The organism is Rhizobium sp. SRI_017, assembly GCF_057586295.1.
In genome coordinates this window covers 1-221,517 of record NZ_JBYCZP010000009.1, presented here as the reverse complement: position 1 = coordinate 221,517, position 221,517 = coordinate 1, and the positions used below count along the sequence as shown (strand labels likewise).

Annotated in this window: 218 protein-coding genes, 2 tRNA genes and 1 pseudogene; 128 read left to right on the top strand and 93 right to left on the bottom strand. The window is 61.6% G+C overall.

What is annotated here, in order from left to right:
- Positions 1-89 precede the first annotated feature (89 nt).
- Both cysD and cysN read left to right on the top strand, forming a co-directional pair.
- Entirely contained in the window at positions 90-1,040 is a 951-nt protein-coding gene (gene cysD / locus AC2YI2_RS20750) for a sulfate adenylyltransferase subunit CysD (protein WP_487388391.1), read from the top strand.
- Positions 1,040-2,515: a sulfate adenylyltransferase subunit CysN gene (gene cysN / locus AC2YI2_RS20745; protein ID WP_487388390.1), complete on the top strand. Its 1,476-nt coding sequence runs from the start codon at positions 1,040-1,042 to the stop codon at positions 2,513-2,515. Before cysD ends, cysN begins: the two co-directional genes overlap by 1 nt.
- Positions 2,516-2,593: 78 nt before the next feature.
- Here the strand turns inward: cysN and AC2YI2_RS20740 are convergent, their stop codons facing one another.
- The 4 genes from AC2YI2_RS20740 to AC2YI2_RS20725 all read right to left on the bottom strand — a co-directional run bounded on the left by AC2YI2_RS20740 (position 2,594) and on the right by AC2YI2_RS20725 (position 7,362).
- On the bottom strand, positions 2,594-3,919 hold the full coding sequence (locus tag AC2YI2_RS20740) for an HlyD family type I secretion periplasmic adaptor subunit (protein ID WP_487388389.1): 1,326 nt from the start codon (positions 3,917-3,919) through the stop codon (positions 2,594-2,596).
- Entirely contained in the window at positions 3,916-6,030 is a 2,115-nt protein-coding gene (locus tag AC2YI2_RS20735) for a type I secretion system permease/ATPase (RefSeq protein WP_487388388.1), read from the bottom strand. The genes AC2YI2_RS20740 and AC2YI2_RS20735 overlap by 4 nt, the downstream gene beginning before the upstream one ends.
- 270 nt (positions 6,031-6,300) lie before the next feature.
- Positions 6,301-6,702 (bottom strand): DUF1236 domain-containing protein, encoded by a 402-nt coding sequence (locus tag AC2YI2_RS20730; RefSeq protein ID WP_487388387.1) that lies wholly within the window; start codon positions 6,700-6,702, stop codon positions 6,301-6,303.
- A gap of 147 nt (positions 6,703-6,849) precedes the next feature.
- Complete coding sequence (locus AC2YI2_RS20725; protein WP_487388386.1) at positions 6,850-7,362, bottom strand: hypothetical protein; 513 nt, start codon at positions 7,360-7,362, stop codon at positions 6,850-6,852.
- Between the two features lie 269 nt (positions 7,363-7,631).
- Here AC2YI2_RS20725 and AC2YI2_RS20720 point away from each other — a divergent pair, with 269 nt between their 5' ends.
- A complete protein-coding gene (locus AC2YI2_RS20720) occupies positions 7,632-8,093 on the top strand; it encodes a DUF4126 family protein (RefSeq protein ID WP_487388385.1) in 462 nt (153 codons plus the stop codon).
- Positions 8,090-9,463 carry an FAD-containing oxidoreductase gene (locus AC2YI2_RS20715; RefSeq protein WP_487388384.1) on the top strand — a complete coding sequence of 458 codons (1,374 nt, stop codon included), beginning with the start codon at positions 8,090-8,092 and terminating at the stop codon, positions 9,461-9,463. Before AC2YI2_RS20720 ends, AC2YI2_RS20715 begins: the two co-directional genes overlap by 4 nt.
- Positions 9,464-9,481: 18 nt before the next feature.
- Here AC2YI2_RS20715 and AC2YI2_RS20710 read toward each other — a convergent pair whose 3' ends face one another.
- A complete protein-coding gene (locus AC2YI2_RS20710; RefSeq protein WP_487388383.1) occupies positions 9,482-10,201 on the bottom strand; it encodes a sulfotransferase family 2 domain-containing protein in 720 nt (239 codons plus the stop codon).
- 222 nt (positions 10,202-10,423) lie between these two features.
- On the opposite strand from AC2YI2_RS20710, the gene AC2YI2_RS20705 reads away from it, so the two are divergent.
- Together AC2YI2_RS20705 and AC2YI2_RS20700 are read left to right on the top strand one after the other, a co-directional pair.
- Positions 10,424-10,807, top strand: coding sequence for a DUF3307 domain-containing protein (locus tag AC2YI2_RS20705; RefSeq protein ID WP_487388382.1), 384 nt, complete (start codon positions 10,424-10,426; stop codon positions 10,805-10,807).
- A 117-nt stretch (positions 10,808-10,924) separates the two neighbouring features.
- A complete protein-coding gene (locus tag AC2YI2_RS20700) occupies positions 10,925-11,368 on the top strand; it encodes an SRPBCC family protein (protein WP_487388381.1) in 444 nt (147 codons plus the stop codon).
- 148 nt (positions 11,369-11,516) lie between these two features.
- On the opposite strand, the gene AC2YI2_RS20695 is transcribed toward AC2YI2_RS20700, so the two are convergent.
- The 4 genes from AC2YI2_RS20695 to AC2YI2_RS20680 all read right to left on the bottom strand — a co-directional run bounded on the left by AC2YI2_RS20695 (position 11,517) and on the right by AC2YI2_RS20680 (position 15,212).
- Positions 11,517-11,593, bottom strand: a tRNA-Pro gene (locus AC2YI2_RS20695).
- Between the two features lie 132 nt (positions 11,594-11,725).
- On the bottom strand, positions 11,726-12,400 hold the full coding sequence (locus AC2YI2_RS20690; protein ID WP_487388380.1) for an ABC transporter ATP-binding protein: 675 nt from the start codon (positions 12,398-12,400) through the stop codon (positions 11,726-11,728).
- Positions 12,397-13,236 carry an ABC transporter permease gene (locus tag AC2YI2_RS20685; RefSeq protein WP_487388379.1) on the bottom strand — a complete coding sequence of 280 codons (840 nt, stop codon included), beginning with the start codon at positions 13,234-13,236 and terminating at the stop codon, positions 12,397-12,399. Before AC2YI2_RS20685 ends, AC2YI2_RS20690 begins: the two co-directional genes overlap by 4 nt.
- Positions 13,237-13,250: 14 nt before the next feature.
- A complete protein-coding gene (locus AC2YI2_RS20680) occupies positions 13,251-15,212 on the bottom strand; it encodes a KpsE/RkpR family capsule polysaccharide export protein (protein WP_487388378.1) in 1,962 nt (653 codons plus the stop codon).
- Between the two features lie 280 nt (positions 15,213-15,492).
- On the opposite strand from AC2YI2_RS20680, the gene AC2YI2_RS20675 reads away from it, so the two are divergent.
- Positions 15,493-16,941 (top strand): hypothetical protein, encoded by a 1,449-nt coding sequence (locus AC2YI2_RS20675; RefSeq protein ID WP_487388377.1) that lies wholly within the window; start codon positions 15,493-15,495, stop codon positions 16,939-16,941.
- A 79-nt stretch (positions 16,942-17,020) separates the two neighbouring features.
- Entirely contained in the window at positions 17,021-17,872 is an 852-nt protein-coding gene (locus AC2YI2_RS20670) for a hypothetical protein (RefSeq protein ID WP_487388376.1), read from the top strand.
- Between the two features lie 15 nt (positions 17,873-17,887).
- On the opposite strand, the gene AC2YI2_RS20665 is transcribed toward AC2YI2_RS20670, so the two are convergent.
- The 6 genes from AC2YI2_RS20665 to AC2YI2_RS20640 all read right to left on the bottom strand — a co-directional run bounded on the left by AC2YI2_RS20665 (position 17,888) and on the right by AC2YI2_RS20640 (position 24,050).
- The gene (locus tag AC2YI2_RS20665; protein ID WP_487388375.1) at positions 17,888-18,589 is read right to left on the bottom strand and encodes a sulfotransferase family protein; all 702 of its coding nucleotides are present in this window, start codon (positions 18,587-18,589) and stop codon (positions 17,888-17,890) included.
- Positions 18,586-19,302: a sulfotransferase family 2 domain-containing protein gene (locus AC2YI2_RS20660; protein ID WP_487388374.1), complete on the bottom strand. Its 717-nt coding sequence runs from the start codon at positions 19,300-19,302 to the stop codon at positions 18,586-18,588. The genes AC2YI2_RS20665 and AC2YI2_RS20660 overlap by 4 nt, the downstream gene beginning before the upstream one ends.
- 30 nt (positions 19,303-19,332) lie before the next feature.
- Positions 19,333-20,169, bottom strand: a complete 837-nt coding sequence (locus AC2YI2_RS20655) for a sulfotransferase (RefSeq protein WP_487388373.1) — start codon at positions 20,167-20,169, stop codon at positions 19,333-19,335.
- A 65-nt stretch (positions 20,170-20,234) separates the two neighbouring features.
- The gene (locus AC2YI2_RS20650; RefSeq protein ID WP_487388372.1) at positions 20,235-21,203 is read right to left on the bottom strand and encodes a hypothetical protein; all 969 of its coding nucleotides are present in this window, start codon (positions 21,201-21,203) and stop codon (positions 20,235-20,237) included.
- A 1-nt stretch (position 21,204) separates the two neighbouring features.
- Positions 21,205-22,206, bottom strand: a complete 1,002-nt coding sequence (locus AC2YI2_RS20645) for a glycosyltransferase family 2 protein (RefSeq protein WP_487388371.1) — start codon at positions 22,204-22,206, stop codon at positions 21,205-21,207.
- Positions 22,203-24,050: a beta-1,6-N-acetylglucosaminyltransferase gene (locus tag AC2YI2_RS20640; protein ID WP_487388370.1), complete on the bottom strand. Its 1,848-nt coding sequence runs from the start codon at positions 24,048-24,050 to the stop codon at positions 22,203-22,205. Before AC2YI2_RS20640 ends, AC2YI2_RS20645 begins: the two co-directional genes overlap by 4 nt.
- Between AC2YI2_RS20640 and AC2YI2_RS20635 the strand changes: the two genes are divergently transcribed.
- From AC2YI2_RS20635 to AC2YI2_RS20570, 14 genes are all read left to right on the top strand, one after another.
- A complete protein-coding gene (locus tag AC2YI2_RS20635; RefSeq protein ID WP_487388369.1) occupies positions 24,037-24,615 on the top strand; it encodes a hypothetical protein in 579 nt (192 codons plus the stop codon). The genes AC2YI2_RS20640 and AC2YI2_RS20635 overlap by 14 nt on opposite strands.
- A gap of 117 nt (positions 24,616-24,732) precedes the next feature.
- Positions 24,733-25,617, top strand: a complete 885-nt coding sequence (locus AC2YI2_RS20630; protein ID WP_487388368.1) for a hypothetical protein — start codon at positions 24,733-24,735, stop codon at positions 25,615-25,617.
- A 66-nt stretch (positions 25,618-25,683) separates the two neighbouring features.
- Positions 25,684-26,094 (top strand): universal stress protein, encoded by a 411-nt coding sequence (locus tag AC2YI2_RS20625; protein WP_487388367.1) that lies wholly within the window; start codon positions 25,684-25,686, stop codon positions 26,092-26,094.
- Positions 26,095-26,248: 154 nt separating this feature from the next.
- Positions 26,249-26,911, top strand: coding sequence for a PAQR family membrane homeostasis protein TrhA (trhA, locus tag AC2YI2_RS20620; RefSeq protein WP_487388366.1), 663 nt, complete (start codon positions 26,249-26,251; stop codon positions 26,909-26,911).
- 153 nt (positions 26,912-27,064) lie between these two features.
- Positions 27,065-29,539: a hydrogen gas-evolving membrane-bound hydrogenase subunit E gene (gene mbhE / locus AC2YI2_RS20615; protein WP_487388365.1), complete on the top strand. Its 2,475-nt coding sequence runs from the start codon at positions 27,065-27,067 to the stop codon at positions 29,537-29,539.
- Positions 29,536-29,940, top strand: a complete 405-nt coding sequence (locus AC2YI2_RS20610; RefSeq protein ID WP_487388364.1) for an MnhB domain-containing protein — start codon at positions 29,536-29,538, stop codon at positions 29,938-29,940. The genes mbhE and AC2YI2_RS20610 overlap by 4 nt, the downstream gene beginning before the upstream one ends.
- Positions 29,937-30,314: a Na+/H+ antiporter subunit C gene (locus tag AC2YI2_RS20605; RefSeq protein ID WP_487388363.1), complete on the top strand. Its 378-nt coding sequence runs from the start codon at positions 29,937-29,939 to the stop codon at positions 30,312-30,314. Before AC2YI2_RS20610 ends, AC2YI2_RS20605 begins: the two co-directional genes overlap by 4 nt.
- A gap of 304 nt (positions 30,315-30,618) precedes the next feature.
- Positions 30,619-32,178 (top strand): Na+/H+ antiporter subunit D, encoded by a 1,560-nt coding sequence (locus AC2YI2_RS20600; protein WP_487388431.1) that lies wholly within the window; start codon positions 30,619-30,621, stop codon positions 32,176-32,178.
- Complete coding sequence (locus AC2YI2_RS20595; protein ID WP_487388362.1) at positions 32,175-32,501, top strand: Na+/H+ antiporter subunit E; 327 nt, start codon at positions 32,175-32,177, stop codon at positions 32,499-32,501. The genes AC2YI2_RS20600 and AC2YI2_RS20595 overlap by 4 nt, the downstream gene beginning before the upstream one ends.
- A complete protein-coding gene (locus AC2YI2_RS20590) occupies positions 32,498-32,782 on the top strand; it encodes a cation:proton antiporter (protein ID WP_487388361.1) in 285 nt (94 codons plus the stop codon). The genes AC2YI2_RS20595 and AC2YI2_RS20590 overlap by 4 nt, the downstream gene beginning before the upstream one ends.
- Complete coding sequence (gene mnhG, locus AC2YI2_RS20585) at positions 32,779-33,141, top strand: monovalent cation/H(+) antiporter subunit G (RefSeq protein WP_487388360.1); 363 nt, start codon at positions 32,779-32,781, stop codon at positions 33,139-33,141. Before AC2YI2_RS20590 ends, mnhG begins: the two co-directional genes overlap by 4 nt.
- Positions 33,142-33,685: 544 nt before the next feature.
- Entirely contained in the window at positions 33,686-34,114 is a 429-nt protein-coding gene (locus tag AC2YI2_RS20580) for a Ros/MucR family transcriptional regulator (RefSeq protein ID WP_487388359.1), read from the top strand.
- 190 nt (positions 34,115-34,304) lie between these two features.
- A complete protein-coding gene (locus tag AC2YI2_RS20575) occupies positions 34,305-34,832 on the top strand; it encodes a helix-turn-helix domain-containing protein (protein WP_487388358.1) in 528 nt (175 codons plus the stop codon).
- A gap of 10 nt (positions 34,833-34,842) precedes the next feature.
- A complete protein-coding gene (locus AC2YI2_RS20570; RefSeq protein ID WP_487388357.1) occupies positions 34,843-35,628 on the top strand; it encodes a DUF6456 domain-containing protein in 786 nt (261 codons plus the stop codon).
- Between the two features lie 21 nt (positions 35,629-35,649).
- Here AC2YI2_RS20570 and AC2YI2_RS20565 read toward each other — a convergent pair whose 3' ends face one another.
- Both AC2YI2_RS20565 and AC2YI2_RS20560 read right to left on the bottom strand, forming a co-directional pair.
- Positions 35,650-36,072 (bottom strand): SufE family protein, encoded by a 423-nt coding sequence (locus tag AC2YI2_RS20565; RefSeq protein ID WP_487388356.1) that lies wholly within the window; start codon positions 36,070-36,072, stop codon positions 35,650-35,652.
- A 134-nt stretch (positions 36,073-36,206) separates the two neighbouring features.
- Positions 36,207-36,599, bottom strand: coding sequence for a DUF5330 domain-containing protein (locus AC2YI2_RS20560; RefSeq protein ID WP_487388355.1), 393 nt, complete (start codon positions 36,597-36,599; stop codon positions 36,207-36,209).
- A 436-nt stretch (positions 36,600-37,035) separates the two neighbouring features.
- Between AC2YI2_RS20560 and AC2YI2_RS20555 the strand changes: the two genes are divergently transcribed.
- The 3 genes from AC2YI2_RS20555 (at position 37,036) to AC2YI2_RS20545 (ending at position 39,831) form a co-directional block, all read left to right on the top strand.
- Positions 37,036-38,517 carry a sensor histidine kinase gene (locus tag AC2YI2_RS20555; RefSeq protein ID WP_487388354.1) on the top strand — a complete coding sequence of 494 codons (1,482 nt, stop codon included), beginning with the start codon at positions 37,036-37,038 and terminating at the stop codon, positions 38,515-38,517.
- Positions 38,486-39,352: a peptidoglycan-binding domain-containing protein gene (locus AC2YI2_RS20550; RefSeq protein ID WP_487388353.1), complete on the top strand. Its 867-nt coding sequence runs from the start codon at positions 38,486-38,488 to the stop codon at positions 39,350-39,352. Before AC2YI2_RS20555 ends, AC2YI2_RS20550 begins: the two co-directional genes overlap by 32 nt.
- A gap of 140 nt (positions 39,353-39,492) precedes the next feature.
- Positions 39,493-39,831 (top strand): DUF1491 family protein, encoded by a 339-nt coding sequence (locus AC2YI2_RS20545; RefSeq protein WP_487388352.1) that lies wholly within the window; start codon positions 39,493-39,495, stop codon positions 39,829-39,831.
- Positions 39,832-39,899: 68 nt separating this feature from the next.
- Here AC2YI2_RS20545 and AC2YI2_RS20540 read toward each other — a convergent pair whose 3' ends face one another.
- A complete protein-coding gene (locus AC2YI2_RS20540; protein WP_487388351.1) occupies positions 39,900-40,337 on the bottom strand; it encodes a globin family protein in 438 nt (145 codons plus the stop codon).
- Between the two features lie 165 nt (positions 40,338-40,502).
- On the opposite strand from AC2YI2_RS20540, the gene AC2YI2_RS20535 reads away from it, so the two are divergent.
- Together AC2YI2_RS20535 and AC2YI2_RS20530 are read left to right on the top strand one after the other, a co-directional pair.
- Entirely contained in the window at positions 40,503-40,772 is a 270-nt protein-coding gene (locus AC2YI2_RS20535) for an antitoxin (protein ID WP_487388350.1), read from the top strand.
- 8 nt (positions 40,773-40,780) lie between these two features.
- A complete protein-coding gene (locus AC2YI2_RS20530) occupies positions 40,781-41,164 on the top strand; it encodes a PIN domain-containing protein (protein ID WP_487388349.1) in 384 nt (127 codons plus the stop codon).
- A 4-nt stretch (positions 41,165-41,168) separates the two neighbouring features.
- Here AC2YI2_RS20530 and AC2YI2_RS20525 read toward each other — a convergent pair whose 3' ends face one another.
- Together AC2YI2_RS20525 and AC2YI2_RS20520 are read right to left on the bottom strand one after the other, a co-directional pair.
- Positions 41,169-42,761: a two-component system sensor histidine kinase NtrB gene (locus AC2YI2_RS20525; RefSeq protein WP_487388348.1), complete on the bottom strand. Its 1,593-nt coding sequence runs from the start codon at positions 42,759-42,761 to the stop codon at positions 41,169-41,171.
- Positions 42,758-43,486 (bottom strand): response regulator, encoded by a 729-nt coding sequence (locus AC2YI2_RS20520; RefSeq protein WP_487388347.1) that lies wholly within the window; start codon positions 43,484-43,486, stop codon positions 42,758-42,760. The genes AC2YI2_RS20525 and AC2YI2_RS20520 overlap by 4 nt, the downstream gene beginning before the upstream one ends.
- Positions 43,487-43,714: 228 nt before the next feature.
- Here AC2YI2_RS20520 and AC2YI2_RS20515 point away from each other — a divergent pair, with 228 nt between their 5' ends.
- Positions 43,715-43,885, top strand: a complete 171-nt coding sequence (locus AC2YI2_RS20515) for a hypothetical protein (RefSeq protein ID WP_487388346.1) — start codon at positions 43,715-43,717, stop codon at positions 43,883-43,885.
- Here AC2YI2_RS20515 and mnmC2 read toward each other — a convergent pair.
- Positions 43,879-44,595, bottom strand: coding sequence for a tRNA (5-methylaminomethyl-2-thiouridine)(34)-methyltransferase MnmC2 (gene mnmC2 / locus AC2YI2_RS20510; protein WP_487388345.1), 717 nt, complete (start codon positions 44,593-44,595; stop codon positions 43,879-43,881). The two genes, AC2YI2_RS20515 and mnmC2, sit on opposite strands and share 7 nt — an antisense overlap.
- Before the next feature lie 53 nt (positions 44,596-44,648).
- On the opposite strand from mnmC2, the gene AC2YI2_RS20505 reads away from it, so the two are divergent.
- The gene (locus AC2YI2_RS20505) at positions 44,649-45,818 is read left to right on the top strand and encodes an NAD(P)/FAD-dependent oxidoreductase (RefSeq protein ID WP_487388344.1); all 1,170 of its coding nucleotides are present in this window, start codon (positions 44,649-44,651) and stop codon (positions 45,816-45,818) included.
- Here AC2YI2_RS20505 and AC2YI2_RS20500 read toward each other — a convergent pair.
- Positions 45,815-48,766, bottom strand: a complete 2,952-nt coding sequence (locus AC2YI2_RS20500; protein ID WP_487388343.1) for a type VI secretion system tube protein Hcp — start codon at positions 48,764-48,766, stop codon at positions 45,815-45,817. The genes AC2YI2_RS20505 and AC2YI2_RS20500 overlap by 4 nt on opposite strands.
- A gap of 146 nt (positions 48,767-48,912) precedes the next feature.
- Here AC2YI2_RS20500 and puuE point away from each other — a divergent pair, with 146 nt between their 5' ends.
- Together puuE and AC2YI2_RS20490 are read left to right on the top strand one after the other, a co-directional pair.
- Positions 48,913-49,830, top strand: a complete 918-nt coding sequence (gene puuE / locus AC2YI2_RS20495; RefSeq protein WP_487388342.1) for an allantoinase PuuE — start codon at positions 48,913-48,915, stop codon at positions 49,828-49,830.
- Between the two features lie 243 nt (positions 49,831-50,073).
- Positions 50,074-50,775: a hypothetical protein gene (locus AC2YI2_RS20490; RefSeq protein ID WP_487388341.1), complete on the top strand. Its 702-nt coding sequence runs from the start codon at positions 50,074-50,076 to the stop codon at positions 50,773-50,775.
- A 9-nt stretch (positions 50,776-50,784) separates the two neighbouring features.
- Here AC2YI2_RS20490 and AC2YI2_RS20485 read toward each other — a convergent pair whose 3' ends face one another.
- Positions 50,785-52,320, bottom strand: coding sequence for a methyltransferase regulatory domain-containing protein (locus tag AC2YI2_RS20485; protein WP_487388340.1), 1,536 nt, complete (start codon positions 52,318-52,320; stop codon positions 50,785-50,787).
- Positions 52,321-52,528: 208 nt separating this feature from the next.
- Positions 52,529-55,516 carry a beta strand repeat-containing protein gene (locus tag AC2YI2_RS20480; RefSeq protein WP_487388339.1) on the bottom strand — a complete coding sequence of 996 codons (2,988 nt, stop codon included), beginning with the start codon at positions 55,514-55,516 and terminating at the stop codon, positions 52,529-52,531.
- A gap of 947 nt (positions 55,517-56,463) precedes the next feature.
- Here AC2YI2_RS20480 and uraD point away from each other — a divergent pair.
- On the top strand, positions 56,464-56,961 hold the full coding sequence (uraD, locus tag AC2YI2_RS20475) for a 2-oxo-4-hydroxy-4-carboxy-5-ureidoimidazoline decarboxylase (RefSeq protein ID WP_487388338.1): 498 nt from the start codon (positions 56,464-56,466) through the stop codon (positions 56,959-56,961).
- Positions 56,962-56,980: 19 nt separating this feature from the next.
- Here the strand turns inward: uraD and AC2YI2_RS20470 are convergent, their stop codons facing one another.
- Positions 56,981-57,679, bottom strand: coding sequence for an RES family NAD+ phosphorylase (locus AC2YI2_RS20470; protein ID WP_487388337.1), 699 nt, complete (start codon positions 57,677-57,679; stop codon positions 56,981-56,983).
- A complete protein-coding gene (locus tag AC2YI2_RS20465) occupies positions 57,676-58,068 on the bottom strand; it encodes an antitoxin Xre-like helix-turn-helix domain-containing protein (protein ID WP_487388336.1) in 393 nt (130 codons plus the stop codon). Before AC2YI2_RS20465 ends, AC2YI2_RS20470 begins: the two co-directional genes overlap by 4 nt.
- 119 nt (positions 58,069-58,187) lie before the next feature.
- On the opposite strand from AC2YI2_RS20465, the gene AC2YI2_RS20460 reads away from it, so the two are divergent.
- From AC2YI2_RS20460 to AC2YI2_RS20420, 9 genes are all read left to right on the top strand, one after another.
- A complete protein-coding gene (locus AC2YI2_RS20460; RefSeq protein ID WP_487388335.1) occupies positions 58,188-58,691 on the top strand; it encodes an ureidoglycolate lyase in 504 nt (167 codons plus the stop codon).
- Entirely contained in the window at positions 58,688-59,044 is a 357-nt protein-coding gene (uraH, locus tag AC2YI2_RS20455; protein WP_487388334.1) for a hydroxyisourate hydrolase, read from the top strand. Before AC2YI2_RS20460 ends, uraH begins: the two co-directional genes overlap by 4 nt.
- Positions 59,044-59,781 carry a metallophosphoesterase family protein gene (locus tag AC2YI2_RS20450; RefSeq protein WP_487388333.1) on the top strand — a complete coding sequence of 246 codons (738 nt, stop codon included), beginning with the start codon at positions 59,044-59,046 and terminating at the stop codon, positions 59,779-59,781. The genes uraH and AC2YI2_RS20450 overlap by 1 nt, the downstream gene beginning before the upstream one ends.
- A 339-nt stretch (positions 59,782-60,120) precedes the next feature.
- Positions 60,121-61,293 (top strand): calcium-binding protein, encoded by a 1,173-nt coding sequence (locus AC2YI2_RS20445; RefSeq protein WP_487388332.1) that lies wholly within the window; start codon positions 60,121-60,123, stop codon positions 61,291-61,293.
- A gap of 181 nt (positions 61,294-61,474) precedes the next feature.
- A complete protein-coding gene (locus AC2YI2_RS20440; protein WP_487388331.1) occupies positions 61,475-62,587 on the top strand; it encodes a calcium-binding protein in 1,113 nt (370 codons plus the stop codon).
- A gap of 193 nt (positions 62,588-62,780) precedes the next feature.
- Complete coding sequence (locus tag AC2YI2_RS20435) at positions 62,781-63,842, top strand: calcium-binding protein (protein ID WP_487388330.1); 1,062 nt, start codon at positions 62,781-62,783, stop codon at positions 63,840-63,842.
- Between the two features lie 548 nt (positions 63,843-64,390).
- Positions 64,391-65,623, top strand: coding sequence for a calcium-binding protein (locus AC2YI2_RS20430; RefSeq protein ID WP_487388329.1), 1,233 nt, complete (start codon positions 64,391-64,393; stop codon positions 65,621-65,623).
- Between the two features lie 254 nt (positions 65,624-65,877).
- Positions 65,878-66,009, top strand: a complete 132-nt coding sequence (locus AC2YI2_RS20425) for a hypothetical protein (RefSeq protein ID WP_487388328.1) — start codon at positions 65,878-65,880, stop codon at positions 66,007-66,009.
- A 369-nt stretch (positions 66,010-66,378) separates the two neighbouring features.
- A complete protein-coding gene (locus AC2YI2_RS20420) occupies positions 66,379-67,122 on the top strand; it encodes a prephenate dehydrogenase/arogenate dehydrogenase family protein (RefSeq protein ID WP_487388327.1) in 744 nt (247 codons plus the stop codon).
- An 83-nt stretch (positions 67,123-67,205) separates the two neighbouring features.
- Here AC2YI2_RS20420 and AC2YI2_RS20415 read toward each other — a convergent pair whose 3' ends face one another.
- Positions 67,206-68,183 (bottom strand): DUF2336 domain-containing protein, encoded by a 978-nt coding sequence (locus tag AC2YI2_RS20415; RefSeq protein WP_487388326.1) that lies wholly within the window; start codon positions 68,181-68,183, stop codon positions 67,206-67,208.
- 345 nt (positions 68,184-68,528) lie between these two features.
- Here AC2YI2_RS20415 and AC2YI2_RS20410 point away from each other — a divergent pair, with 345 nt between their 5' ends.
- The 6 genes from AC2YI2_RS20410 (at position 68,529) to AC2YI2_RS20385 (ending at position 73,357) form a co-directional block, all read left to right on the top strand.
- Positions 68,529-68,699: a hypothetical protein gene (locus tag AC2YI2_RS20410; RefSeq protein WP_487388325.1), complete on the top strand. Its 171-nt coding sequence runs from the start codon at positions 68,529-68,531 to the stop codon at positions 68,697-68,699.
- Positions 68,700-68,861: 162 nt separating this feature from the next.
- Positions 68,862-69,926 carry a M14 family metallopeptidase gene (locus AC2YI2_RS20405; RefSeq protein ID WP_487388324.1) on the top strand — a complete coding sequence of 355 codons (1,065 nt, stop codon included), beginning with the start codon at positions 68,862-68,864 and terminating at the stop codon, positions 69,924-69,926.
- 427 nt (positions 69,927-70,353) lie between these two features.
- Positions 70,354-70,602 carry a DUF982 domain-containing protein gene (locus AC2YI2_RS20400; RefSeq protein WP_487388323.1) on the top strand — a complete coding sequence of 83 codons (249 nt, stop codon included), beginning with the start codon at positions 70,354-70,356 and terminating at the stop codon, positions 70,600-70,602.
- A gap of 252 nt (positions 70,603-70,854) precedes the next feature.
- Complete coding sequence (locus tag AC2YI2_RS20395) at positions 70,855-71,628, top strand: amino acid ABC transporter substrate-binding protein (protein ID WP_487388322.1); 774 nt, start codon at positions 70,855-70,857, stop codon at positions 71,626-71,628.
- 290 nt (positions 71,629-71,918) lie between these two features.
- Positions 71,919-72,599: an amino acid ABC transporter permease gene (locus tag AC2YI2_RS20390; RefSeq protein ID WP_487388321.1), complete on the top strand. Its 681-nt coding sequence runs from the start codon at positions 71,919-71,921 to the stop codon at positions 72,597-72,599.
- Positions 72,596-73,357 carry an amino acid ABC transporter ATP-binding protein gene (locus AC2YI2_RS20385; RefSeq protein ID WP_487388320.1) on the top strand — a complete coding sequence of 254 codons (762 nt, stop codon included), beginning with the start codon at positions 72,596-72,598 and terminating at the stop codon, positions 73,355-73,357. The genes AC2YI2_RS20390 and AC2YI2_RS20385 overlap by 4 nt, the downstream gene beginning before the upstream one ends.
- A gap of 3 nt (positions 73,358-73,360) precedes the next feature.
- On the opposite strand, the gene AC2YI2_RS20380 is transcribed toward AC2YI2_RS20385, so the two are convergent.
- Both AC2YI2_RS20380 and AC2YI2_RS20375 read right to left on the bottom strand, forming a co-directional pair.
- Entirely contained in the window at positions 73,361-73,909 is a 549-nt protein-coding gene (locus tag AC2YI2_RS20380) for a DUF1254 domain-containing protein (RefSeq protein ID WP_487388319.1), read from the bottom strand.
- Positions 73,906-74,487: a DUF1214 domain-containing protein gene (locus AC2YI2_RS20375; protein ID WP_487388318.1), complete on the bottom strand. Its 582-nt coding sequence runs from the start codon at positions 74,485-74,487 to the stop codon at positions 73,906-73,908. Before AC2YI2_RS20375 ends, AC2YI2_RS20380 begins: the two co-directional genes overlap by 4 nt.
- Before the next feature lie 245 nt (positions 74,488-74,732).
- Here AC2YI2_RS20375 and AC2YI2_RS20370 point away from each other — a divergent pair, with 245 nt between their 5' ends.
- The gene (locus AC2YI2_RS20370; protein ID WP_487388317.1) at positions 74,733-76,553 is read left to right on the top strand and encodes a calcium-binding protein; all 1,821 of its coding nucleotides are present in this window, start codon (positions 74,733-74,735) and stop codon (positions 76,551-76,553) included.
- A gap of 15 nt (positions 76,554-76,568) precedes the next feature.
- Here the strand turns inward: AC2YI2_RS20370 and AC2YI2_RS20365 are convergent, their stop codons facing one another.
- Positions 76,569-77,243 carry a spermidine synthase gene (locus AC2YI2_RS20365; protein ID WP_487388316.1) on the bottom strand — a complete coding sequence of 225 codons (675 nt, stop codon included), beginning with the start codon at positions 77,241-77,243 and terminating at the stop codon, positions 76,569-76,571.
- A 70-nt stretch (positions 77,244-77,313) separates the two neighbouring features.
- The gene (locus AC2YI2_RS20360; protein ID WP_487388315.1) at positions 77,314-78,030 is read right to left on the bottom strand and encodes a ParA family protein; all 717 of its coding nucleotides are present in this window, start codon (positions 78,028-78,030) and stop codon (positions 77,314-77,316) included.
- Positions 78,031-78,415: 385 nt separating this feature from the next.
- On the opposite strand from AC2YI2_RS20360, the gene AC2YI2_RS20355 reads away from it, so the two are divergent.
- From AC2YI2_RS20355 to AC2YI2_RS20345, 3 genes are all read left to right on the top strand, one after another.
- Entirely contained in the window at positions 78,416-79,552 is a 1,137-nt protein-coding gene (locus AC2YI2_RS20355; RefSeq protein ID WP_487388314.1) for an HWE histidine kinase domain-containing protein, read from the top strand.
- Positions 79,545-79,910 carry a response regulator gene (locus tag AC2YI2_RS20350; RefSeq protein WP_487388313.1) on the top strand — a complete coding sequence of 122 codons (366 nt, stop codon included), beginning with the start codon at positions 79,545-79,547 and terminating at the stop codon, positions 79,908-79,910. The genes AC2YI2_RS20355 and AC2YI2_RS20350 overlap by 8 nt, the downstream gene beginning before the upstream one ends.
- Positions 79,911-80,238: 328 nt before the next feature.
- The gene (locus AC2YI2_RS20345) at positions 80,239-81,357 is read left to right on the top strand and encodes an acyltransferase family protein (protein ID WP_487388312.1); all 1,119 of its coding nucleotides are present in this window, start codon (positions 80,239-80,241) and stop codon (positions 81,355-81,357) included.
- A gap of 95 nt (positions 81,358-81,452) precedes the next feature.
- On the opposite strand, the gene AC2YI2_RS20340 is transcribed toward AC2YI2_RS20345, so the two are convergent.
- Positions 81,453-83,618, bottom strand: coding sequence for a transglycosylase domain-containing protein (locus tag AC2YI2_RS20340; RefSeq protein WP_487388311.1), 2,166 nt, complete (start codon positions 83,616-83,618; stop codon positions 81,453-81,455).
- Between the two features lie 128 nt (positions 83,619-83,746).
- On the opposite strand from AC2YI2_RS20340, the gene AC2YI2_RS20335 reads away from it, so the two are divergent.
- The 3 genes from AC2YI2_RS20335 (at position 83,747) to AC2YI2_RS20325 (ending at position 86,481) form a co-directional block, all read left to right on the top strand.
- A complete protein-coding gene (locus AC2YI2_RS20335) occupies positions 83,747-84,250 on the top strand; it encodes a YcgN family cysteine cluster protein (RefSeq protein WP_487388430.1) in 504 nt (167 codons plus the stop codon).
- Between the two features lie 50 nt (positions 84,251-84,300).
- Positions 84,301-85,401, top strand: coding sequence for a hypothetical protein (locus AC2YI2_RS20330; RefSeq protein WP_487388310.1), 1,101 nt, complete (start codon positions 84,301-84,303; stop codon positions 85,399-85,401).
- Positions 85,402-85,494: 93 nt separating this feature from the next.
- On the top strand, positions 85,495-86,481 hold the full coding sequence (locus tag AC2YI2_RS20325; RefSeq protein ID WP_487388309.1) for a hypothetical protein: 987 nt from the start codon (positions 85,495-85,497) through the stop codon (positions 86,479-86,481).
- A gap of 52 nt (positions 86,482-86,533) precedes the next feature.
- Here AC2YI2_RS20325 and AC2YI2_RS20320 read toward each other — a convergent pair whose 3' ends face one another.
- Entirely contained in the window at positions 86,534-86,860 is a 327-nt protein-coding gene (locus tag AC2YI2_RS20320; RefSeq protein ID WP_487388308.1) for an MmcQ/YjbR family DNA-binding protein, read from the bottom strand.
- 114 nt (positions 86,861-86,974) lie between these two features.
- Between AC2YI2_RS20320 and AC2YI2_RS20315 the strand changes: the two genes are divergently transcribed.
- The 6 genes from AC2YI2_RS20315 (at position 86,975) to AC2YI2_RS20290 (ending at position 91,156) form a co-directional block, all read left to right on the top strand.
- Positions 86,975-87,223: a plasmid stabilization protein gene (locus AC2YI2_RS20315; RefSeq protein ID WP_487388307.1), complete on the top strand. Its 249-nt coding sequence runs from the start codon at positions 86,975-86,977 to the stop codon at positions 87,221-87,223.
- Complete coding sequence (locus AC2YI2_RS20310) at positions 87,220-87,633, top strand: PIN domain-containing protein (protein WP_487388306.1); 414 nt, start codon at positions 87,220-87,222, stop codon at positions 87,631-87,633. The genes AC2YI2_RS20315 and AC2YI2_RS20310 overlap by 4 nt, the downstream gene beginning before the upstream one ends.
- Before the next feature lie 122 nt (positions 87,634-87,755).
- On the top strand, positions 87,756-88,313 hold the full coding sequence (locus AC2YI2_RS20305) for a hypothetical protein (protein WP_487388305.1): 558 nt from the start codon (positions 87,756-87,758) through the stop codon (positions 88,311-88,313).
- 373 nt (positions 88,314-88,686) lie between these two features.
- The gene (locus tag AC2YI2_RS20300; protein ID WP_487388304.1) at positions 88,687-89,928 is read left to right on the top strand and encodes a DNA-packaging protein; all 1,242 of its coding nucleotides are present in this window, start codon (positions 88,687-88,689) and stop codon (positions 89,926-89,928) included.
- Between the two features lie 224 nt (positions 89,929-90,152).
- Complete coding sequence (locus AC2YI2_RS20295; protein ID WP_487388303.1) at positions 90,153-90,773, top strand: hypothetical protein; 621 nt, start codon at positions 90,153-90,155, stop codon at positions 90,771-90,773.
- A 68-nt stretch (positions 90,774-90,841) separates the two neighbouring features.
- Entirely contained in the window at positions 90,842-91,156 is a 315-nt protein-coding gene (locus AC2YI2_RS20290) for a Dabb family protein (protein WP_487388302.1), read from the top strand.
- A 3-nt stretch (positions 91,157-91,159) separates the two neighbouring features.
- On the opposite strand, the gene AC2YI2_RS20285 is transcribed toward AC2YI2_RS20290, so the two are convergent.
- Entirely contained in the window at positions 91,160-91,468 is a 309-nt protein-coding gene (locus tag AC2YI2_RS20285) for a DUF1883 domain-containing protein (RefSeq protein WP_487388301.1), read from the bottom strand.
- 408 nt (positions 91,469-91,876) lie between these two features.
- On the opposite strand from AC2YI2_RS20285, the gene AC2YI2_RS20280 reads away from it, so the two are divergent.
- On the top strand, positions 91,877-93,043 hold the full coding sequence (locus AC2YI2_RS20280) for a phage portal protein (RefSeq protein WP_487388300.1): 1,167 nt from the start codon (positions 91,877-91,879) through the stop codon (positions 93,041-93,043).
- A 77-nt stretch (positions 93,044-93,120) separates the two neighbouring features.
- Here the strand turns inward: AC2YI2_RS20280 and AC2YI2_RS20275 are convergent, their stop codons facing one another.
- On the bottom strand, positions 93,121-93,705 hold the full coding sequence (locus tag AC2YI2_RS20275) for a hypothetical protein (RefSeq protein ID WP_487388299.1): 585 nt from the start codon (positions 93,703-93,705) through the stop codon (positions 93,121-93,123).
- A 128-nt stretch (positions 93,706-93,833) separates the two neighbouring features.
- Positions 93,834-94,808, bottom strand: a complete 975-nt coding sequence (locus AC2YI2_RS20270) for an isopenicillin N synthase family dioxygenase (RefSeq protein ID WP_487388298.1) — start codon at positions 94,806-94,808, stop codon at positions 93,834-93,836.
- 325 nt (positions 94,809-95,133) lie between these two features.
- Between AC2YI2_RS20270 and AC2YI2_RS20265 the strand changes: the two genes are divergently transcribed.
- Entirely contained in the window at positions 95,134-95,448 is a 315-nt protein-coding gene (locus AC2YI2_RS20265; protein ID WP_487388297.1) for a DUF6107 family protein, read from the top strand.
- 272 nt (positions 95,449-95,720) lie between these two features.
- The gene (locus tag AC2YI2_RS20260; protein ID WP_487388296.1) at positions 95,721-95,942 is read left to right on the top strand and encodes a type II toxin-antitoxin system HicB family antitoxin; all 222 of its coding nucleotides are present in this window, start codon (positions 95,721-95,723) and stop codon (positions 95,940-95,942) included.
- Positions 95,943-96,003: 61 nt separating this feature from the next.
- Here the strand turns inward: AC2YI2_RS20260 and AC2YI2_RS20255 are convergent, their stop codons facing one another.
- Positions 96,004-96,843 carry an AraC family transcriptional regulator gene (locus tag AC2YI2_RS20255; RefSeq protein WP_487388295.1) on the bottom strand — a complete coding sequence of 280 codons (840 nt, stop codon included), beginning with the start codon at positions 96,841-96,843 and terminating at the stop codon, positions 96,004-96,006.
- Positions 96,844-96,955: 112 nt separating this feature from the next.
- Here AC2YI2_RS20255 and AC2YI2_RS20250 point away from each other — a divergent pair, with 112 nt between their 5' ends.
- From AC2YI2_RS20250 to AC2YI2_RS20235, 4 genes are all read left to right on the top strand, one after another.
- Positions 96,956-97,519, top strand: a complete 564-nt coding sequence (locus tag AC2YI2_RS20250; protein WP_487388294.1) for an HK97 family phage prohead protease — start codon at positions 96,956-96,958, stop codon at positions 97,517-97,519.
- A 75-nt stretch (positions 97,520-97,594) separates the two neighbouring features.
- On the top strand, positions 97,595-97,954 hold the full coding sequence (locus AC2YI2_RS20245) for a type II toxin-antitoxin system RelE/ParE family toxin (protein WP_487388293.1): 360 nt from the start codon (positions 97,595-97,597) through the stop codon (positions 97,952-97,954).
- Positions 97,935-98,276 (top strand): helix-turn-helix domain-containing protein, encoded by a 342-nt coding sequence (locus AC2YI2_RS20240; protein ID WP_487388292.1) that lies wholly within the window; start codon positions 97,935-97,937, stop codon positions 98,274-98,276. The genes AC2YI2_RS20245 and AC2YI2_RS20240 overlap by 20 nt, the downstream gene beginning before the upstream one ends.
- 84 nt (positions 98,277-98,360) lie before the next feature.
- Positions 98,361-99,614, top strand: a complete 1,254-nt coding sequence (locus AC2YI2_RS20235) for a phage major capsid protein (RefSeq protein ID WP_487388291.1) — start codon at positions 98,361-98,363, stop codon at positions 99,612-99,614.
- A gap of 48 nt (positions 99,615-99,662) precedes the next feature.
- Here the strand turns inward: AC2YI2_RS20235 and AC2YI2_RS20230 are convergent, their stop codons facing one another.
- Positions 99,663-99,896: a DUF4189 domain-containing protein gene (locus AC2YI2_RS20230; protein ID WP_487388290.1), complete on the bottom strand. Its 234-nt coding sequence runs from the start codon at positions 99,894-99,896 to the stop codon at positions 99,663-99,665.
- A gap of 183 nt (positions 99,897-100,079) precedes the next feature.
- Between AC2YI2_RS20230 and AC2YI2_RS20225 the strand changes: the two genes are divergently transcribed.
- From AC2YI2_RS20225 to AC2YI2_RS20200, 6 genes are all read left to right on the top strand, one after another.
- On the top strand, positions 100,080-100,649 hold the full coding sequence (locus tag AC2YI2_RS20225) for a head-tail connector protein (RefSeq protein WP_487388289.1): 570 nt from the start codon (positions 100,080-100,082) through the stop codon (positions 100,647-100,649).
- Positions 100,649-100,978 (top strand): phage head closure protein, encoded by a 330-nt coding sequence (locus AC2YI2_RS20220; RefSeq protein ID WP_487388288.1) that lies wholly within the window; start codon positions 100,649-100,651, stop codon positions 100,976-100,978. The genes AC2YI2_RS20225 and AC2YI2_RS20220 overlap by 1 nt, the downstream gene beginning before the upstream one ends.
- Position 100,979: 1 nt before the next feature.
- Positions 100,980-101,375, top strand: a complete 396-nt coding sequence (locus AC2YI2_RS20215) for a DUF3168 domain-containing protein (protein WP_487388287.1) — start codon at positions 100,980-100,982, stop codon at positions 101,373-101,375.
- A 65-nt stretch (positions 101,376-101,440) separates the two neighbouring features.
- Positions 101,441-101,848 (top strand): phage major tail protein, TP901-1 family, encoded by a 408-nt coding sequence (locus tag AC2YI2_RS20210; RefSeq protein ID WP_487388286.1) that lies wholly within the window; start codon positions 101,441-101,443, stop codon positions 101,846-101,848.
- Positions 101,848-102,189, top strand: coding sequence for a gene transfer agent family protein (locus AC2YI2_RS20205; RefSeq protein WP_487388285.1), 342 nt, complete (start codon positions 101,848-101,850; stop codon positions 102,187-102,189). The genes AC2YI2_RS20210 and AC2YI2_RS20205 overlap by 1 nt, the downstream gene beginning before the upstream one ends.
- Positions 102,093-102,413: a phage tail assembly chaperone gene (locus AC2YI2_RS20200; RefSeq protein WP_487388284.1), complete on the top strand. Its 321-nt coding sequence runs from the start codon at positions 102,093-102,095 to the stop codon at positions 102,411-102,413. Before AC2YI2_RS20205 ends, AC2YI2_RS20200 begins: the two co-directional genes overlap by 97 nt.
- On the opposite strand, the gene AC2YI2_RS20195 is transcribed toward AC2YI2_RS20200, so the two are convergent.
- Positions 102,414-102,587 carry a glycine zipper domain-containing protein gene (locus tag AC2YI2_RS20195; protein ID WP_487388283.1) on the bottom strand — a complete coding sequence of 58 codons (174 nt, stop codon included), beginning with the start codon at positions 102,585-102,587 and terminating at the stop codon, positions 102,414-102,416.
- Between the two features lie 53 nt (positions 102,588-102,640).
- Here AC2YI2_RS20195 and AC2YI2_RS20190 point away from each other — a divergent pair, with 53 nt between their 5' ends.
- From AC2YI2_RS20190 to AC2YI2_RS20135, 12 genes and pseudogenes are all read left to right on the top strand, one after another.
- A complete protein-coding gene (locus AC2YI2_RS20190; RefSeq protein WP_487388282.1) occupies positions 102,641-103,216 on the top strand; it encodes a phage tail tape measure protein in 576 nt (191 codons plus the stop codon).
- Between the two features lie 3 nt (positions 103,217-103,219).
- Positions 103,220-103,846, top strand: coding sequence for a phage distal tail protein, Rcc01695 family (locus AC2YI2_RS20185; protein ID WP_487388281.1), 627 nt, complete (start codon positions 103,220-103,222; stop codon positions 103,844-103,846).
- A pseudogene (locus AC2YI2_RS20180) lies at positions 103,843-104,742 on the top strand (DUF2163 domain-containing protein). Before AC2YI2_RS20185 ends, AC2YI2_RS20180 begins: the two are co-directional and overlap by 4 nt.
- Complete coding sequence (locus AC2YI2_RS20175; RefSeq protein ID WP_487388280.1) at positions 104,735-105,184, top strand: NlpC/P60 family protein; 450 nt, start codon at positions 104,735-104,737, stop codon at positions 105,182-105,184. The pseudogene AC2YI2_RS20180 and the gene AC2YI2_RS20175 overlap by 8 nt, the downstream one beginning before the upstream one ends.
- 32 nt (positions 105,185-105,216) lie before the next feature.
- Positions 105,217-105,465, top strand: coding sequence for a FitA-like ribbon-helix-helix domain-containing protein (locus tag AC2YI2_RS20170; protein ID WP_487388279.1), 249 nt, complete (start codon positions 105,217-105,219; stop codon positions 105,463-105,465).
- Positions 105,462-105,887 carry a PIN domain-containing protein gene (locus AC2YI2_RS20165; protein WP_487388278.1) on the top strand — a complete coding sequence of 142 codons (426 nt, stop codon included), beginning with the start codon at positions 105,462-105,464 and terminating at the stop codon, positions 105,885-105,887. Before AC2YI2_RS20170 ends, AC2YI2_RS20165 begins: the two co-directional genes overlap by 4 nt.
- Positions 105,888-105,926: 39 nt before the next feature.
- Positions 105,927-109,766: a baseplate multidomain protein megatron gene (locus tag AC2YI2_RS20160; protein ID WP_487388277.1), complete on the top strand. Its 3,840-nt coding sequence runs from the start codon at positions 105,927-105,929 to the stop codon at positions 109,764-109,766.
- 18 nt (positions 109,767-109,784) lie between these two features.
- A complete protein-coding gene (locus tag AC2YI2_RS20155; protein WP_487388276.1) occupies positions 109,785-109,991 on the top strand; it encodes a hypothetical protein in 207 nt (68 codons plus the stop codon).
- A gap of 127 nt (positions 109,992-110,118) precedes the next feature.
- Entirely contained in the window at positions 110,119-110,400 is a 282-nt protein-coding gene (locus tag AC2YI2_RS20150; protein WP_487388275.1) for a hypothetical protein, read from the top strand.
- Between the two features lie 121 nt (positions 110,401-110,521).
- Positions 110,522-111,208 carry a response regulator transcription factor gene (locus AC2YI2_RS20145; RefSeq protein ID WP_487388274.1) on the top strand — a complete coding sequence of 229 codons (687 nt, stop codon included), beginning with the start codon at positions 110,522-110,524 and terminating at the stop codon, positions 111,206-111,208.
- Entirely contained in the window at positions 111,208-112,743 is a 1,536-nt protein-coding gene (locus tag AC2YI2_RS20140) for a sensor histidine kinase (protein WP_487388273.1), read from the top strand. Before AC2YI2_RS20145 ends, AC2YI2_RS20140 begins: the two co-directional genes overlap by 1 nt.
- 126 nt (positions 112,744-112,869) lie before the next feature.
- Positions 112,870-113,352 carry an RT0821/Lpp0805 family surface protein gene (locus AC2YI2_RS20135; protein WP_487388272.1) on the top strand — a complete coding sequence of 161 codons (483 nt, stop codon included), beginning with the start codon at positions 112,870-112,872 and terminating at the stop codon, positions 113,350-113,352.
- Positions 113,353-113,421: 69 nt separating this feature from the next.
- On the opposite strand, the gene AC2YI2_RS20130 is transcribed toward AC2YI2_RS20135, so the two are convergent.
- The gene (locus tag AC2YI2_RS20130) at positions 113,422-114,366 is read right to left on the bottom strand and encodes a homocysteine S-methyltransferase family protein (RefSeq protein WP_487388271.1); all 945 of its coding nucleotides are present in this window, start codon (positions 114,364-114,366) and stop codon (positions 113,422-113,424) included.
- A 336-nt stretch (positions 114,367-114,702) separates the two neighbouring features.
- Here AC2YI2_RS20130 and ccmI point away from each other — a divergent pair, with 336 nt between their 5' ends.
- From ccmI to AC2YI2_RS20090, 8 genes are all read left to right on the top strand, one after another.
- Positions 114,703-115,839, top strand: coding sequence for a c-type cytochrome biogenesis protein CcmI (gene ccmI / locus AC2YI2_RS20125; RefSeq protein ID WP_487388270.1), 1,137 nt, complete (start codon positions 114,703-114,705; stop codon positions 115,837-115,839).
- Entirely contained in the window at positions 115,836-116,288 is a 453-nt protein-coding gene (gene ccmE, locus AC2YI2_RS20120) for a cytochrome c maturation protein CcmE (protein ID WP_487388269.1), read from the top strand. The genes ccmI and ccmE overlap by 4 nt, the downstream gene beginning before the upstream one ends.
- Positions 116,285-118,288, top strand: a complete 2,004-nt coding sequence (locus tag AC2YI2_RS20115; protein WP_487388268.1) for a heme lyase CcmF/NrfE family subunit — start codon at positions 116,285-116,287, stop codon at positions 118,286-118,288. The genes ccmE and AC2YI2_RS20115 overlap by 4 nt, the downstream gene beginning before the upstream one ends.
- Entirely contained in the window at positions 118,285-118,752 is a 468-nt protein-coding gene (locus AC2YI2_RS20110; protein WP_487388267.1) for a cytochrome c-type biogenesis protein, read from the top strand. The genes AC2YI2_RS20115 and AC2YI2_RS20110 overlap by 4 nt, the downstream gene beginning before the upstream one ends.
- A gap of 145 nt (positions 118,753-118,897) precedes the next feature.
- Entirely contained in the window at positions 118,898-120,466 is a 1,569-nt protein-coding gene (locus tag AC2YI2_RS20105; RefSeq protein WP_487388266.1) for a Do family serine endopeptidase, read from the top strand.
- A gap of 81 nt (positions 120,467-120,547) precedes the next feature.
- Positions 120,548-121,237 (top strand): response regulator transcription factor, encoded by a 690-nt coding sequence (locus AC2YI2_RS20100; RefSeq protein WP_487388265.1) that lies wholly within the window; start codon positions 120,548-120,550, stop codon positions 121,235-121,237.
- Entirely contained in the window at positions 121,237-122,670 is a 1,434-nt protein-coding gene (locus tag AC2YI2_RS20095) for a sensor histidine kinase (RefSeq protein WP_487388264.1), read from the top strand. The genes AC2YI2_RS20100 and AC2YI2_RS20095 overlap by 1 nt, the downstream gene beginning before the upstream one ends.
- Before the next feature lie 23 nt (positions 122,671-122,693).
- Complete coding sequence (locus AC2YI2_RS20090; RefSeq protein WP_487388263.1) at positions 122,694-125,630, top strand: bifunctional [glutamine synthetase] adenylyltransferase/[glutamine synthetase]-adenylyl-L-tyrosine phosphorylase; 2,937 nt, start codon at positions 122,694-122,696, stop codon at positions 125,628-125,630.
- On the opposite strand, the gene AC2YI2_RS20085 is transcribed toward AC2YI2_RS20090, so the two are convergent.
- The 3 genes from AC2YI2_RS20085 to pepN form a co-directional block, all read right to left on the bottom strand.
- On the bottom strand, positions 125,631-126,650 hold the full coding sequence (locus tag AC2YI2_RS20085) for a hypothetical protein (protein WP_487388262.1): 1,020 nt from the start codon (positions 126,648-126,650) through the stop codon (positions 125,631-125,633).
- A gap of 81 nt (positions 126,651-126,731) precedes the next feature.
- Positions 126,732-129,032, bottom strand: coding sequence for a PAS domain-containing sensor histidine kinase (locus tag AC2YI2_RS20080; RefSeq protein ID WP_487388261.1), 2,301 nt, complete (start codon positions 129,030-129,032; stop codon positions 126,732-126,734).
- A gap of 169 nt (positions 129,033-129,201) precedes the next feature.
- Positions 129,202-131,844, bottom strand: coding sequence for an aminopeptidase N (gene pepN, locus AC2YI2_RS20075; RefSeq protein ID WP_487388260.1), 2,643 nt, complete (start codon positions 131,842-131,844; stop codon positions 129,202-129,204).
- A gap of 290 nt (positions 131,845-132,134) precedes the next feature.
- On the opposite strand from pepN, the gene AC2YI2_RS20070 reads away from it, so the two are divergent.
- Together AC2YI2_RS20070 and AC2YI2_RS20065 are read left to right on the top strand one after the other, a co-directional pair.
- A complete protein-coding gene (locus AC2YI2_RS20070; RefSeq protein WP_487388259.1) occupies positions 132,135-134,438 on the top strand; it encodes a xanthine dehydrogenase family protein molybdopterin-binding subunit in 2,304 nt (767 codons plus the stop codon).
- A 50-nt stretch (positions 134,439-134,488) separates the two neighbouring features.
- Positions 134,489-135,421 carry a DMT family transporter gene (locus AC2YI2_RS20065; RefSeq protein WP_487388258.1) on the top strand — a complete coding sequence of 311 codons (933 nt, stop codon included), beginning with the start codon at positions 134,489-134,491 and terminating at the stop codon, positions 135,419-135,421.
- Here the strand turns inward: AC2YI2_RS20065 and AC2YI2_RS20060 are convergent.
- Positions 135,411-136,580: an MFS transporter gene (locus AC2YI2_RS20060; RefSeq protein WP_487388257.1), complete on the bottom strand. Its 1,170-nt coding sequence runs from the start codon at positions 136,578-136,580 to the stop codon at positions 135,411-135,413. The genes AC2YI2_RS20065 and AC2YI2_RS20060 overlap by 11 nt on opposite strands.
- Before the next feature lie 298 nt (positions 136,581-136,878).
- Between AC2YI2_RS20060 and AC2YI2_RS20055 the strand changes: the two genes are divergently transcribed.
- From AC2YI2_RS20055 to AC2YI2_RS20045, 3 genes are read left to right on the top strand one after another with little or no spacing between them, the layout of a single operon-like run.
- Positions 136,879-137,571, top strand: coding sequence for an MliC family protein (locus AC2YI2_RS20055; RefSeq protein ID WP_487388256.1), 693 nt, complete (start codon positions 136,879-136,881; stop codon positions 137,569-137,571).
- A gap of 39 nt (positions 137,572-137,610) precedes the next feature.
- Positions 137,611-138,747: an amidoligase family protein gene (locus AC2YI2_RS20050; protein WP_487388255.1), complete on the top strand. Its 1,137-nt coding sequence runs from the start codon at positions 137,611-137,613 to the stop codon at positions 138,745-138,747.
- A complete protein-coding gene (locus tag AC2YI2_RS20045) occupies positions 138,744-139,091 on the top strand; it encodes a hypothetical protein (protein ID WP_487388254.1) in 348 nt (115 codons plus the stop codon). The genes AC2YI2_RS20050 and AC2YI2_RS20045 overlap by 4 nt, the downstream gene beginning before the upstream one ends.
- A gap of 63 nt (positions 139,092-139,154) precedes the next feature.
- Here AC2YI2_RS20045 and AC2YI2_RS20040 read toward each other — a convergent pair whose 3' ends face one another.
- From AC2YI2_RS20040 to AC2YI2_RS20030, 3 genes are all read right to left on the bottom strand, one after another.
- Positions 139,155-139,862, bottom strand: a complete 708-nt coding sequence (locus AC2YI2_RS20040; protein WP_487388253.1) for a hypothetical protein — start codon at positions 139,860-139,862, stop codon at positions 139,155-139,157.
- A gap of 2 nt (positions 139,863-139,864) precedes the next feature.
- Positions 139,865-141,196, bottom strand: coding sequence for an Hsp70 family protein (locus AC2YI2_RS20035; RefSeq protein WP_487388252.1), 1,332 nt, complete (start codon positions 141,194-141,196; stop codon positions 139,865-139,867).
- 124 nt (positions 141,197-141,320) lie between these two features.
- Complete coding sequence (locus AC2YI2_RS20030; protein ID WP_487388251.1) at positions 141,321-141,518, bottom strand: hypothetical protein; 198 nt, start codon at positions 141,516-141,518, stop codon at positions 141,321-141,323.
- A 218-nt stretch (positions 141,519-141,736) separates the two neighbouring features.
- On the opposite strand from AC2YI2_RS20030, the gene AC2YI2_RS20025 reads away from it, so the two are divergent.
- Positions 141,737-143,398: an electron transfer flavoprotein-ubiquinone oxidoreductase gene (locus AC2YI2_RS20025; protein ID WP_487388250.1), complete on the top strand. Its 1,662-nt coding sequence runs from the start codon at positions 141,737-141,739 to the stop codon at positions 143,396-143,398.
- Between the two features lie 37 nt (positions 143,399-143,435).
- Here AC2YI2_RS20025 and AC2YI2_RS20020 read toward each other — a convergent pair whose 3' ends face one another.
- On the bottom strand, positions 143,436-143,804 hold the full coding sequence (locus AC2YI2_RS20020) for a type II toxin-antitoxin system VapC family toxin (protein WP_487388249.1): 369 nt from the start codon (positions 143,802-143,804) through the stop codon (positions 143,436-143,438).
- Positions 143,791-144,003: a type II toxin-antitoxin system VapB family antitoxin gene (locus tag AC2YI2_RS20015; protein WP_487388248.1), complete on the bottom strand. Its 213-nt coding sequence runs from the start codon at positions 144,001-144,003 to the stop codon at positions 143,791-143,793. Before AC2YI2_RS20015 ends, AC2YI2_RS20020 begins: the two co-directional genes overlap by 14 nt.
- Positions 144,004-144,127: 124 nt before the next feature.
- On the opposite strand from AC2YI2_RS20015, the gene AC2YI2_RS20010 reads away from it, so the two are divergent.
- From AC2YI2_RS20010 to AC2YI2_RS20000, 3 genes are all read left to right on the top strand, one after another.
- The gene (locus AC2YI2_RS20010) at positions 144,128-145,660 is read left to right on the top strand and encodes a winged helix-turn-helix domain-containing tetratricopeptide repeat protein (RefSeq protein WP_487388247.1); all 1,533 of its coding nucleotides are present in this window, start codon (positions 144,128-144,130) and stop codon (positions 145,658-145,660) included.
- 104 nt (positions 145,661-145,764) lie between these two features.
- Complete coding sequence (locus tag AC2YI2_RS20005) at positions 145,765-145,998, top strand: hypothetical protein (RefSeq protein ID WP_487388246.1); 234 nt, start codon at positions 145,765-145,767, stop codon at positions 145,996-145,998.
- Between the two features lie 102 nt (positions 145,999-146,100).
- Positions 146,101-146,718 carry a L,D-transpeptidase gene (locus AC2YI2_RS20000; protein WP_487388245.1) on the top strand — a complete coding sequence of 206 codons (618 nt, stop codon included), beginning with the start codon at positions 146,101-146,103 and terminating at the stop codon, positions 146,716-146,718.
- A 2-nt stretch (positions 146,719-146,720) separates the two neighbouring features.
- Here AC2YI2_RS20000 and AC2YI2_RS19995 read toward each other — a convergent pair whose 3' ends face one another.
- Positions 146,721-147,632, bottom strand: coding sequence for a DMT family transporter (locus tag AC2YI2_RS19995; protein WP_487388244.1), 912 nt, complete (start codon positions 147,630-147,632; stop codon positions 146,721-146,723).
- A 127-nt stretch (positions 147,633-147,759) separates the two neighbouring features.
- Between AC2YI2_RS19995 and AC2YI2_RS19990 the strand changes: the two genes are divergently transcribed.
- Positions 147,760-148,233 (top strand): Lrp/AsnC family transcriptional regulator, encoded by a 474-nt coding sequence (locus AC2YI2_RS19990; RefSeq protein ID WP_487388243.1) that lies wholly within the window; start codon positions 147,760-147,762, stop codon positions 148,231-148,233.
- Here the strand turns inward: AC2YI2_RS19990 and AC2YI2_RS19985 are convergent, their stop codons facing one another.
- Positions 148,234-149,247: a zinc-binding alcohol dehydrogenase family protein gene (locus AC2YI2_RS19985; RefSeq protein WP_487388242.1), complete on the bottom strand. Its 1,014-nt coding sequence runs from the start codon at positions 149,245-149,247 to the stop codon at positions 148,234-148,236. It lies immediately after the preceding gene.
- Positions 149,248-149,381: 134 nt separating this feature from the next.
- Here AC2YI2_RS19985 and AC2YI2_RS19980 point away from each other — a divergent pair, with 134 nt between their 5' ends.
- Entirely contained in the window at positions 149,382-149,765 is a 384-nt protein-coding gene (locus AC2YI2_RS19980) for a winged helix-turn-helix transcriptional regulator (protein WP_487388241.1), read from the top strand.
- Here AC2YI2_RS19980 and AC2YI2_RS19975 read toward each other — a convergent pair.
- A complete protein-coding gene (locus AC2YI2_RS19975; protein WP_487388240.1) occupies positions 149,734-150,987 on the bottom strand; it encodes an MFS transporter in 1,254 nt (417 codons plus the stop codon). The genes AC2YI2_RS19980 and AC2YI2_RS19975 overlap by 32 nt on opposite strands.
- Positions 150,988-151,208: 221 nt before the next feature.
- Between AC2YI2_RS19975 and AC2YI2_RS19970 the strand changes: the two genes are divergently transcribed.
- Positions 151,209-152,123, top strand: a complete 915-nt coding sequence (locus AC2YI2_RS19970) for a diacylglycerol/lipid kinase family protein (protein ID WP_487388239.1) — start codon at positions 151,209-151,211, stop codon at positions 152,121-152,123.
- Between the two features lie 17 nt (positions 152,124-152,140).
- Here the strand turns inward: AC2YI2_RS19970 and AC2YI2_RS19965 are convergent, their stop codons facing one another.
- The gene (locus AC2YI2_RS19965) at positions 152,141-153,643 is read right to left on the bottom strand and encodes an AMP nucleosidase (protein ID WP_487388238.1); all 1,503 of its coding nucleotides are present in this window, start codon (positions 153,641-153,643) and stop codon (positions 152,141-152,143) included.
- A gap of 89 nt (positions 153,644-153,732) precedes the next feature.
- Positions 153,733-153,903 carry a hypothetical protein gene (locus AC2YI2_RS19960; RefSeq protein ID WP_487388237.1) on the bottom strand — a complete coding sequence of 57 codons (171 nt, stop codon included), beginning with the start codon at positions 153,901-153,903 and terminating at the stop codon, positions 153,733-153,735.
- A 221-nt stretch (positions 153,904-154,124) separates the two neighbouring features.
- On the opposite strand from AC2YI2_RS19960, the gene AC2YI2_RS19955 reads away from it, so the two are divergent.
- Positions 154,125-154,595, top strand: coding sequence for a group III truncated hemoglobin (locus tag AC2YI2_RS19955; RefSeq protein WP_487388236.1), 471 nt, complete (start codon positions 154,125-154,127; stop codon positions 154,593-154,595).
- Between the two features lie 57 nt (positions 154,596-154,652).
- On the opposite strand, the gene AC2YI2_RS19950 is transcribed toward AC2YI2_RS19955, so the two are convergent.
- The gene (locus tag AC2YI2_RS19950; protein ID WP_487388235.1) at positions 154,653-154,988 is read right to left on the bottom strand and encodes a DUF2147 domain-containing protein; all 336 of its coding nucleotides are present in this window, start codon (positions 154,986-154,988) and stop codon (positions 154,653-154,655) included.
- Positions 154,989-155,471: 483 nt separating this feature from the next.
- Here AC2YI2_RS19950 and AC2YI2_RS19945 point away from each other — a divergent pair, with 483 nt between their 5' ends.
- Positions 155,472-155,735, top strand: a complete 264-nt coding sequence (locus AC2YI2_RS19945) for an SEL1-like repeat protein (protein ID WP_487388234.1) — start codon at positions 155,472-155,474, stop codon at positions 155,733-155,735.
- A gap of 121 nt (positions 155,736-155,856) precedes the next feature.
- On the opposite strand, the gene AC2YI2_RS19940 is transcribed toward AC2YI2_RS19945, so the two are convergent.
- The 3 genes from AC2YI2_RS19940 to AC2YI2_RS19930 all read right to left on the bottom strand — a co-directional run bounded on the left by AC2YI2_RS19940 (position 155,857) and on the right by AC2YI2_RS19930 (position 157,978).
- Entirely contained in the window at positions 155,857-156,975 is a 1,119-nt protein-coding gene (locus AC2YI2_RS19940; RefSeq protein ID WP_487388233.1) for a pyridoxal phosphate-dependent aminotransferase, read from the bottom strand.
- Positions 156,976-157,051: 76 nt separating this feature from the next.
- Positions 157,052-157,411 carry a PilZ domain-containing protein gene (locus AC2YI2_RS19935; protein WP_487388232.1) on the bottom strand — a complete coding sequence of 120 codons (360 nt, stop codon included), beginning with the start codon at positions 157,409-157,411 and terminating at the stop codon, positions 157,052-157,054.
- A gap of 198 nt (positions 157,412-157,609) precedes the next feature.
- Entirely contained in the window at positions 157,610-157,978 is a 369-nt protein-coding gene (locus AC2YI2_RS19930; RefSeq protein ID WP_487388231.1) for a hypothetical protein, read from the bottom strand.
- A 317-nt stretch (positions 157,979-158,295) separates the two neighbouring features.
- Here AC2YI2_RS19930 and AC2YI2_RS19925 point away from each other — a divergent pair, with 317 nt between their 5' ends.
- Entirely contained in the window at positions 158,296-159,666 is a 1,371-nt protein-coding gene (locus AC2YI2_RS19925) for an MATE family efflux transporter (protein ID WP_487388230.1), read from the top strand.
- Here AC2YI2_RS19925 and AC2YI2_RS19920 read toward each other — a convergent pair whose 3' ends face one another.
- The 6 genes from AC2YI2_RS19920 to AC2YI2_RS19895 form a co-directional block, all read right to left on the bottom strand.
- Entirely contained in the window at positions 159,667-160,476 is an 810-nt protein-coding gene (locus tag AC2YI2_RS19920; RefSeq protein ID WP_487388229.1) for an alpha/beta hydrolase, read from the bottom strand. It abuts the gene before it with no gap.
- A gap of 217 nt (positions 160,477-160,693) precedes the next feature.
- Positions 160,694-161,491 (bottom strand): 5-deoxy-glucuronate isomerase, encoded by a 798-nt coding sequence (gene iolB, locus AC2YI2_RS19915; RefSeq protein WP_487388228.1) that lies wholly within the window; start codon positions 161,489-161,491, stop codon positions 160,694-160,696.
- 256 nt (positions 161,492-161,747) lie between these two features.
- Positions 161,748-162,665, bottom strand: a complete 918-nt coding sequence (gene iolE, locus AC2YI2_RS19910) for a myo-inosose-2 dehydratase (RefSeq protein ID WP_487388227.1) — start codon at positions 162,663-162,665, stop codon at positions 161,748-161,750.
- 85 nt (positions 162,666-162,750) lie between these two features.
- Positions 162,751-164,601 (bottom strand): 3D-(3,5/4)-trihydroxycyclohexane-1,2-dione acylhydrolase (decyclizing), encoded by a 1,851-nt coding sequence (iolD, locus tag AC2YI2_RS19905; RefSeq protein WP_487388226.1) that lies wholly within the window; start codon positions 164,599-164,601, stop codon positions 162,751-162,753.
- 262 nt (positions 164,602-164,863) lie between these two features.
- Positions 164,864-166,786: a bifunctional 5-dehydro-2-deoxygluconokinase/5-dehydro-2-deoxyphosphogluconate aldolase gene (locus tag AC2YI2_RS19900; protein ID WP_487388225.1), complete on the bottom strand. Its 1,923-nt coding sequence runs from the start codon at positions 166,784-166,786 to the stop codon at positions 164,864-164,866.
- 81 nt (positions 166,787-166,867) lie between these two features.
- Positions 166,868-167,731 (bottom strand): MurR/RpiR family transcriptional regulator, encoded by an 864-nt coding sequence (locus AC2YI2_RS19895; RefSeq protein WP_487388224.1) that lies wholly within the window; start codon positions 167,729-167,731, stop codon positions 166,868-166,870.
- 155 nt (positions 167,732-167,886) lie between these two features.
- On the opposite strand from AC2YI2_RS19895, the gene AC2YI2_RS19890 reads away from it, so the two are divergent.
- Positions 167,887-169,002, top strand: coding sequence for a Gfo/Idh/MocA family protein (locus AC2YI2_RS19890; RefSeq protein ID WP_487388223.1), 1,116 nt, complete (start codon positions 167,887-167,889; stop codon positions 169,000-169,002).
- Between the two features lie 98 nt (positions 169,003-169,100).
- Positions 169,101-173,003, top strand: coding sequence for a caspase family protein (locus tag AC2YI2_RS19885; protein ID WP_487388222.1), 3,903 nt, complete (start codon positions 169,101-169,103; stop codon positions 173,001-173,003).
- An 84-nt stretch (positions 173,004-173,087) separates the two neighbouring features.
- Here AC2YI2_RS19885 and AC2YI2_RS19880 read toward each other — a convergent pair whose 3' ends face one another.
- The 13 genes from AC2YI2_RS19880 to AC2YI2_RS19820 form a co-directional block, all read right to left on the bottom strand.
- Entirely contained in the window at positions 173,088-174,077 is a 990-nt protein-coding gene (locus AC2YI2_RS19880; RefSeq protein WP_487388221.1) for a calcium-binding protein, read from the bottom strand.
- A gap of 272 nt (positions 174,078-174,349) precedes the next feature.
- Positions 174,350-175,339 (bottom strand): dihydroxyacetone kinase subunit DhaK, encoded by a 990-nt coding sequence (gene dhaK, locus AC2YI2_RS19875; RefSeq protein WP_487388220.1) that lies wholly within the window; start codon positions 175,337-175,339, stop codon positions 174,350-174,352.
- Between the two features lie 31 nt (positions 175,340-175,370).
- Positions 175,371-175,781 (bottom strand): hypothetical protein, encoded by a 411-nt coding sequence (locus tag AC2YI2_RS19870; protein WP_487388219.1) that lies wholly within the window; start codon positions 175,779-175,781, stop codon positions 175,371-175,373.
- Complete coding sequence (ptsP, locus tag AC2YI2_RS19865; protein WP_487388218.1) at positions 175,778-177,382, bottom strand: phosphoenolpyruvate--protein phosphotransferase; 1,605 nt, start codon at positions 177,380-177,382, stop codon at positions 175,778-175,780. Before ptsP ends, AC2YI2_RS19870 begins: the two co-directional genes overlap by 4 nt.
- A complete protein-coding gene (locus tag AC2YI2_RS19860) occupies positions 177,369-177,671 on the bottom strand; it encodes an HPr family phosphocarrier protein (RefSeq protein ID WP_487388217.1) in 303 nt (100 codons plus the stop codon). The genes ptsP and AC2YI2_RS19860 overlap by 14 nt, the downstream gene beginning before the upstream one ends.
- 49 nt (positions 177,672-177,720) lie before the next feature.
- The gene (gene dhaM, locus AC2YI2_RS19855) at positions 177,721-178,125 is read right to left on the bottom strand and encodes a dihydroxyacetone kinase phosphoryl donor subunit DhaM (protein ID WP_487388216.1); all 405 of its coding nucleotides are present in this window, start codon (positions 178,123-178,125) and stop codon (positions 177,721-177,723) included.
- Entirely contained in the window at positions 178,122-178,736 is a 615-nt protein-coding gene (gene dhaL, locus AC2YI2_RS19850; RefSeq protein WP_487388215.1) for a dihydroxyacetone kinase subunit DhaL, read from the bottom strand. The genes dhaM and dhaL overlap by 4 nt, the downstream gene beginning before the upstream one ends.
- 12 nt (positions 178,737-178,748) lie before the next feature.
- Positions 178,749-179,762, bottom strand: a complete 1,014-nt coding sequence (locus AC2YI2_RS19845; protein ID WP_487388214.1) for an ABC transporter ATP-binding protein — start codon at positions 179,760-179,762, stop codon at positions 178,749-178,751.
- Positions 179,755-180,852 carry an ABC transporter ATP-binding protein gene (locus tag AC2YI2_RS19840; protein WP_487388213.1) on the bottom strand — a complete coding sequence of 366 codons (1,098 nt, stop codon included), beginning with the start codon at positions 180,850-180,852 and terminating at the stop codon, positions 179,755-179,757. Before AC2YI2_RS19840 ends, AC2YI2_RS19845 begins: the two co-directional genes overlap by 8 nt.
- A 5-nt stretch (positions 180,853-180,857) precedes the next feature.
- Positions 180,858-181,061 carry a hypothetical protein gene (locus AC2YI2_RS19835; RefSeq protein WP_487388212.1) on the bottom strand — a complete coding sequence of 68 codons (204 nt, stop codon included), beginning with the start codon at positions 181,059-181,061 and terminating at the stop codon, positions 180,858-180,860.
- Entirely contained in the window at positions 181,058-182,008 is a 951-nt protein-coding gene (locus AC2YI2_RS19830; RefSeq protein WP_487388211.1) for a carbohydrate ABC transporter permease, read from the bottom strand. Before AC2YI2_RS19830 ends, AC2YI2_RS19835 begins: the two co-directional genes overlap by 4 nt.
- Positions 182,005-182,949 (bottom strand): carbohydrate ABC transporter permease, encoded by a 945-nt coding sequence (locus AC2YI2_RS19825; protein ID WP_487388429.1) that lies wholly within the window; start codon positions 182,947-182,949, stop codon positions 182,005-182,007. The genes AC2YI2_RS19830 and AC2YI2_RS19825 overlap by 4 nt, the downstream gene beginning before the upstream one ends.
- A gap of 126 nt (positions 182,950-183,075) precedes the next feature.
- On the bottom strand, positions 183,076-184,407 hold the full coding sequence (locus AC2YI2_RS19820) for an ABC transporter substrate-binding protein (protein ID WP_487388210.1): 1,332 nt from the start codon (positions 184,405-184,407) through the stop codon (positions 183,076-183,078).
- A 325-nt stretch (positions 184,408-184,732) separates the two neighbouring features.
- On the opposite strand from AC2YI2_RS19820, the gene argE reads away from it, so the two are divergent.
- The 3 genes from argE to AC2YI2_RS19805 all read left to right on the top strand — a co-directional run bounded on the left by argE (position 184,733) and on the right by AC2YI2_RS19805 (position 187,760).
- Positions 184,733-185,884: an acetylornithine deacetylase gene (gene argE, locus AC2YI2_RS19815; RefSeq protein ID WP_487388209.1), complete on the top strand. Its 1,152-nt coding sequence runs from the start codon at positions 184,733-184,735 to the stop codon at positions 185,882-185,884.
- Between the two features lie 125 nt (positions 185,885-186,009).
- Positions 186,010-186,453 carry a methyltransferase family protein gene (locus AC2YI2_RS19810; RefSeq protein ID WP_487388208.1) on the top strand — a complete coding sequence of 148 codons (444 nt, stop codon included), beginning with the start codon at positions 186,010-186,012 and terminating at the stop codon, positions 186,451-186,453.
- A 104-nt stretch (positions 186,454-186,557) separates the two neighbouring features.
- Positions 186,558-187,760, top strand: coding sequence for an adenylate/guanylate cyclase domain-containing protein (locus tag AC2YI2_RS19805; RefSeq protein ID WP_487388207.1), 1,203 nt, complete (start codon positions 186,558-186,560; stop codon positions 187,758-187,760).
- A gap of 186 nt (positions 187,761-187,946) precedes the next feature.
- Here the strand turns inward: AC2YI2_RS19805 and AC2YI2_RS19800 are convergent, their stop codons facing one another.
- The 8 genes from AC2YI2_RS19800 to AC2YI2_RS19765 all read right to left on the bottom strand — a co-directional run bounded on the left by AC2YI2_RS19800 (position 187,947) and on the right by AC2YI2_RS19765 (position 196,888).
- On the bottom strand, positions 187,947-189,581 hold the full coding sequence (locus AC2YI2_RS19800) for an amidohydrolase (RefSeq protein ID WP_487388206.1): 1,635 nt from the start codon (positions 189,579-189,581) through the stop codon (positions 187,947-187,949).
- Between the two features lie 16 nt (positions 189,582-189,597).
- Positions 189,598-190,260, bottom strand: coding sequence for a dimethylsulfonioproprionate lyase family protein (locus AC2YI2_RS19795; protein ID WP_487388205.1), 663 nt, complete (start codon positions 190,258-190,260; stop codon positions 189,598-189,600).
- A complete protein-coding gene (locus tag AC2YI2_RS19790) occupies positions 190,257-191,096 on the bottom strand; it encodes an ABC transporter permease subunit (protein WP_487388204.1) in 840 nt (279 codons plus the stop codon). The genes AC2YI2_RS19795 and AC2YI2_RS19790 overlap by 4 nt, the downstream gene beginning before the upstream one ends.
- The gene (locus AC2YI2_RS19785) at positions 191,096-192,031 is read right to left on the bottom strand and encodes an ABC transporter permease (protein ID WP_487388203.1); all 936 of its coding nucleotides are present in this window, start codon (positions 192,029-192,031) and stop codon (positions 191,096-191,098) included. The genes AC2YI2_RS19790 and AC2YI2_RS19785 overlap by 1 nt, the downstream gene beginning before the upstream one ends.
- A 237-nt stretch (positions 192,032-192,268) precedes the next feature.
- Entirely contained in the window at positions 192,269-193,414 is a 1,146-nt protein-coding gene (locus AC2YI2_RS19780; RefSeq protein ID WP_487388202.1) for an ABC transporter ATP-binding protein, read from the bottom strand.
- A gap of 43 nt (positions 193,415-193,457) precedes the next feature.
- Positions 193,458-194,561 carry a polyamine ABC transporter substrate-binding protein gene (locus AC2YI2_RS19775; protein WP_487388201.1) on the bottom strand — a complete coding sequence of 368 codons (1,104 nt, stop codon included), beginning with the start codon at positions 194,559-194,561 and terminating at the stop codon, positions 193,458-193,460.
- A 53-nt stretch (positions 194,562-194,614) separates the two neighbouring features.
- Entirely contained in the window at positions 194,615-195,724 is a 1,110-nt protein-coding gene (locus AC2YI2_RS19770) for a polyamine ABC transporter substrate-binding protein (RefSeq protein WP_487388200.1), read from the bottom strand.
- Between the two features lie 12 nt (positions 195,725-195,736).
- A complete protein-coding gene (locus AC2YI2_RS19765) occupies positions 195,737-196,888 on the bottom strand; it encodes an aromatic ring-hydroxylating oxygenase subunit alpha (protein WP_487388199.1) in 1,152 nt (383 codons plus the stop codon).
- A gap of 308 nt (positions 196,889-197,196) precedes the next feature.
- Between AC2YI2_RS19765 and AC2YI2_RS19760 the strand changes: the two genes are divergently transcribed.
- Positions 197,197-197,877, top strand: a complete 681-nt coding sequence (locus AC2YI2_RS19760; protein WP_487388198.1) for a TetR family transcriptional regulator — start codon at positions 197,197-197,199, stop codon at positions 197,875-197,877.
- On the opposite strand, the gene AC2YI2_RS19755 is transcribed toward AC2YI2_RS19760, so the two are convergent.
- Entirely contained in the window at positions 197,864-198,193 is a 330-nt protein-coding gene (locus tag AC2YI2_RS19755) for a hypothetical protein (RefSeq protein WP_487388197.1), read from the bottom strand. The two genes, AC2YI2_RS19760 and AC2YI2_RS19755, sit on opposite strands and share 14 nt — an antisense overlap.
- A 100-nt stretch (positions 198,194-198,293) precedes the next feature.
- Complete coding sequence (locus tag AC2YI2_RS19750; protein WP_487388196.1) at positions 198,294-198,479, bottom strand: DUF3008 family protein; 186 nt, start codon at positions 198,477-198,479, stop codon at positions 198,294-198,296.
- Between the two features lie 145 nt (positions 198,480-198,624).
- Between AC2YI2_RS19750 and AC2YI2_RS19745 the strand changes: the two genes are divergently transcribed.
- The gene (locus tag AC2YI2_RS19745; protein ID WP_487388195.1) at positions 198,625-198,894 is read left to right on the top strand and encodes a hypothetical protein; all 270 of its coding nucleotides are present in this window, start codon (positions 198,625-198,627) and stop codon (positions 198,892-198,894) included.
- A gap of 3 nt (positions 198,895-198,897) precedes the next feature.
- On the opposite strand, the gene AC2YI2_RS19740 is transcribed toward AC2YI2_RS19745, so the two are convergent.
- On the bottom strand, positions 198,898-200,361 hold the full coding sequence (locus tag AC2YI2_RS19740) for a protein adenylyltransferase SelO (protein ID WP_487388194.1): 1,464 nt from the start codon (positions 200,359-200,361) through the stop codon (positions 198,898-198,900).
- 73 nt (positions 200,362-200,434) lie between these two features.
- Entirely contained in the window at positions 200,435-200,599 is a 165-nt protein-coding gene (locus AC2YI2_RS19735; RefSeq protein ID WP_487388193.1) for a hypothetical protein, read from the bottom strand.
- A 113-nt stretch (positions 200,600-200,712) separates the two neighbouring features.
- Between AC2YI2_RS19735 and AC2YI2_RS19730 the strand changes: the two genes are divergently transcribed.
- The 3 genes from AC2YI2_RS19730 to AC2YI2_RS19720 all read left to right on the top strand — a co-directional run bounded on the left by AC2YI2_RS19730 (position 200,713) and on the right by AC2YI2_RS19720 (position 203,041).
- Positions 200,713-201,018 carry a hypothetical protein gene (locus AC2YI2_RS19730; RefSeq protein ID WP_487388192.1) on the top strand — a complete coding sequence of 102 codons (306 nt, stop codon included), beginning with the start codon at positions 200,713-200,715 and terminating at the stop codon, positions 201,016-201,018.
- A 38-nt stretch (positions 201,019-201,056) separates the two neighbouring features.
- A complete protein-coding gene (locus AC2YI2_RS19725; protein WP_487388191.1) occupies positions 201,057-201,386 on the top strand; it encodes a hypothetical protein in 330 nt (109 codons plus the stop codon).
- Positions 201,387-201,709: 323 nt separating this feature from the next.
- Positions 201,710-203,041, top strand: a complete 1,332-nt coding sequence (locus tag AC2YI2_RS19720) for a tyrosine-type recombinase/integrase (RefSeq protein ID WP_487388190.1) — start codon at positions 201,710-201,712, stop codon at positions 203,039-203,041.
- A 34-nt stretch (positions 203,042-203,075) separates the two neighbouring features.
- On the opposite strand, the gene AC2YI2_RS19715 is transcribed toward AC2YI2_RS19720, so the two are convergent.
- On the bottom strand, positions 203,076-204,743 hold the full coding sequence (locus tag AC2YI2_RS19715) for an ATP-dependent nuclease (protein ID WP_487388189.1): 1,668 nt from the start codon (positions 204,741-204,743) through the stop codon (positions 203,076-203,078).
- A 962-nt stretch (positions 204,744-205,705) separates the two neighbouring features.
- Here AC2YI2_RS19715 and AC2YI2_RS19710 point away from each other — a divergent pair.
- From AC2YI2_RS19710 to AC2YI2_RS19690, 5 genes are all read left to right on the top strand, one after another.
- The gene (locus tag AC2YI2_RS19710; protein WP_487388188.1) at positions 205,706-206,341 is read left to right on the top strand and encodes a recombinase family protein; all 636 of its coding nucleotides are present in this window, start codon (positions 205,706-205,708) and stop codon (positions 206,339-206,341) included.
- 241 nt (positions 206,342-206,582) lie between these two features.
- Complete coding sequence (locus tag AC2YI2_RS19705) at positions 206,583-206,774, top strand: hypothetical protein (protein WP_487388187.1); 192 nt, start codon at positions 206,583-206,585, stop codon at positions 206,772-206,774.
- A 198-nt stretch (positions 206,775-206,972) separates the two neighbouring features.
- Positions 206,973-207,551, top strand: a complete 579-nt coding sequence (locus tag AC2YI2_RS19700; protein WP_487388186.1) for a hypothetical protein — start codon at positions 206,973-206,975, stop codon at positions 207,549-207,551.
- The gene (locus AC2YI2_RS19695; RefSeq protein ID WP_487388185.1) at positions 207,541-207,792 is read left to right on the top strand and encodes a hypothetical protein; all 252 of its coding nucleotides are present in this window, start codon (positions 207,541-207,543) and stop codon (positions 207,790-207,792) included. Before AC2YI2_RS19700 ends, AC2YI2_RS19695 begins: the two co-directional genes overlap by 11 nt.
- 386 nt (positions 207,793-208,178) lie before the next feature.
- Positions 208,179-208,730: a hypothetical protein gene (locus tag AC2YI2_RS19690; RefSeq protein ID WP_487388184.1), complete on the top strand. Its 552-nt coding sequence runs from the start codon at positions 208,179-208,181 to the stop codon at positions 208,728-208,730.
- Between the two features lie 332 nt (positions 208,731-209,062).
- Here AC2YI2_RS19690 and AC2YI2_RS19685 read toward each other — a convergent pair whose 3' ends face one another.
- Positions 209,063-210,310 (bottom strand): hypothetical protein, encoded by a 1,248-nt coding sequence (locus tag AC2YI2_RS19685; protein ID WP_487388183.1) that lies wholly within the window; start codon positions 210,308-210,310, stop codon positions 209,063-209,065.
- Positions 210,311-210,462: 152 nt separating this feature from the next.
- Between AC2YI2_RS19685 and AC2YI2_RS19680 the strand changes: the two genes are divergently transcribed.
- Positions 210,463-213,864, top strand: a complete 3,402-nt coding sequence (locus AC2YI2_RS19680) for a hypothetical protein (RefSeq protein ID WP_487388182.1) — start codon at positions 210,463-210,465, stop codon at positions 213,862-213,864.
- A gap of 70 nt (positions 213,865-213,934) precedes the next feature.
- Here AC2YI2_RS19680 and AC2YI2_RS19675 read toward each other — a convergent pair whose 3' ends face one another.
- Entirely contained in the window at positions 213,935-214,762 is an 828-nt protein-coding gene (locus AC2YI2_RS19675; RefSeq protein WP_487388181.1) for a hypothetical protein, read from the bottom strand.
- Positions 214,763-214,876: 114 nt separating this feature from the next.
- On the opposite strand from AC2YI2_RS19675, the gene AC2YI2_RS19670 reads away from it, so the two are divergent.
- The 4 genes from AC2YI2_RS19670 to AC2YI2_RS19655 all read left to right on the top strand — a co-directional run bounded on the left by AC2YI2_RS19670 (position 214,877) and on the right by AC2YI2_RS19655 (position 220,832).
- Positions 214,877-217,255, top strand: a complete 2,379-nt coding sequence (locus AC2YI2_RS19670; RefSeq protein WP_487388180.1) for a phage nozzle protein — start codon at positions 214,877-214,879, stop codon at positions 217,253-217,255.
- 47 nt (positions 217,256-217,302) lie between these two features.
- Positions 217,303-218,616, top strand: coding sequence for a hypothetical protein (locus AC2YI2_RS19665; protein WP_487388179.1), 1,314 nt, complete (start codon positions 217,303-217,305; stop codon positions 218,614-218,616).
- Positions 218,617-218,947: 331 nt separating this feature from the next.
- Positions 218,948-219,181: a hypothetical protein gene (locus AC2YI2_RS19660; protein ID WP_487388178.1), complete on the top strand. Its 234-nt coding sequence runs from the start codon at positions 218,948-218,950 to the stop codon at positions 219,179-219,181.
- Positions 219,182-219,698: 517 nt separating this feature from the next.
- Positions 219,699-220,832 (top strand): hypothetical protein, encoded by a 1,134-nt coding sequence (locus AC2YI2_RS19655; protein ID WP_487388177.1) that lies wholly within the window; start codon positions 219,699-219,701, stop codon positions 220,830-220,832.
- A gap of 101 nt (positions 220,833-220,933) precedes the next feature.
- On the opposite strand, the gene AC2YI2_RS19650 is transcribed toward AC2YI2_RS19655, so the two are convergent.
- A tRNA-Ser gene (locus AC2YI2_RS19650) sits at positions 220,934-221,023 on the bottom strand.
- Positions 221,024-221,517 lie beyond the last annotated feature (494 nt).

The window sequence follows — 221,517 nt, the reverse complement described above, 5'->3', positions numbered from 1 at the left end:
CAGCGGCGGCGGCACACTCCCTCTTCTCCCCAGCGGGGAGAAGGTGGCCCGAAGGGTCGGATGAGGGGGCGCCACAGGAAAGACCAAAAATGTCACATTCAGAATTCGATCCCCATAGCCGCGACGCCGCGGCCCGTCCGCCTCTCGACCCACATCTCAAGGCGCTGGAAAACGAAGCCATTCACATCTTCCGCGAGGTCGCCGGCGAGTTCGAGCGTCCGGTGATGCTCTATTCCATCGGCAAGGACTCCTCCGTCCTGCTGCACCTCGCCCGCAAGGCCTTCTATCCCGGCCGCGTGCCGTTCCCGCTGCTCCACATCGACACGGGCTGGAAGTTCAAGGAGATGATCGCCTTCCGCGACAAGACCGTGGCCGACTACGATCTCGACCTCGTCGCCTATACCAACCCGCGCGGCAAGTCCGAAGGCGTCACGCCGTTCAGCCATGGCTCGGCGCTCTATACGGACATCATGAAGACCGAGGCGCTGCGCCAGGCGCTCGACATGGGCAAATATGACGCGGCCTTCGGCGGCGCCCGCCGCGACGAGGAAGCCTCGCGCGCCAAGGAGCGCATCTATTCCTTCCGCACGCCGGACCATAAATGGGACCCGCGCAATCAGCGCCCGGAACTCTGGAACGTCTATAACGGCCAGATCCGCCAGGGAGAGAGCGTCCGCGCCTTTCCGCTGTCGAATTGGACCGAAGTCGATATCTGGCGCTATATCCAGGCCGAGAACATTCCGATCGTGCCGCTCTATTTCTCCGCCGAACGCCCGGTCGTCGAGCGCGACGGCATGATGATCCTTGCCGAGGACGAGCGCCTGGAATTGTTGCCGGGTGAGGTCAAGCGGAATGAAATCATCCGCTTCCGCACGCTGGGTTGCTTCCCGCTCACCGGTGCGATCCGCTCGACCGCATCGACGCTCGACGAAATCATCGACGAACTCGAAACCGCCACCGTCTCCGAACGTCAGGGCCGCGCGATCGACCGCGACCAGGCCGGATCGATGGAAAAGAAGAAGCGCGAAGGATATTTCTGATGACTGCTCCGTCCAATCTCGCCGAGGCGACATCCGTCGCCCTCGATGCCGTCCGAGCGGCCCGTGACTCTCGCCCGCTCCGCCTCATCACTTGCGGCTCGGTCGATGACGGCAAGTCGACGCTGATCGGAAGACTGCTCTGGGACACCAAGGCGGTCAAGGAAGACCAGGCTGCGTCGCTCCGCCGCGATTCCGGCAAGCAGAACGATCTCGGCCTGCCCGACTTCGCGCTGCTGCTTGACGGTCTGCAGGCCGAGCGCGAGCAGGGCATCACTATCGACGTCGCCTATCGCTACTTCGCCACCGATCGCCGCGCCTTCATCGTTGCCGACACCCCCGGCCACGAGCAATATACCCGCAACATGGCGACCGGTGCCTCCACGGCCGACCTCGCCGTGCTGTTGGTCGATGCCCGCGCGGGTCTGCTGGAGCAGACCCGCCGGCACGCGACCATCGCCTCACTGATGGGCATCCGCCAGTTCGTGCTGGCCGTCAACAAGATCGATCTGGTCGACTATTCAAAGGCCCGCTTCGACGAGATCACCCATGATTTCAAGGAACTGGCGCTTTCGCTCGGCGTCAGCAAGATCACGGCGATCCCGGTCTCCGCCCTCAAGGGCGAGAACATCGTCTATGACGGCCGCGCCAACATGCCCTGGTATGAAGGCCCGACCATCGTCGAGACGCTGGAAAAGGCGCTTGTCCGCTCGGCGCAGACATCTGGTTTCCGCATGAGCGTCCAGCGCGTCTCGCGCCCCGGCGAGAGTTTTCGCGGCTATCAGGGCACCATTTCCGGCGGCGCCGTGAAGCCGGGCGATTCCGTGCTGATCCTTCCGTCCGGCATGGTGGCGAACGTCTCCAAGATCGTCACCTTCGACCTCGTGCGCAACGCCGCCGTCGCAGGCGACGCTGTGACGCTGGTACTCGACCGCCAGGTCGACGTCTCGCGCGGCGACATGATCGTCTCGATCGACGGCCAGCCGATGACGGGCCTCGCCTTCGACGCCCAGCTCGTCGCGCTGCAGCCCGATGGCATCGAGCCCGGCAAGCGCTACTGGCTGAAGTCCGGCTCGCGCCGCCAACGGGTCGTGGTCGAACCGAAGCTGCAGCTCGATCTCAAGTCGGGCAGCTGGAACGGCACCGAAAGCCTGCCGATGAACGCCATCGGCAAGGTCAGCCTTGCCTTCGACGAACAGGCGGTCTTCGATACCTACGAGCAGAACCGCTCGACCGGTGCCTTCATACTCATCGACCCCGACACCAACAACACGGTGGCCGGCGGCATGATCACCGGCCGTCGCAGCGCCGTCTCCTCGATCCACGGCGAAGACGCCCGTGTGGTCCTCTCGCTCCCGGCAGACCTCGCCGACCAGATCATGGCAAGCCCGCTCTTCTCGGCACGCCGCGATGAGGTCGAGATCCGTCGCTCGACGGCAGGCCGGGTGCAGAAGCTGATCGACGGCCTCGACGGCTAGGCGGACGACTTCATCGTCCAGGAATCAAAAGGGGCTCCCGCGCGGAGCCCCTTTTTCTCGTGATGGGCGTGGCCGGTCTTACCGCTCCAACATCGACTTGCCGAAATAGGTTGTCAGCGGCCGTACGAGATAATCGAACGGCGTGCGCTCGGTCGTCTGGATGAAGGCCTCGACCGGCATGCCGGGCAGGATCTCGGCGGTCGGGCCCAGGAACTTCTCTTCACCCGGATTGATGGTGACCTGGACGGTGTAATAGCTCTGGCCGGTACGCTCATTGGTGATGATGTCGGCCGACAGGCGCTTAACAGTGCCTTGGAGGTCAGGCGTATGGCGGCGGTCGAAGGTCTCGAACCTGAGCACGGCTTTCTGCCCGACATGGATCTGGTCGATCTGCCCCGGCGGCACCTGCACCGAGACGACGAGCTTCACGTCACCAGGCACGATTTCCATGATCGGTTCGGCTGCGCGCACCACCTGGCGAACGGCGTGGACCATCGAGTTGAACACCCTGCCGCTCATCGGGGCTTTCACCTCGATGCGCGACAGCGTTTCGAGGATCGAATTGCGGCGTTCACGGAGTTCGGCGACGCGGGCCTCGGTCTCGTTGAGTTCCTTGATCGCTTCCTCGCGCATCTGCGAGCTGACATTGATCAGCGCGAGCTGGATCTCGGCGATTTTCGCCTTGCTCTCGGCGATGGAAGCGTTGGCCTCTTCCTTGTTGCCCTTGGCCTGGGACAGGTCACGCTCGAGCGACGTCACGCGGGTACGCTGGGTCAGACCCTTCTTCAGAAGTTCGCGTTGACCCTCAAGATCGCCCTCGATGAGCGCGACCTGCTCGTCGAGGCCCACGATGCGCGACCTAAGACCCTCGATCTGCTTGTTGACCTGCGTCTGCCGTTCCTTGAGCTGGTTGATCTGCTGATCACGGGTGAGGCGTCGCGCCTTGAGCAACTCGGTCTGCGTCTTGACGATCGCGGCTTCGGTCGCATTTGTCTTCGCCCGTTCCAGGAGTTCGGGGTCGAATTGCGGTTCCGGCGAGTCGTCCTGTTCGGCGAGAAGGCGTCCGCGGGAACCGAGCATTGGAAACAGCTGGCTTTCGATCACGCTCAGCTCGGCACGGTCGAAGGTGTCGTCGAACACGACCAGCGTATCGCCGGCCTCCACCTCCTGGCCTTCCTTGGCGAGGATCTTGCCGACCACGCCGCCGACGGCATGCTGCACGACCTGTCGCTTGGTCTCGACCTCGACCACGCCGATGCCGACCACTGCGCCGGCCATCTGGGTGAAGACCGACCAGGCGCCGAAGCCGAAGACGAGAATGAAAACAGTCAGGAAGCCGGTAATGACATACCGGCGCATGCTCCAGAGATTCTTGGAGTTCGGGGCAGGAAGTTCGGCAGTCAAGTCTTGCTCCCGTCATCGGAACGGGCGACATCGTCCCGGGGCTTTTCGGTCGTTTCCGTACCGTCCTGTTGGTCAGCGCCGGACGTCTCGGCTGTCGCATCCGTCGGCGCGTCACCGGTGGTCTCTGTCGGGCCGTCGGTCGGCTTCTTGGGTGTGCCGCCCGACGGGGGTGTGAAACCACCCGTGAGGAGGCCGGTCCCGAGAAGGCCCGGCAGGGCGCCGGGCAAGGCCTTGGGCGGGGCAGGGGTCGGGTTAGTGGGGGTGCGGGTGGCAGGCGGCGGGCCGGAAATCGCGGCCGGCGGCCCGGGAATGGCAGTCGTACCGCCGCCGCCCTGACCCGGAGGAGTCGGAGGGGGCGTGAGATGCGCGCCCGCGGCCGGCGACTGCGGACCCTGTCCGCCGGTATTGCCGATCTGCTGGAAGTTTCGCAGATGCTGCTTGAGCACCTCGTCACGCGGACCGAAAGCCACGCGGTTGCCGCCTTCGAGGATCAGGATCAGGTCGCATTCCTCGATCGCTGCCGGCCTGTGCGCCATGATGACGACCGAGCGGCCCTCCTTCTTGGCGTTGCGAATGGCGACATTGAGCGCCATCGAGCCTTCAGCGTCGAGATTGGCATTGGGCTCGTCCAGCACCAGCAGGACCGGGTCGCCATAGAGCGCGCGCGCGAGGCCGATACGCTGCTTCTGACCGCCCGAGAGACGCTGGCCTTGTGCCGGAAGCTTGGTGTCGTAACCGTTGGGCAGCTTGAGCACGAGGTCGTGTGCCGCAGCTTTCTGTGCGGCGGCGACGACGCGTTCGGAGTCCGGCTCCAGTGCCAGCCTTGAGATGTTTTCGGCGATCGTGCCTTCGAACAGCGCCACGTCCTGCGGCAGATAACCGACATAGTTGGCAAGGTCGTCGACGCCATACTGTTCGATCGAGGCGCCGTCGAGACGGACGCGGCCGGCCTGGATCGGCCAGACACCTGTCAGCACGCGGGCGAGGGTGGACTTGCCAGAACCAGACTGACCGATGACGCCGAGAGCCTGGCCGGGCTTCAGTTCGAAGGAAAGATTGCGCAGAGTCGGCATGCGCTCGCCGGGCGGCACGACCGAGATATTCTGCACTTCGAGTATCGCGCGCGGCTTGGGCAGCGTCGTGCGCGCCGGCTCCGGCGGGATGCGGTCGAGAATGGCCGCAAGACCCTTCCAGCCCTGCATGGCGCGCTGGATCAGCGACCACTGCGCGATCAGCTGCTCGATCGGCGCCAGTGCGCGGCCGATGATGATCGAGCTCGCCAGCATCGCACCGGCGCTGATGTGCCCCTGGATCGCGAGCCAGGCGCCAACGCCGAGAATGGCTGACTGGAGGAAGATGCGGAATTGCCTTGATGTCGTGGAATAGAAGCCGTTCTGGTCGCTGTAATGGATATTGCTGAGAAGCGAGCCCTCGCGCAGGCTTTTCCAGCGCTCGGCCGTCGACCCGCGCATGCCGAGCGCGCGCACGGTATCGGCCTCGCGCTGCAGCGTGGTCGTCATTTCCTCGGACAACCGGGTCGAATTGAGCGCCTTTTCCTGATCCGCCTTGGTGCCGTTCTGGTTGAGCCAGGTCAGCGATACCAGGATCAGTCCCCCGACGACACCGACCACGCCCAAGAGCGGGTGGAAGATGAAAATAATGACGATGAAGACCGGGGTCCAGGGAATATCGAAAATCGAGAACACCGCCGGAGACGCCAGCGTGCGCTGAACAGAATCGAGATCGCGCAGTGCCGTCGAAGCGTTGATGCCCTGCGAGGCCAGCATCGTCCGGTCGATGGCAATGCGGAACACACGCATTTCCAACTTGGCTTGGAAACGCGCACCGATGCGCGCTGAGATACGACCACGCATGTGGTCGAGTACGCCCATGATAATAAACAACGCAATCAAGAGGCCCGTCAGCACGACAAGGGTCGGCTCCGACCGGCTGGTCAACACGCGGTCATAGATCTGCAACGAATAGATCGAGCCGGTCAGCACGAGCAGGTTGACGAAAAATGAGAAAATGCCGATCGCGATGAAGGCCGCACGGCTCTCATTTAGGGCCGCGCGCAGCTCGTCCGCGCCACTACTTCTGGGGGCCGCCAAAATCAGCCTCTTTGAACTCGATGTTACCTGACAACACAGTGACGAACCGGCGACGTCGGATATTCCGACGCATTGCCAAATCGACGCAATGGTTGCTGCGCATTAACTCTGATTGCTGTCATTAATCAATAGCACAGGCGAAACCGTCGCGGCAATTCTTGGTAAGAGCGGCTGCGATTTTTCAACGCAGCCGCACTATCGGAGCGTCAGGGCCTGTCCGTGCGAGGACAGGAAACGGCGAACGGACTCGGTGCCCGTCCGCCGTTGCTGTTATTGAATGATCTTGATCACCTTGCGGCTGCGAGGCTCGATGATCACACGCTGGTCGTTGACGAAGGCGTAGGCGTATTTTTCGTTGTCCGGCACGCGTTCGATGATGACAGTCTCCGGCAGCGTGGTGCCGACCTTGACGCGCTCCCGGACCACGATCCTCGTCTGCGGAACAGGCTGTTCCTCGACATAGGTCACGACCTCACGCGGGGGCGGGTTGATCGCAGCGCCGGCGGTGACGCCAAGCACGGCACCGACGACAGCGCCGACAGGACCGCCAATGAATGCGCCGGTCACGGCGCCGCCCACGCCAGTGGTGATGGCAGCGTCGTCATCAGCATAGGCATTGGCAGTAAGAGCGGTGAAGGCCACGCAGGTGGCCGCGAGGATTGTCTTCTTCATCTCGAAGCTCCTTTTTCTGTTGTTTCATCTTAGTCACGTCGGCCAAACGTCACCTTTTCGGGATAGTTCCTACACTCCCGGTGAAAGTTGAAACGATTCGTGAGGCGGAGAGACGGGGCCGCCTGCCAGTGCGACGGGGCGCTTCCTTCAATTCGGCGGATTGCCGGAGAGCGTCAGCTCATCCTTCTCACGGCATCCTGACAGTTTGTAGATGTTCGAAGCCTGGATCCGGTCCGACGGATCTTCCCGCTTGAAACCGTTGAACCATTCCACCTCGAGACCCTCGCTGTACCAGAGCGCCTGGCTCAGTCCGGCGAAGATCACCCAGTCGGCGATGCTGTCCTGGTTCTCGTCGATCTGTTCGAGCACGACATCAGTCGTGGTTTCGTCCCCGGCGTGATCGCGGATCAGTCCGTAGCAGGTACTGGCACCGTTGGAGCAGGTCACTTCGCCGCCGCCGCGCCAGGCGAGTTTGCCGGCGCGCCACTCCTCGAAATAGATCTTGCTGCCATAATTGACGCCTTCGGTGCCGAAGACGACATGCTTTATGTCACCCATCTCGTGCGTCCAGATCGCCCGCTTGTCGCTGCATTGCGCCACGGCCTGGGGCGCGGTGATGATGGCGGCTGCCAGCACGGCGGCTTGCATATATCGAAGCATGGAGAACTCCTGATGTCCCGTTTCGCAGTCTTCGACGTTCGAGGGCGGCCTGTTCATCGAAATGCCGCGTGGCCGGCGGCGATGAATTGACAAAAGTCAGGCGGCAAGGGATGTTGATCCCGCAACCGCCCAACCCTTTGCCGGGATGTTGCAACCATATTGTTGCATTATTCTATTGCCTGCCGGCTTCGTCGGTAAGCCGGGAACGTTTTCCGTTTTACTAGCGCGTCAGGTCGCGAACGCTGGCGCCATCGCGAATTGGGGGCACCATGTCTATTCTCGCAGCACTTCTCATCGGCGTCATTGCCGGTCTCCGCGCCATGAGCGCGCCCGCAGCCGTGAGCTGGGGCGCCTATCTCGGCTGGATCGATCTCTCCCAGACGCCGCTCGCCTTCATGGGCTACAGCTGGACGCCTTGGATTTTCACCGTGCTCGCCCTGGCCGAACTGATCAATGACAAGCTGCCGAACACGCCAAGCCGCAAGGTTCCGCCGCAGTTCGCGGCCCGCGTCATCATGGGCGCCCTGGCTGGCGCTTCGCTCGGTGCGGCCGGCGGCATGCTCATCGTCGGTCTTGTCGCCGGCGTTGTCGGCGCCGTCATCGGCACCTATGGCGGCGCGGCCGTACGTGGCCGGCTCGGCGCGATGTTCGGACGGGATCTACCGGCAGCGCTCACCGAAGATGTCGTGGCGGTCATCGGCGCTCTGCTTATCGTCTGGGGCGTGGCATGAAGAGTTATGACGCCATCATAATCGGCGCCGGCCAGGCTGGCGCACCGCTCGCCGGGCGGCTCGCTGCCGAGGGCAGGGAGGTCGCACTGGTCGAGCGAAAATTCCTCGGCGGCACCTGCGTCAATGCCGGCTGCAAGCCGACCAAGACGCTCGTCGCCTCCGCGCGTGCCGGCCACATGGCCTTCCGCGCCTATGACTTCGGGGTGGTGATCGACGCCCAGCCGCGCATGGATATGCCGCGCGTCAAGGCGCGAGCCAAGAAGGTCATCCACGATTCCCGCCAGGGCATCGAGGACTGGCTTGGCAGCTTCCCGAACCTCCACATCTACCGCAGCGCCGCGCACTTCACCGCGCCGCGCGTTCTGACGGTCCACGGGGAGGAGATCACCGCGCCGCAGATCTTCATCAATGTCGGCGGACGCCCCTCACGGCCCGACCTGCCGGGCATTGACGACATCCATTATCTCACCTCCACGACGATCCTCGATGTTGATTTCGTGCCCAGGCATCTCGTCATCGTCGGCGGCTCCTATATCGGGCTGGAATTCGCCCAGATGTATCGCCGCTTCGGTTCCGAGGTGACGGTCGTCGAGCGCAAGCCGCATCTGCTGCCGCGCGAGGACGAGGCGATTTCCCAGGCGATCGAGCAGATCTTGACGGACGAGGGCATAGCCATCCGCACCAATGCGAGTTGCATTGCCTTCGCGCGCCATGGAGACGACCTCGCCGTTTCCGTCGACTGCACCGCCGGTGCGCCTGAAGTGATCGGCAGCCATGTCCTCATCGCCATGGGCCGCACGCCGAACACCGACGACCTCGGCCTCGATGCTGCCGGCATCGAAGCGGACTCCCACGGCTTCATCAAGGTCGACGACCAGCTTCAGACCAATGTGGAAGGTATCTGGGCGCTCGGTGACTGCAATGGCCGCGGCGCGTTCACCCACACATCGTATAACGACTTTGAAATCCTGGCTGCAAACCTCCTCGAGGGTGGCGACCGGAAGGTGTCGAGCCGCATCCCGGGCTATGCGCTCTACATCGATCCGCCGCTCGGCCGGGTTGGTATGACGGAGCGGGAAGCGCGAGCGAGCGGCCGCAAGATCATGGTGTCGCAGCGCCCGATGGACCGCGTCGGCCGGGCTGTCGAGCGCGACGAGACCAAGGGCCTTATGACCATGGTCGCGGATGCCGAGACGCGGGAAATCCTCGGCGCGGCGATCCTCGGCATTGAGGGGGACGAGGCGATCCATGGTATTCTCGATGTCATGAACGGCAAGAACGACTATCGGCTCCTGCAATGGGCGGTGCCGATCCACCCGACCGTCTCCGAGCTGATCCCGACGCTGGTCGGCGATCTCAAGCCAGTCTGATTGACGACAAGGTTCGGCTTAGCTCAAGCTGTAGCTGAACTTGTCGATTTCCCACTTGTTGAGCTTCTCGATCTGGGCATTCACCTCGGGGTGACGCTTGAAGATCTGCGCGGTCGTGACCTCGCGGTCGCGGGTCTCGCTCTTGGCATTGATGCCCTTGAACGTATCCCATAGTGTCGCCATGCCCGGCACTTCGGCTTCGAGCTTCAGGATATCCTCTTCGAAATGCTCGTAGCGGATATAGGTATCGACGATATCCTGACCGTCGATCATGTAGTTGGGATAATTGATTTCAAGGAGAAAGGGCTTCTCCTTGAAGTAGCTCGTGAAGTTCTTGAGTTTCGGCTTCTTGTCCTTCTTCGTGTTCTTCCAGAAGAAGATCGAGACGGCGCGGTCCCAAGGATTGCGCACGAGTGAAACCTTGCGATAGTCGCGCCAGACATTCGCCGGCAGCCGCGCGCGGGCGCGCTTGGCCGGAATATGATTGTAGAATTTGAGCGGCAGCGGTCGCTTGAAGACCTCGGCCTCCTTGTCCTTGGAAAACAGGTCGACCAGCCCGAAATTGAAGTTGCGCGGCCCGATGAAGCCCAGCTTCTGACGGATCTCCTCGTCATTGCGTGAGATCGGCGTGATGATATCGCCTTCCGAGCAGAACTTCGCCAGTGCGATCTCGAAGGATGTGCCGGCCACCTTGCGGGGCTTGATGAAGATGAGCTTATGCTGGTGGGATACGATCATTGCGTCCGATACTGCGTGAGACAACGGGCGGCTATGTTGCCGGAGCCGCTATTTGCGATGAAAAGCCGGGGAATTCAAGTGCGGCGGTCAAGTTACAGATGCACGCCCTCCGAGCGACCCTCGTTATACATGCGTATGATCGTCTGACGCGACGTCGGGTGGACTTGCGGCCTCGCGAGCCGCGTTCCATATTGCTTTGAGCGCATCGGATGAAAGGCGATCATGGAAGGTCTACTCATTGGCTTGCTGGTATGGCTGCAGATCAAGCATTTTGCGGCCGATTACCTGCTCCAGACGCCATGGATCATTTCCGGCAAAGGTCACTTCGACCAGCCCGGCGGCTATATCCATGCCGGCATCCATGTGCTCGGCACGGCACCCGCACTGATCTATGTCGGGCTGAGCGGCGGCCTCGTTGTGCTTCTGCTCGCGGCCGAGTTCGCAATCCATTTTACCGTGGACCATCTGAAAGCGCTGCAGGCCCGGATGCGCCCGCAATCGCCGAGCTCCGCGCGCTTCTGGGCCCTGCATGGCGCCGACCAGCTCGTGCATCATCTGACCTATTCGGCCATCCTCTTCATCGCCATGCGATCGCTGATGCCGTAGCGCCTTCACGCGCTCTGCGAAAATTCACTCGACAAAAAAGGTCAGCCGGCTGTCGGATCGACGACAGGCCGCTCGTCGTGTCTTTGTCCAACCACTTCCTTCAAGAGGATCAAGACAATGCCCAGCACCATCAAACTGCATCGCGTTATCCCGACCAGCCCCGAGAAGATCTATCGCGCATTCCTGGAGGCCGACGCCCTGGCCAAATGGCTTCCGCCCAACGGCTTCACCTGCACCGTGCACCAGTTCGAACCGACTGTCGGCGGCAAGTTCAGGATGTCGTTCCGGAATTTCACGACCGGCAGCAGCCATTCCTTCGGCGGCGAATATCACGAACTCGTCCCCGGCCAGCGCCTTCGCTACACCGATACATTCGACGACCCGAACCTGCCGGGCGAAATGGAAGTCGTCGTGAGCCTTATGAAGGTCTCCGTCGGCACCGAGGTCGAGATCAGCCAGTCGGGCATACCGGACCTCATCCCGCGCGAGGCCTGCTATCTCGGCTGGCAGGAATCGCTGCGAAACCTGCAAAAGCTGGTCGAACCGGATATCCAAGAATAGTGCAAGTGCAGCCCAATCGCGGGGCGCTTGGCAACGGCCTGGCGGCCTGCCTGATCTCCCGCGACCGCGTGAGTGGTCGTATCACGCGGCATGATTTTCAGAGCATGTGATGAGCGGGAACTTGTCCAATTTTTGCAATTGGATCGGCTGGTCGGAGTGAGATGATTCGAACATCCGACCCCCTCGTCCCGAACGAGGTGCGCTACCAGGCTGCGCTACACTCCGATTTGCCGACGGGGGGTTCTATAGACCAGGCCTCCGCATTCCACAAGCGGTTTTCGGAGAAAAAATTCTGATGCGGCGGCCGAACGGGAAAAGCGAAAATGACACGGAAATCCGGGGCTTGGGCGCCGGTGTTCAGTATTCCTCATCCGTCTTCATGCGACGGAAGACGTCGACACCCTCTTCCATGGAATCGTAGAAGGTCACGGCGCCGTCGGCCAGGATGCCGACGCGCTTGCAATAGCGCTCCGCCAGGCGCGCGCTGCTGGTAGCCATGAAAAACGTAATCCTGTCGGAATTGTCTTCGACGAATTCATGGATACGCCGGCGGAAATGGCCATCGCCGGCTTCGAACGTATCATCGACCAGGATGAAATCGAAGTTCATGGCAAACAGCACCGCGATCGCCAGACGGTGACGCTGTTCGTTGCTGCATTGCTTGACGATCAGATCCATGTAGCGGCCGAGCTCGGCAAATTCCTGCACGAAGTCATGAGCCGCACGAAAGTCGTGTCCGTAGGTATCGCAGAGGAATCGAAGATTCTGCCGCGCGGTCATGCGCATGTTGATCATGCCGCGAAAACTGGCCGGCCAGGAGATATGCCCGGAGCGGATGATCTCTCCCTCTGTCGGGTTTTCCGTCCCGGCGACGAGACCGATCAGCGTGCTCTTGCCGGCGCCTTCTATCGCCAGGATCGCCGTGCTCTCGCCACGCTCGATCGTCGCGGTGAGGTTTCGGATCGGCCAGGTGAGTTGTTCTCTGTTGCGACGGCTCCGAAATGCCTTCCCGGCATTGTTGAAGCGGATCATATCTCGTCCTCGTCGTCGTCATCGCCCTTGGCGCGGATGATTTCCTTGCGGAACAGACGCTCGACCGCGAGGGACAACAGCAGGACGATCGTCGCGAAAGTGTGCAGATAGACCGGATCGTAGAGCGACATGTAATCCAGATAGGACGTGGAACGCAGCGCCTCCACGCAGTGCAGGAACGGGTTCCAGACGATAATCGCCTGCACTTCGGGCGGCATTGAGGAGGGCATATAGAGCACGCCAGACGCAAACAGCAGAGGCAAGGTCGCGATCTTCCAGAGCGTGCGGTAGATCGACACCAGCGCACCGACCGTCGCATTGAACATGCTCATGGCCACGCAGAAATAGAAGATCGAGCACAGCGCCAGCACGAAATCCTGGAAATTTGTAACCACCTCGATCTGCAGGATACGGGCGACGGCGGTGAAGAAGATCGTCAGCACGATCATCCAGATCGTGAATTCCACGATCACGCGCGCGATCACCACATCAGGCGGCTTTACGGCGCCGAAGCCGAAAAGCGAGCTGTTGCCGGAGATCGCCTTGCCCGACTTGTTGATCGTATTTCGCGTCATTCGGAAGGTGATCAGCCCCGTCAGAAGGAAGAGCGTCGAGCTGTCGCCGAAGGCCGGGCTATAGTGCTTCACGTAGACGCGCAGCAGCAGCATGATGCCGACGAGCAGGGTCGGCTCGACGAGTGTCCAGACATAGGCATAGGGGCTCGCGCCAAAGCGGACTGCGGCCTCACGGAAGATGAGAGCGATGAGGACGCGGCCGTTCATGACGGCACCGCGCCATATCGTATCGCTTGCGCTGATCGTCTGGGCGTTCGCCATCGTCTTCCCGTCGATTAGATTGCGTGGTCGCGGAAGGATCGATAGAGGAACTGCGTCGCCATCCAGGCCGCGAGCAGCACGAGGAATGCGATGAAGCTGTCGAGATAGCGCAATGGGTAGAGCGCAATCTCCGGCCGTGTCGGTGCCACGAAAGTCGCGAAGTAGCGTTCTTGCCGCTGCGCCTCGACAATGGCCGTTTCAAAAGCGGCGAGCGCTGTCGTATAGGCCTGCGTGCCGAAATTCTGCTCGATCGTCAGTTCTTCGAACTTGTTGAGGACTTCCGCCAGATTGGCCTTTTCTTCCGGCGACAAGTCCTTTGGGTTCTTTCCGCTGGCATTGCCGAGCTTTGCCTCATGCTCGGAAAGGGTCGCTTTCGCAGCTTCAATCTGCTTCCGCAATGTCTTGGCCTGGGGTGCATCCGGACTGACCGACTTCAGCAGCGCGCTAAGGCGGGTTTCGAGCGCGCTCAGATTGCCCTGCAGGGTCCGTGTCATTTCGGTCTGCAGCGTGACCAATGCGGTGGGATCGGTTATCTGCTCATCGATGCGCAGCTTACGCATCTCCGCCTGAACCTTCCGAAGCCGCTCTTCGGCGCGGTCGACCTGCTTGGAGGCAACCTGCATGACCTGCTGCCGGTTGGACTCGGACAGCTGATTCACCAGCCGCTCGGATACTTTGAGCACGGCATCCGCGATCGCCTTGGAATCCTCGGCGGTGAAGCCGTAGACATAGAGCGTGGTGTTCCCGGTCGTGGCATTGAAGCTCACGTCGGTCATGTCGCGCCAGTATTCGGTGAACTTTTCGAGCGGCATGTCCGGCTCGATGCGGTAGAGCCAGTCAATGTGATCCCGGGTGTAGAACTGCCGGAGATCGATGCCGAGTTCCTGCTGGACATCCCGAATCAGCTGCAGCGATTCGACATAGCTGGCGACGATGTAGGAATCGCCGGTCTGCGTCGTCGTACCGCCCAGAATGCTTGGAAGGCCCATCGTCGACATCGACGATTGGCTGGAGCCGCGCACGGCGAACTGGGTTTCGACCTGATATTGCGGGCTGGCGAGGAACACGTAGTAGAAAGTGGCGATCGCCGCCGGGATCAGCACCATCAGCAGGAAGGAGATGGCCGTCCAGGGAATGCCCCATTCGCGCGGGGCAGCGGTACTGGTCTTGGCACCCTTGTCGCGCTTGCGCATGGGTTTTTCGGATCGCGCTTCGACCACGCGTCCGGTTGTCGTTGCCGGCAGCGAGGCGCCATCATTGCTCTTGCCCTTGGCTTCCTGGCGCTTCAGTCTTTCGGCGCGCTTTTCCTGGCGGTCGCTCTTGGTGAGTTCGCCCTTGCTGGCCTTGTTGTTGGCGCCCTCGGCTTTCTCGCCCTTGTTCTGCCGGCCCTGGCGTCGTTCCCTGGCCGGCGGCGCATCGTCACTATCGGGCGTCTGTCGGGGGAGTTCCGCGCCGATGTCGCGGAGTGCCGCGGCCTCGAGGCCCGCAAAAATGTCGTCATTGGCGACCGGCTGCTGTGGCGCGGCGCGATTGGCTTGCGGTTGTTCGACGGCCGGCTGGGACGTCTGCGGCTGATAGGTCGCAGCGCGCGCTTCGGCGAGTTGCTGGAAGGACTGTCGCGGCTCCTGCGGCTGGTAGGATCCTGTAACCCGTGCCTCCTGCGGCTGATAGCCGGGTCGCACGTCCTGTGGCTGGTATCCGACTGGCCGGGTGAGTTGCGGCTGCTGTGCGACCGGCCTGACGTCCTGCGGCTGGCGCACCGTCGGCGACGCCTCGAGGGCTGCACGTGCGGCCGCATCGGGATCCTGAATACTCCGGGTCAGTGGCCGCTCGTCCGGGAAGGGGCGCAACACTGCCTGATTGTCGAAGGGGCGCGCATTCGCATCGCCGCCTTCGGCCGGCGTCTCGCGCCGGCTCTCATCATTGTCAGGGGCCGCCGGACCGGGGCGGAGAATAGAAGAAAGTGGGGTGTCCAATTTGAATTTCCGTTACAAGGGCATTCATTTGGGGCCAGTCGCCCGCGACCCGCCAGCAGGATTTTTAGAGCTGGGGCACCATGCGTGAAACGATAGCATTTCGCAGATTGCGCCCCTCTACCGCGTCGCAATCTATTATAAATGCAATGTGCCAACAATATGAATTTAATTACAGAAACGGTCGGAGCGTGAACGGTGGCACATTCCGGCTTACGCCAACACGGATTTCGTGTAGAGGGAATTTCGACAGCATGCCCCCGACCGGAACGGCCCCGAACGCATGGAAATCACCGAGAAGATCGCGCTGATCATACCGATCCGGCTGACCGGCGCCACCTACGAAGGGGAGCTGCGACTGTCTCGCATCTGCGAAGCAGTGCCGCAGGACCTGTTCGAGATCCTGATCTCCGACTACGGCACGCCGCCGGAGCACCGCGGCCCGCTGGATGCGGCAGAGGCGAAGGGCATCCGTGTCGTCCGCCATCCATCGCCGCATCCGCTCTTCTCGATCGGTCAGGCGCGCGATTTCGGCGTACAGATGGCAACATCGCCGGTCGTGATCTTCAACGACATCGATTTTTTCGGCACCGAAGCGATGTACCGCGCGATCCACGCTGAGGCCATGCGGCGCAGGATGCCGGAGAATCTCTTCGATTTCTTCTGCGTACCGGTGCTGTTCCTCACGGAGGAGGGGACCAGCGAATGGCTCGCCGCGTCTGATGAAGCAAAACCCTTTGCCGGCGGCCTCACGGTCGAGGCGCTGGAAGCTGATCGCTTCCGCATCCAGTCGGTCGCCTATGGCAGTTCGGCGATGGTGGTGAACCGCCACCATTATCTCTCGGTCGGCGGCCACGATCCGCGCTTCACCGGCCATGGTGCCGAGGATTACGACCTGCTCCACCGGCTGGCGACGCTCGCGCCGAAAGGCCCGCGGCCGCACGACTACTTCACCGACTACAAGGACAACAACGTTAGGCAGTTCTGGGGTTTCCGCCCGTTCTTTGCGCTCTATGGCCTCGACCTCCTGCCGTCGGGTGTCCACCTCGTCCATCTCTGGCACCCGCGGCGCATGGAAAAGGGCTATTTCCGACCCGGTCGAAATTTCCGCCTGCTCAAGCGGGTGATGAAGCGATTCGACAGGTCGGGCGACCAACCCATGCCGCTCGCCCATCTTGCCGGCGACGGCGGAAAATGGCTGGTCGTCTATCGCAGCGAGCGCGATCTCGCGCTGCTGCGCCAGCTTCTGCCGATGAGTGCGGGTTACCGCGCGATCCGCGCGCGCAGCTACCTCCAGGCCGGCAAACGGCTCTGGAAGCTTCAGCTTGCCGGGATCAATCGCGTGCTGATCGCGCCATCCCTTACGGGAAATGCCGGCGATCTCACGCCGCATCTTCCGCCGGCCGCGCACATATTCTGGCTGCAGGAACCGGACGAAGCCGCGGGCGTTGCTTTTCGCGGTAAGGACGGCGATGTTGTCGCCTCCGGCACGGTACACATCATCGCCAATCCAGCGGGGCGCGCCCTCATGACCTATTGGCAGGAGGTCAAGCTTCCCGGCCTGCCGCGCCTTGCCTCCGGCATCATTCCCCCGGCACAGGACGCTGGCGCTCCGCTCTTCGCCAGTTTCGGCCGCGAGCAGGTGCTGGTGAAGGACAAGAAGACCCGGCCGGTCCGGAAGAAGAAATCACCGATTCTCGTCCGCATCCGCCGCTGGATCACCGGTTATTGAGCGTCCGGCTTGCTATCGGCCCGAGGCCGTATTAATCGAAACGCCTCATTCGCCCGCCGGGCTCAACACGGGTTCATCCATGCCGCGCATGATCATGCACATCGGTGCACACAAGACCGCCACTTCCTACATGCAGAAGAAGCTGGCGCTCAATGTCGACCTCCTGAACCGGCGCAACATCCACTACGATCCCCTCGACATCTTCCGCAAGGAATTCACGCCGTTGCTCAACGAAGGCGTGACGCGCGAGAGCGAATGGATCCGTGAACTCCGCGGCACCGCCAGGGGCATGAATGTCCTCGTCTCGGAGGAGAATATCATGGGCGTACCGGGTGATCTCGTGCGCGAGGGACAATATTACATCCGCGCTCGCGACCGGCTTGCACGCGCCTGCCAGCTGCTCGGCAATTCGAGGCCTGAGATTTATCTCGCACTGCGAGAATATTCCGGCTTCACCGTCTCGATGTACAGTGAATACATCAGGCACCGCGAGTTCCTCAAATTCGAGAACTATCTCGAGATCTACGAGAAATCCGGCTTCAGCTGGGTCAGGATCATCGAAGACATCGTCGCCGCCGTTCCGGAGGCCAAGCTCAGCGTCTGGGACTTCGCCAATTTCCGCAAGACCGAGAAAGACGTGTTTCAGGCCATGCTCGGCTTCGATCCCGATATCTTCCACAATCCGGAAGGCCCAGTGCGCGAATCCTTCTCAGAAGTCGCCGTCCGCGCCTTTGGGGCGCTCAGCGGCGCGCTCAGCCATGCCGAAATGAAGAAACTGATCAACCCGATCGCGCGCAACCTGCCGAAGGGCGATCAATATCCCGCCTTCGATCCGCACCAACAGGACACCAAGGAGAAGATGCGGGCGCAATTCAAGGCCGATCTGGCAACCATCGCCGCGCGGTTTCCGCAAGTTGCCTTTATCGGTTGATATGGGGTGGTGGCCCTACGCCACCACGGCGTCCTCGTCGTCCTCGCCGCCTTCGCCTGCGATCTTGAAGCGGGGATCGAGGCTGCCATCGCGCTTCAGGCTCGAATGCAGGTCGAACGCAAAGGCCCATTCTGCCATCAGCTTGGCCCGGGTTTCGGGCAAAAGCGTCATGTCGCCCTCGGGCGAAACATTCATCTTGGCGAGCTCGATCGGCTTCTTGGTGCGCTCCTCGATGAGCTGATAGAGTCCGGAGAGATCTTCATAGGGATAGATCCTGTCACAGCCGATGCCGCCATCACCGCGGAGCGCGACGCCGCAGGGGCTACCGAGACTGGCAAAGCTTTGCCGCTCTGCCTTGGGCTTGAGCACCTCACCGACGAATTCCTCGAAGCTCACATTGCCGGTATAGTTGCCGCGCTGCTTCTTGTTGCTGGCATCCTTTAGCGCATCGCGAGTCCGGTAGCGATACCAGCTGCCGAGCCAGTCGACCGGCTCGCGCATCACGGAAACAACCTCATAATCCGCGCGGTCGAGTCCGGCCTGGCCCTTGATCCACGGCGCCACGAACCGCATGAATTTGCGGTACTGCATGTGCTTGAGCTGCGGCGGATTGTTGACCGTAATCGAGGCGCGCGGCGCCAGCGCATTGTCGAGCGCCGTCGTTCCGGTCTTCGGCTGGCTGAGGATCACCAGCCGCGCGTGATAAAGAAAGATCATTGGGCGGTCGCCGTCCTTGCTTCAAGCTCGGCACGGCGGATGGGAAGAAGTTCTTCGCGCCTTTTGACGCACCAATTGTAGATCTCGTAGTCGGTCTTGTAGAATTCCTGGACATTCTTGCGGCCGAGTTCGGAAACGGTCTTCTCGAAGCCATCAGGGGTGCGGTGCGCGCCGTAGTCGTCCGTCGGCAGTTCGATTTCAGGGGAGACGCCGAGCAGCGATCTGAGCAAGCCGAAATCGCCGTCGAAGGATTCGGTGGAGGCGATGAAGTAGATCCGGTCCTTCTCTTTTTCCAGCAGCTCGACCGAACCCAGATAGTGTTGATAGGCCTTGCGGAGGTGCCGGATGGCAATCATCGCGTCGAGAGCCTGCTGGCGGCGTTCCTGATCCGGATCGCTGAGCGCTTCGGCCAATTGATTTGGGGTCTTGAAATGGCCGAAGGCGACGACCTCGCCCGGCCCCCATTCACCGTGGTGACGTGGCCAACCCTGGCGCAGGCGGCTGTTGAAGGCAGAAATGTAACGTTGCACCGGCTCGCGGATGAAGAACATCACATGCTCGCAGAGTTTCTCCGCGACGACGTCCTTCAAGCCGGTCCTGTGCTTGTAGCACTTGACGAATTCGCCCACGCCCAACTTGTTGTTCGCCTTGAGCACGGCATTGGCGGCAGTGCCACCTGTCTTGCCGATATGGAGCATTCCGTACTTATCCATCTGATACCTGCCTGTGTTTTTGCCGGGCGCTCAACGCGTCTTGTTGTAGAACTCTTCGCCGAACGCCTCAATCAAGTAGTCCGCCTGCGGTTTCGTCATTTCCCTGATGGCATCGGCCACCCAATCGGGCACCTCGATCTCCCGCGTCTTGTGGACCTGTTCGGTCACAGCCTGATAGTCGTCGAACCGCTTGGCGCCAACAAAATCTTCGACCTGGTGCAGCAGGCCAACCGGATCGGTCTTGAGCATGCCGAACGGCAGGAAAAGCAGTCGGTCCGCACTGAAGCGGGATTGCCAGATGGGAATCGAGGAGCTGTAGGCGCCACGCAGCTGGCGCGTTATCGAGTCGATGAACTTCTGCCATTCTGCCTCTTTCCGGGGCACCGTCTTGGATCGGGAGACGAGCATCTTGAACTGCGACATGCTGCGCGCGAATGGTTCGCGGATGATCGCGATGAACTTGGTTGTCGGCAGCACCCTGACGACCTTCTCCATCTCTTCGGGCGAGAGCTCGAGATAGGACGGCGTGATTTCTCCAGTCACCCTTTCCCTTGCATCCGGATGATCGAAGATCGACTTGTACCAGGCGTCCGAGAACATGTGGTCTCCGACCAGCGTGCGCAGGAACGCGATCTTGTCGGCGCCGGGGGACCCTTTCTGCGGCTTGCCGCGTTCGAACCGCTCGATAAGGCCCTCGACATGCTCGCTGCGCCGCGCGCGCTGCTTGGCGGTCGAGTTCTGCCGGTCGAAATAGTGCAGTTCCTTGAGCGGCGGCAACCAGATTGACGGATTCTGCGCCAGCATGTCGTAGAGCCAGGTCGTGCCGGCCTTCTGTGCACCGATCCCGATGAAGTCAGGCATTGCCATATGTCGTCCTCAAACCTCACTGCCGGCGCCGTCGCGCCATCTGTGTCCCGCGCGGGTAGCCCGCGTTATTTGTGTTCTCTGCCAAGCGCACCGACGGCGAGCCGCATCAGGTCGCCATAATTGCCCCGCGCCGCAAGTGTGCCCTCGACATAAAGCCCGCCATCGTCGGGCGGGCTTTCGAGAAAGAGTGCCTCGCGGCCGAACCAGTGCCTGGCCGCCGAGGCGTTGGACACCGCGAAACGGTCGAGGATCGCCTGCCGTTCGGCCGCAGTATAAAGCGTCTTGGCGTTGCATCCTGCCGATTTTGCGGCAGCCTGCAGAAATTCGATGATCGCAACCCGCTCCGGGTTCTTGATCTCGTACATCCCGACCGCCCGAACATACTCCAGCATCTCGGTCGGCAGGCTGTCATTCTGCAGCGCATCGGTCATTTCGAGCTTCGAACCGTCAATGCCAACAAGCGCAAAGAAATCGCCGATCGCATCCGTTACCTGGCCCTTCTCGATGACGCGAACATGGACCTTTTCGCGTCCGAGCGCACCGCCCCACAGCCCGAGCATCTTGTCGAAGTCGAGCCAATAGAACTCATCGAGACATCCCATGAATTCTTGCGGCGTCATCACCGAATGGCGCTTCGAGAACGGCCATTTGACATGCTGGTTGTACCAGCTCATCAGCCAATGGTCCTGCCGCCTCAGATAGACGATCGCCTCGACGTCGTAGATCTCCTTGAGCGGCGCGAGCCATTCGAGATCGCGGTGGATGCAGAAGTCCTCGCCGCTCAGGATGATATGGCTTTCGCCCATATAGGGCTCGAGCTGTTTCACCAACCCCTTGCCGCTCATCTTGCCGCGATGAAGCCCCCAGGCGATGTCCTGATGGTTCGTTCCCTTGAAGGGATAGCACTTGCCCTGTGCCTTCAGCCGGTCGCGGTTGGCGGCGAGCCCGCGCTGCAGCCCTGTCGTCCCCGTACGGTGGATACCGACATGGAGCGTCAGCCGGCCACCCTGTGTCGCGCGCTTCTTCCAGAACATGCTAGAGCCAGTTCCCACGGCACATTAGGCCGAGATGGATAAGCTGTTCAGGCGACTCGTAGCGCGTGCTCACGCCGTCCTCGTAGAGCACTTCCCGGTTCTCACGCACATAGCGCTCATATTCAGCACCGCCGGAGAAATGCTCCTTGCGGTTCATCTCCTCCGACGCCTTGTCCTTGAGGCTCGCGAAGAACTTGAAATGGAAAAGCGCACCCGTCGGTGTCGGATTGAACCGGTCCTGCACCCGCATCAGTCGCATCGGCTTGATGTCGTGCATGGAGCTGACATAGCGGAAATGAAAGCGCCACCAGACAACAGGGATCTTGTTGAGCGCCGGCGACTTGGCCGGATCGCGGCGATTGTGCACCCGCATGCGCGGGCCGCCGCGGGTAAAGGTCGGCATCGCCCGCGTGCCCACCTGCACATAGCCGTCGCGGTCGAAGAACGGCGCGACGTCCCAAGGGTTATCGCCCGACTTGTAGACCGTCTCGTTGAGTGGCTTGTCGGAATAGGCATCCAGCATCACGGCATGGAAGGCCTCGCGCTTCTCCATTCGCATATACTCGCCGAGTTCCTTGAGATTGCGGCTTTCCATGCAGGGATAGACGAGGAATTCGTCGGGATCGACAGTGACGCAGAGATGGCCGGTTCCATATTTCCTGAGAAGGAAATTGCACCATTCCATGCCGAAATTCGACGCCTTGTAGCCGGCCTTCGTATGCCAGACGCTCACATCAGGCTGCTGTTTCGCCCAGTCCTGGAAGCCGTCGGTGGAATCATTGTCGATAACAAGGAAGTGGTTGACGCCGAGCTTGCGGTAATAGTCGACGAAATAGGGCAGGCGGAACAGTTCGTTCCTGAGGCACATGAAGAGCAGCACGTCGCTCTTCTTGATTTCCTTGGTGCGGTCGACCGTCAGCTTTAATTGCTTGCCGAAGCGCCTGAGACGCATCTGATAGCTGAACTGGTTGGTAACGATCGAGAGGATCTGGTTCGCGTTCACTGTCCCACCCCCCGCGAGGCTTCGGTCAGCTCGGAATTGCCGATGTGACGCGCATTGGACTGCAGTTCGAGCCCGGAGGTGAAGAGCTCCGGGAGCGCCACGGGAAAGTTCAGTTTCAGCAGCCGCCAGCGGGCATGCAGGTCCGACAGCGTGCTGACCGAACGGCGCCAGTCATCGGGCAGATCGGCGATCATTTCATCGACGCTGATCGCATTGACGGACTGTTCCATCGCACCGAGCTTTTCGGTCAGCGGCCGCACGGCATCGCCATGACGGAAACGCAGCGCCGTCTGCCAGTCATCCGCAGAGGTCTCGGCCGTCATGTTGGCCGTCTTGAGATAGGCCTCGGTGCGGAGCCGGTAGTCGGCCGGCACGATCGCCTCGATCGCGGCTTCCATTGCGCGGAAGCTCTGCACCGGCGCTGCTGCGGCCTTGCTGGCGCCAACGCCGCCGATCGTCAGCGTCCAGTAAAGCTGGCGCATGATGTCGCTGTCGTGCTCGGGCATGACGGGCAGCACGATCGCGTTGCGGCTCAGCATCAGCGCCATCTCGCCGGCGGGATCGTCGCCCGGGCAGATTTCGATAACCGGCAGGTCATCGATGCGATCAAGGATGCGCGTAAAGTAGGACGGTCGGTCGAAATCGCGGATCAGGTCGTCATCTGCGTGCAGACCGCGGAACACCTTCACGCCGGGGCCGAAATCCACCTTGGCCGGATGCAGCACGCGACCGAGCACCGTCAGCCCAGGCACATTGCGGATGGCATCGGATGCCCGGCGAACCAGCTTCGGTGGCCCGTAGAGAATTGCGAAGCTCTTGGGGCAGTTTTCCAGGACGTCGGACCAAAGACCGGCATTGCGATGCTGGAAGAGCGCCGGCGTCAGTGGCGAGGCCTTGGGCAGCTCGGCGATCATTTCCTTGTAGGGGAAGACGAAGCGCTTGGAAAAATCGATCTTCACCGGTTCTGCCGGGGCGGGTTGCTTGGCGACGTCGATCAGATGCGCGCGCAGCTTCTTCGCCGACGATGAAACCTTGCGGGCGAAGAAGAAGGGCAGGTCCTTGATCATCTCGATATGGTCATCGAGAAGCACGATCGGTTTGCCCCAGTCGTTGAAGTGGAAGAAGGTCAGGTTCCGCCGCGCCAGATTGTCGATATGCGTGAACTTGAACGCCATGGTCTGGAAGTAGAGCTCGTCCGGAATCCAGGTCGTCGAGAAGAAGAAATAGGTCAGCGGATGCTTCTGGATATAGTCCAGGATCTTCTCACAAAGGTTCCATGACAGGCACCACCACTGCGACCCGAAACGCGGCTCGAGCGCGCGCGGAAAACGGCGCTTCGGCCAGAACATCCGCTGCAGCTGGAAGTGCCAGTTGAACAGCTTCTGGTGGGTCTGATGGTTGAAGAAATGCCAGTACTGATAACGTTCCTTGCGAAGACCGCCGATCATCCAGTTGGAATCATAGGCTTCGATGAATTCAGTCTTTGGATGAGCATCGAGGAACTGCGACAATTCCCTGAGCGGCCGGATCGGCATGCAGGCGCCCGAGATCAGCATCACGCGATCGCAATCGAGTTTCTCCCGGCGAATGACGCGGAGCGCGCGCACGACCGCATCGACAAGCGCGAAGTTGCCCCAGCCGCATTTCAGCCGGTCCTTGACGAGGAAGATCTTCTTGGAATCCGCAACCCGCGACTTCAACCGCTCATACTGCTTGGCCGGCGCATTGAGGTCGTAGTGGATCACCGCATTGGCATGCGGATCCCATTCAGTCAGCAGGTTGGCAAGGTCGGCGACATGGTCGGCATTTTCATGCGCCAGGATTATGAACGTGATTTTCGCCATCAGGACCGATCGACTTCGACAAGCGGCCCGGTTGATCCGCCCCGCGGGACTTTCCGGGTTCTCATGGGGGCAAGCGTTTAGCCATGACGGCGGGAGAAAGCAATATGAGGTGGCGATTTCGCTGGGCGTTGCCGCCCACGAACGCGGTCGCAAGATTATATTGCGGCTCCGGGACGTTAGAGGGGTACATATGCTGCTCGCAAAAATGCGATGGGAAGGAGGCAACGTGACCTGCTTTGTCATTAGGACACCAGATGACGATGACATCGGCTTTCTGCTATTTGCCGGGCACGAGGGCGACTGGCCGCCGCCGGGTAGGATTGATTGCGTCTTCACGGGTTTCCCGCACGATTCCACACTGGGCGACGATCCGCATGGACGCTTCGTCCTGGAGCACAAGCACATGGAATGGGTTGCGGAGGTAAGCTACACGGAGGAGGAAATGACTGTGATCGTTGACTTGAGCACAGGTTGGACATTTGAGTTGAAGAGCAATGAAGTCGGAAACAATTGGCGCGCCAGACATGGCGACGAAAGCATTTGTGGTACCGGAGAGTTTCTCTGACGTCGAATCCAGTCAGTTCCCCCAGGGAAGCAATTCGCCGGCGAACAGGGACTATCGCGCCCGCCAACCGCTCGCTATAGAGTCGCATCCGCCGAACCAGCCCGAAATCCCGCCCGCATGAAAGTTCTCGTCCATCTGGGCGTCCACAAGACGGCCACCACCTTCATCCAGAGTCAGCTTGCCAATAACCGGCAGGCGCTGGCCGAGAAGGGATTCGGCATCGCGGGCATCTGGGCCGTGAGGAAGCGCTTCACCAATCTCTTCGACCGGCTCGCCTGGTTCGATCCTGTTTGGCGATCCCTCACCCGGCCGACCTTGCGCCGCAAGCTCGGCAAGCTGATGGGCGAAAGCGAGGGCATCCACACCTTCCTGCTCTCCGACGAAAATCTCACGGGCACGATCTCCGCCAACTACTTCTTCGGCCGCCTCTATCGCTGGGCCGGGATGCGCACGAAGATCTTGGAAAGCGTGCTCGCCGGTCACGACACGCATTATTTCCTCTGCATCCGCCGCTATCCGGACTATCTGGTCTCGTCCTGGCTGCAGCTCGCCTCGAAGGGCAAGCCACCGGCCTTCGAGAAATATGTCGAGAAATTCTCACCCGATCGCCGCGGCTGGGCCGAGCTCGTATCCGATCTTGCGGCTGCGGTCGGCAAGGACCGGCTGACCGTCTGGACCTATGACTGGTTCGCGGAGGACCCGCGCCGCGTCTTCGACATGCTGGCGCCCGGAACCGATTTCGTGCTCGCCGAGGAGGAACTCAAGCGCGAGATCCTGCCGTCGCTGACGATCAAGGGTTTGAACGTGATCAGCCTGCTCGAGGAGCACCTGACGAAGAGTGAGCTCAAGCGCATGAGCCGCTTCGTGCGCAATTTCACGTTCGACGAGCCCAATCCGAGGCTGGAAATCACCGATCCCGCGCTGCTGGCAGCCTATGACGCGAAGTTCCGCAATGACCTGGAGCGCATCCGTGCCCTCGGCGTCGAACTCCACGCGACTTGATTCAGGACAAGGCGCACCACAGATTTCCGGACGATATCGCTATCAGGATGAATTCAGGAGAACGTGATGTACAAGAAGATCGTCGTACCGGTGGATATGGGCCAGATGGACAAGGGCGAGAAGATCCTCGCCAAGGCCCAGGCGCTGCTCGACCAGGGCGGCAGCATCGTCCTCGTCAGCATCGTCGAGGCGGTCCCCACCTACCTGACCATCGACCTGCCCGTCGATTTCATCAATGTGTCGGTCAAGGATGCGGAAGCGAAGCTTGCCGCGCTGGACGCGAAATTCTCGGCGAATGCCAAGCAGATCGTCCGCGTTGGCTCTCCGGCCCGCGAGATCATGGACGTCGCCGAAAAGGAAGCCGCCGACCTCGTCATCATTGCCTCGCACCAGCCCGATTTCAGCAACTACCTGATCGGCGCGACCGCCGACCGCGTGGTGCGTCACGCCAAGTGCTCGGTGCTCGTGGATCGGTGAGGCGGGGGATCGGGGGTATTCCAGTCACGGCGGCGGGATTCCATGCTCGACATTGGTCCTGCCACTAAGGTAACTCCGCTTTTGCTTCTTATGTCCTATTGTCGTCATATCGGAATGATCCGATACTGGTGACGAAGCAGATGAGAGGCTCAGGATGACGCCGATTCACGATCTGGTCCGGCGGTACGATGTCAGCGAGATCATCGCCGACGGTGTTGTGCATGGCATCGGCGTCGTGGCCGCGTTGATTGCGGTGACGGCGTTGATCTTCTACGCCACCGTCTGGGGAACGCCCGGCGCGCTTGCAGCCTCGTGGATTTACGGCATTGGTCTTGTGACCTCCCTTGGGGTCTCGTTCGCCTATAACATCTGGCCGCGCTCGCCGGTGAAGTGGGTGCTGCGGCGGTTGGACCATTCGGCGATCTTTATCCTGATATCCGCGACCTACACGCCCTTTCTCGTCGCTGCGCTGCCCGATCCGGTGGTGCTCGGCAATCTGATCGGTCTCTGGTGCGTGGCGTTGTTCGGCATCGTGCTGAAATGCGTCTGGCCCGGACGCTTCGACAAGCTCACCATCCTGCTCTATCTGGCGATGGGCTGGAGCGGCGTTGCGCTTTATTCGCGCCTCTACGATGTCCTTTCACTCGCCACGCTCATGCTGATCATCATCGGCGGCGTCATCTACACGACCGGCGTCGTCTTCCATCTGTGGGAACGCCTGCGCTTCCAGAATGCCATCTGGCATGGCTTCGTCGTCACCGCCGCCGGCGTCCACTATGCCGCAGTACTGACCTGTGTCGTCGGCTTCTCGGCGTGAGGCTTGCTGAGATCTCCGCTTCTCCCCTTGGGCAGAAGCGGAGGTGAACTTGGCCTTCCTGGCCCCAATTCCTGCGCAAAACGCAAATACCGGATGGCCATGGCGGGATTTGCCCTTTATCCCAGTATTCGAACCGACCGAGGGTAGGGGAATTTGGAATTAGCCACGACAGCCAGCCTGTTCGCGCCGCTGCTGGGTGCAGCACTTTCGCCCCTGCTCGTCCGCGTGTTCGGCCATAACGCGGCCTGGCTTCTGGCGCTTTTCCTTTTTGTGCCGTTTCTGGTTTTCCTCGGCCATCTCGATATGGTTTCTGCCGGCACCGCGATGTCAGGCGGCTTTGCCTGGAGCCCGACACTCGGCGTCGACTTCGCCTGGCGGCTCGACGGGCTGTCGCTCACCTTCGCGCTGCTGATCTCCGGCATAGGCACGCTGATCGTGCTCTATTCCGGCGGCTACCTGAAGGGCCATCCGGGGCAGGGGCGGTTCATCGCCTTCGTCCTGATGTTCTCCGCGGCGATGCTGGGTGTGGTTGTCTCCGACAGCCTGCTGATGCTCTTCATCTATTGGGAGCTGACCTCGATCACCTCCTTCCTGCTGATTGGCTTCGATAATGAGCGCGAGCGTGCCCGCCGCGGCGCCTATCAGGCGCTGATCGTCACGGGCGGTGGCGGTCTCTGCCTGCTCGCCGGCCTGCTGCTGATCGGCCAGATCACCGGCATCAGCACGCTGAGCGGCGCCATCGCCGCCTCCGCATCAGTCGTCGATCATCCGCTCGCCTCTGCGGCACTGGTGTTGATCATTCTCGGCGCCTTCACCAAGTCTGCGCAATTCCCGTTCCATTTCTGGCTGCCCAACGCCATGGAGGCGCCGACGCCGGTTTCGGCCTACCTGCATTCCGCCACCATGGTGAAAGCGGGTGTCTATCTGCTGATGCGGCTCTATCCGCTGTTCGGCGATTTCGCACTCTGGCAGACCGTTCTGCCGCTGTTCGGTGGCCTGACGCTGGTCATCGGCGCGTTCCTCGCGATACGCCAGACAGATCTCAAGCTGATGCTGGCCTATACGACCGTCGGCTCGCTCGGCCTGCTTGTTATGCTTGTTGGTATCGGCGGCGAGAAGGCAATCGAGGCGGCGGTGCTCTATCTCGTCGCCCACGCTCTCTTCAAGGGTGCCTTGTTCATGATCGCTGGCGTCATCGACCACGAGACCGGCACGCGCGACATCACCCGCCTCGGCGGTCTTGGCCGCGCCATGCCGATCACCTTTGCCGCGGCGCTTCTCGCCGCCTGCTCGATGGGCGGCATCCCGTTCTTCGCCGGCTTCATGGCGAAGGAGGAGATCTACGCGGCGCTCACCCTTCCGCAACTGTCTTTCCTTGCCGCACTATCAGGCAATGCGATGATGTTCGCCGTGGGCTTCGCCATCGCGCTCAAGGTTTTCCTGGGCGCACGGGCTGCTTCCTCCCTCTTCTCCCCAGCGGGGAGAAGTGCCGAGCGTATGCGAGGCGATGAGGGGGTGGCCGCAGGCCCCGAGAGCAAGCCCCCCTCATCCGACCCTTCGGGCCACCTTCTCCCCGCCGGGGAGAAGCGGGAGCATCCCGCGCCGCACGACGGGCCCGTGTTGCTGATGGCCGGACCGGTCATCCTCTCAATCGCCGGCGTGGTGGCCGCGCTGCTGCCCAGCCTGCTGCACGCGACAATCTCCTCGCCCATGGCCTCCGCGATCGCGGGCCATCCCGTCGCCGTCACGATGTCTGCCATCCCCCACATTTCGCTGCCGTTCCTGCTGTCGCTGGTCACGATCGGCTTCGGCGTGCTGATCCTCTTCTTCCTGGATACCATCCGCGCTGCCGCAGCCCGCCTGCTCGATATCATCGGCTGGGGACCCGACCGCGGTTTCGATCAGTTCGTCGCGGCGACCGTGCGCGGCGCTTGGCATGTTTCTCGCCTCGTCCAGCCCGGCCGGCTGGAAATCTACCTGACCGTCGTCTTCATCGTTATTGCCGCGAGCCTCCTCTATCCGCTGGTGACCTGGAACGAGTTGCCCGCCTGGCCCACCTGGCCCGCCATGCAGATCCACGAGTCCGCCTTCATCCTCATCGCGCTGATCGGCCTCGTCGCGGTGCTCTCCGCCAAGAGCCGGCTGACCGCGGTCGTCGCCCTTGGCATCCAGGGCTTCGCCGTCGCCGTGCTCTATCTGCTCTTCGGCGCACCCGATCTCTCCTTCACCCAGTTCATGGTCGAGACCCTCGCCGTCGTCATCCTCGCGCTGATCATGACCCGCCTTCGCCTCGACGTGACCGACCATCGCGGCCTCGGGCAGAAACTGCTCGACGGCACGATCGCCATCGCCTGCGGCCTGGGTTTCACACTGTTCCTGTTCCGCGCGATTGAGCTGCCGTTCAATGCCGAGCTTACGCGGTTCTTTTCCGAGCACGCCAAGACTGTCGCCCATGGCGCGAATGTCGTGAACGTCATCATCGTCGACTTCCGCGGCGTGGACACGCTGGGCGAGATCGCCGTCGTCACCATCACCGGCCTCGCCATTCTGGCGCTGATCCGCCTGCGCGCGGCACCTGTCGGACGTGCCTTCAACGATCCCGACGCGGACGAAAGGGAGCGGGCATGAATTCCGTCATCCTCCGTACGCTCGCACCCTTCATCACGCTTCTGATGTTCGCGTTCTCCGTCTTCGTCACCCTTCGCGGCCACAATTCGCCGGGTGGCGGTTTCATCGGCGGGCTGCTCGCCGCCTCCGGCATCGCGCTTTATGCAATCGCCTTCGGGGTCGAGCCGACGAGACGCTTGCTGCGTATCCATCCGCTCTCGATCGCCGCAAGCGGCCTCATTCTTTCCGCGGCCTCGGGGCTCGTCTCGGCCCTCTATGGCGTGCCTTACATGACCGGCCTCGGGTTCGACATCGGCATCGACGTCTCCACCGTGATGAGCTTCGACATCGGCGTCTATCTCGTGGTGACAGGCGCTTTTTCCTCGATCCTCCTCGCGCTCGAAGAAAGGGACGACGGATGATCGAGACGCCGCTCATCCTCCTCGACGGCCTGTTCTTTGGGGCCGCGATCTATCTCATGCTGTCGCGCCACATCGTCCGCATCCTGATCGGCGTGGCGCTGCTCGGCAATGCGGTGAATCTTCTGCTCTTCGTCGCCGGCCGCGTGACCCGTGAGATCCCGCCGGTCATCACCTCGGGCGAAACACTGCCCGCCACCGCCGCCAACCCGCTGCCGCAGGCGTTGATCCTGACCGCCATCGTCATCTCCTTCTCCTTCTTCGCCTTCCTGATGGTGCTCGGCTACCGCGCCTGGCAGGCATTGGAGACGGACGATACGACGGGGATGCGGTTTGCGGAGCCGGAGGAAGCAGGACCGCCAGGGGTGGAGTATTGATGACCGCACCTCTCTCATTCCTATGGCGCATCTCCTTCTCGAACTGGGGCTATCGTACATGGAACCGCGGTGCAGCTCGCTCCCGCTTCTCCCCTTGGGGAGAAGGTGGCCCGCAGGGCCGGATGAGGGGTTCCCATGAAACCCGCTGCTTGTGGCTGAAAACCCCTCATCTGCCCTTCGGGCATCTTCTCCCCAAGGGGAGAAGCGGGAGCGAGGTGCCGCGCACTGGTGAAAATACATCCCCAGTAGTCCTGCCCTCAAGGGGGGCGATGCCCGGCAGGGCAGAGGGGGGTGTGCTCTCATGCTGACCGTTCTCGCCGCCACCGCGCCTGCCGACCCCACCACAATCTTCGTCCCCGATCCGACCCCGGCCTCCTGGCTCGTCATCCTCCCCGTCGTGCTCTGCCTCATCGCCGGCGCAGCCACCGCGGTGCTCCGCAGAAATGTCCGCCTCCATGCCCCGATCGCCATCGCCGCCCTCGCGCTGCTGGTGCTGATCGACGCACTTCTGCTCCACCAGGTCGCCACCCATGGCCCGATGACCATGGTCATGGGCCGCTGGCTTCCACCCTTTGGCATCGCCTTCACCGTCGACATTCTCGGGGCGTCTCTGGCGATGGTCGCAGCCCTCGTGGCCCTTGCCGCCGCCATCTATGCGCTACCCGATATCGACACGCTCCGGCGCCGCTACGGCTTCTACCCCTTTACTCTATTCCTGATGGCCGGCGTCTCCGGCGCCTTCCTCACAGGCGACGTCTTCAATCTCTATGTCTGGTTCGAGGTGCTGCTGATCTCGAGCTTCGGCCTCATCGTGCTCGGCGGCGAGCGTGAGCAGATCGACGGCGCGATGAAATACGGCCTGCTCAACCTCGTCGGCACGACGCTGTTCCTGATTGCGGTCGGCTATCTCTATGCCATCTTCGGCACCCTCAACATGGCCGACATCACCGTGAAGGTCGCCAGACAGAGCGATCAATTGCCGCTGATGACATTGGGTACGATGTTCTTCGCCGCCTTCGCCATGAAGGCCGCAGCCTTCCCGGTCAATTTCTGGCTTCCCGCCTCCTATCACACGCCACGCATCACCGTCTCCGCGCTCTTCGCCGGCCTGCTCACCAAAGTCGGCATCTATGCCATGCTGCGGGTGCTGGTGATGCTGATGCCCGGCGTGACGCTTACATTGTCGCCGCTGATCGGCGGCGTCGCCATCCTCACCATGCTCTCCGGCGCCATCGGGGCTGTCGCGCAGACCGATCTCCGCCGCGCGCTCGGCTATTGGGTAATATCAGGTATCGGCATCATGCTGGCAGGCATCGCCATCGGAAACGGCCAGGCCATGGCGGCCGCCATCTTCTACGCCTTCCATTCCATGGTGGTGATATCGGCGCTCTATTTCCTGGTGGGGTTGGTAGCCCAGCGGGCAGGGGGCTTCGCGCTCGGCACCATTGGCGGGCTCTGGTCGTCATCGCCGCTGCTTTCGGCTCTGGCACTTTCCTTGTTCTTTTCCGTCGCCGGCCTGCCGCCTTTCTCCGGCTTCTGGCCCAAGGCCATGCTGGTTTCCGCAGCGCTCGACGCCGAACGTTGGTGGCTCGCTGGTGCCATTCTGCTCTCCGGCTTCCTCATCACCTTCGCCGCGGGGCGGATCTTTCTTCTCGCCTTCTGGCGTCCGGCACCGGAAAGCGCAATAAAGCGGTCGGCGGCACTTGCTCCGGCATCCATGACCGTTCTCGTCCTCCTCACGCTGGCAACGACGGCTGTGGGTTTGTGGCCCGAACCGGTTGCCGCGCTCTCGAAGGCGGCCGCCTTCGCCGTCCTCGAGCCGGAATACTATCTCCGTTCCGTCTTCCCGGAGCCGCGCTTATGATTCGCCCCTACCGGATCCTGAAATTGCTCGCCGTCTTCCTCCGGGAATTCACGGTCTCGGTCTTCCGCGTTGCGCGGCTCGTGCTCTCACCCCGCATGCGGTTCAAGCCGGCCGCCTTCCGCTTCCCGCTCGCGCTCACCAGCGACCGGCAGATCACGCTGCTCGCCAACCTGATCACGCTGACGCCGGGCACGCTCACCGTCGATGTCACGGAGGATCGCTCGGCCCTTATCGTCCACGCCATCGATTGCCCCGATGTCGATGTCGCGCGTGCCGAAATCCGCAATGGTTTCGAGCGGCTGATCCGGGAGGCTTTCGCATGATCGTCACTACGGCCATCCATATCGCGCTCGCGATCCTGATGCTGGCGCTGGTGATGACGGCGATCCGCGTCATCATCGGTCCGACGCTCGCCGATCGCGTGCTCGCGTTGGATCAACTCGTCGCGATCGCGATCGGCTTCATCGCTGTCATTGCGGTGAAGACCGGCTTCGAGCTCTATGTCGACATCGCCCTTGCTCTGGCGCTCGTCGGCTTTCTCGCAACGGCGGCCTTTGCGCGCTACATCTTCATCCGCGGCCGCGGGGAGGGCGACCAGCCATGATCGAAACGGTCCTCGCCTTCCTCATCGCAGGCTTGATCCTCGTCGGCGCTGGTCTGACCTTCCTCGCGGCGCTGGGGTTGTTTCGCTTGCCGGATCTCTTCACGCGCATGCATGCGGCCTCAAAGGCCGGCACGGCCGGGTCGGGCCTGCTTCTCGTTGCTGTTGCCATCCAGTCCGGCGAGGCCGACACCTGGTTCAAATGCTTGGCTGCCGTCGCCTTCTTCTTCCTGACAGCGCCGGTCTCCGCCCACTTGCTGGCCAAGGCGGCTGTCCGCCAAGGCCAAATACTGCCGCCGCCGGAAGGGGACGTCCAAACCCACGCTCCCGGCGCCGATGACGGTCCGCATATTCAACGGTGAAATGAGGTTCCGGCGTTCATCCTGAGCATTTGCTCAACAATACTTTTCCTTATGGCGCCAAAACCGCTAAGGTTTTGTCGTTTATGAGGTTTCTGCGATTGTATAATTCTCCGATCGCAAGATATCGAACTTCATCTACAACTTGTTCATGCCGTGAAATCTATCGCTCATACCGGATATATCGACTGTGTTCACTGATCGGATGCAGAGCGTCGTCTGCTTCTGTTTCAAAAAGTCGAAAATAACGGTTTACAATCGTCAAAAAAGTGCTACTCCGGACCAAGTAGAGCTTGAATGTTGATTCAGAATTGAACCGTATATTCGACGGTTCTCCCACGGTCCAAGGGCAAAATCCAACCTGCCCGAATGACTGTTGGGGTGTTCGGATATAGTTTAGGTCGTTTCGACATTTTTCAAGCGTCGACGGCATCGTTGGGATCCTAGGGGTAGTTTCTCGGCAGAAATGCTTTCGTCGCCGGCTCTGCGATTGGTCGCTGTAGGTGTTTCGCCTGCAGCAGGGCAGTGATCACTCAGGAGAACAAAAATGAATGAAATGGTGACCGTGGGCAACAAAGAGTTGCTGGTTGAACTGACGGCTGAAATTGTCGCCGCCTATGTCGGCAACCATGTGGTTCCCGCGGCGGACCTTCCGTCCCTTATTGCCGATGTGCATACTGCACTGTCCGGCACGACGGGCCAGGAAGTTGTGGTGCCGGTGGTCGAGAAGCCGAAGCCGCCCGTGCCGATCAAGAAGTCGGTGCATAACGACTACCTCATTTGCCTCGAAGACGGCATGAAGTTCAAATCGCTGAAGCGCCACCTCATGACCCATTACGGCATGACTCCCGAGGAGTATCGCGAGAAGTGGGAACTTCCGGCCGATTATCCGATGGTCGCTCCCGCCTATGCCGAGGCGCGCTCGCGTCTCGCCAAGCAGATGGGCCTCGGCCAGGGCCGCAAGAAGCGCGCCTGATCTCCTGATATCAAGGACGATCCAAAAGCGGCCCATGTGGCCGCTTTTTTTTGCTTCACGGGATAGGAAAAATATCCTCTATCGGCGCGAATTGTGTTAGTTTCAATTCTGAATTGAAGATGGGGGCTTTTCTTGGTTCAGTCCTTGTGTAATATAGGAATATATTCCTTTATGTGCGAGGAGAATCCCGTTGACCCATCCCTTTGCCTCCAGCCTTTTCGAGCCCGATCCTTTCGAGGGCCTTTCCATCGACGTACCCGACGCGATCCGCGAGCGGCTGCGGCGGCGATGCCAGGCGCCGCGCGACTTCTCGAACACCGATGATCTCCAGTTTACACCGCGCCTCGGCGAGCCGACCTTGATCCGCAAGGTCACGCTTCCCGGCCATCGACGTTCGCTGGGTTTGCGCTCGGCCTGCAACGCTGTGCGCTTGGTTTCGGGCGAGATGCTGACGCTCACAAGCCCGAAGACCGGTTTCGAGCGCGATCGCCGCTTTGCCATCAGCCATGTCCAGCAGATCGCCATGTATGTTTGCCACGTGGCACTGCAGCTTACCATGACCGACATTGCTCGCGGCTTCGGCCGTGATCGCACGACGGTCGGCTATGCCTGTGCGAAGGTCGAGGATCGTCGCGACGACCGCGCCTTCGACGATCTCGTCGGCGCCGTCGAACGCGTCGTCAACACTGTCTTTGCCGGGAAGCGTGCCCATGTCTAATGCAGGTAGGATGGATAAGTCATGGGCGCGCCTTCTGCGCTTTCTCGGAAGCGAGGGCTGCGGGATCGTGGAGGAGGGGGCCACGACGTGCCTTGCACGGCCTGACGACACCGAGACCATAGTCGGGTCAGATGTGGTCATTGCCTGCGTCAAGCGCGGCCTCGCGGTTCGGAGGGGCGACAGGCTGGTCGCGACCCGCGAAGCACGTTTCTGGCTGCGCCGCTTCCTCGCCGAGCGTGACGAGGCCTTCCTCGACCAGCATCGAAATGTGGTGGCCGCCGAGATGGGTCACGGTGCCAAGCGTGAGACGGTGTCCATCAACCTCACCGCAACGCCTCTCGCCGCACTCTCCCGGCTCAAGGATCGCACGGGCGGCACCTGGCTGCCGCCTGATGCCGTCGAAGCCGGCGAGAGGTTGGCGCGCGATTTCCATTATGGTGCGCTCCAGCCACGTATTACCCAGAGCTACGAAGCCAGGGTCGGCGACCGCATGCGACCTGGCCCCGGCGCGGCCGCCGACCTCAAGGACAGCGTCGTCGCCGCACGCCTCCGCGTCGCCTCGGCCGTCGACGCCATGGGGCCGGAACTCTCCGGCGTGGCCCTCGATGTCTGCTGTTTCGAAAAGGGACTTGAGACGGTCGAACGCGAGCGCCAATGGCCGACGCGCTCCGCCAAGCTCATGCTGAAGACGGCGCTGCTGCAGCTCCACCGCCACTACAACCCACCGGCGCCACCGCCGTCCAGACGCAGCCACGCCTGGGGCGCCGACGGTTATCGGCCGGAATTCTCAGATTGATTGCGAAAGGGCGACCTTGGCTCAAGCCGCCGCCATCCGCGCCGTCGCTTCCGACTGGATCCGCACCACCATCGACCGCAGGCCGTTGGCGCGCTGTGCCGAGAGATGCTCGATCATGCCGATCTTGCGGAACGTCTCGAGCGCATCGAGCCGGGCGACTTCCGATGCCGGCTTGCCGGAATAGATGGCGAGAACGATCGCGACCAGTCCGCGCACGATATGGGCGTCGCTGTCGCCGCGGAAGGTGAGGATCGGATCCTTGCCGTCGCCCGTCTCGGTGACGAGCCAGACCTGGCTCGCGCAGCCGCGCACCTTGTTGTCGGCCGTCTTGTCGCTATCGGGGAGATCGGGCAGACCTTTGCCGAGTTCGATCACGTAGCGGTAGCGGTCTTCCCACTCTTCCAGATATTCGAAGTCGTCGAGTATGTCGTCAATCTTGGCCATGGGGACGATATAGCCACTCGCGCGCGCGAATGAAAGACGGGCAAAAAAGAACGCCGTGAAGCGGGGCTTCACGGCGCGTCAAAGAGAGCTGACGGAGTTACAGGCAGGGTATACGGCAGGCTAGAACGGTGGTCTCACGCCTTGGGGCGCGGAGTGGGGATCGGAATGATGTCGATGTCGGGCTGGCCGGCGGTCTTGGCAGCAACCGTGCCCGTCTTGACGGCATCGGCGGCCTTGGTTGCCGTCTCATCGGCGAATTGGGTGTCGAGATAGGTATAAGCGACGCGGGCGCCTTCGCGGGCCCGGCTGCCGAGCGTCGAGAAGGTCTCGGCGCTCTTCACACAGACATCCGGCTTCTGCGCGCAAAGATCGGTGGCATAGGAGATGATGCCGCTGGCGGCGCCCAGGGCGTCGGTGAGTTCGACACCCGGCTCATTGGCCAGACGGTCGGTCGCTTCCTGGTCGAATATCGGCAGCATCACCAGCACCAGTGAAAACCAGAATGCGCCTCGGATTAAAAACCACATTGCCTTGCCCTGCCTCGCCTGACCGGTCTTGCGCTGGTCGTTGCGTTAGCGAACGGTCTTGTGCCGTCCTGATGCAGCCAACCTAGCGCCGCCGCGAAAATAACCTCTTCCGGGAATCGGGAGACATTTCGGCAAATTTGTCGAAGATTTTAGTTGTCGGCATTTGAAATGCATTTGAAGCGCATTTGATTCATATTTTCGCGCTGGCCGTTAAGCATATGGGCGGCGTGATACGAGCGTTTCACCGCATTGGCCCCGGATCGGTTGCCACAAGTGTTAACACGCCCCTTGAAACACCGAATTTATCAGCAATTACACCCTGTTAACCACGAATCTGGAAGTTGGCCGCATCTGTCCCTTTTTTGGAATTTCAGGCCCTCCAGGGGCGTTCCGGACATGGGCTTTTATCCTTTCCTTAAGTCGCGGATGCGATTTTTTGGCAGTCAAGTTCATGAAGGCTGGCGTGTTGAATGCACTGCGTAAGATCGGCGGCGGACGCTTCTTCCCCTTGAGGGTGGACAGTCTTGCCGGCAAGTGTCGTGCTGGCTGGCTCGAGCCGCGTGACAGCGTCGTCGGTGCTGCCGCGGCCCTGCTTGCAGCCAGCGTGGCCGCCACCTTCGGCGCCGGCTGGTCGGCCATCCTGCCCGCGGCCTTTGCCGGATTTTCGGCCAGCTTGCTCGGTCTCGTCGCCCTGCGCGAAGCTGTGCCTCAGCGCCCCCGTCCCATGGCCGCAGCGACCGTCGCGCCGGTTGCTTCGCCGCTTCTCGATCACCTCCCCGGTCTCGTGGTCCGCCACGATGCCACGGGTCACGTCCTCTCGGTTCACGGCCGCGATCGCGGTCTCCTGGGCAATAGCGTGACGGCGCTGGTCGATGCCGTCCATATCTCGACCCGCATCGAATATCTGCAGGCGCTCGACAGCCTCCGCCAGGGCGCGGCCATCGCGACGGCGGAGTTCCTGCTCGACGCGGAAGCCTCTTTCAAGCCCGTGCGGGCGAATTTCTCCGCTGAGCGTGATGCGACCGGCGCGCTGCTCGGCTTCGTCGTCCAGGCGGTCGACATCTCCTCCGAGATCGCGCTCCGCGAACAGCTTGCCACCGCCCGCGGCGACGCCCGCTCCGCCAACGAAGCCAAGACCCGTTTCCTCGCCGCCGTCAGCCACGAGCTGCGCACGCCGCTCAACGCCATTCTCGGCTTCTCCGACATCCTGCTCGGCGAATATTTCGGCAAGTTCGAAAACGAGCGGCAGAAGGAATATGTCGAACTGGTCAACCAGTCCGGCCACCATCTGCTTGCCGTCGTCAATGCCATGCTCGACATGTCGAAGATCGAGGCCGGCCGCTATGAGCTGGTCATGGAGCCTTTCGAGGTCGGTTCGGTGCTGCGCTCGGTCGACGAAATGCTGGCGCTCGAGGCCAGCCGCAAGGGCGTGGTCTTCTCGACGCGTCTGTCACGCGGTCTCGAGGAGGTCGTCGCCGATCGCCGTGCGGTCAAGCAGATCCTCATCAATCTCGCCAACAATGCGATTAAATTCACCCAGGAGGGCGGCGTCGTCACGATCGATGCCGTGGTCCGCGGTGCACAGCTGGAACTCCGCGTTAGCGACACCGGCATCGGCATTCCTGCCGACAAGCTCTCGTTGATCGGCAAGCCGTTCATGCAGGTCCAGAACGACTATACCCGCCGCTACGAAGGCACCGGCCTCGGCCTCGCGCTGGTCAAGGGGCTCGTTGCGCTTCATGGCGGCGAATTCAGCATCACCAGCACCGAGGGCAAGGGCACCGTCATCACCGTAGCGCTGCCGCTCGACGGCAAGGGCGCGGCGACGGGCGGGCTCATCGAATTCCCACCACGACTTCAGGAAACGCGAACAGGGGAGATGAGCGATGGCTATGCAGCCCAAGCGAAAATCGCCTGATACAGGCACTACCCGCAGCCGCAAGCCGCAGCCGCAACGGTCGCGCGCCGTGCGCATTCTAATGGCATCCGGCGTGCTGATCGGCCGTCATCCCAGAGCACTTGGCGGGCTCGTCGCCTTCAGCGTGATCTTTTCCTTCGTGGCGGCCAATGCGCTGTGGTACCAGCCGCGCCGCCACCCGGCACCCTTCCTTGCCACCCGTGCGGCGATCGACCAGAAGCGCGTCCAGCCGGGCGAGGACGTCGCCGAAAATATCGAGCCGGGCGTCACCGTTTTCCGCATCGAGCGGCAGTCGGAAGACAAGCCGGTCGAAAAGCCCCAGCCTTCGGAGCTCGTTCGTCAGATCCAGGCGGGTCTCGCGTCGCGCGGCCTCTATGACGGCCCGGCCGATGGCCTGACGGGGCCGAAGACCGAGGCCGCGATCCTGTTTTTCGAGCAGACCGAAGGCATGGAGGAAACCGGCAATCCAAGCCCGGCCATTCTCGATCGCCTGAACGCCGTCGCAACCGCCGCTGCCGAGCCCACCGAGAATGATGCCGATATCCAGACGGCGAGCACCTCGCCGGCGAAGGAAGACGAAGTCGCGGCACTCATCGAAGCCTCCGAACAGCCGGCCGCGGTGATCCCGGCTGAGAAGCCGGCGTCGCCCGCGCTGGTGATGAAGATCCAGAAGGCGCTCGCCGGCATGGCCTATGCCAATGTCAAGGTCGACGGCATTCCCGGTGATGCGACCCGCGCCGCGATCCGCTCGTTCGAGAAGAGCTACCGCCTGCCGGTCACCGGCGAACCCTCCGACCGCGTGCTCAAGAAGCTGAAGTCGATCGGCGCGATCTGAACGTGCTGCCATCCACCGCCATACGGGACCGGCTCACTTCCGGTCCTTCTCGACATGGTGCCTGGCATCGCGAGCACCTGGCGCTTGAGGTCGGCGGGGTGCACCTTTGACACTCCGCCTGACCGCGCTTAGGACATGCCATGCGCGTCGTCACCGAACTCTTCGTCTCCGCTCTCATCCGCCGGGTCTTCTCCTCAGGCGGTTTCGCCGCCGTCGAGCGCCACGGCGCAGCGGCGGCCGGTGCGGTCTTCATCCGCCAGCGCTTCCGCGATGGCCTGGAAACGCTCTATGGCCCGGCGCCGCAGAGCTTCTTCGGCAAGGGCGATGACGACAGGCGCTTCGAAATCCGCGCCGAGCGTTGCGAGGCATGCGATTGCGACGCGATCATCGCCCGCGAGGCCCGTTTCGACCCCGATCTCTGGGTCGTCGAGCTCGGTCTCAACGACCTCTCCGACCTCATCGACGTCGCGACGTCCTGACAGAAACCGAGCAAGACCTGACCGAATGTGCCAGGGCTCGGTTTTACCCGGCAGTTTCCGGCTTTCACCTATTCGGCAGCAATGCCCGCAGCCTGCGATTTTGCGGCTGCCGCGATCATCACGCCGCTGATCGCGCCATAGGCCGTGAGCCAGGCAGTGCGCAGTTCGGGTGTAAAACGGTCGCCGAAGGCCAACGAAAGCGTCTCGATCAGCGCCTGGCCAACCGTCGCGTAGTGGCTTTCCTCGACGCCGTAAGCGACATGCTTGACCGCGAGACCTTCGAGCGCCGGGATCACCTCGTCGAGCTGCCTGAGCTTGCCGACCACCAGCGCCAGCGCTGCCATCAGCTTCATTTCCTGCGAACGCATGTCGGTGTCGTGGAAAAGCGGTTTCAGCGCGGGGTCGATTGCGAAGAGCCGCTCGTAGAAAAGTGCTGCCGCCTGCGAGCGGATCGCCATCACCTCGGCGAAACTCGCCTGCAATAGCCTGATTGTCTGTTCGTCCATCCTCTGGTCCTTCCGGTATTCGATGTTGATGATCGAGGATCGCAGGCACATGTTTCGTCCGCAGTTCGCGGCCGGGCATTTTTCGTTTCAGTTGTTTCCGCAGCTGATGTTGAGTGGCGGGCAGGGCAATGATATATATCACGGTATATACCAAGAGAGGCGCCCATGACCCGCACCGCCAAGATCTTCATGAACGGCCGCAGCCAGGCCGTGCGTCTGCCGGCGGAATTTCGCTTCGAGGGGGATGAGGTGCTGATACGGAAGGATCCCGAGAGCGGGGACATCATCCTGTCCGAGAAACCGAAAAGGCCCCCGAATTGGGACAGTTTCTTCGCCGCACTCAAGGATGCTGACATACCCGACGATTTCCTCGATAAGTCTAACCGCTTGCCGGACCCGCTCCCCAAAGACCCCTTTGAGGGGTGGGGGAAATGATCCGATACATGCTCGACACGAACACGGTCAGCTATTTTGTTCGTGGCAATCCGCATGTGACGAAAACGGTTGTCTCACACGACTATTCCTCGCTTTGCATTTCGACCATCGTCGAAGCTGAGCTGCTCTATGGCATTGAGCGGAACCCGGCTGCGACGCGTGTTGCGACGATTGTTCACGAGTTCCTATCGCGGGTAGACGCACTGCCATGGACCAGCCAGGAGTCCGCCTGTTTCGCAGTAACGCGCACAAAGATGGAACGATCGGGAAAGTCGCTACAATTGCATGACATGCTCATCGCCGCCCACGCCCTGTCTCTCGGCGCCACACTGGTCACCTCCGATGCAGCCTTCCGGCACGTGCCCGATCTCACTGTCGAAGACTGGAGCTAGTCGCTCAACCTGCGGTCAGCACTTTCAGCACCGCTGCAATATCATCCAGCGTGAAAGGCTTCTCGATCACGGGACAGCCGCTGCGGGCGAGGAAACGGCCGGCGGATGGTCCCAGCGTGTCACCGGTGACGAAGGCGATGCAGCGGCTGAGTTCCGGGCGATTGGCCGTCAGCCAGCCATAGAAGGCCGGTCCATCGCCATCGGGCATTCTGATGTCGCAGAGGATCGCCGCGATGTTGCGCTCCCGAGCGGCCAGCATCCGTTCGGCCGCATGGCCAGAGGATGCCGTGGTCGTGCCGTAGCCGAGATCCGAGACAATATCCGAGATCAGTTCCGCAAGCTCCGGCTCGTCGTCGACGATCAATATTTCGGCGAGGCGCTCGCCCGGGAGGACCTGCACCGGCGCCGGCGCGGATGGCGCCCGGTCCTCGCCGTCGCTTTGGGTGACGGGAAGTCGGACGAGAAAGGCCGCTCCTCTGGCCGGCTGCGGTGCGGCGAGCTCCAGCGTGCCGCCATGCGCCTCCACCAGCCCGCGCGAGACCGCAAGTCCGATGCCGGTGCCATGGTCCTGCGGCTTGGTGGTGAAGAAGGGATCGAAGATCCGGCTGCGGATCGTTGCCGGAATGCCGGGACCATTGTCTGCCACCTCGATGACAATAGTATTCGTCGCCTGCTCGAGCGACGTGCGCAGCGTGATGCGCCTGTCGTCGCCGCCGCTTTCCTCCAGCGCCTGGCGGGCATTGACGATGAGATTCACCAGAACCTGGTGCAGCAGGTCGGCGTCGGCATGTGTCTCCGGCAGGTCCGGGGCAATCTCGGTCGCAACCGTGACGCCGCCGCTCCTCAGGCTGTAGGACAACAGCTCGATCGCATCTCCGATCACCGTGGCGATGGAGACATAGGCGCGCTCGGCCTTGCGCTGCCTGGCCATGGCGAGGAAGGTGCGGACGATTCGGGCGCAGCGATTGGCGGCGACCTCGATTTTCTGCGCGCGATCGTAGAGATCGTCGCCCGACGGCAACGACTTCACCTTCTCGCGCAGCATCATCGCCTGTCCGAGAACGATGGAGAGCGGATTGTTGAGCTCGTGGGCCACGCCCGAAAGCAGCGAGCCGAGCGCTGCAAGCTTTTCCTTCTGGTAGAGCGCGTCGCGCTGCCGCTCGATCTCGAACTGTGCGGCCTTGGCCGGCTGCAGGTCGCGGATATGGGCGGTGAAGAAGCGCTTGTCCTCGGCGCTGACATCGGCGATCGACAGTTCGACCGGCACGATGCGGCCGTCGCGGGTCACGGCCTCCAGTTCGACACGCTTGCCGATCACGCGCGAATTGCCGCTTTTAAGGTAGCGCTTCATCCCGTCATAGTGGGCGGCGCGATGACGCTCGGGAATGATGAGCGCGCCGATATCCTGGCCAATCGCCTCCTCACGCGCATAGCCGAACAGTTTTTCGGCGGCCGGGTTGAAATCGACCACCAGCCCATCGCCGTCGATGATGATGATGGAGTCGAGCGAGGTGCGGACGATCGCTTCGCTGAGCGCGGCCGAAATCGCCGCCTGCTCGTTGCCCTCAGGCGGAAATTGCTCAGGTCTTTCGTTCATGCGCGTCTCGCAGGTGAATAGATGTAACCCGCGCCGCGCACTGTCTTGATCGTCTGGGGCTTGGATGGGTCTTCCTCGATCTTTTTCCTGAGCCGCGTGACGCGAATGTCGATCGAGCGGTCGAAGGGATCGTCGTTCTTGCGATGCGCGAGATCGAGCAGCCGGTCGCGCGACAGCACGCGGTAGGGATTGTCGAGAAAGGCTTCGATGAGGTCGAATTCCATTGCTGTCACCGCTTCCTCGGCGCCATCAGGCCTGAGCAGGCGGCGGCCGGCGCGGTCAACGGTCATGCGACCGAAGCATACTGTCGGCGGCTCATCAGGTTGAGAGTAGACCGCCTCGGCGGTTCCGGCCGGCTTGGCCGCCCCGCGACGCAGCACGGCGCGGATGCGCGCCTTGAGCTCCCTGAGATCGAAGGGCTTGGTGACATAGTCGTCGGCGCCGACTTCGAGCCCGACAATGCGGTCGACCACGTCATCGGCCGCGGTCACCATGATGACGGGAATATCGCCGGAGGCCCGGAGCCGCCGCGCAACCGAAAGCCCGTCTTCATGGGGCATGTTGACGTCGAGCAGAACGAGATCAGGCGGAAAATCGGCGAGCATCATGTCGAGCGCCGCGCCGCCCGAGGCTGCGCGTGCCGAAAAGCCCTGGCCGTTGAGATAGTCGGCGACCATCTCGCAAATATGCTCCTCGTCATCGACGACAATAATCTTCCCGGTCATATCCGCCACCATGGATCTCCTGATCTGCGGCGTTTCTCCTTGGTCTTGCCTTACAGCAAATTTCCGGAGTCTTCCCGCAGATTTTGCGAATTCGACGCGTTTGGCGCGCGTTCTATTCCTTTTCGACGCGATTATGAAACAAATGAAACAATTGAAACGAAGCGAAGGGATAGCCGGTCGTCAGTCGCGCCGGTCGCATCCATTGTTTCGAATTCCTTCCAGGACGGCATGGACCTGATCGATATCACCGGCATCAAGGGCATCAAGGATTTCGGCCAGATCACAGAGGCGATGGTGCAGGATGGCTCCGGCGTCTACATCGCCCTCGGGGGCAGCGACATGCTGACAATCCAGGACATCACGATCGACAAGCTCACCGCCGTCGATTTCGCCTATTGAGCCTGGCCGGCGGGCCTTGTCCCGCACAGCATCTCGCGCTTGCCGGCAAAGCCCAGCCGGCGCTCCACGACAAACCCCGCGGCGCCGAGCCCGCGCCGCACGAAGCCGGCCGCCGCATAGGTGGCGAAGGTGCCGCCGGCCCGTGTGTGGTCAAAAACAGCTTTGAGGATCTCCTCCGACCACAGGGCCGGATTGCGCGATGGCGCAAAGCCATCGAGATACCAGGCATCGAAGGCGAGGGGACTGTCGGTGAGATTGCCGAACGCATCGCCGCAGATGACTGTCAGCCGCACGTCGCCGAAATCGAGATCGATTATCGCCCCGGGCACGTCCGGCCAACGCTCGACCAGCGCGTGGCGTTCCGCGTCGAGCTCCGGCCACCGGCTCAGGGCCTTGTCGATGTTTTCACGACGCATCGGGTGGAGTTCGAAGGAGATGAAGTGGAGGGTCTTTGCTTCAGGCCGAGCATTCTGCCAAACCCGCCAGGTCTCGCAGAAATTCAACCCCGTCCCGAATCCCAATTCCCCGATGACGAACGCCTCACCGGTCGCCCAGCGCTGCGGCAGCCCGTTGCCAGCCAGAAAGACATGTCCGCATTCTGCCCGCCCGTCTTCCCGGCAATAAAAATGGTCGCCAAATTCAGGCGAATAGGGCATATCGCCGTCGATCCATTCCAGCGCCAGCGCGCGTATTTCCGGTGTCTCGCTCATGGCCCCAGCCGATAGTTCGCTTTCCAGAGCCGGTCAATGTTGGGCGGGCATCAATGTCTGAAACCACCGATATCCTTGTCATCGGCGGTGGCGTCATGGGCTTGTGGGGCGCCCTCAAGGCCGCCGAAGCGGGGTTGTCGGTGACCCTTATCGACGCCGGCGAAATCGGATGCAGTGCCTCGGGCGGCGTGCTCGGCGCGCTGTTTCCCTGGATGCCCGACCGCTGGGATGCGAAGAAACAGTATCAGTTGGATGCTCTGGTCGCCTTGCCTGCCGAGATCGCCCGGCTCGAGGATCTGACCGGCCTATCGGGCAATTTCCGCCGCGTCGGCCGCATCATCCCACTGCCGAAACCGCACCTGCGGGACATCGCGCTCCGCCACCAGCGCGATGCCGAGGCGAACTGGCGGGCGGATGAGCAGCACTTCCATTGGCATGTGCGGGAGGGCGCCCCGGCCAATACGTCCGTCGACCCTGAAGCTTTCGCCGGCGGCCATGTCTTTGATACGCTCGCCGGACGGGTCGAGCCCCGAGCGCTCATTCGCCTCCTACGGGCGGCGCTGGATCGGCAGCCGAAGGTGCGGATCCTCGAGCACGCGCCGCTGGTCTCGCTCGATCCAAGGGCGGGGAGGGTGCAGGTCGCAGCTCATGGGCAGATCACCTTCTCTAGCGCCTTTATTACCGCCGGCGTCGCCAGCTTCGCCATCCTCGAAACGCTCCTGCCGCCGCTGCCGAAACCGCTCGGGCAGGGCGTCAAGGGCCAGGCGGCACTGCTCCGCGCCGATCTCGACCCGGCGAGCCCCGTCGTGTTCCTCGACGGCATCTATATCGTTGCCCACGAAGGCGGCTATGCAGCGATCGGTTCGACGAGCGAAAACAGCTACGACGACCCCAAGTCGACCGACGCCCAGCTCGACGACGTCATCGAACGCGCCCGCGCGCTGATGTCCGCGTTGCGCCATGCCGAGGTGATCGATCGTTGGGCCGGCATCCGACCCAAGGCGATCGGCCGCGATCCGCTTGTCGGCCCGATCCCCGGCCACCCCAATGTCATCGCGCTCACCGGTGGCTTCAAGATCTCCTTCGGCGTCGCCCACCGTCTCGCGCTCTCCGCACTCGGCTTCGTCCTCGGCCAGAACCTTGCACCGCTGCCCGACGGATTCACGGTCGAGGGCCAGCTTGCGCGCGAGCTCGGTTGGCCGATCGAGGCAGACGGCAGCTAGAGCTCACCGGCGACAGGCGCCGGAATCTCATGGTCGAGATCCATGACACCGGAAATGTTGAAGCCATAGGTCTCCGACTTGCCCTTGTCATTCCAGGATGTGAATGAGATCGCGTCATAGGAAAGCGCGAGCCCGTCCTCCTCGCCACCCTCCTGGCGGAACTGCGAGATCACCACCGTCTCAAGCTTGATCTCGAGGAACTTTTCACCCTTGCTGGCGCCCTTGGCCGCTTCGCCGACGATCGAGATCGACTCGACGAATTTGCCCTTGGCGATCAGGTCGAGCAGTTCATCGGCCGCCACGCCGGCGTCGAGCAGCACGGTCAGCGGATCAAACACAGTCTTGCCGGAGCCACTTCCGCCGCCAGCAGTCGATGTCAGGTTGGCGATGTCGAGATCAAAACCATCAAGCACGAAGGCGCCCTCGTGGCCCTTCGCCTTGCCGCCACTGTTGAGCCCGTCGATGGTCAGCCAATAATTCATGTCCGTGCCACCGACCCCATCCTCGTTTATCGACTTGGCCGGCAGCAGCAGCCCGGGATCGGTATTGCTGCTGAAATCGAAGCCCTCGGTCGTCACCTTGCCCTTGTCATCCTTCGTCGACAGCGAGAAGCTGTCATAGCCGAGTGACAGCACGTCCTTGCCTTGGGCATTCTGTTCAAGGCCCGTCACGATCAGATCGCCGAGGCGCAGATCATAGGCCGTAGCCATGCCGTCCTTGCCCGTTTCGTTGCCGATCAGGCGGCCCAGCGGAACATACGTGCCCTTGGCGACGAGCTTCAGCAACTCGTCTGCAGCACTGCCGATATCGAGGCTGACGGAGAGCGAGGCTTGTTCTCCTGCATCGCCGCGGCTGACATCGAAGGAGAAATTATCGATCGTGAATGCGCCTTTCGGCCCGCCGCCATCGATGCCGTCGATTGTCAGCCGGTAATCCAGGTCGTGCCCCGCCCGGGCTGCCTGGTCCGCAGCGTTGGCGGCAGCGAGTTCGCCGATCTCTGAATTGTTGCCGAGATCGAAGCCGAAGGCTTCGCGATCGTTATCCTGGCCGGTCGCGATCGAGAAACGGCTGTAGTCGAAGCGCACGAGGTCGAGCCCGTAGCCGTTCTGCCCGAGACTGGCGACCGATGCGCCGCCCAGCCTGAGGTCGTAGATGACAGGGCTTCCCTTGTGCGACGGATCGGTTCCCACGAGCTGGACGGAGAATCCGCCCGCATTGGAGCCCGCCCAGCGTTCCAGCAGCCGCGCCGCCGCCGAGCCGAGATCGACTTTGACGGACAGCGGCGTGAATTCTGCCTTGCCGGAGCCTGCGCCACCGCCCGCGCCGCTCGAAGCGGCGAGCGCGTCGAAGGTGAAGGACGACACGGCAAAGGCCAGCGCCCGTCCCTTGGCATCGGCGCCGCCATCCAGCCCCTCGACGATGAGATAGTAGTCGCTGTTCCTGTCCGGACCGTCGGAAAAGGCTTCCTCGGAGCCCACAGCCGCCGTCAGCTCCGTCGTCAGCCTGGTGTTGGTGTTGACGTCCCAGCCCGAGGTCTCGCGCGCGCCGCTCTCGTTTTCCGTGGTCAGCGAATAGCGGGCGAAATCGAAGGTCGCGGTGACATTGCCGTTGGCGAGTTGGGTGATGCTGGTCACCAGGGCGTCGTTGAGGCGGAGATCATAGGCGTTGTCGATGGTCTTGCCGACGGCCAAGACGTCTCCGGCAATCTGCACGCCGCGCGCGAGATGCGTTCCCGTGGCCAGCAGTTCGATCAGTTCGTCGAGCGCCGAGCCGGCTGCGAAGGTGACGCTCAGCGCGTCGAAATCGACCTTGCCCGCGCCGCCTCCGCCACCACCGCCGGAGACGGCGGCGTTGCTGCCGCCAAAGGAGAAATCGACAATGCCGAAGGCACCGGCGAGGCCGTCCGCCTTGCCGCCGCCATTGAGTCCATCGATCACCATTTGCCAGGAGGCCTTGCCGCTATTCAGCGTGTCCTCGGATGATACGACCGGGGCCGCAAGTGCTGTCGAGCCCGATGTGTTGGTGTTCAGATTGAAGGAAAATGTTTCCTCCGCGCCCGCCTTGTCGAGCGTGGTGAGCGAAAAGGCATTGAAGGCAAGCCCGATTTCGTCCTTCGCCTTGCTGTCGAGATTGGCCGCGGTGAAGGTCACCTCACTGAACCGGAGGTCATAGGCGGCCTCGCCGCCGCCGCCATCCGTGCGGCCGACAAGTTGGGCGGCCTTCAGGATCTTGCCCGAAGCCAGCAATTCCAGCACGTCCTCCGAGGCGCTGCCCAGCTCGAGCCGCACGGAAAGCGGATCGAAGCTCGCCTTGCCGCTGCCCCCACCGCCGCCGCCCGAGGTCACTGTCTGCGCGATGTCGAAATCGAAGCCTGAGATGCGGAAGGCGCCGGCCGGCCCGCCGCCATCGAGCCCCTCGATCGTGAGAAACCAGGCGACATCGGCAGTTTGCCTGGCAGGATTTTCGGTCGCCGTATCCGCCGCATCGATCGGCGTACCGAGGCCTGCATTGGAGCCGATATCCCAGCCGAAGGTCTCGCCGCCGACGGACTGCTGGAATTTGCCATAGGCGAGCGACAGCGAAGTATGGCCGGTCTCATTGAAGCCGAGGGCGGAAAGCTGGACATCGCCGAAGCGATAGTCGTTCACCGCGACCCAGTCACCGCTGGCGTTCTGCCGCGCCTCGACCAGCTGGGTCTTGGCGATATGCTGGCCGGTCGCCAGGAGACGCATCAACTCGTCGGTGTTGGAGCCGGATGTGAGGCTGAGCTCGAGATCCCCGAAAACGGTCTTCAGCCCGCTCGCATTGGTGATGTCGAGCAAGGCCGCGGAAATATCGAAGGCGGATTCAAAACCCCTGGCGGTTGATCCGCCGTCAAGGCCGTCGATGAGAAGGAAATAGCGAACGGAGCCGTCTCCCGCCGCAGCCTGAATGGAGGTGTCTGGCATGATACGCACTCCCCGCTCGCTGAGGGGGGTATATTAGCAGACATTGCGCCGTGCGCCTGCATGCCAGGGGTTGTCGGCAGACGCTCTCGACAAACCGCACACCCGGCTCTAGCTTTCTTTCATCGCAAAGACTGAAGGTGACCCGCATGCTCGACATCAAGACCTCCCGTGATCTGGTGGGCTATGGCCGCAACATTCCCGATCCGAAATGGCCCGGCGGAGCCAAGGTCGCGGTGCAGTTCGTGCTGAATTACGAGGAGGGCGGCGAGAGCTGCATTCTCGATGGCGACCCGGCCTCGGAGAACCTGCTGTCGGAGATCGTCGGCGCCAGCGCATGGCCCGGCCAGCGCAATCTCAACATGGAGAGCATCTACGAATATGGCTCGCGCGCCGGCTTCTGGCGGCTCCATCGCCTGTTCACTGATCTCGACGTGCCGGTGACCGTCTATGGCGTGACGCTGGCCATGGCGCGCAACCCCGACGCCGTCGCCGCCATGAACGAGGCCGGCTGGGAAATCGCCAGCCACGGCTACCGCTGGCACGAATACAAGGACTATCCGGAAGCGCTCGAGCGCCAGCACATCCTGGAAGCCGTGCGGCTCCACACCGAGGTCGCCGGGACACGGCCGCTCGGCATGTATCAGGGCAAACCCTCCGACAACACGCTCAGGCTGGTAATGGAGGAGGGCGGTTTCCTCTATTCCTCCGACAACTATTCCGACGACCTGCCCTTCTGGGTGCCCGGTCTCCACGGCAAGCCGTTCCTGATCATTCCCTATACGCTCGACACCAACGACATGCGCTTTGCCACGCCGCAGGGTTTCAATTCCGGCGACCAGTTCTTCACCTATCTCAAGGATGCCTTCGACACGCTCTATGAAGAGGGGAGGGAAGGCTCGCCGAAGATGATGTCCGTCGGCCTCCACTGCCGCCTCGTCGGTCGCCCGGGCCGGGTGGCGGGGCTGAGGCGGTTCGTCGAACATGTGCTGAAGCACGACGATGTGTGGGTGCCGAAGCGGATCGACATTGCCCGACACTGGCATGAGCATCACAGGCCGGGTTGAGATGGGCGCCAGCCGACAGAAGAGATCGAAACATACAAGGTCGCAGCGAAGATTTGGCGGCTCATCCTTGCAGTCCGTTGACGCTTCGAGAAAACGTGGCTACCGTTTCTGCTGTATATCCGACGAACTCCAGGGCGGTTTGCCAAGTAATTTGCGCCCGAATGCGCCGTCGGCCAACCCATTATTCATCCATTGACAGCGGTTTTGATCACCGGCAGCGCCGGCTCGGTCGGGGGAGGCAGCATGGCCAAGGTAAAGTATGCCGCCAATATGGGGGCAAACCATGAATTTGAAATCGGCGCCAACTACAGTCCCGACCCCGCTTTGGCGCTCGCCGATGGCCATACCAAAACCAGTGCGACCCTGGTCAGCGCGACGAACCAGTTCAGCATCGATTTCTTCGGCACCGGCTTCACTTATGCCGGAGACGAACTGACCGGCGGCATCGCCACGAAAATCGTCTTTCGCGACGATGGCGGCGACAAGCTCGCCACGATCAGCGACTTCAACAGGAAGGTGTCCGCCCTGATGGCCGAGCTGCAGATCGAGGTCAGCGACATGCTCGCCGTCCTGCAGGATGATGCCGACAGGATGATCGGCTCGTCGTCCGGCGAATATCTGATCGCCGAGGCCGGCAACGATACGATCCGCGGCAAGGGCGGCAACGACGCGGTCTGCGGCAATTCCGGCGACGATCTGATGAGCGGCGGCAGCGGCAACGATCGTTTCGAATTCTACGGCGGCCAGTCCGGCGACGACGTCATCACCGATTTTGAAATCGGCGACGCCGTGAATTTCGACACGATCTTCATCGCCGGCATGGATTACGAGATCGTCAAATCCGGCAAGGAGGCGATGTTCGCCTTCTCGGATGGTTCGACCCTGCTGCTCGAAGGCGTGCGATTTGCCGACCGGGCGGGCATCCAAATCGACGACGGCACGTGAGCCGACGCCTCACGCGACGCCCAGCGCCTTCAGCACCGGCAACTGCTTCTCGGCGAAGGTCTTGGCTTGGGCGGTGAGCTCGGCGAGATTGTCCTCGGCGCTCTCGATCGGCTTGCCCTCCTTGAGCAACTTCTGGCCTTGGGCGGCCAGCAGCTGCCAGGCGAATTCCGCCCATTCGGCCGGCTGCTTGCGGCCGTTGTCCGCCGCCAGCAGGAAGAGCTGCTGGAAGCGACCCACAGTGACGCCGCCGCCGGTGACGGGGCTTGCGAGAAAGGAAATGTCGCCGTTGCCGCGGGCCTTGGCCTTGAGATGGGTGTTGAGCCTCTCGGCGGGCTTGCGTGCCTTGGCGGTCGCGGCGTCGTCCTGCACGGCTGCGAGCGAGCCTTGTCCCGACAGGATCAGCAGCGCCTGCAGCACCTGGCTGAACTGGATATTCTGGCCTTTCACGGCCTGTTCGATCTGGCCGATCGACCGCGGCTTGTGGTCGGCGAGTGCGTCGAGGATCGGCGCGTAGACCGGTTCGCTCATCGTCGCCTCGCCGAGGGCGCCGGTGACCTTGAGCGACACGTCCGGCCGGTGGCCGGTCAGCACGAAACGCTGCCTGCGGAGTTCCTCGGCCTGTTCGAAAGCGGTGAGACGCCTGAGGCCCTTGACCCAGTAGTCGCGGCGGAACTGCTGGTTGACCATGAAGTCCCGTGTGCTCTCGCGGAACATCGAGTCGGGAATCTCCTTCAGGAAGGCGATCTGCTCTGACGTCAGGTTGATGAGGTCGACATGGTCGAGATTATGGGCCGAGCAGGCAAATTGCAGCTTGGCGGGTTCCAGCCAGTCGGCCATGGTGGCAAAATGCATCGGGTGCCAGTCGCGGTTGAAGTATTCATGCGCGAGATAGTGGCGGTTCTGCCCCTTGAGCCTTTCCAGCCGCTCCTTGAGCTGCGGATTGGCGCGAAGGAAGAGCGGATTGGTGGCAAGCAGCCTCTCGGCGAAATCGATCGCGCCGTCGATGCGGCTGACAATGCCGCGCCCCTCCGAACCGAGCACGTCGGCATGCTCTGTCATCAGATGGCGAATCGGGGCGAAGGCGGCCCAGCCGGGCAGCGTATTGTAGCTGATATAGAGCACGCCGCCGACCTTGAGCTTGCGGCGGATGAAATCGACGATCACGGCGCGGTTCTCGTCGGAGATCCAGCTCCAGATGCCGTGCAGGCCGATGAAGTCGAAATCGGGCAGATCCGGACGACGGGCGAAATCGGCAAAGGCCTCGTCATGCAGCTTCGCCCCGGCGCCGGCAACGCCGGCCAGTTCGCGGGCAAAGGCTGCCTGTGAGGGATTGAAATCGGTGCCGTGCCATTCGGTGACCGAGGCCGCAGCATGGAGATTGGCCGACATGCCCTGGCCGAAGCCGAGTTCGCAGGCGGTGCCGGTGTCGGGGACGGCAAGGCCGGCATTGAGGAAGGCCAGTTTGATCCTTTGCGGGTTCAGTTCCTGATAGTAGCCAAAGGTGTAGCCGATATCGGCTACGTAGCCGGCGCTCCAGTCGCTCATGAATATGCACGTCCTATTTCGCGAAAGTTAGTCAACGCCTAGCAGATAGCGCGAAAGAATGGAACGACGAGTGACGCCTTAATGGATGTCTGGTCTGTGGATGCGAAACGTCCATATGTCGATACAAGAAAAAGCCCCGGCGCGGTTTACCGCGCCGGGGTTACTTGTCTTACACTGATCCTAACAAATAGGCCGGCAGGCCGATCTATTAGAAGTCAGCGATAAGAAGCGTACCAAGAGCCGCTGTCGTCGCTGCGCTGACCTCAACGAGGCTGGAGACGCCAGTGACGTTGTCAAGATTAAGGAGGACATCGTTGGCACCATCTTGAGCGAAGACGTAAGTGTCACCACCAAACTCGAAGGCGAGGACGTCGCCGTCGGTCGCAGCAACCGCCTGAGCTTCAAGGATCCACTCACCCAGCGTGTCCACAGCCGAAGCACCGGCACCCGACAGGGTGAGGATACCGTTCGTGACAGTATATGTCGTACCAACCGATACGCCGGCAGCTGTACCATTTGCTTCCACCAGCACCGCGGCAGTCAAATCCAGATCAAGGATGTCTGCGCCAGCACCGCCGGCGCTGGAGGCGAAGAACTCCGCTGCCGTGTCAAGGTCGACAGCTGTGATCGCAGCCGTGGTGATACCGAAGTCGGACACGGTGTCCGCAGCAGCAGTCGACGAGTCGCCATCCGCCGTTAGGAACAGATCGCGTCCCGAGCCACCCGTAAGGGTGTCAGTGCCCGTGCCGCCAGCGATCGTGTCGTTGCCAACGCCGCCGCTGATAGTGTCCTTAGCAGCAGCACCCGTGAGCACGTCGTTACCCGCACCACCCGTGATGGTCACTGTAGCCGCAGCCGTGACGTTCGCAGAGACGAAGGTCACAGCGAGGTTTGCCGCCGTGTCATCAATGCCGTTACCAACAACGCCAGAAGCGTCGAACTTGGTAATGGCAGTATTGCCGGTGTTGGTGAGGGTCAAGCCGTTGTTACCCGTCACAATGACACTCGTCGCGCTGGTAGCAGCCAGCGTTGCAGTATCAACTGTTGCGGCAGTGCTTGTGCCCGTGCCTGCGTCGGTCAGTGCGATGTTGATCGTTTCGACACCAGCGACCGTAACCACACCATACTCGATGCCCGCTGCAGTGCTGTTGCTCAGAGCCACATTGAAGGTGTCTGCTGCGTTCAAGATAGCGTTCGTGACGTTGGCAACGTAGCCGCTTGTAGCAGACGACGCACTGTCCAAGGTCAGGGTACCGCCGCTCGCAAAGCCATCAAGCGTCAGAGCGAAGCCAGCGGTGATGCCACGAGCAACAACACTGTTCACCGCATTGATGCCAGCGAGATTGACCGTCACGTTAGCGCCAGCACCAGTGATGTCGGCCTTCTCGAAGTTCTTGAAGGTCGTGTTGAAAACAGCACTTGCGTCAGCAGCGTCCGCCTGGGCGGCCGTCAGCTTGATGGTGTCTGTGCCAGCACCAGCATCCACGGAACCGCCGACACCTGCAGCGCCACCATATGTCACGCTGTCGTTGCCGTCACCCATGGTGATCGTCTTGGTGAAGGAGTTCGACAGGATGATCGAGTCCGCACCTGCACCACCGGTGAAGGTCACGCCAGTTCCCAGAGCCGTGCCAAACGACGCGCCGCCTGTATTGGTGACCGTGATTGTCTCAACCGCAGCAGTGGTGTTCGCGGTGAACGCGATCGCAGCATCACCAGCGACGTTGATCGTCTTGGCACCGCTAGCAACCAAGCTCGCGATCGTCGACGCTGCCGTAGAGTTGGTTACGTTCAGCGTTGAGTAATCACTGTCGAACGTCAACGCGCCGGTCGTGGTGAGGCCATTCGTGTTCAGCGCAAGTGCACTGACTGTCGGAGTCGTCAGAGCGCCGGCAGTTACAGTGAGGTCAACACCGGTACCCGAGAGGTTCACAGTGCTCAACGCGCCAGAGTTGATAGTCGAACCGGCGCCAAAGCTGCCAAGAGTAGCCGTTGTGATCGTGCCAGCTGCCGTCAGCGAAGCAACATTCTTGTCATTGATCACGACAGTGCCGTTGACAATGTCACCAGTAGTTGCGCTCGTGACAGCGGCCGACTGATTAACAGTAACAGCAGTCGTCGTAGCCGAACCGGTTACGGTTACAGCAGACAGCGTTTCGCTGTCGGCCGCAGTGGCGGACACCACGTCGGACACCGTTACGCTAACCGTTGTCCCACCAGTGACAGCAATTGCACCCATCGCCGTATTGGCAGTGGTGGCGCCAGTCGCGTTGACAGTGACTGCACCAGCCGGTGCCGTGGTCCCGCCAACCGTGATCGTACCAGTGGTAACGCCGGTGGAGGTCACATCTACGGTGCTGCCGCCGTTGATCACAACGGCATTTGCTGCCTGAGCGGTGACAATGGAGGTTACTGCTTGGCCGGCGCCAGCAGTCAGCGTCTGCGCGTTAGCATTGGTGACCTTCAGCGAAGTCACATCTGCAAATGCTGAGGTATCGAGCGTGACCGCTAGACCGCCAATAACTTCGACATTTTCGATGCTAGTTAGGGTTGCTCCCACCGGAGTGCCGGTGATCGCCGATGCAGTAGTAATCTTAAGCGTGTCGTCACCGCTGCCGCCGTTCAATCCATCGCCGACGGTCCAAGTGGGACCCGTCGTATCGCTCGCGAGGAACGTGTCGTCGCCCGTGCCACCAGTGAACAAGGCTCCGGAGTCCGCGCCAGTGGTGAGAACAAACGTCTGGCCGGTGCTGCCGGTGATAATCTCGTCAAGTTTGTCGGTGCCGACCGTTCCATCGGCGAACTGGAACAACTCGGTATTCTTAACCTTGGTGGTCACTCCGCCCAGCGTGATGGAATAGTAGTCGCCATCCATTTCAACTGCGGCATCCGCGAGGTTACCCGCGAACTTCACGAGATCGTCTCCGGTGCCGCCATCGACGGTGTCGTTGCCGTTGCCGGTTGTGATGGTGTCGTCGCCCGAGCCACCCAGCATGGTGTCGTCGCCTTCGCCGCCGATGAGTTTGTCGTCACCGGCACCGCCGCGAAGGATGTCGTTGCCGTCGCCGCCGTTGAGCCTGTCATTGCCACCACCGCCGCTAAGGCTGTCGTCGCCGCCGTTGCCGAACACGATTTCTGGCTTGCCAGAGCCCGACCAGTCGTTATCTTTATCGTTCAGCTTGATTTTCTTGGCCATATTGTGAATCTCCACGTTGCCTCCCGACCCCCGTCACCTAGGGGCGGGCTGGTTTATACGCTCAACCGAAGAGGCATTCCCCCTTTGAGTCACGGACGGTTTTTGCAGGTCTCCCTTTATTCGTCAAGTCTTTATCTGTACCAGTTTAATTGGTCCGGACGAGATGCATTTCCGCATTGTGGTTTTTTTGCAATGGTTTGAGAGCGAGCCGACGGATGCCGGGTCATCTTCGTATGAGATTGTCGCCGCCGCGGCGGTTCTGAGCCGCAAAATGGGCTTCCGGCGGTTTCGGAAGGCATGTCAGGCGGCGTCAAGTGAGTCGTTCCGGACGAGGCGCAGCCAGCCTCCCACGACTCATTATGCGCCAACAGAACATCTCGTCGACATCAAGTCCCCTTGCGTCGATGGCACTTGCTGTTTCGACGAGGGATGGTAACGCGCTGATTACGCAACTTGAGGCGAATCAGTTGCGCTGGCCCAGATGGATTGCAGGCTTTCCGGATGCCCCGTGCGCGGAATTCGATTTGGTTTGTCGGGCGGGAACCATTCTCACTCGCCCCATCCGGGGACAAGAGAAAACGGCCCCACGTGGGGGCCGGGAGATCGTGCTGATTTTCTGGTCCAGACAACTTTGGATGGCGTGCCTGCTTGTCGTAACGTGGAGGCTTGATCCGGCCTCGTCCGGTGGGGCGGGGCATTCGCGCCGGATTGCCGCCCTTGCTATCAAGAATGCAGTCATCTGTCTTAATGAAGTGTAACCGGACTGTCCCTGAATCTTGCAGTTGAATTGCTGCATTCGCGGAGAGGTCGGTTAACCCTGTTTGACGAAAGGAATCCGCGCCCGGCACGCGTTGCCCGGCCCGGTATCCTCGACTTCTGCCCGGCGCGGCGCTAGACCATCGCGGGGGCGCCTGCTTCGGCGCTTCGCATTTGCCTCGGAGGCCAGGATGGAGAGAGCGGATTTCGTGGCGCGGTTCGGCGGCATCTTCGAGCATTCCGCCTGGATCGCCGAGCGGGCCTTCGATCGCGGCGCGGTGCCAGCGCCGCTCGATGCTGCGGCGCTGCATGAAGTGCTGGTGGCGCAGTTCCGGGCGGCCGAGGAGACAGAACGGCTCGGCGTGCTCAAGGCCCATCCCGATCTCGCCGGCCGGCTCGCCGTTGCCGGTGAACTCACCGACGACAGCCGCAGGGAGCAGGCGGGCGCCGGGCTCGACCGGCTGAGCGCTAGCGAATTTGCCCGCTTCACCGATCTCAACACCCGCTACCAGGCGCGCTTCGGCTTTCCCTTCATCATCGCGGTCAAGGGCCTGACCAAGGACGAGATCCTGCACGCCTTCGAAAACCGCATCCACCACGCGCGCCAGGAAGAGTTCGACGCGGCCTGCCACGAGGTCGAGAAGATCGCCCGGCTGAGGTTGGAGGCGATGGATTTTTCGGGCGGCTGAGCGGCGCCAGGGCTCTTTACTATATGGCATTCGCTATTGCCGTCGGCTCGCGCGCCCCTTTCCATTGAAAGGCGATGGTGTCGCCATGCCTGACATTCTGGATGAGATGCGGCCGGAAGGCCGCGAGGCAGCGGCCGCCGGCCCGTCGCGCCGAGGGATAGACTATGCCATTGCCGCCCTCCGCCAGGATCTTTCTGGCGAGCCTCTGGCCGGCCGGATAGGCGGTGGCGATGTCGGGCGAGAGCGCCGGCTCGTCCTTCATCCCGCCGAGGTCATGGAACGGGCCGATAATGCCTGACAGCAGCTCGCGATAGGCGGTGACATTGTCGTAGATGCCGACATGGTCGAGCTCGCGGGTGAGGTGGAACACCACCTCGGCCTGCGCCGTCAGCGTGGCGCCGTCGCCGATTCCCGCATACCAGGCGCCGCGCGTGCCGTCGTTGAAGCGGTTGCCCTCCGGCTTCACATAGCAGAAGGCGGCATTGACATAGCTGTAGCCGAAGCCGGCGGCCGGGGTCAGCAGTTCCGCAGGATCGACGCCGGAGGGCATGCGCGCCGGGGCGAGGCGGGCCGAGCTCATGCCTTCGAGGCGCTCGAGGATGCTGAGCTCGTCTTCGGTGTCGCAGAGCGGCGCGAGCGCGGGCTCGTCAATATAGGCGGTCGAGATCAGCCGCACGGTCGCGGGATCGGCAATGTCAGTGATCACAGGCTGGATCACTGGCCACCCCGGAGCGCGTCGACATGGTCGCGCACCCGCATCATCGCCGGTATGCCGCCCTCGATCATGAAGGCGACCGGGCTCCGGCCCTGGTAGAGCGGCCCGGCATTCACGGCCTTCGGCCAGCCATGTTCGAGCGGGCCGTTGAACAGCAGTCTGAGGCCTTTGAAGATGCCGACGATCAGGCTCGCGCGCATCAGCTTGTCGCGGTCGAGCGTGCCGCGGAACTGGCCTGCCTTCATCCGGTTCCAGGTCGCGAGCGGCACGTCGAACAGCGCGGCCGCATCGGCATTGCGCAGCTCCCAGAAGTCGGCCGCGCGGGTCACCGCCTTGACGATGGCAGGCGTTTCCGCGGCGGGGGAAGGTTGAACTGCCGGTCTTATGCTCATGGTGCAAGTCCGTGATACGACTATTCGTATCATATGAGATTTTCTGTGTGCAATGTCAAGGCTGACAGGTCAGGCAAAACCCGCTAGGCAGGGGTGATCCCGCATGCAAGGCATCTTCCATGGCATCCAAGACCCTCACCATCCAGCCCCTCACCAAGGCCGCCTTCGCTCCCTTCGGCGATGTCGTCGAAGCCGACCCGGCGACGATGCGCCTTATCAATGGCGGCACCACCGAGCGCTATCACGCGCTCGTCCATCCCGAGGCGCGGGGCGAGGGGGCCGAACTGATCATCAGCCTGTTCCGCGGCCAGCCGCGCCAGATGCCCTATCGCGTCGACATGATGGAGCGGCATCCCCTCGGCAGCCAGAGTTTTCATCCGCTTCAGGACCGTCCCTGGCTGGTCATTGTCGCCGACGATGAAGGGGGGCGTCCGGGTGTGCCGCACGTCTTCATGGCAACGGGCAGGCAGGGGATCAATTACCGCGCGAACATCTGGCACCATCCCCTTATGGCGCTTGGAAAAATCAGTGACTTTCTCGTTGTGGATCGTAGCGGTCCGGGCAACAATCTGGAAGAATACTTTTACCAAGAGCCCTTTATCGTTGCGGAGATTTCCTTGTGAGCGGCCTGACCACCCATGTTCTCGACACGGCACTCGGCCAGCCGGCCAGCCGCATCATGATTGATGTCTTCCGCATCAATGACGAAGTGCGCGAATATCTCCGGACCGTTCATACCAATGCCGATGGCCGGGTCGATGGCGGGCCGATCCTCGATGCCGAGACGCTGCGCAAGGGCCTCTATGAACTCGTCTTCCATGTCGGCCCCTATTTCCGCTTCCACGGCCACAAGCTCTCCGACCCGCCTTTCCTGGATATCGTGCCGATCCGCTTCGGGGTGGCCGATACACAGGCGCATTATCATGTGCCGCTGTTGATCTCGCCTTTCGGTTACTCGACCTATCGCGGCAGCTGATGCGGTTTGCCGCCATCGCCGACATTCATGGCAATGCGCTCGCGCTTGAAGCGGTTCTCTCGGATATCCGGGCGCAGGGCATAACCGATATCGTCAATCTCGGCGATCACCTGAGCGGCCCGCTCGAGGCCGGCCGCACGGCCGACATGCTCATGGCCATCGACCTGCCCTCGGTGCTGGGCAATCACGATCGGTATCTCATCGAACTCGAAGCCGGCGCGATGCATGAATGGGAGGCCGATGCCTTCGCCCAACTCACGTCCGACCATCTCGCCTGGCTCCGCAGCCTGCCGCCGACGCGGGTCTGGCGCGACGACATCTTCCTTTGCCATGCGACGCCCAGTGACGACAACCGCTACTGGATGGAAGGCGTGTCGCCGGGTGGCCATGTCCATCTGAAGCCGCGCGCTGAGATCGAGGCTCTGGCCCAAGGCATCGACCAGTCACTCATATTGTGCGGCCATTCGCACCTGCCGCGTGCGGTAGCGCTCTCCGACGGCAGGTTGATCGTCAATCCCGGCAGCGTCGGCTGCCCGGCCTATGACGATGTCACGCCCTTCTACCACCGCGTCGAAGCCGGCACGCCCTTTGCCGCCTATGCCGTCCTTGAGAAGCGCGGCGACAGCTGGCTGCCGGCCTTCCGCCAGGTCGCCTACGACCACAAGTCAATGTCGCAGCTTGCGGCATCGAATGGCCGGCGCGACTGGGCGCAGGCGCTCGCGACCGGCTGGCTCTGACAATCTGAAGTCCCGTCGAAACAACTGAAACAATTCGCCACGCGCCGCGGAATGTTTCTGAAACGAGCAGGGTGGATTGTCTCCCTCATGGATCGACGGCCGCACTACCACGCGGTCCGGTGTTCCCAGGCTTTCGAGTCTTCGGACAGATCCATACCCTTCGCACCGGTCCCCCTCGTTCCATGGACCGGCACATGGCCCGGTGGGAGAGCCTCCCCGCCGGGCCTCTTTTTCCCAAGTGTCTGAAACAATTGAAACAAGAATCTCGCGAAGTCGGCCGCGCCCTGAAGCGTTCAGATCCGAGAGTGACGGCATCAACAGAACACGAGGCTCAGACCCATGGCGACCTACAACATCGGAAACCGCACCACGACCTTCTATCCCGGCCTGGAAAATTCCACCTATCTGCTCGGGAAGGGCAAGCTCGTCAACGTGGACACATCAGGCATCTACCAGACCTCGGGGCTGGCGGATGTGATCCTCGATATCCGCGGCACCATCAAGAGCATTGAGTCGGGCATAACCTTCGGCGACTCCATGAGCTATGCCGAGAACCTGGTCGTAAAGATCGCCAGCACCGGCAGGATCGACTCCGAAACGCGGGCGATCGATATCGCCGCCTCCGGCCATCGCATCGAGAATGCCGGCAAGATCTTCGGCGCCGACGGCATCCGTTCGGTCGGCGCCGATGGCGTCATTGAAAATACCGGCGAAATCAGCGCGAGCGCCGCCGGCATGGTCGTCACCGGACCGCAGCGCATCATCAATTCCGGAAGCGTCTCCGGAGGGCAATACGGCATTGCCCTCAACGCGACGGAAAGCGGCGCCGGCACTGTCAGGAACTCCGGTATCATCGACGGCAACACCGCAGCGATCAGAGGCAGCGCGGGCGAGGATCGTATCGTCAATAGCGGCACGCTGAAGGGCGATGTCGTGCTCGGCGGCGAAGATGATACATTCGTCTTCAACGCCGGCAAGATTGTGGGCGAGATCGAGGGCAATACGGGAGACGACCGCTACGTCATCCACGCGAAGGGTGCCACGCTGGTGGAGAACTTCGCCCAGGGATTCGATTTCGTGAAGTCCAGCGTGTCTTTCATTCTCTCCGACAATATCGAACAGCTCAATCTGATCGGCAAGGCCGACATCGACGGCACCGGCAATGATCAAATGAACCACCTGCAGGGCAATGCCGGTAAGAACGTGCTGCGCGGCGAGGGCAGCTCCGATTTCCTCATCGGCTTCGCCGGCCAGGACCGGCTCTTTGGCGGCATGGGCACAGATACCTTCAATTTCCAGAAGGGCTCGGGCAAAGACACTGTCATGGATTTCGAGGTTGGCATCGACGAGATCCAGATCGGCGGCCTCAAGGGTGCGACAGACTTCACCGACATGGTCGCCAATCACATCGACGAGAAGGGCGCGGACCTCTGGATCACTTACGGCGCTGATATCGTCATCCTGAAGGACACCGCATCCGGCGAACTCCTGGCGGGCGACTTCGTTTTTTGATCATGGCCAAATCCATGCGACCGCCAAATGTCCCTTCGGGGCGGTCCTTAACCCCGGCGGGAGCGTCTCCCGCCGGGGTCTTTTTTTGAAACAAATGAAACAATTATCTTGCCGACTTAGCCGATGAGAGAAACAGTCTGAACATATTCCTGGCTCCAACCAGAATTCGGAGGCTAGGAACATGGCGATCGTGAAGATCAAGAGCGGAACAGAGACTTTCTCGGCGGCGAAGGCCGGGACCAGCTATCAGATGGCGGCAGGCGAGACGATCTCGACCGGCAATTTCGGCATCGAGGCGGCCGGCGTGGCGAAAGGTCGGGAGATCGAAATCGATGGCGACGTCAGCGCGACGCTCGCGGCGATGAGGCTCGGCGCGAATGGCGGAAGCGCTGCCGCCGTCGATCTTACGATCAGCAAGGAGGGCCGCTTGTCCTCCACCAATACCGGCCTGTTGGCCTATACAGGCGACCATCTCATCCGCAATGCCGGCGAGATCTCCGGTGGCACATCGGGCATTCTCGTCTACGGCCAGCAGACCATCGTCAACAGCGGCGTCATCTCAGGCAGCATCGGCGTCGATTGCGTCGGCGTCGATGGCCGTGGCGTCATCCTGCGCAATGCCGGCACGATCGAAGGCACTTCGACAGCCTTTCGGGGCGGGGAGTTCGGCGATCGGATTGTCAATTCAGGACATCTGCTCGGCGACGTCCTGCTCGGGGCCGGCGATGACAGCTTCGCGATGACGGCCGCTGGCGATATCGTGGGAAAGGTGCGCGGCGGCTTCGGCAACGACAGCTATACCCTTGGCCGCACCGGCGTGCAGGTCATGGAAGAGAACGGCCAGGGCTGGGATACAGTGCGATCTTCGGTGGACCACGGCCTCGCCAGCAATATCGAGGTCCTTCGCCTCATCGGCAAGGGCGACCTGACCGGTTCAGGCAACGGGGACGACAACCAGCTCTTCGGAAATGTTGGCGACAATGTTCTCTATGGCGGCTTTGGCGAAGACGTGATCAGCGGCGGACGGGGCGATGACATCCTGTCGGGCGCCTTCGATGCCGACGCGTTCCACTTTACAAGGGGTACCGGGACCGACACCGTCTTCGACTTCGAAGCCGGAATCGACGAAATCCATATTCATGGCCTTCGCGGCGCGGTCGACTTTGCCGACATGATGGCCCGGCACGTCACCGAGGTCGATGGCGACATCTGGATCACCTATGGCACGGACGTCATCGTGCTGTCCGACACTTCAAGGGCCGAACTCCAGGGCGGCGACTTCGTCTTCATCTGAGGCGAGATCGATTTGTCGCTGCGCCCTGTGTGGAGATCGGGCGCGGTATGGACCCCGGCGGCTGGCGTTCCCCGCCGGGGTTTCGTTTTCTGAAACAAATGAAACAGAAGCACCCAGAACACGGAATTTCGCTGAAACAGCAGCCACTTAGACAGGTCTCATCATAGTTCGACAGACATGAGGCTCAAGACAAATGAAGACCGTCAATATCGGCAACCGCCTGGAAATCTACATCGCCGAAAAATCCAACACGACCTACGTGCTCGAGCAGGGCGACACCGTCAACGCCGGCACTTCGAGCCGCGCGCTCTACACGAACGACGACCTGCGCGACGTAGCCTATGAGATCGCGGGCACGGTCAAGGGGCAGACCGGCCTCCGTATCTACACGACTGATGCCTCGCAAGCCACGACGGTCGACGTCGGCAGGACGGGCAAGATCATTGCCACCCAGGACGGCATCGATTCCCATGGCGACGGCCATGTCTTCACCAATGACGGCCGCATTGCCGGGCTCGGCGGCGACGGCATAAGCACCTTCGGGTCCGGCACGATCATCAACAGGGGCGAGATCAGCGGAAAATATGCCGGTGTCTATCTCAGCACCTCCATCGATGACGTCGGCCTGATCCGCAACAGCGGCACGATTTCCGGCGAGAGCTTTGCCATCCGCAGCACCGCCGGCGTCGACAAGATCATCAACAGCGGCACCATCGAGGGCGACGTGCTGCTCGGCTCGGGCGACGACACATTCGTCCTTCTCTCGGGCAGCGTTTCCGGCGAGGTCGAAGGCAGTGCGGGAAACGACACTTACATTCTGCGGAAACCGGGCGTCGACATCTTCGAGAACAATGGCCCCAATGAAGGGCACGACCTCGTCAAGGCCGCTTTCAGCATGTCGCTCTCCGTCAATGTCGAGGACCTGACCCTGATCGGCAAGGGCGATTTCACCGGCATGGGTAACGACGCCGCCAACACGCTGATCGGCAATGCCGGCCGCAACACATTGATCGGAGGTGAAGGCAACGACGTCCTCAAGGGCGGCCGTGGCGACGACGTGCTGATCGGCGGCAACGGTGCGGACGAGTTCCACTTTGCGCGCGGCACCGGCATGGATGCGTCTCGGATTATGCCTGGGCCACGGACAGGCTCCATCTCGACGGCCTCAAGGGCGCGAGCGACTTTGCCGACCTTGTCGCCAACCACGTCGCCCAGCAGGGCAACGACCTCTGGATCACCTATGGCGACGACGTGATCGTTCTCGCCAATTCCGACGTGAGCGACCTCAACGCCAACTATATCCTGTTCGGCTGATCGGGGGTTCCGGCCCCTATCGGCGGCGGGCCGCGGGTCAAAGCCCGCGACCCGCGGGCTTCGCCGTGCCGAAACGCTTGTTTCTGTGGGTGCCCTGTTCCGCCGGTAACATGAAGAAAACGTACCGGAATAAACCGCGGCGCCCCCACGTCAAAACCACGAAACCGACGATGAAGCATACAGTTTTTCGTCCTTCCAGTCGGTGCTGCGAGCGCGCAACTCCCGGTGCGCAAACAGCAATTCACATCCGGCGGCGGCGTTTCGTATTGCGCGCCGGACGCCCCGGCAGGGCGGACCATTCTGCCGGGGCGACCTCTCTCGCGAGGCCTGAACTGCCACACCTTGTGTCACGCCGGCGACATCTGTGAGAGCCCCACCGCCTCATAGGAATAACCATCGCAGACGGTTCGTATCGAAGCCAGAAGTCAGCGAATGCACGTTACGGGCGGCCAACGGCAACGCGCCGGCCCGGAAAAGGAGAGTCCGTATATGCCTACCCAGAACACCAATCGCAACACGACATGGATGATCGACGCCTCCAACCAGACCTGGACGCTTACCAAGGACGCCAAGATCACCGTCAACAACGGTCACGGCATCTATGAAGGCGGCCAGGACGGCAGCACGATCAAGGTGCTCGGCGATATCGAAGTCAAGGGCATGGCCTATGGCGTCTATCTCAACGGCTCGAATTCCGAGCTCTATGTCGGCGCGAACTCCCACATCGACGCGGCCAAGGGCGTGAGCGGCATCTTCTCCGCCGCGGCCGGTGCGCATATCGTCAATCGCGGGCTGGTCGAAGGCGACGACTATGGCGTGCAGGGCGCGATCTGGAGCGATGTCGAAAACTACGGCACGATCCGGGGCTTCTTCGGCATCGAGCATGACGGTTCAGGCTCGCAGATCTACAATTACGGCGAAATCGACGGTGGGGATTACGGCATCTCCTTCGACGCGTCGGGGACGCTCATCGAGAACGCCAAGGGCGCGGAAATCTCAGGCGATCTCAACGCGATCCTGCTCAATAGCAACGGCACCGCCAACATCGTCAATCACGGTATCCTGCGCAGCGACGGCGCGGCGATCGAAAGTGCCATGGCTGAGCTGATCATCAAGAACACCGGCAAGATCGTCGGCGACATCCTTCTGGGCGAAGGCGAGGACATCCTCGACACTCGCAAGGGAACGGTCAACGGCAGGGTCGAAGGCGGCGACGGCGATGACGACTTCTATGTCGGTGCGGCCAAGATCAAGATCATCGAGCAGTCCGGCGCCGGTACCGGCTTCGACGAGGTCTTCGCGACCGCGTCGCACAAGCTCGCGGCCAATGTCGAGGTGCTGCATCTGCTCGGCAACAAGAACATCAACGCTACCGGCAATGGCGCCGGCAACTTCCTCTACGGCAATGAAGGCAACAACGTGCTGAAGGGTGGTGGCGGCACCGACTACCTGCGCGGCTTCGGCGGCGACGACACGCTGGAAGGCGGCAACGGCCAGGACTATTTCGTCTTCAACCGCGCCGGCGTCGACAGGATCACCGATTTCGCGGACATGACCGATCTCGTGTCGATCGCCGGCGTTACGACCCAGGCTGACTTCGATGCCCTCAACATCACCCAGAACAGCGGCGACACGGTGATCAACTTCGGTGGTGGCGACAAGATCATCATCGAGGGCCTGCTCAAATCCGACTTCGACTTCAACGACATCGCGGTGATCTGACCGCCGACGGCCCGGTTGCCCCGCAACCGGGCCGTTGCGGTCTGGAACAGGATATTTCGCGCACCCGCGAACCGGGCTGGTGAAACAAAATTCACCTTGTTTCGACACCGGCGTGAAACAAATCGGTGCGATCTTCGTTACATCAGCAGCAAGTTGATGAGCGAAGCCGAATAAAGCGGGCATCGTGAGCGTCAACAGGGAAAGTAGAGCGCCGGCCAGAGGCCCAGGGCGCTCGATAAAGAGAGGATGAGACAATGACATTTGCGCTCGGCCTGTTCGCCACCCTGATCTCCGCCATGTTCGTGGCGACCTTTACATCATCGATCGTTGCCGCGACCCGCGAGGCCCGCGAAGCCGAAGAAGAACGCCGTTTATCGATTTTCTGAAGACCTCCAGTCTTCTGACCCCCAGTCCGGGAATGGCTCTCCCCTGCGCCATTCCCGGATTTTTTTATTTGGATGTTGCATTCGGATGTCGGTGTTGCCCGCGTTTATTCTTCAAGGCGTCGGCAACACCAAGATGAAGCAATGGCATCCAAGATCGTTATCGCCGAAATACTTGCTGTTTCCGCCTCCGGCGGATTGACTTTTGCCGACCCGTTCCGTATTGCAAGCCGATGATGAACGCACCGATCAACACCGGGATCTATTACGCGCTGCTCACATAGCGGCGGGTTCATCATTTTGTTCAACCGCTGCCTGGCCAGCGGTTGAAGCGACGGACGTCTCTGGCCGAGTGGCCTTCGAGAGGACGTCATGTCTAGCAATCCAGATCAAGCCGCGCATTCGCCTGTCGGCATCATCGGCTTTGGCGCCTTCGGCCAATTGATGGCCCGGCAGCTGTGCCGGCATTTCCGCATCCTGGCCTTCGATGTCGAGGCGGACACGGCGCGGGCGAACGCACTCGGCGTGTCGGTCGTGCCGTTCGAAACCGTTGCGTCGTGCCCCGTCGTTATTCTCGCCGTCCCGGTCGGCCAGATGCACGATGTGGTAGGCCGCCTCGCGCCGCTCCTGAAGCCGGGAGCGATCGTCGCGGATGTCGGCAGCGTCAAGATCGAGCCGGCCCGCATCATGCGGGAGCTGCTTCCGGCCGATGTCGAGATTGTCGCGACCCATCCGCTGTTCGGGCCGCAAAGCGCGCGCGACGGCATCCATGGCCATCGGATCGCGATATGCCCGATCCGGGGCCGCCGCTTCCGGGTTGCCGCCGTCTGCCGCAAGCTCGGCCTCGATGTCATCATGACGACACCCGAGGAGCACGACCGGGACATCGCGCAGGTCCAGGGGATCACGCACCTGGTGGCGAGCGTGCTGGTGAGGATGGATCTCAAGCCGACGCGCATGACCACGCAGAGTTTCGAGCGCCTGATGTCCGCCATCGACATGGTCCGCCACGACGCGCCGGAAGTGTTCCAGGCGATCCTGCGCGGCAATCCCTATGCCGGGGATATCCTGACGCGGTTCAAGTCCATCGCTTCGGCGCTGGATCAGCCGAGTTGAGCCCGGGCAGGTGTTTGGCGGTAAGCGGCGCAGACGGTTCCGGTCGCCGATTTCGGGAACGCCGCGGAAAGATGCTGGAAGACTTACCGCCGCGTTCCCACTGCTCTCCGCCGACCAAAGACCGGGCGATCCACAACGGCCTGCCGCTCGGACTCGTCATTGGCGTTGGCGACTTCCGCCATCGGCGTACGGCCTTCGGCCTCGTCGTCGGCGCGGAGCCAGGCGAGCATGCGTTCGTCGCAACGCTCCGGATCGAGGCCCTCCCACAAGACCTGCGAACGGCTCTTGCCGTCGATTGCCTCGCCGAGATGCGGATAGAGCTGGGCGAGCATGAACTGGCCGTCGGCCGGTTCGGCGCCGAGCGCCATCAGCGCCGTGCCGAGCTGCTGGCCTGAAATGTCGAGCATGATGCGCTCGGAGAGCCAGCGGCTCGATCCCAGCGCATCGGCCAGCGCATGCGAGAAATTGCGGGCCTCGCGGAGCCGGGCGAAGCGGACGAGCAGGTTGATGCTCATGTCATCGAGATTGTCAGGCGTCTCGGCAGCGCGCGCGATCGTGTCGCGCTGGACCAGCGACTTGAGCTGCTGGCGGACCTGCTCCTCGCGGGTCATCACGAAACCCTGTTCGCCGAAGAGCGCGGCTTCCGCATCGCGCGGCACGATCGCGTCTTCACTGAGGTGTTTTTCGAGTGCGGTATGCATCGACACCAGGGCGTCGACCACCTTGACCGAAAGATTGTCGCGGGCCGCAACGGCGCGGGCATAGGCCGGCCCCTGGGTCCGGGCGAGCTCGATCAGCATCGTGTCTGACAGGGCAGGGCTGGTCGTCACGAAGATCGCGGCCATGGCGATCGGCTGGGTGGCGATGAACCAGGCAATCTGGTCGGGCAACGTCTGGCAGCGGGACAGTGCGGCGATGGCATTGCGGCGGGCTTCCATGCCGGACGCCTTGAAGATCGGTTCGAAAAGTTCGGAAAACTGCTTGAGCTCATGGCGCCCCGGCTGGGACATGCTTTCGAAGGTCGACACGGTAGCCATCAGCACTACATCTTTCATCCGCATCAGCGGCACTTCCAGTTCTCTAAATCGGTCAGACACGCGAAAGCTACCCGGGATACGCAGGACAAGGACAGTTTTCAAAAATTATAGGCAAACTGTTTAAGGAGTGTTAACTATGCCATGATTTGATCACGGACCATAAGGTGTCGTTAACAGTTGACGCTCCACCTTGTACCCTGCGTAACAGACTGGCCGTTCGAGCTGGATTATATCTTTCCCGACGGCTGAAGAAAGGAGAAAGGCGCGATTGTTCCTGGCCTCCTAGGCTAGGGAAGGCGTCTGCCGGATAACCGGCAGGATGAGATCGATCCCAGTTCATCCGTCTCATATCCTTCAATGGAGACGAGAATGGCAGAAGTGATACGATTGCAGGAAAGGCTCGACAAGCTGCCCAGGCGGCCCATCGAACCATGCGAGGCTCAAATACTGCTCTTCACGGGCATCCGCTATGAGCGGCTGACCGACAAGCGCCATACACCGGAAACCCGGTCGAACGGCACGAAGCGCAAGAAGCACTGAGCGCAGCAAATCGGGTTCCGGGCCGCCACCCGGGGCACAATGTGACTAATTCTGGCACCGGTCCGATCCCAGGAGGGCCGCAGAATTCTCCCCGCACGATTGCGGGCCGGCCGTCAACGGCCTAGAACGGTTCCAGCAGACCCCAGCCTGGAATCAGAAATCATGCAGAAATCCGAGATAACAATCGCCGGCGATGTGCCTGGCGTCGAATATCGTTTGCCCGTCCTGACCTTCGAGGGCCGCGATCCCACGGCGCCACGGGTCTACACGCAGGCTGCGCTGCATGCCGAGGAACTGCCGGGCACTGCGGCACTCCATTTTCTGGTGCCGATGCTTGAGGCGGCCGAGGCGCGGGGCGATCTGCTCGGCTCCATCACTGTCGTGCCGCGCGCCAACCCCATCGGCGCCAGCCAGTATGTCAACGGCGGCATGGAAGGACGTTTCGATCTCGGCAGCCGCACCAATTTCAACCGCGATTATCCGCTGATCGGGCTCGACGAGCGCGACAGCCTGCTCGAAGATATCGCGACACTGCCCGCGACCGAGCAGCTCAAGCGCCATCTGCTGCATATGGCATCCGGTGCCGACCTGATGCTCGACCTGCATTGCGACGACGAGAGCCAGCTCTATTCCTACCTGCACGAGGCCTATTGGCCCACCGCGACGGATCTCGCCGAAAGCATGGGCCTCGAAGCCGTGCTGCTGTCGGATGGCAACAGTTCGGCTTTCGAGGATGCGGTGACCCATGTCTGGGAGCATGGCCCGCTCGGCACACGCAAGCATTGGTCCGAAGGCCGCATCTCGATCACCATGGAATTCCGCGGCCTCGCCGATGTCGATCCGGTTCTCGGCCGCATGGATGCCGAAGGCCTTTACGCCTTCCTGCAGCGCCGCGGCGTCATATCAGGCGAGCCGATCCGCCGCGAGGAATTCTCCGGCCCCGTCGCCGGCCTCGACTATGTGCAGATGGTCAATTCCCCGGTCTCGGGCATGGTGCTGTTCGAGCGCGAATATGGCGAGGTCGTCGAAAAGGGCGATCACCTTGCCACCATCGTCACCACGCCGGGCGATCCCGCGGGCGACGTGAAGGTGACCGCGCCGACCGAGGGCACGATCGTCACCCGCGTCACCAGACGCTTTGTCCGGCGCGGCGACAACCTGATGAAGATCGCCAGCTCGGAGCTGTCGCATGCCAAGCGGAAGAAGGGCGGGGCGCTGGAGGATTAACGAGGGCAGAAGGGTCGCTTCAGGCGGGCGAAAAGCCAAACACGGGACGGCCCGCCTTCACGATTGCGCGCATTGTTGATCATGTCGGAGATCCGTCCCGGAGGACCGATCAGCACGCATTTTTCATCCCGCGGAACGTCGGGGGTGCTGTTAGCCTCTGCTTTGCGGAATTGAAAGGAGGCGCGCAGCGGCGATGAAATTTCCAGACGCTGGAGACCCGCCTTCCGAGATTGGTCGTCCCATTAGCAAGAACTTGTGATTGCAAGCCTGGCATAGGCTTTGCATGGTAACCCTTGCTTGCCGCCGAGTCCCGGCGGAGCGCCGGCTAGGACGGGATCGCTGATCACCGATAAGTGACTAAATTTTATCGGCTTTTCTGCGGGAACCTTCGTCCGGTCACAGCATTGTCTGGCGCGGGAGAATGCAGATGACAGATGACAAATTTTTCAGCGTACCGGTGACTTTGAGTTCAGGCGGGAAGAGCAGGTTCACGATCCGAAGCGTTCGCGAGGCGGCCTGGTTCCTGGCCGAGAAATGGCCGAGGCTCGAAGGTTTCGCCTTCATGCGCGCGCTGCGGGCCTGCGCTGCCGTGCAGGAGGGCCGGCGCGGTTCGGCCTATGCGCGGCGTGCGCTGTTGCTTGCGGCCCGTGAGGCGGATCTCGCCATCCTGCGCTGAGCCGACTGACGCTCGACCCCTGTTTGCGCCGGACACTCAAGCCGGCGATGTCCTTGATGTCGCCTGTTAGGTGGATTCTCATTCTGCATTTGACGCAGTTTTCCTCCGCCGTTCGAACGGTTGGACAGAAAGTCTCGCGATGCAGCAATAGTATTCCGCATCTGCCGCTTTTTTGCGCAATCCCCTACGCAACATCACGCGCCGGGATTTGTTATCTCTCCTTCACCCCAATGGAATGAATGGAGAATGACAATGAACTGGCTCAAGACAATCGCGGGCGCCGCCCTTCTTCAGGCCGCTCTGGTGGTTCCGGTCATGGCCGGCGAGAATCTCGACGCGATCAAGTCATCAGGCGTGCTGAAGATCGGCACCGAGGGCACCTACGCGCCCTTCACCTATCATGATACCGATGGCAAGCTGGTTGGCTTCGACGTCGAGATCGGCGAGGCCATCGCGCAAAAACTCGGCGTGAAGCCGGAATATCTCGAAGGCAAGTGGGACGGCCTGATCGCCGGCCTCGATGCGAACCGCTATGACGTGGTGATCAACCAGGTCGGCATCACCGACGAGCGCAAGCAGAAATACGATTTCTCCGAGCCCTATATCGCCTCCAAGGCCGTGCTGATCATCCGTTCCGATGACGACAGCATCAAGGGCTTCGACGACCTCAAGGGCAAGACGTCGGCCCAGTCGCTGACCTCGAACTTCGGCAAGCTGGCAACCGCTTCGGGCGCCGAACTCGTCGGCACCGACGGCTTCGACCAATCGATCCAGCTCGTGCTCACCGGTCGCGCCGATGCCACCATCAATGACAGCCTGTCCTACCTCGACTTCAAGAAACACAAGCCGGATGCCCCGGTGAAGATCGCCGCCGAGCAGGCCGATGCCGATTATTCCGGCATCATCTTCCGCAAGGGCGATGCCGACCTGAAGGCCGCGATCGACAAGGCGATTGCCGATATCAAGGCGGACGGGACGTATCAGAAAATCGCGGACAAGTACTTTGGGGCGGATGTTTCGAAGTAGGGTTTGAGCGAGAGGTGAGGGGCTTTTGCACCCCTCACCAACTTCGGCCAAGGGTTCACTGACGTTCACCCGGCCTGCGTATCCTCTCCCACATGGGGAGAGGTAGATCTGCTGCACCCCTCGGTGCCCCATCTGAGGACCGAGCGCGTGGCACCTTGCCTCTCCCCTTGCGGGAGAGGATAGCAGGTCCGCATGAGCCGAAGGCGAATGCTGGACGCGCTTGGTGAGGGGTGTTCTCGGCATCTTTCGGAGAATACCTTACCCGCGCCACCAACCGAAAGGACACCACCTTGCCGCACTGGCTGCAACTGATGCTGGACTCGCTCCCAGCCCTTCTCTGGGCTGGCCTGATCTTCACCATCCCGCTGACGCTCCTCTCCTTCGTGCTCGGTCTCGGTCTCGGCCTTGTCACCGCCGTCACGCGGCTTTTCGCGGCAAAGCCGTTGGTGCTTCTCGCCCGCTTCTATGTCTGGATCTTCCGCGGCACGCCGCTTTTGGTCCAGCTCTTCGTCATCTTCTATGGCCTGCCGAGCATCGGCATCCTGCTCGATGCCTTTCCCGCCGCGCTGATCGGCTTCACGCTGAATGTCGGCGCCTATACGTCCGAGATCATCCGCGCCGCGATCTCCTCGGTGCCGCGCGGCCAGTGGGAGGCGGCCTATTCGATCGGCATGAGCTGGAGTCAGGCAATGCGCCGCACCATCCTGCCCCAGGCGACCCGTGTCTCGGTGCCGCCGCTGTCGAACACCTTCATTTCGCTGGTCAAGGACACCTCGCTCGCCGCCGCCATCACCGTGCCGGAACTGTTCCAGACCGCCCAGCGCGTCGTCGCCACCACCTACGAGCCGCTGATCCTCTATATCGAGGCAGCGATCATCTATCTGGCGTTGAGCACGGTGCTGTCGACGCTGCAAGTGCGATTGGAGAAGCGCTTCGAACGCTATGGCGGCTATCTGGAGGCGCGGGCATGATCGAGCTTTCCCACATCGAAAAGAAGTTCGGCGACAACCATGTCCTGAAGGATATCAGCTTGACGCTGCCTGAGGGCTCCGTGACCGCTCTGGTCGGTCCATCGGGCGGCGGCAAGTCGACGTTGTTGCGCTGCATCAATCTCCTGGAAATCCCGACCTCCGGCGCGATCCGCATCGGTGAAGAGAAGCTCGGCTTTGCCCCCGGCCGCAAGCCCGCCTGGGCCGATGTCCAGAAGCTGCGCCGCCAGACCGGCATGGTGTTTCAGAATTTCCAGCTCTTCCCGCATCAGACGGCGATAGGCAATGTCATGGAAGGCCTGGTCACGGTCCTGAAATGGCCGGCCGACAAGGCTCGCACGAGAGCGCTTGAACTGCTTGACAAGGTCGGCATGGGCCACAAGGCCGACGCCTGGCCTTCGACGCTGTCGGGCGGCCAGCAGCAGCGCGTCGCCATCGCCCGCGCGCTCGCGCCGTCGCCCCGCGTGCTACTCTGCGACGAGCCGACCTCGGCGCTCGATCCGGAACTGGCCGAAGAAGTCGTCGAGGTCCTGTCGCGGTTGGCACGCGAGGGCACGACCATGGTCATGGCCACGCACGACCTGCGTCTGGCCTCCCGCGTCGCCGATCACGTGGTCTTCCTCGACGGCGGCGTGGTGGTGGAAAGCGGCCCGCCCAAGGCGATCTTCCAGGCGCCGGAGCGCCAGCGGACGAAGCGGTTCATCGCCTCGCTGAATACGGCGGTGAGCTACGACATTTGAGGGCTACCCCTCATAGGGCTCACAGCTCGCCTCGGTGAGAAACGCCTTCGCCCCTTCCTCGAACGACGCGGCGGGCGCCAGTGCGCGCAGCACGATATAGCCCTCGGGTCGCGGCATTTCGATCAGAACGCTTTCGGAGATGATATCGGGATTGGTCTTGCGGATGCCGGCCAGTTGCTGGGGCGAGGCGATGATGGCGTCGAGGTCGCCGCCCGCGGCGGAGCGGTCGTTCATCGAGAAGACTTCGTTGGACGAGGAGTCATAGACCGCGAAGGACCAGAAGGGCACCGCGCCCGACGCCATCAGATGCACCGGCCGCTCGCCGACATCGAAGGTGCAGGCCGAGACCCGGAGATAGGGATCGCCGTCGGAGAAGCCGTTTTCGTCGGGCTTGGACGCGAAAATCACGAAGCGGTTCGGCGCTTCGTAGCTCTGGAGACGTGTATAGGCGTCGAGCCCTGTAAAGGAGGGGAGCGCCATGACGATGACGATATGCAGCACCGCGGCACCGGCGAGACCGACCAGTATGGCGAACAGCATGCCCCGGATCATGGGCAGCTCACCTTTGCGAGCTTAGGCATGCGGATTTCGAGCACTTCGGAGGAGCCGGCTGTGGGCGTATCGAGCAGGGTCAGAACAAGCCGGAAGGGCTGGCCTTCATTGAGCGCCAGCCAGTTGCCCGGCTGGGCGCGCGCCGAGATCAGCACGCGGATGCTGCCATCCGCACGCCGCAGCACGTTCCAGGCATTGAAGGCGGCCGGCAGATAGCGCGGCGGCGTGAGCGGCTCCATGTCCTGGCTGGCGGCATAGAGCGTCCAGAAGCGCGCGGGCGGCGTCATGCCATCGAGCGCATAGGTGCAGCGCGGGGAGAGTCGGTTGCCCTCGTCGTCGTTGTCGGCCTGAAATTGCAGCCCCTCGGCGGCTGCATATAGCAGCTTGCCGGCGCGCGCGCGGTGCGAACGCGCATAGGGGTCGGCGGAGGCGGTTTGCGCTTCCGGAAAGGCAGCCCAGGGCCCGAGCTTGATCGCACCGAAACCCGAGGATGCATCGAGCATGCCGACGGCGGAGCCGATGCCCAGGCCGAAGGCGGTCAAAAGCGCGAGTGCGACGAGGAAGGGCAGTCGGAGCATCGGATACGGGATACGCTTTTCGGCTGGTGTTCGAGACGAAGCGTTAGCATTGATTCCCGTTTCAGGAAATGCCGCGCAATGCGACCTTGACGCTTGTGCTGTTGAGTGGTTCCGACCAGATATGAAACAAGGTCGTCCCCCCGCTCTTCCAAGTTCAGCCGCAATTCTATAGGATTTTGACGTTCTGGCGGGATATGTCTGTAACCCGTTTGAGGTGTTACCGGGCCTGAGCCAAGGAGTTCTGCATGGCGATTGTTTATGACCTCCTCACGGATACCAGCGCTCAATATCCCGACTTTCGCTACGACTTGTTCATCGATCTTTTCGGCCGGCATTTCCTTCCTTTCGTCGACGATGATGGTCTGCCGCGAATTGGGGCGGACATCTCGCTCTCCACCTATCTCGCCGCGGCGACATCGGCGATCATCGGCACGACGGCTCCGACGGCGCTGGTCACCCAGCTTGCCGCTGTCGTCGCCCAGTCTTATTCCCCCGGCGATGACGCTCTGCTGCAAAGCCGGCTCAATGCCGTCATGGTCACCTGGGGAATACGTACCGAGAATTCCGACTTCCCGCAGCGCTTCGAATTCGTGAACGATGCGCAGGCCATGGCGACACTCGCCGCGGCGGTGTCGAGCATCGAGGCGGGGCTTAACAGCTGGCGCGGCGTTCCGTTTGCGCTGTCGGAGGAGCGCGCCGTGCTGGTGTCGCTCGCCCACGAGGGCTACAATCTCACGACCATCATGGACACACTGGTGCTGAACGGCAACCGCGCCGATCCATGGTTCGACATCCGCTACATCACGAGCACGCCGCTGGCATCGCTCGACACGGAAGAGGTCGCCCAGCGCTATTACCAGTCGGCTATATTCGAACTCTATAACGATCCCAACAGTGTCGGTTTTGACGAGGCGGCGGATGTCGGCCGGGCCTATACCGCGCGCCGCGCCACGGCGCTGACCTATGAGGACGCCTTCGATCCGCAGGACGTTGGCATGGGCGACCCGTCGCTCGGTGGACGCGAGCAGATTGCAAGCCTTCTTCAGCCGGCAATCACTGCAGTTGCTGCGCATTATTTCGCCGAGGTGGCCCACGCCGACGAATTGCTGTTCGTCTCCGCAAACGGCGGCACGCTCAACGGCGACGACCCCGCCGACAGCTTCAACAGCGCGAAGAATGACGAGGACCTGATCGTCGGCAGCGCGGTGTCCGATATCCTGTCCGGCGGCGACGCCAACGATGTGTTGCTCGGCCTGGGCGGCGATGACCGCCTGGCCGGCGACGCTGGCGACGACAATCTCTATGGCGGCGAGGGCGTCGATATTCTCCTTGGCGGCATGGGGAACGACAAGCTCTGGGGCGGTGGCGACACCGACACGCTGCAAGGCGGCAAGGGCAACGATACCTATGTGCTCGGCGGAGACAGCGAGCGCGATCCCGACCTTGGCGGCAACCCCAACGCCGTCGGCGAAATCAATACCGACAAGGTGGTCGAAGCAAAGCAGGGCGGCACCGACACGGTGATCGCGCAAATAAACGCCGGCGAACTCAACCTGCGCAATGTCGAGAAGTTCAAGCTCGATGCCGATGTGACCGGCGTCCTGGTTGTGAACCTCAATGAATTCGATGCCTTCTCTCTATCCGGCGGCAACGACGAACTGAGGCTGGTGATTAATCGGCTGCAAAAGACGCCGATCGACATAAAGACCGGCGGCGGTACCGATGTGGTCCATATCGAATTCGAACCCGGCGTGGACCCGTCGCAGGTGCTGAACGGCAAGGGGATGACCGCGCGCTTCCAGTTCACCGACCTGACCGGTGACGATACGATCGATCTCACCTCGATCGGCATCAAGAAGATCTTCACGGAGCGCGATCACATCAACAATGACAAGGGCTTCTATCTCCTGGCGCCCGGCGTCAAGCTCGACGTGATGGACGGCAAGCACCTGGAGAAGACCTACAACAACTACACCGACAACTGGTTCGTGGTGAAAGCGGGCGATGACACGCCCTATGGCCCTGAATTCATCGGCAATATCGACAAGGGCCATTTCGAGATTTGAGAGGCCCCTGGCCGGTCAGGTCGGTCGCACGCCGAGCCAGATCATATGCCGCGCGCCGGATTTGCCGCGTGCCCGGACAGGCTTTTCCTCGGTTACGAAGCCCGCTTGCTTCAGCCTCTGCGTGAAGCGCGGATCCGGATGGGATGACCAGACGGCGAGCACGCCGCCCGGCGCGAGCGCACGCCTGGCTTCGCCGAGACCCTTCGCGCCATAGAGCGCGTCGTTGCCCGGCCGGCTTAGTCCATCAGGACCATTGTCGACATCGAGCAGGATCGCATCATAACCAGCAGTAGCCGAGCGGATCGCCGCGCCGACATCACCTTCGAAAATCGCGACACGCGGATCGTCAAGGGTGCCGGCATGAAGCGTCGCCATCGGCCCGCGCGCCCAGGCGACGACGGCGGGCACGAGTTCGGCGACCGTGATCCGGGCCCCGCCATCGACGACGGCGAGCGCCGCGCGCAGCGTGAAGCCCATGCCGAGTCCACCGATCAGGATGTGCGGCCCCTCGCGGCCAGCGAGCTTTTCGAGAGCAAGTGTGGCGAGCGCTTCCTCCGAACCGGAGAGGCGGCTGTTCATCAGCTCGTTGGTGCCGAGCATGATCGAATATTCCTGGCCGCGGCGCTTGAGCCTGAGCGTCTCGCCGCTTTCGGGTATCTTGGCTTCGTCCAGCAATTCCCAGGGCTGCATCGCATTCTCTTGCGGGTAGGGGCGTTGACAGTCCCCTACATCCTCACGCGCGAAGGCGCCAGCACTGAGATCAGGCCGCGCGGCCCCACTGCCATGGGCGTCTCTTCGGCGAGGTCGAGATGACGCGGACCGGCAGGTGGCGCATCACTTCGTCGGCGAGCTGGCGGGCATTCTGCAGCGCCTTGTCGAGGTTCGAAACCTTGCCGCCTTCCATGTCATAGAGCGTGATGCCCTTGTCGAACATCTCGCGGAACGCCGCGCGCTCGATGACAGGGGTCGCCATGACATCGACGCCGCGCTGGGCGAGCAGGCCCTTGATCGCCAGCAGCGAATGGGTGGTGACCATAGGGTTGACGCGGCTGAGCAGCACCGAATGGGGGATATCGACCCCCGTCTCCGCCTTGATGCGGCCGAGAATGTCGAGGATCTTCGCCGCGCCCTTGGCATCCATGCCGGCGCCCTGGACCGGGATCAACACGAGATTGGAGAAGGCCAGCGCCGTTGCGGTCAACTGGTTGCGCTCGCCGGCGAGGTCGATGATGTAATACTCATTCGTCCTGTCCATGTGGCGCATATGGCCCTCGAGCGCCGAGGCGGTCACATGGTTGATGAGCGTGATCGTGCCGCGCGGCTTGGCTGTCTCGAACCACTGGCTGAACCAATGCTGCGGGTCGCTGTCGAAGACGGTGACATTGAGGCCCATCTGCGCAAGTTCGGTGGCGATGAGTACGGCCGCCGTTGTTTTCCCCGCGCCGCCTTTGGTGTTGGCGATCGTGATGACGGGCATGGGCACGCTTCCTTTCAAGTCGGTCCTATTTCGTTAAGAAATCGTGTCAAGATATGGTTAATGAAAGGTTATTGGCGAGTGATGAGTATTAACTACCTAGAAATGGGGAGAGTGGTTGATTTGACCTCTCCGGTTGCGCTCTATGAACCTGCCTCCCTCTGCCTCGTCGCGAATGCGCGTCGCCAATGCGCCATTGTATTGACCGGGAATGCTACTAGGAGTATTGGTTCCGTATCAAGCTTGGCCAACTTGGCGTTGCTTGTGAGAGGCGAGCATGCTTCGGTTTGAGGTAAGAAGCAAGATGTGCGCTCTCGTCTCAATTTTCGGCGTATGAGGCGAAGCCGGCAATGGCCGTAGCATCCTTCATGCTCTGAAATGCAGCCGTGTGATTGGTAAATCGCCGCGTGATTTGTACATCCATGACAGACTTAGGAAGACAATGGCGGGGATGTCGGAGCCCGCATTCGTGACGGACATCGTGAAAAAATCAGATCAGCAACAGAGCGCCGAAGCCGATGTCGCCGCCGTCCAGGAGAGGCTTGGCCCCTTCGTAGTCGCCGCCCAGGAAACGCGCATGGCCATGGTCTTCATGGACGCGACGGTCGCTGACAATCCAATCATATTCGTCAATGATGCATTTCTCGCTTTGACCGGATATGCCCGTGAGGAAGTTCTGGGCCAGGATTTCAATTTTCTCATGGCCAATGGAGCCGACGAGACGGCACTTTCCAGCATCAGGACCGAATTTGCCGGTGGCGGCAGTGGGACTGAGATCCGTTACCGTCGCAAGGATGGGAGTGTGTTCTGGGCCGCGGTGATCGTAAGCCCGGTGCGCGACAAGGACGACAAGATCGTCCAGTATTTTGCATCGCTCGTCGATCTCACCAGACATATGGATGAGCAGAGACAGTTGAAGATGCTCATCGAGGAGCTGAACCATCGGGTGAAAAACACCCTTGCGACCGTGCAGTCGATCGTGCTGCAGGGTTTGCGCAGCGCAGTCGATCCCAAGCAGATTTCGCAGGCTATCCAGTCCCGTCTTTATGCCCTCTCACGCTCGCACGATCTGCTGACGCGGGAGAACTGGAAAAGCGCGGGATTGCGCGATCTGATCGGGGATGCCCTGGAGCCATTCGAGGCAGATGGGGGTACGGTGCAGCGCGCAAAGCTGACGGGACAGAATATCCGTTTTCCGCCAAAAGCCGTGCTTGCGCTCGGTATCGCCTTCAACGAACTTGCCACCAATGCCGTAAAATACGGCGCCCTTTCGAACACGACGGGATCGATTGCGATCGACTGGGGGATCGTTCCTGTGCCGGGCAAGGCTAACCGGCTGGTATTGAACTGGCGCGAGACAGGTGGACCTGTTGTAAGTGCACCATCCCGGAAGGGGTTTGGTTCCAACGTGCTCGAACGCGGCCTGGCCCACGAGCTCAATGGTTCGGTGAAGATGGATTACAGGCCAGAAGGCCTCGTCTGCACATTGGAGCTTCCGGCACCGGAAGATATCCGCGATGAATAAGCCGCTCACCGGAAGGCGCATCCTTATCGTCGAAGATGAAATGCTGATCTTGATGCTGCTGGAAGATATGCTCGAAGAACTGGGCTGTATCTCGACGGTCGCCGCGGCAACAGGCGAGGCGGCGCTGGCCCACCTTTCGGAACAGACGTTCGATGCGGTGCTGCTGGACATGAATCTCGACGGCAAGAGCAGCCATCCCGTGGCGCAAGCCCTGGCCAGATCCGGCATACCCTTCATCTATTCGACGGGCAGCAGCGTCTCCGAAATCGAAGAAGGGTTCAAGGACCGCCCGCTTCTTAGCAAGCCCTATTCATGCGAGCATCTTGCGCGGGCTTTTGCCGGTCTCCTACATAGCTGATTCAAGAATACCGCGTCGTCTCTTGCTATCGCATTTTTGGATGGGCGAAGGTCGGACAGGATCGCATGTCTTCCGATATGCGGCCGCGTCACGGCTCTGGCGGCGAGCACGAGAAAAAATCGTCCGCTCGACACCCTGCAATGCGTGCTGGCTGCGGCAGGCTCCCGCTCTACAGGCCCGCCTTTCGCACTCGGAAGTGTGTGTCGAGACTCTTTAGGTTGCGTAGATATTTTTCTCTCGTAATTGTTTAGAAAATTTATACGATCGCGCGCTAATACCGGGTGGCCGGGCAAGTGGGATCTCCGGCTAAGCGCGGAAGGTATAGCCCATGGACGAACCCCGAGGCGCGCAGAGATTTCTATTTCTCGATGCCTTGCGTGGGCTCGGCGCCTTCATCGTTATGCTCTATCATTTTGCCGAATTCCTGGATATTTCGCTCGTCCCGATTGGTTTCGCGTTTGTCGATTTCTTCTTCGTGCTCAGCGGCTTTGTGATCGCACATGCGTATCGTGACCGAATTGCCGCAGGCTTATCCACGACGGCCTTTATGGCGCAACGTCTCGCGCGGCTCTATCCGGTCTATCTGATCGGGCTTCTGCTGGGTGGAATAGTACTGCTCTTGCGCAGCGAGGCCGGCATGACCGAGATGGGGCCGACCAGCGCGCTTATCTCGATCGTCGTCAATCTGTTCTACCTGCCATTTTTCCACAGCATGACGAATACGGTTTTCGGCATGGAATTTGCGGGCGAACTGTTTCCGGCCAACAGTCCGGCCTGGTCGCTGTTTTTCGAACTGATGGTCAATCTGTTGTTCGTCGCACTGGTGCGCATTCGTACGATACTGCTGGCTGCCACCGTGCTTGCCGCCTATGGCATCCTTGTTTTCAGGGTGTATGCCGGATTCGGTGTCGGCGGCTGGGGTATGGAAAATCTCTCTTCCGGTGTTCCTAGGGTCTATTACGGGTTCTTTGCGGGCTATCTGCTGCAGGTCCTCTTCACTCACCCGTCGATGCGGGACCTGCACCGGCGACTGGCGTCGTTGTCGCCGTTCGTGGTCGCCTTTGTGTTGGCGGCCATCTGCGGCATAGCCAGCCTCGATCTCGCCGATCTGCGGATCAGCTTCATCGTCGCCGTCAGTTCATTCCCGGTGCTGGTGCTGCTCGGCGCGACGGTTGCGGTGCCGCGCTCGTTGGTGTCCTTATCCATATGGATGGGTGCCTTATCCTACCCGGTCTACTGCCTGCATTATCCGATCGGGCTTGGATTCGAATATCTTGTCATGCAGGGCGCCATTCGCCCGCCGGTCTCAGTGCTCCTGGCGATGGAGGTCGGCTTAACCCTTGTGGCGGCCTGGCTGGCGAACCGCTTCTATGAAAAGCGGGCCAGAGACCTTGTCGCATGCCTATTGTTGCGCCCCGTTCCGTCGGCTATTAGCGAGAAGATCTAGCCCAGAGGCGCGGGAGTGCGACGGAATATTGCGCGCCAAGCGTGGCGTCTACCGCCTTGAGACGCTTATGCGCCTTTCTGCAACTTGGCGAATCTTCACTCTGCACTCGCCACCTTCTCCTGCATCTTGAGCGGCTTGGCGTCCTTGAGTAGTTCGCCGATCTTGCGCACGGTCTTCGTGCCCATCACCGTCAGCATGCGGGGGCGGACGAATGCGTCGGCGGGTTGCTGGCCGTCTTCCGGCAGCTTCTCTGCCACGACTTCGGGCTTCTTGGTCACTTCCGGCGGAATTTCCAGAATGCCGGGGATCGGGCGGAGTTCGATGCCCTGGTGGGCGTAGTCCATCAGGAGCTTGAATGTCATGGCCGGGAGCGAGCCGCCGGTCATGTTGTTGGATGATGTGTAGTCGTCATTGCCGAACCAGATGGCGGCGGCGAAGTTGCCGGTGTAGCCGCAGAACCAGGCGTCGCGATAGGCCTGGGTCGTGCCGGTCTTGCCGCCGGTCAGCACGCCGTCGACCTGCGCCTTGCGCGCCGTACCGTAATAGGGGATGCGGGTCAGCATCTGGTTCATGGAGTCCGCGGCCTGCTGGGAAAGCACGCGCTTGGCGGGCGGCGCGTCGCGATTGAAATCGTAGAGCACCTTGCCGTCGTAATCCATGATCTGGGTGATGCCGTGCCGGCGCGATTCGAAGCCGCCCGTCGGGAAGACCGCATAGGCGGTCGCCTGGTCGAGCACTGTGACTTCGGACGAACCGAGCGGGATCGTGACGTCCTTGCGGATCGGGGTTTCGACACCGAATTTCCGGGTTTCGTCGATGATCTGCTGGATGCCGTTCTTGCCGAACTTCTCCTTGGCGAGCCGCACGGGGATGGTGTTGATCGATTTCGCGATTGCGGTCTGGATGTCGATCCGGCCGGCATAGCTGTTGCCGTAGTTGCCCGGGCACCAGTTGCCCCAGCAGATCGGCCCGTCGGTGATCGGCGAGGTCGGCGTCAGACCTTTTTCCATCGCCAGCGAATAGGTGTAGATCTTGAAGGACGAGCCCGGCTGGCGCAGCGCCTTGGTGGCGCGGTTGAACTGGTTTTCACCATAGTCGCGTCCACCGACCATGGCGCGGACGGCGCCGCCATTCTCGATCATGACCAGCGCGCCCTGCTTGACCCGGTAGGTCTCGCCATACTGGCGGAGACCCGATTCGACCGCCTGTTCGGCGGCGCGTTGTAGGTTCATGTCGATCGTGGTGCGCACCACGAGCGTGTGGTCGGCAAAATTCTCTTTGCGGGCGAGCTTGAGGGTTTCCTCATAGGCCCAGTCGAGGAAGAAGTCCGGCGCATCCGCATTGCCGCGATCGACGGCGGTGGCGGGATGGCGGCGGGCGTCGATGACCTCGCCCTCGGTCATAAGTCCGCCCTGGACGAGGTTGGTCAGCACTTCATTGGCGCGGGCGCGGGCCGCCGGCAGGTTGACATGCGGCGCGTATTTGGCGGGCGCCTTGAACAGGCCGGCGAGCATGGCGCTCTCGGCAAGCGAGAGGTCCGGCAGTTCCTTGTTGAAATAGAAGCGCGCCGCGGCCGCCGCACCGAATGTGCCGCCGCCCATATAGGCGCGGTCGAGATAGAGGGAGAGGATCTCCTTCTTCGTCATGTGGGTTTCGATCCACAGCGCCAGGAAGGCTTCCTTGATCTTGCGGTCGAAGGAGCGCTCGTTGGAGAGAAACAGGTTCTTGGCAAGCTGCTGGGTCAGCGTCGAGCCGCCCTGGACGACTCCGCCGGCACGGGCATTCTCGGTGATGGCGCGGAAGAGGCCCAGGAAATCGATGCCGAAATGGTCGAAGAAGCGGCGGTCTTCGGTCGCGAGCACGGCCTTGATCAGGGCATCCGGCAGCTCGTCGATCGGCACCGAGTCTTCGTGGATGATCCCGCGATGGCCGACCACATTGCCGTAGCGATCGAGGAAGGTGACGGCGAAATCGGACTTGCGGCGCCAGTCGGTCTTGGCGATCTCGAAGGCGGGCTTGGCGAGCGCCAGCATCGCCACCATGCCGATGGCGCCCCAGGTGAGCGCTTCGCCGGCGAGTTCGAACGGGATGCGTTTCCAGCCTTTGACACGGAACCGGCGGAAGAAGATGGTGATGTCTTCCCAGATGTCGACCAGGCGAAAGCCGAGATTCCATAGCGTCGAATCGAGCCAGGCATCGACCTTGAGGAAGAAGTGGCTCTTGAGGCGCGGTTTCTTGTTGTCGTCGCCGGCGTCGGACATGGTCTAATCCCGTAGGCACTGGCCATTTCCCGCGCATGGGTGTATGCGCACGGCCTTGCCGATTTCTCGCCGATTTTGGCCCCGACAGCAAGGAAAACGCGTTGAGTGCCGAACACGATTTCGCGAAATTGAAAGAGCCTGTTCCATTCTGGAAACACAAGACGCTGCGCGAACTCAACGATGCGGAGTGGGAAAGCCTGTGCGACGGTTGCGGCCGCTGCTGCCTCAACAAGATCGAATTCGAGGATACCGGCGAGGTCGTCTGGACCGATCTGCGCTGCAAGCTGCTCGACCCCGAGAGCTGTCGGTGCTCGAACTATGCGAATCGGCGCGACCATGTGCCTGACTGTATCCGGCTGACCGTCGAGGAGGTCGAGACGCTGACCTGGCTGCCGCCGACCTGCGGCTACCGGCTGGTCAAGGAAGGCCGCGACCTCTACTGGTGGCACCCCCTGGTGTCCGGCGATCCCGACACGGTGCATGCCGCGCAGATCTCGGTGCGGGGACGCACCATCAACGAGCTCGATGTTCCCCTGGATGACTTCGAGAACTACGAAGTGGACTGGCCGGGCGAGGTGCCCGAGGGGTCCGAGACGCCGCCGGCCGTCAAGGTGGCCACCAGTTCCAGGTAAGGCCGGGCCGATAGCCTGTCGCCAGCAAAATCTGACGACAGGCAGGCACCATGAACAATCTTGCGCGCAATCTGGCGGACGAGCCGAGGGCAACTGAGACGAAAGTCCAGGCGCAGGGCACCGAGGCGGAAATCCCCGTCTTCATGGAGATGTTCTCGACGCTCGCCAATCCGCCGATGATCCAGATGGCGGCGCACGAGTTCCTTGCGCGCTATCCGGCCGACCGCCGGCTGGGGCTCGCTTCCGCGATGAGCTGGGCCAACCCCTTCTATATTCCCGACATTCAGGGCGATGCGGCGCGCAGCCTCACCGTCAGTTCCAACATGCTGGCCGAACTGACGATGCGGGCGAAGCTGACCGCGAACCGTTCGCCGCAGCTCAACGTGCTGCTCGCCTGTGCGCCGAAATCGGCCTCGACCTTCATCGCCGGCGCGCTGCAGACCGGGCTCGGGCTGCCGGCCGCCTCGCTCTTTGCTGCGACACCGCGCATCCGCGCCGTGTCCCTGCTGGGCGGCAATCTGATGGAGCAGGAGCCGGAGGAACTGGCACTGATCCGCAATGGAATCAACGGCATGGGCTATGTCGCCCAGCACCATTCGCGCTGCTCGCCCTATCTCGGGCTGATGCTCAAGACCTACAATGTCCGGACGATCGTCACCCATCGCAACCTGTTCGACACGTTCGTCTCGCTCGACGACATGGTGATGGGCTACCGCAGCGATCGCGACGTGCAGGAAGGCTACTACTTCAGCGACGGCCTGCCGTCCAATTACGGCACACTCTCGCTGGAGGACCGGCTGACCATCCTCGTCCAGCGCAACACCGCCTGGTTCATCCAGTTCTATGTCAGCTGGAAGAAGTGCGAGCGCGCCAATCTCGTCAAGCCCCTCTGGGTGTCCTACGAGAAGGATTTCCTGGCCGACAAGCAGGGCCTGGCCGACCGCATGATCAAGCATCTGGGGCTCGATGCCGAGGCGGCGGCGAAGCTGCTCACGGCCTTCGAGGACAAGTCCGACGGCGCCGCCAAGCGCCTCAACAAGGGCGTCGCCGGCCGGGGCACCACCATGCCCGACTCGGTCAAGGCGATCGTCGAACGCACAGCACACTACTACCGCGACGAAGAGGATCTCCGCCCCCTGCTCGGGGGTTGAGCCTGCAACCATAGCGAAAGCGGCCGCGCCAGTCTGGCGAAAGGATGCCGCCGTAGCGTCTTGCAAACATTCTATCGAGAAGGATCAGACAGCATGGACAATCTGGCGAGGAAAGACGATCTAGCCCAGGAATTCGGATCGTTCCTCCACATGATTTCGTCAGTCTCCGACGTCAAGGAACTGGATCGGCTATGCCACGAATTCCTCTACCGCCAGACGCCGCAGCGCGGCCTCGAACTGGCGGCCGGCATGAGCTGGGCCAACCCGTTCTTCATCCCCAACATTCCGCCGCAGGCGCTGGAAATGCTGGCAATCGAGCGCGGCTATTTTGCCGAGCTGATGATGCGCGCCAAGCTGACCGCGACGCGCAGCGAAAGCCTGCGGCTGCTGGTCACCTCCGCACCCTTCGCCGCGCCGGCCTTCCTGCATGACGCGCTTTCGGCGTCGCTCGGCCTGGCGCCGGCCGATTTCTTTGCCGCTGCTTCCGATCCGGAAGGCCTCGGCGCCAGCGCCCTCGACCAGGAGCCGGACGAATTCGCGCTGGTGCGCGAAGGCCTGCTGCCCGGCCCGGGCCTGATCGCCCGCCATGCCGCCCGCGCCACGCCCTATGCCGTGCGCCTGTTCAGCCTCTACAATATCCGCCCGGTCGTGGTGTTCCGCGATCTCGCCGACACGATCGCCGCCATGGATGCGGCGCTGATGAAGGGCGAGGCCTCGGCGTCGATCGTCGCAGCACTGCCGTCCGGCTATGCCAGGCTGGAGCGCGAGCCGCGCCTGACGCTGCTCGCCGCCCGTTTTGGCGGCTGGATCGGCGATTTCGAGCGCTCCTGGATCCGTGCGACCCAGGAAGGCCTGATCCGTCCGCTGTTCCTGTCCTACGAGGCCGATTTCCTCGGCGACCGCCATCTGCTGGCGCGCAAGCTCGCCGACTTCCTCGGCCCGAAGGCCAATGCGATGAAGCTCGCCGCCGTGCTCGACGACCGCGAGATCACCCCGGCCGGTGCCGGTGCCGACCTGCCGCCTTCGGTCATCGACCTGCTGGCTGGTGTCGCCGACGCCTATCACGGCGCAAACGCCTGATATTGCTGGTTTTGTGAAGTTCGTAAAGGCGGCCGTTCGACGGCCGCCTTTTTCATTTCAGGCTGCCGAGAAGCGTCTTCGGCGCGACATTCTTCCACGCCGCCTCGACCGCCATGCGCGCGGTTGCGTCCTCGCAGCGGTCGAGATGCAGCGCCGTCCAGCCGCGCTGGCCCCATGTGTTGGGCAGGGCCGTGAATTCTCCGGGATAGAGGCTGAGAAACATCTGCTGCTGGTCGGGTGTCAGGTTGAGATTGGCGGTGTCGGGCGCGGGCAGGGACGCGAAGACTTTCGGGGCGCGGAAATCGCGCTTGCCGAAATGGGCCGATTCTGTCGCGCCGGGGAGGGAGAGGGCGATGGTGGCGATGTCGTCGTGGGTCATGGCTCCTCTCCCATCCTTTGTGGCTCGAACTTAACCCAGTCCAACTGGGTTGTGAAATGCTGCCATCTTGATGGCAGGCCGCTTGTGAGCTATAGTATTCGGAAGGAGACGACGATGGCAGAACCACAACTTTCCGTAAGAAGTTCAAGGGCGCGCGACCTCGCCCATCGGCTTGCGCGCCGCGAAAACCGTACAGTCGCTGAAATCGTCGAGCGCGCGCTGGAGGTCTATGAGGCGCAGGAGATGGGACGCGAGCCGGCGGCTGTGTTTTATCGTCGGCTCACAGAAGAGAGCGGTTCCGACATCGATCTCGAAGAGATCATCCTTGAGGAACGCAAACCGCATCACGGGCTGGATCTGTGATCTTCGTTGATACGAATGTCATTTCGGAAACGCTCAAGAAGATTCCAGAGCAGAAGGTAATGGACTGGCTCGTGCGTCATGATGCCGAACTGGCGCTGCCTACGGTTGCCATTGCGGAAATTGCCTTCGGCATCCAGAAGATCCGGCCGGACCAGAGAACAGAGCGACTCGGGCGGGGGCTTGAAGATTGGCGCCGCCGCTTCGCCGGCCGCATTTTCGGGCTGACCGAGGAGGCGGCACTTGCCTATGGCGACGTCATGTCGACCGCGCTTAAGCGAGGGCGGCCAATGTCGGCGCAAGACGGCATGATTGCAGCCATTACGCGCGTGAATGGCGGTCGATTGGCGACGCGGAATCTGCGGGATTTTGGGACGACCGGGCTGGACTTGATTTCGCCTTGGGGAAGCTAGCGATCGACATAGGAAAATAATCCTTGACAGCGTAACGCCCTTCCGCTAGGGTTATGCCATGATCCAATAGTTGCGGATGGCGCCCCAGCCTCCGCCGGGTGATCCCTCACAGGAAAATTATCATGGACGACGTGGTCGGTTTCGATCCCGCGCTGGCGGGGCTTTGGCCCGTGGGGCGGGTGGCGGTCTATGAGCCTGATCTGGAGGACGAGGTGCGGGCGGTGATGCTCGAGACCAAGTCCGAACCGTCGCCCGTTGCGGAAATGCAGCACCTACTCAACGCCATGACGACGGAGCTGCGTGCGCAGTTCGAGATGTTCCGGACGATCCGTGAACGGGCGGAGAGTGCGGTCGGGGGCGACGATGCCGAGGCGAAGGCTGCCAAGGCGGATGCCAAGTCGGCGGTCGATGCGCTGGCGCTGATCACCCGCACGCTCGAGAAGGTCGACGGGCGGCAGCGCGGCCTTGCCGATGCGCTTGCCCGCGAGGCCGAGGAGAATTTCGATGATGCGGCCTATCAGGCGCTCCTTGCAGGCATCGACCGCAAGATTTCCGAGCGGGCAGAAGAGCGCGCCCATATGCTCATGGCCAAGCGGGCCGCCGCTGCCGCTGACGGCACCGGGCCGCCCGGCGAGGGAGGTTTCGGCGCGGACGCTGCGACGGGTGGCGGAGACGTTTGACGGTGATACCTGCCGGGTGATCGATGCTTTCGAGGTGGAGATGCTGGGTTCGCATGAGCGGCTGGGCCGAGTTCGGGCCGGGACGATAGAGCTGACGCAAGCGGCGGATCGCATCGTATCAGCGCAGGAGCAACATGCACGTCGGCCGACGAGTAGGAGTGGTGACGGCGACGCGGATCTCTCTCTTCTCCCCATCGGGGAGAAGTGCCGAGCATCGCGAGGCTATGAGGGGGCTTCCCGGCACAACCTTCTTGGCGCTTCGCGCACCCCCTCATCCGGCCCTTCGGGCCACCTTCTCCCCGCTGGGGAGAAGAGGGAGCAAGGGGACGAGGCACCGCTTGATGAGCTCCGATCCATCCTGGCCGGGCTTCCCTTGAAACAGCAAGCTCATCTGCTCACAATCATCGATCGTTCCTGGCGGCTCAACGGCCGGCACGAACAGCAGCCCCCGCCCGGCGACTGGCGGACGTGGCTGATCATGGGCGGGCGCGGGTCGGGCAAGACGCGGGCCGGGGCGGAATGGGTGCAGGCGATGGCGAGCGGCGCGGTGACACCGCTGCGCATTGCGCTGGTGGCCGAGACGCTCGCCGATGCGCGTGAAGTGATGGTGGATGGCGTATCCGGGCTCTGGCGCATTGCGCGGGACCGGCGACCGACTTTCGAGATCAGCCGCAGGCGGCTTGTCTGGCCGAATGGTTCTGTGGCGCAGTTGTTCTCGTCTGAGGATCCCGAGAGCCTGCGCGGGCCGCAATTCGATCTCGCCTGGTGCGACGAGCTCGGCAAATGGAAGCATCCGCAGGAAACCTGGGACATGCTGCAGTTCGGGCTCAGGCTCGGGCATGAGCCGCGGCAGGTGGTGACGACGACGCCGCGGGCGATAGCGCTGCTGAAGGCGATCGTTGCCGATGCCGGAACGGTGGCGACGCGGCTGTCGACCTCAGGCAATGCCGGCAACCTGGCGTCGGGCTTCATCAAGGCCATGCAGGCGCGTTACGGCGGCACGCGGCTCGGTCGCCAGGAACTCGATGGCGAACTGATCGAGGATCGCGAGGATGCGCTGTGGAATCGCGCGATGCTGGAGCGGCTCAGGGTGCGAAATCCCGGGCCGCTGGGGCGAATTGTCGTGGCAGTCGACCCGCCGGTGGCGGAGCGGGCGAAGAATTCGTGCTGCGGCATCGTCGTGGCAGGGCTGGAGGCATCCGGGCGGGTTGCGGTGCTGGCGGATCTTTCGGTCACGAACGCTTCGCCGAATGGCTGGGGCGAGGCGGTGGTGCGGGCTGTGCGGCGTTTCCAGGCCGACCGCGTCGTCGCCGAGGTCAACCAGGGTGGCGATATGGTCAGCACGATCTTGCGCTCGATTGACGCGAACCTGCCGATCTCGACGGTGCGGGCTTCGCGCGGCAAGTTCATTCGTGCCGAGCCGGTCGCAGCACTCTATGAGCAGGGCCGGGTGGTGCATGCGGGGACTTTTCCGGCGCTTGAAGATCAGATGTGCGATTTCGGACCCGAAGGGCTCTCCGGCGGCGCTTCGCCGGACCGGATGGATGCTCTGGTCTGGGCACTGACCAGCCTGGTACTGGGCGGTCAGGGCGAACCGCGGGTTAGGGGGATTTGAGCTAAATCGGAGCGCTCTGTGGCGCAACCGCCTTCAGCCACTGGCAGCCCAAGTCATAAGTTTAGGTTGTATTATCTTCAATATTGCAATTTAAAGTATTGATGATAACATTCGTCCGTCCAGGGGTAGAGCTGGACGATTGCCACATCGCGAGGACTAAGGAACGACGCTCATTCGGGCGCCGAGGAAGTCCTTTGCGCCAGTCGATTGCAAGGGGAGCTGCAATGAGCATCAATCGCAAGTTTCTTTTCGATGAAATCCGCGGGAAGCTCTTCCCGGACGGGCTGCAACAGCATCAGGTCGAGGGTATCGAAGCCATTCTCGACGAGTGGGAGAAGAAATATTCTGGAAATGACGATCGTTGGCTGGCCTATATCCTGGCGACGGCATTTCATGAATCGGCGCATACGATGCAGCCGGTCCGGGAGACCCTCGCCAGCTCCGACGCCCAAGCGAGCGCCCGGCTCGAAAATGCCTGGGATGCCGGAAAACTGTCCTGGGTCAGCAAGCCTTACTGGCGCCCCGATGGCGACGGCCTCGCCTGGTTCGGTCGCGGCCTCGTGCAGATTACGTTCAAGGACAATTACAAGAAGCTGGGCGCGGCGATCGGAAATCCAAAGCTGGCGACCGATCCCTCCGAAGCGTTGAAGATGGACGTGGCCATCGACATCATGTTCATCGGTATGGAGAAGGGCCTTTTCACCGGCAAGAAGCTGGCGGACTATTTCGACAAGAACGACCAGGATTGGGTCAATGCCCGGCGGATTGTCAACGGCCTGGACCGCGCGGAGAAGATCGCCGGCTACGCGCGCGCCTTCTATGCCGCGATCAGCTACACGCTGTGATGTCGCATTGATGGCGGAACGATGGAATGCTAGTGCCGGGCCGGTTTCAAATCGACCCGGAAAGCGCAATGATCCGCCATATCGTATTCTTCTCCGCGCGTGACGCCAAGGACCTGGAGGTGATCCGGGCAGGGCTGTCGCTGTTGACCGAAATTCCGCATGCGGCAAAGCTGGAGATCGGCGAGAATGTAAAGACCGACCAGCTCGGTGGCGAGGTCGATCTCGTCGTCTACGGTGAATTCGCCGACGAGGCGGCGCTGGCGGCCTACAAGGCGCATGCCAATTACCAGCGCTCGATCGAGATCGTGCGGCCGCTGCGGGAAATCCGCATGGCGGCGGACTATGATGCCGAGAACGCGGTGGTCGAGCCGATCGTCGCTTGAGACTCAGGCCTTGGCGAGCACCGCGGGTTTCACAGGGACCTTCTTGGTCTGCCTGACATAATTGATGGTATGACTGATTTCGGCCTGCCTGCCGCCGAGGTCGATGACCGTGTTCCAATGGCCATTGCCGGGCACGACGATCTTCGCCGGAAAGGCTTTGAAGAAGCCGCCGAAATAGGTGCACTTCTTGCGTTGGCGATAGGCCTGGAAATTCTGGTCGTCCATGACGAGGACATTGCATTGGTGCGAGCACTGGACGACCACGACGTCACCCTTGGCGAGGAATTCACGCGCTGCGATGAAATTTGTCATGCCTGTCACCCCTCTCTCTTGCGGGCGCACGGATCGCGCCGCGTTGAATTCGGCCGCACGATATTAGGGCGGGGCGATTAAGGGATGGTGAATTGCAGCGGCGCATGGTCACTGCCGGCAGAGCGCTGATCACATTTAGTTTACGACGGAGAGCTTGCTGTTTTTTCAGAGGCTTGGCTGCGACAAGCTCACCCGGTCGCCATCCAGTTTGCAATCATGCTTGATTTTTGACGGTTTCGTGACAGGGTTGTGTCGTCCCTCCAGGACACCGGGCGTGACGCTGGCCCCACCTGCGTCAGGCGACGCATTGATTACGGAAATATTCCCGCTGCTCCTACCCCCGGAGCCGCCCGGCATAGCTTCTCCGCCCGGCAAGCGCCGAACGGATCATGCTTGAGAGGACAATCCATGAAATTGCCGTTCATCCGGCCGCGCGCCCGTGGCGCCGCGGATCGCAAGACCATGCCCGAATTCAAGGCGCTGTCGCAGATCTTTGCCGGCGGCGAGACTGGCGGCGACGCCGTGCCGCGCGGCTATGCCGGGCTAGCCCGCGAGGGCTATCTGCGCAATCCCGTGGCGCATCGGGCGGTGCGGCTCGTGTCGGAGGCTGCGGCCTCGGTGCCCTGGCTCGCCTATCGCGATGGGGCAGAGGAACCACTGCATGCGGCGCTGGCACTCTTCCGGCAGCCGAATGGACGGCAGGCAGGCGGCGAGTTCTTCGAGGCGCTCTACGGGCAGTTGCTGATCTCGGGCAATGCCTTCCTGCTGCCGGTCGTGGCCGGCACACGGCTGATGGAACTGCATCTCCTGCGGCCCGATCGGGTGCGGTTGGTCGAGGGCGCTGATGGCTGGGTGGAGGTGATCGAGTATCGCGCCGGCAGCCGCCTGCGGCGCTATCCGGCCTCAGGGGCGGGCGCCGTGCTGCAGCTCAAGCTCTTCCATCCGCTCGACGATCATCTCGGCTTTCCGCCGCTCGCGGCGGCGGGTGCCGCGCTCGACCTGTCCAACAGCGCAAGCCGCTGGAACCGGGCGCTGATCGACAATTCGGCACGGCCCTCCGGCGCGCTGGTCTATCAGCCCAAGGAGGGTGGCAATCTCACGTCGGATCAGTATGAGCGGCTGAAAGCCGAGTTGGCCGACGGCTATTCCGGACCGGCGCGGGCGGGGCGGCCGATGCTTCTCGAAGGCGGGCTCGACTGGAAGGCGATGGGGCTCAGCCCCCGCGAGATGGATTTCATGGAGGCGAAGAATGGCGCGGCGCGCGACATCGCGCTCGCACTCGGCGTGCCGCCGATGCTGCTCGGACTGCCGGGGGATAATACCTATGCCAACTACGCCGAGGCCAACCGGGCCTTCTGGCGGCTGACCGTGCTGCCGCTGATCGGGCGGACGGCGGCGGCGCTGTCGGGGTGGCTGGCGGGGATCTATGACGAGGCGCTCGTGTTGGGGCATGACCTCGACCAGGTGCCGGGGTTGGCGGCTGAGCGCGATGCGCTCTGGGCCAGGGTTGGGGCGGCGGGGTTCTTGACGGATGCGGAAAAGCGGGAGGCGGTGGGGTATGGTGGGAATGAGTAGGTGTCGCGAATCATGGGCAATCGACAGCTTGCCACACGATAGCCTCCGCATTCGGAGCGCTTTGTTTTTTCACGGGCTTAGAAAAGGTTGGCGTCGATCACTTCAATCAACGCGTCGAACAAGGATTGATCGGCTCCGGGCTGGCTGCGCAATCCTTCGGCAGCGGTTCTAAGCTCATCAAGCGAGAGGTCCGTTCCGGGATTTCTCAGATCCTGGGCGCCCTTGGCAAGATCAAACATATCCCACGCGGCTTGCGCCAACGCTTGGTCGCTCATCGCGGGCGGCCTTCCATGATCATCGACCACCGTATACATGCCAGCAGCTTGCACAAGATTGTAGCCAGTCAGTTGACGGAACTTCGTGAGGTCGCTGAGGGAATATTCGGAGACGGCACCAAGATCCTTCGATGTAGATCTGTTCTGCTCCGATATCAGCAACCGTGCCAACGCATCATGCTCGCCGGCGATCTCCCCGCCAAAGGAATGAGTTCCATCTTCATTGAGGGTGACATTGTCCTGAACGACGGGATTCTTGAGCAAGTTCTGAAATAGCGTATTCTTAGGGCTGCCAAAGTTGACGCTGCCTGCATCGAAGGAGTTGAGATGGTGCCTATCGGCCCTGCTGGTCGAAGAAGCGGAATGGGTGAGTCCGGAAATCTGCATCAAGGGTCTCCAATATCAGAGTATCATCTCTCAGACTGCAATTATTCGTAGAGTTTGTGACTTACGTGAAGCTTATGATTGCCGTTCGTCAAAGGTGGTTGCCCGATATCCCCTGATGCCGACCTGGCTCATATGACGGTCTTCTTGAACTTGCCCATCAGATACGGCCCCGACAGCACCGGCTCGTATTTCGGCACTTCGCCGGGCGCGAGGCATGACGGCAGCGTTTCGATGTTGGCGAACCAGTCCGGCTGGTGGAAGAAGGCGAGCGACTGGCGGCGGGCGAGGCCGCCATCAGCAGGCGAGACATTGACGACCCGGTGGAGCGTCGAGACCCAGCGGTCGTTGGTCCAGCGGGCCATGAGGTCGCCGATATTGATGACGAAGGCGCCCTCGACCGGCGGGACTTCGCGCCAGGCGCCTTCGGGCGTCATGATTTCGAGACCCTTGGAGCCGGGCTGGGGCAGCAGGATGGTGAGGCTGCCGTAATCGGTATGGGCGCCGGCGCGGAGTTGGCCTTCGGGCGGCGGAGCAGCAAGCTCGGGATAGTTGAGTGCGCGGAGCGCCGAGATCGGCTGGGCGATAGTGGACTGGAAATAGTCCTCCGGTAGGTCGAGCGCGATGGCGAAGACCTTCATGATGCGGGCGGCGAGATCGGTGACGGCGCAATAATAGGCTTCCCAGGCGGGGCGGAATTCCGATGGCGTGCCCGGCCAGATCGTCGCGGCATAGCAGAAACTGAGTGCCTCCTGGTCGGTCAGTCCGGGCGGTACGGCGAGTGGGCCGCCATTGAAACTTTCCTTGAGATCGGGCGGGCTGTCGACGCCTTTCGACTTGGCGAGCGCTTCGGCGCCCGGTCCGAGATAGCCATAGGGATAACCAGGATAGGGCGCACGGACTTTCTCCTTCTCCTCCGGGGGAAGATCGAAGAAGTCATGCGCCGCCTGCCAGACTTGAGCGATCACTTCGTCCGGAATTCCGTGGTTCTGAACCGCGAGAAAGCCGGACGCGCGGCAGATGAGGTCCACCTCCCGCCCCATCTGCCGCTTTCCATCATTGTCGGACCGTTCGAAGGCGGCGAGGTCGAAGACAGGAAAGGGCATGGCTGAAACTCCACGGATTCTCGAAAGCCGGATCGTGGAGCTTTTTCAGCGGCTTGTCCAGAATGTGTGAATCAGGCCGGGGGAGGCCGCTTTCTCTCAGGGATCGCTAATGAAGTGGCGTGTTCAACGGGTTGGACGACAATCGTGAATCGGACTGGCCGGACGCTGAATCAAATTGTGAAGAGGCGGATCGCCTTCTGAAAATCTGCCGACAATTGGTTCTGGAGATTCGGATTTCCGACGGGCGCAAGAACTTTCCTGCGGGTTGCAAACGATGTTGCCATGCACCTTAATTGAGAAGATCGTAATATAAAGAGGTTAACAAATGGCTGATTTCTCCGCCGGATTCTGGATGGAACGGACCATCGGCGCCTCGGCAGGCGCGGCCGTGTCGCTGGTCTACATGTTGCCGGTGGATCGGCGCGAGGCGGCCTGCCGCTTCCTGGCGGGTGTGATTTCCGGACTGGTGTTTGGCGGCCCCGCTGGCGTGCTACTCGCCGGGCGGCTGGGGATTGCGGCACATCTCTCGGCGTCGGAGATTATGCTCTCGGGTGCGGCCACGGTGAGCCTTTTGGCTTGGTGGGGGCTGGGTGTGTTGGCACGGCTGGCCCGAAAGTGGGGGACGAAGGGGAACTTGTAATCGCTAACAACTCATGGTTTTGTCGAGTGCATGGGCTACAGGCGGCTTGAAGCGATGCGGCGCAATCCGGTCGGCGATTGGAAGATCGCCGATGTCGAAGCCGTCTGCCAAGAATATGGAGTGAATTGCCTTCCAAACCGGTCCGGCGGATCGCATTACAAGATCACTCACCCGCTACAGCGCGAGATCCTGACCTTGCCTTTCAAACGACCGATAAAGGCAGTATATATCCGGAAGCTCGTCGCCTTTATCGACGCCGTGAGGAAGTCCTCGTGAGACAACTCGAATATCCTATCCTGATCGCACCCCTGTCGCCGCAAGACGGCGGTGGATTCGTCGCGACGGTGCCCGATCTGCCTGGCTGCATGAGCGACGGCGAGACGCCGGAAGAAGCGATGCGCAATGTGATGGACGCTATAGAGGAATGGATCGACGCGTGCCGAACGCTCGGGCGCGACGTGCCGCCGCCTTCGCAGCAAGCGCAGTTGGCTTGAAATTTTCGCTTCGGTGAAATGAAAAGAGGCTCCCGAAGAAGCCTCTTTGGCGTTTGGAACTTCAGCCCTTCTTCACCGGCAGCCACACTTCAAACCCGCCATTGCCCGTCATGCCGTCGAAGGCGGGCGGGTAGTATTCGATGAGCGGCGCCTCGGCGGCCGTATAGCCCGAGTTCGGCAGCCAGTCCTGCCAGATCGACATGATGGTCGGACGCATGAGCGTGATGTGACCGGGTTGGGTGAAGACGGCGTATTTGGCCGCGGGGATCTTGGTGGTCTGGGCCTCCTTCGGGACCGAGGCGAGGTCGGTGACTTCGAGGGCGGCCATGTATTCGCAGCCTTTCTCCTCGCTGAAGGAGAGGGAGGCGCCGAAATAGCGGCGCTCCGGGCCGGTATTGGTGACGGCGTCCTGCATCTGGTCGAACTCTGCCCAGAGCGAGGGGATTGAAGCGATATCCTTCATCGGGAAGGTTTTGATCAGGCCGGCGAGCAGCAGGGCCTTGCGGTCTTCGATCATGGGATCGTCGAGTTTGGGGTGGAGAGGCTGGTCCATTTTGAGGGGCTCCGTGAGTATGAGGTTTGCAGCGGTTCGGGCATCCCGCACGCTTTCGGGCGTGACTCCGAAATGCTCGCGGAAGGCGCGGGTGAAGGCTTCATGCGATCCATAGCCGACATCGAGTGCCAGGCCGAGGATGTCGGGCACGCCGAGCGCGAGAGTGCGCGCGGCCTCCGAAAGGCGGCGGGCGCGGGCATAACGCATCAGTGACTGGCCGGTTGCGAGCGCGAAGGCCCGGGTCAGATAGGACGGCGTCACACCCGCGCGTTCGGCAATGGCGTCCAGGGTCGCTGGCATGCGCATGTGGGTCTCCACCTGCCATATCGCCTTCTCGATGACGTTCATTGCGCTCCTTTCGTGTCCGACGAAGCTGTTCTAGCGCCTCGAAAAAATCGTCGCTTGATCGTTCTTGCGGTCGAGGCGGCTTTGTTCGAATTCCCAAAATGAAGGATGCATGATGACCGCCGATGCACTCATCGCCCGGCGCGAGCGTAGGTTCGCGCGCATGGAAATCAAGATGCTGGACGAGGCCGGGACCTTCTCGGGCTATGCCAGCCTGTTCGGGGAGGTCGATCTTGGCAAGGACCGCGTCGAGCGCGGCGCCTTCCTGCGCTCGCTCGCCCGGCGTGGCGCGGGCGGTGTCAGGATGCTGTTCCAGCATGATCCCGCCGAGCCTATCGGCACCTGGCGCACGATCCGCGAGGACAATCGCGGTCTCTATGTCGAGGGCATGCTCTCCGACGGCGTGAGCCGGGCGCGCGAGGTGCGCGAACTGATCAAGGCGCACGCGGTCGATGGGCTTTCGATCGGGTTCCAGACCGTGCGCGCGAAAGCCGATCCGAGGACCGGTGTCCGGCAGATCCTGGAGGCGGATCTCTGGGAGATCTCGGTGGTGACCTTTCCGATGCTGCCGGGAGCGCGGATTTCGGATGTGAAGGGTGGCGGTGCGATGCGTCTGACCGAAGCGGCCCTCGTCCGGGCGCTGGAGACGGCGGCTGGGGCAATCCGGCCGCGTACCTGATTTACAACTATCGCACTATGAATTATAGTTCCGCAGGGTCGAGGGGCGAGATTGCGCATATTCAAGACGCGATGGATGGCGCGGTTTGCCCGGAAATCCCGGATTGACGATGCATTGCTCGTTGAGGCGATCGAGCGGGCCGAGAGAGGGCTGATTGATGCCGATCTCGGTGGCGGGGTGATCAAGCAGCGCGTCGGAAGGCCCGGGCAGGGGCGTTCGAGCGGGTACAGAACACTCATTGCGATTCGCGAAGGCGACAGGGCGATATTCGTGTTCGCTTTTGCCAAGAACGAGAGAGACAATGTAGGCCCCGATCAATTGCTAGTGATCAAGGAACTGGCTGCCAAAGCACTCAGCTGGAGCAATGCCGAGCTGAGGAAGGCCGTAGACGACGGCCGTATCGAGGAGATAGGTGATGGCAAAGAAGAACAATAGTCCAAGCCGGTTGACTAAGGCGCTTCTGGAGACTGCCGATGATTTCGCTGCGGGCGGCCTCATCGACGCGGAGACTCACCGGCGGATTACTTTTCGGCTAATTCCGGAGAGCGAGCGGGCTATCGAAATCCCTGTTCCCTCCGCCGCGGACATCCGCGCGATGCGCGAGAAGGCCAATCTCAGCCAGGCGGTATTTGCCCGCAGGCTGAACCTGACGCCCGGATACATTTCTCAGCTCGAGCGTGGTGTGAAGACGCCGAAGGGGCCGGCGCTGGTGCTGTTCAACCTGATCCGGAAGCGGGGCATCGACGCAATCTCGTGAGTTCACACAAATCTGCCGGATCATCCGGATTTCACCAGGGGTCGCTTGCGGCCCCTTTTTCTTTGACCAGAAAGGGATTTCAGCATGGAAAATGCAAGCATGACGGCAGCGCCGGAGATCAAGGCGGTGCCTGACCGGATCGAGGACGCCTTCGACGGCTTCATGGGTGCTTTCGAGGCGTTCAAGGATGCCAATGACCGGCGGCTTGATGAGATCGAGAAGAAGCTCTCGGCCGATGTCGTGACGCGCGACAAGGTCGACCGCATCAACAAGGCGATGGACGAGCAGAAGAAGGCGATCGACCAGCTGGTGCTGAAGAAGGCACGGCCGGCGCTGGGTGGCGGCGGCGCGCTTAGCCTCGACGCAATGGAGCACAAGGCGGCCTTCGAGACCTATATCCGCCGTGGTGACGAGAGCGGGCTTCGCGCGCTCGAGGAGAAGGCGTTCTCGACGTCGGTCGCCACCGATGGCGGCTATCTGGTGCCAAACGAGACGGACACCGAGATCGGTCGCCGGCTTTCGGTCGTCTCGCCGATCCGGGCGTTGGCGACGGTGCGGCAGGTCTCCGGCCATGTGCTGAAGAAGCCATTTGCGCTGGCGGGCCTCACGACGGGCTGGGTCTCCGAGACAGGTGCGCGCACCGAGACGGCGACGCCATCGCTGGCGGAACTCTCCTTCGAGACGATGGAGCTCTATGCCATGCCGGCGGCCACGCAGGCGCTGCTCGACGATGCCGCGGTCGATATCGAGAGCTGGATCGCGTCGGAGGTCGATATCGCCTTTGGCGAACAGGAAGGCACGGCCTTCGTTTCCGGCAACGGCACCAACCGGCCGAAGGGTTTTCTCGCCTATACCAATGTCACCAATGCGAGCTGGAGCTGGGGCAATATCGGCTATCTCGCAACCGGTGTGTCGGGCGGCTTCGCGGCGAGCGGCCCGGGAGACATCCTGATCGATACGGCCTATGCGCTGAAGGCGGGCCATCGCCAGAACGCGCATTACATCATGAACCGCACGACGCAGGCGGCGATCCGCAAGTTCAAGGATGCGCAGGGCAACTATCTCTGGCAAGCGCCTTCGGCGGTCGGCCAGCCGGCGACGCTGATGGGGTTCCCGGTGGCCGAGGCGGAGGATATGCCCGATATCGGCAGCAACACCTTTTCGATCGCGGTGGGCGACTTCCGTGCTGGCTATCTCGTAGTCGATCGGATGGGTGTTCGCGTGCTGCGCGATCCCTATTCCGCCAAGCCCTATGTGCTGTTCTACACCACCAAGCGGGTCGGCGGCGGCGTACAGAATTTCGAGGCGATCAAGCTGGTGAAGTTCGGCGTGAGCTGAAGGACGGAGAGAGGCTGGCGGCACATTATCCGCCAGCCGCCAGTTCCGTCATGTATTCGGATCGCATTCCGTGATTTCGCAGGTCTGGTCCGTGGTCGCGCGCGACGCGCATTCGTTGAGTGCGCGATTCACGGCGTCGTCCTGCGAATCGTAATTGTAGCTGTAGCCGTAGGTGCCATTCTGCGAGACCGCGATGCAGCCCCAAGCATGCGCAGTGCCGGTCGAGGCGACGGCGGCCGCGATGAAAGCGGCGGCGGTGATGGCAGTCCGAAGATAGTTCATAACATCCCCCCGAAGGACGAACCATTTCGCCCTCACGGAATCCGGAAGGACCATCCTTCCGCAGACCCGCAAGACCAGTAAGCCAGCAATTTGAAATGTTTGCAAGAAAGCTTCCGGGACCGGGAATCGCCCCGTGTTTCCAAGCCCTTGCGTGTTTCCAACCGCGATGCAGGATCCCGTTCCTTGACCTATTCCCTCATTACTCCGCCTGGCGCGGAGCCGCTCTCGCTCGCCGAACTCAAGGCGCATCTCAGGATCGATGGCGGCGAAGAGGATGATGTCCTCGTCGGCCTCATCCGCGTCGCCCGTGATCATCTCGAACGGACCACTGGGCTCGCTCTGATCAGCCAGGGCTGGCGGCTCTATCTGGATTGCTGGCCCGAGACAGGTGTTGTCGACATTGCGCGTGGCCCGGTGATCTCGGTGGATACCGTTCGCGCCTTCGACGAACTGGGCGAGGAGAGCGAGATTTCCCTTGCCGGCCACGTTCTGGACGGTGTGCGGCGGCCGGCGCGTCTGTGGCTGCGCGAGCGGCCGGCGGCACGGCAGGCGATCAACGGCGTCGAGGTGGATTTCACTGCCGGCTTTGGTGAGGCGGGCGAGGATGTGCCCGACATGCTGAAGCGGGCGATGCTGATACATGCGGCGCATATGTACGAATTCCGCGGAGCGGTTCCGCTCGAGATGCAGCCCGCCGGCGTGCCCGAGGGCTATGACCGCCTGCTCGCGCCCTTCCTGATCCGGAGGCTCTGATGAACATGACATTCCTCGACGCTGGCCAACTGACCGCGCGGCTCGATCTCGAGTCAGCCGTCGAGACGCCGGATGGCCAGGGCGGGGTGACGGTGAGTCATGCCGTTGAGTCGAGCCATTGGGCGCGGGTGGAGCCGATAGCAGCCGATCATGCCGAGGTCGGGCATGTTGAGCGCCAGAGTGTCACGCATCGGATCTGGCTCCGGCACGCCGCAAGCGTCGTGGCGGGGAAGCGGTTCCGCAAGGGAGCGAGAGTGTTCGGCATCGTAACCGTACACGATCCCGATGAAACCGCGCGTTACCTCGTTTGCCGCGTGAAGGAGGAGTGAGATGGCGGGTTCGGCAAATGCACTGCAGGCGGCGATCCATGCGCGGCTGACCGACGATGCGACACTCGCGGCGATGATCGGGGCGGATTCGGTGTTCGATCGCCGCATCAGCGGCAAGCCGATGCCCTATCTCGTGCTGAGCGAAATCACGACCAGCGATTTCGCACCAGGCACGGAGGAGCATGAGGTGAAGATCGAGGCCTGGTCGGATGCCGAGGGGCGCAAGCAATCGCAGGATATCGCGGCACGCGTGAAGGTTTTGCTGGATGGCGCAAGCCTTTCGCTGACCGGCTTCTCGCTCGCCAACCTCGTGCATCGCACGACGCGGGCGCGGCGCGAAGTGAAGACGAAGGCACAGGTTGCCGAGATGGTTTTCCGGGCGGTGACGGAAGGCTGAATGCCGCTTCATTCCATTCCAGAGCGCCTCCGGGCGCCCTTTTTCAGTTCACGAAAGGATTTCCGATGACGGCGCAGAAGGGCAAGGATCTGCTGCTCAAGATCCACAATGGTTCGACCTATGAGACTGTGGCGGGACTGCGCTCGCGGCGCATCGCCTTCAATACGGAGGCCGTTGATATCACCGATGCCGAGAGCGCCGGGCGGTGGCGCGAGCTTCTGGCCGGTGCGGGTGTGAAGCGAGCGGCGGTGTCGGGCTCGGGCATCTTCAAGGACCAGGCATCCGACACCACGGTGCGGACGGCCTTCTTCGATGGCGCGATCCTCGACTGGCAGGTGCTGATCCCGGATTTCGGTACGGTCACGGGGAAGTTGCAGGTGACGGCTCTCGAATATTTCGGCCAGCACAATGGCGAGGTGATGTTCGACCTTGCGCTCGAGAGCGCCGGGCAGCTGACCTTCGGAGCAATCTGATGCGGGCCGGCCGGGCGAACCGCCAGCGCGGCGAGATTGAGGCCGACATTGATGGCGAGCGGCGCATTCTCTGCATGACACTCGGCGCGCTGGCGGAACTGGAGACCGCCTTCGGGGTCGACAACATCGCCGATCTCGCCAGCCGCTTTTCCGGCGGCAGGATCGGGACGAGGGATTTAATGGCGATCATCGCGGCGGGACTGCGCGGCGGCGGTAATGTCATCGACGACGGTGAGCTTGCCGAATGCAGGGTCGAGGGCGGCATTGGTGGCGCAATCGCGCTTGCAGCGCGCCTGCTCGAAAGCGCTTTCTCGACGGAGCCGCCGCCACGAAACCCTTAGATGCCGCAGCAGTCCGATCGACCGATGCCCGTCCGCAGCCTTTCCCCTGGGGCGCGGCTTTGCATTTCGGTCTCGGGCTGCTGCGGCTGCCTCCGGGTACTTTCTGGGCGCTTAGCCTGCGCGAGCTGATGGCACTGGGCGGAGCGTTGCGGCCGATGGAAGGCATCGACCGGGCGATGCTGTCGACGCTGATGCAGCGTTGGCCCGACGCGTCGACACAATGATCAGCGCCATGCGGCGCCGACCGCCGCACCGATGGCGATGCCAATGGCGACGTCGATCGGAATATTGTGGAACGCGGCGCCGAAGGCGCTGCCGATCTCGGTACCCAAAGCCATGCCCACGGCCATCTTCTCATACTGATCGGTCATTTCGATGCTCCGTTCGATGATTTTCATTTTTCAAACGCCGCGCGGCCCAAAGCGTTGCCGTGCGTCAAGGAGGCATGCCGATGGAGGCGGACGAAATCGATGACGCATTGGCCGGGGCCGAGGAACTGCGCGGAGTACTCGACGATCTCGAGGCGCGGTCACGCACTTTCGGGAGCGCGCTGACATCGGCGCTCAAAGGCGCGGTGCTTGATGGCGATAGCTTGGTCGAGGTGCTGCAGAACATTGCCTACCGCTTCTCGTCGATCTCGCTCGATGTCGGGCTGAAGCCGCTGGAGACATCAGTGGCGTCGCTGGTTTCCGGGACGAGCAGTGCGCTGTCCGGCGCGTTGGCCTTCTCGCATGGCGGCGTGCCGGGGCGGGTGCATGCTTTCGCATCCGGCGGGGTCGTGTCGCAGCCGACCTATTTCCCGATGCCCGATGGGGCCGGGTTGATGGGCGAGGCCGGCGCCGAGGCGATCATGCCGCTCCGGCGTGGGCCGGACGGCCGGCTCGGCGTGGCGGCAGGCGATGGCGGCCAGCCCGTGCAGGTCGTGTTCAACGTGCAGGCAACCGATGCGGCGAGCTTCCGCAGATCCGAAGGACAGATCAACGCAATGCTGACCCGCGCCGTCGGGCGCGGGCGAAGGGGAGTTTAGATCATGCCGTCCTTCCACGAGGTGCAGTTTCCGCTCCGGCTGGCGCTCGGCACCAGCGGCGGCCCGGGCCGGCGGACCGACATCGTCGCGCTTTCCAACGGGCGCGAGAGCCGGAACCAGCGCTGGCGCGATGCGCGGCGGCGCTATGATGCCGGCTCGGGCGTGCGATCGGTGAGCGATCTCTATGAGGTCGTGGCCTTCTTCGAGTCGCGGGCGGGGCAGCTCTATGGGTTTCGCTTTACAGATCCCGTGGACTTCCAGTCCTGCGGGCCGGAAGAGATGGTGTCCGCCACCGACCAGGTGCTGGGGACGGGCGATGGGGAGCGCGCGGCGTTCCAGCTGGTCAAGCATTATGGCGATGCCGGCGGGTCGACCGAGCGGCTGATCGCCAAGCCGCAGGCGGGCAGCGTGATCGTTTCGGTCAACGGGACGCCGACTGTCGACTTCACCCTCGATCCAACGACTGGAATCGTGACCTTGGTTGCCGCGCCGGCGAGCGGTGCCGTGGTGCGGGCCGGCTTTCGCTTCGATGTGCCGGTGCGGTTCGATACGGATCGGATCGAGGTGGATCTCAAGGCTTTTCAGGCCGGCAGCATTCCATCGATCCCGCTGGTCGAGGTGAAGCCATGAGGGTTGTTCCCGAGGCGCTAAAGGCGCATCTTGCCGAAGATGTGACCACGACTTGCCACGCCTGGCGCGTGACCCGCCGCGACGGCACGGTGATGGGTTTCACCGACCATGACTATGATCTGGTCTTCGACGGAACCACCTTCCTGGCCGCCAGCGGCTTCGAGGCGAGCGACTGGGAGACGTCGGGCGGGCTTGCCGCTTCGGCGGGCGAGGTGGCGGGCGAGGTGGCGGGCGCGCTGACATCTGAGGCGATCGCGGAGGCCGACGTCGCGGCCGGCAAATATGACGGAGCCCGGGTCTAGATGTTTCTCGTCAACTGGGTGGAGCCGGGCCAGCATCTGCGACTGCGGGTGGCCGAGATCGGCGAGGTGACGAGGTCGGAAGGTTTCTTTCGGGCCGAGCTGCGCGGGCTGGCGCATAGGCTCGACGAGATCAGGGGCCGGATCTATTCACGGCGTTGCGATGCCCGGTTCGGCGATGCCCGATGTGGGAAGAATGCGGCGAGCGCGGACTATCGAACGACGGGCACCGTCAGCAAGGCCGACGCGGATCGGATGACGGTGCTCGGTATCGAGGATTTTTCGTCAGGCTTCTTTCGTTATGGGCGGATCAAGTTCACCTCCGGGACGAATGATGGCGTCGCCCTGGACGTCGAGGGCCATCGCATGGTCGGTGGCGCGGTGGTGATCGATTTCTGGCTGCCGATGGCAGTGGCGCCGGAGCCGGGCGATACGTTCCAGATCACCGCCGGCTGCGACAAGACTTTCGAGACCTGCAAGATCAAGTTCGACAACCAGCGCAACTTCCGCGGTTTTCCGCATATGCCTGGTGTGGATTTCAGCTACTCCTATGTCGACGGCGAGACCGAGCATGACGGCGGGCCGCTCTATGAGTGACGTCGTTCGGATCGCACGAGGCTGGATCGGCACGCCCTATCGGCACCAGGCTGCGCGCAAAGGCGTCGGCTGCGACTGTCTGGGGCTGGTGCGCGGGATCTGGCGCGAGCTCTACGGCGAGGAGCCCGAAACTCCGCCGCCTTATGGTATGGACTGGGCCGAGCGGAGCGGCGAGGAGCGGCTTTACTTGGCGGCGCTACGATATTTTGGGCCGCCGGTTGCAAAGGAGACGATGGCGCCGGGCGACCTGTTGCTGTTCCGCTGGCAGGAGGGCGTGGCGGCGAAGCATCTGGGGGTTCTCTCCGCGGTGAATCGATTCATCCATGCCTATGAGGCGGCGGGGGTGATCGAGAGCGCGCTGGTGCCGAGTTGGCGGCGGAGGGTGGAGTGGGTGTTCCGGTGGCCTGCTGATGGCATTGCAATCAATGCAATCAATGATTAATCTGATGGCATTGATTGCAGGAGGCTTATCCCATGGCCAGCATGACCATCCGCAACATCGACGACGCGTTGAAATCCCGCCTTCGGATTCGCGCCGCATCGCATGGGCGGTCCATGGAGGAGGAGGCACGGGATATTCTGCGGTCGGCGCTGGCGGTTGTCGAGCCCGAGCCTGAAAATCTTGCAGTAGCGATTCGGGAGCTTATGGCGCCATTCGGCGGCGTTGAACTCGACATACCGCCCCGCGAACCCATACGGGAGCCACCGGACTTCGGCGCGTGATCGTGCTCGATACCAATGTTATCTCAGCATTGATGGCTCCAGTGCAAGAGCCCGTTGTCGTCGGTTGGTTTGCCTCCGTTGCTCCAGCTTCCGTCTTTACGACGGCAGTAACCAGGGCCGAAATACTCTATGGCATTCGGATACTGCCTGAAGGCAGGCGAAAAGCTGGGCTGGATGCGAATGTCGCAAAGATCTTCGACGCCAGATTATCGGGGCGCGTGCTGTCGTTCGACACGCCCGCAGCCGATGCGTATGCAAATATCGTCGCGCTGCGACGGGCATTGGGCAGACCCATGCTGCAGTTTGACGCCCAGATCGCTGCGATTGCCATTTCCCGGGGCGCTTCCATCGCGACCCGCAATGTCCGGGATTTCGAGCACATCGGCCTCGACATCATAAATCCCTGGGACTTCAAGGCCTGATCGGCCTTTAAACGCACTCTCCCCTGGAGACACATCCCAATGGCAACGCTTTTGTTGCAGGCTGCCGGCGCGTCTGTCGGCGGTCTGTTTGGTCCTGTCGGCGCGATGATCGGCCGGGCGGCCGGTGCGCTGGCGGGCAATCTTATCGATCGCAGCATCATCTCCGGTTGGACTTCGGTCGAGGGAACGCCGCTCGAGAGTGCGCGCATTCCCGGGGCCCAGGAGGGCGCGCCGATCACGCGCGTCTATGGCACTGCGCGGGTCGGGGGCACCCTGATCTGGGCGACACGGTTTATCGAGGAAGTGACAGAGGAGCGGTCCGGTTCGAAGGCGACAGGGCCGCGGGTCGAGACCTTCAGCTATTTCGCGAATTTCGCGATCGGGATCTGCCAGGGGCCGATTGCCGGTATCCGCCGCATCTGGGCGGATGGGCAGGAGCTCAACCAGGTCGGGCTGGAAATCCGCATCCACAATGGCAGCGAGGGGCAGGATCCGGATCCGCTGATTGCAGCCAAACAGGGGCATGACAATACGCCCGCCTATCGCGGGCTCGCCTATGCCGTCTTCGAAAGGCTGCCGCTCGATCGTTTCGGCAATCGTATCCCGGTGCTGCAGTTCGAGGTGATCGGCCATCGCGGCATGCTGGAAAAGGCGATCCGCGCGATCACCATCATCCCCGGAGCGACAGAGCATGGTTACAGCCCAAACCTTGTCACGGAGGAGCTCGGTGACGGCGAGGCCCGGCATCTCAACCGCAACCAGATGAAGAATGGCACAGACTGGAATGCGTCGATCAGCGAGCTCAAGGATGTTTGCCCCAATCTCGAGCGGGTGGCGCTTGTTGTCACCTGGTTCGGCACGGATCTGAGGGCGCACCATTGCCGGATCCTGCCCGATGTCGAGAAGGAGAGCCGCGACGGCGAGAGCGAAGCTTGGACCGTCGCGGGACATACGCGCGGCGAGGCGCATCTCATCTCCCGCATCGGTGGGCGGCCAGCCTATGGCGGCACGCCGAATGACAAAAGCGTGGTCGATGCGATCCGTGACCTCAGGGATCGGGGACTGCAGGTCTATCTCTATCCCTTCATCATGATGGATATTCCCGAGGAGAACGATCTGCCCGATCCCTATGGCAGTGAGGATGGCCAGGCGGTCTATCCCTGGCGCGGGCGCATCACCTGCCATCCGGCGCCCGGACGGCCTGGCAGTCCCGATGGCAGCGGGGAGGCGCGTGACCAGATCAGTGCATTCGCCGGGAACGCGGATGCTGGCGATTTCGCGGTCGATGGGTCGCATGTGAGCTATTCCGGCAGCGACGAGGGCTATCGGCGGATGATCCTGCATTATGCGCTGCTGGCCGAGGCGGCGGGCGGGGTCGACGGATTCATCATTGGGTCGGAACTGCGCGGCTTGACCATGGTGCGCGACGGTGACGGCGATTTTCCCTTCGTCGACACGCTGGTGGGATTGGCGGAGGACGTGCGGGCAATCACGGGCAGCGGGACGAAGCTTACCTATGCGGCCGACTGGACCGAATATGCCGGGTACCGACCCGATGACGGGACGGGCGATGTTTATTTCAATCTCGACAAGCTCTGGGCCAATGATGCGATCGATGCCGTCGGCATCGACAATTACATGCCGCTCATGGATTTCCGCGACGAGGATTTCGTCGACGAGCAGCCAGATGGCGCGCGGCTGGCCGATGATCGCCAGGCGATGATCCAGGCCATCACCTCGGGCGAGGGGTTCGACTGGTATTATGCCTCCGGCGCGGACCGGAAGGCGCGGCTGCGTTCGTCGATCACGGACGGGCTGGCGGACAAGCCCTGGGTCTATCGCTTCAAGGACATCGAGGGTTGGTGGAGGAACCGGCATCGCAAACGTGTGGGCGGCGTGGAGGCTGCGAGCCCGACGGCGTGGCACGAGGGGATGAAGCCGATCTGGTTCACCGAACTGGGCTGCCCCGCGATCAACCGCGGTGCCAACCAGCCCAATGTCTTCGTCGACCCGAAGAGCTCGGAATCGGCGCTGCCCTATCATTCCAACGGCATGCGGTCGGACAGCGCGCAGCGGCGGTTCCTCGAGGTGCATCATCGCTATTGGGAGGGCGACGACGCGCCCGCCGGCATGGTGAAGTCCGACCACATGTTCGTCTGGGCCTGGGATGCGCGGGCGATACCGGCTTTTCCCGAAGACGAGACTCTGTTCGCAGATGGTCGAAACTGGACACTTGGGCATTGGATGAATGGCCGGCTCGGATCGGGCACGCTGTCGACAGCAATTGCTTCGATCCTCGAGGACCACGGCATCCAGGACTATGACGTCTTCCAGGTCACGGGCGATCTCAAGGGCTATGTCGCGGCCAATCTCGGGTCGGCGCGGTTACTTCTCGAACCGCTCGTGCATGGGCATCGTCTGGATGTGAGCGACGCGGACGGCGTGCTCACCTTTCGCTCGCGTGGGCAGGTCGTGGCACCGGCAGATGAAATCGAGGTCTTCGCCGATCGTGATGAAGGGCCGCGCTGGAGCGTGTTCGACGGGCAGGATGCGGATTTTGCCAGCGAGGCGGTGATCGACTTCCAGGGTGAGGCGGACGAATACGAGATCCAGACGGCGCGGTCGCGGCGGTTGGAGCCGGTCAGTGATCGCATCCTCCGCGTCGGGCTGCCGGGAACCCTTCCGGAGGAGTCGGCGGCGCCTACGGTGGAAGCGCTGCTGCGCGATCATCGGCTGTCACGCCGGCAGGTGCGGTTATCGCTCTCGCCGGCTGCGATCGAATACGAGCCCGGCGATGTCGTCAGTCTGGGCGAGGGACCGTCGGGCCGCTTCCTGATCACCCGGATCGAGGACGGGCTGATGCGCGATATCGAGGCGCGACAGGTCGGCCCGGGCGATATCAGCGGAGACTTCGGCCGGTCTGGCCGGCGGCAGCGCGGCAAGGATGCCGGCAAGGGCTTTTCGCCGGTGCTGCATCTGATGGATCTGCCACGCTACCGGGATGGCACCGGCTTTGCGCGTGCGGCGGTGGCGGCCAAGCCCTGGCGCCGGGTCGCTCTGTCGGTGTCGCCGGAGATGGAGAGTTTCGAGCGGCGCGTCGTGCTGGATCGGCCTGCGAAAATGGGTCGGTTGACCGCAACGCTGGGCACTGGACCGACCGGCAGGCCCGAAACGGGCAATCGCATCATGGTGCGGATGATCAACGGCGGCCTGGCATCTGTTTCGGACCTGGCATTTCTCAATGGCGCGAACCAGGCTGCGGTGCTGGCCGAAAACGGCGTCTGGGAGATCATCAGCTTTCGGGCCGCTGAGGAAGTGTCGAGCGGCCACTGGGAGCTGTCCGGCCTGCTGCGCGGGCTGTTTGGCACGGAAGATGCGACCGCGGCAGCTGCGTCAGCCGGTGCGCCTTTCGTCGTGCTCGACGAAGCGGTTCGCGATGTCGGGCTGACGGGAAGTGAAGCCGGACTTACCCTCAATTGGCTGGCGCAGGCTGTGGGCTCCGGCGGAGGCAGCGCAGGGCCGGTCGCGTTTGCCGGCGGCATTAGGGCCGAGACGCCGTTTGCGCCTGTTCATCTGACTGCCGAGAGGACAGATGATGGCGTTCGTCTCGGGTGGACGCGCCGGAGCCGCCGCGATGCCGATGGCTGGGAGGGTGACGAGGTGCCACTCGACGAGAATGTCGAGGCCTATCAGGTCGAGGTCCTCGACGGGGGCGATGTCGTGCGGACCATCGCTGTCAATGCGCCCGAGGCGCTCCATACCAACGCGATGGAAATTGCCGATTTCGGCGCGCCGCAGGCGGCGATCGCATTTCGTGTCCGCCAGCGGGGATCAAGGGTTGCGCTGGGCATTCCGGCGGAACGTACGGTCGTGCTTTGAGTTGAAAAGGAGAAGGACATGGATGAGACAAAGCAATGGTATCTGTCGAAAACGGTCTGGGGTGCTCTGATTGCCATTTTCGCGAGCCTGGTGCCGGCGATGGAAATGGAGCTCGATGCTGGCGCGCAAGGCCAGTTGGCGGATGATCTTGTATCGCTGGCCGGAGCGATCGGAGGCCTGATCGCGATCTATGGTCGACTGACGGCGGAAAAGCGGGTCGGTTGACGAATAGCACGCGGCGGACGATATCTTTCATGAGATGTTGTCCGCCGACCCTGTATTCATTTCGCATTCATTGAGTCCGGGTTAATAAAGGGACAAGTTGGAAGTCCCTCAAGGGATATGGAAGAAAATGACATCGTATCTCGTATCGGCGTTGGTTGCGACAGGACTGATGGTATCCCCATCGGACCCGCTTCCTGATGCCGCCATATATGCGCCCAGGGCGGCGGTGACGGAGGCGCGTGGCGCCTGTGACCGTGCCGTCGAACAGGCGCTCGAAATGACGGGCGGCGAACTCTTGTCCGTTCAGCCGGCCCGCAGCGGCAAGCCGATTTGCCGCGTGACCGTGCTCGTGGTCAAGCCGAATGGCCGGCCGAAAAAGATAAAGCTCAGAATCCCAATGGACTTCTAGCTGTCGCGCGCCGTGCGTCTGTTCCCGAAATCACCATCTTGATCTCGCCTTGACGAATTGTTGAATAGGCCGCGCGTCGCCGTTAGGCTTGCGGAAGCGAAAAAGCAAACAGGGTAGATACATGCGCATACTCGTTGTCGAGGACGATCAGAACCTCAATCGCCAGCTCACCGACACGCTCAAGGAGGCGGGCTATGTGGTGGACCAGGCCTTCGACGGCGAGGAAGGCCACTATCTCGGCGAATGCGAGCCTTATGACGCCGTGATCCTCGACATCGGGCTGCCGAACATGGACGGCGTGACCGTGCTTGAGAAATGGCGCGAGGCCGGCCGCAACATGCCGGTGCTCATCCTGACCGCGCGGGACCGCTGGAGCGACAAGGTCGCGGGCATCGACGCCGGCGCCGACGACTATGTGACCAAGCCTTTCCACATGGAAGAAGTGCAGGCGAGGCTTCGTGCGCTGATCCGTCGTGCCGCGGGCCATGCGAGCTCGGAACTGTCCTGCGGACCCGTCCGGCTCGACACGAAGAGCTCGAAGGTCACCGTCGACGGCAAGACACTGAAGCTGACGAGCCATGAATTCCGGCTGCTCTCCTACCTGATGCACCATATGGGGCAGGTCGTCTCGCGCACCGAACTTGTCGAGCACATGTACGACCAGGATTTCGACCGCGATTCCAATACGATCGAGGTATTTGTCGGGCGCCTGCGCAAGAAGATGGGTGTCGACCTGATCGAGACCGTGCGCGGTCTCGGCTATCGTATGCAGCCGCCTGCGGGCGAGGATGCCAAGGCCGGCGCATAATGGACAGGGCGGCGAGGCTCTCGGCTCTCAGGACCGGCATTGCGGGCCTTCCCGGCCACGTCCGCGCCTATCTGCCGATCCTGCGCCAGCGGCTCCACTCGCTCACCGTCCGCGTCCTGCTCTACACCACGCTCTGGGCGGTGATTGGGCTCGTGATCATCGGCGTGGTGATCTCGAATCTCTACAAGCAGGGTGCCGAGCGCAATCTCCAGGATCTGCTGCGCACCCAGCTCTATTCCGTCGTCAATTCAATCTCGATCAATCCCCAGGACAAGTCGCTGCAGGGCGATCCGCCGATGAACGACCTTGCCTTCCAGCAACCGGCCAGCGGCTGGTATTGGCAGGCCATCCCGCTCGGCGACTACAAGACGGACAAGCGCGAATCCGACAACATGGCGGGCATCGACGTGGCGACGCCGCCGAATACCGAGATTCCGTTCAATGCTCGCTTCGAGCGATATTACGCAGCACGCGATTCCGCCGGCAATGACGTGCGGGTATCGGAAGCTGAAATCAGCGTCGAGGAGGACACTGGCGACGACGTGAGCGATCTCACACAGGATGCCACCGAGGCTGTCTATCGCAGCGTCCGCTTTCGCATGATCGGCAACCACGCCGTGATCGATGAGGACGTTGCGCAGTTCAATCGCAGCCTGTTCTTTGCGCTTGCCCTTTTCGGGGCAGGGTCGCTCGCGCTCAATGCGCTGGTCATTCTGCTCGGGCTGCGACCGCTCGACGGCGTGCGCCGATCGCTGTCCGACATCCGCGACGGGCGCGCCGAGCGGCTCGAGGGCGAACTGCCGATGGAAATCCAGCCGCTCGCCAACGAGGTCAATGCGCTGATCGACAGCAACCGGCGCGTGATGGAGCGCGCGCGCATGCAGGTTGGCAATCTCGCGCATTCGCTCAAGACGCCGATCGCGGTGCTGCTCAACGATGCCGACCAGATGCAGGTGCCGCATCGCGATCTGGTTAAATCGCAGGCCGAGATCATGCGCGGGCAGGTACAATCCTATCTCAACCGGGCGCGGATCGCCGCGCAGCGCGACAGCATCCTGGCCCGCACTGAGGCCGAGCCGGTACTGGAACGGCTGGCGCGGGTGATGCGCAAGCTCAATCCTGACACCACGTTCGAACTCTCGGTGAAGCCGCAGGGTCTTCGACTCGCGATGGAGGCGCAGGATGTCGAAGAGACGATCGGCAATCTCGTCGAGAACGCCGCCCGCTTTGCCAAGAAGAAGATCGTGATTTCGGCTGCACCCGCCCCGAGTGGTGTCGTCGGCGACGACCCCATGCGCAAGGGGTGGGCGCGCATCGTCATCGACGACGATGGTCCGGGGCTCGATCCCGACCAGATCAAGGAAGCGATGAAACGTGGGCGACGGCTCGACGAGAGCAAGCCCGGCACGGGCCTCGGCCTCTCGATCGTGTCTGAGATCGTGTCCGAATATAAGGGCGTCCTGGAACTCTCCCGTGCGCCTTCCGGCGGACTGCGCGCCGAGTTGGTGCTTCCTGCCATCGGCCGCGAGAATTGAGCGTCGACGCCACCGCGAATCGCCTATAGCTGGCTTGTGCGACCGCCTTATTGCTGCCATCACGGATGCGCATTTGGGGTGGCCGCGGAGGTGCTTCGCGACACGAACGGGGGCAAGCAACACAGCATGGCGATCGGATTTCTCGCATATTCCAAGACGACGGCACGTTTTGGAATCGCTCTTTGCGTGATTTCGCTGCTGTCGGCCTGCGCGACGTCATCCGGATCCGACCGGCTCGACGAAACCGGCGAGCAGATCGCCGAGACGACCGCTGCGCAGAACGAGCCGGAAACCTCCGCCTATTACATCCAGGCACTCAATGGCGGGCTGGTGTCGCGCATCGGCGGCGTGAAGCTCTCGGGCTCCGACAAGGCGCGCGCGCTCGAAGCCGAATACAAGGTGCTGGAAGCGGCGCCGAGCGGCCAGACCGTGTCGTGGGAAGGTTCGGGCGATCTCAAGGGTGAGGTCATGGCGGCGGTGCCCTATCAGGTCGGCTCGCAGAATTGCCGCCAATACACCCATTCCGTCTTACTCAAGGACGGCACCGCGCCGCTCGTGGCGCGCGGCGCCGCCTGCCGCAACAAGAACGGCTCCTGGACGCCGCTCTGATTTCCACGCTTCGGACGGTGCTTAAAGCCGGCTCGCCCCGCGACGAGCCGACCCTGGCCCATGGCGCACCTACGCCGCCAGGCAGGAATAGCTGATCTGTTCAACATGGCGGCAATCGGTGCCGCAGCATCCGCCGAGAATGGTCAGCTGTTCCTGCCGGCCGCGGAGCCCGCGGTAGCGCCTGCCGAAGTCGACCGGGTCACCGGAATCGAGATCTGGAGCCGAATCGAGCTCCGCATGGCTGCGGGTAGACGCATTGCCGCGGATCCCGCGAATGCGTTTGACCCAGGGCTCATCGGTTTCCAGGACATGTGCGAAGTGTGTCGGATGGGCGCAGTTGATCATGTAATAGGCCGGATAGGCGTCGGTGGCGTTGTCAGCATCAAGGATCGCGTCGCGCAGGCTCGTACCATCCGGCAGCAGGCCGTCTGTCTCGAGGGTGAAAGAGAGCGCGACCGGTAGGTCTGCCGACTTTGCGGCAAGCGCGACCCCGATGGCTTCCCCGACATAGTTGAGCGTAAACGCCGTCGCCATGTCGGCGCCGGCATCGGCGAAGCTCTTGATCTGCGGCAGGTGATAGGTGCGCGCCTCGTCAGCGGTCATGATTGCGGTGGCGACATAGCCATCGCCGCGCGGGCCGATTGCGCCGCTGACGACCATCGGCGTTTCCGGGGTTTCGTAACGATCGCGCAATTGGATCAGTTGCTCCACGCTGCGGCGGTTGACCTCGTCGAGTCGCACCCCGGTATAGTCGAGCTTGGCGGCCCAATCGGGATTGGCGCGCCAGGTCGCGGTGTCGAGCATGAAGCCGGTTCTGGCCCTGAGGGCGATATCGACGTAGCTTTCGTAGTAAGACTCCAACTGGCGCCGGCCTTCCTTGGTGTCGATCAGCGGAAAAGATGCAAAATAAGGAAGGTCTAGGCCATCCTGGAAGATGAGAGTCGTTTCGAGGCCGCCATCGGTGAGGAAGATGCGATCGGCGAGCTGAGGCAGGGACTTGCGATATTTCGACATGGTTACGTTCCTGAAGTCTTATGAACATCGAGCCGGTAGGCCATGAGAAGATGATGCCTGTACCGAATGCTTCAGAATAGTGCGCGTTTGGAACAGCTTTGAAGCGAACGAAACGCGAATGGTTACAGGCAAGTCGCAGCAGAAATACCAATTTCTTCAACTATACGCGCGAAGCTGCGATTTCGAAAACGGTCCTTGGGGAAGAATTTTCAGGGCGGGAATCTCGCGCACCGCTCCCGGGTTTTGACTGGAAATTGCGGCTTATCGCCTCAAAATCACGTTATGTTTGATCGGGGTCATTGGAAAGATGCATCCTTTGGCATAGTGGATCGCATCATGTTCTGGATATCAGCCATTGCCATCGCGCTTGTTGCGGCGCTGCTCGTCTGTCTTCCGCTCTTCGTCCGCCGGGCGAAGAGCGTCGAGGACGATGAGCCGAACGATGCAGAGGTCTATCGCGACCAGCTTTCCGAGGTCGAGCGGGACGAGAAGTCGGGGCTGATCGAGGGCGAGGCGGCCGCACAGGCCCGCGCTGAGATCGCCCGTCGCCTGATTGCTGCCACCCGTGCCGAGCCGCGCCAGGGGCGGTCGTCGGGGATCGCCTCCATGCTGGCAGTCGTCGCCTTTCTCTGTCTCGTGCTTCCGGCGGGCGGGCTCGCGCTCTATGCCCGGATGGGGCTGCCCGATGCGCCGGACTTTCCGCTCCAGGCGCGCTTTGCCAGCGCCAATCCCGACGGCAATATCCTGATCCGCAAGGCCGAGCTTCGTCTCGAAGAGCATCCGGACGATGGCCGTGGCTGGGAAGTGCTGGCGCCGATCTATCTGAGCAGTGGCCGGGTCGCGGACTCCGTCAATGCCTGGCGCAATGCCATCAAGGTCCTCGGCGCGGATGCGCGCCGCTATGGCGGCCTTGCCGAGGCGCTCGTCGTGATGAACCAGGGTCGCGTGACGCCCGAGACGCGCGAAGCTTTCGGCAAGGTGCTGGAACTCGTGCCCGACGATCCCAGGGCGCGCTTCTACCTCGCTCTCGCCGATGGCCAGGACGGCAAATTCGACGAGGCCGTGAGCAAGCTTCAGGCACTCAAGAAATCCTCACCCACCGATGCGCCCTGGATCGCGGTAACCGACGATCAGATCGCGCGCTTCAACGCCGAGAAGGAACAGCAGGCCAAGGCACCGGGCAATCCGACCCAGGACGACGTCGCGGCCGCCGCCGAACTCTCGGATACCGACCGGATGGCGATGATCCAGACCATGGTCGAGAGCCTCGACAGCCGGCTGAAGGACGATCCCAACAATATCGAGGGCTGGAAGCGGCTGGTTCGCTCCTATGCCATGCTGCAACAACCTGACAAGGCCGCCGAGGCGCTCCGCCGCGGGCTTGCGGCCTTTCCCGCCGACACCGAAAATGGCAAAGCATTGGTTGCGCTCGCCCGCGAAGTCGGCGTGAGCGAGGAGGGCAAGACCGAATGACCCGCAAGCAGAAGCGACTGGCACTGATCGCCGGGGGCGTGAGCTTCATCTGCGCCGCCGTCATACTGGTGATGTTCGCCTTCAGCCAGTCGGTGGCCTATTTCTATGTGCCGTCCGATCTCGCGGCTGCCAAGTTGCCGCCGGAGACGCGCGTGCGGCTCGGTGGGCTTGTCAAGGAAGGCTCGTGGAAGCGCGGCCAGGGCATGGTCGAGAGCTTCGAGGTGACCGATACGATCGCCACGGTCGCCGTGAGCTATAAAGGCATCCTGCCCGATCTCTTCCGCGAAGGGCAGGGCGTGGTGGCGGAAGGCAAACTCGAAGGCAATCCGCCGGTTTTCCATGCCGACAGCGTCCTTGCCAAGCATGACGAGACCTACATGCCCAAGGACGTCGCCGACCGGCTGAAGGACAAGGGCGTGTCGCTGGGCGGCAAGGAGGTCATCAAGTGATCGTCGAGCTCGGGCACTTTGCGCTGGCCTTGGCGCTGATGGCGGCGCTGATGCAGTCGACGCTGCCGGTGATCGGTGCTCTCCGCCGCGATGGGCGACTGATGGCGCTCTCAGGCAGCACGGCGCTTGTGACCTTCATGCTCGTGTCGCTCTCCTATGCGGCATTGACCTGGGCTTATGTGACGTCGGATTTCTCGGTGCTGAACGTCTGGGAGAATTCCCATTCGAAGATGCCCGACCTCTACAAATTCACCGGCGTCTGGGGCAATCATGAAGGCTCGATGATGCTCTGGCTGCTCATCCTGACCTTCTTCTCGGCGTTGGTCGCGGTCTTCGGCAATAATCTGCCCGCATCGCTGAAGGCCAATGTGCTGGCGGTGCAGGGCTGGATCGCCACTGCTTTCCTGCTGTTCGTTCTGCTCACCTCCAATCCTTTTACCCGGGTGTTCGGCCTGCCCGGCATGAACCCGCCGCCGGCCGAAGGACAGGACCTCAACCCGGTGCTGCAGGATATCGGGCTGGCAGTGCATCCGCCGATGCTCTATCTCGGCTATGTCGGCTTCTCGGTCTGCTTCTCCTTTGCGGTCGCTGCCCTGATCGATGGCCGCATCGATGCCGCCTGGGCGCGTTGGGTGCGGCCCTGGACGCTGCTCGCCTGGACCTTCCTCACTGCCGGCATCGCCATGGGATCCTATTGGGCCTATTACGAGCTCGGCTGGGGTGGCTGGTGGTTCTGGGATCCGGTCGAGAACGCCTCCTTCATGCCCTGGCTCGCGGGCACGGCGCTGCTGCATTCAGCGCTTGTCATGGAGAAGCGCGATGCATTGAAGATCTGGACGGTGCTGCTGGCGATTCTCGCTTTCTCGCTGTCGCTCCTTGGTACCTTCCTCGTGCGCTCCGGTGTGCTGACCTCGGTCCATTCCTTTGCGTCCGATCCGTCGCGTGGCCTGTTCATTCTCTGCATCCTGGCGCTCTTCATCGGCGGTGCCTTTTTCCTTTTCGCCCTCCGCGCCGGATCGCTGACGGCAGGGGGGCTATTCCAGCCGGTGTCGCGTGAAGGTGCGCTGGTCTTCAACAACCTGATCCTCGTCGTTGCGACGGGCGCGGTGCTGACTGGCACGCTCTATCCGATGCTGCTCGAAGCGCTGACCGGCGACAAAATCTCCGTGGGCGCGCCTTTCTTCAACATCGCCTTTGGTTGGCTGATGGTGCCGTTGATCATTGCCTTGCCGCTCGGGCCGTTGCTGGCCTGGAAGCGCGGTGATCTGGCAGCCGTGTCGCGCCGGTTGCGGATGGTGCTGGTGCTTGCGATTGCGCTTGGCGTTGTCGTCTGGATGGCGCGCGGCGACGGCCCAGTGCTCGCGATTCTTGGTGTTGCGGGTGGTGCCTGGTTGATGCTGGGCGCGCTCGTCGACCTCTCGGGTCGGGCCGGCTTCGGCAAGGTCGCGACTGCGATCGCCTTCCGTCGCCTTGCGGGCTTGCCGCGCTCGGCCTTCGGCACTGCGCTTGCGCATTTCGGACTTGGAGTCACCGTTCTCGGCGTGGTGCTCGTCACATCGGGGGAAACCGAGCACGTGCTGGAAATGGCGCCGGGACAGACGATGGAATCGGGCGGCTACACGTTGCGCTTCGACCGCGAAGCTGCGCGTGAGGGACCGAACTACTCCGAAGAGGTGGCGCATTTCACGGTGCTCGTTGGCGGCAATGTCGTGGCCGAGACCGATAGCGCCAAGCGCGTCTATCCCGCACGGCAGATGCCGACGACGGAAGCCGGCATCCTCTCCTTCGGCGCCTCGCAGCTCTATGTCTCGATCGGCGACAAGACCGAGGACGGCAAGCTCGTCGTCCGCGTCTGGTGGAAGCCGTGGATCCTCTGCATCTGGGGCGGGGCGCTGATGATGATGGCCGGCGGCTTCGTCTCGCTTTCCGATCGACGCCTGCGAGTCGGCGCGCCGTCGCGGCGTGCCAAGCCAGCCGCGGCCATGGGAGCCGCGGAATGAAGCGGTCCGCCCTTGCCCTGTTGCTGCTTGTCGTGCTGTTCAGGCCAGCCTTCGCCGTCAACCCGGACGAGGTGCTGGCTGACCCGGGACTGGAAGCCAGGGCGAGAACCATCTCGGCGGAACTGCGCTGCATGGTCTGCCAGAATCAGTCGATCGATGATTCCAATGCCGAACTCGCGAAGGACCTCCGCGTCCTCGTCCGCGAGCGAATCACGGCCGGCGACAGCGACAGCCAAGTGATGGACTACATCGTCTCGCGTTACGGCGATTTCGTGCTGCTCAAGCCGCGGCTGGGTGTGAACACGGTCCTGCTTTGGGGGATGCCTGTCTTCCTGCTGCTGGTCGGCGGGGCGGTGATTGTCCGACAAATCTCGCGTCGGCGGCGGCTCGCGTCGGTCGAGCCCCTGTCCGCCGACGAGCAGCGGGCGCTCGACGAGATCCTTCGGAAAGTCGACAATTCCTGACGGACAGCTTTCGTTTCCGACCGTCCCACATTACCAAATTTTCATGTTCCGGAAATGTTGTCGCAAGGTGGCGGCCACTACATCTCTTTCCATCATCAGGTTTCAACGGACTTCTCGGTCCGTACCAAGTGAAGGAAAATACGACATGATCAGCAGGATTGCTTCCGTCTCTTCGCTCCTCAAGGCAGGCACCATTGCCGGCGCCGCCGTTGCCGTCACCATCACCGGCATGCCGGCGATCCAGAAGGCTTTCGCCGAGCCCGTGAAGATCCAGGCTCAGGCCGTCCCAGGCTTCGCCGACGTGGTCGCCGCCGTGACCCCGGCCGTCGTCTCCGTCCGTGTTCAGTCTCGCGCCAACCCGGTCAATGACGACATGACCTTCAATTTCGGCGGTCCGGAAAATTTCAACCAGCTTCCTGACGATCATCCGCTGAAGCGCTTCTTCCGTGAATTCGGCGAAGGTGACCAGTTCGGCAACCAGGTTCCGGGCCAGCGCCGCTCCGACCGTTGGCCTGACCACCGCGATGACAAGCCGCGTCTGCGCCCGACCTCGCAGGGTTCCGGCTTCTTCATCTCCGAAGACGGCTTCCTGGTCACCAACAACCACGTGATCGATGGCGGCACCGCCTTTACAGTCGTAATGAACGACGGTACCGAACTCGACGCCAAGCTGATCGGCCGCGATCCGCGCACCGATCTCGCCGTTCTGAAGGTCAGCGACAAGCGCAAGTTCACCTATGTCTCCTTCGCAGACGACAAGAAGGTCCGCGTCGGTGACTGGGTCGTTGCCGTCGGCAACCCCTTCGGCCTCGGCGGCACGGTGACGGCAGGTATCGTGTCGGCACTCGGCCGTGATATCGGCGCCGGCCCCTATGACGACTTCCTGCAGGTCGATGCGGCCGTCAACCGCGGCAATTCCGGTGGCCCGACCTTCAACCTTGCTGGCGAAGTTGTCGGCATCAACACCGCGATCTTCTCCCCTTCGGGTGGCAATGTCGGTATCGCGTTTGCCATCCCGGCATCGGTCGCCAAGGATGTCGTCTCCAAGCTGATGGCCGATGGCGAGATCGCCCGCGGCTGGCTCGGCATCAAGATCGAGCCGGTCACCTCTGATGTCGCCGAAGCGATCGGCCTCTCCGAGGCTGCTGGCGCACTGGTCAACGGCCAGCAAAACCAGGACTCGCCGGGCTACAAGGCCGGCCTGAAGGATGGCGATGTCGTGACCGCTGTCGATGGCGATCCGATCAAGGGCCCGAAGGAACTGGCGCGGAAGATCGGCGCGATGGAGCCCGGCAAGGTCGTTGATCTCGCCGTCTGGCGCGACGGCAAGTCGGTCAGCGTCAAGGTGACGCTCGGCAAGCTCGAAGAAGAGACCCGTGTCGCTTCGGCTGATCCCAATGACCAGGGTGGCTCGAATGGCGCCGACTCCGAACAGGCGCCCGTCGAACAGTCGCTGGACAAGCTCGGACTGCGCGTGATGCCCGCTGAAGATGGCAAGGGCGTGCAGATCGTCGATGTCGATCCTGGCTCCGACGCTGCCGACAAGGGCGTGAAGGCCGGTGAGAAAATCACCTCGGTCAACAACCAGGACGTCAAGACCGCCGCTGACATCCAGAAGGTCATCGACGACGCCAAGAAGGACGGCCGCAAGAAGGCGCTGTTCCAGATCGAAGACAAGAACGGCAACCGCTTCGTTGCCCTCGGCCTCGGCTGATATCAACCCGCTTTAACGAGCTGACGTTCCATACCCTTCCCCGCACGTGGGGAAGGGCTTCCGAACGGATTGGTTTTGGCTATGCTCCAGTCCATGAAGATTCTCATCATCGAAGACGATCTGGATGCCGCGAGCTATCTTGTGAAGGCCTTCCGCGAGGCAGGCCACATGACGGAGCATGCGAGCGATGGCGAAAGCGGCCTCTTCATGGCCAGCGAGAACGCCTATGACACATTGATCGTCGACCGCATGCTGCCCAAGCGTGACGGCTTGTCTGTTATCACCGAATTGCGCAAGCGCGGCGTCAACACGCCGGTACTGATCCTCTCGGCACTCGGCCAGGTGGATGACCGCGTGACTGGCCTGCGCGCCGGCGGCGATGACTATCTCCCCAAGCCCTATTCCTTCACCGAACTTCTCGCCCGCGTCGAAGTGCTCGGCCGCCGCCGCGGTTCGCCCGAGCAGGACATGGTCTACCGCGTCGGCGATCTCGAGCTCGACCGGCTCTCCCACAATGTCCGCCGCAACGGCAAGGAGATCCTGCTCCAGCCGCGTGAATACCGCCTGCTCGAATATCTCATGAAAAATGCCGGGCAGGTCGTGACCCGCACCATGCTGCTCGAAAATGTCTGGGATTATCACTTCGATCCGCAGACCAATGTCATCGACGTTCATGTCTCGCGGCTCAGGTCGAAGATCGAGAAGGACTTCGAGAGACCCTTGCTCAGGACAGTGCGCGGCGCCGGATACATGATCAAGGACGATGCTTGATGGCCGAGTGGCTTGCGGGCGCCAGTCCTGGCCGTTTCCGGATGCTCTACAAGAATACGGCCGTCCGGCTCTCCGCGCTCTATCTCATCCTCTTCGCCGTCGGCGCTGCGGCACTCGTCTTTTATGTGACCTCGATTTCAGAAAGCCAGCTCCAGCGCCGCATGAAGGCCTCCGTGGAGGAGGAAGTCGGCATCCTCGACGAAATTTTTTCCCGCGGCGGCATTCAGGGGCTTCTTTCGGTGCTCGAGCGGCAATCGCACCAGCCGGGCGCCAATCTCTACGTCATTGCCGGTCCCAATGGCGAGTTGCTGGCCGGCAATGTCGCCAAGCTTCAGCCCGGCGTGATCGACCAGGAGGGCTGGACCAATCGCCCATTCCTCTATGATCGCTTCGGCGATCGTTCGGGCGGCGAGAAGCATATGGCCGTCGCCCATGTCTTCTACCTCGAAAACGGCATGCGCATCCTTGTCGGCCGTGATCTCGGCGAGCCGGAGAATGCCCGACTTCTGGTGCGGCAGGCGCTGATGCTGGCGCTCGGTATCATGGGCGTCGGCGCGCTGATCATCTGGTTTGCGATCGGCCGCAGCGCATTGCAGCGCATCGACCGCATGTCGGGTGCGGCCCGGAACATCATGGCCGGCGATCTCTCGCAGAGGCTGCCGGTCAATGGTTCGGGCGACGAATTCGATCGGCTCTCCGTCTCCCTCAACGCCATGCTGGCACGCATGGAAAGGCTCGACGAGGGACTTAGGCAGGTCTCCGACAATATCGCACATGACCTCAAGACACCGCTGACGCGGCTGCGCAACAAGGCGGAGTCGGCACTGTCAGGCGATGGCGGCCAGCATGCGGCAGCACTGGAAGAGGTGATCGGCGAAAGCGACCAGCTGATCCGCACATTCAACGCGCTCTTGATGATCTCGCGCGTTGAAGCAGGCTCGGCGGTGGCCGAGATGTCCGACATCGATCTCGGCGCGGTGGCCGGTGAAGTGGCGGAGCTTTACGAGCCGCTCGCCGAGGACGAGGGCCTCGGCATCACCCGCGCTCTTGCTTCGGGCTGCGTCGTGCGCGGCAATCGCGAGCTGATCGGCCAGGCAATCTCCAACCTGATCGACAATGCGATCAAGTATGGCAGCGGCGGCGAGCCGGCCGAGATCAATGTGACCGTCAACCGTCGCGACGGCGCCTTCGTTCTTGCCGTGTCGGACCACGGCCATGGCATTCCCGTGGACAAATATGAAGATGTGACCAAGCGCTTCGTCCGTCTCGACGAGAGCCGATCGAAGCCAGGCACGGGTCTTGGCCTGGCGCTTGCCGTTGCCGTCATGGAACTGCATGGCGGACGTATCGCTTTTTCCGCGACGAAACCTGACCGCGAGACGAATCGTGGATTGACCGTCGAAATGGTGTTCCCCGAGCCGAAGCCCGTGTAGAACGGGCGGCAGGAGGAAGACGCGTGAATGAAGTCGCAAGTGGCCGGCTGGCCGGTATTACGCCCAGGTCACTGAAGCCCTTCAGCCAGCAGGAGCTGAAATCCGTTCTGTCCGATCTGAAGGACTGGGCGAAGGCCGAGCCGCGGATTGCAGCGCTCAACGAGGCCGGTGGGCCGCTCAAGGATTTTGTCGTTGCGGCCTTCACGCTCTCGCCCTATCTGCGCGACACCGCGCGGCTGATGCCGTCGCTCCTTGCCTCCGCGCTGGAGGAAGACTTCCGCACGCTACTGCTGCAGATCATCGGTGAGGCGCGCGCCTGCTGGCAGGGTGCAAACGAGGCCGAGGTGATGTCGATGCTGCGCCGTGCCAAGCGCAAGACGTCTTTCCTCATCGCGCTGGCTGATCTTGCAGGCCTCTTCGACGGTGCTGAGGCCACTAGCTGGCTGACCCGCGTGGCCGAAGCCTCGATCGCCGCAGCCTTCGATCACCTGATGCTGGCAGCGCATGACGGCGGCAAGCTGACGCTGCCTGATCCGGCGCGGCCTTGCGAAGGAACCGGACTGGTCGTGCTGGGCATGGGCAAGCTGGGCGGCCGCGAGCTCAACTATTCCTCGGACATCGACATCGTCGTCTTCTTCGATCCCGATACCGGCATCCTCGCCGATCCGGATGATGCGACCGAGATCTATGCCCGCATGCTCAGGCGACTGATCCGCGTCCTGCAGGACCGTACCGGCGATGGCTATGTCTTCCGCACCGATCTTCGCTTGCGGCCCGACCCCGGCTCGACGCCGCTGGCAATGCCCGTGGACGCGGCGATGCTCTACTACGAAGGCAGGGGGCAGAACTGGGAGCGCGCGGCCTTCATCAAGGCCCGGCCGGTGGGGGGCGACATCGCCGCCGGCGAGCAGTTCCTCAAGGGTTTGGTCCCCTTCGTCTTTCGCAAGTATCTCGACTATGCGGCGATATCGGATATCCATTCGATCAAGCGGCAGATCCACGCCCATCGCGGCCATGACGAGATCGCGGTGAAGGGTCACAACATCAAGCTCGGCCGCGGCGGTATCCGCGAGATCGAGTTCTTCGCCCAGACCCAGCAGTTGATTGCCGGCGGCCGCATGCCGACCCTCAGAGCCAAGCGGACGGAGGATGCGCTGGCGGCGCTCGAAGACGCCAGGTGGATCGACTATGTTACGCGGTCGCAGCTCACCGATGCCTACTGGTATCTCCGCGCCGTCGAACACCGCATCCAGATGGTTCATGACGAGCAATCGCACAGCCTGCCGACGACGGAAGCCGAGCTCAGGCGCATCGCCTTCATGATGGGCGAGGAGAGTGCCGCCGACTTCTCGAATGCACTGGTTAAGGTGCTCCGAACGGTCGAGAAGCGCTATGCCCAGCTCTTCGAGCAAGAAGCGAAGCTTTCGACCGAGACGGGTAATCTGGTCTTCACCGGCCGGGGCGACGATCCTGAAACGCTGGAGACGCTGAGGAAGCTCGGCTTCCAGCGGCCCGAGGCAGTGTCGTCGACGATCCGCACCTGGCACTATGGCCGCTACCGGGCGACGCAATCGGTCGAGGCGCGCGAGCGACTGACCGAGTTGATGCCGGATCTGTTGCGCACCTTCGGCGAAACCACTCATGCCGACGAGGCATTCCTGCGCTTCGACCAGTTCATCTCCGGCCTGCCGGCGGGCATCCAGCTGTTCTCTCTGCTCTCCTCCAATCCATCGCTGCTTTCTTTGATTGCGACCATCATGTCGTCGGCACCAAAGCTTGCAGGCATCATCGCCGCCAAGCCGCATGTCTTTGACGGCATGCTTGACCCGGCGCTGATCTCGGAACTGCCGACGCGTGACTATCTCCAGACACGGTTGTCGCAGTTCCTGTCCGGGTCGACCCATTTCGAGGAGATACTGGACCGGCTGCGCATTTTTACGTTCGAGCACAAATTCCTGATCGGAATCCGGCTGCTGACCGGAGGCATTCCAGGCCACGCCGCCGCGGCGGCATTCACGCATCTGGCGGACCTCGTGATCGGCGAGGCACTGGCGGCGGTCGTGCGGGAGCTTGAAGCGGTGCATGGCACCTATCCCGGTGGGCGGGTTGCGGTGATGGGTCTCGGCAAGCTCGGCAGCGCCGAATTGACGGCCGGATCGGATATCGACGTCATTCTCCTCTACGATTACGACGATGAGGCGATGGAGTCGGTCGGGCCGAAGCCGATCGACGCAAACCGCTATTTCGCCCGCCTCACCCAGCGCCTGATCGCGGCGCTTTCGGCGCCGACGGCGCAGGGTGTGCTCTACGAAGTCGACATGCGGTTGCGCCCATCAGGCAACAAGGGACCGGTGGCGACCCGGCTGCGCACGTTCGAAAAGTATCAGCTCGAAGAAGCCTGGACCTGGGAACATATGGCACTGACCCGGGCGCGCTTCGTTGCCGGCGATGAAAGCCTCATCGACGAGGCCGAGCGGATCATCGAAACCGTCCTAGCGCGCAAGCCAGATGTGAAAAAGATTGCCGCCGATGTGGCCGAGATGCGGGCGCTGATCGACAAAGAAAAGCCGCCGCGCGACATCTGGGATGTCAAGCTGATCCCTGGCGGGCTGGTCGATATCGAATTCATTGCGCAATATCTTGCGCTGATCGCGCCAGCGGACTCCGTCGGACTCAAGGATCGCGCTCCCGGCACCGAAGCAACGCTCCGCCGCCTGGGTCCGCACTATCTCGCGCCCGCCGATCTCGACGAACTGGTGGATTCGCTCCGGCTCTATTCGGATATTGCGCAGGCCGTTCGGCTCTGCATCGACGGGCCGTTCGAGCCGAAAACGGCGCCCGAGGGGCTTAAGGATTTCCTCTGCCGAATCACGGAGCTGCCGGATCTCAAGGTGCTGGAAGGCGAGCTGAAGCGCAGTTCGGATGCGGTGCGGGCGGTGTTTCGCAGCGTGGTTCGCTGATCAGATCATCCGAAACGAGAAATCGGAATCGTCGATCGCCGTTCCCGGCTTCACTTGTGCAACGAGGACAACCTCTGTCTCCCGACCCCATGAATGATCTTCATAATGGATGACGAAGATCGACCCGGTCGACAGTTCGTAAAAGGCCCAGTCGTCGAACGCCAGATCCGGGTCGCTGTTGGTGAAATCGTCCGGGTCGAACTCGCGGCCATGGTTGTAGGAGACATAGGAATTGAGCGAGTCGCCGACGCCCAGATATCCGTCGCCATAACCGCGTACGGGCAGGGGCGATTCATAGTTCGTCTCGTGAAGCAGGTTCACCTGGCTGACGTCCAGGGTGATGAGAATCTTGTCGACGCCGGACTGAAAGTCGGTGATTTCCGTATACTGATAGGTGTCGGAGAGTTGAAAGTGGAAATAGTCGCGGGCCTCGCCACCGGAAACCACATTGTGGCCCGTACCAGCATGAATGAAATCCGTGCCTTTGCCACCCTGGATGGTGTCGGCGCCGTCAGCGGTATAGACGAAGTCGTCACCCTTTCTGAGGTCGATATTCGCATCGCCCGAAGCGACCACAATCGTCTCCCAGCCCTTGGCGCTGTTGGAGCCGAGGATCTCCTTCTGGGCGGTCGTCGTCGCGAAGTTGTAGATGAACTCCTCGACATTCTTGACGGCAACCTTGTCTTTGAATGAATCGACTTCAGAGACACCTTTCGGTGCTGTCAACTCGACCAGCATGATATCGTGCGTACCGCCACCGCCGTCCACCGTCATCGAACCGGCGCTGCTCGCGCGCGAGAAACCGCCAATGATGACAACGCCGCCATCGTCGGTGCCGGTGTCCGAATTCGTCTTGAGACTGAACGAAAATCCGGTGATCATATCGTCACCCTCACCGGCAAGGATCGTGTCGACACCGCCGGCCCTTGCAATCAGGTCGTTGCCGCCAAGCGCAGCGATCGTATCGCTCGACGACGTGCCGATGAGCGTATCCCGAAGGTTGGAGCCTTTCATTTTCATTGCGAATCTCCTCGCATCACCGGCGGTCGACGCGTCGTCTGCGCATCAACACAATCCTTGGAGGAGATTCGTTAAGACCAGCTAAATCCGCACACCGATGATCGTGCCGCGGCCTTCCTTGGAGCGGATTTTCATCGCGCCGCCGTGAAGCTGGGTGAGGGAGCGGGAAATAGCGAGACCTAGGCCGGAGCCGCCCTGGCTCTTGGCGTACTGGCTCTGGACCTGCTCGAAGGGCTGGCCGATCTTCTGCATCGCGGCCTTAGGAATGCCGATGCCGGTATCGGCGATGACGACGGAGATGGAGCCGGCCGTCTTCTGCGCCCGCACGATGACCCGGCCGCCCGTGTTGGTGAACTTCACGGCGTTGGAGAGCAGATTGAGCAGGATCTGCTTCATGGCGCGGCGGTCGGCCATCAGTTCCAGGCCCGGCGCGATCTCCTGCTCGACGGTGATGTTCTTACTGTCGGCCATGACGGAAATGTAGCGCAGGCTTTCCTCGATCAGCACGGCGAGATCGGTCGGCTCAGGCTTGATCTGGATATGTCCCGCCTCGATCTTCGACATGTCGAGAATGTCGCTGATGACGTTGAGCAGGTGCTGGCCGCTCTCGTGGATGTCGCTGGAATATTCGTGATACTTGTCGTTGCCTAGCGGGCCGAACATCTGGCTGCGCAGGATGTCGGAGAAGCCAAGAATGGCGTTGAGCGGCGTCCTGAGTTCATGCGACATATTGGCGAGGAATTCGGACTTCGCACGGTTCGCACCTTCGGCGCGCTGCTTTTCGGCGAGATAGGCTTCGTTGGCGGTCGAAAGCTCGGCTTTCTGTCGCTCGAGCTTGACGCGGGACGCTGAGAGATCACCGATGGTGGCCATGAGCCGGCGTTCGGATTCGCGCAGGCGCTCCTGGTGGCGCTTGAGCGGCGTGATGTCGGTGCCAACAGAGACGAGGCCGCCATCGCGCGTGCGGCGCTCGTTGATCTGCAGCCAGCGACCGTCGGCCAACTGGACCTCCGACGTCTGCGACTGGCAGTTTTCCGGATCGGGATCGGCCAGACGGCGCTCGATGACGGGGCGGCAGGCCGCAGCCATCAGCGTCGGGCGCTCGATGCCGGTCACCAGCACGCCGTCGGGCAAGCCATAGGCCTGCTGAAAATGCGCGTTGCACATCACGAGGCGGTCATATTTGTCCCAGAGCACGAAGGCTTCGGAGGTCGACTCGATCGCATCAGCGAGGCGCTGGTCGGCCTCGGCATAGCGCTGGGCGAGCTTGGTCTGCTCGGTCACGTCCATGGCGATGCCGATCAGATGCACGCGGCCGGAATTGGAGCGGATGATCTGGGCACGGGCGCGAAGCCAGACATAGTGACCGGCTGCATGGCGGACGCGAAAAATCTGGTCGACATTCTTGAGTTCGCCCTTTGCGATGCCCCGAGCCAGCGAATAGATCGAGCCATCGGCGGGATGCATCAACCGCGCCATGTCGCCGAAAGAGAGCACGCCATTGTGCGGCTTCATGCCCAGCATTTCGTACATGGAGCGCGACCAGAACAGCCGGCCGTCCTGCATGTCGTAGTCCCAGAGACCACAGCGGCCGCGCGACAGCGCCGTTTCGACGCGCAGGTTGGATTCGACGAAAACCTCATCGGCATCGCGGGCGCGCTTGGCCTGGGTGTAGTAGGCATAAAGCAGGACCAACACGATGGCCGAGAGGCCCGCGAAGAGTGTCACATTGAGGGCGATCTCGTCGCGCAGATGTCCTGAGACCGCATCGAGCGGAGTTGCCGCCACAACATAGCCGGCGCGATCGGGCAACGGCATGAAGGCAGCGAGATGGTCGCGACCGTCGAAGGTCATTTTGATGGGGCCGACCTGCTGGGGTTCGTCATTAAAGAGTTCCGGTGCCAGGACCTGCAGGTAGCGGCCCTTGAGGAAGAGCGCGTCGCCGGTGCCCGCGGTCACATAGCCCTTGCGGTCGGCGAGAAGCGCATAGGCGCGCAGCAAGCCTGGTCCGGGGGTCGCCATACCTGCTATCAGCGTCTGTGCCTCCGCGGCATTCGAGCGGCGGGCGAGTTCAGGCTGGCCGGCAAGGCGGGTCGAGATGAGGGAGGCGGTGTAGAATGCCTCGCGGCCCGCCATCTCTTCCATGCGCATCACTTCGCCATAGATGCCGACGATGCGGGCTGTCGCGATGACGAGCAGGAAGGCGACGATCAGGATGGGGATGGAGCGCTTGAGTGCGGGCTCTGCCTTGGCGATGTCTGCCGGGTTGGGGGACGTGAGCTGGCGCCACACTCGACCGAACATCGGATGTGCCTGCCGTAGCCGAAATGCTGCACGCTTGAGCCAGCCGCCGGCCACGCTTCCCCGATGCGCTTCCGCCATAAGTCCCGCCTTGATTCTCTTGCAGATCCGGCCGCCGCTCGCCCGAATCATCCATAATGAATCACTGGCCGGGGACCTTGTCCACCCGTGCGAAGTAACGGATTTTTAACCCATTCTTTTGACTCGACGATTTTTTCGGACGTCAGTTTCGGGCAACCGACGAGGGGCGTTAGCCCCTCTGCATGCGGTCGATAAGGTCGCGGACGTCGGTCGAGAGCGGTCCGGACTGGTCGATCATCAGGAGCGCGTAGCGGGCGTGGCCGGCACGAGCGTCCTCCAGCGAGCGCCAGGAGCGCATCGAGGTGAGGATGCGGGCTGCGACCTGCGGATTGCGCTTGTCGATATCGATGATCTGCTCGGCGAGGAATCGGTAGCCGGCGCCATCCGCTCGGTTGAAGCCCGTCGGATTGGCCATCGCGTAGGAGCCGATTAAAGCACGCAGACGGTTCGGATTGTTGGGCGCGAAATGCGGCCCCTGCATCAGTCCTTTGATCTGGTCGAGCGTATCGGCGCCCGGGATCGTCGCCTGGATGGTGAACCACTTGTCGATGACGAGCGGATTGTTGCGGAAGCGCGCCTCATAGCCGGCGATCGCCGACTGTGCCTCGTCCGAACCGGGGAAGCGGTGGGCAAGCAGCATCAGCGCATGCGCCAGTTCGGTCATGTTGTTGGCGGCGGCATAGGCCGCAGCGGCGCGGGCCGGCGTTTCCTCGGCATAGGAGAGCCACGTGAGCGCCGCGTTGGCAAGCGTCCGCCGGCCGGCACTGGCCGCGTCCGGACTGAAGGCCTCGCCGTTGCGCATGGCCGCGATCAGGCCGGAAAATTCGCTCTCGGCTTTCACGGCAATCGAGCGGATGATGCTGTCACGAACGACGTGGATGCGGTCGGGATCGATGTTCGAGCCGATCTCGCGGGCGATATCGGCTTCCGACGGGAGCGCCAGGACCTGCGCGCGGAAGGCGGGTTCGAGGCTGTCGTCGACGACGGTTGCCTTGATGATCGCGGCGAGCGTTTCGGACGCAGCGGCATCCTCGGCGCCGGATTTTACCGCCGTCGTGAGGTCCTGCATCGCGAGGTGATTGATCGCCTGCCAGCGCGAGAACAGGTCGCTGTCGTGCCGGGCAATGTGGACGATATCGTCTGCCGATTGGTCGAAATTGAGGTTGATCGGCGCGGAGAAGGAGCGGTTGAGCGACACGACCGGGCGTGAGGAAATACCCTCGAACACGACTTCCTGCGCACGCTCGGTAAGATGCAGCACGCCGTCGGTATATTCGCCGCCGGTGACTGAAGTTGGCACCGCATCCGACCCGTTATCGAGGATAAGGCCCATCGCAAGCGGGATGTGCATCGGCTCCTTGACCTGCTGGCCTGGAGTCGGTGGGATTATCTGCTCGAGCGAGAGCCTCAGGCTGCGTGCGGCGCCGTCATAGGTGGCGGAGACACTGACGACGGGCGTGCCGGCCTGATTGTACCAGCGCGAGAACTGGCCGAGATCGCGGCCGCTCGTATCCTCGAAGCACTTGATGAAGTCCTCGATCGTCACCGCCTGGCCGTCATGGCGCTCGAAATAGAGGTCCATGCCCTTGCGGAAGGTGTCGCGGCCGAGAAGCGTCGCGATCATGCGGGTGACTTCGGAGCCCTTCTCGTAGACCGTGGTCGTGTAGAAATTGTTGATCTCGCGATAGACATTCGGCCTGACCGGATGGGCCAGCGGACCGGCGTCTTCTGCGAACTGCTCGCTCTTGAGATGACGGACTTCGGCGATGCGCTTGACCGGGCGCGAGCGCTGGTCGGCGGAGAATTCGTGGTCGCGAAAAACCGTCAGGCCTTCCTTCAGGCAGAGCTGGAACCAGTCGCGGCAGGTGATGCGGTTGCCGGTCCAGTTGTGGAAATATTCGTGTGCGACGATCGCCTCGATATTGGCATAGTCCTGGTCGGTCGCGGTCTCGGGATCGGCCAGGATGTATTTGTCGTTGAAGACGTTGAGCCCCTTGTTCTCCATCGCCCCCATGTTGAAGTCGCTGACGGCGACGATCATGAAAATGTCGAGGTCGTATTCGCGGCCGAATGCTTCCTCGTCCCACTTCATCGAGCGCTTGAGCGCGTCCATCGCATAAGCGGCGCGCGCCTCCTTGCCATGCTCGACATAGATCTTGAGCGCGACCTCGCGCTCGGTCATGGTGGTGAACGTGTCCTCGACCACGCCGAGATCGCCGGCGACGAGCGCGAAGAGGTAACTCGGCTTCGGATGCGGATCGAACCAGGCGGCAAAACGGCGGCCGTCGCCATAATCGCCGGCGCCGAGGAAATTGCCGTTCGACAGCATCACCGGATTGGCCTTGCCGTCGGCGATGATGGTAATCGTGTAGACACCCAGCACGTCGGGGCGGTCCATGAAATAGGTGATGCGGCGGAAGCCTTCGGCCTCGCACTGCGTGCAATAGGTGCCGTTGGTGCGGTAGAGGCCCATCAGCTTGGTATTGGCCTCGGGATTGAGCACCGTCTCGACCGTGACCTCGAAGCTAACGCCAACAGGCAGCTTGTGAATGACCAGCTGCTTTTCGTCGAGCGTGTACTGACTGGGCTCGAGCTCGATGCTGTCGATCATGACAGCCTTCAGTGTGAGCTCGTCACCATCGAGCACAAGCGGAGCATTCTCGGAAACGCCCTCGCGGCGGTGCATCAGCGATCGCTGGATGACGAGGGTTTCGCGGGGGTCCAGTTCGAAGGTCAGATCAACCCGTTCGAGAACGAAATCGGTCGGACGGTAGTCTGCCAGATGAATGACCTGGCCGGCGGTGGCTTCCATGTGATGTCCCGTAGGCGTGGCGCCTGTGTCCCAGTTTGTCGGTCTGCGCCATAGTTCGCGTTACACGGGAGACTGGCGAGTCCGGCGGCAGGATCACAGTGAAACCCTGAAAGATCGTTAAACGCAATCCCGTTTTGGCACTAATCCTTCGCCGGGCGACTTCAAATTTTGATGAAAATTAGGGTTCTCACTGGAATGAAAGCCAATATGATAGCGCAACCCTACCGCGGCGCCCAAGTGAATCGAACCGCCGCCGCTTCAACCCGACCTTGAACATCAGGACAGCACAGATGAACGTGCCGAAATTTGGTATTGGCGCATCGGCGCTCCGGAAGGAAGACCTCGCATTGCTCAAGGGCGAGGGACGATATACCGACGACCTGCGCGTCGAGGGTGCTTTGCACGGCTTCGTGCTCCGCTCGCCCTATGCCCATGCGCGTTTCGCCATCGTTTCGACCGAGGCGGCGCTTGAGGTCGAGGGCGTGCATCTCGTTCTGACCGCGGACGACATACCCGATCTCGGCGATGTACCAAACAAGCAGCAGGTGCGACAGCCTGACGGCACTGTTCATGCCCGCCGCGAAGCCCCGGTGCTCTGTCGCGGCGTTGCCCGCCATGTCGGCGACGCCGTCGCCTTTATCGTCGCCGATAGCCGCGAGATCGCCGAAGATGCCGCGGAATTGATCGAGATCGACTGGGACGGGCAGGACGCGCTTGTCGATCTCGTCACGGCCCTCGATGAGGGCGCACCGCTTGTCTGGGACGAGCTCGGCACCAATCAGGCCTTCCTCTACCGCATCGGTGATTCCGGGCGCACGGATGCCGCTTTCGACAAGGCCAAGCGGACCGTCAACCTCCGCATCGTCAACAACCGCATCGTCTCGCACTACTTGGAGCCGCGCGCTGCGGTGGCCGAATATGATGCCGCGACGGAGAGCTTCAAGCTGCATCTGCCGTCACAGGGCGTGCACGCGATCCGCGATATCCTCGCCAAGGACATATTCCGTATCAGCCCCGAGAAGGTGCGCGTCATCACCGGCGATGTCGGCGGCGGCTTCGGCACCAAGAGTTTCTGCTACCGCGAATATGCGCTGGTGATGGAAGCGGCCCGTCGCCTCGACCGGCCGGTACGCTGGGTTTCGACCCGCGCGGAACACTCGATGGCCGACGCGCATGGCCGCGACAGCATCATGGACGCCTCGCTCGCCTTTGACGCAGACCATCGGATATCAGGCATGCGTGTGAGGATGATCGCCGACATGGGCGCCTATCTCTCGCAATATGGGCCGATGATCCCGACCATGGCAGCGATGATGGCGACTGGGGTCTACGATATTCCAGCGCTCGATTACGAGATCCGCGCCGCTTACACCCACACCACGCCGGTCGACGCCTATCGCGGCGCGGGCCGGCCGGAAGCCGCCTATCTGATCGAGCGGCTGATGGATGCCGCCGCCCGTGAACTCGACATCAGCCCGGTCGAACTCCGGCGTGTCAATTTCATCAAACCGGAGCAATTTCCTTATCGCACGCAGTCGGGCTGTCTCTATGACGTGGGCGAGTTCGACGGCCATCTGCAGCAGGCATTGAAACTCTCTGCCCATGCGGGTTTCGAAGATCGGCAGGCGGAAGCGCGGGAGCGCGGCAGGATCCGCGGGATCGGGCTTTCGACCTATGTCGAGATCTGCGCCTTTCCCGGTTCAGAGCCGGCGCATGTGCGGTTGAACGAAGATGGCACGGTGACGCTCTTCATCGGCACCCAGACCAATGGCCAGGGCCATGCGACGGCCTACAGCCAGTTCATCGCGGAGAAGATCGGCATTGATTTCGACCGGATCATCGTCCGGCAAGGCGATACCGACGAGCTTTCGCGCGGCGGTGGCACCGGCGGCTCGCGCTCCATCCCGATCGGCGGGCTCTCCGTGGCCCGGGCCGGCGAGGACCTCGCGGAGAAGATCAAGAAGATCGCCGGCGACGAGCTCGAAAGTGCCTGGGAGGATATCGAGCTGGTGGATGGCACGGCCCGCATCGCCGGCACCGACCGCATGCTTGACTTCAGCCAGGTCGCGCGGGCGGCAAAGACGCCGAGTGACCTGCTGGCGATCGCCGATGTGAAGCAGGACGAAGCGACGTTCCCGAACGGCACCCATGTCGTCGAGGTCGAGATAGACCCAGATACCGGCGCGACCGAGATCGTGAACTACCAGGTGGTCGACGACTTCGGGGTCATCGTCAATCCGGTCCTTCTGCTCGGCCAAATTCATGGCGGCATTGTCCAGGGCGCGGGACAGGCACTGGTCGAAGGCGCGCAGTATTCCCCCGACGGACAATTGCTGACCGCGACCTTCATGGACTACGCCGTGCCGCGCGCCGATGGCATGCCGAGCTTCAAGTTCGAGACGCGCAATGTGCCCTCGACCTCCAATCCGCTCGGCATCAAGGGTGCGGGTGAGGCGGCAACGATCGGCGCCACGCCTGCGGTCATGAACGCTGTCATCGATGCGCTCCACCGTGCCTATGGCATTACCGCCCTCGACATGCCGGCTTCCCCTTCCAAGGTCTGGGAGGCCATTCAGGCGGCTAAAGCTGCGTGAAAGCCCGATTGAGCGTGGCGCAAAAACCGCCGCCGGAATGAGAGACCAAAATGGACAGAACCATCGCCAACCCCATGCGCGGCATCGCCATGAAGGTTCTGTCCATCATGCTCTTCATATCGATGCAGTCGATGGTCAAGCTGGCCGGCCCCGGCATTGCCACCGGCGAGATCACCTTCTTCCGATCCTTCTTCGCGCTGGTGCCGATCATGGGCTGGCTCGCCTTTCGCGGCCAACTCGGCGGCTCGTTCAAGACGGCCAATCCGATGGGGCATTTCTATCGCGGTTTCGTCGGCGTTTCCTCGATGGGCCTCGGCTTCTACGGCGTCGTGCATCTGCCGCTGCCGGAGGCGATCGCGATCGGCTATGCCATGCCGCTCTTTGCGGTCATCGCCGGTGCGGTGCTGCTCGGCGAGGATGTCCGCCGCTATCGCTGGGGCGCCGTGGCCGCCGGCTTCATCGGCGTTCTCGTCATTCTTTGGCCGCGCCTGACGCTGTTCGATAGCGGAAAACTCGGGCCGAACGAGTTTGCGGGCGTCATGGCCGTGTTGTTTTCCGCGGCCCTCGCTGCCGTGGCGATGGTGCATGTCCGGCAATTGGTCCGGACCGAGAGTACGCCGACGATCGTGCTCTATTTTTCACTATCCTCGGCGATCTTTTCGCTCGGTACGTTGCCGTTCGGCTGGGCCTGGCCCAGCTGGGAGCAGGCGACGCTGCTGATCTGCGCCGGCTTCGTCGGCGGCATCGGCCAGATCCTGCTGACCGAGAGTTATCGCTATGCCGAGGTCTCGACCATCGCGCCCTTCGAATATACCTCGATCATCTGGGGCACGATCTTCGGCTATTATCTCTTCGGCGACTTGCCGGGCGGCACGCTGCTCTTCGGTGCGGCGATCGTCATCGGCGCGGGCATCTTCATCCTGTTTCGCGAGACACGCCGGCAGATCGATACCGGCCGCAAGGACCGGACGCTCACGCCTTAGGTGGGACGACGCGAACCTTCGGTGGCCGCCGCAGGATGCGGTATCCGGCATAGGCGGCATAGATGGCGAAGAAAACCAGCAGGATGGCGGGCAAGCCGCGCGGGCCGGCAAAGGCGATCGCCTGTCCGCCGACCAGAGGACCGATGATGATGCCGAGCCCATAGAGCACAGTGATGCCGGAAGAGATCCGAACATACTCGCCCGGCTCTGCCATGTCGTTGGCATGGGCGACATTGAGCGAGTAGATCGGGAAGATCGCCATGCCCGCCATGCAGGCCGCCGCATAGAGCTGGTATTCGTGGCTGCCGTCCAGCAGGGCAAGCCAGCCCGATGCGAAGATGCCAATCACACAGCCAAACACCATGACCAACCGGCGATCTACAAAGTCGGAGACGCGCCCCAGCGGAAACTGCGCCACGATCGATCCGACTGTGACTGCCGCGATCAAATTGGCGCCGCCCGTCTCGGAGAGGCCCGACAGGCGGGCATAGACAGCCGAGAAATTGAGCCACGCGCCGGCAATCACACCCGAAAGCAAGGTGCCCACAAAGGCGACCGGTGAACGGCGCAGCAGGCTGCCGAGATCGAATCCGACCCCCGTCGGCGCCGATGGTGTCGAGGAGGCGCTCAATGCGATCGGGAAAACCGCCGAAACCAGGATGATCGCCGAGATGATGAAAAGAACAGGGGTCATGACATCGCCGAACGGCGCCACATAGGTGCCGGCGATCGAGCCAGTCATCGCCGTGACCATGTAGACCGAGAACATGAAGCCGCGATATTCGTTAGCCGATTTCTCGTTCAGCCAGCTCTCCATGATCATGTAGGTCCCGGCAATGGCAAAGCCGAAGAGGCCGCGGAATATCATCCAGGCCCAGACCTCGATGACGAGCGAGCAGAGCAGGATCGACACGACCATCATCGCGATATTGGCGGCGAAGACGCGGATATGGCCGGTGGCGCGGATGAAGCGCGGCGTGATGAAGGACGCGAGCGTGTAGCCGACCGAATAGACCGCGCCGATCTGCGCTATGTCGGTCGCCGTCCAGCCTTCTCCGAGCGCCCGCAGCGGCACGCAATAGCTGGCAAGCCCGAAGCCGGCCATCAGGACGAAGAACGAGATAATGAGGCTCGATACCGCGCGTACGCTTTCGATCAAGGGAGGCTCCGAATTCACTTCATGACTGGGATATGCGGCTTCGGCGGCCGATGCTACCGGGAATACGCCGCGCGACAACGCCGTTCGCGCCAGATTTGCAAATGACGGAGCAGGTGCACGCATGTATGAGGAAATGGACCGGATATTCTTCGCGAAATAAGAAAAACGTCGCCGAATCAAACATATTTGTGACATCTATGCTTGCTAGCGGATTGACAGGCATGATCTGTTGCTCAAGATTTCAGTCGTTCATGCCGCATCGCTCGCCGTCCTCGCTCTCTCAAGATTGGAAACCGTGATGCCGCTCCCTTTTCAGCGATCTTTCGTCCTTGCCCTTCTCGTGGCCGGCCTGCCGCTCATTTCCGGCGCAGCACCGAGATCGAACCCGGCCGTTCCGGCCAACCTCGAAACGCCTGGTGAATTCGTGCTCGTGTCCCAGCACAGGCGCTCCCGCACAGAGGGCGTGACCGCCGTCAAATATCCCGGCGGACAGTTCCGAAAGGTCGGACCGCGCCGGTGGGTCGAGGGTCGCCGCAATAGCGGCTTTCAGTTCCGGGAAATCGGCGACGATGGCCGGACGATCACCCTGCTCGACCGTTCGCGCGGCGTTTACATCTATCTCAATCTTCGTCGTGAAATGATCATGTATGCCGAAGAAGGCGGTGATCCCCGCGAACTCTACCCGATTACCGGCATCATAAAGGCCATACCTGACACTGATGTCGAGGAAATGCCCGAGGATATTCCTGAAGTCCCGAAGATGGCGCGCTACAATTGCGAGGAAGGCGTGCCGATGGTGGTCCGCTTCGAGACTCGCGGTGAGCGGAGCCTGGCCTTCGTCTCCATAGATGGTTCGCCCGAAAGGCGGCTGCGCCAGATTCCCGCGGCCTCGGGCGCGAAATATTCCGATGGCGAGTACACGGTCTGGACCAAGGGCCGCAATGCGACGCTTGAGATCAACGGGGATATCGACATCTGCACCGGCCGTTGAGGCACCAACCGGCGGTGCGCCGGTCTCGCGTGAGCATGCATGTCTCTTGAACGGAAGATGGGTTTCGAGATCGAGCTGGTAATGCCGAAGGGCAAGTCTCGGCTCGATCTGGCACGTCGGGTTGCGGCGCGGACCGGCGGCACGATCCACCGCATCTTCCATGCGCAGGCGGAGCTTTCCAGTATTGAGGGCAAGCCGACCTTCCAGAACCTGACGCCGGGTTTCGAGGTCGTCGGCAGTGACGGACAGATGATCGCGCGTTTCGTCGACGACCTGACCCTGCTCGATGGCTTCGATCTCAATGCACCGCCGCTACCCGGCTGGTATCGCATTGTGACGGACGACAGCCGGCTGGTCAGTCTGATCGAGGCCGGCTGCGATCCGGATGCCGGGATGGAGACAGTGCTGGAGCCGCTCGCCGCGATGTTTGGCACAGCGCTCGAGCACCATTCATCCGGCATGGCCAAGGTCTCCGACCGCAAGGGCAGTTCGGTTGCCATCGTGGCCGAACTCTCGGGCGAGCGGGAACGGGGCTGCGAGATCGTCACCGCGCCGATTGCCTCCAACCATGCTGAAGCTCTGGCCGCCCTCATCGATGACGCCATGGCCGAAGGCCTTACGGTGCCGCTGGAGGCGGCGCTGCATATCCACTATGACGCGGCGCCGCTTCTCTCCGCGCGCAGCATTTCCCGCCTGGTCATCGCGCTGGAACGGCATGGCGAGGCGCTCAAGGACAGGGTCGGCACCAATCCCAATTGCCGTCGGCTCGGCCTCTGGCCGGACGACCTGATCGATCTCGTCGCCGATGAGGAGTTCCTGGCCATGGATTGGCCGGAGGCACGCCGCGCGCTGCAGGATCTGGCGCTGACCAAGTTCTGCGATTTCAACCTGCTCAACATCGCCCAAGCGGCCATGGGGAAGCATACATTCGAGGTTCGCATCCTCCCGGTGTCGCTTGATGCCGGGGAGATCGTGGCCCAGGCCGAACTCTTCGCCGCAATCCTCGACTGGGCCATTGCGCCTGATGACCGCGATCTCGCCGAGGATTTCGAGACATTCATTGGGAATTTGCCGCTCCCGCCGGACGCGATCGCGCGCTGGGGCGGCACCATCGACTCGGGGGGCGCGGGACAGGCCGCACGGGAAATCAACAAGATCAGAGGAGTAGGGAAATGAGTACTGAAATTACCAGACGCAGCTTCTTTGCGAGGGCTGGCGCCGTCGCCGTCTTGGCGCCGGCCGCACTTGCCTCCGGCACGACCCTTTCGCATGCGAGCCAGGAGGAGGTCGATGTCTTCTTCAATGCAGGCTTCAACTACTGCCAGGCCGAGAAGCTCGGCATGTACTGGAACATGAGCACTTGGGATGCCAAGGCCAATGGCGGGGCCAAGATCATGCGTGGGGAGGAAAGATATCTCCGCCAGGCGATCCGCAAGGCCGCAAAGCGCTTCAATTGCTCGACCACGGGCTTCAACTATCGCGATTCCGATACGATCGCCGAGTTCTGGAAGCACGCCTGAGAGCTAAGTGGATCACAAGCAACGGCGGGAGTAATCGCTGCCGCCGTCAGCGGAACTCTTGCGTCAAGCGGCCTGGCTTGCGCCGCCTCTGACCCGTGCCTCGTATTGCAGGTAATATTGCGCCAGCACGACCGAGACGATCGTCACGGTGACGCACTGGATGACGATCGCAAAGGCCGACAAGATAACGCCGGCCACTTCGTTGTCTTCTCCCAGCATCACGACCAGGATCTGCGCGGCCACGCCGATCAGCATGACCGGCAGAACCCGGATGAAGACCGGTAGGAAGGTCACTGGTGCACGGCGAATGGCCTCCGTCAGGCCCCTCCGACTGCCTTGCAGCGACGCCGGCAGCCAGGAACCGGCTATGCCGAGCACCGCGGCATAGGACACGAAAACAATGATGAGGATGGTGACCAGCACATCCGCGCTCGGATTTTCACTCGCCAGCACCTGGTTCCAGAAGGCAACGAGGATGAAAGGGAAGGCGATGATGAGCGAGACCGCGGCGAGCGCCAGCGCCTTCAGGATATAGCTGTCGACGACATTGTCGTTGGTGCCATCGGGATTACGATCCCCGAACTTCACGCCGAGAAGCGCGCTGCGCGTGACGAAACGCGCGAAGAGCTGCCAGAGAAAGATCGTGGTGATGCCGATCGGCCCGGACAGCACGCCGGCATAGCTGAGCGCGGTGAGGCCGAGGACGATCACGGCGAAGAACAGGTAGAACCAGAGGTTTTCTCTGATAATCGAAATGCTTTTCGCGATCATGCTCAACGCCCCCGTTGGACAGCCTCCTTTGTAGCCGTCGCCGGAATTGTCGTCCAGTCGGCGATATCCTCGCGCGATCCGATAAGCGCTAGACCATGCGCGATCGAGAGCAACTCCCCGCCGCTCTCGATCCGGCCAAGGTCGAAGCGGTTCTCGAAAATCTTGCGCACGGCAGGCACGAAGCTCGTGCCGCCGGTCAGGAAGACCTTGTCGATCGCGCCGGGCAGGGTGCGCGTCTTGACCAGGATCTCATCGAGCGCTTCCTCGATCAGCCTGATATCGTCGGCGATCCAGCGCTCGAACATCGGCCGCTTGACGATGCGCTTCGAATGCTCACCGAGCGGCGGGAAGTAGAACTCGACTTCCTCCTGTTCCGAGAGCTTCATCTTGGTCGCCGAAACAGCCTGGTAGAGCGGATAGCCCTCGTCATGTTCGATGAGCTCAACGAAGGTCTCCAGTCTTTCGGGGTCGAGGCTCTGGCGCACGAGCTGCTTGAGGTCCTGGTAGTCCTTCAGCGTCTTGAAGATCGAGAGCTGGTTCCAGCGGCCGAAATTGGCGTAGTAGTTCGACGGCACTTCCAGAACCTTGTCGAAGCTCTTGTAAAAGCTGCCCTTGCCGATCTGCGGCGAGACGACATTGTCGATGATGCGGAAGTCGAAATGGTCACCCGCAACGCCGACGCCGGAATGGCCGAGCGGCACGGCAGTCAACTTGCCGGCATGGCTTTCGAAGCGGATCAGCGAATAGTCGGTCGTGCCGCCGCCGAAGTCGGCGACCAGCACGGTCGCGTCCTTCTTCAGGTTCTGCGCGAAATAGAAGGCGGCCGCGACGGGCTCATAGACGAAATGGATTTCCGGAAAACCGATCCGCCCCAGCGCCTCGTTGTAGCGTTCGAGCGCGAGGTTCTCGTCCGGGCTGGAGCCGGCGAACTTGACCGGCCGCCCGGCGACGACGCGCGCAAATTTCGAGCCGAATTCGTCACCGGCATATTTCTCCAGCCGCCGCAGGAAGACCTCCATCAGGTCCTCGAACTTGTGCCGTCGCGCATGGATCAGCGTGCCCTGGAAGATCGCGCTCGCGGCAAAGGTCTTGATCGACTGCAGGAAGCGTACTTCGCCGGGATTGTCGATGAAGGTGCGGATCGCCGCCGCACCAGCCTCGATCTTGAGGGCCTGCGTGCCAAGCCGTGCATCCTTCATGAAGGACAGGCAGGTGCGCATGCTGTCGGAATGACCGGCGCTACTTTCAAAGCCGATCGAATGCGTCGTTTCGCCATCCTGAACGGCGAGCACGGTGTTGGTCGTGCCGAAATCGAGGCCAAGAGCCGGGGCCATGAGCATGCTCCTGCTTGAACGGGGTCGGATGTAATGATTGGACGAAGGCGGGCCACAAGGGTTGCCGCCAGCGGAGGCGGCCTAATGGCATATCGTCAGGGGGATGGCAAGCCGGCTGCGCGGATTACTTCCGCCGCGCATACCACATGGCGCCGAGGCCCAGCACGATCATCAGCGCGCCGTAATAGATCCATTGGCTGTTGTTGATCATGGGGCTCGTTGGCGGGTAGGGGATGGTGCCGCTGCCCTGGCCCGCCCAGAGAATGCCAAGCAGCATTACGATTGCGCCCGCCAGGAAGATCAGTTGCTGTCTGCCGCCCATGGAAGCTCCTCGAATGCCTGCCTTGATGCGCCGCAACCTAACGGATGGGATGCGTGATGCCAACCGCTTTGGGCAGTCGCTTTGGGACCGTGTCGCAAACTGATAGAATTGGGCTCAGACGAAATTGAATTTGCCGCTCCTTGGCTCGACAAGGGGAGATGGATTTGCCAATAGTCGAGCCTCAAAATCAGGGGTTTCTGCCGGTCGGGAGAAGAAGAATGAGCGAAATGGAACTTCCGGAACGCGAAAGCATGGAATTCGACGTCGTGATCGTGGGCGCGGGGCCTGCGGGTCTTTCGGCGGCGATCCGGCTCAAGCAGATCAATCCGGATCTCACCGTGGTGGTGCTGGAAAAGGGTGCCGAGGTCGGCGCGCATATCCTGTCGGGCGCGGTCGTCGACCCCATCGGCATCGACAAACTGCTGCCGGGCTGGCGCGAGGACGAGAGCCATCCGTTCAAGACCGAGGTGACGGCCGACCATTTCCTGCTGCTCGGTCCTGCCGGCTCGATCCGCCTGCCCAATATCATGATGCCGCCGCTGATGAACAATCATGGCAATTACATCGTCTCGCTCGGCAATGTCTGTCGCTGGCTGGCAACGAAGGCGGAAGAACTCGGCGTCGAGATCTATCCGGGCTTTGCCGCGACCGAAGTGCTCTATGACGAGAACGGCGCCGTGCGCGGCGTCGCCACCGGCGACATGGGCATCGGCCGTGACGGCGAGCCCGGCGGCAACTATGCCCGCGGCATGGAACTGCTCGGCAAATATACCCTGATCGGCGAAGGCGTCCGTGGATCGCTCGCCAAGCAGCTGATCGCGAAGTTCAAGCTCGACGAGAACAGGGAGCCCCAGAAGTTCGGCATCGGCATCAAGGAACTCTGGCAGGTCAAGCCGGAGCACCACAAGCCAGGCCTCGTGCAGCACTCCTTCGGCTGGCCGCTCGACGGCAAGACCGGTGGCGGTTCCTTCCTCTATCACCTCGAGGACAACCAGGTCGCTGTCGGCTTCGTGCTGCATCTCAACTACAAGAACCCCTGGCTCTATCCCTTCGAGGAATTCCAGCGCTTCAAGACCCATCCTGCGATTCGTGGTGTGTTCGAAGGCGGAAAGCGCCTTGCTTACGGCGCGCGCGCCATTACCGAGGGCGGCTACCAGTCGGTGCCGAAGCTTTCCTTCCCGGGCGGCGCGCTGATCGGCTGTTCGGCGGGATTCGTCAACGTGCCCCGCATCAAGGGTTCGCACAATGCGGTTCTCTCGGGCATGCTCGCGGCCGAGAAGCTGGCGGCTGCCATCGAAGCCGGTCGCGCCAATGACGAACCGATCGAGATCGAGAACGAATGGCGTTCGACGCCTATCGGCAAGGACTTGAAGCGCGTGCGCAACGTAAAGCCGCTGTGGTCCAAGCTCGGCACATTCATCGGCATCGGCCTCGGCGGTCTCGACATGTGGACGAACCAGCTTTTCGGGCTCTCCATCTTCGGCACGCTCAAGCACGGCAAGACCGACGCGCAGAGCCTGGAGCCGGCCTCCAAGCACAAGAAGATCGACTATCCCAAGCCCGACGGCGTGCTGACCTTCGACCGGCTGTCCTCTGTCTATCTCTCCAACACCAACCATGAGGAAGACCAGCCGATCCATCTCCAGGTCAGGGATGCGACCCTTCAGGTCAAGTCGGAGCTCGAGGTCTTTGGCGGCCCGTCGAACCGCTACTGTCCGGCCGGGGTCTATGAATGGGTGGAGAAGGACGGCAACCAGGTTTTCGTGATCAACGCGCAGAACTGCGTCCACTGCAAGACCTGCGACATCAAGGACCCCAACCAGAACATCAACTGGGTGCCGCCGCAGGGCGGCGAGGGGCCGGTCTATCCGAATATGTGAGGGGTGGGGGCGGCTGGATCCGGAGCGCCGTCTTATTTTAGGGCAGCGCGGACGCCACGCCCAGCATTTCAGCAGCGCGTTTCAGCCTTTTGTCGCGTGTCCAGAGCTTTGTATCTGGTTCGATAAGGGCGGAGGCAAGGATGTGCGCGTCGATATAGCCGATACCCTTGCCCATGAGCTGGTTTTGCCGCACGAGCACCAATACGTCCTCGGGTCGTGCGGTCTGAATCGAGGGAATGGCTAGCAGCGCCGTGACGACCGCGTCGTATTTCGGCATCGATCCAAGTGCAAGCTCGCCCAGCACAAATGGGTGCATGACGATCTCCCCGACATCCAGGCATGCCATCATCGTCGCGTCGGCACGGCGCAGATGATCGGCCCAGACCGAGGTGTCAGCCAGGATCATTATCGGTCTCGGGGAAGCGGCGCCTTGGTGGTGCGACGAATTCCGGCGCGGAACCGCCAAGTAGAATGAGGCGACGTGCAGCCTCACGCTCGACCAGCTTTTTCAGTGCGTGCCGAAGAAGCGCCGACTTGTCGGTGATCCCGGTCATTTCCTGCGCATCGGCAAACAGCTGGTCATCGATGGTAACTGTCGTTCTCATCTCATTTCTCCTTACGCATCAAAAATAGCATCATCTGATGCGCAATTCAACGCGCCCTGACTCCCCGTTGCCCGCCATCCTCCCTCTCTGCTATCTCTTTGCCATCGCCATTTGAGGACACCCTATGGCAGAGGCATCCATCCACTTCGGTCCCTTCCGGTTCGACCCGGGCCGCATGACGCTGGCGCGCGGCGCCGAAGTCATGCAGATCGGCAATCGGGGGGCGCTGCTGTTGCAATGTCTCGCAGAAGCCGGCGGGACGACGGTCTCCAAGGATCGCTTGATGAATGCCGCCTGGCCCGGAGTCGCGGTCGAGGAGGGCAATCTCACCGTCCAGATCGCCGGCTTGCGCAAGCTTCTGGGACTGGATTGCGAGGGACGGGACTGGATCGTCACCGTGCCGCGCGAGGGCTACCGGCTGCTCGGCGTCACCAGTGCCACAAGCCAATCCCAGGAGCGCGGCGCCGAGCTGCCGGTGCTCGCCGTGTTGCCGTTCCGCAATCTCTCCCACGATGCCGATGCCGATTATTTCGCCGATGGCGTGGTGTCCGACATCATCACCGCGCTGTCGCGGTTCCGCAGCTTCCGCGTCATCTCCCGCAACACCGTCTTTGCCCGCCGCAGCCACGATACCGACATACGCCAGGCAGCAGCCGATCTCGGCGCCGACTATCTGGTGGAAGGCGATATCCGCCGCGCCGGCGAGCGGTTGCGCATTTCGGTGCGGCTGGTGCCGGGCGATGACGGCCTGACGCTCTGGGCCGAGCGCTTCGACGGGACGCTGGAAGATGTCTTCGCCTTTCAGGACCAGATTACTGAGGCCGTCGCATCGCGGCTGAGACCCGCGCTCGAGCAGGCTGAGACCACGCGTTCTCTCCGCGACCGGCCGAAAAGCTTTGCCGCTTATGACGTCTATCTGCGCGCTCTTTGGCTGATCGGCGAGGAAAGTGAGGAGGCGAATGCGAAGGCGCATGCGCTTCTGCTGCAAGCTTTGGAAATCGAACCGACCAATCCCTCCGTGCTCTCGCATCTCGTCTGGGCGCTCGAGCATCGGATCGCCATGGGCTGGCCGTCGATCAGTCCGGACGATCGAGGGCGCTGCCTGGATTATGCCCGCCGCGCAATCGAGCATTGCGCTGGCGATCCCCGCATCATGGCGCCGTGCGGAATGGCGCTGGTGCAGACCGGCAGGGACTATGTTGGCGGCATGCAGGTCATCGAGGCCGCTGCTGCCGCCAATCCGAACGACTTGTATGTGATGTGCGTTCTCGGCGTCTCGACCATGCATTGCGGCAATCTCGACGAGGCTGCCCGACACCTCGAACGGGCGTTGCGGCTGGCGCCACAGGACCCGGACAGGCGCTTCGCCATGTCGGGGCTTGCCCATATCGCGATCGTTCGCGGCGACTACGAAGGGGCGCTCTACTGGGCGGGGCGGTCGCTCAGCGTCAATATGTATTACGACCCAACCTATTGGATGCTGATATCGGCCAATGCCTATCTCGGCCGCATGGAGGAGGCAAAGCTCTATCTCGAGCGCCTGCGGGCAATCGCGCCGGGCGTGTCGCTCGCGCGTATCCAGGCCGGCCAGCCGGACCGGTATCCCGAGCGCATCGGCGCCGTGCTCGAGGGCATGCGCCTTGCGGGAATGGAATGACACCGGGCAATTTTGCAAGACTTAGGACGAATTAATCTCCGCCTTCGGTACATTTCACCGCCTCCCGTTCGACAAGGGGTCAGTCGAACACCAAGGAGGTTTCCATGCTCACGCCCCTCAACATCATGTCGCTCGACCAGGGCAGGCAATTCGCACGCCAGGAGATGAAGCGGATCTATGCCGAGCCGGCAGAGGTGGCTGCGGAAACCCGTGCGCCGGAGGCAGCCGAGGAAGTATCGAGAGAGCCAGGCGCACGCAAGTCGAAGTGGCACTCGCTCTTGGCCCAGTTCGTCGGTCTCTGGGAAGCCGGTTACCCGATCGGCGCCCGCCGCTCCTAGGTTACGAACAGTAAAGCTCCGCGAAAGCTGCTCGGCTTAACCCGGCATTAACCATGATTGCTTACCTCTTGTTAGCATTCAGGGGAATGTAGGGGACCATCCATGTCGATGACGCGTCGCGGGCTTTTGCTCGGTTCTTTGGCTTTGCTTGCCGGTTGCAGCACCACGGGCAGGAATGACAGAGCCAATTATGCGGCCCGCCCGGATGAGACCCATCCGATGCCGGCGATGAAGCTTGACAAGGTCAGGGTCGAGCTCCGCCGCACCGAAGTTACCTACGAGACGACACAAAAGCCCGGCACCATCGTTGTCGATACGCCGGCACGCCGGCTCTATTACGTCCTCGGTGATGGCAAGGCGATCCGCTATGCGATCAGCGTCGGCCGTGAAGGTCGCGAATTGCGCGGCAATGCCTATGTCGGCCGCAAGGCCGAATGGCCGAGCTGGACTCCGACGGCCAACATGATCCGCCGCGACCCCGAGAAGAACCGCAAGTATGCCGGCGGCGTGAAGGGCGGCCTCGACAACCCGCTCGGCGCCCGCGCCATGTATCTCTATCGCGGTGGCGGCGACACCAATTTCCGCATCCATGGCACCAACCAGCCGAATTCGATCGGCTACGCCATGTCGTCGGGTTGCATCCGCATGCTCAACCACGATGTGATCGACCTCTACAGCCGCGCCAGCGTCGGCACCAAGGTCTTCGTCATCCAGGCCTGATTTCAGGCCCTCCGGTGCGATAGAATGCCCGTCGAGAGCAGCACGCCGGCACCGGTGACGAAGGCGGCGGCGATGATGGCGATCCCGACCGGCTCGCCAAGAATCCAGCCGCCGGCCAACGCGGCTGCAACCGGCGTGATCGCCGTATAGGCCGCCGCCTGCGTTCCGCCGAGAATGCGGACCGCCCAGCCATAGAGGATCGTCGAAACCAGGCCCGAGAGCACGCCCTGCGTCAGGATCTGCAAGCCGATTTCGCCCGCCGGCGCGTCGAACAGGCCGGTCCCGAAGAAGGGCAGCAGCGCCAGGTTGATGATCGTCGACCAGACGGCGATCAGCGCGCCGCCTTCGAAGGCAGTGAGGCCGGAATGCTTGAAGGCGTGGGTGTAGACCGCCCAGCAGGTCGCGCCGAACGGCAGGACGACATAGCTGATCCAGGAAAGCTCATGACCGGCAAGGCTGCCGGCAAGCAGGATCAGGCCGCCGCCCAGGATAGCCGCCATGCCGAACTTGCGCGCCGTATCGGGGCGTTCGCCGAGCACCAGCATGCCGATCAGCGCGGTGAAGAACGGCATTGAACCCGGAAGCAATACGCCCGCGGCGGAGGCCGGCGTATGGCGCATGCCGAACGCGACCACCTGAAAGAAGAAGGCGCCAGAGCCCAGCACCATCAGCACGAGGGGCAATTTCGGCGTATTCTTTGGCCATAGCCCCGTGCGCAGCCAGACAGGCGCGAGCACCAGGGCCGGCAGGCCATAACGGATCAGGCTGAGGTCGAGCGCCGTCAGCGCGGTGCCGACGCTGTGCCGGGTCGAGACGAGCCAGGACGCCCAGATCAGCACGACGCTCAGCGCGGAGAGTGCACCCAGCATAGGCCGGGAAGACCCTGACGTCGTCGTCACCGTTGCATCGCTCATCGTCGTCTCCAGGCGTGATGTGGCACGACGATAGGCGGAAAGTTCGGGACGTGTCCTTGCGAATACGGTCTTGAAACGCGACGATTGCGCAATATTATGCTGCCGATTGATCCTTCGGAGATGGAATATGCCAAAGCTTGACGCATTCGATATCGCCATCCTCTCCGAGCTGCAGGAGAACGGCCGCGCCGCCAATGTCGATATTGCCGAGGCGGTCCATCTGTCGCCGTCACCTTGCCTGCGGAGAATCCGCAATCTCGAGGAAGAGCGCGTGATCCGCGGCTATCGCGCCGATATCGACCGGACGAAAGTCGGGCTCGGGCTGACCGTCTTCGTCGAAATGAAGGTTGGCCACCATAACCAGGAAAGCGCCAACCGCTTCCAGGAGGCTCTGGCCGAGGTACCCGAGGTGATCTCCTGCTTCATGATCTCGGGCAGTGCCGATTTCCTTGCCGAGGTCGTGGTCGAGGATCTGCCGGCCTATGAGCGGGTGCTGACCGACAAGCTGCTGACGCTGCCCTTCGTCACGGATATCCGCTCGAACTTCGCGATCCGGACGGTCAAGGCCGCCGGACCGCTGAAGCTGCCGCGAGCCGGTTGATCAGAACCCTTCCAGCACGATCTTGCCGATCGTCGTATTGCTCTCGACCTGCTTGTGGGCGCGGCGGAGGTTCTCGGCATTGATCTTGCCGAAGCTCTCGGCTGCTGTCGTCCTGATCTTGCCGGCGTCAACGAGATCGGCGACCTGGTTGAGCAAGTTGTGCTGCTCGATGATATCGGCGGTGGTGAAGACGCCGCGGGCGAACATCATCTCCCAGTGGATCGACACGGCCTTGCCCTTGAAGGGCTTGATGTCGAAACCGGTGGCCGGGTCGTCGATCAGGCCGATGCGGCCCTGCGGCGCGACGATCTCGGCCATCGCCTGCTGATGCTGGTCGGAATGCGTTGTCGGGAAGATGTAGCCCGGGACGATGCCCAACGCCTTCATCTGCGGAGCGAGCGGCTTCGAATGGTCGATCACGTGGTGGGCGCCGAGCGACTTGATCCATTCCGCCGATTCCGGCCGCGAGGCCGTTGCGATGACGGTCAGGCTCGTCAGCTGGCGTGCAAGCTGAATCGCGATCGAGCCGACGCCGCCCGCGCCGCCGATGATCAGGATGGCATTGTGGTCGCCGGGAACCTCGTCCTCCACCTTCAGCCGGTCGAAGATCATCTCATAGGCGGTGATGGCGGTGAGGGGCAGGGCGGCTGCCTCGCGGAACGACAGCGATGTCGGCTTCCGCCCGACGATGCGCTCGTCGACGAGGTGGAACTCGGCATTGGTGCCATCGCGATTGATCACGCCGGCATAGAAGACCTCGTCGCCCGGCTTGAAGAGTGTGACGGCATCGCCGACCGACTTGACGACGCCGGCGGCATCATAGCCGAGCTGGACTAGCCCGCCCGGCGCAGGCTCGCGGCTCTTGCGCACCTTGGTATCGACGGGATTGACAGACACGGCCTTGACCTCGACGAGCAGATCGTGCCCCTTCGCGTCCGGCACGGGACGGTCGACGTCGATGAGGGCGGTTTCGGAACTGATGTCCTGGGGCTTTTCATAGGCTACGGCGCGCATGGCGATCTCCTTCTGACATTGTCGAGAAGCTACATGCGCATTATGTCTGGCGAGCGCAAGAATGCACATTTTCTGTATATAGGTACAAAAAGGATACTGTCGCGCGCCGGTTTCCAAGCCCGAAAGGCGACGCCATGTCCCGTCCCCGCGCCAAGCTCACCAACAATTTTCCCGGATGCCCTGTGGAGTCCACGCTGACGTTCCTGGATGGCAAATGGAAGGGCGTGATCCTCTACCACCTCTTTGAAGGCACGCACCGTTTCAGCGAATTGAAGCGCAAGCTGAGGTCGATCACGCAGCGGATGCTGACCAAGCAGTTGCGGGAGTTGGAGGAGGCAGGGCTGGTGTCACGCACCGTGCACCCGGTCGTGCCGCCGCATGTCGACTACGCGCTGACGCCTCTGGGGCACAGCCTGAAACCGGTCGTTGTGGCGCTCGAGGCCTGGGGCAAGCAGCATGTGCTGTGCCGCGACGGCCAGAAGTTCATCATTCAGCCGGTGACGGAAGTGGCTGCATAAGGCGAACCGACGGGTTCTTCTTCTCGAGCCAGACCGAGAGGCCAAAGACCAGAAGGCCGAGGAAGGCAAGCACCGCGCCGACATAGCCCGTGGCGGCATAACCATAGCCCCAGGTAATGACGAGGCCGCCGAGCCAGGCGCCAATGGCGTTCGCAACGTTGAAGGCCGAATGCATGGAGGCGGCGGCCAGAGTCTGGCCGTCGGCGGCGACGTCCATCAGGCGCGTCTGCATCGCCGGACCCGCGGCAAAGCCGCAGCCGACCAGGAAGACCGTTGCGAACAGGATCCACACATTGCCGGCGCCGAGCGCAAAGATCGTCATCACCACCATGTTCAGGATCAGCATGCTGCAGATCGTGCCCATGAGGAAGGAATCGGCGAGCTTCGAGCCGACCAGGTTGCCGACATTCATGCCGACGCCGAAGATCACCAGAACAACGGAGACCATGCCCGCCGAGAGCATCGTGACCTCCGTCACCGTCGAGGCGATGTAGCTGAAGATCGCGAACATGCCGCCGAAGCCGGTGGCGCAGAGTGCCAGCGTCAGCCAGACCTGCGGACGGCTGAAGGCGCCGAGTTCGCGGGCGATGGAAGCGCCATGCACGACCTTGTCTTGTGGCAGATAGATCCAGATCAGCGTCACCGTCAGTGCCCCGATCAACCCGACACCCCAGAACATCACTTCCCAGCTGAGCATCTGGCCGAAGAAGGCCATGATCGGCGTTCCCGCCAGCGTCGCGACCGTGAGGCCGAGCATAACCTTACCGACGGCGCGGACGCGATAGTGCAGGGGGACCATCGAGGCGGCCACCAAGGCACCGACGCCGAAATAGGCGCCGTGCGGCAGGCCCGAGAGGAAGCGCAGCACGGTGAAGGAGGTGAAGTCCGGCGCGATGGCGCTCAGGATATTGGTGACGGCGAAGAAGCCCATGAGAAGCAGCAGCAACTGACGGCGGGCCATCCTGGCGGCCATGATCGCGATCAGTGGCGCGCCGACGACCACGCCCAGCGCATAGGCCGAAATTACATAGCCGGCGACGGGCGTCGAAACCACGAAGGTGTTCGCCACATCGGGCAGCAGGCCCATGATCGCAAATTCGCCCGTGCCGATCGCAAAGCCCCCGGTCGCAAGTGCAAACAGCACCAGCGCCACCTGCAGCCGCGAATAGCGCTCGGTGGATTCTGATGGCAGGACAGGATCGTCGGCGGTGAAATCGGCCATGAAAACTCGCAGGGCCGGAGGGCCACATATGAAAGGATGCTTTGAAGGAGTCGGATCCGGATTTAATCCTTATTTGGTCACTCGATATAACAACAAGCTTGCCCGAGCGTAAAGCGCTATGTTGCGACGCACAATCTGCCAGTGGCTACTGGAACTCGCGGGCGTGCGTTCGCATTTCTATACGAGTCCATGCGTTAGAAACCGGATTTCAGGGCGAATTTATGCGTTTCAAGGCCTTATTCAATCGGGATGGCGGCACGTTCCGCACCACCGATATGGACGCCTATGCGAAAAAAGCAGAGCAGGTATTCCAGGACGCGGGGCATGAGATCGAATGCGAGCTGGTTAGCGGCAAGGATATCGTGCCGGCTTTGGAGAAAGCGGCCGATGAACCCGGCGTCGATGGCCTGATCGCCGGCGGCGGCGACGGCACGATTTCGGCGGCGGCAGGCATTGCCTGGAAGAAACAGCTCCCGCTCGGTGTCGTGCCTGCCGGTACGATGAACCTTTTTGCCCGATCGCTGCGAGTGCCACTCGATATCTGGGCGGCGCTCGATGCGCTCGCTGCAGGCGAGGTGATGGATGCCGATATCGGCACGGCCGATGGCCGACCCTTCGTCCATCAGTTCTCAGCCGGCATGCATGCCCGGATGGTTCGGCTGCGCGATGCCATGGCCTTTTCCTCGCGCATGGGCAAGCTCGCCGCCAATGTCAGGGCTTCCGTCGGCGTGGTGCTCGATCCGCCGCAGTTCGAAGTCGTGTTCGATGCCGACGGCCATAGCGAGCACCGGATCGTCTCGGCAATCAATGTCTCCAACAATCCCTTCGGCAACAACAGCCTGATGTTTTCCGAGGAGCTGAATACGGGGCATCTCGGCTTCTATCTCACCGACGCGCTGCGGCCCGCGGGTGCCGCGCTGCTTGCCTTCGACGTCCTGCGGGGCCGGATGCGGCACAACACGGCAGTCACCGAAATGCGGGCCAGGTCGGTCGATCTGCATTTCCCCAAACTCTACCGCAGGGCCAATTGCGTCCTCGATGGCGAATTGATGCCGCTCGGCCGCGATGTCGCGATCCGCCTGCATCCGGGCGAGCTGAAGGTTATTGTGCCGAACCGGGCCAGCAGCCTGGTCTGATACGAAGGACGGGTCCCTTACTGGAAAGCCGTCTCGAAGAAGCTCCGAAGTTTCCGCGAATGCAACTGCGCAGGCGGCATCGCCGAGAGTTTTTCCAGTGCCAGGATGCCGATCCTGAGATGCTGCAGCACCTGAGTCTTGTAAAATGCGGTGGCCATGCCGGGCAACTTCAGTTCACCGTGCAGCGGCTTGTCGGAGACGCAGAGCAGGGTGCCGTAGGGCACGCGGAAACGGAAGCCGTTCGCAGCGATCGTCGCCGACTCCATATCGAGCGCGATGGCACGGGCTTGTGAGAGCCGCTTCACGGGGCCGCTTTGATCGCGCAGTTCCCAGTTGCGGTTGTCGATGGTCGCCACGGTGCCAGTCCGCATGATGCGCTTGAGCTCGTAGCCGTCATAGCCGGTGACATCGGCCACCGCGTCCTGCAGCGCCTGCTGCACTTCGGCCAGCGCCGGGATCGGCACCCAGACCGGCAGGTCGTCATCGAGAACATGGTCTTCGCGCATGTAGGCATGGGCCAGCACATAGTCTCCGAGCGTCTGGCTGTTGCGCAGCCCGGCGCAGTGGCCCAGCATCAGCCAGGCATGGGGGCGCAACACCGCGACATGGTCGGTGATGGTCTTGGCGTTCGAGGGGCCGACGCCGATATTGACCAGCGTGATGCCCGCGTGGCCCTTCTTCTTAAGGTGATAGGCCGGCATTTGCGGCAGCCGTCCGCCGACGATGCCCGGGCTGGGCTCCGATGCGCCAGCCGGGGTTATGAGATTGCCGGGCTCGACGAACTCGGTATAGCCGTTGCCACCGGCCGCCATCATCTCTCGCGCCCAGATGCAGAACTCATCGACATAGAACTGATAGTTCGTGAACAGCACGAAGTTCTGGAAATGCTTGGCGGCCGTTGCCGTATAGTGGCTGAGTCGTGCGAGCGAATAGTCGATGCGCTGCGCCGTGAAGGGCGCCAGCGGCCGCGGACCGCCCGGCGGCGGCTCATATTCGCCATTGGCGATCTCGTCGTCCGTCGTCGTAATGTCCGGCGTGTCGAACAGATCGCGCAGGGGTACATCGAGCGTATTGGCGGCACTCGCCTCGACATGGGCGCCCTCATTGAAGGCAAAATGCAGCGGGATCGGTGTCGCCGATTCGGTGATGGTCACAGGTAGGCCGTGATTGCGAATCAACTGCCCGATCTGGGTTTTCAGATAGTGTTTGAAAAGCTTCGGTTGGGTGATGGTGGTGGAATAGAGGCCGGGTTCGCTCAGGAAGCCGTAGGGCATGCGTGAGTCTATGCGGTCATAGCGCAGCGTCTCCATCCGGATTTCCGGATAGAAGGCGCGGTAGCGGCGATGCGGCGCATGGCCCTTGATGACGGCTTCGAAATTGTCCCGGAGGAAGCGCGTATTGCGGTCATAGAGCGTCGTCAGTGCTTCCACAGCCGCGATCGGATCATCGAATGCGGTCGGCTGGAACTGTTCGGGCGTGACGGTTTCGAGGAGGGAGGTGGAGAGGATTCGCTTTGCCATGTGCCATTATAATAGGCGCTCGATGACAATCAATCGGGATGTAAGCGCCTTCTCCGCAGATTTCCTGCAGAAAGCGCTGGCGCGCGCCCTCAAAGCGCGGCGCGGCAATGAACGCCCGCAGCCTGCGGGCAGGAGACCGTGAATCCGGTGGCATTGGCCGTACCGCGACGGTCGCTGTGCTGCACGACCATGGTGAGCCCGGTCGCGAAGACGGCCATGGCGAGGCAGATAATGGCGAAGCGGCGTGCGAGGATGGTCATGTCAGTCCCGAAGTGTCCCGTTGTTGGACGCTTTCTAGACCGGCCGGGCTGAACCGACGCTGATTCCGCCATTCATTTCGTGTTCAGAATGGTTGCCGAATTGGATGCGGAGACCTATTTGTGTCGGAGAGCATCGAATGACGACCGCGACGGAATGCGGCATGGCGGGCACCGTGCGCCGATCTATAGTGTCGCGAACCTTACTGACTTTCAGAGGAATCATGGAAGACTTGGCCGCACGGCGCGCGCGGATCGTGGCGCAGCGCAAACTGGAAACCGGGATCGATGAGGCGATGATCGATCGCCTTGTCCGTGCTTTCTATGGCAAGGTCAGGCTCGACCCGGTGCTCGGCCCGATCTTTGAGGCACGCGTCGAGGATTGGGAACACCACTTCCAGACCCTCGGTGCCTTCTGGTCCTCCGTTACCCTCGGCACGGGCGCTTACGCGGGCACACCGATGCAGAAGCATATCGGGCTTCCCGTCGATTCCAGGCATTTCGATCGCTGGCTCACGCTGTTCGGCGAAACCACGATCGAGCTCTGCCCGCCGGCTGCCGCGCGTGTTTTCCTGGAGCGTGCCATGCGCATCGCCGAAAGCCTGGAACTCGCAATTGCCGGTGATCTCAGGATCATGCTGGGCAAGGACGAGCGGCTGCTTCGCGATGACTTGGATGTTGCCTTACCGGCCTGATCGGCAATCCTGGAAGAGTGTGAAGCGGTCTTCCGCCCGGCATTGCGTGAATGGGCGTCAGAGCCGCGTCCAGGTCTGCGATTTGCAGAATACGCTCATCACGCAGCCCTTCATCTTGAGCTTGCTACCCGACACGGTGCCAAAGCCAGAATAGGTCTTGTCCTCGCTCGGATCAGTGATCTCTCCGGAATAGTCGTTGCCCGTGCCCTGGAACTTGCCGATGCGCTTGCCGGAATATTTGCCGGTCTTGAGCGTCACGCAGAAGCTGCCGCCACAGGCAGCGATGGCGGCCGTCTCCCCACTCGCGGTCTTCCAGTTGCCTTCGATCGGTTCTGCGGCAAAGGCGAGCGTCGCTGAGGCTGCAAAAAAGGCAGCAGCAAGAAATCTGCGCATGCGTGGTCCTCCCCGTTGATCCATGCCGGTGCGAATATCTCCCGAGCATCGGCCTTTGCATCGATAATAGCTTCCGCTCACGTCAACGTAAATGGCTCAAATCGGTCGGTCATCCCTGTGAAAAATTCCGAACGCAGTGGGGAGAAGCGTTTTCGTGGTGAATGATGTGTTGACGCGCCAGCATGAAGTTTTCGTAAAATTCGATGCATGAATCCGGGAAGTCCCGGGACTTTGATACTTAACAAAAATCCAAGTTTACCAAGCGTTTGTACTTTGTTTGTCTCAAATTAATCATGCATTTTAGGCGTTTTTTGAAAGCCCGTCGGCATAGTGGGGCCATAAGACGAGCGGGGACGAAACACCGCCATTCACCGGGGAAGGCCGAAAACACCGCGCAAGACGGACCGGCCTTCCACGGAGCCTTCCAAGGCAAAACAGGGTGAAATTGAGAAGCGATAACGCTCAAACAACGGGACGATTGAAATGGCACGCTTTGACATGAATTCGATGGAAGCCGTCATGGGTGGCGAGACCCGCGCTGACACATTCTGCAATATGGGTCTGATGTATGCGACCGGCCGCGGCTGCGACATCGACCTGATCGCCGCCCACAAGTGGCTCAACATCGCCGCCATCAAGGGCTCGGACCGCGCCGCAGCTCTCCGCGCCGAGCTGGCCCGCACGATGAGCAAGGCCGAACTGGCCACCGCCCTCCGCGCCGCCCGCGAATGGATGACGATGCATTGATGAAAAAGTCAGTAGGGATTAGTCAGAAGCCAGTAGTCAGAAATTGGTTTTACCTCTTTCAGAAATAGGCCAAACATTTCTACTGACTACTGACTACTGACTACTGACTAATCCCTACTGACTATTGGTTGCCCACGCGCTTCAGCACCTTCGGCAGCGCTTCCTCGAAAAGATCCAGCTCCTTCTCCGGCCCCACGCTGACTCTGATGCAGCGATTGAGCGGCGCCACGCCCGGCATGCGGATGAAGACGCCTTCCTCCATCAAGCTATCGACGATCGCCCGCGCATAGACGCCGTCGCGCCCGCAATCGATCGTCACGAAATTCGTCGCCGAGGGCAGGGGATTGAGCCCGTTTGCTCGCGCGATTTTGCTGATCCGATCCCGCGCTGCTACAATCTTGCCCAAAACGTCATCGAGATAGGCCTGGTCCTTAAGCGCCGCGATCGCCGCGGCGACGCCGATCCGGTTGAGGCCGAAATGGTTGCGGATCTTGTCGAAGGCCGTTGCCGTATCTTCTCCCGTAATCACATAGCCGATCCGCGATCCCGCGAGACCGTATGCCTTCGAAAAGGTGCGCGTGCGGATCACGTTTGGCAGATCCACGAGCGCGTCCGCTGGCGGGATCGTGCCCGGAGGTGCCGTTTCGCCATAGGCTTCGTCCAGGATCAGCATGGTCGTCTCGGGCACCGCGCGCGCGAACTGCAGCACGCGCTCGGCGCTGTACCAGCTTCCCATCGGATTGTCGGGATTGGCGAAATAGAGCAGCGGCGCGTCTTCGCGCTGTGCCGTTTCGAGCAGGCCGTCCAGGTCCTCGTGATCGCCCTTGAAGGGCACCGTCACCAGCCGACCGCCATAGCCCACGACATGGTAGTTGAAGGTGGGATAGCCGCCTAGCGAGGTGACAACGGGCATGCCGGGTTCGATGATGAGCCGCACGATCTGCCCGAGAATGCCGTCGATGCCTTCGCCGATATTGATGTATTTGGCATCGAGGCCGTGGTGGGCTGCGATGGCACGGCGGAGGTCGTAGCTCTCTGGATCAGTATATTTCCAGGTCTCGGCGGCCGCCTGGCGCATCGCCTCGATGACCGAAGGAGCAGGGCCAAATCCGCTTTCATTGGCACCGATGCGCGCCTTGACCTCAAGATGACGGTTGCGTTCGATCGCCTCCGGACCAACGAATGGAACGGTCGCCGGCAGCGCGGCGGCAATGCGCGTGAAGCGCGAAAAACTCGTCATGGCGAAAACCCTGATTCACTCCCGGCGAGGGACAATAGGGAATTCGCGGCGGGCCGCAAGCCCGCCATGCCGTAGCTTAGACAGCGTCGGTGAAGAAGTCGCCGCGTACGATTGAGTGCAGCAATTCGTCGTTGAGTTCCTTGATGAACTTGACACCGATGCGGCTGCCGTTGCGATAGATCTCGGCACAACCGATGCGGTTGGCGGTGCCCATGACGTTGAGATAGTAATGGTCTGGAAGGCCGATGGTGGTCACAAGGCTGATCGTCGCGCCGACTCTCGATATATCGAGCAGGTGACAGCTGCGGATCGAGATGCCGGCGAGGGCGGGATTGACGGACAAGACGCGGGCTGGGCGACTGACGACGAACCGCTCGGCCTTACGTCCGTGCATGCCATTGTCGGTGTGAAGACTGGCAAGTGCTTGTTCGGCCATGGTTGGCTCCTAGCTGAGGTAAGTCCACCTTGACACAAGACAATTGCGCTGCGCTCAACGGAAATTCTAAATTTTTAAGGATTTCAAGCAATTGCTGCCAATAGTTCAGTTAGTTGTCTGATTTCGGCACGCACTGGTGGAGGTCGTCATGCCGCGCTCGCCAAGGACGAAATTCTGCGAGATTGGCGTCTTAGGCGCTCAGAGTGGCTCGATTTCGAGCGAGGCCGTGCCGACCACGCTTTGCAGGAAGCCGGCATCGAGGAACATATTGAACTTGGCGAGCAGATGATCGCCTTCGCGCTGGACCTCGGTCGCGCCGATTTCTTCACTCGATCCAAGAATGACAAGAAAGAAATTGCGCGGCAGCTCGACCCGCGGATTGATATTGAGCATGGCCGCGGCGCAGGAGATGCGCTCGATCAGGCAATGATACTGCGTGGCGATCGAGAGGTGGTGGCCGACGGGAATGATGAGGCCCGGCCGGTCGATACGGTGGAGGCGGAAGCTGCGCTTGGGGTTCTGGAGCTGCAGCCGCTCGTGAAAATCCTGGAAAACGTGCAGGGCCATCGCGCCCTCCGCAATAGTTGACTGTTCAACAGCATACCATCCGAGTGTTTAGCAAGTCTAAATATTGCGCGATGCCAAGCACTTGAGCTGAACTCGACGCTGGATGGCGTCAAGGCGGCAGGATTGACAACCAGGGGGAAGAAAGCTAGTTGCCCTCACAGGTTGAGGTACCTGCCGCTCGCGAGCGCAAGCTCATGGTGAAACCCTCTCTATCGAACACCTGTCACATCGCTCGAGCGAACTGACGGCAATGCGAGCTCCCGACAAAGTGCGTTTTGAAACGTACTTGCTTCGCGAACGAATTTGACGAGGATTCGATGACCGCCGCGAATGCCAACAACATGTTCCTGCATGGCAGTCTTCCTACGCTCTTTGCGAAGACGGCTGCCCCGATCATCCTGATCATGACGATCAACGGCCTCTATGTCGTGGCCGATGCCTATTTCCTCGGAATCTATGCCGGGGCCGATGCCCTTTCGGCCGTCTCGCTCATCTTTCCCATGATGATGATGATGCTAGCGCTGGGCACGCTGGTTTCCGGCGGCATGTCGAGTATCCTGGCCCGGCATCTCGGGGCCGGGCGACGCGACGAGGCGCGCCAAACCTTTTCCGGGGCGCATCTTCTCGCGCTCGGCGTGGTCGCCGCTGTCTATCTCATCTTCTTCACCCTCGGCCGGGTGGCGATCTCGGCGGGCGCTGGCGGGGCACCTGCCGTTGCCGCGAACGCCGAACTCTTCATGACCATCATGGTGGTCTTCTCGCCGATCGGATATTTCCTCTCGCTCAACATCGACGGCTTGCGCTGCGAGGGTCGTCTCGGCTTTATGACGGCACTGACGCTCACCGGCACGGTGCTCAACATCTGCTTCAACTGGCTCTTCATGGGCGGTTTCGGTTGGGGCGTTGCAGGGTCGGCCTTCGGCTCTATCCTGGCGCAGAGTATCAGCCTGCTCGTGGTGCTGATCTTCCGCTGGCGGACGCCGGGCGTGCTTAAGCTCGCGCGTCCCGGCCCGGTCACCGAATGGCGGCAGATGTTGGCGCTCGGCATGCCAGCGAGCTTCGGCTTCCTCGGCATTTCGCTCAACTCGGCTGCCGTGATTTCCAACATCCGCATCTGGGAGGGCGAGCACTATGTGGCCGTCATCGCTGCCTATGGCGTGGTGACACGCCTGCTCACCTTCGCCTATCTGCCGATGATGGGCGTCAACATCGCCTTCCAGACGATATCGGGCAACAACTATGGCGCCCGGCTGATGGGCCGCACCAATGACAGCCTGAAGCTCGCACTTGTCGCGGTCGCCCTCTATTGCGGCTTGATCCAGCTCGTCGCGTTGCTCTTCGCGCCCGCGCTCGGCGCCTTCTTCGCCGAGGATCCGGCCGTCGCGGCCCAGGTCGCGCGCATCCTGCCGTGGACGACCTTCGTCTATGTACTCTGCGGCCTGCCGGTCATCCTGTCGGGCTATTTCCAGTCGATCGGCGAGGCGGGCAGGGCAGGCATCCTGGGCCTTGGACGGACCTATCTGTTCTCGATCCCGCTGCTCTTCGTGCTGCCGCATGTCTTCGGCGAGCCCGGCATCTGGATGGCGGCGCCTGCCGCCGATATTGCGATGATCGGGTTGATCGCAGTCGTGCTGGCCGTCAATGCGGCGAAACGGGGCTGGCGCTTCGGCTTGCTGCAGCCACTCTGATCAGCCCGCGGAGCTATCTCTCAACTCATCGATCCATGCGGCGATCTCACTGATCGCCGCGTCGACTTCGGGGCTGCCGAGCGGCTCGCCGAGAAAGCTATGCCCAACACCATCATGGCAGCGCTTCCGGACCGGCACGCCTTCCGCGGCCAGCCGGTCCGCATAGGCCTCGCCCTCGAACCGCAACGGATCGTTGGCAGCGATGAGGACGAGCGCCGGCGGCAATCCCACCAGAGTGGCGGCACGGGGCGGCACCGCATAGGACAGGGCGGGTCCGGTCGCCGGGTCGACATAGGCATCCCAAGCGCCCTTGATATCCTCGAAGCGTGGCTGGAACCGCCGTGACAATTCATGAAACGCAGCCGGTGTCGCGCTGTAATGCTCGATCATCGGATAGATCAGCAATTGCCCGTCCGGCCGCGGCCCGCCTTCCGCGCCGAGCCGCTGGGCGACGGCCGCTGCGAGACAGCCGCCGGCACTGTCGCCCGCGATGATGAGGGGCGCATGCGGCGCGGCCAGGCTATCGCGCTCCTTGAACGCCCAGAGTGCAACCGTATGAACATCGTCGAGCGCAGCAGGAAAGGGATGCAGCGGTGCCAGCCGGTAGTCGACGGCGATCAGCGTGCCGCCGGCACCGGCAACGATATTGCGGCAAAGCTGGTCATAGTCATCCAGCGTACCCCAGGTGAAGCCGCCACCGTGGGCGAAGACGGTATGGCAGGATGTGGGGTTTGCTTCGTCGCGATAGAGGCGGACGGGGATTGTGTCGACCGTCAGCCCGCCCGCCGCGGCCATCGACCGCGGAATCATCTGCTGTCCTCAATATTCGAATTTCTGTCAGCCACAGCCGAGAGTTCTTGGGCAACTGCAATCGGGATCAGTCTTGCGGTCCGGTTCCCTTCGCCAGCAGCTGCTCGCGCCATCAATTCTTCAAAGCGTTCCCGCGCTTCTTCCACCCCGAATAACATAATGCCTCCACGCTTATCGCCAACTTTGCACAAGCGCAGAGGATGTCAATTGGCACGATTCACGCCTTCAGCAGCCACTCATGCTCCGGCTGGTTATGGAATTTCCACACCCGCTTCGGGCCGGCCATGACGTTGAGATAATAGAGGTCGTAGCCGTGAATGGTTGAGCAGGGATGATATCCCTTCGGCACCAGCGTCACGTCGCCATTCTCCACCGCCATCGCCTCATCCAGTGACCGGTCGTCGGTATAGACGCGCTGGAAGGCGAAGCCCTGCGGCGGATTGAGGCGGTGGTAATAGGTTTCCTCGAGGAAGCTTTCGTTCGGCAGGTTGTCCTGGTCGTGCTTATGCGACGGATAGGACGACGTGTTGCCGCTCGGCGTGATCACCTCGACGACCAAGAGCGAATGCGCCGAATTGTCGTCCTCGGGCATGATGTTGGTCACGAGGCGGACATTCGAGCCCTTGCCGCGCTCGAACTGCGGATGGGTGCCCGGCGGGATCGGCTTGCTCTTGAAATCGCCGCCACCCGGTGCCGAGCAGACGGCGAGTTCGAGATCCGTCAACGCCCTGACCTGCCATTCGGACCCTGGCGGGACATAAAGTGCATGCGGCGCGCCCTCGAACGGGCTCATGCGTTCGCCCATGTCGCCCATCGGCTGTTCGTCGACGATCACCTCGCTCTTGCCGCTGATCCAGACGAGGCAGACCTCGCGGTCATTGGTCATGGCGCTGATCCGGTCGCCGGCCTTCACCTTGTGCAGGTCGAAGCCGACATAGGTCCATCCGGCGCTTTCGGGGGTGACATGGGTGACGCGGCCGCGGTCGCCCTTGGGTTTCACGAGCAGGTTCGGCATGAGTTGTTCTCCCGGTGTTCGAGGAGCGACAACCCCTCACCAACTTCGACCATGGGTTCGCTCCGCTCACCCGGTCTTCGTATCCTCTCCCACAAGGGGAGAGGTAAGTTCGTGGCATCGCCTCGCCTCAAGTGAGAGCGGCGCTTGTGGCACCCTACCTCTCCCCTTGTGGGAGAGGATAGCAAGTCCGCGAGAGGCGCAGCCGATCGCTGGACGCGCTTGGTGAGGGGTGGATCCACCCCCGCCCAGGCAGACTTTAGCCCTTGGGAAACCCTTCCGTCTCCACCGTATACCCGGCCGCCGTCATCACTCGCATCAGCTCTTTATGCCCAATCTCCGCCATCTTCGCCGGCGGCGCCTTGCGCGGGTCCTGCTCGGCCTCGACGACAAACCAGCCCTCATAGCCATAATCGGCAAAACGCTGGACGATGGCGCCGAAATCCAGCGAGCCGTCGCCCGGCACGGTAAAGGCGCCGAGCGCCACGGCATCGAGGAAGGACTGCTTGCTCCGGTCGAGCCCATCGACCACGGCCTGGCGGATATCCTTCACATGGACATGATTGATGCGGGCATGGTGATGGTCGATGGCGCGCAGCACGTCGCCGCCGGCAAAGGCCAGATGCCCGGCATCGAGCAGCAGCGGAATGCCTTCGCCCGAATTCTTCATGAAGGCATCGAGCTCCGGTTCGGTCTCGACCACGGCGGCCATGTGGTGGTGATAGGAGAGCGGCATGCCCTGCTCGGCGCACCATTCGCCGAACTCAGTGACCTTCCTGGCATAGGTCTTCATCTCGTCATCGCCGAGCCTGGGCTTGGTGGCGAGCGGCTTGGACCGGTCACCCTGAATCGAGCGGCCGACTTCGCCATAGACGATGCAGGGCGCGTTGACGGCCTTGAACAGCTCGATCATCGGCAGGATGCGGTCCTTGTTGGCCGCGAGCTCCTCATTGACCAGCGTGCCGGAGAACCAGCCGCCGCAGAGCGTCACATCGGCGGCGCGCAGGATCGGCAGCATCTCCTCGGGATTGGTCGGGAAACGGCGGCCCTGTTCCATACCGGTGAAGCCCGCCGTGCGCGACTGGCGCAGGCATTCCTCGAGCGATACGTCGTCGCTGAGTTCTGGAAGGTCGTCGTTCCACCAGGCGATGGGCGACATGCCGAGTTTGGCTTTCATTCTCTTGTCTCCTTGCGGCGTCGAGGGAAGGCCGGGATATGCGCTTCCGACGACAGTCTTATGTTACGCCGTCCAACGGGCGCGCTTATCCGATGCTCTGGGAGGCGAGCGCCTTGACATAGGCTTCGCGCGCCTTGTTGACGCTTTCGCGCGGGCTGACTTCCGGCACGGCGACATCCCACCAATGGCCGCCTTCGTCCGTCGTGATCAGCGGATCGGTGTCGATGACGATGACGGTCGTCCGGCCATTGCCGCGCGTGTCCTTGAGCGCCTGTTCGAGCTCGGCGATCGAGGCGGCCTTGATCGCGACCGCACCCATGGATTCGGCGTGCTTGCGGAAGTCGATATCGGGCATCTGCTCGAGATTGGCGTCCTTCAGGAGGTTGTTGAAGTTGGCACCACCGGTCGCCATCTGCAGACGGTTGATGCAGCCGAAGCCGCGGTTGTCGAGCAGCACGACGGTGATCTTCTTGCCGAGCATCACCGAGGTCGAGAGCTCGGAATTCATCATCATATAGGAGCCGTCACCGACCATGACAACGACATCGGCATCCGGCCGCGCCATCTTGACGCCGAGGCCGCCGGCGATCTCGTAGCCCATGCAGGAGAAGCCATATTCCATGTGGTAGCTGCCGGGCGAGGTCGCCGGCCACAGCTTGTGCAACTCGCCCGGCAGGCCGCCCGAGGCGCAGAGCAGCACTGTGTTTTCGCCGGAATGATGTCGCGCGGTGGCGCCGATCACCTGGGCGTCGGAGGGCAGGTCGACATTGGTCGCGGCCATCGCCTTGTCGGCGGACTTCATCCATTCGGCTTTGACCTTTTCGGCCTTCTCCTGGAGCGCCTTGGGCGCCGTCCAGTCGCCGAGCGCCTTGGACATCGCCTTCAGCGTCACCTTGGCATCGGCGACGACGGTGAGCGCATTGTGCTTGGCAGCATCGAAGCTCGCGGTGTTGACGCCGATGAACTTGACCTTGGGATCCTTGAAGATCGCCCACGAACCGGTGGTGAAGTCCTGCAGACGCGTGCCGACGGCGAGGATGACGTCGGCTTTCTCGGTCAGCGCGTTGGCGGCTGACGTGCCAGTGACGCCGACTGAACCCATGGCCATCGGATGGCGCTCGTCGATCGCCGATTTCCCAGCCTGGGTGACGACGACGGGGATGCCGTGCTTTTCGGCAAAGGCGGTCAGCTTCTTAGTAGCAAGCGAATAGAGCACGCCGCCGCCGGCGATGATGACCGGCTTGGTCGAGGCCCTGAGCACCTCGACCGCCGCTTCCAGCTCGTTCTCGTCCGGCTGCGGCCGGCGGAAGGACCAGACCTTTTCCTCGAAGAAGCTTTCCGGATAGTCGAAGGCCTCGGCCTGGACATCCTGGCACAGCGACAGGCAGACCGGACCGCAATCGACCGGATCGGTCATCACCTGCATCGCGCGGCGGAGCGCCGAGATGATCTGTTCGGGCCGGGTGATGCGGTCGAAATAGCGGGTGACCGGACGAAAGGCATCATTGGCCGACAGGGTGCCGTCCTGGAAGCTTTCGATCTGCTGCAGCACCGGGTCCGGCGCGCGGTTGGCGAAGACATCGCCGGGCAGGAACAGTACGGGGAGGCGATTGACATGGGCGACGCCGGCGGCGGTGACCATATTGAGCGCGCCGGGACCGATCGAGGTCGTCACCGCCATGAAGCGCTGGCGAAACGAGGCCTTGGCATAGGCGATCGCGGCATGCGCCATGCCCTGCTCGTTGTGGGCGCGATAGGTCGGAAGTTCGTCGCGCACCTGGTAGAGCGCCTCGCCGATACCTGCGACATTGCCATGGCCGAAGATCGCCCAGACTCCGCCGAAGATCGGCACCTTCTTGCCATCCACGATGGCCATCTGCTTCTTGAGAAAATGCACGACAGCCTGTGCCATCGTCAGCCGGATCGTCTTCGCCATCTCGTTCCTCCCGCTTGTGTGGGTCGCGGTTCAAATTCTTCGTGCACGAGGGTCTTACCCCTCACCAACTCCGGCCAGGCGATCGCTACGCTCTCGCGGCCTTCGTATCCTCTCCCACAAGGGGAGAGGTAAAACTTGCGGCGCCGTCTCACGACAAGGGAAGGCAGCGCTCGTGGCACCCTACCTCTCCCCTTGTGGGAGAGGATAGCAAGCCCGTCTGAGCCAAGGGCGAAGACTTGGGCGCGCTTGGTGAGGGGTTCTGCTACAGCCCCCGAGTCCTCAACCAAGCCTTGGTCAATTCCTCGAACCGCCCCGCCATATCGGCAATGGCGGCCTCGTCATTCATCTGCCCCGAAAGCCACTGCCGCGCGGCATGCGCAAAGATCGTCCTGCCAACCGCAAAGCCCTTCACCGAAGGCGCAACAGTCGTTGCCGCAAAGGCCTTCTCCAACTCATCCGCCGGCGCTTCCAGCCCGAGCAGCACGATGCCGCGGCAATATTCGTCATTGTTGGCAATCACGGCCTCGATGTTCTTCCAGGCCTGCGCCGAATGCTGCGGCTCGAGCTTCCACCAGTCGGGCTTGATGCCGAGATCGTAGAGTTCGGTCAGCGCCCGGGCGATCGTGTCGTCGTCGAGCCGGCCATGCTTGCCGGCGATGATCTCGACCAGCAGTTCGCGGCCGACGCGGCGGGCGGCTTCGAACAGCGTCCGAATCTTCTGCTGCTGTTCTTTCTTCAGATGATCAGGGTCGTCAGGATGATAGAAGCAGAGACATTTGATGCAATGATCGACGGGCCATTCGACGAGCTGCGAACCGATATCCTGCGAGAACTCGAAGCGGAGCGGACGCGAGCCGGGAAGCTCCACCGGCCGGCCGATCCAGGAAAAGCCCTTCTTGGCAGCGTCGAAGAAAGCCTCGCGACCGAAGCGTTCGTCAATCAGCATGCCGTAGCCCTCGCGGCCCTGGCTGACGCGGGCGGCGGCGGCGACGGCGAGGCGCTTGAAGGCGTTGATCTTGCTGTGCGGCACCTGCAGCTCGTCGGCGATGTCGGTCAACTGCGAGCGGTGGTCGATAGCGAGCGCCATCAGGAGCGGGATCTCGCCGCGCCGGTTGGTCGCCCAATGAATATGGTTGATCGCCTCGTCCTTGCGCAGCGCGCGGAACTTGCTGCCATGCTTGAGGAAATAGGTCATTTCCTCCCAGGTCGGATATTCCGGCGCGCAGAGCAGGCGCGAAACCGCAAAGGCGCCGCAGGCGTTGGCCCAGGTGGCGGAGGTCGCATGCGGCTCACCCTTCAGCCATCCGCGCAGGAAGCCCGACATGAACGCGTCGCCGGCGCCGAGCACATTATAGACCTCGATCGGAAAGCCCTGCCCAATGATGCCGTCTTCGAGATTATCGCTGATCGGGCCGTCATAGACGATGCAACCCATGGCTCCGCGCTTGAGCACGATGGTCGCTTCGGTCACGGCGCGGATCGCCTTGAGCGACGCCAGCACATTGTCGGCGCCCGAGGCGATCATGATCTCTTCTTCGGTGCCGACGATCAGGTCGCAATCGGGCAGCACTGATTTCATCAGCGTCGAGACGCGGTCGGACTTCACATAGCGCTCGAAGCCTTCGGCATGGCCGGCGAGGCCCCAGAGGTTCGGGCGGTAGTCGATGTCGAAGATCACCTTGCCGCCATTGGCCTTAGCGATGCGGATCGCCTTGCGCTGTGCCGCTTCGGTGTTGGGTCGGGAGAAATGCGTGCCGGAAATGAGGACGGCCGCCGAAGACTTGATGAAATCCTCGTCGACGTCGTCTTCGTCGAGCGCCATGTCGGCACAGTCGGTACGCACGAAGATCATCGGCGAGACGCCTTCGGATTCGACCGAGAGCAGCACCAGCGCCGTCAGTCGCTCCTTGTCGGTGACGATACCCGATGTATCGACGCCCTCGCGGTCGAGCTGCTCGCGGATGAAGCGGCCCATCTGCTCGTCGCCGACGCGGGTGATGAGGCCCGAGCGCAGGCCGAGCCGCGCGGTGCCGACCGAAATGTTGGTCGGGCAACCGCCGACGGATTTGGCGAAGGAAGCAATGTCTTCCAGCCGCGAGCCGCTCTGCTGCCCATAGAGATCGACCGAGGAGCGGCCGATCGCGATGACGTCAAGAGTTCGTTCCGAACCGCCTGCGCTGCTCATGGTTTCCTCCGTCGTCCCTGCATGTTCTGATGATCAAAGTGAAACATTAATTCCGAAAAAATGTCAAATAGAATTTTTGTTTCATTTTTCCTTGGGCACCCCGTGATGACTGCCCTGCCGCCGCTTCTCGGCAACGGCAACGGGCAGCGCCATGGCAAGCGCCATCGAGGCCGAAATCGAGCGGAAGCCGGAATAGTCCGACTCGGCCACCTCGAACCAGACCTTGGAATGGCTGGTCAGCGGAGAAAACACCGAGTCGGTGATCGACACCAGCGGCACGCCGCGCTCGGCGAAGGCCTGGGCATAGGTAACGGTCTCGGAGGCATAAGGCGAGAAGGAGACGGCAAATGCCACATCACGACGCGTTGCGAACTGCGCCATTTCCGGCTCGACACCGTTGGGCGAGGCGACCATGACATAGCGGATGCCAAGTTTGCCCAGAGCATAGGCCATATGCGCCGTCAGTGGATAGGCGCGGCGCTTGGCAATGAGATAGATCGTTTCAGCGCCTGCCAGCATGTCGACAGCGCGGGCGAATTGCGCCGGGTCCACCGTCGCGGCGAGACGGCTGATCGATTGCGACGCGGCATTGAGGAAGCCGCGTAGCAGTTCGGTTTCCTCGACATGCTTGCCGCCCTGTTCGAGATTGCTGAGGCGCTCCTCGTAGGAGAGGTGCTTCTCCTTGAGTCGGCTGCGGAAGATGCTCTGCAGGTCGGAGAATCCATCGTACCCGAGGTGGCGGGCCAATCGCACCAGCGTTGACGGCTGGACATCGGCCGCCGACGCAATACTGGCCGCGGTGCCGAAGGCGATTTCGTCGGGATTGCCGAGCGAATAGGCGGCGACCTGGGCGAGGCGCTTGGGCAACTCGTCCTTCATCGCCACCATCAGCGCGCGCAGGCTCTCGAAGTCGCGTGGCGGCGCCTGGATTGCTGCTTCGTCCATCATCTCCTCCGACAGTGATGGCCTTCACATATCAGTCGCGGAACGTTTGTTCCACTGTTATAGGATAAAATTGGTGAAGTCTTCTCACATCGTGAAATTTTCATTCCCCTTTTGTCGTCGTTAGCGTATTTGTTCCGGAAATAGGAGATATCGACATGGCAGGTATTGGCGTCGGCCTCATCGGAACCGGCTATATGGGCAAGTGCCACGCGCTGGCCTGGAATTCGGTCGCCTCGGTCTTCGGTAATGTCGAGCGCCCGCGCCTGATCGGACTGGCCGAGATCGATGCGGACCTGGCGCGGCGGAAAGCGACGGAACTCGGCTTCGCGAGTAGTACGGGAAATTGGCGTGACCTGCTCACGGATCCCGAGATCGGTGTCATTTCCATCACGACCCCCAACCAGTTCCATGCCGAGATGGCGATATCGGCGCTTGAAGCCGGCAAGCATGTCTGGTGCGAAAAGCCGATGGCGACGTCGCTCGCCGATGCGGAACGCATGCGCGCCGCCCAGCGCGCCTCCGGCAAGGTGGCTGTCATGGGCTACAATTACATCCAGAACCCGCTGATCCGGCATATGTCTGCGCTGATCCGGGACGGCGCCATCGGCGACGTCACCCATGTCCGCGTCGAGATGGACGAGGACTACATGGCCGATCCGACCGAGCCCTTCTATTGGAAGAGCGAGGCTCAATCCGGTTATGGCGCGCTTGACGATTTCGCCGTGCATCCTCTGTCGCTGCTTTCAGTGCTTGTCGGCCTGCCGGCCCAAGTGATGACTGATATGGCCAAGCCCTACGCCGAACGCCCGTCGCGTGACGGCGGCCGCCGTGCGGTCGAGAACCACGACATCGCCAACGTTCTGCTCGCCTTCGGGAACGGCGTCTCGGGCGTGCTCATGGCCAATCGCTCCGCTTGGGGCCGCAAAGGCCGGATCTTTGTACAGATCTACGGCTCCAATGGTGCGCTTCTCTATGATCAGGAGCGGATGAACGAATTTCAGCTCTATGATCGCGCGGGCGAGCCGGCGAATCACGGCTTCCGCACGGTTCTCACGTCTGGCAGTCATCCCATCTATGGAAAGTTCATTCCGGCGCCGGGCCATGGCCTCGGCTTCAACGATCTCAAGATCATCGAATGCCGTGAATTGCTCTCCGCCATATCAGGCGACGCGGCCCATATCGTCGATTTCGATACCGGATTTGCTATTGAACAGGCAGTCCACGCCATGGCACAATCGCACTTCGAGCGTCGCTGGATGAAGACAGCCTGAAGCTATTGTTCATTTCAGGTTAAAAAATCTCTGCCTGTGTCATTGAAACTGGCATGGCCATCCGTAATATTCCCGAACAAGTTTCTGGAGGTACGGGCATGTTTACGCGGCTTACACCACGCCGTCTCCCTTTCCTGGTTGTATTTGCAGCGGTAATCTCCTTCACCGGTGGTGCGGCGGAAGCCGCCAAGCGCGTGGCGTTGCTGATCGGCAACGCGGAGTACCGCGCGACGACGCCGCTCCGGAATCCCACGAACGACGTCGAGCTCATGCGCAAGACCCTGATCGACGCGGGGTTCGATGAGGTCGACGTGGCGATCAATGTCGACCTGGTCGGCATGAAGAAGGCCTTGAGATCTTTCGAGGATAAGGCCTATGGCTCTGAGGTTGCTCTCCTCTATTATTCCGGCCATGGCATCGAAATGGGGGGCACTAACTATCTGATCCCTACTGATGCCGTGCTCAAGACCGACCGCGACGTCGAGGACGAGGCGCTCGCCCTTGACCGTGCAGAACGCTCCCTCAATGGCGCGACTCGGTTGAAGCTCATCATCCTGGATGCCTGCCGCAACAACCCCTTCATCGAAGCGATGGCCGCGACGTCGGGCACTCGCGCGATCCAGAAAGGCCTCGCCAAGGTCGAGCCGGAAGGTGCCGATACGCTCGTCGCCTATGCATCGCGCGCCGGAACGGTGGCGCTCGATGGCGCGGGCGTGAACTCGCCCTTTGCCGAAGCGCTCTCGAAATACATCACACAGCCCGGTGTCGATATCCGTATCGCCCTCGGCCAAGTCCGCGACGAGGTGGTGAAGGTCACGCAGCGCAAGCAGGAGCCTTTCGTCTATGGCTCGCTCGGCGGCGCGCAGATCTACCTCTCGATCAAGGAACTGAACGTCACCATCAACACCAACACCGACACCAAGACGGAGACCAAGAAGGAAGAGGTCGCCCCGAACGGCATCTCTTCGGCCGCCGCCGACTGGCAGAACATCAAGGATCTTGCCGACAAGGAACTTCTCGAAGCCTTCATCACCAAGCATGGTGCAGACCCGGTCTACAAGATGCTGGCCGAGAAGAAGCTGAAGCTGCTCGCTGCAGCCGAAGCCAATGCCGATATCAGCGCTGACCAGATCGCCTGGGAGGCACTCAAGGGTTCGACCGACCTCGCGGCGATCAAACGCTTCATGGAGCGCTATCCCGAAAGCCAGTACAAGAAGGACGCCGAAATCGCGATTGCTTCGCTCGCACCGGCGCAGAACCAGAGCATCATTTCGTCCGACATGAAGGACACGGCGGCCGCGCGTGACTGCTATCTGCTCGCCGCCGAGCCGCAGTCTATGACGGGCTTCCCGGGTGTCTATCTCAAGAAGATGGACGCGCGGCGCGCGCTCACCGCCTGCGCGCAGGCAGTGAACGAAAATCCGCAGGACGCGATGCTGACCAACCTGCTCGGCCGCGCGCATGAGGCCGACCGGAACTATACCGAGGCCCGCCGCAACTACACCAAGGCCTCCGAGATGGGCAATCTCTACGCCCTGACCAATCTCGGCTGGTTCTCGGTCTATGGCATCGACGGTCCGGTCAATGTCGAAGAGGGCAAGAAGGCTTTCGAGAAGGGCGCGATCCAGGGCAACCATTTTGCCCAGGCCTCGCTCGCCTTCCTCTATCGTGACGGCTATGGCGGCACCGAGCAGAACAATGCCGAAGCCATCAAGTGGTACGAGAAGGCTGCCGAACAGGGCAATGCGTCCGCGCTCGGCAATCTCGGCGGCTTCTATCGCGATGGCGTCGGCGTCGACAAGGATTACCAGAAGTCGCTCGACTACTATCGCCGCGGCGCAGATGCCGGCGACCTGAGCTCGATCTCCGCCATGGGCTATGCCGCCCAGAACGGCCTCGGCATGCCGCAGAGCTATGAAGAAGCCCGCCAGTGGTATGAGAAGGGTGCCAATGCCGGCGACGCTTATTCCATGGCCTCGCTCGGCTTCCTCTATGACGCCGGCGCAGGCGTGAAGCAGGATTATGTCGAAGCCCGCTACTGGTATGAGAAGGCCGCCGACGCCGGCAGCGCCTATGCCATGGGCAATCTCTCGCGCCTCTATGACCAGGGCCTCGGCACCTCCGTCGATCCCAAGGAAGCAGTCCGCTGGGCCGTGGCTGCCGTCGAAAGCGGCGATACCGGCAAGCTCGAGGAACTCAAGACCTCGCCGACCAACTTCTCGGCCAATTTCCGCAAGGAATTCCAGCGGGTGCTCCAGGAGCGCGGCTATTTCCGTGGTGTCGTGAACGGTGATTTCGGCGCCGACACGATGATCGCGATCGACAGCCTCGCCGCCGGCAAGGATCTGAACCCGACCCAGGCCGACAACAGCACCAGCAACACCCTCGATGGCGTCGGCATTTCGTCGAGCGGCAACGCGACGACGGATGGCAACAACAATCAGACCAACAACAGCATTTCGACCACCATCGCTGATGCGATCACCTTCCGGCCGAATGTGAAGAGCCAGACGAAGGACGCGAAGGAATGCTACGAACTCGGCGGAGAGCCGGGTTCGGAGCCCAATTTCGCCGGCGTGCTCTTCGCCGATATTCCGGTGCGCAAGGCGATCGATGTCTGCACCCGGGCGGTGGAGCAGGATCCACGCGACTCGATGCTCTATGACATTCTCGGCCGTGCCTATGACATGGACCGCAATTACGAGCAGGCGCGCCGCTGGTATCAGAAGGCGGTCGATCTGGGCAATTCCTATGCTTATTCGAACATGGCCTGGCTCGCGATCTACGGCAATGGCGAAACGCAGGACATGCAGAAGGGCATGCGCATGATGGAGCGGGCGGCAAGTGCCGGCAACTCCTATGCTCAGGCCTCACTCGGCTGGATATACCGCGAAGGTTACGGCGGCATTTCAAAGAACCACAAGGTGGCCTTTGACTGGTACATCAAGGCGGCGCAGCAGGACTATGCCAATGCTCAGGCTTCAGTCGGCTATCTCTATCGTGAAGGCCTCGGCACCGAGCGCGACTATGTGAAATCGCTCGAATTCTACCGCAAGGCCGCGATGCAGGGCGACATCAACGCCATGGGCTCTGTTGGCTATGCGCTGCAGAACGGCTTCGGCACCGACGTCAACTTCGAAGAAGCCCGCTACTGGTACGAGAAGGCGGTCGAGAAGAACGATCCCTATTCGCTCTCGGCACTCGCCTGGCTCTATCGCGAAGGTAAGGGCGTCGATCAGGATTACGGCAAGGCGCTCGATCTTTATCGTCGCGCGGCTGAGAAGAACGACGTGAACGGCATGTCCTCGCTGGGCTACATGGCGCAGTACGGTCTCGGCATGCCGGTCAACTATCCGGAAGCGCTGCGCTGGTACGAGATGGCCTCGGCGCAGAACGACGCCTATGCCTTCTCGGCGCTCGGCTACATGTACCGCGAAGGCGTCGGTGTACAGCGTGACTATGCCAAGTCGCTCGACTACTACCGTCGCGGCGCCGACCTCGGTGATCTGAATTCCATGGGCTCGATGGGCTATGCGCTCCAGAACGGCCTCGGCACGCCGGTCAACCTGGAAGAAGCGCGCCTGTGGTACGAGAAGGGGGCGGAACGCAACGACTCTTACTGCATGGCCTCGCTCGCCTGGCTCTACGAAAACGGCAAGGGTGTGCGCCAGGATTACCAGCAGGCCAAGACATGGTACGAGAAGGCGGTCGAAGGCGGCAATGCCTACGCCATGGGCAATCTCTCCTACCTCTATGACCGCGGCATGGGTACGCCTCAGGATGCCCGCGAAGCTGCACGTCTCGCTGTGTCATCGATGGAAGGCGGCGAGACGCCCTTCATCAACGATATGAAGGGCGGCGCCAAGAACTTCACACCGGAATTCCGCCAGGAAGTGCAGCGGCTGCTGCAGGAGCGCGGCTACTATTCCGGACCGATCGACGGCGTCTTCGGCGCCACCATTTCGATCGCCATCGACAAGCTGACGGGCTCGCGGACTTAAGCGAACTTCGAATGTCTTGCAAAACGAAACGCCCGGCCAAAGAATGGCCGGGCGTTTTTGGTTTGGAGATGCAAGGCGTAGAGATCAGAGAGTGAAGTCGCTGTCCTGCAGCGCGTTCACGTCCTTCACCTTGATCTCGAAATCGGCATTGCCGTCGCCATCGACGTCGCCCTGGAGGACGCCGTTGTCGAAGCGCAATTCACCGGCCGCGTTGCTGAAATTCTGGTCATCGATGAAGGTGAAGTTGCCGGCGCCCGACAGGTCGATCTTGTCACCGTCCTCGAAGTCCTCGATGGTGTCGGCATTGCTGCCCTTGCCCATCTCGTTGACGTCGGCGAAGATGAAGACGTCTGCGCCGCCACCACCTTCGAGATGGTCCGCGCCCTTGCCGCCGGTCAATTCATCCTTGCCGTTGGCACCGGACAGAAAATCCTCACCATCGCCGCCGAAGAGCTTGTCATTGCCCTTGAAGCCGGCAACATCATCCTTGCCGCCCATGCCCCAGAGCTTGTTGTCGCCTTTCGAGCCGAGAATGCCATCACCGAAGGACGTACCCTCGGCATTTTCGAAGTCCTCGAGCTTCTCCTTCCGGCCTTCACCGGTGCGGGCAAACTCGCGGCCGAGGTCGAGATCGACGCCCCAGCCCTCGAGATACTTGTCATCGTCCTGGGCTAGGTAACTCACGGTGTCATTGCCGTCGCCGCCCACGAGCAGGTTCCAGTAGCCAGCAGACGAAATAAGATCGTCGCCGCCGCCGCCCCAATATTCGCTCTGCGCGGTGAAAGCGGTCAATGTGTCGTCGCCAGCGCCGCCATAGACTTCGTCATGGGCATTGTTCTTGGCAAAACCCTTGCCGGTATAAGTGTCCTCGCCGCCGCCAAGGTCGATCCGGTTCCGGCCCTCGATATCGCTCTTGACGATATCGTTGTCGTCGCCGGCATCCACCCAGGTATCGGTCAGCGTCAGGCTGATCTCGTCATCCCCGCCTTTGGTGATGATGTTGTAATAGTCCTTGCTCTGCGTCTGGTTGACGATGTCGACGCCGTTGTCGCCCTCATAGGTCTTCTTGGCCATGGATGTCTCCTTATAGTCCGCACCCGCTATCCCGAACGCCGATCTGGATCAGATTAGTGGTCAAATCACGGCAGGGATACGGGCATTGTCGGTGCTCTAGCCGTCCTGCGCTGAATTGAATCTGAAACCGTCGTTAATCCGGCGTTCAGGAAAGTCGGGGATTCGAGCGCATGCCAGTCATGACGGGCGAACGTGCTCTGCGGGGATAGGTTCCCGCAGAGTCGACCTGATGACGTCGCGTCAGCAAGGCAATGGAGAGTCGTGCGGGGCGATTACATCCCCCAGCGAAGTCCGGCGGTGTGGACCGGCTGGTCCCAGAGATCAAGCATCTCGTCATCCATCATGATAGCCGTGATCGAACATCCAGCCATGTCGAGTGAGGTGACATAGGAGCCGACCAGCGAACGCACGACTTTCACGCCCTGCTTTCCCAGCAGGTCGCGGGCGATGCCATACATGAGATAGAGCTCCATCGCCGGCGTGCCGCCGAAGCCGTTGACGAAGAGCAAGGCATTGCCCTTCGCGCGTTCGCCGAGGTCGTGGACGATCGACGTGCAGATCTCTTCTGCGATCTCGTTGGCGCTTCTGAGCGTGTCGCGACGACGGCCTGGTTCGCCATGGATGCCGACGCCGAATTCCATCTCGCCGTCGCCGATCTCGAAGGTCGGTTTGCCAGCGGCGGGCACCGTGCAGCTGGTCAGCGCCACGCCCATCGAGCGGGCGCTGGCATTGACGCGCTTGGCGAGCGCGGTGAGTGGCTCGAGCGCCATGCCGTTCTCAGCCGCGGCGCCGGCGATCTTTTCGACAACAAGCGTGCCCGCTACGCCGCGTCGCCCGGTCGTCCAGGTCGAATCCTCGACTGCGACGTCGTCGTTGGTGATGACGCTCGCGACCTGGCCGCCAGACATCTCGGCGCCCATCTCGAAATTCATCACGTCGCCTTCGTAGTTCTTGACGATGAAAAGGCAGCCGGCACCGGTATCGACGGCCGCAGCCGCCTCCATGATCTGGTCCGGCGTGGGGGAGGTGAAGACCTGGCCGGGGCAGGCGGCATCGAGCATGCCGTGGCCGACAAAGCCGCCATGCAGCGGCTCATGACCCGAGCCACCGCCCGAGAGAAGCGCGACCTTGCCCGGCTTGAGGGTCTTGCGGCGCAAGAACTTTCCCGACGGATCGAGTGTCAGGATATCGGCATGCGCTGCGGCGAAACCGGCCAGGCTCTCGGTCAGGATATCGCCCGCCGCGTTCATGAACTTTTTCATCGTTTTCCTCCTCCCAGTTTCATAAGACCCCTCAACCCACCTTGCCCATGATCGCCGCCATCCGATGTGCGAATTCTGCAATCGCCTCGTCGAACTGCCGGTTCTTCTCGTCGTCCTTGAAGTCGAGCACCATCAGGGACATGTGCCTGAGCACGGTATCGCCATCCAGTTCCTCGCGCTTCTCCGGATGGGCGGCATGGTAATCTTCGAGAAACTGCCGCTTCTCCTCGGCATTGAAATGACAGACCGAGAAGATAACAGGCACATGCTTGGCCGGCAGCGGGGTCGCATAGGCGGTCGACAGGATCTGCGTCACGAAGCTGCGGTGCTTGCCGAGCGCGTCGGCGATGCGCTGGCGCGTGCCGGAGGGACGCTTGTCAATCAGCGCCGAGAGCCGCGCCTTGTACTGCTTGACCGGATCGATCGGGATGAGTTCGTTCACGCGCTCTGGTCCATCAGGTTGATACCCGCGATTGCCGCCTTGACCGCGCCTATCCGCGAGGCCGCCACCGAGAGCGATCGCAAACCGGCCTTGATGAGACACGGCACCAGCGCCGGGTCGCTGCCAGCATCGCCGCACAGGCTGACCGGGATACCCGTTTGGGTACCATGGGCTGCGACATTCGAGATCAGCGACAGCACGGCGGGATCGTCGGTCTTGGCAAGGGCTGCGAGCGCACCGCTATCTCGCGATGCCGCCATCACATATTGTGTGAGGTCGTTCGAGCCTATCGAGAAGAAAGCGGCGTTCGAGAACCGTTGGGGCGTGATCGCCACCGAGGGCACCTCGACCATGATGCCGAGTTCCGGCATGGCGAAGGGCAGGCCGTCCATAGCGAGCTTGCCCATTTCCTCGTCGAACAATGCGCGCGTCTGATCGATTTCCCGTGGCACCGAGACCATTGGCAGCATGATCTTGAGATTGCCGTGCACGCCGGCGCGGAGCAGCGCCCGGATCTGGACGCGGAAAATCTCGGGCTTGGCAAGGCAGAGACGGATACCACGCACGCCGAGGAAGGGATTGCTTTCCTCGATCGTGAAGCCCGGCACGGGCTTGTCGCCCCCGGCATCGGCCGTGCGGATCGTCACCGGCTTGGCTCCCGCCCATCCGAGGACCTTGCGATAGGCGCGATACTGCGTCTCCTCGTCCGGCAGACCCTTGCCGTAGAGGAACTCCGTGCGCATCAAGCCGACACCGTCGACATGGCCGATATCGATATGGTCTGTGTCCGCGGGGTCGGCGATGTTGACATGGATGGCGATCGAAATACCGTCGGCGGTCCGGGCCGGCTGCGGCGCAAAGCGGGCCGCGACGGCGGCATCTGCTTCGAACGAGGCCCTTCCGGCCTTCCAGGCGTGTAGCGCAGCTTCATCCGGCGACACCACGAGGCTACCGGCCTTGGCGTCGAGGATGGCTTGGCAATCCTTCTCGACATGCCCGGCGCCGATACCCACCACCATCGGCACGCCGCCCTGCCGCGCCAGCATGGCGACGTGGCTGGTCGTGCTGCCCTGGCGGAGCGCGATGCCGCCGCCGGTCCAGTCGTGAACCAGGAAGGCGCTCGGCGTGATGTCGTCGGCGAGATAAATGACACCTACGGGGATCGAGGCTTCGCTATCGCCACGCAAGGCGCGCAACACGCGGTCTCTAATGTCGGTCAGGTCCGCAGTGCGGGCGCGGAAATATTCCTCTTCCGACTGCGCGTAATTGTCGATCTCCTGGTCGAGCACTTCGGCCCAGGCGATATCAGCCGCGGAACCTCTGTCGATCAGGGCGCGCGCTGCCTCCGGGAATGTGTCGTCGCCAAGCATGGCGACCTGAAATTCGAGGATATCGGCAGCGTCGCCGCTGGCTTTACCCATCAACTCTGCCGTCGCCTCCAGCGCCTGCTCGATCGAAGCAACGAGATGAGCATATTCGGCATCGGTGGATTTGTGCTTGATATAGGTGCCGCGCTCGGATTTTGCCGCGCAGAAGACAGGACCGCGCGCAAAGCCCGCGCTGGCCGGCAGGCCCGAAAAGCGCATCTCAGCCTGGGTCATGGCCTTCGCCTTCGTCAAAATTGCGCTCGACGAGTGCCCGGAGCGTCGCGACCGCCGCATCCGCATCGCCGCCGCTCGCCCGGATATGCAGAACGGTGCCCTCCGGCGCCTTCATCGCCATCACCTTGACGATGCTCTTGGCATCGATCCAGGGGCCGCTCTCGGCCGAGGCGATCTCGGTTTTGGCGTCGAACGTCTTGGCAAGCTTGGTGAACTTGACCGATGGGCGCGCGTGCAGGCCCACCGCATGGGTGATCTTCACCTGTGTTTCCGCGCTCACCGTTTCCATTCCGATCTCCATATTCCGGATACCTTGATCCGTCGCTCTATCCCACCCGTCAGAGCGGGGAAAGCTCTTCCGCTGTTGCCACCACCGCGCCGAGCAGGGCGCCGCCGGATGCTTCCGTCGCCGCCATCACCGCGCCCTCGACGACGGGCGCATTGCAGATCCGGATCTTCTCGGATTTCGGCTCGCCGATGATCTCGATCGCCATTTCCGAATTGGTCTCGGCCCCACCGAGATCGACGAGGATGGCGACACCTTTCTCGGTCCAGGCATTCTCGATCGCGGCGATGATCGCCTCGACCGAAGTGCCGAGCCCACCAGAGGGGTCACCGCCGCACCAGGCGAGCTTGACCTCGTCGCCCACCATCTGCCGCACCATGTCTGCCGTCCCCTCCGCCACCTTGGGCGAGTGGGAGACGATGACGATGCCGACATTCTGTTCTGCTGAGCCGTTCATCGGCGCTTCTCCATGAAATCTGCGATGGCTTCGGCGAGCAGTGAGACCGAGCGCGAACCCGGATCCATATGGCCGACCGACCGTTCGCCGAGGAAAGAGGCGCGGCCGCGCGTGGCAAGAACCGGCACGGTCGCTTCCGCAGCTTCTGCCGCCACGACCTTGACGCCCGAGCCATCGGCACCGCCGTCCAGCGCATCGGCGATCGGATAGAGAACGTCGAGCATCGTCTTCTGGCCCTTCTCCGACTTGCCGCGTGCCGCGACACTGTCGACTGCCTTGCGGAAGGCGGCGTTGAACGCTGCGCGATCGGGCGTCTCGCCAATTTCCTTGCCAAGAGTCATCAGCAGTGTTCCGAAGAGTGGCCCGGACGCGCCTCCAACGGTCATGACCAGTTTCATGCCGGCAGCCTTCAGCGCCTCGCCAAGCGGCTTGATGGAGATCGCATCACGCTCGGCCATTAGCGCCTCGAATCCTCGCTTCATATTGTGACCGTGGTCGCCGTCGCCGATCGCGGAATCGAGCGCCGTCAGTTCGTCCGCATGGGCGGCGATCAGCTGCGAGATCGTGCCCATCAGGGCCTTGAGGTCGTTAGCGGTCAATGTTTCTGCCATATCAATATCCATTCACCCGATCCGCCTGCCATCCGCGCCGAAATAGAGCGGATTGGTCAGCGTCAGCGCCACCTGGTCGCCCGCCTTGAGCGGCGAAGCCGGATCGGCCAGGCTTATGAGCTTCTTGCCTTGGCACCTGAGGTGCAAGTGCTTCTGGTCACCAAGATGTTCGATCCAGTCGATCTCGGCATTGGCCGCTCCATTGGTTGCGGGATTGATCTCCATATGCTCGGTTCGGACGCCGATCACCTTTGTCTCGGCCGGAATGCCCTGGCCGGGGATCAGGCCGGGATCGACGAGATTGATCGCCGGCTGGCCGAGCCGGGCGGCGACATGCAGGTTGGCCGGCCGCTCGTAGATTTCGCGGGGAGACCCGACCTGCACCAATTCGCCCTCGTGCAGGATGCCGATCCGGTCGGCCATGGTCATGGCTTCGATCTGGTCATGGGTCACATAAAGCATGGTCGCGCCGAGATCGGCCTGGATGCGCTTGAGCTCGAGCCGGAGATCGGCGCGCAGCTTGGCGTCGAGCGAAGAGAGCGGCTCGTCCATCAGGAAGACGGAGGGTTCGCGCACCAGCGCCCGGCCGATCGCCACGCGCTGCATTTCGCCGCCCGAAAGCCGCGTCGCCTTGTTCTCGAGCTTGTGGCCGATGCGAACCATGGCCGCGACCTCTCGCACCCGCCGGTCGATAGCCGGCTTATCCAGCCGGCGTGCCGGCGACTGGAGCGGGAAGGCCAGGTTCTCGTAGACCGTCAGATGCGGATAGAGCGAATATTGTTGGAACACGAAGGCGGTGTCGCGCGCCGACGGCGGCAGGTCGTTGACCCTTTCCCCACCGATCATGACATTGCCGCTATCGGCCTTTTCGAGTCCGGCCACGAGCCGCAGCGTCGTCGTCTTGCCCGCGCCGGTCGGGCCGAGCAGTACGACGAACTCGCCGTCGTGAATATCGAGCGAAATGCCTTTGACGGCCTGGGTGTCCCCAAAGCTCTTGCTCACCTGTTGGAGTGCGATGTCAGCCATGATGCCCTCCATCATGCAATGCGGTGCGGATCGCCCGGCCGGAAGCCTCGTCGAACAGCGACAGCTTCGGCCCGTCGAAGGTCAAACCGACATTGTCGCCCGCGGCAAGTTGGCGGGACGATGACGTCCGAGCCTTGATCATCGTGCCGCCGATATCGATCGCAACGATCTGCGATGTGCCGAGATAGGCGGTTTCGAACACGCGGCCGCGTAGGCCGGAACGGTCGTCGAAACGGATATGCTCGGGTCGCACGCCGAGAACCAGTTTCGCCGGCGCAACGTCCTCCCGGATCTCCGGCAGGAAGACCGGCTGGCCATCGATCGCAACACTGGTATCGCCCTTCTTCAGGCCCGCTTCGAAACGCATGAAATTCATCGGCGGCGAACCGATGAAATCGGCCACGAACATGGTCGCCGGACGGTTATAGATTTCCTCCGGCGTGCCATATTGTTCGATGACGCCATTGCTCATGACCGCGATCTTGTCGGCCATCGACATGGCTTCCAGCTGGTCGTGTGTGACATAGACGGTGGTGGCGCCGATGCGATTGTGGAGCTCCCTCAATTCCCGCACCATCAGGTCACGAAACTCGGTATCGAGCGTGCCGAGCGGCTCGTCCATCAGAAAGCATTTCGGCCGCCGTACGATGGCGCGACCGAGCGCCACGCGCTGCCGGTCGCCGCCGGCCAGCCCCGAAACCGAGCGGTCAAGCAGGTGGCCGATCTGCAGGAGCTTCGCTGTTTCCTCGACCCGCTCCTTGATCTCCGCGCGCGGCATGCCCTGGTTGACCAGCGGATAGGAGATGTTCTTCCGCACGCTCATATGCGGGTAGAGCGCGAAAAGTTGGAAGACGAAAGCGATGTCGCGATCGCGAGCGCGCAGCATCGTCACGTCGCTGCCGTCGAGCAGGATCTGGCCCGATGTCGGCAGTTCGAGTCCTGCGATCATTCTGAGCGTCGTTGTCTTGCCGCAGCCCGACGGTCCGAGCAGTGCCAGGAACTCCCCGTTCTCGACGACGAAGTTCGAGTTCTGCACGGCGTTGAAATCACCGAACGACTTTTTGAGATCTTGTACCCTGATTTCCGACACTGCACTCACTCCGGAAATTTCGAGACGATGACGAACATCGCCGTGCCGGCCAGCAGCGTGACAAAGGACCAGGTGTAAAGGCTCATCGCGAAGGGCTGGAACATCATCAGGAAGCCGGCGCCGATCAGCGCGACCGCGATATTTTCCAGCCGTCCCCGGCGCAGCCAGGCCGATCGCTTGGTATTGGTTTTCGTCACATCGGCCGTCATTTGCGCACCGCTCCGAAGGTGATGCCGCGCAAGAGCTGCTTGCGAAGCAGGATGGTGAAGAGAAGGATCGGGATCAGGAAGATCGTCGTGCCTGCAGCGACCGCCGGCCAGTCCTGTCCACCTTCGCCGATGATGGTCGGGATGAAGGGCGGCGCGGTCTGGGCCGTGCCCGATGTCAGCAGCGCCGCGAAAGCGTATTCGTTCCAGGCGAAGATCAGGCAGAAGATCGCGGTAGCGGCAATGCCCGTGGTCGCCTGCGGCAGCACGACCTTGCGGAAGGCCTGCAGCCGCGTATAGCCGTCGATCATCGCCGCCTCCTCATATTCGCGCGGGATTTCGTCGATGAAGCCCTTGAGCAGCCAAACGGCGAGCGACACGTTGACGGCGGTATAGAGCAGGATCATGCCTATCGCCGTGTCGGAAAGGCCGAGTTCGCGATACATGAGGTAGATCGGGATCGCGACGGCGATGGGCGGCATCATCCGGGTCGACAGGATGAAAAACAGGAGGTCGTCGGCCAGCGGCACCTTGAAGCGCGAAAATCCATAGGCCGCGAGCGTGCCGAGAAATACGGCCAGGAAGGTGGAGCCGAAAGCGATGATAAGCGAATTGACGAAGCGCGGCAGGAAGTTTGACGGCCCTGCGATCACCATGTTGCGCTTGCGGGTCACCTCGTCGCAGGTGCCTTTCGGAGCGCCCAGAGAAGCGATGTAGTCAGGAGTTTGCCGCGTCCGCGTGGAGAACAGGTTGCAATAGCCCTCGAGCGTCGGGGTGAACAGGATGCGTGGCGGATAGGCGATCGAATCCGGCGGCGACTTGATTGATGTCAGGAAGATCCAGGCGAGCGGCACCATGGTGATTAGCGCGTAGAGGATGACGATGGCGCCGGCGATACGCTTGCTGGTCAGGCTCGGCTCGACGACCGAATGGGCGGCATTTCCACTCATCTCTGCTTCACCTTGTTGAGCGCCTTGACATAGATGTTGGCGAGGCCGAACACCGCGACGAAGAGGATGATGGCGAAGGCTGACGCCCGCCCGGTCGCCCAGCTTTCGAAGGCCTGGCGCTTGAGCGTGATCGAGGCGACCTCGGTTTCAGAGCCTGGCCCGCCGCCGGTCAGCAGCGTCACCATGTCGAACATCTTGAAATTCTCGATGCCGCGAAACAGCACCGCCAGCATGATGAAGGGGAGCGCCATCGGCACGGTGATGGTCCAGAATTGCCGCCAGTTGGAGGCACGGTCGACCTCGGCCGCCTCATAGATATAGTCCGGGATCGAGCGCAGGCCGGCCAGGCAGATCAGCATCACATAGGGCGTCCACATCCAGGTATCGACGATGATGATCGACCAAGGCGCCAGATTGACGTCGCCGAGCATCCGGATATCGGATGGCTGCAGTCCTGACACGAAGGATACGGCATAGGCGAACAGGCCGATCTGCGGCTCATAGAGGAAGCGCCAGAAATTGCCGACCACGGCCGGAGACAGCATCATCGGGATCAGGATGATCGTCGTCCAGAAGGCATGCCCCCGGAACTTGCGGTCGATCAGATAGGCGAGCGTAAAGCCGATGATGGTCTGAAGCAGGATGGTCCAGAACACGAAATGCGCCGTGGTCTGCATTGCCATCCAGATATCGGGATCGTTGAGCACGCGCTCGTAATTTCGGAGACCGACATTCTCGACGACCGCATTCGGCCGGTTGGCGCGGAAATTGGTGAAGGACAGATAGATCGCCCAGATCAGCGGGAAAATGTTGATCGCCAGCAAGAGCGCGATGGCCGGGAAGATGAAAACCCAGGCGATCGCCCTGTCGGACAGGCCCCGGATGCGCTTGGCAGTAGCCAGCGGCGTCTTTCGGGCCAAAGCTTCGGCGGCCCTATCCATCGCGGATGAGGTGGTGTCGGTCACCGGATTTTCCTTGGATTTCATGTTGCCGCCACGCGGCCCGGATTTCGAAGCTCCCGGTCAGGCCCCGCCGCCGTAACGGCGAGACCTTTCCGGGGAGAAGGTTTAGATCTTGCCGTCGTCCTCGAAGACTTCGGTCCAGTCCTTGACCAGGCCGTCGAGTGCGTCCTTCGCCGAGCCATTGCCGGCGACGACATAGTCGTGGAAGCGCTTCTGCGAAGCCTGCAGCAGCGAGGCGTAGCTCGGCTCTGCCCAGAAGTCCTTCACGATCGCCATGGATTCGAGGAAGGTCTTGGCATAGGGCTGGCTCGAGACGAAGCCTGGGTCTTCGACCACGGCCTTCAGGCACGAGAAGCCGCCGAGCTGCCACCACTTGGCCTGCACATCAGGCTGGGCGAACCACTTGATATATTGCAGCGCTGCTTCCTGCTTGTCGGAATAGGACACGACCGAGATGCCCTGGCCACCAAGCTGGGCGAACTGGTCTCCGTCCGGTCCCTTGGGATTGGCGAAGTAGCCGATCTTGTCGCCACCGACGGCTTCGTCCTTCTGCAGGCCTGGCCAGGTGAAGGCGAAGTTCATATGCATGGCCACCTGGCCGGATTTGAAGGCATCGACGCCTTCACCCATATAGCTGTTCGACGCGCCGGGTGGGGTGCAGCAGTCGTAGAGCGCCTTATAGAATTCCAGCCCCTTCACGGATTTCTCCGAATTGACGAAGCCTTCCATGTCATAGGGCTTGTCCGGGTTCTCGTATTTGAAGCCGAACGAGTAGAGCACGTCCATCGTGCCCATCGTCACGCCTTCCGAGCCGCGCTCGGTATAGATCGAGGCGCCATAGACGGTCTTGCCGTCGATCTCGCGCTTCTGGAAGAATTCGGCGATCTGCTTGAGCTGCTCGAAAGTGGTCGGCGCGGCCAGGTCCCAGCCGTACTTTTCCTTGAATTCCTTCTGCAGTTCCGGCTTAGAGAACCAGTCCTTGCGATAGGTCCAGCCGACGACGTCGCCCATCGCGGGCAGCGCCCAGTAGTTCGGCGTGTTCTTCGGCCATTCCGAATAGCCGACGACCGTCGCCGGCACGAAGTCATCCATCTTGATGCCTTCCTTGTCGAAGAAGTCGTTCAGCTTGACATAGTGGCCGTTCTCGGCCGAACCACCGATCCACTGGCTGTCGCCGATGATCAGGTCGCAGAGCTTGCCCTTGGAATTGAGTTCGTTGAGGAAGCGGTCGGCATAGTTGGTCCACGGCACGAATTCGAATTTCATGTCGATCTTGGTCTTGGCGGTAAAATCCTTCGACAGTTCCACCAGCGCATTGGCCGGATCCCAGGCCGCCCAGCACAGCGTCAGCGTTTCGGCCTTGGCGGCATTTCCTGTGCCGAGAGCAAACACCGCAACCGATGCGGCTCCCAGTATCGCTTTTCCTAAATGGCGCATGATTTCTCTCTCCCAGTTGGCACCGGCCCCATGCCGGTCCGGATCGGTCCCGTTCCCGTGGGACCAATAACTCGGCACCTGGGTCTCCCCACCCGAATGTTGAGTTATTTGTTTATATCGCCACAAATCACTAAACATGGCAATCGAAAAATGTGCTGCATTGCAGCAGGTGAGAGCGAGTTGGAGGCGTATCCGGTGTTTAGTTTATTGTTTTGGCTCAACTTTTCGCATGAGCTGAACGTTCGCTACGCGACACGTTTTGAATCACTGGGGATGAAATCGTTTCTGAAATCACTATGCTCCGGCCAACACGGAGTCGCCTCGCATGCAAGTCTACGACATCTTCGACCGCCTGATCGCTTTCCCGACGGTCAGCCGCGACGGCAATATCGATCTCATCCGCTATATCGCCGATTTCCTGGCTGGTGCGGGGATCGAGGCCGCGCTCTATCCGCATGAGAATGGCGACCGCGCCTCGCTGTTTGCCACCGTCGGGCCGAACAAGCGCGGCGGGGTGGTCCTTTCGGGACATACCGATGTCGTGCCCATCGAGGGCCAGGCCTGGACCTCCGATCCGTTCCGGCTCACCCGCCGCGACAACCAGTTGCTGGGTCGAGGCGCCGCCGACATGAAGGGTTTTATCGCCTGCGCCATCGAGGCGCTGGTCGCGGCAAAGGATCAGGACCTCGCCCGTCCACTGCATGTCGCCTTTTCCTACGACGAGGAGATCGGCTGCGTCGGCGTACGGCCCATGCTCACCGAACTCGCCGCTGCGGGCATCAAGCCGGAATGGGTGCTGATCGGTGAGCCGACCCATATGCAGGTCGCGACCGGCCACAAGGGCAAGACCGGCATCCGCGCCACCTGCCGCGGGCATGCCGCCCACTCGGCGCTGGCGCCCACCGGCCTCAACGCCATCCATCTCGCCGCCGACATGCTGTCCAATATTCGCGAGATGCAGGCTGGAATCGAACGATCAGGAATACGCGATCCGGACTACGACGTGCCCTACACGACGCTGCATGCCGGCGTGATCAAGGGAGGCACGGCACTCAATATCGTGCCCGACCAGTGCGAGATGCTGTTCGAGATCCGCAACATCGCCGATGACGATCCGAAGGCCATCATGAACCAGTTCTTCGATCGCGCCGAAGCCATTGTTGCGCCGAAGAAAAACATGTTTCCCGAAGCCGAGATCAAGCTCGAGATCTTCAATGAATATCCTGGCCTCTCGACCGACAAAACGGGCGAGATCGCTGGCCGCGCCATCTCGCTTTCCGGACAGGCCAACCGCATCAAGGTTGCGTTTGGCACAGAGGGTGGGCTCTTCCAGGAGGTGCTCGGAACGACGGCTATCGTCTGCGGTCCTGGCAGCATGGATCAGGGCCACAAGCCCGACGAATTCGTCACTGTCGAGCAGATGGAGGAGTGCCGCGGCATGCTGCGTCGGGTGACGGAGACGCTCAAGGCAGACTAAGGCCGGTCGAGCGCAGATCATGCCATGAAGCCGTTGAGGCTGCCCTTGTGCATGCCCTGCGCGACACCTATCTCGTTGAGGTCACCGGCCAATCGGGAACAGCCGGATAACGACGGGGACGCACGATGCGAATTCTGCCTCCGCATATCTTTCTCGCGGCGATTGTGTTGATCGTTGCCGCCAATCTGCTTTTCGACAGTCCACGTCCAATCCCTGGACCCCTTGATTGGATCCTGGGTGGTCTTCTGTTCATCCTCGGTCTGGCGATCACGCTCCCTTCGGCCCGCCTTTTTCATCGGGTCAAGACCAACATCATACCTTACAATGATCCCAATGAACTGGTGACGTCGGGCTGGTTCCGCCACACGCGCAACCCGATGTATCTCGGGATGGTCGTCGTGCTCGCCGGGATTTCCATCGGCTTCGGGGAATTCCTCGGCTATGCGGTTCCCCTGATCTTCCTGATACTCATGGATCGAACCTTCATCCCCATGGAGGAAAGGGCCATGCAGCGCGTATTCGGCGCTCGCTATGACGAGTATCGCAGCAAGGTTCGGCGCTGGATCTGACGTCTTCGCCGGGCGAGTGGTTTTGTGCCCGCTGATGCTCAAGACCCTTGCGCCTTTCGACCATCGCTTCTACCCCTAGGCCGAGTGAATCGAGGTGAATTCGGATGCAAGAAGGCGAGGTCGATATCCTGCACTGGATGGCAGAAGCCGGCTTGCGTGGGGACGAGCCCAACGAACTCTTCCGCGCCTTCTGCGAACGATGCAACAATATCGGCGTGCCGATTTCCTATGCCGTCGGCCTGATGGACACGATCCATCCCGAATTCGAAGGCCACGCCTTCGAATGGCGGGCACAGGATACGGGTCCGCGGCCGCTTCGGACCTATTCCTCGAGCGACAAAGGCGTGACCAAGGAGAACTGGGAAAACTCGGTCTTCAACTATCTTGTGACGACAGGGGAAGCCGAAGTTCGGCGCGCGATCGCCAAGGGGGCGCCCACTGATTTCTATCGCCTGCCGGAGTTGAAGGAGGAAGGCTATACCGATGTCTTCTCCCGCATCGAGCGCTTCACCGGCAAGGGCAGCATCGGGGCGATGAATGCCTTCTATTCCGTTTGGGGCACGCGCGACGCCGACGGCTTCACGGATGATCACCTTTCGGTCCTGCGCCGGCTGATGCCGACGCTCGCGCTCGCGCTCAAGAGCGTCGGCAGCATCCGCATTGTCAAGACACTCGCCCGCGTCTATCTCGGCCAGGATGCGGCGACGCGCGTCTTCGACGGGCAGGTGGCCCGCGGCCAGGCCGAAACGATCGACGCGGTGATCTGGCTCTCGGATCTCAAGGGCTATACCGCCATCCTCGATTCTGCCCGGCCCGAACAGATCATGCCGCTGCTCAACGACTATTCGTCGGTCGTCATCAGCGCCTTGCATCGCAACGGCGGTAATGTTCTGAAACTGATCGGCGACGGCGTGCTGGCCATCTTCAAGGGGCCGGATCTCGCTGCGGCGGCATCACGCGCGCTCAAGACCGAGCGCGAACTGCGCCGCGATCTCGAATATCTCAACCAGCGCCGCAATGCCCGCAAGGAACCCTGCACCGGCGTTTACGTCGGACTTCATCTCGGCACGGTGTTCTATGGCAATATCGGCAGCCGCAACCGGCTCGACTTCACCGTGGTCGGGCCCGCTGTCAACGAAGTCAGCCGTATCTGCACAGTTTGCAAGACGACGCAGCGGGATGCGCTGGTTTCAGCTGGTTTCGCCGATGTCTGCGAAGTCCCGCAACGCGACAAGCTGGTGGCCGTCGGCGAGTTCTCGCTGCGGGGCGTGAGTGAGCCGATGCAGCTCTATGCGGTGAAGCGGTGATGATCCGCTGGACGAAACCCATTCGGTCTGCGAGAAGACCCGCAGGATGCGACCGCCGTTAACTTAAGAACGGGGTCGGGCTGCTGATTGACGTCAGGCGGCTGCCGCGAGATCACGCTGGCCGTCCTCAATCATCCTTATGCCCGGTCAGTGCCGAACGGCCGTGAGCGCGCTGACGCGATTTGCTCAGCCGTCGAACCCTTGATCCCTGTGAACTTCCCGCCCGCCGAGCAGCGTCAGCACCACCTCCGTGTCGCCGATGTCGTAGACGTCGCAAGCGAAAATGTCGCGATCGAGGATGATGATGTCGGCATATTTTCCGGGCGTCAGTGAGCCGGTGTCGGCGTCGCGCCAGGCGGCGCGCGCAGCGTGGATCGTATAGCCCTTGACGCATTCCTCGCGGGTCATTCGCTGCTCGGGCAGGAAGACGGGATGCGTCCGCGGCCGGCCAGGAGGCTGGCGAGTGATGGCGGTTTCCATGATCTCGAACGGATTGAGCGTCGAGACGCCCCAGTCCGATGACAGCGCGTAAGCTGCTCCGGCATCGATCAGTGACCGGAAGGCATACATCCACCTGCCGCGGGCCTCGCCGACCATCGGAAGGGCGACGTCGGTGACCGAAGGCTCGTGCCGCGCCCAGAGCGGCTGGATGTTCATCATCGCCCCCAATTCGTGGAAGCGTGGAATGTCTGATGGATCGATGCACTGGACATGCGCGACCTGATGCAGGCTCGGCCATTTGCCGTTCTCCTTGCGGGCCGCTTCGAAGCCATCAAGGGCCGCCCGGCAGGCGCCGTCGCCGATCACATGGACATGGAGCTGGAAGCGGGCGGCGTCGAAGGCGGTGAAGAGTTCGAGCACCTGGTCGTGGCGGAACATCAAGGGCGCATTGCCGCCGGTCGCATCCGAATAGTCGTCGAGCATCACCGCGGTGCGGTTTTCCAGCACGCCGTCGAGGAAGAATTTTGCCGAATGCACGGTGAACATCTCGGACTGGTAGGCGGCGCGATAGGCCGAGATCCTAGCAAGCGCTCCCGCAGTGGTCTCGGCCGGATCGACGCGGGCGGTGGCGCAGACGCGGACGGTCAGTTCGCCGGCTTTCTCCAGGCGGTCATAGACGCGGACATGGCGGTCATTGACAGAGGCGTCGAGCACGCCGGTGATGCCGTGGCGGTTGGCCAGTGCCGCGGCGTATTTGACGCCGAAGGCGAAGTCATCGTCGGTGGGCTGCGGCATGCGCTCGTCGGCCCACTTGATGGCATCTTCATGCAGCATCCCGGTCGGCACGCCATCCCTGTCGAGCACGAAATGGCCATTCGGCGGATCAGTGATGCCCTTGACGAGGCCGATATATTCGCAGGCGCGGGAATTGAGGCAGGCATTGTGACCGTCGGAAGCGAGGATGAAGCTGGGGCGATCAGGCACGGCGCGATCGAGGACGTGGCGGTCGAGATTCTCATCGGTGAAGATGCCCGTGTACCAGCCGACCCCGTCGACCCACGGTCGTTCATGCGAGGCGCCGAATTTCCGCATCGTCTCGACCAGTTCGTCGATCGTTCGGGCTTCGGAGAGGTCGGCATTCTGGCCATAGCCCTGGCCGGAATCCTGTAGGTGGATATGCGTATCCTGGAAGCCCGGCAGCACCAGACGGCCACCGGCGTTGATCACGCGGGTCGTGCTGCCGGCCAGCGCATTGATATCGGCCGTCGTGCCCAGCGCTGTCACTCGACCGTTCGCCGAGGCGAGCGCCTCGGCCTTCGGCGTCAGCGGATCCATGGTCACGATGTTGGCATTGACGATGATGAGTTCAGGGGAGGGCATCAGCTATTCTCAAATGTCAGGCGTAGGGATTGTCGGCTTCGAGGACGGCCCAGTCGGGCGCCTCGATCATATTGGCCGGGACTTTGACATCCTTGGTCCAGGCGAAGATGCAGAAATAGGGGTTCGGTCCGGATTTGAAGGCGTGTTGCGCCCAGGGCTCGTTCCACTGCGGCTGGTGCGAGGAATGCCAGTTGAGCGGTTCGCCGGATTTGAAGCGCCAACCATGCGGCGCTGTGAGCGGCGCGTACATTTCTGGCGCGGCATGCTGGTGGTCGCGATAGAGAATGTTGGGGCCGAAGCCGAACAGGCCGAGATCGAAGTCCTCGGCGCCGATCTGGCCGCCTTCGCCGATGAGCGAGGCCATGCAATGGTTTTCTGCATAGACGTCGCCGATCAGCTCGCGCGGATAAGGATCGTAAGCCAGCCATTCGAGATGGGGCATCGCGGCACGAAGCGCCTTGGCCAGCGTCCGATCGCCATTGGCGTCCATCCAGTTGAGTGCAGTGTCAACATGGGCCGTCTGGCGAATGCGGCTCGGATTGACCTCGCGTATCGGGCCGTCCTTCCAACGCGCAATACCGGCGCGGACATCCGGTATGCCGGGCCCTGCGAAGCTGCCGAGATAGATGTCGATCTCGTCGACCAGGGTACGGATGGCGATCTCGCGCTCTAGGGTCATTCGTTTGCTGCCGTTGCCAGGTGAATGTCCCGTTCCCGCCGCTTCTCGGCCCGGTTCATGATGATGCCGGCGATGCCGACGCAGATGCCGACGAGGATGATGACGATCGAGGCGAGCGCGTTGATGTCGGGCGTCACGCCAAGTTTCACCTTCGACCAGATCAGGATCGGCAGCGTGGTCGCGCCCGGGCCGGTGGTGAAATTGGTGATGACGACATCGTCGAGCGAGATGGTGAAGGCGAGTAGCCAGCCGGACATGATGGCCGGCATGATGATCGGCAGCGTGACGTCCTTCAGCACCTCCCACGGCTTCGAGCCGAGATCCATCGCCGCTTCCTCGATGGAAATATCCATGGAGGACAGGCGGGATTGCACGATCGTCGTCACGAAGGTCATCGAGAAGGTGATGTGGGCGATCGTGACCGTGGTGAATCCGCGCTTGCCCGGCCAGCCGATATATTGGCCCATCAGGATGAACAGCATCAGCATCGAAATGCCGGTGATCACCTCGGGCATGATCAGCGGCGCGGTGACGAAACCGGAGAACAGCGTGCGCCCGCGGAAACGCCGGAAGCGGGCAAGCGCGATGCCAGCCATGGTGCCGAGGATGGTGGCGATGGTGGCGCTTACCAGCGCGATCTCGAGCGACAGGATCGCGGCGTTGATGACCTGCTTGTTGGCGAAAAGCTTCCAGTACCACTCCGTCGAGAAGCCGCCCCAAACGGTCGCGAGCCGCGACTTGTTGAACGAGAAGAAGATCATCGACAGGATCGGGATATAGAAGAAGGCGAAGCCGATGAAGAGACAGGCCTTGAGGAAATAATGCTTCTGCTGCATCAGCCGTTCTCCCGTCCGGCCTGCGCCTTGGCTTCGAAATGGGTGTAGGCCATCATCGGAATGACAAGCAGGAGAAGCAGGGCGACGGCCACCGTCGCTGCCATCGGCCAGTCGCGGGCCGAGGAGAACTCGTCCGAAATCACCCGGCCGATCATCGGGTCATAGGCATTGCCGACAAGGCTCGGGATAACCAGTTCTCCCGAGGCCGGGATGAAGACCAGCAGGCCGCCGGCGATGATGCCGGGTACGGAGAGCGGCAGGGTGACGTCGCGGAACACTTGGCTCGGCCGTGAGCCGAGATCCATCGCCGCCTCGTTCAGCGTATTGTCGAGCTTTTCCAGATTGGCATAGAGCGGCAGGATCATGAAGGGCAGGTAGGTATAGACCATCACCAGGATGACCGCGAAATTCGAGTTCATCATCGGGATGGAGGTGATTTCCCAGGCTTGCGGAGCGATGGAGTTGTAGATCGCGGTCAGGCCTTTGTTGAACCAGCTGTTCGAGCCCATCAAGCCCATCCACGCATAGACGCGCAGCAGAAACGAGGTCCAGAACGGCAGGATGACCAGGATCAGCAGGAAGCTCCGCCAGGTCTTGCTGACACGCGTCAGCCCGAGCGCCATCGGATAACCGATCAGCAAGCAGAGCAAGGTCGCGATCGCGGCATTGTAGACCGAGACGAAATAGGCGCGGATATAGAGGGTGTCGGTGAAGAGCCGCTGGTATCCCTCCCAATAGACCCATGGAAATTCCGGCTTGAAGACGAAGGGCGGGGAGGCGGGGTAGGTCTTGCCCAGACTGATCCAGACGATGATCAGGAAGGGAATGAAGAAGAAGATCGTGAGCCAGATATAGGGCGTGGCGATGATCACCTGCCGCCAGCCTTTGTCGTTGAACCAGCGGGAGAGGGCGGAGGTGTGGGCGAGCTCGTTCATGGCGCGGACCTCGCTATGTTCGAGCGCGTGGCTTCACCCCCCTCTGTCCTGCCGCACATCTCCGCCTCAAGGGGCGAGATTGCGTGGCGCGCACTCACTGCCGCAATTGACCGCCGAAAGCGCAGCACTCGATGCGAGAGAGAAGCGATGTTCGAGCGTCTGGCCAATCTCCCCCCTTGAGGGGGAGATGTCCGGCAGGACAGAGGGGGGTATGCCACAGGCTCCATCCACATCCCCTCAATCCCTCAACAAAATCACGGAAGACGGCTCGAACGACAGCCAGACCTTGTCTTCCCAACGCGCCACGCGCTCGCTCTCGGCTGCGCGCCTTGCATTGACATTGTTGACCTGCAGGATCGTGCCGGTCGCAAGCTTGATGCGATAAAGCGAATCCTTGCCGAAATAGGCGAGGTCGTCGACTGTGCCCTCTATGGCATTGACCCCCGGAGGCGGCGGTTCGCGGGTGATGTGGATCTTTTCCGGCCGCACCGCGACCTTGACTGCCTGGCCTGCCGCAAGACTCGTATTCTCCCGCGCCTCGATGGTCACGCCGAGCTTCGGCACCTCGACCCTGGCGGTGCCATTGACCGATTTGATGCCGCCATCGAACATGTTGATCGAGCCGATGAAGCCGGCGACGAAAGCGCAGTTGGGATATTCGTAGACTTCCGTGGCCGAACCGATCTGCCGCACCTCGCCCTTGTCCATCACGGCGATGCGGGTCGCCAGCGTCATTGCCTCTTCCTGGTCGTGAGTGACGACGACGAAGGTGATGCCGGTCTTGTCTTGGATATTGGCGATCTCGAATTGGGTATGCTCGCGCAGCTTCTTGTCGAGCGCGCCGAGCGGCTCGTCGAGCAGCAGAACCTTGGGGTGCTTGGCCAGCGAGCGGGCGAGCGCCACCCGCTGGCGCTGGCCGCCCGAGAGTTGGTGCGGCTTGCGGTGTCCGAGTTCGGAGAGCTGGACGAGATCGAGCATCTGCCTGACGCGATCCTTGCGTTCGGCCTCTGTCATCCGGTCATGCTTCAGGCCGTAGGCGATGTTCTTCTCGACGCTCATATGCGGAAACAGCGCATAGGACTGGAACATCATGTTGACCGGCCGCTCATAGGGCGGCACCCCGGTCATGTCCATGCCGTCGATCAGGATCCTTCCCGCGGTGGGAATTTCGAAGCCTGCCAGCATCCTCAGCAGGGTGGTCTTGCCGCAACCCGATCCGCCGAGCAGGGCGAAAAGCTCGCCCTTGGCGATGTCGATGGACACATTCTTGACCGCGGGAATTCCTGCGAAGGTTTTCGTGACGTTTTCGATCTTCACGAAGGCCTTGTCGGCATTGCTGCCAGTGGCCTGAACTGCGGCCTGAACGGTGCCCTGATTCATCATAGTCCTCGGCGTCGTGGATATGTTTTCGTGTGAATGCCGGGCCTCAGCCCGACTTCACATCCGTCCAGACGCGGGTCAGCGCGCGTTCCTGCTCTTCTGTCTGGCCCCGGGTGACGAAGAGGCGGCTCATCGTCTCGGCATCCGGATAGACGGCCGGATTGTTGGCAACGGACGGATCGAGGAAGGGCTTGGCCTTGGCATTGCCATTGGCATAGTTGGTGAAGTTCGAGCATTTCGCGGCCACTTCGGGCTGCAGCATGTAGTCGATGAACTTGTAGGCATTATCGACGCTCGCGGCATCGGCGGGGATGCACATGGTGTCGACCCAGGCGGGCGAGCCGGTCTTCGGTACGTAATAGGCAAGGTTGATATCGACGCCGGCTTCCTTGGCGCGCGTCTTGGCCGTCGCGTAGTCGCCGGACCAGTTGTTGATGACGCAGAGTTCCTTGTTGGGAATGGCGTTGAGGTAGTTCGAATTGTCGAACGTCTTGATGTACTGGCGGACTGGCTTGAACACCTCGGCGGCCGCCCGGTAGTCCGCCTCCGTCGCGGTGTTCGGATCCTTGCCGATATATTTCAGCACCATATACATGATGTCGGTCGGGCTATCGAGAACGGAGATGCCGCAATCGGCGAGCTTCGATGCATTCTCGGGCTTGAACAGGATATCGAGCGACTGGAGGTCGGCGTCGGGGAGGCGTTCCTTGACCATGTCGAGGTTGAAGGTCATGCCGACCGAGCCCCACATATAGGGCACGCCGATATTGTTGCCCGGATCCCAGGTCTCCATGATCTTCAGGATCGCTGGGTCGAGATTGCTCCAGCCCGGCAGCTTGGACTTGTCGAGCTTGTGATAGATATTGGCCTTGATGAAGTTTGGCAGGCTGATACCCGCCATGAAGACGACGTCGTAACCGGTTGAACCGGCGAGCATCTTGGCCTGCATTTCCTCGGCAGAGGAATAGTTGTCATAGGTCACCGCGATGCCGGTGGCGTTCTGGAAATCCTCGATCGTGGTCTCGCCGATATAGTCGGCCCAGTTATAGACGTTCAGCGTCCCCTCGGCGCGGGCGCGGCGGATGAAGGGCGCCGAAAGCGCAGTTGCGCCAATCAGGGTGAGAGCTGTTCGCCTGGTTATGTCAGTCATATCGGTGACCTCTTCTTGCCTGTTCTGGTTTCTGCTTCGCTGGTGTCCCCGGCTCAGGAGCCGGTCATGATCTTGGTCCAGGCGCGGGTCCGCGCCGATTCATATTCCTGTGATACGGCTTTCGGCAGGAACACCCGCTTCATCACCTCGGCGTCGGGGTAGACCGCCGGGTTGTCGAGGATCTTCTTGTCGACGAACTTGTTCGCTGACTTGTTGGCATTGGCGTAGGAGACGTAATTCGTCGCCTTGGCGATCACCTCCGGCTCCATCATGTAGTTGAGGAAGACATGCGCCGCTTCGACATTGGGCGCATCCTTCGGGATAACAAATGTGTCGAGCCACATCGTACCGCCGGTCTCGGGCACCTCATAGGACAGGCTGACATCGATATTGGATTCCCTGGCGCGGTTGAGCGCCGTGGCATAGTCGCCGGCCCAGGCCGTGGTCATGCAGACTTCCTGCGCCACGAGCCCGTTGAGGAACTGCGAATTGTTGAAGGACCGGATGTTCTGGCGGACCTTGGTGAAGGCCTCGACCACTGCGTCCAGATCCTTGAGATCCTCGGACAGCGGATCCTTGCCGAGATAGGCAAGGACCATGGGGATCACCGTGCCGGGCGAATCAAGCATGTTGACACCGCAATCGGAAAGCTTGCCCGCGATCTCCGGCTTGAACACCATGTCCAGGCTCTTGAGATTGGCGTCGGGCACGCGCTCACCGACCAGCCTGGTGTTGTAGGTGATGCCGGTCGTACCCCACATATAGGGGATGGTGAATTCGTTGCCCGGATCGAGCTTCTCCATCACCGCCATGACCGCCGGGTCGAGATGGCTCATATTCGGCAGCTTGGACTTGTCGACCTTCTGGATGATCCCGGCCGGGACGAAACGGGGCAGGTTGCGCGAGGCGGTGACGACCAGGTCGTAGCCGCTCGAACCCGCCATGAGCTTGGCTTCGGCGCCTTCAGCGGTATCGTAGGTGTCGTAGACGGCCTTGATCCCCGTGGCCGCCTCGAAATCGGCGATCGTCGTCTCCCCGATATAGTCCGCCCAGTTATAGACATTGACCTCTTTGGCCTGGGCCCGGGCAATGCGGGCGATGAATGGCGCTGCTAGCATGCTTGCGCCGGCCGCCACGAAAGTCCTTCGCTTCATTCCAGTCATCGCATTCTCCCCTTATTGGTTTGCCTGCATGCGATCGCGGATCCAGGACTGGAACCGGTAGACGTCGAATTCCTGCGGCATCAGCACCCCTTCGGTGAATTTCGAGGATTTTAGGCCGCGCTGGTTCATCTCGCAGGCCATGCCGTCCTGGCTCATCACCAGGGTCGCGAAATCCACCACGTTGCCGAGATTGAAATCGGGTTGGGCGAGTGTCTCGGCGGGGAACAGCCATTCTGCCTTGAGCTCGGTCCGTTCCGGTCCAAGCGGCTTCAGCGACACGGCGCGGACGTAATCGACATGGGCGACGATGAACATGGTCGGCACCAAGGTCACGAAGAGCTGGCCCGCCTCGCGCTCGGCCTTGGTAAGGCCGTCAAATTTCGGGCCGCAGGCCAGTCCATTCATCGACCAGGTCATTGCGCCTTCGCGGAACGCATGTTCGGCTTCCTGCTCCGGAGTCCAGTCGGGCGCCTCGTTCGGCGCCATGTAACCCTTGGAATAGATCGGCACGGCGGCCGAGAGTTCGGGATGGATGCCCGGGCAATGCAGGCACTCATTGTAGTTTTCCCAGAAGACCTTCCAGTTGCAGTCGAGCGTCTTCTTGAAGGTGTGGCCGGTGATGAGGCTGTCCATCGGCCAGTTGTCGAGGGCATGCTCGCCCATATCGGGGGCCGCCGCGAAGTCCGGCGGATCATCGGCGAGGCAGAGATAGATGAAGCCGTTCCAGAGCGTCACGTTCACCTTGAAGAGGGTGAAGTCCTGTTTCCTGAAATCCGGTGTGATCGAGACGAAGGGCGTACGCACCAGCCGGCCGTCGAGCCCGTAGCTCCACTGGTGATAGGGGCAGGATATCAGCTTTGAGCTCAGCGTCTTCTCGGGCTCGGCACAGAGCTCGGAACCGCGATGCCGACAGGTGTTGTGGAAGGCCGTGATCGTGCCTTCGCGGTCGCGGACGAGAATCAGGTTCTGGCCGCCGATCTCGACGCGGCGCATGGTCATCGGGGGCAGGTCGTTGACGCGGCCAGCATAGACCCAGCTGTTGGCCCAGATCGTCTTCTGCTCGTCGGAATACCATTGGTGATCATAATAGGCAGAGGCGGGGAGCGATGGCTCGCAATGCGGAAGAAGCGGAGAGGCCGGATGAGGGATCTGCATCTGGTTCATTGCGCGCTCCTCTCTCAACAGAACACGATGGAAGAGGAGGTCAGGAACGTCGTGAGCCGGAACGCTCCGGGCGAGTGCGCCATCACGCCGGCCGTGGATACGGTCGGCCGGCATGCGCCACGCATGTTCCGTCCAGGTCCCATCTCTTCGTTCCCTGTGCCCGCATTTTTGCGGTTCGTCGTAATTGCCGCTAGCTTTTTTCATTTTGACTGAACTGTCAATCAATAAATTTTCCGACAGGGGATCGATTTTTCTGCGCTTTCCGTTCAGGATGAATGTCCCGATGCCACCGCTGAGAGTCACCGCCCATGCCGGCCAAACCCACGGTCCTCGAACAGACGCCGCGCAAGGCAAGCCGCGAGGTGCGCCGACAGCAGCTTATCGATGCCACGATCGCCACGCTCGCCCGAGTCGGCTTTTCGCGCACCACGCTGACCGAAGTGGCAGCCACGGCGGGCCTCTCGCACGGACTGATCATCTTCCACTTCGAGACGAAGGAAAAGCTGCTCACCGAGACGTTGCAATTCATGGCGCGCGAATATCGCGACAACTGGGAGAGGGCGCTGGCGGAGGCCCCGAAGACGCCCGCCTCACAGTTGGACGCGCTGATCCGCGCCGACTTCACCGAGGCGATTTGCGCGCCGGATCGCCTGGCGGCGTGGTCCGCGCTTTGGGCGGAGGCGCAGAGCCGGCCGATCTATCAGGCGAACTGCGCCGAGCACGACCTCGAGTTTCTCAATGTCATCGAACGGCTCTGCGCCGAACTGACAACGGAGGGAAATTATCCCCTGTTGCCCGTGCACACTGCACGGGCCATCCGTGTCACTCTCAATGGCTTGTGGTTCGACCTGATGACCATGACAAACACGTTGTCGCGCCAAGAGTCGCTCCAGACCATGTTCAACATGCTCATGGCCTTCTTCCCCGAGCATTTCGATCATGGCGGGGCACTCGAGGCGGGCCGTCCCCGAAGGATCAGTGCGTCGTAAGTTCGGGGAATTGCTGGAATACTTCCTCTTCCGAACCGAGCTTGGCAACTTCCGAGCGCAGCCGGATAGCAAGGGGATCGCTGATGCCGATCGCGCCGGGTGCGCGGATATCGATCTCCGCGCCATTTTCGCGGATCAGCTTGGCCTCGGCCCTGAAGCCGCGCTCGAGCAGCCAGTCGCGCGGCACGCTGAGTTCGACATGGATTTTCTTCGCGCCGTCCGTCTCGTCTTCGGACACTACTCGATAAGAAATCGGCCAGATCTTTCCGCCAATGGCGATCTTTCCGGATCCGTCTGCCTGGTTCAGGTAGCTCATGATATCACCTTACTAGGGTTGCTGGCTTCCCGTCGGGTCAAGGCGCATCCGGGCATGCCTACAAGTTTGCGGCGTCTGCAAGGGACTGCCGGACCGAGCCTCAGTGCTTCACATGGTCCGGCTTGCCCTTGCGCTTGGTCGAGGCGAACTCGTCCAATTCTTTCTCGGTCATCGATTTTTCCATCGATTTCGATGCGCCCTTGAGCTTCGATTTCGGCATGTCGCCGCGCTTGGCGGCCAGCGCGGCACCGGCGGCTTTCTGCTGGGCTTGGGATTTGGCGGGCATGATGGATTCCTTTCGGCTTTTCCTCTGCGGCCACAACGCAGACGCTCGAAGAGCGTTCCCGCAAGCGCGGCATCAAATCCGGAACCCAACCCCCGATTCGGCCATTGAGGACATGTAGCTCGAAGGAATCGGAGGCTGATAGGCGATGAAGAGAAACGCCCTGTTTGCGGCCGCGATTGTGCTGCCTGTTATCGCCGCCGCGCAGGAAATGGACCAGACTGGCAGCATTACCCCCGTCGATCCGAACGGCGTCGTGACGGAGCAGCAGGTGCACGACCGCCTGGCTTCGGCCGGCTACACGGCGATCGGCGCGCTCGATCGCGATTCCGATGGAATCTGGCGGACGACCGCCATGAAGGGTGACACCATGATGTCCGTTGCCGTCAACGGGAAGGGCGAGATCGAAGACCGTTAGCCCTCAAGTGCCGCAGAAGGTTCGGTAAACCGGACCGTCGTGCGGCGCCGGCTGGGTATAGCGCTCATTGTCTCGTCCCTGGTCGTTGTAGGGATCGGACAGAACATTATGGAGGGCCTCGAAGGGGCCGAGATCGTCGTCATTGATCGCTGCAGCCAGGGCTTCTTCCACGAGGTGATTTCGAGGAATGTAGAGCGGATTTGCCTTATCCATCTTTTCGGCGCGAGCTGGGTCTTCCGTTTCCCGCGCAATCCGGGCGCGCCATGACGACAGCCATCGATCGGCCGCGGCGCGATCCTCGAACAGGCTCCAGAAGGGCGCGTCATCACCGCGCGCGCTGTCGCCCAGTCGCCGGAAAGCCGACGTCCAGTCGACTTCATCCTTCTGCATGAGGTCGAGCAGCGACTGGATCAGCATGCCGTCATCCTCCTCCGCGGTTTTCAGCCCGATCTTTCGCCGCAGGCCGGCAGACCAGGCGTCCTGGAACGTCGCAGCATAATCCACGACGACCTGATTCGCCTTCTCGACGGCGGCATCTATGCTCTCGTCGATAACAGGCAGCAGGGTTTCGGCAAGGCGTGCGAGGTTCCACTGCGCGATGCCGGGCTGGTTCTGGTACTGGTAGCGACCGCCCTGGTCGATCGAACTGAAGACCGTCGCGGGATTGTAGGCATCCATGAAGGCGCAGGGGCCGAAATCGATCGTTTCGCCAGAAATGGAACTGTTGTCGGTGTTCATCACACCATGGATGAAGCCGACATGCATCCAGCGCGCCACCAGTGCCGCCTGCCGGTTTGCCACGCTTTTCAGGAGCTCCAGATAGCGTTGGTCGGCATTCCGAAGCTCAGGGTAGAGTCGGTCGATGACGTAGTCCGCAAGCGCTGTCAGACCTTCGACATCGCCGCGCGCGGCAAAGAACTGGAAAGTCCCCACCCGGATATGGCTCGCCGCCACTCTTGTGAGCACGGCACCGGGCAGGGTGGTCTCACGATAGACTGCATCGCCCGTGGCGACGGCAGCCAGTGCACGCGTTGTCGGAATGCCGAGCGCATGCATCGCCTCGCTGACGAGGTATTCCCGCAGCACCGGACCGAGCGCGGCCCGTCCATCTCCGCCGCGTGAATAGGGCGTACGGCCCGCACCCTTGAGCTGGATGTCACGGCGAACGCCGTTCCTGTCGACGACTTCGCCGAGCAGGATTGCGCGGCCATCGCCGAGTTGCGGCACGAAGCCGCCGAACTGATGGCCGGCATAGGCCATGGCAATCGGCGTCATGCCCTCGGGCACCGTGTTGCCGCTGAATATCTCGGCGCCTTCAGGCGAATCGAGCTGCGCGGCATCAAGCCCCAGCTCTGCCGCGAGCGCATGGTTGAACGCCAGCATACGCGGCTGCGGCACGCCGGTCGGGCGCACATGGGCGTAAAAACGGCCGGGCAGGCCCGAATAGGTGTTGGACAGTGAAATCATCGATCAATCCGCCGTGGATGGACGTGCGGTCTCCACCTGTCAAAGGTAGTGGCCGCGCCGCTGATCCGCAAGCTCAGTCCGGCCCGACATCAACCTCCGCCTGACCCTTTTCGGGCAGGGCACCCGTGCCCGGGGTCTTTTCGCGGTCCGTCAGCCTTTCCTTGGCATGAGGGCCGGCGGGTGGTGTCTTCTCGGGCTGCTTTTCAACGGTTTCCTGTCTGGGCTTTGCTTCTACCATGGGGCGTCTCCTCTCCTTAGAAACGCCTAACGCCCTGTGCCGGCCAGTGTTCCGGGCGGGAACGAAACCGCGGCATAGGGGTTGCTCTGGCAGACCCGGAAAGGAGTCGACCCATGAAAACACGAACCCTCAATATCGGAGCCGGCCTGCTTTTCGCGGCTGCGACTCTTGTCACGCCGGCCCTCGCGGCGGGCGTTCAGGACGATTGCCGATTGACGCCTCCGCCTGACACGACGCCGGACTCGACCATGTCCGACAATGTCCCGGATTCCACCTCCAATACGCTGACCGATCGTCTGACGACCTGCGGCAGCGTGCTCGATCCACCGGCCGTGGGTGATCCGGACATTGTCGAACCCACGCCCCCTGTGGGCGACGACATGAACCTTCATCCGGACGCACCCTCGGCGCGTCCCTAGCGGCCTTTAGAAAATCAGCGACGTCAAGGAGTAACACCATGGCTATCCATGAACCGATCCATAACCATCGCGACCCCGACGGCCGCGTCGTTCTCAATGGGACCGAAGCTCGCCAGGGCATGCTGGGCCGGCCCGTTCTCTATGTGCTCGTCATCGGTCTGATCCTCGCCATGCTAGCCTGGGGCGTGGCGGAGTTCTGGGGAATGTCGATCGACACCCAGACGCCGAGCGACGCAACGCAGGTATCGACACCGGCGACAGAACCGGCGAGCGAGAACGAGAATATCGTGAACAACGATCCGGCGCCCGGCGACAAGCAGCAGACGGAACCCGTCATCGTCGACCCGCAGCCGACCGGCAACCAGTAAGGTGGTTTTGAACGAAGAATTCGAATGATATCAGCCGCCGCCGCCACCACTGAGGTGGTGGCTTCATGATCCGGCTGAACGAAAATCGGTGGGAAACAGCAGTCTGCTTGACACCCGTTCATAGTGCCCCGCCAGAGGCGCACACGGCTTCGCGCTGCACCGATCGCGCCGGATCAATCCAAAGTCGCCAAGCTCAAATGAGATCAATTGAGGGAATGGCGGAGAAGATGGGAAACTCAGACTTCGACCCCTCCGCACGGTGGAAAGCTTGACATCCAGGCGGTACGGCATCATGTGTGGGGTACCGCACTGGGGTACTCTGCATGGGAAAACGCGTTCATCCTCAATACCTCGATATGCACGGCAAAAAGTACCGGGTGCAGATGAAGGTGCCTGTTCGTCTCCGAAAGATCGTCGGGAAGGCAAAGCTCCTGAAGCCGCTTTACACAGAGAATCTTCGGGAGGCCGAGCAGCGAAAGTGGGCAGCCATAGCAGACCTCAAACAGATACTGCGGGATGCGGAGCGCGTACTCCTGGCAGACAATCCGCTGAAGGCCGAGGCGCTCACATTCAGACCATACCGCGAAGATGATGACGCCATGTACCATATGCGGGAGCGGGCGCGGGAGATCGAGCGGGCACATAGCTACGCGGAAGCCCAACAGTTTGCCGATCTAGCGCGAGGCGCGACGACGCCTTTGGATCAATATTCGGCCGCCTTCATCGAGCACCAGGGCTATCGCCTAAAGACGCGGGGCGACTTCGAGCGGGCCTTGAGGTGGCTGGGGGACTACCTGCGGGGTAAACACCTCGGGGAGACGCTGGAAGCTGTCACCCGGAAAGAGGCGGGCCTTTTCATCACCACCTTCCTCGTGAAGGGCCGTGGGTTGGACAAGGCGGCTGCATACCTGACATTCCTGAGGCAGTACTGGAAGTGGCTCTACGAAAAGGGCAACGCGGGCGACAATCCTTGGCTGGGGCAGACTCTCCCGACCGCCCCCAGGCGGAGTCGCGATGAAGTGGATGATGAGGGGAAGCGGCCATTCACTGACGAAGAGGTCGCCAAGCTGGTGCACGCCCCGGCGAACGAGCGCCTTAAGGACATTATGCTCATAGGTGCCCTCAGCGGAATGCGTATCGAAGAAGTCTGCCAGCTTCGGATTGCCGATTGCGCGGATGGTGTCTTCTCAGTCCGGGCCGGGAAGACGGAGGCAGCAAGGCGAAAGGTGCCAATTCACACCGGCCTCAAGGATCGCATCTCGGCGCTAACAAAGGGCAGGGCGCCCGCAGAGTTCCTAATAGCTGATCTTCCAGGCCCACCTAAGTCCCGCGAGACGAGGTCCGATCCGGCTGTCAAACAGTTTACAAGATACCGGCGAGAACTGGGGGTGGACGAGCGGCCAAACGAAAAGGCGAAGAGCAACGTGGATTTCCACTCGTTCCGGCGCTGGTTCATCCGCAAGGCGCGTGATGCGATGCTCAAGGGGAATGCAGGGTTTGACGCCTGGACGTTCCTCTCGGTGGTGGGACACTCAGAAGGGGGCGGACCCAAGGCCCAGGAATTGTCGATGGTTGGCTACGCAGGGCCGGACGCAGAGGCGGCAAAGCGAGCGCTGGTGGAAGCGGTGAAGCTGCCGCTCGTCCCGAACAGTTAGTTGGCGGACAGTACTGCAAGACGATAAGCTATAATTAGTCCGGAATCCCTTTCCTTGACTTGTTGCTCACCCACGACGCAATCGTCCCAACGAAGTCCCAAACGTCACCTTTGGTCGGCTTCACATATGCCGACGCGTTGGGATCGTTACCCATTTTCTCAAAGATGCTCTCAAGCCATCTCCCTTTTGATCGTCCGACGTCAAGAGTTGTTAGCCAAGCTTCAATCTCGCCGCGAGGCACAATAAATAGGCCGTATCGAGCTACGTCATCGAGCAGATTTTGTGCGGTTTCAAGTTCGGAGCCCTTCAAGAGGGCGATGCCGCCCTGGGTCTTGTAGTTCTTCTGGGTGTCTTCGAGTGATTTAACAACTGTAGCGCGTCTGTCAGCGTACGCGTTGTGTTCCCCTTTCGGAATTTCGATGGCCTGCAAGTGTCGAGTCCACTCGCCGCCGCCGCGCTTTAGTACATCGAGATCCACAACGCTTGCAGCGGGGATGCCCAGCTTCCGTAGAGGGGCGACGATTCTCGCGACGGTCTGGTGGTTATCAGCGATGAGAAATAGCGTGCGAGACACCCCCCGTGGGTCACCCTCCGCCAGCAGGCGCTCGTTGACTTCTTGGTAGAAGGCCCTGTCCGCATTTGCTTCGCAGACTACGACCCCGTCGAAAAAGAGCCCATCGAGAACGCCTACGGATCGCAGCAGTGGGTCGTTCATGAGCGTCTTCAGGTCTGAACTGGGCAGGAGACGCGCGGTTGCGACATCTCCCTCATATGTAAGCCTGATGATGTTCACCTCGGCTCCCGATGCAATCGCCCCCATTAGGAAGTGGGCACTGTGCGTTGAAGCGAAGATGTGCTTACGCTCTTCATTCGCGCCCCTAGCAAGCTGCTTTCCCAATGTGAACGCCAAGCTCGGATGCAGAAATGCTTCCGGCTCATCTACGGTGATGATTTTCGGCTGACCGGCATAGACTTGCAGGAGTATACCGGTGAACGCCTTCACTCCGTCGCTGACACTTTGAGTCCCACGCGCAGTCCGCATGTAGTCAAGAGTCGTGTCCTCAAGCGAGCGCTCGCTCGGCGGTGGGTACGACCCGAATCTGACTTTCAGCTTATCCCCCTCCGAAGCGTCGAGCACAAACTGGAGGCTGGTGGCGTCGCAGATAATCTTGCGGAGCGCACTGCGTCTCGCATCGTCTACGAACAGTTTTGCAAAGGGTTCGCTTGGATTCTTAAGGTCGCCACGGATTTGGCTACTCACTAGCCCAATTCTAGAAGGCCCATCTAGGCTAAGTATGCGTCCCCTCGCATACCATTCGAAAAAGTTCTGCCGGTGACGTCCTTCGCGCGTGTTGGCGTTAACCAGGGCCTCGACGAACTGACCCTCCTGGACCTCGATGCGACCGCTGAGGGTATTGATGAGATAGTGGCTTGAGCGTCCACTTTGGCCAGTAGATCGGTTTACCTTCATATCGTCCAGCTCGCGAAGAGCACTGCTTTCGGTATGACTCGTGAAGCAGACGTCCTCGATGATGCAGCGATGCCCGCCGCTGCCGGATACACAATCGAATATCTCCCGTAGTGCTTGGCTCTTGCCGGAATTGTTCGGGCCTACGAAGATGGTTACAGATGGCGGTGTCTCTAGTTCCAGCGCCGGCTGGTTCACACTTGAGCCGAACTTAAATTTGACCGAAGATAACATCGCGGTCCCCCTTCTCTTGCTGTCTCACGCCCTAGACACTTATAGGCAAGCTCGATTCCAATACCGGATGTCAACAGTAAGGCGCCCACGCGAGACGTTCGATTCACGTAACAATGGCTAGCTTTCCCCCCGTCCACCCCCTCCTGACTTTTCGAAATGCCCTGAGCCGCCGCCTTGAGGCCGAGCTGTGCCGCCGCCCTGAGCCGCCGAGCTGTGCCGCCGCCCTGAGCCGCCGCCCTGAGCCGCCGCCCTGAGCCGCCGCCTTGAGGCCGAGCTGTGCCGCCGCCCTGAGCCGCCGCCCTGAGCCGCCGCCTTGAGCTCGCCACCCTATAATCTCTACGCAAACAAAAAGGGCGCCTCGCGGCGCCCCTTTGGTCATTCATGCGGTCATGTCTACCAGCCGCGTGGAGTGTACCCGAACTCGATAGGCCCGAAGTGGATCATGCGGCACCGATACTCGGTCCAGACATCGAAACGCCACTCCTTCACTTTTAGGAACTTGCAGCGGACTGCGAAGTAGGGTTCGTCCACGCCCAGGGCTTGGAGTAGCTTTTCAAAGTTGGTCATTGTTGCGCTCATTTTCAGGGAACTCCTCTAAGTGATTTGCATTATCAGAGTAACATAAAAGAGAGCGACGTCAAGTATCATCTTGAAGAAATACGTCTTAGATGGTGATAAATCCTGGTCCGAACTGCTCGGCCGGGAAGGCGTTGCTGCGTCGGGATAGAATCAGATTGCCGTTGGTCAGCAATATGAGAGAAACGGCTGAGGTGAGGGCGTAATTGGAGGTAATATTCGAGGAATTGTACTTTGAGTCAGCCACAATGGCAGCGCTCTGAAAACGTATTCCCAAAGGCAGCGGGTCAGGGCGACCCTTCAGGCGCTCTCTTTATAGGGGCTTGACAAAGTAAATCAGAGCGAGCATTTAGGGGGCACTTAAATCAGAGTGAGGATGATCTGCAATGTCATTTCTTCGTGCCTATCTTCGAGCCTCGACGCGGGAGCAAAATGCTAACCGCGCAAAGGAAGACCTCATCAGGTTTGCCGAGGAGCGCGGCTTCAAGATTGCTGCCACCTATGTCGAAAACGAGAGTGGCGCTTCTCTTCAGCGTCCAGAACTGTTCCGCCTCCTCTCCGATTGTGGTGCGGGCGATATCCTTTTGGTCGAACAAGTTGACAGGTTGAGCCGACTTAATGCCGCCGACTGGGAACGCCTAAAAGACGAAATCAGAACGCGCGGGGTGCGTGTGGTAAGTCTCGATCTTCCGACGTCATGGGCGCTCCTTTCCGTGGATCGTGACGACATACAGGGCCGTATCCTGGATGCTGTGAACGCAATGATGCTCGACATGCTGGCAGCTATCGCGAGGAAAGATTATAATGATCGCAGGTACCGCCAGAGACAGGGCATCGATGGCGCCAAGGCGCTGGGTAAGTTTAAGGGCCGACCCGAAGATACCGAACGCAATGCAGAGATCATGCAGCTCCTCCGCGAGGGTAAGAGCTGGCGCAGTATCCAGAAGGCAACCAAGGCGTCCAACTCCACGCTGGCTCGGCTATCGGCCCGCCTCAAGGAGGAAGCGCCGGTGGGAGGATAGCCATGGGGTGGTTTCGGAAAATGCTACGGGCGGTGGACCTGGCGCTGTCCGGCCCCGATATGTCGCACCTCTATCCGCGCCAAGGGATGTCTACGCGAGAGCAATGGGAGCAACTTCCGGTGAAACGCCGTGCTGTGTCATGGGATGTAGAGGGGAGGATGTTCGTCCACGAGTTAAGGCGCTGCCCTCAGACTGGCTTGAAGGTCTGGCTTAAGCGGGAGATCGATGGGAGTGACATGGCATGAACATGATCGAAGATGCCTTGATGGCCCTTGTTGGCTTTCCGTTGGTGACCCTGCTGTTCGTTGCCGTGGGGTATCCAGCGGGCATGGTCCTGTCGGACCCACTCGTCAGTCCGCTAGCCAAATATGGCGTGTCGCTCACGCTCGGCTTCTTCATCTACGTGTTCCTCCTTCGGCCTGCCGGATGGTGACAAGACGCTCCCGAATTGCTGTCAATATGGAGTCTGAGAGCATCGTGCCAGCGAGCGATCGGCTGGCGGACCAACGCTTTGAGGTGCGGCACTCCTGCTTCGTCTGTAATGTGGTTGCAATGCATCGCTCTGAACATAACTAATTGATTTTGCACCATAAATAATGTACCTATTGCTCCTCAGTTTTGTGGAGAGCCAATGGTCGTCCCAGCCTTTTCAGCCGCCCCTCTCGTGACCCTGAGCCTCGTCTCATCCTGGGCCTTCCCGTCGCATGACTTTGCGCGGCCGCCCTTCGTCAGGCGGTGGACCATCATACATCGACACAATGAGGTGCCGTTCTGGACACAGGTTGGCGTAGTCATCGGGCGGAGTTCCCCGCAGATCACAGACGGTATCATAACGGCGCTCCACATGGCGGCGCTCGCTGAGCTGACACGGTTCGGCACCAGGATCGTTCCCGACATCTGGGCGTATCCCCGGACGGTCTTCTCTCCGAAGGACCGGGAGCAGTCACCGGGCAGGGTGAACGGCATGCGCTACCACTGGATAATGGTTCATCGACCGACACGAGAGTGGTGCAACGTCAAGACGCTCCTTGAGGGCGGCCCCTATACGCGTGAGCGGAAACGGGCACTTGAGGTCGCCGCTGTCTGCGCCAAGCGATACCACCACGAGGGCTTCGACGTTTCCGACTATCTGTCCAATCTGCGGTGTCTGTTCGACGCCGTGGACCGTAACAATATGCGCCTGAAGAGGAGGCAGCAGCTTGAAGCTTGATGAGGGTTATAATCACCTGGAGCAGATCGCCAAGTGCCTCCGTATCGATCTTCTGGCCCGACGGAACTGCAAGTGGATGGACCTGAAGAGGTGGGACTTTGGGTGGGACTACGTTGACGTCCCGAGACGGTGGCCGAACCTCCGCATCTTCCTCGGGCCGTTGGAGGTAACCTTCGGTCTGTATCTACTGCGTCCATCTGACAGGAGCCCGACTGCGAAGAGCGACCGGGCAGCTGAGTGAACCATTTGGTTGTATTGTCGTAACTCGCTGTTCTGATTAGCGAATCGGCTTAAACAGCCTATTCCCACTATCTCGAAGTACCGGAGTCTCAAAAACGGAGTCAGACCTTTATGCTCTTCTACCTGAAGCTGTGCTGATATGCCGCCGCCCCAGTGGGAGCGGGAGACAAGTCTGGCTGAAATCAATGCTTCAGATGGGACGAATTGATCACGGAATTTGTGCAAAATTGTACGCGTTCGACATATCTCATCAATAGTCCCCTGCGATCAAGGCCACCTAAAGCCACCATCCCAGTGACAAGCCATCTAGCCGACTTTCGGTCCCTAGCCGCGAGGTGCTTCCGCTTGTCCTACGCTCACCATCATCATCTCGAAAAGGAGACCCCAATGTCCGCATTCGACGGCAAAGATCATGATGCCCTACTCGTCATTACGAGTGGCGCCCACCCACGTGACAAGGAGTCCGGGTCCCCACTGATCGGCTTAGGGTGTTGCATCGTGAAGGATGGCCTAATTCAGGCGACCTATTACGCGCCTGGCTTTAGCTGGGACCCGCCTGTTATCTTCGCTGATTGCTGCGAGAGCCTGCTGGAGACCTACCTTTCACCTAAAGCCACCCTAATGGTGCATGCCACGGGCTTGGCGAAGCGCGTCCGGGATGTGGCCAGCTCGAAGTCTGGCTTCAACTCGCAAGGACGGCGATATGCGGGCCTAAAGTCGCTCAGCAAGCTTGTCGAAGCGCACGACGCAGGGCGTATGACATTCCGCGAACTCGACAAGAACAACTTCAATTTTCTGCTTCCATATAGAGCGGCACAGGACGCGGCAAAGCAGGGTTTGGGCGAGGCTCAAGGCATGGCCTCCTTCATGCGAACCATGTGGGGACGCGATCCGGATTACCTCGCAACGCTGCAACACGCCGGCAACTTCAAATCCTAACGTGGTGGCACCTGCATGAGAACCCCCATTGTCCGCATCTCCGCCCCATCACCAATCACCCCCGTCGCTCAGCCAGTAGATGCTATATCCGATCCACAGGCCCGGCACCCAGTCCGCTTTGGGATGTCGCCAAGGCGAGAACCGGGCAGGGTATTACGCGCCGTGGGCCATCCACCAGGAAGACTCCTACGGCGCGATGTCTTGCGCCCCACAAACCTCTGTGGAGATCTACGATGGAAATCCAAATAACGGTTGCCGCATGCTGGCTTGCGGGCGCGGCTGTGATGCTCGCAATATGGTGGGCCGTACGCGGAGCGGGCCTTTAACAAACGTCAGGGAAACTGACTGTAGAAGTTGTGGATTCCGTAGCGAGCATCCGACTTGAATTCCTCGTCCAAGTGGCGCAATTGATCAGACGCTGGCTTGAGGTCCTGAAACTGCTGCAACGCAAAGTATGCGCCACCAAAAAGAGCAGCAGCAGCGCCGAGCGCCGTGCCGAGCACTGCAATAGTCCCCGCTGCGGTGCTTGCGCCTGCGGTACTTAGCAGGACCTTACCGATCTCACATTTTACCTTGAAACCTAGCTGACTTCTCTCGTCTTCAACTTCGGCGGCCTTTTGTCGATAGTCTCGAATTTGTTCAGAGACCAGCCGATCAAAATCTGCTTCACCAGACAAACCCCTCGCAAGCCCAGCAGTCGCCTCAAATAAGGCATCGCGGGCTTCGGCCTGACGCCCCCAGGCTACGGTTCGAAGTTTAAGGACATCGTCAATGGTCATCTGATCAAGTCTGTCGTAGTCCAGGTATTCGTCGTGTGCCAGCTTCAGAGCCCTGTTGCGGTAGTTCCAGTAGGGATCAACCTCCGCAGCGAGATCGACGAAATGGGCACCGTTCGAAACAAGCTTCCGTAAGATCGAGTCGTGCGATGGATGAACTCCGTGCGGAACAAGTCCCTTGGTCATGCAGTAGCCGGCAAGTTTTAAGACATGGCCGATCCTAGCTCGCGCTATGTTAGACAGGGGCGCACGGTACTCCTCTAAGGAAAGTGGAATGGTCAAGTCTGGTAGGGGCGGGAGATCATTGATGGTCCCGTCAGCGTTTCCACGTTCCTCTGCGATTTGAAAAATCCGATCCGGTACGCCGAATAGCCACTTATCTCCGACCACTGCGGCCGATTGTAGGTCCATATCCGCTGCCGCTGCGCGGAATAGCAGTAGGAGCGCGTCTAGCTGGAGAGGGAATCCGCCTACGTCCACCATACCAATCCGAAGCTCAGGTGCTGGTGGTTCGTAAGTGCGGATTACAGAGATAACCCCTTGCCTAATCGCTGACCTAGACTCCTCAACGACCAGTGAGAAGTCATCGTCAAAGCTTTGGATCTTGCCAATCCGCCTTACAGGGTTGGAGGTCGGCAGGGAGATCATCGGTGGCATTCCTAATGCCATCGGGAACCCGGTTGCCGGGAACAGATCGCGGTCATCCGGATCTAGCAAATGAACCTTGTCATAGGTCAAAAGTGCCGCCTTGACGTCATTCAATGATGGCGGCCGTTCGGAAGTCAGTAACAGCGTTGATCGCATTAGGATCCTCCGAAGACGTAGGGTACCGCCTGTAGATTGAAAAAGCGACTGCCCCACCATCATCTCATCTTCCGACGAATTCAATACGAAATCTGGAAACGTGCTGGGGAAGTCCTCGCGCACATAGGCTTGGTGACCCACGGCGCCAAGCAGTGGACAGCACCAAGACCTCCGTCAACGAGTTCTCCGACAACGCCCGCAGTCAGTCCGTAGCGGCCGGGATCGCAGGCGGCATGTCCCAGTTCATCACCGGCCTCATCGGCGCAGGGAAGATCATGGAGGCCCGCTACGGTGCGGAGGTCGCCGGGAAAGTCGCCAAGACGGCCTATGAGGTCGGCAAGGGCGTACTCGCAGGCGCCATCTCCATGGACCCGCACGAGGAGCGCCTATCGAACCTCATCCAAGAATTCCCCGCGCTGGAGAACCCAGTGGCGGACTACCTGGCGGCCAAGCCCGAGGACACCAACGCCGAGGGCCGCCTCAAGAACGCTATCGAAGGGGCTGGGCTGGACGTAGCTCTGGCCAGTGTCTTCGCTCTCGGTCTGAAGGCCGTGCGGTATGCCCGTAGCGGCGACCAGGAGGCGGCCAAGGCGGTTGTCGCTGAGCTGGCTGACCCCAAGATGGTCGAAGCGGTCAAGGTCGCGGAGGACAATTCTGTCCGACCTGTTGAGCAGCCCCCTCAGGTCACTATGGTGCCACCTGTCTCCAAGCCAAGGGTGAGGGTGAAGGCTGGAACTGATGTCAACGCTGGGAAGGTTGCAGACGATCTGGCCGTGGGTGAAAAGCCTAGGGTCCGCGTGAAGGCAAACTCCCAGGCCGACCCCAGCGACGAAATGTTCATGGCCGCCGAGAGGGACATCGGGGACTACATCAGCGAGCCGGTCCTCACGGCAGGGGCACCCCCAGGTCTACCTCAGACCAGCATCGCTAGTGCGACCGAGAAGCTCACGGCACTCGCACCTGAAGGCATCTCCGAGGACGAGCTGCGAGCCATCATCCGGGGCACTGAGTTCGACCTCATGGCAACCGAGCAGGCTGGCTCCCGCATCGATGCCGTCTCGCAGGGCTACAAGTTCGCCCCAGAGTCATCCATCCCGTGGCAGAAGCTCAACACGCCCGAAGATGTCTCCACCCTCATCGCCAATACCACCAACGTCCTACGCTCCGATCTCGACCTAAAGAAGGGCGGAGCGATCCTCACAGACGCCAAGGTCGAGCAGCAAGTCCGCAACATCGCGAAGTTCTTCAACGAGGCCCCCGATGAAGTCATCGGGATGATCTCCAAGGCGGGCGATGCGGCTGCGGGGATGGTGAAGCAGATGGAGGCAGGCTACCTCCTGTCAAACCGTATGTTCCTCGACGCTTGGGACGTGACCAACAAAATACGCTGGGGCAACCTCGCGGAGTACGGTGATGATGCTGCGGCTGCCATGCAGGAGGCCCGTAGGCGGCTGCACGTTGCCTTTGAGGTCTACTCATCGGCCCAGTCCATGCGCTCGGCTGCGGGTCGCTCCATGCGACGTATGCGGTCGGAGTTCGCGGTGCGGCCTGACCTCGTGCAGCAGCTCAACTCGATGGATGACGACAAGCTCCTCAAGCTGATGGACAGCACAGGCGGCGACCCACGGAAGATCAAGGAGATGTCCACCCCAGGGTTCCTCCGAAGGGTCCTGGACGAAGCGCAGTTCTCCATGCGGAACGGCCTGCTGTGGCTCTACCCCACCCACATCGTCAACATCACCGGCAACGTCTACATGCAGGTCGCAAGGCCGCTGGAGAAAGCGGTGGGGGCAGCCTTCCTGTCGCCCTTCAAGAAGACGGCAAGTCCTCTCCTGAAGCAGGCCACCAAGGAGTTCTACTACACGGCGGCGGCCATCCACGACGGCTGGACGGCAGGCTGGGAGGCGTTCATGAAGGGCGACTCCAAGCTGGCCCCTCATGCCTCCGACTGGCTGGACACTAACGACGCTGCCCAGACGGCCCACCAGTCGCTCGGGATGCCGACCTTCAGGCCCTTCGACTCCATCGAGAACCTCTGGCACAACCTCCACGTCTCCTCGCTCTACAGCAACGTCACGGGGCTGCCCACTCGGGCTCTCGGCGCCCAGGACGAGTTCTTCAAGACGCTCCGCTATAGGTCCGTCGTGCAGGCCCGCTCCGCTATGGACGGCATGGAGCTGGGGCTCAGAGGGAAAGAGCTGAAGGACCACGTTGAGGACAGCCTCCGAAAGGCATTCGATACGGAAGGCCGTGCGGTAGACCGCGAGGCGCTCCAAGAGGCCCAGACGGCGACGTTCAATCAGGAACTCCTCCCGAACACCGTAGGGTCTGCGGTTCGAAACGCCCGCTCCCAGGTGCCACTCCTCGGCCTCGTACTGCCCTACGTCAAGACACCCGTCAACGTGCTGCGGTACTCGTGGAAGAACACCCCCGGTCTCAACCTGCTTCAGGGCGAGTACCGCAAGATGATCATGGGGAAGGCAGGCGTCGAGCAGCAAGCTCAGGCGATAGGCCAGATGGCCCTCGGGTCGCTGTTCATGATGTCCGCCACCACGTTCGTCTCCAACGGGATGATCACTGGGGCTGGGCCGACTGATCGGAAACTACAGCAGCAGCTCGTGTCTCAAGGGTGGAAACCCTACTCGTTCCACTGGACGAATGCCGATGGGACCGAGACCTACTTGCCCTACTCACGGTTCGATCCGCTGGGCATGGTGATGGGGATGACGGCTGACCTCTACGCCTACAAGTTGGCTGGGGGTAACGATCAGGACTACGCCGAGGCGGCCATGGCGACCACCATTGCGCTGGCCAATAACTTCTCGGAGCGGACCTTCCTCCTCAACGCCAACCAGCTCATCAGGGCGCTCTCGGAGCCTGACCCCAACGCCAAGACCTTCCTGGGCAACATGGCGGCTGCGGTCATTCCAGCATCCTCCGCGCTGCGAGGCTACGCGAACTCCGACCCGTATCTGCGGGAAGCACGGAGCTTTGTGGATCGGGCCTTGAAGGACATCCCTGGGTACTCTGACAACCTGCCACCACGGCGAGATGTCTTCGGGGAGCCTCTCCTTCGGCGCATCGGCCTCACCACCAACTACGACCCGGATGTGGTCGAGGCGGAACACAACAGGATGATCCTGGAGAGCGGCGAGGGGATTAGCGTCCCTGGATCGACGCATAACGGTGTGGACCTCCGAGACGTGCAGCTCAGCGATGGGCGGAATGCCTACGATGTCTACCAGGAGCTTGCTGCCAACCCGTTCCCTGGGGCGGGTCTCACACTCAAAGTTGCCCTCAAGCGGCTCATCGAGTCCGACGCCTACCAGATGCTCCCAGATGGCGAGGCTGGCGTGCGCGGCACCCGGTTGAACGCCTTCGCGGGCATCGTCCAGGACTACAGGGCGGCTGGCTACAAGCGGCTGTTGAAAGACTACCCAGAAGTAGGTCGCCTCACGCGCCGCAAGCAGGCCGAGGCTGCTGGTCAACTCAAAGAAAACATCACAGGAACCCCAGGAGCCGCATCCGATCTGATGAAGGCGCTGGGCTACTAGCCACTCACCTGGCGTCACTAAGGAGACAACCATGCTAGAAATTGCGGTTGCCACGCTCTTGCTTTTACTCTTAGGACATGGATTTCCCTTCAGTACCGTCAGCCAAAATACTTACGCTCAGATTTACCCTATTGAAAATTCCATTGCGCAACTCCTCCAGCGACTGCCTACCCATGAAGCGAAGCTCCATCTCCATTCTGCTGTAGCAGAAGTCCTGAGAGGTTATAGTCCTGTACCTCGCGTAGGATTTGATCCTCCTCGGCACGTCTCCCATCGCGAACATCTCCTCTGGGGTGAAAGCGAAACGCCCGGCGAAGAAATCGACGTTACCAGGTGGAAAAATAGAGCTCCTCTCGTGGGTAACGATCAGGAAGGGGTTTCCGTCACGAAATTTCTCATCGGCTGCGTCCCCATTGACTATTGTAACATCGAACGCAGGCGACTGACCTGTGTTTCTCCAGGCGGGCTGAAGCACAAAGTGCTCCACTATGCCTGTCTTCATGTCGCCATTCATGTCCATCTTCCAGTCGATAAGACCAAGCCACGCGCGGGTCTGCATGTGCCCGAGTTCCCGGGTCAGCAAAATCGCATTTCTTGTCTCCACCAATTGTTCATGGACCAACGAGACGGCTCGCCAACTAATGCCTGCCGCAACGAGGGAGACCACGGTCATGAGCCATTGCGCATAGGTATCAGCAGGCCTGAACAAGCCAAGATGGACGGGCTCTGGCTCACCGTTTTGATTTTGGGCGGCGGCCTCCTGATACCCGTGCTGAGCTATTTTGTCGCCGCCGTAGCCCTCAGCGAGGGCAGAAGCCAAAGCAACGCCAGTGATTGATAGAAGCAAGAGCGCAACAACGCTCAGTGCAATTCGGTCACTTCGCCCCAGCATCGCCATACCCTCATTCGTCCTGCCACACTTAAGCAAGTTCTCATCTAGACCGCCTTCGCGTCAACCGGTGCAACCACTCGCCCCCAAACTTCCTTCAACTATCTTAGGAGGCCTGAACCTATGGCCCAGACCAGCCCGTATCTTATTCCGTCCCTAATCGGCGGCATCTCAGAGCAATCCCCCCAAGACCGCCCATCGTCCACGTGTGAGTACCAGCAGAACTGCCTTAACGACCCGCTCAATGGCTGCTCCGCGCGGCCCGGCGGCGTCGTGGTCGGCTCTGTGGCCTACTCCATGTCTGATCCATTCATTCACGACATCAGGCGCTCCCAAGACGAGCACTACAAGGTGATGATCGAGGGAGGGGTGATGATCATCGTCAACATCATCGACGGTGAGGTAGCTGAACAGACGGACCCTGAGGTCGTAGAAGACTACCTGACCCACACGGGGCCTGCACGTCTCGCCTTCACGGCAGTCACGGTGGAAGACACTACGTTCATCATCAACAAGCAGCGCACGGTGGCGATGGACTCCGCCCTGAGCGACGTTAGGCCTAACAAGGCTATGTTCTACTTCAAGGCTGGATCGTATAGCACGAAATATAGAGCTGCCATCAAGACCGACGCAGGCACGCTCTGGGCGGAATACGTCACTCCCGACAACACAGACCCGGAGAACGCCAAGTTCATCACTACTCGTAGCCTAGCCGAGGGCCTGAAAGAAGCGTTTCTGATTGAACAAGCCGCCGTGGCGCCTGCCTACAACGGGTTCACCTTCACCAAGGATGCCTCGACGGTCATCGTGGAGCGGTCCAGCTCGACGCCCTTTGAGATCGACACGGAGGATGGCATCGGGGATACCCAGTTGATCGGCGTGACGGAGTGGGTCTCCAAGTTCGAGAACCTCCCAGGCCGCGCCCCGCACAACTATGTGGTCGGCGTCCGTGGGTCTAAGGCGGACCAGAAGGATGACTACTGGCTTGCCTATAAGGGGGGAGGCACTACGGGCTACTGGCAAGAGATCGTCAAGCCAGCAACCCCTACCCGGCTGGATGAGGACACCATGCCTCACCTTCTGCTCAACACCGCGAAGGGTGCCTTTACGTGCTCTAAGGGGACATGGAACACTCGGATCAGCGGCGATGGAGTCCTGTCCGCTAAGGACCCGACGTTCGTTGGCCGCAAGATTAACTCGGCGGGGTTCATCTCGGGCCGCCTTGCGCTCGTCACCGAGGGCACCTTCATGCTGTCCCGCGCGAGGAACGCCTATTGCTTCTTCCCGGATACCGCCCAGACCCGCCTCGATACGGACCCCATCGGCTTCGAGATCGCGAACGGAAAGTCTACGATCATCACTGGGACTGTGGCGGCGAGCGGGAGGCTTCATTTCTGGGGCGACCGAAATCAGATGATCCTCGACAGCGGCGATCAACCCCTGACCGAAGAATTCACGGATTGCCTTCCGGCTGCGACCTACGAATACGACGGAAACTGTCAGCCAGAAGCGTTGGGGAAATCCTCCGTCATCTTTGGAACCGGAGTTGGCAATGGCGTTGCGCTCAAAGAGGTGGTGTATCGCAGTAGCGTCCCAATCGGCGAGATATCTCTCAACGATCACTGCCCTAAGTTTATCAACGGAGCCCTTCGCGAGATCGCAATCGGTGACGCTGCGGGCGTCTTGGCGATCCTCACCTCCGAGCCGAACACCGCATATATCTACCAGTGGCTCAATCAAGGCGACCAGCGGGTCCAAACCGCGTGGAACAAGTGGACCTTCCCGCTGAGCAAGCGGGTAGTCTCCGCCGCAGTAAGAGGCAAGGCGCTCTATCTCCTCTTTGACATCGGCCCCAAGTTGGTTGTCGAGCGATTCGATATCGACTCCACGGACCTTTCAGTGCGGGACATCAGGCTTGACCACCGGATTACCCAGCAAGGCGCTACCTACGATGATGGGGTTGCCACCCTCACCCTCCCATACCCGGTGACGCTGAGCCATAGGTCACGCTTCAAGGTCATCCGCAACGAGGATGACGGTACGGGAACCTACGGTGCCGAGGAGCTGGACTTCACGTTCAACGGCTCCAACCAGATCATCGTCACGCTGCCCCCCGATGCACCAACCTCCAAGTTCTGGTTCGGTGAGGTCCCCGCTGCGGCAAGGCTGACCATGAGCCAGCTCTACGTTCAGACGAAGGGTGGCACGATGCTGCCTGACAAGAACCTCATCGACAAGCTGAAGGTCAGCCATACGGATACCTCCGAGTACCGCGTTGAGGTTCGCGACCCGACGACGGACACCCTGGTCGTAGACGAGGGGTTCGATAGCCGACAGGCATTCACCACCACGCCAAACAACAAGCTGTCCAAGAGCCGCAGCGGCGAGAAGACCTTCCCCGTGGAGCGTAAAGCCCACGAGGTGGAGATCACGCTTGTCAACGATACGATCTACCCGTCGCGGTGGGTCCAGGCGGAGTACCACTTCGCGGCGACACGATAGGCAAAGGGGTTGGCGCGACTCAAACCACATCCACGTAGGTAACCGATATGATAAGCGATGATACCGCCTATCCCCAGGGGGCGGATGCGGCGTTCTACGACCAGTATGTGCTTGCCAACAAAGGCGAACTAGGGGGCATAGCGGAGCAGGTGTCGAGCAGGGTGGAGGGGCATTTTGCCGGCGCTGTCAGAAGGGATGCTGCCAGTCGGCGCCGCGCTATCGTTGCTAATCTCCTCGCTAACCTCGCCGTGCAGGCGCTTGGGCCACCTGACGCTGTGGCTGGTAGCCTCGCGGTCCCCACCGCAGATCGGGTGATGACTCGCTACGACAGGAGCGACTACCCTAAGCGGCAGCTTAGATCAGTTCTTCAGGCGTTAGAGATGGAGGGGGTGATTCGGCGCCACGACTACGTCTTTAAACAGCGAGCTACGACCATCGAGCCCACCAGTGCGCTGCTCCAGGAGTTCGAGCGGTGCGGCGCCGATCTCGGAGATGTGTCACGGTTGAGTGGCGCGGAGGCGATCTGGTTATTGGCGCGTACCGGCGAGCGGCATCATAGCGGCGGCGCTCTCCCCAAGGTCAGGCTGGCTTACGAGGACACAGCCGGCACCCTTGCCCTTCGGGAGAAGATGTCCGTCATCAACGACCATCTCGCGACCTATGACCTGAAGTATGATGCTCGCCCGATGGCGCCTCAATTCCTTCGACGCGCGTTCACCTTACGCTCGCTCGATGAAGCCCCCGCTTTCACATTGAACGGCCGCCTGTTTGGTGGAACATGGCAGAACATCTCCAGTCGCCATCGTCATCTACTTACGTTGCGGGGAGAACGCTTGGCCGACCTGGACTATTCCTCCATGTTTGCCCGTTTGGCCTATCTCAAGGCTAAGGAGCCGATTCCCGATGGAGACCTCTACGAAATCGGCGGCCTGGAGAGCCACAGGGCAGGGGCCAAGACGGCACTGCTTTCGCTCCTCTCGCGTTCGGCGCCAATGAAGTCGCTGACGCCGGAGCTGAAGGATATGTTACCGGATGGCTGGACGGCACGACGGCTTACGGAGGCCCTGGCCTCCCATCATCCCCGAATCGCCCATCTCTTCGGGTCTGACGTGGGGCTGGAACTTATGTTCGCGGAGAGTAAGCTCCTCGTGGCGGTCCTCCTGAAACTAGCAAAACTTGATGTGCCTGCCTTGCCGATGCATGACGGGGTGATGGTTCCTGCTGACGATGCGGACAAGGTGCACTGGGTCATGGAGCAGACATCGAAGGAGGAACTCGGGGTACTGATGCCCGTGAAGTTGAAGCCCATATGGCGTCCTTCTGATAACCGCTTACTAATGGGGGGGCTGGCCTCTGGGTAGGGTCTCCTAGTGGTCTTGTGGTGTTGATCCGACATCATCATCTCAATACCCAGAGTCGCTTCTTTGAGCACCGGCTTAGTGCTCAAAGTGACCAGGTAGTACCGGAAGGTTAGCAAGGATGAGGAGGAAGGAAACCATCTAGCTACCCAAAGCACTGCCCCTCCAGTTCGTCCCCTCAGCAGCATAGAGGATGATGGTGTCTCACTCGCGCCAGCGCCACCCCACGCCATCCATCGAGCCGCCCTTGACTCTTTTCCCAAGGCGTGAACAAAATGGGAACATATTCCGTTGCGACGGGATGCTTCCAGCTTGTAGCCCAAGGAGAACCGCCATGGCAGCGGCCGGACAACTGCGCCTTGATGTGGACACCGGATGTAACCCCCCGCATGATCCTATTGATTTGGCTGACGCGATGATCGCTGCCTACGGTGGCGATGCCAGGCGGGCAGTCCAGGAGTTGATGCTCGATGCCGACTTCCTCCGTGATCAGCTCGCGACCGCCGTGGCGTTCATCGGTCAAGGGCACACGCGCGGTTGGCGGCCAAAGTACGAGAGGGTGTCGTGACCTACCGCAAAGGCGAGCTGTCCCGCGCCATGATCGACCGAGATTGGCCCCATCAGGTAGCCGTCGAAAGCTATCTCTGCACAGGGAAGCACGGTGATGAGCAGAGAAAGGTCTGCGCCAGCCTGAGCCTGTGTCCAAGGGGACATTCCGTCCAGCATGATGGCGTCGGCTATCGGGTCTTCTGCTTTGCGGACCCCGAGCACGCGCAGCTTTTCCGTGGGCGGTTCAATGGCGTTCCGTTCTACCCTGAGGATCACGGCAAGGGGGCGAATTGGATGCGTTGGAACAGACCAGAGGGCCACGTGCGGCGACCGCTCAGACGAACCTCCAGGGCATTACTTTGGTAAACTCAAGGTTCTCGTATGGAGCGAGGCGGCCTCCGAGGGGCCAGTAGGTATCCGCCCGCGATAGGTGGCTGTAAGGCGTCCACTCATGGGGCGGGCTATGGGGACATTGTCGCGTCGTCCAGCCTGCTCTACATCTCATATTTTCCGGATGACGTAGGGGCATCATCATCATGCGCATCGAAAGGACCGGAGAGGTTGAACGAATTACGCCCCGCTTCCAGCGATTCTTAAAGGAGAGGTTGGGAGCAGTCTCCCTCGATGATGAGGGCGATAAATTTACGCGCCCTGACTTTGAGTGCCTCGATGGGCGCCTTGTGGTTGAATTGAAGACTCTGGAAGAAGCGCCTGAAGGACGCATGGAAAACGCGTTGGCTCCGCTCAAGGAACGCGAGGAGTGGCCGCAATTTTATGGCCAGATGGGTAGCGAGCATATTCTCAAGAGATTCCCAGATCGAAAGGAATTGGAGCGACTCTTGCTTAGCCGCCTTGGACGGGCAATTGTCAATCACGTGAAGAAGGCACAGACGCAGCTTTCAGAACATGCTGTGCGCTCTGCCGGGCGTGAAGCAGGACCGGCCACGAATCTCTTGGTGCTAATCAATGAGGACCACCCGGAATATTCCCCGGAGGCGGTCAACTTTATCGTACACCGAGAGCTAACGCGTGAACGAGAGGCCGGATCGTCGAAATATCAAGACCTGCACGCGGTTGTTTATCTGACAGAGCGTCATGCGGCGGCGGTGGACGGGCAGTTGACGTTGCCGATCTGCGTTATAGAAGGCCCCGCCTTCAGCGCGACTAGTCAGCATTCCGCCGTAGTGGGGGCGATGTTGGAGGGATGGGCCGAGTTTGGTCAGAGCCCAATCATTGGACGAGGGGAGCACATCAGTCCGAAGCTGTTTGACGCTGTCGAGCATGTCCCAGACAAGATGTCGAACTCCGATGCGTGGCGACTCGATTACCGACGAAATCCGCACATGCGGCTGCTCTCTAACAAGGAGCTTCGCCTGAGGTTTCACCAGTCTGTTCTCAGTTCTATGTTTGCCTTTGGACGGCATGAACTACCGAAGCCATCGCAACGCGAAATGATCGAACTCATGAAGATTTCGACTGAGATTCAGGAAGAGTGCAGCCGACGGGGCCTCGCGATGGATTACTTGAACTTTAATCCGCAGAGAATCGAACAGGCACTCCGCAAATCGAGGATGCCTTTGGCACAAAAGGAGTGGCTCCGTAAAACAGTGCGCAAGCCGAATCCACATCAACTTCCGCCGCGCGATCCGGACAGAGGGCAAGCCGAGTGAGTTTGGGATTGACGGCATGGGGTACCCAGCTGGGGTACCGTCGAAGCCGAGCGGATTCGTAAGTATATGAAATGACGGGCTAAACTTCTGCCGAAAAGGAATGGCGGAGAAGATGGGATTCGAACCCACGATACCCTTCCGGGTATACTCCCTTAGCAGGGGAGCGCCTTCGACCACTCGGCCACCTCTCCGTCAGGCGCTGCATTAGACAAGCCGGCCGGGGATATCAAGCCTTTTATCTCACTGGGTCATCATTTTCGCAGGTTATCAAGACGGCGACAGCATGCTGGCCGACCGAAATTTCCTGAGCTGCGGGGCGGGGGCGATAGCGAGCAAAAGATTCGCGGAAAATCGCGCCGGAGCGCAAAATGTCCGTCATATTTCCTTCACGTAACTGTCATAATTGCAAACAATATCAATCATTTCGCGGGTTTTGCGTATAAATTGTTGCAGTTCCGCCACATGGATCTTTTCCATGCCCGAGGCTGCCCGCTCGCCTGCCATTTCCGTGTTGCGCAACGGGCAAAGTTATCTAGCTTCCGGGCAGGGAACAGGGGTTTTCCAGTTTCCAATTTCATTGGGCCGACTAGGGGATGCCGCTCACGCGGCAATAGCTTGGCCCGATCTTAAACTTGACTGGAGGTCAACATGAACATCAAGAGCCTTCTTCTCGGCTCCGCCGCTA

What these genes read in the sequence shown, in the direction of transcription:
- cysD (WP_487388391.1), top strand. Translation starts at nt 90, where the DNA reads ATGTCACATTCAGAATTCGATCCCCATAGCCGCGACGCCGCGGCCCGT.
- cysN (WP_487388390.1), top strand. Translation starts at nt 1,040, where the DNA reads ATGACTGCTCCGTCCAATCTCGCCGAGGCGACATCCGTCGCCCTCGAT.
- AC2YI2_RS20730 (WP_487388387.1), bottom strand. Translation starts at nt 6,702, where the DNA reads ATGAAGAAGACAATCCTCGCGGCCACCTGCGTGGCCTTCACCGCTCTT.
- AC2YI2_RS20725 (WP_487388386.1), bottom strand. Translation starts at nt 7,362, where the DNA reads ATGCTTCGATATATGCAAGCCGCCGTGCTGGCAGCCGCCATCATCACC.
- AC2YI2_RS20720 (WP_487388385.1), top strand. Translation starts at nt 7,632, where the DNA reads ATGTCTATTCTCGCAGCACTTCTCATCGGCGTCATTGCCGGTCTCCGC.
- AC2YI2_RS20715 (WP_487388384.1), top strand. Translation starts at nt 8,090, where the DNA reads ATGAAGAGTTATGACGCCATCATAATCGGCGCCGGCCAGGCTGGCGCA.
- AC2YI2_RS20710 (WP_487388383.1), bottom strand. Translation starts at nt 10,201, where the DNA reads ATGATCGTATCCCACCAGCATAAGCTCATCTTCATCAAGCCCCGCAAG.
- AC2YI2_RS20705 (WP_487388382.1), top strand. Translation starts at nt 10,424, where the DNA reads ATGGAAGGTCTACTCATTGGCTTGCTGGTATGGCTGCAGATCAAGCAT.
- AC2YI2_RS20700 (WP_487388381.1), top strand. Translation starts at nt 10,925, where the DNA reads ATGCCCAGCACCATCAAACTGCATCGCGTTATCCCGACCAGCCCCGAG.
- AC2YI2_RS20690 (WP_487388380.1), bottom strand. Translation starts at nt 12,400, where the DNA reads ATGATCCGCTTCAACAATGCCGGGAAGGCATTTCGGAGCCGTCGCAAC.
- AC2YI2_RS20685 (WP_487388379.1), bottom strand. Translation starts at nt 13,236, where the DNA reads ATGGCGAACGCCCAGACGATCAGCGCAAGCGATACGATATGGCGCGGT.
- AC2YI2_RS20675 (WP_487388377.1), top strand. Translation starts at nt 15,493, where the DNA reads ATGGAAATCACCGAGAAGATCGCGCTGATCATACCGATCCGGCTGACC.
- AC2YI2_RS20670 (WP_487388376.1), top strand. Translation starts at nt 17,021, where the DNA reads ATGCCGCGCATGATCATGCACATCGGTGCACACAAGACCGCCACTTCC.
- AC2YI2_RS20665 (WP_487388375.1), bottom strand. Translation starts at nt 18,589, where the DNA reads ATGATCTTTCTTTATCACGCGCGGCTGGTGATCCTCAGCCAGCCGAAG.
- AC2YI2_RS20660 (WP_487388374.1), bottom strand. Translation starts at nt 19,302, where the DNA reads ATGGATAAGTACGGAATGCTCCATATCGGCAAGACAGGTGGCACTGCC.
- AC2YI2_RS20655 (WP_487388373.1), bottom strand. Translation starts at nt 20,169, where the DNA reads ATGGCAATGCCTGACTTCATCGGGATCGGTGCACAGAAGGCCGGCACG.
- AC2YI2_RS20650 (WP_487388372.1), bottom strand. Translation starts at nt 21,203, where the DNA reads ATGTTCTGGAAGAAGCGCGCGACACAGGGTGGCCGGCTGACGCTCCAT.
- AC2YI2_RS20640 (WP_487388370.1), bottom strand. Translation starts at nt 24,050, where the DNA reads ATGGCGAAAATCACGTTCATAATCCTGGCGCATGAAAATGCCGACCAT.
- AC2YI2_RS20630 (WP_487388368.1), top strand. Translation starts at nt 24,733, where the DNA reads ATGAAAGTTCTCGTCCATCTGGGCGTCCACAAGACGGCCACCACCTTC.
- AC2YI2_RS20625 (WP_487388367.1), top strand. Translation starts at nt 25,684, where the DNA reads ATGTACAAGAAGATCGTCGTACCGGTGGATATGGGCCAGATGGACAAG.
- trhA (WP_487388366.1), top strand. Translation starts at nt 26,249, where the DNA reads ATGACGCCGATTCACGATCTGGTCCGGCGGTACGATGTCAGCGAGATC.
- AC2YI2_RS20610 (WP_487388364.1), top strand. Translation starts at nt 29,536, where the DNA reads ATGAATTCCGTCATCCTCCGTACGCTCGCACCCTTCATCACGCTTCTG.
- AC2YI2_RS20605 (WP_487388363.1), top strand. Translation starts at nt 29,937, where the DNA reads ATGATCGAGACGCCGCTCATCCTCCTCGACGGCCTGTTCTTTGGGGCC.
- AC2YI2_RS20595 (WP_487388362.1), top strand. Translation starts at nt 32,175, where the DNA reads ATGATTCGCCCCTACCGGATCCTGAAATTGCTCGCCGTCTTCCTCCGG.
- AC2YI2_RS20590 (WP_487388361.1), top strand. Translation starts at nt 32,498, where the DNA reads ATGATCGTCACTACGGCCATCCATATCGCGCTCGCGATCCTGATGCTG.
- mnhG (WP_487388360.1), top strand. Translation starts at nt 32,779, where the DNA reads ATGATCGAAACGGTCCTCGCCTTCCTCATCGCAGGCTTGATCCTCGTC.
- AC2YI2_RS20580 (WP_487388359.1), top strand. Translation starts at nt 33,686, where the DNA reads ATGAATGAAATGGTGACCGTGGGCAACAAAGAGTTGCTGGTTGAACTG.
- AC2YI2_RS20570 (WP_487388357.1), top strand. Translation starts at nt 34,843, where the DNA reads ATGGATAAGTCATGGGCGCGCCTTCTGCGCTTTCTCGGAAGCGAGGGC.
- AC2YI2_RS20565 (WP_487388356.1), bottom strand. Translation starts at nt 36,072, where the DNA reads ATGGCCAAGATTGACGACATACTCGACGACTTCGAATATCTGGAAGAG.
- AC2YI2_RS20560 (WP_487388355.1), bottom strand. Translation starts at nt 36,599, where the DNA reads ATGTGGTTTTTAATCCGAGGCGCATTCTGGTTTTCACTGGTGCTGGTG.
- AC2YI2_RS20550 (WP_487388353.1), top strand. Translation starts at nt 38,486, where the DNA reads ATGGCTATGCAGCCCAAGCGAAAATCGCCTGATACAGGCACTACCCGC.
- AC2YI2_RS20545 (WP_487388352.1), top strand. Translation starts at nt 39,493, where the DNA reads ATGCGCGTCGTCACCGAACTCTTCGTCTCCGCTCTCATCCGCCGGGTC.
- AC2YI2_RS20540 (WP_487388351.1), bottom strand. Translation starts at nt 40,337, where the DNA reads ATGGACGAACAGACAATCAGGCTATTGCAGGCGAGTTTCGCCGAGGTG.
- AC2YI2_RS20535 (WP_487388350.1), top strand. Translation starts at nt 40,503, where the DNA reads ATGACCCGCACCGCCAAGATCTTCATGAACGGCCGCAGCCAGGCCGTG.
- AC2YI2_RS20530 (WP_487388349.1), top strand. Translation starts at nt 40,781, where the DNA reads ATGCTCGACACGAACACGGTCAGCTATTTTGTTCGTGGCAATCCGCAT.
- AC2YI2_RS20525 (WP_487388348.1), bottom strand. Translation starts at nt 42,761, where the DNA reads ATGAACGAAAGACCTGAGCAATTTCCGCCTGAGGGCAACGAGCAGGCG.
- AC2YI2_RS20520 (WP_487388347.1), bottom strand. Translation starts at nt 43,486, where the DNA reads ATGACCGGGAAGATTATTGTCGTCGATGACGAGGAGCATATTTGCGAG.
- AC2YI2_RS20515 (WP_487388346.1), top strand. Translation starts at nt 43,715, where the DNA reads ATGGACCTGATCGATATCACCGGCATCAAGGGCATCAAGGATTTCGGC.
- mnmC2 (WP_487388345.1), bottom strand. Translation starts at nt 44,595, where the DNA reads ATGAGCGAGACACCGGAAATACGCGCGCTGGCGCTGGAATGGATCGAC.
- AC2YI2_RS20505 (WP_487388344.1), top strand. Translation starts at nt 44,649, where the DNA reads ATGTCTGAAACCACCGATATCCTTGTCATCGGCGGTGGCGTCATGGGC.
- AC2YI2_RS20500 (WP_487388343.1), bottom strand. Translation starts at nt 48,766, where the DNA reads ATGCCAGACACCTCCATTCAGGCTGCGGCGGGAGACGGCTCCGTTCGC.
- puuE (WP_487388342.1), top strand. Translation starts at nt 48,913, where the DNA reads ATGCTCGACATCAAGACCTCCCGTGATCTGGTGGGCTATGGCCGCAAC.
- AC2YI2_RS20490 (WP_487388341.1), top strand. Translation starts at nt 50,074, where the DNA reads ATGGCCAAGGTAAAGTATGCCGCCAATATGGGGGCAAACCATGAATTT.
- AC2YI2_RS20485 (WP_487388340.1), bottom strand. Translation starts at nt 52,320, where the DNA reads ATGAGCGACTGGAGCGCCGGCTACGTAGCCGATATCGGCTACACCTTT.
- AC2YI2_RS20480 (WP_487388339.1), bottom strand. Translation starts at nt 55,516, where the DNA reads ATGGCCAAGAAAATCAAGCTGAACGATAAAGATAACGACTGGTCGGGC.
- uraD (WP_487388338.1), top strand. Translation starts at nt 56,464, where the DNA reads ATGGAGAGAGCGGATTTCGTGGCGCGGTTCGGCGGCATCTTCGAGCAT.
- AC2YI2_RS20465 (WP_487388336.1), bottom strand. Translation starts at nt 58,068, where the DNA reads ATGAGCATAAGACCGGCAGTTCAACCTTCCCCCGCCGCGGAAACGCCT.
- AC2YI2_RS20460 (WP_487388335.1), top strand. Translation starts at nt 58,188, where the DNA reads ATGGCATCCAAGACCCTCACCATCCAGCCCCTCACCAAGGCCGCCTTC.
- AC2YI2_RS20450 (WP_487388333.1), top strand. Translation starts at nt 59,044, where the DNA reads ATGCGGTTTGCCGCCATCGCCGACATTCATGGCAATGCGCTCGCGCTT.
- AC2YI2_RS20445 (WP_487388332.1), top strand. Translation starts at nt 60,121, where the DNA reads ATGGCGACCTACAACATCGGAAACCGCACCACGACCTTCTATCCCGGC.
- AC2YI2_RS20440 (WP_487388331.1), top strand. Translation starts at nt 61,475, where the DNA reads ATGGCGATCGTGAAGATCAAGAGCGGAACAGAGACTTTCTCGGCGGCG.
- AC2YI2_RS20435 (WP_487388330.1), top strand. Translation starts at nt 62,781, where the DNA reads ATGAAGACCGTCAATATCGGCAACCGCCTGGAAATCTACATCGCCGAA.
- AC2YI2_RS20430 (WP_487388329.1), top strand. Translation starts at nt 64,391, where the DNA reads ATGCCTACCCAGAACACCAATCGCAACACGACATGGATGATCGACGCC.
- AC2YI2_RS20425 (WP_487388328.1), top strand. Translation starts at nt 65,878, where the DNA reads ATGACATTTGCGCTCGGCCTGTTCGCCACCCTGATCTCCGCCATGTTC.
- AC2YI2_RS20420 (WP_487388327.1), top strand. Translation starts at nt 66,379, where the DNA reads ATGTCTAGCAATCCAGATCAAGCCGCGCATTCGCCTGTCGGCATCATC.
- AC2YI2_RS20415 (WP_487388326.1), bottom strand. Translation starts at nt 68,183, where the DNA reads ATGCGGATGAAAGATGTAGTGCTGATGGCTACCGTGTCGACCTTCGAA.
- AC2YI2_RS20410 (WP_487388325.1), top strand. Translation starts at nt 68,529, where the DNA reads ATGGCAGAAGTGATACGATTGCAGGAAAGGCTCGACAAGCTGCCCAGG.
- AC2YI2_RS20405 (WP_487388324.1), top strand. Translation starts at nt 68,862, where the DNA reads ATGCAGAAATCCGAGATAACAATCGCCGGCGATGTGCCTGGCGTCGAA.
- AC2YI2_RS20400 (WP_487388323.1), top strand. Translation starts at nt 70,354, where the DNA reads ATGACAGATGACAAATTTTTCAGCGTACCGGTGACTTTGAGTTCAGGC.
- AC2YI2_RS20395 (WP_487388322.1), top strand. Translation starts at nt 70,855, where the DNA reads ATGAACTGGCTCAAGACAATCGCGGGCGCCGCCCTTCTTCAGGCCGCT.
- AC2YI2_RS20385 (WP_487388320.1), top strand. Translation starts at nt 72,596, where the DNA reads ATGATCGAGCTTTCCCACATCGAAAAGAAGTTCGGCGACAACCATGTC.
- AC2YI2_RS20380 (WP_487388319.1), bottom strand. Translation starts at nt 73,909, where the DNA reads ATGATCCGGGGCATGCTGTTCGCCATACTGGTCGGTCTCGCCGGTGCC.
- AC2YI2_RS20375 (WP_487388318.1), bottom strand. Translation starts at nt 74,487, where the DNA reads ATGCTCCGACTGCCCTTCCTCGTCGCACTCGCGCTTTTGACCGCCTTC.
- AC2YI2_RS20370 (WP_487388317.1), top strand. Translation starts at nt 74,733, where the DNA reads ATGGCGATTGTTTATGACCTCCTCACGGATACCAGCGCTCAATATCCC.
- AC2YI2_RS20365 (WP_487388316.1), bottom strand. Translation starts at nt 77,243, where the DNA reads ATGCAGCCCTGGGAATTGCTGGACGAAGCCAAGATACCCGAAAGCGGC.
- AC2YI2_RS20360 (WP_487388315.1), bottom strand. Translation starts at nt 78,030, where the DNA reads ATGCCCGTCATCACGATCGCCAACACCAAAGGCGGCGCGGGGAAAACA.
- AC2YI2_RS20350 (WP_487388313.1), top strand. Translation starts at nt 79,545, where the DNA reads ATGAATAAGCCGCTCACCGGAAGGCGCATCCTTATCGTCGAAGATGAA.
- AC2YI2_RS20345 (WP_487388312.1), top strand. Translation starts at nt 80,239, where the DNA reads ATGGACGAACCCCGAGGCGCGCAGAGATTTCTATTTCTCGATGCCTTG.
- AC2YI2_RS20340 (WP_487388311.1), bottom strand. Translation starts at nt 83,618, where the DNA reads ATGTCCGACGCCGGCGACGACAACAAGAAACCGCGCCTCAAGAGCCAC.
- AC2YI2_RS20330 (WP_487388310.1), top strand. Translation starts at nt 84,301, where the DNA reads ATGAACAATCTTGCGCGCAATCTGGCGGACGAGCCGAGGGCAACTGAG.
- AC2YI2_RS20325 (WP_487388309.1), top strand. Translation starts at nt 85,495, where the DNA reads ATGGACAATCTGGCGAGGAAAGACGATCTAGCCCAGGAATTCGGATCG.
- AC2YI2_RS20320 (WP_487388308.1), bottom strand. Translation starts at nt 86,860, where the DNA reads ATGACCCACGACGACATCGCCACCATCGCCCTCTCCCTCCCCGGCGCG.
- AC2YI2_RS20315 (WP_487388307.1), top strand. Translation starts at nt 86,975, where the DNA reads ATGGCAGAACCACAACTTTCCGTAAGAAGTTCAAGGGCGCGCGACCTC.
- AC2YI2_RS20305 (WP_487388305.1), top strand. Translation starts at nt 87,756, where the DNA reads ATGGACGACGTGGTCGGTTTCGATCCCGCGCTGGCGGGGCTTTGGCCC.
- AC2YI2_RS20295 (WP_487388303.1), top strand. Translation starts at nt 90,153, where the DNA reads ATGAGCATCAATCGCAAGTTTCTTTTCGATGAAATCCGCGGGAAGCTC.
- AC2YI2_RS20290 (WP_487388302.1), top strand. Translation starts at nt 90,842, where the DNA reads ATGATCCGCCATATCGTATTCTTCTCCGCGCGTGACGCCAAGGACCTG.
- AC2YI2_RS20285 (WP_487388301.1), bottom strand. Translation starts at nt 91,468, where the DNA reads ATGACAAATTTCATCGCAGCGCGTGAATTCCTCGCCAAGGGTGACGTC.
- AC2YI2_RS20280 (WP_487388300.1), top strand. Translation starts at nt 91,877, where the DNA reads ATGAAATTGCCGTTCATCCGGCCGCGCGCCCGTGGCGCCGCGGATCGC.
- AC2YI2_RS20275 (WP_487388299.1), bottom strand. Translation starts at nt 93,705, where the DNA reads ATGCAGATTTCCGGACTCACCCATTCCGCTTCTTCGACCAGCAGGGCC.
- AC2YI2_RS20270 (WP_487388298.1), bottom strand. Translation starts at nt 94,808, where the DNA reads ATGCCCTTTCCTGTCTTCGACCTCGCCGCCTTCGAACGGTCCGACAAT.
- AC2YI2_RS20265 (WP_487388297.1), top strand. Translation starts at nt 95,134, where the DNA reads ATGGCTGATTTCTCCGCCGGATTCTGGATGGAACGGACCATCGGCGCC.
- AC2YI2_RS20255 (WP_487388295.1), bottom strand. Translation starts at nt 96,843, where the DNA reads ATGAACGTCATCGAGAAGGCGATATGGCAGGTGGAGACCCACATGCGC.
- AC2YI2_RS20250 (WP_487388294.1), top strand. Translation starts at nt 96,956, where the DNA reads ATGACCGCCGATGCACTCATCGCCCGGCGCGAGCGTAGGTTCGCGCGC.
- AC2YI2_RS20245 (WP_487388293.1), top strand. Translation starts at nt 97,595, where the DNA reads ATGGCGCGGTTTGCCCGGAAATCCCGGATTGACGATGCATTGCTCGTT.
- AC2YI2_RS20240 (WP_487388292.1), top strand. Translation starts at nt 97,935, where the DNA reads ATGGCAAAGAAGAACAATAGTCCAAGCCGGTTGACTAAGGCGCTTCTG.
- AC2YI2_RS20235 (WP_487388291.1), top strand. Translation starts at nt 98,361, where the DNA reads ATGGAAAATGCAAGCATGACGGCAGCGCCGGAGATCAAGGCGGTGCCT.
- AC2YI2_RS20230 (WP_487388290.1), bottom strand. Translation starts at nt 99,896, where the DNA reads ATGAACTATCTTCGGACTGCCATCACCGCCGCCGCTTTCATCGCGGCC.
- AC2YI2_RS20220 (WP_487388288.1), top strand. Translation starts at nt 100,649, where the DNA reads ATGAACATGACATTCCTCGACGCTGGCCAACTGACCGCGCGGCTCGAT.
- AC2YI2_RS20215 (WP_487388287.1), top strand. Translation starts at nt 100,980, where the DNA reads ATGGCGGGTTCGGCAAATGCACTGCAGGCGGCGATCCATGCGCGGCTG.
- AC2YI2_RS20210 (WP_487388286.1), top strand. Translation starts at nt 101,441, where the DNA reads ATGACGGCGCAGAAGGGCAAGGATCTGCTGCTCAAGATCCACAATGGT.
- AC2YI2_RS20205 (WP_487388285.1), top strand. Translation starts at nt 101,848, where the DNA reads ATGCGGGCCGGCCGGGCGAACCGCCAGCGCGGCGAGATTGAGGCCGAC.
- AC2YI2_RS20200 (WP_487388284.1), top strand. Translation starts at nt 102,093, where the DNA reads ATGCAGGGTCGAGGGCGGCATTGGTGGCGCAATCGCGCTTGCAGCGCG.
- AC2YI2_RS20195 (WP_487388283.1), bottom strand. Translation starts at nt 102,587, where the DNA reads ATGAAAATCATCGAACGGAGCATCGAAATGACCGATCAGTATGAGAAG.
- AC2YI2_RS20190 (WP_487388282.1), top strand. Translation starts at nt 102,641, where the DNA reads ATGGAGGCGGACGAAATCGATGACGCATTGGCCGGGGCCGAGGAACTG.
- AC2YI2_RS20185 (WP_487388281.1), top strand. Translation starts at nt 103,220, where the DNA reads ATGCCGTCCTTCCACGAGGTGCAGTTTCCGCTCCGGCTGGCGCTCGGC.
- AC2YI2_RS20175 (WP_487388280.1), top strand. Translation starts at nt 104,735, where the DNA reads ATGAGTGACGTCGTTCGGATCGCACGAGGCTGGATCGGCACGCCCTAT.
- AC2YI2_RS20170 (WP_487388279.1), top strand. Translation starts at nt 105,217, where the DNA reads ATGGCCAGCATGACCATCCGCAACATCGACGACGCGTTGAAATCCCGC.
- AC2YI2_RS20160 (WP_487388277.1), top strand. Translation starts at nt 105,927, where the DNA reads ATGGCAACGCTTTTGTTGCAGGCTGCCGGCGCGTCTGTCGGCGGTCTG.
- AC2YI2_RS20155 (WP_487388276.1), top strand. Translation starts at nt 109,785, where the DNA reads ATGGATGAGACAAAGCAATGGTATCTGTCGAAAACGGTCTGGGGTGCT.
- AC2YI2_RS20150 (WP_487388275.1), top strand. Translation starts at nt 110,119, where the DNA reads ATGACATCGTATCTCGTATCGGCGTTGGTTGCGACAGGACTGATGGTA.
- AC2YI2_RS20145 (WP_487388274.1), top strand. Translation starts at nt 110,522, where the DNA reads ATGCGCATACTCGTTGTCGAGGACGATCAGAACCTCAATCGCCAGCTC.
- AC2YI2_RS20140 (WP_487388273.1), top strand. Translation starts at nt 111,208, where the DNA reads ATGGACAGGGCGGCGAGGCTCTCGGCTCTCAGGACCGGCATTGCGGGC.
- AC2YI2_RS20135 (WP_487388272.1), top strand. Translation starts at nt 112,870, where the DNA reads ATGGCGATCGGATTTCTCGCATATTCCAAGACGACGGCACGTTTTGGA.
- AC2YI2_RS20130 (WP_487388271.1), bottom strand. Translation starts at nt 114,366, where the DNA reads ATGTCGAAATATCGCAAGTCCCTGCCTCAGCTCGCCGATCGCATCTTC.
- ccmI (WP_487388270.1), top strand. Translation starts at nt 114,703, where the DNA reads ATGTTCTGGATATCAGCCATTGCCATCGCGCTTGTTGCGGCGCTGCTC.
- ccmE (WP_487388269.1), top strand. Translation starts at nt 115,836, where the DNA reads ATGACCCGCAAGCAGAAGCGACTGGCACTGATCGCCGGGGGCGTGAGC.
- AC2YI2_RS20110 (WP_487388267.1), top strand. Translation starts at nt 118,285, where the DNA reads ATGAAGCGGTCCGCCCTTGCCCTGTTGCTGCTTGTCGTGCTGTTCAGG.
- AC2YI2_RS20105 (WP_487388266.1), top strand. Translation starts at nt 118,898, where the DNA reads ATGATCAGCAGGATTGCTTCCGTCTCTTCGCTCCTCAAGGCAGGCACC.
- AC2YI2_RS20100 (WP_487388265.1), top strand. Translation starts at nt 120,548, where the DNA reads ATGCTCCAGTCCATGAAGATTCTCATCATCGAAGACGATCTGGATGCC.
- AC2YI2_RS20095 (WP_487388264.1), top strand. Translation starts at nt 121,237, where the DNA reads ATGGCCGAGTGGCTTGCGGGCGCCAGTCCTGGCCGTTTCCGGATGCTC.
- AC2YI2_RS20085 (WP_487388262.1), bottom strand. Translation starts at nt 126,650, where the DNA reads ATGAAAATGAAAGGCTCCAACCTTCGGGATACGCTCATCGGCACGTCG.
- AC2YI2_RS20080 (WP_487388261.1), bottom strand. Translation starts at nt 129,032, where the DNA reads ATGGCGGAAGCGCATCGGGGAAGCGTGGCCGGCGGCTGGCTCAAGCGT.
- pepN (WP_487388260.1), bottom strand. Translation starts at nt 131,844, where the DNA reads ATGGAAGCCACCGCCGGCCAGGTCATTCATCTGGCAGACTACCGTCCG.
- AC2YI2_RS20070 (WP_487388259.1), top strand. Translation starts at nt 132,135, where the DNA reads ATGAACGTGCCGAAATTTGGTATTGGCGCATCGGCGCTCCGGAAGGAA.
- AC2YI2_RS20065 (WP_487388258.1), top strand. Translation starts at nt 134,489, where the DNA reads ATGGACAGAACCATCGCCAACCCCATGCGCGGCATCGCCATGAAGGTT.
- AC2YI2_RS20055 (WP_487388256.1), top strand. Translation starts at nt 136,879, where the DNA reads ATGCCGCTCCCTTTTCAGCGATCTTTCGTCCTTGCCCTTCTCGTGGCC.
- AC2YI2_RS20050 (WP_487388255.1), top strand. Translation starts at nt 137,611, where the DNA reads ATGTCTCTTGAACGGAAGATGGGTTTCGAGATCGAGCTGGTAATGCCG.
- AC2YI2_RS20045 (WP_487388254.1), top strand. Translation starts at nt 138,744, where the DNA reads ATGAGTACTGAAATTACCAGACGCAGCTTCTTTGCGAGGGCTGGCGCC.
- AC2YI2_RS20040 (WP_487388253.1), bottom strand. Translation starts at nt 139,862, where the DNA reads ATGATCGCGAAAAGCATTTCGATTATCAGAGAAAACCTCTGGTTCTAC.
- AC2YI2_RS20035 (WP_487388252.1), bottom strand. Translation starts at nt 141,196, where the DNA reads ATGGCCCCGGCTCTTGGCCTCGATTTCGGCACGACCAACACCGTGCTC.
- AC2YI2_RS20030 (WP_487388251.1), bottom strand. Translation starts at nt 141,518, where the DNA reads ATGGGCGGCAGACAGCAACTGATCTTCCTGGCGGGCGCAATCGTAATG.
- AC2YI2_RS20025 (WP_487388250.1), top strand. Translation starts at nt 141,737, where the DNA reads ATGAGCGAAATGGAACTTCCGGAACGCGAAAGCATGGAATTCGACGTC.
- AC2YI2_RS20020 (WP_487388249.1), bottom strand. Translation starts at nt 143,804, where the DNA reads ATGATCCTGGCTGACACCTCGGTCTGGGCCGATCATCTGCGCCGTGCC.
- AC2YI2_RS20015 (WP_487388248.1), bottom strand. Translation starts at nt 144,003, where the DNA reads ATGAGAACGACAGTTACCATCGATGACCAGCTGTTTGCCGATGCGCAG.
- AC2YI2_RS20010 (WP_487388247.1), top strand. Translation starts at nt 144,128, where the DNA reads ATGGCAGAGGCATCCATCCACTTCGGTCCCTTCCGGTTCGACCCGGGC.
- AC2YI2_RS20005 (WP_487388246.1), top strand. Translation starts at nt 145,765, where the DNA reads ATGCTCACGCCCCTCAACATCATGTCGCTCGACCAGGGCAGGCAATTC.
- AC2YI2_RS20000 (WP_487388245.1), top strand. Translation starts at nt 146,101, where the DNA reads ATGTCGATGACGCGTCGCGGGCTTTTGCTCGGTTCTTTGGCTTTGCTT.
- AC2YI2_RS19995 (WP_487388244.1), bottom strand. Translation starts at nt 147,632, where the DNA reads ATGAGCGATGCAACGGTGACGACGACGTCAGGGTCTTCCCGGCCTATG.
- AC2YI2_RS19990 (WP_487388243.1), top strand. Translation starts at nt 147,760, where the DNA reads ATGCCAAAGCTTGACGCATTCGATATCGCCATCCTCTCCGAGCTGCAG.
- AC2YI2_RS19985 (WP_487388242.1), bottom strand. Translation starts at nt 149,247, where the DNA reads ATGCGCGCCGTAGCCTATGAAAAGCCCCAGGACATCAGTTCCGAAACC.
- AC2YI2_RS19980 (WP_487388241.1), top strand. Translation starts at nt 149,382, where the DNA reads ATGTCCCGTCCCCGCGCCAAGCTCACCAACAATTTTCCCGGATGCCCT.
- AC2YI2_RS19975 (WP_487388240.1), bottom strand. Translation starts at nt 150,987, where the DNA reads ATGGCCGATTTCACCGCCGACGATCCTGTCCTGCCATCAGAATCCACC.
- AC2YI2_RS19970 (WP_487388239.1), top strand. Translation starts at nt 151,209, where the DNA reads ATGCGTTTCAAGGCCTTATTCAATCGGGATGGCGGCACGTTCCGCACC.
- AC2YI2_RS19965 (WP_487388238.1), bottom strand. Translation starts at nt 153,643, where the DNA reads ATGGCAAAGCGAATCCTCTCCACCTCCCTCCTCGAAACCGTCACGCCC.
- AC2YI2_RS19960 (WP_487388237.1), bottom strand. Translation starts at nt 153,903, where the DNA reads ATGACCATCCTCGCACGCCGCTTCGCCATTATCTGCCTCGCCATGGCC.
- AC2YI2_RS19955 (WP_487388236.1), top strand. Translation starts at nt 154,125, where the DNA reads ATGGAAGACTTGGCCGCACGGCGCGCGCGGATCGTGGCGCAGCGCAAA.
- AC2YI2_RS19950 (WP_487388235.1), bottom strand. Translation starts at nt 154,988, where the DNA reads ATGCGCAGATTTCTTGCTGCTGCCTTTTTTGCAGCCTCAGCGACGCTC.
- AC2YI2_RS19945 (WP_487388234.1), top strand. Translation starts at nt 155,472, where the DNA reads ATGGCACGCTTTGACATGAATTCGATGGAAGCCGTCATGGGTGGCGAG.
- AC2YI2_RS19940 (WP_487388233.1), bottom strand. Translation starts at nt 156,975, where the DNA reads ATGACGAGTTTTTCGCGCTTCACGCGCATTGCCGCCGCGCTGCCGGCG.
- AC2YI2_RS19935 (WP_487388232.1), bottom strand. Translation starts at nt 157,411, where the DNA reads ATGGCCGAACAAGCACTTGCCAGTCTTCACACCGACAATGGCATGCAC.
- AC2YI2_RS19930 (WP_487388231.1), bottom strand. Translation starts at nt 157,978, where the DNA reads ATGGCCCTGCACGTTTTCCAGGATTTTCACGAGCGGCTGCAGCTCCAG.
- AC2YI2_RS19925 (WP_487388230.1), top strand. Translation starts at nt 158,296, where the DNA reads ATGACCGCCGCGAATGCCAACAACATGTTCCTGCATGGCAGTCTTCCT.
- AC2YI2_RS19920 (WP_487388229.1), bottom strand. Translation starts at nt 160,476, where the DNA reads ATGATTCCGCGGTCGATGGCCGCGGCGGGCGGGCTGACGGTCGACACA.
- iolB (WP_487388228.1), bottom strand. Translation starts at nt 161,491, where the DNA reads ATGCCGAACCTGCTCGTGAAACCCAAGGGCGACCGCGGCCGCGTCACC.
- iolE (WP_487388227.1), bottom strand. Translation starts at nt 162,665, where the DNA reads ATGAAAGCCAAACTCGGCATGTCGCCCATCGCCTGGTGGAACGACGAC.
- iolD (WP_487388226.1), bottom strand. Translation starts at nt 164,601, where the DNA reads ATGGCGAAGACGATCCGGCTGACGATGGCACAGGCTGTCGTGCATTTT.
- AC2YI2_RS19900 (WP_487388225.1), bottom strand. Translation starts at nt 166,786, where the DNA reads ATGAGCAGCGCAGGCGGTTCGGAACGAACTCTTGACGTCATCGCGATC.
- AC2YI2_RS19895 (WP_487388224.1), bottom strand. Translation starts at nt 167,731, where the DNA reads ATGGACGAAGCAGCAATCCAGGCGCCGCCACGCGACTTCGAGAGCCTG.
- AC2YI2_RS19890 (WP_487388223.1), top strand. Translation starts at nt 167,887, where the DNA reads ATGGCAGGTATTGGCGTCGGCCTCATCGGAACCGGCTATATGGGCAAG.
- AC2YI2_RS19885 (WP_487388222.1), top strand. Translation starts at nt 169,101, where the DNA reads ATGTTTACGCGGCTTACACCACGCCGTCTCCCTTTCCTGGTTGTATTT.
- AC2YI2_RS19880 (WP_487388221.1), bottom strand. Translation starts at nt 174,077, where the DNA reads ATGGCCAAGAAGACCTATGAGGGCGACAACGGCGTCGACATCGTCAAC.
- dhaK (WP_487388220.1), bottom strand. Translation starts at nt 175,339, where the DNA reads ATGAAAAAGTTCATGAACGCGGCGGGCGATATCCTGACCGAGAGCCTG.
- ptsP (WP_487388218.1), bottom strand. Translation starts at nt 177,382, where the DNA reads ATGACCCAGGCTGAGATGCGCTTTTCGGGCCTGCCGGCCAGCGCGGGC.
- AC2YI2_RS19860 (WP_487388217.1), bottom strand. Translation starts at nt 177,671, where the DNA reads ATGGAAACGGTGAGCGCGGAAACACAGGTGAAGATCACCCATGCGGTG.
- dhaM (WP_487388216.1), bottom strand. Translation starts at nt 178,125, where the DNA reads ATGAACGGCTCAGCAGAACAGAATGTCGGCATCGTCATCGTCTCCCAC.
- dhaL (WP_487388215.1), bottom strand. Translation starts at nt 178,736, where the DNA reads ATGGCAGAAACATTGACCGCTAACGACCTCAAGGCCCTGATGGGCACG.
- AC2YI2_RS19845 (WP_487388214.1), bottom strand. Translation starts at nt 179,762, where the DNA reads ATGGCTGACATCGCACTCCAACAGGTGAGCAAGAGCTTTGGGGACACC.
- AC2YI2_RS19835 (WP_487388212.1), bottom strand. Translation starts at nt 181,061, where the DNA reads ATGACGGCCGATGTGACGAAAACCAATACCAAGCGATCGGCCTGGCTG.
- AC2YI2_RS19830 (WP_487388211.1), bottom strand. Translation starts at nt 182,008, where the DNA reads ATGAGTGGAAATGCCGCCCATTCGGTCGTCGAGCCGAGCCTGACCAGC.
- AC2YI2_RS19825 (WP_487388429.1), bottom strand. Translation starts at nt 182,949, where the DNA reads ATGGATAGGGCCGCCGAAGCTTTGGCCCGAAAGACGCCGCTGGCTACT.
- AC2YI2_RS19820 (WP_487388210.1), bottom strand. Translation starts at nt 184,407, where the DNA reads ATGCGCCATTTAGGAAAAGCGATACTGGGAGCCGCATCGGTTGCGGTG.
- argE (WP_487388209.1), top strand. Translation starts at nt 184,733, where the DNA reads ATGCAAGTCTACGACATCTTCGACCGCCTGATCGCTTTCCCGACGGTC.
- AC2YI2_RS19810 (WP_487388208.1), top strand. Translation starts at nt 186,010, where the DNA reads ATGCGAATTCTGCCTCCGCATATCTTTCTCGCGGCGATTGTGTTGATC.
- AC2YI2_RS19805 (WP_487388207.1), top strand. Translation starts at nt 186,558, where the DNA reads ATGCAAGAAGGCGAGGTCGATATCCTGCACTGGATGGCAGAAGCCGGC.
- AC2YI2_RS19800 (WP_487388206.1), bottom strand. Translation starts at nt 189,581, where the DNA reads ATGCCCTCCCCTGAACTCATCATCGTCAATGCCAACATCGTGACCATG.
- AC2YI2_RS19795 (WP_487388205.1), bottom strand. Translation starts at nt 190,260, where the DNA reads ATGACCCTAGAGCGCGAGATCGCCATCCGTACCCTGGTCGACGAGATC.
- AC2YI2_RS19790 (WP_487388204.1), bottom strand. Translation starts at nt 191,096, where the DNA reads ATGCAGCAGAAGCATTATTTCCTCAAGGCCTGTCTCTTCATCGGCTTC.
- AC2YI2_RS19785 (WP_487388203.1), bottom strand. Translation starts at nt 192,031, where the DNA reads ATGAACGAGCTCGCCCACACCTCCGCCCTCTCCCGCTGGTTCAACGAC.
- AC2YI2_RS19780 (WP_487388202.1), bottom strand. Translation starts at nt 193,414, where the DNA reads ATGATGAATCAGGGCACCGTTCAGGCCGCAGTTCAGGCCACTGGCAGC.
- AC2YI2_RS19775 (WP_487388201.1), bottom strand. Translation starts at nt 194,561, where the DNA reads ATGACTGACATAACCAGGCGAACAGCTCTCACCCTGATTGGCGCAACT.
- AC2YI2_RS19770 (WP_487388200.1), bottom strand. Translation starts at nt 195,724, where the DNA reads ATGACTGGAATGAAGCGAAGGACTTTCGTGGCGGCCGGCGCAAGCATG.
- AC2YI2_RS19765 (WP_487388199.1), bottom strand. Translation starts at nt 196,888, where the DNA reads ATGAACCAGATGCAGATCCCTCATCCGGCCTCTCCGCTTCTTCCGCAT.
- AC2YI2_RS19760 (WP_487388198.1), top strand. Translation starts at nt 197,197, where the DNA reads ATGCCGGCCAAACCCACGGTCCTCGAACAGACGCCGCGCAAGGCAAGC.
- AC2YI2_RS19755 (WP_487388197.1), bottom strand. Translation starts at nt 198,193, where the DNA reads ATGAGCTACCTGAACCAGGCAGACGGATCCGGAAAGATCGCCATTGGC.
- AC2YI2_RS19750 (WP_487388196.1), bottom strand. Translation starts at nt 198,479, where the DNA reads ATGCCCGCCAAATCCCAAGCCCAGCAGAAAGCCGCCGGTGCCGCGCTG.
- AC2YI2_RS19745 (WP_487388195.1), top strand. Translation starts at nt 198,625, where the DNA reads ATGAAGAGAAACGCCCTGTTTGCGGCCGCGATTGTGCTGCCTGTTATC.
- AC2YI2_RS19740 (WP_487388194.1), bottom strand. Translation starts at nt 200,361, where the DNA reads ATGATTTCACTGTCCAACACCTATTCGGGCCTGCCCGGCCGTTTTTAC.
- AC2YI2_RS19735 (WP_487388193.1), bottom strand. Translation starts at nt 200,599, where the DNA reads ATGGTAGAAGCAAAGCCCAGACAGGAAACCGTTGAAAAGCAGCCCGAG.
- AC2YI2_RS19730 (WP_487388192.1), top strand. Translation starts at nt 200,713, where the DNA reads ATGAAAACACGAACCCTCAATATCGGAGCCGGCCTGCTTTTCGCGGCT.
- AC2YI2_RS19725 (WP_487388191.1), top strand. Translation starts at nt 201,057, where the DNA reads ATGGCTATCCATGAACCGATCCATAACCATCGCGACCCCGACGGCCGC.
- AC2YI2_RS19720 (WP_487388190.1), top strand. Translation starts at nt 201,710, where the DNA reads ATGGGAAAACGCGTTCATCCTCAATACCTCGATATGCACGGCAAAAAG.
- AC2YI2_RS19715 (WP_487388189.1), bottom strand. Translation starts at nt 204,743, where the DNA reads ATGTTATCTTCGGTCAAATTTAAGTTCGGCTCAAGTGTGAACCAGCCG.
- AC2YI2_RS19710 (WP_487388188.1), top strand. Translation starts at nt 205,706, where the DNA reads ATGTCATTTCTTCGTGCCTATCTTCGAGCCTCGACGCGGGAGCAAAAT.
- AC2YI2_RS19705 (WP_487388187.1), top strand. Translation starts at nt 206,583, where the DNA reads ATGAACATGATCGAAGATGCCTTGATGGCCCTTGTTGGCTTTCCGTTG.
- AC2YI2_RS19700 (WP_487388186.1), top strand. Translation starts at nt 206,973, where the DNA reads ATGGTCGTCCCAGCCTTTTCAGCCGCCCCTCTCGTGACCCTGAGCCTC.
- AC2YI2_RS19690 (WP_487388184.1), top strand. Translation starts at nt 208,179, where the DNA reads ATGTCCGCATTCGACGGCAAAGATCATGATGCCCTACTCGTCATTACG.
- AC2YI2_RS19685 (WP_487388183.1), bottom strand. Translation starts at nt 210,310, where the DNA reads ATGCGATCAACGCTGTTACTGACTTCCGAACGGCCGCCATCATTGAAT.
- AC2YI2_RS19675 (WP_487388181.1), bottom strand. Translation starts at nt 214,762, where the DNA reads ATGGCGATGCTGGGGCGAAGTGACCGAATTGCACTGAGCGTTGTTGCG.
- AC2YI2_RS19670 (WP_487388180.1), top strand. Translation starts at nt 214,877, where the DNA reads ATGGCCCAGACCAGCCCGTATCTTATTCCGTCCCTAATCGGCGGCATC.
- AC2YI2_RS19665 (WP_487388179.1), top strand. Translation starts at nt 217,303, where the DNA reads ATGATAAGCGATGATACCGCCTATCCCCAGGGGGCGGATGCGGCGTTC.
- AC2YI2_RS19660 (WP_487388178.1), top strand. Translation starts at nt 218,948, where the DNA reads ATGGCAGCGGCCGGACAACTGCGCCTTGATGTGGACACCGGATGTAAC.
- AC2YI2_RS19655 (WP_487388177.1), top strand. Translation starts at nt 219,699, where the DNA reads ATGCGCATCGAAAGGACCGGAGAGGTTGAACGAATTACGCCCCGCTTC.